The sequence below is a fragment of the Vibrio sp. Makdt genome (assembly GCF_027587015.1).
In the GTDB taxonomy this organism is placed as follows: domain Bacteria; phylum Pseudomonadota; class Gammaproteobacteria; order Enterobacterales; family Vibrionaceae; genus Vibrio; species Vibrio chagasii_B.
In genome coordinates, this window is record NZ_JAPPTH010000009.1 from 1 (window position 1) to 230686 (window position 230686).

172 protein-coding genes, 4 tRNA genes and 1 other annotated feature (1 of these 177 cut by a window edge) are annotated in these 230686 nt (G+C 44.4%); of the genes, 79 read left to right on the forward strand and 97 right to left on the reverse strand.

All coding sequences use genetic code 11. From position 1 onward, the window contains the following. Positions 1–764: 764 nt before the first annotated feature. The 6 genes from folM to OH460_RS12765 all read right to left on the reverse strand — a co-directional run bounded on the left by folM (position 765) and on the right by OH460_RS12765 (position 4636). Entirely contained in the window at positions 765–1481 is a 717-nt protein-coding gene (gene folM / locus OH460_RS12740; protein WP_269997579.1) for a dihydromonapterin reductase, read from the reverse strand. Next, the gene (gene folE / locus OH460_RS12745; RefSeq protein WP_008223742.1) at positions 1478–2116 is read right to left on the reverse strand and encodes a GTP cyclohydrolase I FolE; all 639 of its coding nucleotides are present in this window, start codon (positions 2114–2116) and stop codon (positions 1478–1480) included. The genes folM and folE overlap by 4 nt, the downstream gene beginning before the upstream one ends. A gap of 18 nt (positions 2117–2134) precedes the next feature. Then, the gene (gene folX / locus OH460_RS12750) at positions 2135–2506 is read right to left on the reverse strand and encodes a dihydroneopterin triphosphate 2'-epimerase (protein WP_008223740.1); all 372 of its coding nucleotides are present in this window, start codon (positions 2504–2506) and stop codon (positions 2135–2137) included. An 82-nt stretch (positions 2507–2588) separates the two neighbouring features. Beyond that, positions 2589–3113 (reverse strand): 2-amino-4-hydroxy-6-hydroxymethyldihydropteridine diphosphokinase, encoded by a 525-nt coding sequence (folK, locus tag OH460_RS12755; RefSeq protein WP_269997581.1) that lies wholly within the window; start codon positions 3111–3113, stop codon positions 2589–2591. 213 nt (positions 3114–3326) lie between these two features. After that, positions 3327–3572 (reverse strand): hypothetical protein, encoded by a 246-nt coding sequence (locus OH460_RS12760; RefSeq protein WP_269997583.1) that lies wholly within the window; start codon positions 3570–3572, stop codon positions 3327–3329. 158 nt (positions 3573–3730) lie between these two features. Continuing rightward, positions 3731–4636: a LysR family transcriptional regulator gene (locus tag OH460_RS12765; RefSeq protein ID WP_269997585.1), complete on the reverse strand. Its 906-nt coding sequence runs from the start codon at positions 4634–4636 to the stop codon at positions 3731–3733. A 311-nt stretch (positions 4637–4947) separates the two neighbouring features. On the opposite strand from OH460_RS12765, the gene OH460_RS12770 reads away from it, so the two are divergent. Beyond that, complete coding sequence (locus OH460_RS12770) at positions 4948–5490, forward strand: DUF3332 family protein (RefSeq protein WP_269997587.1); 543 nt, start codon at positions 4948–4950, stop codon at positions 5488–5490. A 110-nt stretch (positions 5491–5600) separates the two neighbouring features. Here the strand turns inward: OH460_RS12770 and OH460_RS12775 are convergent, their stop codons facing one another. After that, entirely contained in the window at positions 5601–7070 is a 1470-nt protein-coding gene (locus OH460_RS12775) for a transglycosylase SLT domain-containing protein (protein WP_269997589.1), read from the reverse strand. Between the two features lie 611 nt (positions 7071–7681). Here OH460_RS12775 and OH460_RS12780 point away from each other — a divergent pair. Continuing rightward, a complete protein-coding gene (locus tag OH460_RS12780) occupies positions 7682–8908 on the forward strand; it encodes a DUF3103 domain-containing protein (protein WP_198778121.1) in 1227 nt (408 codons plus the stop codon). A gap of 80 nt (positions 8909–8988) precedes the next feature. Here the strand turns inward: OH460_RS12780 and OH460_RS12785 are convergent, their stop codons facing one another. Then, entirely contained in the window at positions 8989–9285 is a 297-nt protein-coding gene (locus tag OH460_RS12785) for a Dabb family protein (protein WP_102423243.1), read from the reverse strand. 202 nt (positions 9286–9487) lie between these two features. Next, positions 9488–9727 (reverse strand): hypothetical protein, encoded by a 240-nt coding sequence (locus OH460_RS12790; protein WP_061032684.1) that lies wholly within the window; start codon positions 9725–9727, stop codon positions 9488–9490. A 256-nt stretch (positions 9728–9983) separates the two neighbouring features. Here OH460_RS12790 and OH460_RS12795 point away from each other — a divergent pair, with 256 nt between their 5' ends. Then, complete coding sequence (locus tag OH460_RS12795) at positions 9984–10868, forward strand: LysR family transcriptional regulator (protein ID WP_269997595.1); 885 nt, start codon at positions 9984–9986, stop codon at positions 10866–10868. A gap of 123 nt (positions 10869–10991) precedes the next feature. Here the strand turns inward: OH460_RS12795 and tnaA are convergent, their stop codons facing one another. The 3 genes from tnaA to OH460_RS12810 all read right to left on the reverse strand — a co-directional run bounded on the left by tnaA (position 10992) and on the right by OH460_RS12810 (position 15925). Continuing rightward, positions 10992–12464: a tryptophanase gene (gene tnaA / locus OH460_RS12800; protein ID WP_269997597.1), complete on the reverse strand. Its 1473-nt coding sequence runs from the start codon at positions 12462–12464 to the stop codon at positions 10992–10994. Between the two features lie 709 nt (positions 12465–13173). Continuing rightward, positions 13174–14826, reverse strand: coding sequence for a GTPase family protein (locus OH460_RS12805; protein ID WP_269997599.1), 1653 nt, complete (start codon positions 14824–14826; stop codon positions 13174–13176). Continuing rightward, on the reverse strand, positions 14813–15925 hold the full coding sequence (locus OH460_RS12810) for a YcjF family protein (protein WP_269997601.1): 1113 nt from the start codon (positions 15923–15925) through the stop codon (positions 14813–14815). The genes OH460_RS12805 and OH460_RS12810 overlap by 14 nt, the downstream gene beginning before the upstream one ends. Positions 15926–16164: 239 nt before the next feature. On the opposite strand from OH460_RS12810, the gene OH460_RS12815 reads away from it, so the two are divergent. Further along, the gene (locus OH460_RS12815; protein WP_269997603.1) at positions 16165–16677 is read left to right on the forward strand and encodes a peptide-methionine (S)-S-oxide reductase; all 513 of its coding nucleotides are present in this window, start codon (positions 16165–16167) and stop codon (positions 16675–16677) included. Between the two features lie 182 nt (positions 16678–16859). On the opposite strand, the gene OH460_RS12820 is transcribed toward OH460_RS12815, so the two are convergent. Together OH460_RS12820 and OH460_RS12825 are read right to left on the reverse strand one after the other, a co-directional pair. Next, positions 16860–18476 (reverse strand): polysaccharide lyase 6 family protein, encoded by a 1617-nt coding sequence (locus OH460_RS12820; RefSeq protein ID WP_269997605.1) that lies wholly within the window; start codon positions 18474–18476, stop codon positions 16860–16862. Between the two features lie 145 nt (positions 18477–18621). Beyond that, complete coding sequence (locus OH460_RS12825) at positions 18622–20394, reverse strand: sodium:solute symporter family transporter (protein ID WP_061032691.1); 1773 nt, start codon at positions 20392–20394, stop codon at positions 18622–18624. A 521-nt stretch (positions 20395–20915) separates the two neighbouring features. Here OH460_RS12825 and OH460_RS12830 point away from each other — a divergent pair. The 3 genes from OH460_RS12830 to OH460_RS12840 all read left to right on the forward strand — a co-directional run bounded on the left by OH460_RS12830 (position 20916) and on the right by OH460_RS12840 (position 25090). Continuing rightward, positions 20916–21527, forward strand: coding sequence for a toxin-antitoxin system YwqK family antitoxin (locus OH460_RS12830; protein WP_193841297.1), 612 nt, complete (start codon positions 20916–20918; stop codon positions 21525–21527). Between the two features lie 429 nt (positions 21528–21956). Then, a complete protein-coding gene (locus OH460_RS12835; RefSeq protein WP_269997611.1) occupies positions 21957–23510 on the forward strand; it encodes a methyl-accepting chemotaxis protein in 1554 nt (517 codons plus the stop codon). Between the two features lie 854 nt (positions 23511–24364). After that, positions 24365–25090, forward strand: a complete 726-nt coding sequence (locus tag OH460_RS12840; RefSeq protein ID WP_052878547.1) for an oligogalacturonate-specific porin KdgM family protein — start codon at positions 24365–24367, stop codon at positions 25088–25090. 139 nt (positions 25091–25229) lie between these two features. Here the strand turns inward: OH460_RS12840 and OH460_RS12845 are convergent, their stop codons facing one another. The 3 genes from OH460_RS12845 to OH460_RS12855 all read right to left on the reverse strand — a co-directional run bounded on the left by OH460_RS12845 (position 25230) and on the right by OH460_RS12855 (position 28811). Continuing rightward, entirely contained in the window at positions 25230–25946 is a 717-nt protein-coding gene (locus OH460_RS12845) for a 3'-5' exonuclease (protein ID WP_269997615.1), read from the reverse strand. Then, positions 25946–27808, reverse strand: a complete 1863-nt coding sequence (locus OH460_RS12850) for a DUF294 nucleotidyltransferase-like domain-containing protein (protein ID WP_050621193.1) — start codon at positions 27806–27808, stop codon at positions 25946–25948. The genes OH460_RS12845 and OH460_RS12850 overlap by 1 nt, the downstream gene beginning before the upstream one ends. Before the next feature lie 283 nt (positions 27809–28091). After that, positions 28092–28811 carry a FadR/GntR family transcriptional regulator gene (locus OH460_RS12855; protein WP_269997618.1) on the reverse strand — a complete coding sequence of 240 codons (720 nt, stop codon included), beginning with the start codon at positions 28809–28811 and terminating at the stop codon, positions 28092–28094. Positions 28812–29153: 342 nt separating this feature from the next. Here OH460_RS12855 and OH460_RS12860 point away from each other — a divergent pair, with 342 nt between their 5' ends. The 3 genes from OH460_RS12860 to OH460_RS12870 all read left to right on the forward strand — a co-directional run bounded on the left by OH460_RS12860 (position 29154) and on the right by OH460_RS12870 (position 32386). Next, positions 29154–29930, forward strand: coding sequence for an SDR family NAD(P)-dependent oxidoreductase (locus OH460_RS12860; RefSeq protein ID WP_105057246.1), 777 nt, complete (start codon positions 29154–29156; stop codon positions 29928–29930). Between the two features lie 217 nt (positions 29931–30147). Next, positions 30148–30870: a FadR/GntR family transcriptional regulator gene (locus OH460_RS12865; protein ID WP_269997621.1), complete on the forward strand. Its 723-nt coding sequence runs from the start codon at positions 30148–30150 to the stop codon at positions 30868–30870. A 148-nt stretch (positions 30871–31018) separates the two neighbouring features. Next, positions 31019–32386 (forward strand): MATE family efflux transporter, encoded by a 1368-nt coding sequence (locus OH460_RS12870; RefSeq protein WP_269997623.1) that lies wholly within the window; start codon positions 31019–31021, stop codon positions 32384–32386. Between the two features lie 276 nt (positions 32387–32662). Here the strand turns inward: OH460_RS12870 and OH460_RS12875 are convergent, their stop codons facing one another. Continuing rightward, the gene (locus tag OH460_RS12875; protein ID WP_269997625.1) at positions 32663–33700 is read right to left on the reverse strand and encodes a polysaccharide lyase family 7 protein; all 1038 of its coding nucleotides are present in this window, start codon (positions 33698–33700) and stop codon (positions 32663–32665) included. A 65-nt stretch (positions 33701–33765) separates the two neighbouring features. Then, positions 33766–34656: a polysaccharide lyase family 7 protein gene (locus tag OH460_RS12880; protein ID WP_269997626.1), complete on the reverse strand. Its 891-nt coding sequence runs from the start codon at positions 34654–34656 to the stop codon at positions 33766–33768. 469 nt (positions 34657–35125) lie between these two features. On the opposite strand from OH460_RS12880, the gene OH460_RS12885 reads away from it, so the two are divergent. Together OH460_RS12885 and OH460_RS12890 are read left to right on the forward strand one after the other, a co-directional pair. Beyond that, on the forward strand, positions 35126–35986 hold the full coding sequence (locus OH460_RS12885; protein ID WP_061032703.1) for an oligogalacturonate-specific porin KdgM family protein: 861 nt from the start codon (positions 35126–35128) through the stop codon (positions 35984–35986). 185 nt (positions 35987–36171) lie between these two features. After that, positions 36172–38103, forward strand: coding sequence for a LamG domain-containing protein (locus OH460_RS12890; protein ID WP_269997628.1), 1932 nt, complete (start codon positions 36172–36174; stop codon positions 38101–38103). Between the two features lie 588 nt (positions 38104–38691). Here OH460_RS12890 and OH460_RS12895 read toward each other — a convergent pair. The 6 genes from OH460_RS12895 to OH460_RS12920 all read right to left on the reverse strand — a co-directional run bounded on the left by OH460_RS12895 (position 38692) and on the right by OH460_RS12920 (position 51215). Next, positions 38692–40260 carry a polysaccharide lyase family 7 protein gene (locus OH460_RS12895; RefSeq protein ID WP_269997630.1) on the reverse strand — a complete coding sequence of 523 codons (1569 nt, stop codon included), beginning with the start codon at positions 40258–40260 and terminating at the stop codon, positions 38692–38694. Between the two features lie 424 nt (positions 40261–40684). Continuing rightward, the gene (locus tag OH460_RS12900; protein WP_269997632.1) at positions 40685–42436 is read right to left on the reverse strand and encodes a polysaccharide lyase family 7 protein; all 1752 of its coding nucleotides are present in this window, start codon (positions 42434–42436) and stop codon (positions 40685–40687) included. A 238-nt stretch (positions 42437–42674) separates the two neighbouring features. Then, positions 42675–44546, reverse strand: a complete 1872-nt coding sequence (locus OH460_RS12905; RefSeq protein WP_269997842.1) for a methyl-accepting chemotaxis protein — start codon at positions 44544–44546, stop codon at positions 42675–42677. 1135 nt (positions 44547–45681) lie between these two features. Next, positions 45682–46563 (reverse strand): NAD(P)-dependent oxidoreductase, encoded by an 882-nt coding sequence (locus OH460_RS12910; RefSeq protein WP_269997634.1) that lies wholly within the window; start codon positions 46561–46563, stop codon positions 45682–45684. Between the two features lie 538 nt (positions 46564–47101). Beyond that, complete coding sequence (locus OH460_RS12915; RefSeq protein ID WP_269997636.1) at positions 47102–49180, reverse strand: DUF4962 domain-containing protein; 2079 nt, start codon at positions 49178–49180, stop codon at positions 47102–47104. 256 nt (positions 49181–49436) lie between these two features. Beyond that, the gene (locus tag OH460_RS12920; protein WP_269997638.1) at positions 49437–51215 is read right to left on the reverse strand and encodes a sodium:solute symporter family transporter; all 1779 of its coding nucleotides are present in this window, start codon (positions 51213–51215) and stop codon (positions 49437–49439) included. Positions 51216–52287: 1072 nt separating this feature from the next. Here OH460_RS12920 and OH460_RS12925 point away from each other — a divergent pair. The 4 genes from OH460_RS12925 (at position 52288) to OH460_RS12940 (ending at position 55762) form a co-directional block, all read left to right on the forward strand. After that, entirely contained in the window at positions 52288–52758 is a 471-nt protein-coding gene (locus tag OH460_RS12925) for a hypothetical protein (RefSeq protein WP_061032711.1), read from the forward strand. A 25-nt stretch (positions 52759–52783) separates the two neighbouring features. Beyond that, entirely contained in the window at positions 52784–53710 is a 927-nt protein-coding gene (locus tag OH460_RS12930) for a tripartite tricarboxylate transporter substrate binding protein (protein WP_269997639.1), read from the forward strand. Positions 53711–53798: 88 nt separating this feature from the next. Next, a complete protein-coding gene (locus tag OH460_RS12935) occupies positions 53799–54254 on the forward strand; it encodes a tripartite tricarboxylate transporter TctB family protein (RefSeq protein ID WP_269997640.1) in 456 nt (151 codons plus the stop codon). Positions 54255–54262: 8 nt separating this feature from the next. Continuing rightward, positions 54263–55762, forward strand: a complete 1500-nt coding sequence (locus OH460_RS12940) for a tripartite tricarboxylate transporter permease (RefSeq protein ID WP_269997641.1) — start codon at positions 54263–54265, stop codon at positions 55760–55762. 148 nt (positions 55763–55910) lie between these two features. On the opposite strand, the gene OH460_RS12945 is transcribed toward OH460_RS12940, so the two are convergent. Further along, entirely contained in the window at positions 55911–56630 is a 720-nt protein-coding gene (locus OH460_RS12945) for a FadR/GntR family transcriptional regulator (RefSeq protein WP_269997643.1), read from the reverse strand. Positions 56631–56896: 266 nt separating this feature from the next. On the opposite strand from OH460_RS12945, the gene phnD reads away from it, so the two are divergent. The 4 genes from phnD to phnE (OH460_RS12965) all read left to right on the forward strand — a co-directional run bounded on the left by phnD (position 56897) and on the right by phnE (OH460_RS12965) (position 60511). Continuing rightward, complete coding sequence (phnD, locus tag OH460_RS12950; protein ID WP_171730818.1) at positions 56897–57853, forward strand: phosphate/phosphite/phosphonate ABC transporter substrate-binding protein; 957 nt, start codon at positions 56897–56899, stop codon at positions 57851–57853. A gap of 159 nt (positions 57854–58012) precedes the next feature. Next, entirely contained in the window at positions 58013–58831 is an 819-nt protein-coding gene (gene phnC / locus OH460_RS12955; RefSeq protein WP_269997646.1) for a phosphonate ABC transporter ATP-binding protein, read from the forward strand. Beyond that, positions 58828–59670, forward strand: a complete 843-nt coding sequence (gene phnE, locus OH460_RS12960; RefSeq protein ID WP_269997648.1) for a phosphonate ABC transporter, permease protein PhnE — start codon at positions 58828–58830, stop codon at positions 59668–59670. The genes phnC and phnE (OH460_RS12960) overlap by 4 nt, the downstream gene beginning before the upstream one ends. Before the next feature lie 10 nt (positions 59671–59680). Continuing rightward, a complete protein-coding gene (gene phnE, locus OH460_RS12965; RefSeq protein ID WP_269997650.1) occupies positions 59681–60511 on the forward strand; it encodes a phosphonate ABC transporter, permease protein PhnE in 831 nt (276 codons plus the stop codon). Positions 60512–60606: 95 nt separating this feature from the next. Here phnE (OH460_RS12965) and OH460_RS12970 read toward each other — a convergent pair whose 3' ends face one another. The 3 genes from OH460_RS12970 to OH460_RS12980 all read right to left on the reverse strand — a co-directional run bounded on the left by OH460_RS12970 (position 60607) and on the right by OH460_RS12980 (position 66142). Then, positions 60607–61431, reverse strand: coding sequence for a fumarylacetoacetate hydrolase family protein (locus tag OH460_RS12970; RefSeq protein WP_443088682.1), 825 nt, complete (start codon positions 61429–61431; stop codon positions 60607–60609). A gap of 332 nt (positions 61432–61763) precedes the next feature. Then, positions 61764–63932: a heparinase II/III domain-containing protein gene (locus tag OH460_RS12975; protein ID WP_269997652.1), complete on the reverse strand. Its 2169-nt coding sequence runs from the start codon at positions 63930–63932 to the stop codon at positions 61764–61766. 2 nt (positions 63933–63934) lie between these two features. Then, a complete protein-coding gene (locus OH460_RS12980) occupies positions 63935–66142 on the reverse strand; it encodes a heparinase II/III domain-containing protein (RefSeq protein WP_029405321.1) in 2208 nt (735 codons plus the stop codon). Between the two features lie 332 nt (positions 66143–66474). On the opposite strand from OH460_RS12980, the gene OH460_RS12985 reads away from it, so the two are divergent. The 5 genes from OH460_RS12985 (at position 66475) to OH460_RS13005 (ending at position 72046) form a co-directional block, all read left to right on the forward strand. Beyond that, positions 66475–66810, forward strand: a complete 336-nt coding sequence (locus OH460_RS12985; protein ID WP_009846518.1) for a cupin domain-containing protein — start codon at positions 66475–66477, stop codon at positions 66808–66810. 34 nt (positions 66811–66844) lie between these two features. Beyond that, positions 66845–67777, forward strand: coding sequence for a sugar kinase (locus tag OH460_RS12990; RefSeq protein WP_269997657.1), 933 nt, complete (start codon positions 66845–66847; stop codon positions 67775–67777). A 70-nt stretch (positions 67778–67847) separates the two neighbouring features. Next, positions 67848–68474, forward strand: coding sequence for a bifunctional 4-hydroxy-2-oxoglutarate aldolase/2-dehydro-3-deoxy-phosphogluconate aldolase (locus tag OH460_RS12995; RefSeq protein ID WP_269997659.1), 627 nt, complete (start codon positions 67848–67850; stop codon positions 68472–68474). Positions 68475–69255: 781 nt separating this feature from the next. Continuing rightward, the gene (locus tag OH460_RS13000) at positions 69256–71022 is read left to right on the forward strand and encodes a sodium:solute symporter family transporter (RefSeq protein ID WP_061032724.1); all 1767 of its coding nucleotides are present in this window, start codon (positions 69256–69258) and stop codon (positions 71020–71022) included. Positions 71023–71281: 259 nt separating this feature from the next. Further along, complete coding sequence (locus OH460_RS13005) at positions 71282–72046, forward strand: transporter substrate-binding domain-containing protein (protein WP_116871926.1); 765 nt, start codon at positions 71282–71284, stop codon at positions 72044–72046. Between the two features lie 95 nt (positions 72047–72141). Here the strand turns inward: OH460_RS13005 and OH460_RS13010 are convergent, their stop codons facing one another. The 3 genes from OH460_RS13010 to speA form a co-directional block, all read right to left on the reverse strand. Then, positions 72142–90045, reverse strand: coding sequence for a retention module-containing protein (locus tag OH460_RS13010; protein ID WP_269997662.1), 17904 nt, complete (start codon positions 90043–90045; stop codon positions 72142–72144). A gap of 658 nt (positions 90046–90703) precedes the next feature. Further along, positions 90704–91633 carry an agmatinase gene (speB, locus tag OH460_RS13015; RefSeq protein WP_269997664.1) on the reverse strand — a complete coding sequence of 310 codons (930 nt, stop codon included), beginning with the start codon at positions 91631–91633 and terminating at the stop codon, positions 90704–90706. Beyond that, complete coding sequence (speA, locus tag OH460_RS13020; protein WP_269997666.1) at positions 91633–93540, reverse strand: arginine decarboxylase; 1908 nt, start codon at positions 93538–93540, stop codon at positions 91633–91635. Before speA ends, speB begins: the two co-directional genes overlap by 1 nt. Before the next feature lie 424 nt (positions 93541–93964). Between speA and OH460_RS13025 the strand changes: the two genes are divergently transcribed. The 5 genes from OH460_RS13025 (at position 93965) to OH460_RS13045 (ending at position 100301) form a co-directional block, all read left to right on the forward strand. Then, on the forward strand, positions 93965–94669 hold the full coding sequence (locus tag OH460_RS13025; protein ID WP_269997668.1) for a class I SAM-dependent methyltransferase: 705 nt from the start codon (positions 93965–93967) through the stop codon (positions 94667–94669). Positions 94670–94858: 189 nt separating this feature from the next. Beyond that, positions 94859–96295: a coniferyl aldehyde dehydrogenase gene (locus OH460_RS13030; protein WP_269997670.1), complete on the forward strand. Its 1437-nt coding sequence runs from the start codon at positions 94859–94861 to the stop codon at positions 96293–96295. Continuing rightward, the gene (locus OH460_RS13035) at positions 96292–96879 is read left to right on the forward strand and encodes a TetR/AcrR family transcriptional regulator (RefSeq protein WP_269997672.1); all 588 of its coding nucleotides are present in this window, start codon (positions 96292–96294) and stop codon (positions 96877–96879) included. The genes OH460_RS13030 and OH460_RS13035 overlap by 4 nt, the downstream gene beginning before the upstream one ends. 493 nt (positions 96880–97372) lie before the next feature. Then, positions 97373–98947, forward strand: a complete 1575-nt coding sequence (locus OH460_RS13040) for an ABC-F family ATP-binding cassette domain-containing protein (RefSeq protein ID WP_269997674.1) — start codon at positions 97373–97375, stop codon at positions 98945–98947. A 115-nt stretch (positions 98948–99062) separates the two neighbouring features. After that, entirely contained in the window at positions 99063–100301 is a 1239-nt protein-coding gene (locus tag OH460_RS13045) for a leucine-rich repeat-containing protein kinase family protein (RefSeq protein ID WP_269997676.1), read from the forward strand. Positions 100302–100432: 131 nt separating this feature from the next. Here the strand turns inward: OH460_RS13045 and OH460_RS13050 are convergent, their stop codons facing one another. The 6 genes from OH460_RS13050 to thrS all read right to left on the reverse strand — a co-directional run bounded on the left by OH460_RS13050 (position 100433) and on the right by thrS (position 104633). Further along, entirely contained in the window at positions 100433–100882 is a 450-nt protein-coding gene (locus OH460_RS13050) for a hypothetical protein (protein ID WP_269997679.1), read from the reverse strand. Positions 100883–100931: 49 nt separating this feature from the next. Continuing rightward, positions 100932–101246, reverse strand: coding sequence for a N(4)-acetylcytidine aminohydrolase (yqfB, locus tag OH460_RS13055; protein ID WP_008224694.1), 315 nt, complete (start codon positions 101244–101246; stop codon positions 100932–100934). A gap of 209 nt (positions 101247–101455) precedes the next feature. Further along, on the reverse strand, positions 101456–101809 hold the full coding sequence (gene rplT, locus OH460_RS13060; protein ID WP_004733517.1) for a 50S ribosomal protein L20: 354 nt from the start codon (positions 101807–101809) through the stop codon (positions 101456–101458). 42 nt (positions 101810–101851) lie between these two features. Further along, on the reverse strand, positions 101852–102046 hold the full coding sequence (rpmI, locus tag OH460_RS13065; protein WP_004738430.1) for a 50S ribosomal protein L35: 195 nt from the start codon (positions 102044–102046) through the stop codon (positions 101852–101854). Between the two features lie 104 nt (positions 102047–102150). Then, entirely contained in the window at positions 102151–102708 is a 558-nt protein-coding gene (infC, locus tag OH460_RS13070; protein ID WP_425330486.1) for a translation initiation factor IF-3, read from the reverse strand. Next, positions 102705–104633 carry a threonine--tRNA ligase gene (gene thrS / locus OH460_RS13075; RefSeq protein ID WP_032549211.1) on the reverse strand — a complete coding sequence of 643 codons (1929 nt, stop codon included), beginning with the start codon at positions 104631–104633 and terminating at the stop codon, positions 102705–102707. The genes infC and thrS overlap by 4 nt, the downstream gene beginning before the upstream one ends. A gap of 369 nt (positions 104634–105002) precedes the next feature. On the opposite strand from thrS, the gene OH460_RS13080 reads away from it, so the two are divergent. Beyond that, positions 105003–105986 (forward strand): DUF3187 family protein, encoded by a 984-nt coding sequence (locus OH460_RS13080; protein WP_269997686.1) that lies wholly within the window; start codon positions 105003–105005, stop codon positions 105984–105986. A 109-nt stretch (positions 105987–106095) separates the two neighbouring features. Here OH460_RS13080 and OH460_RS13085 read toward each other — a convergent pair whose 3' ends face one another. Continuing rightward, positions 106096–106839 carry a sporulation protein gene (locus OH460_RS13085; protein ID WP_269997688.1) on the reverse strand — a complete coding sequence of 248 codons (744 nt, stop codon included), beginning with the start codon at positions 106837–106839 and terminating at the stop codon, positions 106096–106098. 181 nt (positions 106840–107020) lie between these two features. On the opposite strand from OH460_RS13085, the gene hutC reads away from it, so the two are divergent. The 6 genes from hutC (at position 107021) to OH460_RS13115 (ending at position 114340) form a co-directional block, all read left to right on the forward strand. After that, positions 107021–107734 (forward strand): histidine utilization repressor, encoded by a 714-nt coding sequence (gene hutC, locus OH460_RS13090; RefSeq protein WP_269997689.1) that lies wholly within the window; start codon positions 107021–107023, stop codon positions 107732–107734. A 113-nt stretch (positions 107735–107847) separates the two neighbouring features. Further along, positions 107848–109092: an imidazolonepropionase gene (gene hutI / locus OH460_RS13095; RefSeq protein ID WP_269997691.1), complete on the forward strand. Its 1245-nt coding sequence runs from the start codon at positions 107848–107850 to the stop codon at positions 109090–109092. Next, positions 109079–110104 carry a formimidoylglutamase gene (gene hutG, locus OH460_RS13100; RefSeq protein ID WP_269997693.1) on the forward strand — a complete coding sequence of 342 codons (1026 nt, stop codon included), beginning with the start codon at positions 109079–109081 and terminating at the stop codon, positions 110102–110104. Before hutI ends, hutG begins: the two co-directional genes overlap by 14 nt. 60 nt (positions 110105–110164) lie before the next feature. Continuing rightward, on the forward strand, positions 110165–111859 hold the full coding sequence (gene hutU, locus OH460_RS13105; protein WP_105024766.1) for a urocanate hydratase: 1695 nt from the start codon (positions 110165–110167) through the stop codon (positions 111857–111859). A 14-nt stretch (positions 111860–111873) separates the two neighbouring features. After that, complete coding sequence (gene hutH, locus OH460_RS13110) at positions 111874–113406, forward strand: histidine ammonia-lyase (RefSeq protein WP_171762578.1); 1533 nt, start codon at positions 111874–111876, stop codon at positions 113404–113406. Positions 113407–113614: 208 nt separating this feature from the next. Further along, positions 113615–114340 (forward strand): DUF3581 domain-containing protein, encoded by a 726-nt coding sequence (locus OH460_RS13115; RefSeq protein WP_269997698.1) that lies wholly within the window; start codon positions 113615–113617, stop codon positions 114338–114340. Between the two features lie 95 nt (positions 114341–114435). Here OH460_RS13115 and OH460_RS13120 read toward each other — a convergent pair whose 3' ends face one another. The 4 genes from OH460_RS13120 to ydiJ form a co-directional block, all read right to left on the reverse strand. Further along, on the reverse strand, positions 114436–115410 hold the full coding sequence (locus OH460_RS13120; protein ID WP_269997700.1) for a trypsin-like serine protease: 975 nt from the start codon (positions 115408–115410) through the stop codon (positions 114436–114438). Beyond that, positions 115400–117031, reverse strand: a complete 1632-nt coding sequence (locus tag OH460_RS13125) for a trypsin-like serine protease (protein WP_269997846.1) — start codon at positions 117029–117031, stop codon at positions 115400–115402. The genes OH460_RS13120 and OH460_RS13125 overlap by 11 nt, the downstream gene beginning before the upstream one ends. Before the next feature lie 149 nt (positions 117032–117180). Beyond that, positions 117181–117642, reverse strand: a complete 462-nt coding sequence (locus tag OH460_RS13130) for a methyltransferase family protein (RefSeq protein ID WP_269997703.1) — start codon at positions 117640–117642, stop codon at positions 117181–117183. 67 nt (positions 117643–117709) lie between these two features. After that, positions 117710–120745 carry a D-2-hydroxyglutarate dehydrogenase YdiJ gene (gene ydiJ, locus OH460_RS13135; protein WP_269997705.1) on the reverse strand — a complete coding sequence of 1012 codons (3036 nt, stop codon included), beginning with the start codon at positions 120743–120745 and terminating at the stop codon, positions 117710–117712. A gap of 222 nt (positions 120746–120967) precedes the next feature. On the opposite strand from ydiJ, the gene OH460_RS13140 reads away from it, so the two are divergent. The 7 genes from OH460_RS13140 to OH460_RS13170 all read left to right on the forward strand — a co-directional run bounded on the left by OH460_RS13140 (position 120968) and on the right by OH460_RS13170 (position 127040). Continuing rightward, entirely contained in the window at positions 120968–121651 is a 684-nt protein-coding gene (locus tag OH460_RS13140) for a DUF3334 family protein (RefSeq protein WP_008223007.1), read from the forward strand. A gap of 209 nt (positions 121652–121860) precedes the next feature. After that, entirely contained in the window at positions 121861–122550 is a 690-nt protein-coding gene (locus OH460_RS13145) for a DUF2786 domain-containing protein (protein WP_061032746.1), read from the forward strand. 116 nt (positions 122551–122666) lie between these two features. Continuing rightward, a complete protein-coding gene (locus OH460_RS13150; protein ID WP_061032747.1) occupies positions 122667–123332 on the forward strand; it encodes an OmpA family protein in 666 nt (221 codons plus the stop codon). A gap of 154 nt (positions 123333–123486) precedes the next feature. Then, entirely contained in the window at positions 123487–124560 is a 1074-nt protein-coding gene (locus OH460_RS13155) for a J domain-containing protein (RefSeq protein WP_269997710.1), read from the forward strand. Positions 124561–124725: 165 nt separating this feature from the next. After that, the gene (locus OH460_RS13160) at positions 124726–124914 is read left to right on the forward strand and encodes a hypothetical protein (protein WP_004738475.1); all 189 of its coding nucleotides are present in this window, start codon (positions 124726–124728) and stop codon (positions 124912–124914) included. Positions 124915–125291: 377 nt separating this feature from the next. After that, positions 125292–125699 carry a SulA-like leucine-rich domain-containing protein gene (locus OH460_RS13165; RefSeq protein WP_269997713.1) on the forward strand — a complete coding sequence of 136 codons (408 nt, stop codon included), beginning with the start codon at positions 125292–125294 and terminating at the stop codon, positions 125697–125699. 237 nt (positions 125700–125936) lie between these two features. After that, the gene (locus OH460_RS13170) at positions 125937–127040 is read left to right on the forward strand and encodes a phosphoribosylaminoimidazolesuccinocarboxamide synthase (protein WP_269997715.1); all 1104 of its coding nucleotides are present in this window, start codon (positions 125937–125939) and stop codon (positions 127038–127040) included. Positions 127041–127152: 112 nt separating this feature from the next. Here OH460_RS13170 and OH460_RS13175 read toward each other — a convergent pair whose 3' ends face one another. Both OH460_RS13175 and OH460_RS13180 read right to left on the reverse strand, forming a co-directional pair. Then, entirely contained in the window at positions 127153–127530 is a 378-nt protein-coding gene (locus OH460_RS13175; RefSeq protein ID WP_004738481.1) for a hypothetical protein, read from the reverse strand. Between the two features lie 203 nt (positions 127531–127733). Further along, positions 127734–130130 (reverse strand): helicase-related protein, encoded by a 2397-nt coding sequence (locus OH460_RS13180; protein ID WP_269997718.1) that lies wholly within the window; start codon positions 130128–130130, stop codon positions 127734–127736. A gap of 184 nt (positions 130131–130314) precedes the next feature. Here OH460_RS13180 and OH460_RS13185 point away from each other — a divergent pair, with 184 nt between their 5' ends. The 3 genes from OH460_RS13185 to OH460_RS13195 all read left to right on the forward strand — a co-directional run bounded on the left by OH460_RS13185 (position 130315) and on the right by OH460_RS13195 (position 134487). Then, positions 130315–132003, forward strand: a complete 1689-nt coding sequence (locus OH460_RS13185; protein WP_061032752.1) for an NAD-dependent malic enzyme — start codon at positions 130315–130317, stop codon at positions 132001–132003. A gap of 161 nt (positions 132004–132164) precedes the next feature. Then, positions 132165–132917 (forward strand): SanA/YdcF family protein, encoded by a 753-nt coding sequence (locus OH460_RS13190; protein WP_239931404.1) that lies wholly within the window; start codon positions 132165–132167, stop codon positions 132915–132917. A gap of 199 nt (positions 132918–133116) precedes the next feature. Next, entirely contained in the window at positions 133117–134487 is a 1371-nt protein-coding gene (locus OH460_RS13195; RefSeq protein ID WP_008222995.1) for an SLC13 family permease, read from the forward strand. 241 nt (positions 134488–134728) lie between these two features. Here the strand turns inward: OH460_RS13195 and OH460_RS13200 are convergent, their stop codons facing one another. Further along, positions 134729–135079: a GlpM family protein gene (locus OH460_RS13200; protein WP_269997724.1), complete on the reverse strand. Its 351-nt coding sequence runs from the start codon at positions 135077–135079 to the stop codon at positions 134729–134731. A 123-nt stretch (positions 135080–135202) separates the two neighbouring features. Next, positions 135203–136498 carry a GGDEF domain-containing protein gene (locus tag OH460_RS13205; protein WP_269997726.1) on the reverse strand — a complete coding sequence of 432 codons (1296 nt, stop codon included), beginning with the start codon at positions 136496–136498 and terminating at the stop codon, positions 135203–135205. Positions 136499–136800: 302 nt separating this feature from the next. Between OH460_RS13205 and OH460_RS13210 the strand changes: the two genes are divergently transcribed. After that, on the forward strand, positions 136801–137625 hold the full coding sequence (locus OH460_RS13210; RefSeq protein WP_004738492.1) for a DUF2797 domain-containing protein: 825 nt from the start codon (positions 136801–136803) through the stop codon (positions 137623–137625). 107 nt (positions 137626–137732) lie between these two features. On the opposite strand, the gene OH460_RS13215 is transcribed toward OH460_RS13210, so the two are convergent. Next, on the reverse strand, positions 137733–138983 hold the full coding sequence (locus OH460_RS13215) for a sensor domain-containing diguanylate cyclase (protein ID WP_269997730.1): 1251 nt from the start codon (positions 138981–138983) through the stop codon (positions 137733–137735). 305 nt (positions 138984–139288) lie between these two features. Continuing rightward, positions 139289–140173, reverse strand: a complete 885-nt coding sequence (locus tag OH460_RS13220) for a LysR family transcriptional regulator (RefSeq protein WP_102423036.1) — start codon at positions 140171–140173, stop codon at positions 139289–139291. A gap of 207 nt (positions 140174–140380) precedes the next feature. On the opposite strand from OH460_RS13220, the gene OH460_RS13225 reads away from it, so the two are divergent. Further along, complete coding sequence (locus OH460_RS13225; protein WP_269997734.1) at positions 140381–141052, forward strand: type 1 glutamine amidotransferase domain-containing protein; 672 nt, start codon at positions 140381–140383, stop codon at positions 141050–141052. 162 nt (positions 141053–141214) lie between these two features. Here OH460_RS13225 and OH460_RS13230 read toward each other — a convergent pair whose 3' ends face one another. The 3 genes from OH460_RS13230 to OH460_RS13240 form a co-directional block, all read right to left on the reverse strand. Then, positions 141215–142450: a cysteine desulfurase-like protein gene (locus OH460_RS13230; RefSeq protein ID WP_269997736.1), complete on the reverse strand. Its 1236-nt coding sequence runs from the start codon at positions 142448–142450 to the stop codon at positions 141215–141217. Further along, positions 142434–143090 (reverse strand): 2OG-Fe dioxygenase family protein, encoded by a 657-nt coding sequence (locus OH460_RS13235; RefSeq protein WP_102320493.1) that lies wholly within the window; start codon positions 143088–143090, stop codon positions 142434–142436. Before OH460_RS13235 ends, OH460_RS13230 begins: the two co-directional genes overlap by 17 nt. Before the next feature lie 767 nt (positions 143091–143857). Next, complete coding sequence (locus tag OH460_RS13240) at positions 143858–145633, reverse strand: ATP-dependent nuclease (protein ID WP_269997740.1); 1776 nt, start codon at positions 145631–145633, stop codon at positions 143858–143860. Positions 145634–146247: 614 nt separating this feature from the next. Here OH460_RS13240 and trxB point away from each other — a divergent pair. The 5 genes from trxB (at position 146248) to OH460_RS13265 (ending at position 152243) form a co-directional block, all read left to right on the forward strand. Then, positions 146248–147207, forward strand: coding sequence for a thioredoxin-disulfide reductase (gene trxB, locus OH460_RS13245; protein WP_269997742.1), 960 nt, complete (start codon positions 146248–146250; stop codon positions 147205–147207). 161 nt (positions 147208–147368) lie between these two features. Continuing rightward, complete coding sequence (cydD, locus tag OH460_RS13250) at positions 147369–149153, forward strand: heme ABC transporter permease/ATP-binding protein CydD (protein WP_061032762.1); 1785 nt, start codon at positions 147369–147371, stop codon at positions 149151–149153. Continuing rightward, on the forward strand, positions 149146–150867 hold the full coding sequence (gene cydC, locus OH460_RS13255; RefSeq protein ID WP_269997744.1) for a heme ABC transporter ATP-binding protein/permease CydC: 1722 nt from the start codon (positions 149146–149148) through the stop codon (positions 150865–150867). The genes cydD and cydC overlap by 8 nt, the downstream gene beginning before the upstream one ends. A gap of 333 nt (positions 150868–151200) precedes the next feature. Beyond that, positions 151201–151776 carry a nucleoside 2-deoxyribosyltransferase gene (locus OH460_RS13260; RefSeq protein WP_171731617.1) on the forward strand — a complete coding sequence of 192 codons (576 nt, stop codon included), beginning with the start codon at positions 151201–151203 and terminating at the stop codon, positions 151774–151776. Positions 151777–151886: 110 nt separating this feature from the next. After that, complete coding sequence (locus OH460_RS13265; RefSeq protein ID WP_269997746.1) at positions 151887–152243, forward strand: hypothetical protein; 357 nt, start codon at positions 151887–151889, stop codon at positions 152241–152243. Between the two features lie 212 nt (positions 152244–152455). On the opposite strand, the gene OH460_RS13270 is transcribed toward OH460_RS13265, so the two are convergent. Next, a complete protein-coding gene (locus OH460_RS13270; RefSeq protein ID WP_269997747.1) occupies positions 152456–153313 on the reverse strand; it encodes an EAL domain-containing protein in 858 nt (285 codons plus the stop codon). A 9-nt stretch (positions 153314–153322) separates the two neighbouring features. Beyond that, on the reverse strand, positions 153323–153613 hold the full coding sequence (locus OH460_RS13275; protein WP_128160149.1) for a hypothetical protein: 291 nt from the start codon (positions 153611–153613) through the stop codon (positions 153323–153325). 260 nt (positions 153614–153873) lie between these two features. Between OH460_RS13275 and OH460_RS13280 the strand changes: the two genes are divergently transcribed. The 3 genes from OH460_RS13280 to OH460_RS13290 all read left to right on the forward strand — a co-directional run bounded on the left by OH460_RS13280 (position 153874) and on the right by OH460_RS13290 (position 157166). Further along, complete coding sequence (locus OH460_RS13280; protein WP_269997750.1) at positions 153874–154779, forward strand: winged helix-turn-helix domain-containing protein; 906 nt, start codon at positions 153874–153876, stop codon at positions 154777–154779. A 153-nt stretch (positions 154780–154932) separates the two neighbouring features. Then, the gene (locus tag OH460_RS13285; RefSeq protein ID WP_061032769.1) at positions 154933–155550 is read left to right on the forward strand and encodes a peroxiredoxin; all 618 of its coding nucleotides are present in this window, start codon (positions 154933–154935) and stop codon (positions 155548–155550) included. A gap of 197 nt (positions 155551–155747) precedes the next feature. Beyond that, positions 155748–157166, forward strand: a complete 1419-nt coding sequence (locus OH460_RS13290) for a hypothetical protein (protein WP_269997753.1) — start codon at positions 155748–155750, stop codon at positions 157164–157166. An 85-nt stretch (positions 157167–157251) separates the two neighbouring features. Here the strand turns inward: OH460_RS13290 and OH460_RS13295 are convergent, their stop codons facing one another. From OH460_RS13295 to OH460_RS13335, 9 genes are all read right to left on the reverse strand, one after another. Then, positions 157252–159135 (reverse strand): methyl-accepting chemotaxis protein, encoded by a 1884-nt coding sequence (locus OH460_RS13295; RefSeq protein ID WP_008224272.1) that lies wholly within the window; start codon positions 159133–159135, stop codon positions 157252–157254. Between the two features lie 345 nt (positions 159136–159480). Beyond that, positions 159481–161052 (reverse strand): BCCT family transporter, encoded by a 1572-nt coding sequence (locus tag OH460_RS13300; RefSeq protein WP_008224276.1) that lies wholly within the window; start codon positions 161050–161052, stop codon positions 159481–159483. A gap of 256 nt (positions 161053–161308) precedes the next feature. Further along, entirely contained in the window at positions 161309–162907 is a 1599-nt protein-coding gene (locus OH460_RS13305) for a BCCT family transporter (RefSeq protein WP_171731620.1), read from the reverse strand. A 170-nt stretch (positions 162908–163077) separates the two neighbouring features. Next, a complete protein-coding gene (locus OH460_RS13310; RefSeq protein ID WP_239833029.1) occupies positions 163078–163716 on the reverse strand; it encodes a response regulator transcription factor in 639 nt (212 codons plus the stop codon). Beyond that, a complete protein-coding gene (locus OH460_RS13315; RefSeq protein ID WP_269997756.1) occupies positions 163709–165064 on the reverse strand; it encodes a cache domain-containing protein in 1356 nt (451 codons plus the stop codon). Before OH460_RS13315 ends, OH460_RS13310 begins: the two co-directional genes overlap by 8 nt. A gap of 104 nt (positions 165065–165168) precedes the next feature. Then, the gene (locus OH460_RS13320) at positions 165169–166452 is read right to left on the reverse strand and encodes a TRAP transporter large permease (protein WP_008224281.1); all 1284 of its coding nucleotides are present in this window, start codon (positions 166450–166452) and stop codon (positions 165169–165171) included. Between the two features lie 9 nt (positions 166453–166461). Further along, a complete protein-coding gene (locus OH460_RS13325; protein WP_008224282.1) occupies positions 166462–166992 on the reverse strand; it encodes a TRAP transporter small permease subunit in 531 nt (176 codons plus the stop codon). 209 nt (positions 166993–167201) lie between these two features. Further along, the gene (locus OH460_RS13330) at positions 167202–168296 is read right to left on the reverse strand and encodes a TRAP transporter substrate-binding protein (protein WP_050052955.1); all 1095 of its coding nucleotides are present in this window, start codon (positions 168294–168296) and stop codon (positions 167202–167204) included. A gap of 508 nt (positions 168297–168804) precedes the next feature. Further along, on the reverse strand, positions 168805–169197 hold the full coding sequence (locus tag OH460_RS13335; protein WP_004740184.1) for a hypothetical protein: 393 nt from the start codon (positions 169195–169197) through the stop codon (positions 168805–168807). A 220-nt stretch (positions 169198–169417) separates the two neighbouring features. Here OH460_RS13335 and OH460_RS13340 point away from each other — a divergent pair, with 220 nt between their 5' ends. After that, positions 169418–170218 (forward strand): DUF2982 domain-containing protein, encoded by an 801-nt coding sequence (locus tag OH460_RS13340; protein ID WP_269997764.1) that lies wholly within the window; start codon positions 169418–169420, stop codon positions 170216–170218. 118 nt (positions 170219–170336) lie between these two features. Here the strand turns inward: OH460_RS13340 and OH460_RS13345 are convergent, their stop codons facing one another. From OH460_RS13345 to nrfB, 15 genes are all read right to left on the reverse strand, one after another. Next, positions 170337–170990, reverse strand: a complete 654-nt coding sequence (locus OH460_RS13345) for an MBL fold metallo-hydrolase (protein WP_061032775.1) — start codon at positions 170988–170990, stop codon at positions 170337–170339. Between the two features lie 100 nt (positions 170991–171090). Beyond that, on the reverse strand, positions 171091–171639 hold the full coding sequence (locus tag OH460_RS13350; RefSeq protein ID WP_269997766.1) for a YcbK family protein: 549 nt from the start codon (positions 171637–171639) through the stop codon (positions 171091–171093). A 198-nt stretch (positions 171640–171837) separates the two neighbouring features. Continuing rightward, complete coding sequence (locus OH460_RS13355) at positions 171838–173376, reverse strand: L,D-transpeptidase family protein (protein WP_269997767.1); 1539 nt, start codon at positions 173374–173376, stop codon at positions 171838–171840. Between the two features lie 81 nt (positions 173377–173457). Continuing rightward, positions 173458–174543: a DUF1513 domain-containing protein gene (locus tag OH460_RS13360; RefSeq protein WP_269997768.1), complete on the reverse strand. Its 1086-nt coding sequence runs from the start codon at positions 174541–174543 to the stop codon at positions 173458–173460. After that, positions 174533–175594 (reverse strand): imelysin family protein, encoded by a 1062-nt coding sequence (locus OH460_RS13365; protein WP_269997770.1) that lies wholly within the window; start codon positions 175592–175594, stop codon positions 174533–174535. Before OH460_RS13365 ends, OH460_RS13360 begins: the two co-directional genes overlap by 11 nt. 160 nt (positions 175595–175754) lie before the next feature. Next, positions 175755–177143 carry a di-heme oxidoreductase family protein gene (locus OH460_RS13370; protein ID WP_116871887.1) on the reverse strand — a complete coding sequence of 463 codons (1389 nt, stop codon included), beginning with the start codon at positions 177141–177143 and terminating at the stop codon, positions 175755–175757. A gap of 112 nt (positions 177144–177255) precedes the next feature. Then, complete coding sequence (locus OH460_RS13375) at positions 177256–178515, reverse strand: imelysin family protein (protein ID WP_004740198.1); 1260 nt, start codon at positions 178513–178515, stop codon at positions 177256–177258. A 175-nt stretch (positions 178516–178690) separates the two neighbouring features. Continuing rightward, complete coding sequence (locus OH460_RS13380; protein ID WP_269997777.1) at positions 178691–179287, reverse strand: GTP cyclohydrolase II; 597 nt, start codon at positions 179285–179287, stop codon at positions 178691–178693. A 248-nt stretch (positions 179288–179535) separates the two neighbouring features. After that, positions 179536–179712 (reverse strand): hypothetical protein, encoded by a 177-nt coding sequence (locus tag OH460_RS13385; RefSeq protein ID WP_008222025.1) that lies wholly within the window; start codon positions 179710–179712, stop codon positions 179536–179538. Between the two features lie 88 nt (positions 179713–179800). Further along, positions 179801–180241, reverse strand: a complete 441-nt coding sequence (locus OH460_RS13390; protein WP_061032782.1) for a cytochrome c-type biogenesis protein CcmH — start codon at positions 180239–180241, stop codon at positions 179801–179803. Then, positions 180238–180792, reverse strand: a complete 555-nt coding sequence (locus tag OH460_RS13395) for a DsbE family thiol:disulfide interchange protein (RefSeq protein WP_239936374.1) — start codon at positions 180790–180792, stop codon at positions 180238–180240. Before OH460_RS13395 ends, OH460_RS13390 begins: the two co-directional genes overlap by 4 nt. Next, positions 180773–182689, reverse strand: a complete 1917-nt coding sequence (locus OH460_RS13400; RefSeq protein WP_269997781.1) for a heme lyase CcmF/NrfE family subunit — start codon at positions 182687–182689, stop codon at positions 180773–180775. The genes OH460_RS13395 and OH460_RS13400 overlap by 20 nt, the downstream gene beginning before the upstream one ends. A 185-nt stretch (positions 182690–182874) precedes the next feature. After that, the gene (nrfD, locus tag OH460_RS13405) at positions 182875–183849 is read right to left on the reverse strand and encodes a cytochrome c nitrite reductase subunit NrfD (protein WP_239936378.1); all 975 of its coding nucleotides are present in this window, start codon (positions 183847–183849) and stop codon (positions 182875–182877) included. 2 nt (positions 183850–183851) lie between these two features. Next, complete coding sequence (gene nrfC / locus OH460_RS13410) at positions 183852–184538, reverse strand: cytochrome c nitrite reductase Fe-S protein (protein WP_269997785.1); 687 nt, start codon at positions 184536–184538, stop codon at positions 183852–183854. Between the two features lie 3 nt (positions 184539–184541). Then, a complete protein-coding gene (gene nrfB / locus OH460_RS13415; RefSeq protein ID WP_008222036.1) occupies positions 184542–185126 on the reverse strand; it encodes a cytochrome c nitrite reductase pentaheme subunit in 585 nt (194 codons plus the stop codon). Between the two features lie 482 nt (positions 185127–185608). Here nrfB and nrfA point away from each other — a divergent pair, with 482 nt between their 5' ends. Both nrfA and OH460_RS13425 read left to right on the forward strand, forming a co-directional pair. Then, positions 185609–187039, forward strand: coding sequence for an ammonia-forming nitrite reductase cytochrome c552 subunit (gene nrfA, locus OH460_RS13420; protein WP_269997789.1), 1431 nt, complete (start codon positions 185609–185611; stop codon positions 187037–187039). 126 nt (positions 187040–187165) lie between these two features. Beyond that, on the forward strand, positions 187166–187510 hold the full coding sequence (locus OH460_RS13425) for a rhodanese-like domain-containing protein (protein ID WP_269997791.1): 345 nt from the start codon (positions 187166–187168) through the stop codon (positions 187508–187510). 25 nt (positions 187511–187535) lie between these two features. Here the strand turns inward: OH460_RS13425 and OH460_RS13430 are convergent, their stop codons facing one another. After that, entirely contained in the window at positions 187536–188165 is a 630-nt protein-coding gene (locus OH460_RS13430) for a tetratricopeptide repeat protein (protein WP_269997793.1), read from the reverse strand. A 169-nt stretch (positions 188166–188334) separates the two neighbouring features. Then, positions 188335–190962 (reverse strand): DNA topoisomerase (ATP-hydrolyzing) subunit A, encoded by a 2628-nt coding sequence (gene gyrA / locus OH460_RS13435; protein ID WP_269997795.1) that lies wholly within the window; start codon positions 190960–190962, stop codon positions 188335–188337. 258 nt (positions 190963–191220) lie between these two features. Here gyrA and ubiG point away from each other — a divergent pair, with 258 nt between their 5' ends. The 4 genes from ubiG (at position 191221) to yfaE (ending at position 196270) form a co-directional block, all read left to right on the forward strand. After that, on the forward strand, positions 191221–191964 hold the full coding sequence (ubiG, locus tag OH460_RS13440) for a bifunctional 2-polyprenyl-6-hydroxyphenol methylase/3-demethylubiquinol 3-O-methyltransferase UbiG (protein WP_171731632.1): 744 nt from the start codon (positions 191221–191223) through the stop codon (positions 191962–191964). 509 nt (positions 191965–192473) lie between these two features. Further along, positions 192474–194756, forward strand: coding sequence for a class 1a ribonucleoside-diphosphate reductase subunit alpha (gene nrdA / locus OH460_RS13445; RefSeq protein ID WP_239939854.1), 2283 nt, complete (start codon positions 192474–192476; stop codon positions 194754–194756). A gap of 102 nt (positions 194757–194858) precedes the next feature. After that, positions 194859–195992, forward strand: a complete 1134-nt coding sequence (nrdB, locus tag OH460_RS13450; protein ID WP_269997798.1) for a class Ia ribonucleoside-diphosphate reductase subunit beta — start codon at positions 194859–194861, stop codon at positions 195990–195992. After that, a complete protein-coding gene (yfaE, locus tag OH460_RS13455; protein WP_017632068.1) occupies positions 195992–196270 on the forward strand; it encodes a class I ribonucleotide reductase maintenance protein YfaE in 279 nt (92 codons plus the stop codon). Before nrdB ends, yfaE begins: the two co-directional genes overlap by 1 nt. A 158-nt stretch (positions 196271–196428) precedes the next feature. Here the strand turns inward: yfaE and napF are convergent, their stop codons facing one another. Both napF and OH460_RS13465 read right to left on the reverse strand, forming a co-directional pair. Then, positions 196429–196944, reverse strand: a complete 516-nt coding sequence (gene napF, locus OH460_RS13460) for a ferredoxin-type protein NapF (protein WP_269997801.1) — start codon at positions 196942–196944, stop codon at positions 196429–196431. Next, a complete protein-coding gene (locus tag OH460_RS13465; RefSeq protein WP_269997804.1) occupies positions 196944–197510 on the reverse strand; it encodes a molecular chaperone TorD family protein in 567 nt (188 codons plus the stop codon). Before OH460_RS13465 ends, napF begins: the two co-directional genes overlap by 1 nt. 198 nt (positions 197511–197708) lie before the next feature. Here OH460_RS13465 and OH460_RS13470 point away from each other — a divergent pair, with 198 nt between their 5' ends. The 3 genes from OH460_RS13470 to OH460_RS13480 are packed head-to-tail and all read left to right on the forward strand — an operon-like array spanning position 197709 to position 201626. After that, a complete protein-coding gene (locus tag OH460_RS13470; protein ID WP_269997806.1) occupies positions 197709–200147 on the forward strand; it encodes a DmsA/YnfE/YnfF family dimethyl sulfoxide reductase in 2439 nt (812 codons plus the stop codon). An 11-nt stretch (positions 200148–200158) separates the two neighbouring features. Continuing rightward, positions 200159–200779, forward strand: a complete 621-nt coding sequence (locus OH460_RS13475; RefSeq protein WP_004733360.1) for a DMSO/selenate family reductase complex B subunit — start codon at positions 200159–200161, stop codon at positions 200777–200779. Position 200780: 1 nt separating this feature from the next. After that, positions 200781–201626 carry a dimethyl sulfoxide reductase anchor subunit family protein gene (locus OH460_RS13480; RefSeq protein ID WP_269997807.1) on the forward strand — a complete coding sequence of 282 codons (846 nt, stop codon included), beginning with the start codon at positions 200781–200783 and terminating at the stop codon, positions 201624–201626. A gap of 131 nt (positions 201627–201757) precedes the next feature. Here OH460_RS13480 and OH460_RS13485 read toward each other — a convergent pair whose 3' ends face one another. Beyond that, complete coding sequence (locus OH460_RS13485; protein ID WP_102426152.1) at positions 201758–202996, reverse strand: CinA family nicotinamide mononucleotide deamidase-related protein; 1239 nt, start codon at positions 202994–202996, stop codon at positions 201758–201760. 210 nt (positions 202997–203206) lie between these two features. Between OH460_RS13485 and OH460_RS13490 the strand changes: the two genes are divergently transcribed. Both OH460_RS13490 and OH460_RS13495 read left to right on the forward strand, forming a co-directional pair. Then, positions 203207–204115, forward strand: a complete 909-nt coding sequence (locus OH460_RS13490; RefSeq protein WP_032498632.1) for a DUF3943 domain-containing protein — start codon at positions 203207–203209, stop codon at positions 204113–204115. A gap of 234 nt (positions 204116–204349) precedes the next feature. Continuing rightward, complete coding sequence (locus OH460_RS13495) at positions 204350–204862, forward strand: glycine cleavage system protein R (protein ID WP_008222069.1); 513 nt, start codon at positions 204350–204352, stop codon at positions 204860–204862. 114 nt (positions 204863–204976) lie between these two features. On the opposite strand, the gene nspC is transcribed toward OH460_RS13495, so the two are convergent. The 10 genes from nspC to uvrY all read right to left on the reverse strand — a co-directional run bounded on the left by nspC (position 204977) and on the right by uvrY (position 216092). Continuing rightward, positions 204977–206110, reverse strand: a complete 1134-nt coding sequence (gene nspC / locus OH460_RS13500; RefSeq protein ID WP_269997811.1) for a carboxynorspermidine decarboxylase — start codon at positions 206108–206110, stop codon at positions 204977–204979. A 210-nt stretch (positions 206111–206320) separates the two neighbouring features. Then, the gene (locus OH460_RS13505; RefSeq protein ID WP_269997813.1) at positions 206321–207571 is read right to left on the reverse strand and encodes a carboxynorspermidine synthase; all 1251 of its coding nucleotides are present in this window, start codon (positions 207569–207571) and stop codon (positions 206321–206323) included. Between the two features lie 8 nt (positions 207572–207579). Further along, a complete protein-coding gene (locus OH460_RS13510) occupies positions 207580–210519 on the reverse strand; it encodes a pyridoxal phosphate-dependent class III aminotransferase (RefSeq protein WP_269997815.1) in 2940 nt (979 codons plus the stop codon). A gap of 1755 nt (positions 210520–212274) precedes the next feature. Continuing rightward, positions 212275–212350: transfer RNA gene (locus tag OH460_RS13515), tRNA-Gly, on the reverse strand. A 30-nt stretch (positions 212351–212380) separates the two neighbouring features. Next, positions 212381–212467: transfer RNA gene (locus OH460_RS13520), tRNA-Leu, on the reverse strand. Positions 212468–212545: 78 nt separating this feature from the next. Further along, positions 212546–212621 (reverse strand) — tRNA-Gly (locus tag OH460_RS13525). A gap of 34 nt (positions 212622–212655) precedes the next feature. After that, positions 212656–212729, reverse strand: a tRNA-Cys gene (locus tag OH460_RS13530). 266 nt (positions 212730–212995) lie between these two features. Continuing rightward, positions 212996–213553: a CDP-diacylglycerol--glycerol-3-phosphate 3-phosphatidyltransferase gene (gene pgsA / locus OH460_RS13535; RefSeq protein WP_004741263.1), complete on the reverse strand. Its 558-nt coding sequence runs from the start codon at positions 213551–213553 to the stop codon at positions 212996–212998. 46 nt (positions 213554–213599) lie between these two features. After that, the gene (gene uvrC / locus OH460_RS13540; RefSeq protein WP_269997819.1) at positions 213600–215432 is read right to left on the reverse strand and encodes an excinuclease ABC subunit UvrC; all 1833 of its coding nucleotides are present in this window, start codon (positions 215430–215432) and stop codon (positions 213600–213602) included. 15 nt (positions 215433–215447) lie between these two features. Then, the gene (gene uvrY / locus OH460_RS13545) at positions 215448–216092 is read right to left on the reverse strand and encodes a UvrY/SirA/GacA family response regulator transcription factor (RefSeq protein WP_004729778.1); all 645 of its coding nucleotides are present in this window, start codon (positions 216090–216092) and stop codon (positions 215448–215450) included. A 426-nt stretch (positions 216093–216518) separates the two neighbouring features. On the opposite strand from uvrY, the gene OH460_RS13550 reads away from it, so the two are divergent. Further along, a complete protein-coding gene (locus OH460_RS13550; protein WP_269997822.1) occupies positions 216519–218882 on the forward strand; it encodes a DNA polymerase II in 2364 nt (787 codons plus the stop codon). Between the two features lie 84 nt (positions 218883–218966). Here OH460_RS13550 and OH460_RS13555 read toward each other — a convergent pair whose 3' ends face one another. Further along, on the reverse strand, positions 218967–219734 hold the full coding sequence (locus tag OH460_RS13555; protein WP_019821130.1) for an elongation factor P: 768 nt from the start codon (positions 219732–219734) through the stop codon (positions 218967–218969). 137 nt (positions 219735–219871) lie between these two features. Between OH460_RS13555 and efpL the strand changes: the two genes are divergently transcribed. The 3 genes from efpL to OH460_RS13570 all read left to right on the forward strand — a co-directional run bounded on the left by efpL (position 219872) and on the right by OH460_RS13570 (position 221411). Continuing rightward, complete coding sequence (gene efpL, locus OH460_RS13560; RefSeq protein ID WP_004741259.1) at positions 219872–220441, forward strand: elongation factor P-like protein EfpL; 570 nt, start codon at positions 219872–219874, stop codon at positions 220439–220441. Between the two features lie 10 nt (positions 220442–220451). After that, positions 220452–220781 (forward strand): HI1450 family dsDNA-mimic protein, encoded by a 330-nt coding sequence (locus OH460_RS13565; RefSeq protein ID WP_004741258.1) that lies wholly within the window; start codon positions 220452–220454, stop codon positions 220779–220781. 147 nt (positions 220782–220928) lie between these two features. After that, complete coding sequence (locus OH460_RS13570) at positions 220929–221411, forward strand: RNA methyltransferase (RefSeq protein ID WP_004741257.1); 483 nt, start codon at positions 220929–220931, stop codon at positions 221409–221411. 224 nt (positions 221412–221635) lie between these two features. Here the strand turns inward: OH460_RS13570 and rluB are convergent, their stop codons facing one another. From rluB to rnm, 3 genes are all read right to left on the reverse strand, one after another. Then, positions 221636–222667 carry a 23S rRNA pseudouridine(2605) synthase RluB gene (gene rluB, locus OH460_RS13575; RefSeq protein WP_239930976.1) on the reverse strand — a complete coding sequence of 344 codons (1032 nt, stop codon included), beginning with the start codon at positions 222665–222667 and terminating at the stop codon, positions 221636–221638. Positions 222668–222827: 160 nt separating this feature from the next. Beyond that, positions 222828–223448, reverse strand: a complete 621-nt coding sequence (locus OH460_RS13580) for an L-threonylcarbamoyladenylate synthase (protein WP_004741255.1) — start codon at positions 223446–223448, stop codon at positions 222828–222830. Positions 223449–223503: 55 nt separating this feature from the next. Then, on the reverse strand, positions 223504–224373 hold the full coding sequence (gene rnm, locus OH460_RS13585) for an RNase RNM (protein WP_008224411.1): 870 nt from the start codon (positions 224371–224373) through the stop codon (positions 223504–223506). 120 nt (positions 224374–224493) lie between these two features. Here rnm and OH460_RS13590 point away from each other — a divergent pair, with 120 nt between their 5' ends. From OH460_RS13590 to trpB, 6 genes are all read left to right on the forward strand, one after another. Beyond that, a complete protein-coding gene (locus tag OH460_RS13590) occupies positions 224494–224619 on the forward strand; it encodes a Trp operon leader peptide (RefSeq protein WP_269997834.1) in 126 nt (41 codons plus the stop codon). Next, positions 224566–224680, forward strand: a sequence feature (Trp leader region). Its footprint overlaps the gene before it by 54 nt. Before the next feature lie 125 nt (positions 224681–224805). Then, a complete protein-coding gene (locus OH460_RS13595) occupies positions 224806–226395 on the forward strand; it encodes an anthranilate synthase component 1 (protein ID WP_269997836.1) in 1590 nt (529 codons plus the stop codon). 2 nt (positions 226396–226397) lie between these two features. Next, positions 226398–227006 (forward strand): aminodeoxychorismate/anthranilate synthase component II, encoded by a 609-nt coding sequence (locus tag OH460_RS13600; protein WP_019821126.1) that lies wholly within the window; start codon positions 226398–226400, stop codon positions 227004–227006. Between the two features lie 9 nt (positions 227007–227015). Continuing rightward, on the forward strand, positions 227016–228011 hold the full coding sequence (gene trpD / locus OH460_RS13605) for an anthranilate phosphoribosyltransferase (protein ID WP_137407454.1): 996 nt from the start codon (positions 227016–227018) through the stop codon (positions 228009–228011). Positions 228012–228036: 25 nt separating this feature from the next. Then, positions 228037–229476 (forward strand): bifunctional indole-3-glycerol-phosphate synthase TrpC/phosphoribosylanthranilate isomerase TrpF, encoded by a 1440-nt coding sequence (gene trpCF, locus OH460_RS13610; RefSeq protein WP_269997838.1) that lies wholly within the window; start codon positions 228037–228039, stop codon positions 229474–229476. Positions 229477–229618: 142 nt separating this feature from the next. Then, on the forward strand, positions 229619–230686 hold the 5' portion of the coding sequence (gene trpB, locus OH460_RS13615) for a tryptophan synthase subunit beta (protein ID WP_061032809.1). Its footprint extends 123 nt past the window's final position; only the first 1068 of its 1191 coding nucleotides appear in the window; the start codon lies at positions 229619–229621; its stop codon lies off the right edge, out of view.

Here is a 230686-nt window from a genome sequence, read left to right on the forward strand (position 1 = left end):
GGAAACTACCTACAATAAAAATTTACGCGGACACCTCCCAAACATGTCCTTTGTTCAATAGGCTACCGAAACTTTTTTTAGGAAAATATTTCCAATCCTTTTTTCTAAATTACACACCGAATTATTAAAGCTCTATAAGAACGCACTTACATGAGTGTCGACTATCACCGGATTAGATTATCTTTTATCTTGACCATAAAAATAAATAGTTGTTCGCCAATGAGCGTTATCAATAGAATAACAATTGTGCGGCATGGGTCGGAATAGCCCTACTGCCAAACTTACAAAACCGTAACCACCTTTACTTGACCGCTACACCAACAGCAACTCCATGTTAACTATATATTCAAACGATATGGTTTGTGATTGCACATTTCGGGAGGGTCAAAATATTCCATAAGTTCCAACAACACAGCGTTGGCTAAGTGAGTTTTTAGAACATGAGATTTACACATAAGTTAATAGAGCTATACCGAAAATTTTTAAAGTTCATGGACCAGCTTGAAGAATACGACAAGCAATCGAAGGCAATGCGAAGAGAGGATAGATTAAACAATCATTGGAATGATATTCAGTCGTTACAAAGAGACGAAAAATCAAACAATATTGGCCTATAATTCGCCACATTCAACACAACGATTATAGTAAAAGCGTCAAAAATAACGTAATTCTCGGTGTTTATTGTTTGAAACTCGAACATCGCCCTAAATTAAAATGCTTTCCGAAACAAAGTTGCCACGAGTGAAGGTTCAAAACACACGAATTTACTTCAAATGTCTGCCGCCATCTAAGTGCAAGGTTCTCCCAGTCATATAGTGGCTAGCCAACACGTACTTGATGCCATCTATTATTTCCTCGAAGCCTGCCTCTGCTGGAATCAATGCTTTCTGCAACGCTTTGGCCTTGTACGCTTCGCCGTCATGTTCATTGAACTTAATCATGGCCGGGGAGATGGTATTCACTTTCACCTTAGGGGCCAGCATCGCTGAAAATGAAAGCGTTAAGTTATTGAGTGCGGCTTTACTGGCGGCATAAGCGATATGTTTTTTACTACCTTTTTCTGCGACATAGTCACTGATGTGGATGATATCTGAAGTTTGATCTCCAGACATCAATAGGCCTTTGAGTGTTAAATTCACCAGATAAGGCACGGTGGTGTGAATAGTCATCATATCGTTCAAGATTTGTAATGCGTTTTCGCTGGGGTCTTTCTTACTCTCTGGCTTCCAATCGGAAGCGTTATGAACGATGGCTCGAAGTGCCTTATATTCTTGACCAACGTAATGAAGGAAGCTCTCCAAACTACTTTGTTGATAGAAGTCGACCTGCTGTAGGTCTGCCCCATTGTCACGTAGCAATTGCAGCTGAGGGTAGTTACTTCGGTATGTGCCAACCACTTTATACCCGTCCGATAAAAGTTGTTGCGCTAAAGCGAAGCCGAGGCGCTTCCCCACCCCGGTTATCAGTATCGTTTCACTCATCGTAAGAACTCAGCTCTAGTTTGAGGGTTAGTTTTGAAGCTGCCACCGAGCGCAGTTGTTGTCGTTTCCGAGTTTGCATCCATAACGCCTCGAGACTTCACGCAGTAGTGAGTGGCTTTTATCGTCACAGCCACATTTTCTGTCTCAACGAGAGTTTGGATCGCGACTAGGATTTGCTGAGTTAGGCGTTCTTGCACTTGAGGACGCTGAGCAAAAAATCGCACGATACGGTTTATTTTAGAAAGCCCAAGAATCTTGGATTTGGGGATATAGGCTACCTGCGCTAAACCATCGATGGTAATGAAGTGATGTTCGCACGTCGAAGTTAAATCTATATCCGAGACCTTAACCATCTCATCAACCGACATTTTATTATCTATCACGCTAATCTTAGGGAAATTATTGTAGTCGAGCCCTGAAAATATCTCGTGAACATACATCTTTGCAATACGATGAGGTGTTTCAGCGAGGCTGTCATCGGTCAAATCCAATCCAAGTGTACTGACCACTTCTGTTAAGAGTCCTTTAATGCGGTTGTACTTTTGGTCATTGTTCATTTCGCTCGATGTCATCGGGGTTTCTAGTCCCTTCCCGAGCAAAGCTTCTCTTACTTTTTCTGCTTCTGTAGTTAACATTGGCCTGCTCCTTTTTCATTAATTTTCGAGTTCAGCTTCATAGGTCAGGGTGAGCGAGACGGAATCAGCGAAACGTAGCGCATGAGGTTTGTCGATTCTCACTTGCGCGTACCGAACCCATGAGTGGTCTATACAAATACCGAGGACGTCGCTGGTTAACTTCTCTAAAAGCAGAAAACGTCCTGACTCGACGTGATGAATGATTTGTTTGCAGATGTTTTTGTAATTGAGTGCGTTGTCGACGTCGTCAGAGAGACAAAGGTTGTTAGCGGGATAATGAATCTCAGCATTAATAACGATATCTTGCTGTTTAGTCTTCTCTTCTTCATTAAAGCCGATGAAGGTTCTTAGTCTGAGATTTGTAATGGTGATAATGGCGTTGTGATTCATAACAGTGTCCAATCCTTAGGAAGTGAAGTCAGTTACGTGCTTATTTTAAGAAAAGATCAGTAGAGCTCAGGTGATGACGAGTTCATTCCTCATTTAGCCGCTGCAATGGCTGCATGAAACTGAGCTCAAAAGGGATGGGGGCGGTTTTCTGACTCGCTTGGTCGAAGTTGTTCCAGAGCCGCTGAAACGATATGTCTAGAGTGGGATGTCGCTCTTGCGCCGCAACATCGACTAATGGGCGAAGTACAAAAGCGTACTCGGTGATTTCACCTCTAGGCAGCTCTACACCGTCAATGATGCCAGTTTGATTGCCATAAAGAAGAATGTCGATGTCCATTGTACGTGAAGCATATTCTTTGGTTTCACGCTTGCGGTCGTTGTCCAGTTCGATTTGATGAAGAACCTGAGAGAGATCTGTGACAGCGAGGTCACATTCAAACCCCACCACTAGATTAAGGAAATTGTCGCCTTCAAAACCAACAGGCTCGCAATCGTAAAAATTGGATAGGTGCAGTGGTGCAAAGCGGTCATTTAACGCTTTGAGAGATTCAGTGACGTGATGTTCTCGGTTGATGTTGCTTCCGATGCTTACATAGACGGTGACCATATTGTTTCCTTGCTTTTTAAGCAGCCTATACGTCCTAATTGCTATGAAGATCAGCGATGTATTATTTTAATGTGTGGAAGACAAAATATAACTTCGGTTTAGCGGCAGGTTTTGTCATTTTTAAAGCTTGAATAAGTAACAAAGGCTCAAGTAGAAGCTAACTAACCGAGAAAATATAGGGGGCACTCTAGCCTTAGCTAGCCCCCTATTCACTTAGTTCTTGGATTGGTGGCCAGTCTTCTTCGCTAACTTTTGCATTGCCTCAGCGAACGTTGTTGTACCACCTTTAGCTTTAACTTGTACGACCTTGTGGCCCATGCTCTCTAGCGCATCGCGCTCTGCCAATACCTCTTTGTCATCTTGCTGGCTACCTTGAGCTGGCTGATGAATGTAACAGCCTTCAAGTTGGCCATCTTCAACCAGTTGGTGGTGTTTCAGTGCATTGATATCAAAATTCATAAGTCAGTCTTTGTTGTAATGGGCGTCTCTTTGGCAATAGCCACTAATATTTCTAAAGCCGCGAGTATTTCGAATATTGTCATTTGTACCATAAGGCACTTTATACATGAAGAGCGGGTCAGATGACCAAAACGCCTACTCGATTAAGCTGGCGTTTTCTATAGTTCGGAACTTAAGCTCAAGACTTCGCTAGTAAACAGGTCTCTTAACCATTGGTTGACGATATCGTCGTTACGATTACTGTGCCAAAACACGCTTAACGAAGGCTTTGTGTAGTCAAATGGCATTTCTAACAACTTGATTTTGTTCTTATCAAAATGGGTGTTGGCTACGCCTTTCGGTAAGGTCGCAATCCAGTCGCTGTTGCAAATAGTCTCAGAGAAGTCAGCAATCGAATTGAGCTTCCTTGCGACTATACGATCTTCAAAGATCGGACTATGAAACTTGGTAAGTTGATTCACTCGATAGTTATCATGAGTGAGCATTACATGCTTTTCTGAAAGGTATTGCTCTAAACTAACCTGCTCTTTGATGCGGGTGTGGTTCTGGCTACAAACAACACAAAGTTCATCACTCCAGATTTTTTGACTCAACAATGTTGAATGAGCATTGGTCAGGTCAACCACAAGATCAATCTTCTTCTCTCGGATGTCAGTCGCCATATCTTCTTTTAGATTTACAATCTCAATGACACAGTTGGGTGCTTCTTGTTGAATCTTATCAAGAACCTTTGGCAGAATGACGCTGCTTGAAACACTCATTGCGGCAATTCTAAACGTGTAGTGACACGCTTTCGGTTCAAAGTCATGAGTTTCAGGCAAGGAGTAAGAGACAAGCTTGTTTGCTTGCTTAAAGATAGGATACAAGTCATTAGCGACTGGCGTCGGCTCAAGCGTGTAAGATTTTCTTACGAACAGTAGATCACGATATTCATCTCGAAGCTGCTTTAAATGAGCGCTGAGACTAGGTTGGGATATATTGAGCCTTTCTGCTGCGTACGTTAAGTTTCCTTCTTCATATATTGCAATAAAGTAATAGATGAGGTTTAGGTTAAATCGTTTCATTCGGGCTCTTCAGGCAGTCATTTAAATGAATAAACGTAGAACGTAATTTCGTTTAGCTGACTCGCTATTATCACAACCTAAATCCATACTTCAGTTAGGGTTATGACAGAGCTTTGTTAAAACACCCTTGTGAGTATTGCTTATCTGGCTGGCAATATAACCCATCAATTTTCATATAGTCGCGATACATCTTTGGTTTCTATACAGATATAGGTTTTTCTGATACCTAGTATAGGTGCCGCTTTATATTAGAATAAACATGACTTTGACATAATTATTGGTTCCTTAATATACAAATTTAGAAATAGAGAATGATGAACCGATTTGTAAAACCAATAATTATTTCAGCAAGCCTAGTCACCTTATTTGGTTGTGTTGGTAGCAATGCGGTAACGGGTAAGCTGATGGAGTTCAACGTGAAAGCCGTAGATAACCGCTACGCTCGCGGTGGATTAAACATGCTACTAGCACCCGCTTACGGTATCACGGTTGCTGCAGACTACATTGTGTTCAACTCGCTGGAGTTTTGGACAGGTAAAAACCCTATCAACAAAAAGCCGCACATCTTTGACACTAAGGTCGATACATATATCGATATTAATGATCAACTGGATGACAGCCTCACAGACGCGCCTATCGACCCACTAGCTAAGCACGTCATTGACCACAGCGAGATGAAAGTGATCAATCAAGACGAAGTTGCTATCGAGCTCACTTACAACGATGGCACACGTGCAACGCTAACTGGCCAACGTTTTGGTGATGAAGTCCACTACTCTCTTGATAACCAAGTTATCGCAAAAACCAGTTTAGAAGAGATGCAGATGTACATGGCTTCTGCCGAGCAATCATAAGCTCATATTGAGTAAGTAAAAATAACTAGCAATTGTCAGTGCTTATAAAACAAAAAGGGGGAGCCGAGCGCTACCCCTTTTTCTTAATCATCATATTAATCAAACACTTGTTAATAAGCAAAGTAGCCAGACAGTCGCTTGATATTCAGTTGCCTTGTCATATTACCTAGCTGTTCTTCTCGCGTATCTTGAAATTCATCGAGGCGCTGATAAATCGTAAAATATCGGTTGATGTTGGCTACATATTTTACCGGCTCTTCACTAATGTTTTTCTTTGCCACTACCTCAACGTGATTAAACCATTTATTTGGGTTATACCCTTGCTGAGCGGCTAGTTTTCGCATTCTTCGTATTTTCGCTGGCCCAGCATTATAGGCAGCTAAGCTAAAATGAATCTTATCGATGTCAGATATTTCCGGCTCATCAAAATACCTGTCATGAATAAAGCGTAAATACTTACTCCCAGCGTGAATATTGCTTTCCAAGTCGTAAACATTGTCAATATCCACGTACCAATCTTTGGCTGTTTTGGGCATCACCTGCATAATGCCAACAGCACCACGGTGCGAGATCTTTGAGTTATCTAACCCAGACTCCTGAAAAGCCATCGCCAAGAGGATCATCCAATCAATCTCGTACTTCTCACCGTACAAGACGAACAAGGCTTCTAATTTGTCGCGTTGTTGGTTCTGTTTTGGATCAGATGCTCGCTTCACCCATGAAACACTCTCTAGATAGCGATTATCAATCACATTCCCGAGCAGCGTGCCCTGTTTCGACTCCTGTAAATATCGGTCAATTTGAGCTTTAAGCTGAGGACTATTCTTGCGGATGGCCCACGCAATATCAGCATTTTCTCTGAAAGTAATATCGGTGTGGATCTTAATATCCTTTCCTAAACTCTCCCACAGCTCCAACTTATGACTGTCGACAATGGTCGCCGTGATTTTCTCACTCTTAATCAGCTCGAGTAGTTCGAGGTCTTGAAGGTTCGCGTTGAGCAGGTGAATATAAATGGGTTCCATCCCTTGTTTCTCAAACTGCTTATTTAATTTTTGAACGCTATTGATGTAGCTGGAATCCTGCTTAAGCCAAACTTCTTTACCTTGTAACTGTGAGATACTGCTAATTGAAGGCTTGGATACGCTTGTGACTAACACTTCATCGATATCGCGGCGAATAGGCATGCTGAAATCCACCAACCTTTGACGCTCTTCGGTTACCGTAAGGTTAGCTACCGCAATATCCCCTCGCCCTTGGTTTAACGCTTCAAGCAATTCACTTCGCTCTACCGGAATCACCTTGACGCGCAACAGTGGATCACTAAGTTTAAGTGCCTGATCGAAGTAATAGATTTGCTCCGCTAAAATCCCTTTTGGCTTACCATTTTCAATATGATAGAAACCAATATCACCTGAGACTAAAACACGCACTACACCTTTCTCTTTCAAAGCCGAGAAATCACCAACATAGGATTCAAGTGCGTTATCTGGCACTTCTAGACCGAAAGCGGACTTAGAAAGAATAGAGATAAAAATCAATGCCTTTGATAAGCGTGAAGCGCGGTTAAAGTTCGTCATATGCAGTATTCCTATAGCGCCATTTCTAATGCGATAAAGCCAAAAACCTCAGTAATACTTGTGCAATGTAGGAAGTGTTTAACGCGAAGCAATTTAACGAGAGGAAACCGCCATAACGTTGTTCTGTGAGGAGTGGATTGGTCTCAAAAATAACGTAGTGCGCAGATCATTTCGTTGCGCTATTAATTAAGGGAGTCGAATTATACCGAAAAATTTCTCTTCCGAAATACGGCCGAAACTATAGTAGATATAGTGAAACCCTATAACTCTTATTGACGTGTAACCTCTTAATATTATTCCTACCTACCCACATCTATTCCTAATTCGGTCGTTTAGGAGCCAATTCAAAATCAGTACTGAAAACATACCTTCATTACACAAAACATATAAATAGATAATAATATTGTCATTTAACTATTGATTGGTTTATAAAAATTCAAATATCAAGTTTGCATTATATAAATTTTACAACAATCAATAGAACTGAGATCTTGTGCTAAATACCGATACAGAAATCACTAACTAAGTTTTAAACACATTCACCTTATTGATAGGTTAATCCTGTAGGGCAATTGCTCTATTAATGATAAAAATTAAAATAAGGATTATTTATGAGACCATCTTTTACAATCAGTATGGTACTTGCGACGACAGTAGTTGGCTTTCAGTCTTATGCAAACAATATCGATACACCACACTCTCTTACTGACTCTATTGCTGTTGCAAAGAATGTCGCTGCACAAAAGCAATCACTAGCATTACAAATAAGTGCTCGCTACATTGACATTGAGTCTTCTCTAAAAAAGCAAATCAGCGAAAAAAGTTTATCGACGCCATTAGACACACTGAACTCGGCTCAACCCTACTCTGCCTTTTCAAGCAAGATGCACAAAGCCGATCTTAGCTATCGTAAGATGAAAGGGATCGACGACTTCAGTGATTCTGTCTTAGAAATTAGGATGGCTGATGAAGCCATGGTTGAAGCCTGGAAAAATGGAGAAAGCCCACTGTTTGCTTACGAACCATCGGGCGATGATTCAAATTGGCAATACATCGAAGCTTACGATGTGTATGGGCAAGTTCATGAATTAGACGTGTACCAAATGCCCGATGTTCCGGTATTTGTGATCGACAGCAATGGTGCCGAAGAACTCAAGGCTGGGTTGATGACCATGCAAGCTGAAATGCAAAAACAAGGTACAGACACACAACTTAACTCAGGCAGCAACAGTGCTAGCAGCAAGCACAAAGAACCTCAAAAGCAGACGCTATTTAACAGTGATGCGCGCTCTTTAGCTGAATCGGAGCCTGAAGAGTTGAATACCACTCAGTTAACCAAGATTCGCTTAGCCATCGATAGAGAACCGTGGATCTCAGGCAAAGCGGAAATCTACGCTATCGTCACTGGAGTTGATTCAAGTCGTATAGCTCCACAAATCGACTTAATTGAGATGCCTTACTTAGACTACGACAAACAGACTTACTATCCGAGCCAAAGCATCATCTTCTGGCCTCGTTACCGCTGGGGGGCTGCAGACATGATCTTGATGGAACATGATGACGGTACCAACTATAAAGACCTAGCGAAGCTGCTGGTGCAAGCCGCTGAAGAGATTTTGAAAATGATTCCAGATCCAGAAGTACAGGGTTATACGATCATTCCTCAGATCACCAGTAAAATCATTGAGCTGATCCCAAACAATGTGTTGGTTAATGACGATGATTTTGTGGACGTCTACTACACCTTAATGCAAAACACTCCTTATGTTGACCGCCCTGGTGCAGGTGGTAATGCCGTAGCTTCTTTCACTCCTGTCACCATCTTGCCGACAGAGTAACATGTAATTTTTCGCTCTGACCAAAGCGTATGGGCCTATGCCTATACGCTTTACATCTTGTAACTGAGAAATTATTAGGGCTAAAGAGAATAATCAAACACGATAATGTCATCCAACAACGGACGAAATACCTCTTTCAGGGCATCGTGTTCTGGATGTGGTAGATAGTTTTGTCGCCCAGCTTCATCTTCAAACGTCATTAAGACCGAATGACTATAACCTTGGTTCTTGTTTTCTGGACTATCATTTAGCCCCCACTCTACGGAAGTTACGCCTTCAATCTTGCTTGGCATTGCTTCAAACAGCACCTTTAGCTTTTCAATCTCTGAAAGCTCCGCATGTTCTTTGAATTTTATCAGTAAAATATGACGTATCATCTGCTCTTCCTTTCCAAGCTTATCTAATGCAGCAAAACCTTTAATTGTGACCAAAATGCCACACGTCACACACCATGCCAAGGCTTGTTAATCACTAAGCTACCAATAGAGTGAGTCCCATAACGAAAAATGCTGCACCCTAAGGCACAGCATTTCTCATGACAATGGCAGAACGTTTAAAGTGGTAAGCACACTTTAAGCGTTAATCACGACGACCTGTAAGTTGGATCGGTTGGTTTTGCTCAACATGCTTTTGAAATTTGATTCCACCCAAAGCTGCCTCATTTCTTCCTTCGAGTGTTAAGTCTGATTCTACACGCTCAGCCTTAACTTGGCTGACTTCACTTCTTGTCATATCGATAGTACCGGTATGTGCGTCGCTAGCAGCAAAAGCGGTGTTCATTGAAAGTGCCATCAAGCCAAGCGCAAGTAACTTATTCATACATCACCTCGTTGTATTTCTAATTATCTGTTCGTCTAATATCTGTGTTGCTTTGTTGAGGTAACTTTAACGACAGAGAGATAACGACACGAGGAAAAGCGAGATTTACCAAATGGAAAATCAAGGGATTAGCGATCTTCTGACGTTGTCCTGTCTTAGAAGTTGTGCATTGCCACTATGATATTAGAGTCACATGATTTCTGGCGGCTTAGCGCACAGAGATTGCTGCCTGTAAAAGGAATGATTTGGAGAGCCTGTGGACATCAACCTCGATATTCAAAATATCCTCGTCATCAAGCGGATGTATGAGCTTCGTAATGTAGGACTGGTAGCAGAGTCGCTAGGAAAAACTTCTGGAGCGATCAGTAAGAACCTTTCAAAGTTAAAAAACCAACTTAACGACCCACTGTTTATTCAAACTAAACACGGCTTCGAGCCCACGACCTTTGTTGAAAATAACATCAGCAACTTTGAACAGATATTGAGTAGTATTGAGGCCATCAAACATCAAGACTTCTCTCCAGAATCTTATCGAGGCACGATCAAAATCTACGCGAACACGCTGTTTTGGGAACGTTTTGGATCCAAACTCTACTTCGCTCTCAGCAAAGAAGCCCCGAATGCTCACTACTCATTCCTACGATGGGGAAGCAATGCTAGAAACCAACTCATAGACGGCGAAGAGGCGATAGCGGTGCACTACTTTGATGAAACCTTACCGCAGTCGATTTCTCAAATGGACTTCGGAAAAGGAAAAGTGGTGTTCTTTGTAAGAGAAGACCACCCAGCGAAAGACTTTGAGTCGCTCGCCAACTATCCGACGGTTCTATTTAAAACACCCGGATGGAATGACAATAAGTACCCAATTCTGGAACGTCTCAGAAACATTGGCTTTGGAATAAACCCTAGAGCAGATATCGATCACCCTGCGATGATTCACGATATCATGCTCAATTCAGACTATTTTGGAATTACGCTCAGTGGCAGCGTCCCAGAAGGCTGCCGTAGTATGGAACTACCTGAAAAACTCACTTTCGATGTGAGCTATGTGATGAGCTGTCGTCGTTCACAAAAAGAGGCACCATTAAATCAGTGGCTATTCCAAAAACTAAAAGCGACCCTAAAAAACAAACAAGCCTAGCCTCTACCTATTTCGTCTCAAACTTAACCAAAGGTACCATTTGCCTACTTCTCCCCAAAAAACAAAAGGCTCCAAAGGAGCCTTTAATTATGGTTCTGATGACTATTCGCTTATTTTATTATTCTAAAATGCTTCTTCGAGCGTTGGTTCACTCTTTTTTTCAGCTTGATTCTCATCGGTTTCCACCTCTTTCAAACGTGCAGTAAAATGCCTTAGTACAGGTGGTTCATAAACAAAATCGAGCCCTTTCACTTTGCTCGCATTCTCTTTTACTTTTTCGAACGCTTCAATAATGAAGTTCATATGCGTTTGAGTGTAAGTCGCGCGTGGAATGGTTAGACGCAATAGCTCAGCAGGACATGGATGCTGCTCACCTGTTGCTGGGTCTCGCCCTTGCAGCAATGAACCAATCTCAACGGCTCGGATTCCCGCTACTTTGTATAGCTCACACGCTAAAGCATGGGCTGGGAACTGACCCGCCGGAATGTGTGGAAGCAGTTTACCCGCATCAACAAACGCAGCATGACCACCCGCTTGTTGGCACACAATGCCAATCGCTTCTAAACCATCAACCAAATATTGCACCTGACCGATGCGGTACTCCAACCAATCTTGGCGCATTCCGTCGTATAGCCCAACCGCAAGACGCTCCATGGCCCCGCCCTCTAAGCCACCATAGGTTGGGAAACCCTCTTGCACGACGCACAGGGTTCGACATTCTGTGTACACATCCATGAAAGAGTCGTCTTTAAAGCACAACAAGCCGCCCATTTGTACCATCGCGTCTTTCTTGGCCGACATCGCCAAACCATCTGCATATTTATAGGACTCGCGAGTGATTTGCTCGATCGTCCAATCTTGATAACCGGCTTCACGCTGCTGAATAAAATAAGCATTTTCAGCGTAGCGTGCAGAGTCCATGATCACTGGAATATCGTACTTCTGCGCGATTTCATACACGGCTTTGAGGTTGGCGATAGAGACAGGTTGTCCGCCAGCCGAGTTACAGGTAATGGTACTCACGATGTAAGGAACATTGGCAGCACCCGCTTCTAAAATCGCCTCTTCTAATTTCACGACATCGAAGTTGCCTTTGAAATCTGCATTCACTGAAGTATCAAACGCTTCTTTGGTATAGACGTTTTTCGCCATGCAGCAATTCACTTGAGTGTGGCCTTGCGTGGTATCGAAGAAGTAGTTCGACAAAGCGACCATTTTTCTGCGATCGAGCCCCTTTTCAATTTCACGCTTCTTAATCAGAACAGGAATGTAAATCTGCTCAGCGCCGCGACCTTGGTGAGTAGGAATAGTCAGCTCATAACCGAAGATATCTTTCACCGCGTTCGACAGTGCGTAGTAACTGCGACTGCCACTGTAGGCTTCATCACCCATCAACATCGCTGCTTGCATACGTTGTGTGATTGAGCCGGTACCGCTGTCTGTCAGCAAATCGATGAACACATCATCACTGTCGAGTAGAAATGGGTTCATTCCCGCTTCGACAATGGCTTGCTCACGGTAAGCATAGGTGGTTCTTTTTACTGGCTCTACAACGCGAATACGAAACGGTTCTGGTAGATGTTTGAAATTTTCCATAATAATACCTTTCAACAAATTCAGCTTACGGAGAAGAAGCCAAATTAATTATTTTTAGATGTCACGAGTCATCACTATTAATTTTATTTTCACGAACTATCACACTCGTGATAATTACGATAAAATTTAATAGCTAGAAATAAATTATTAAATCAATAATGTATTGATTAGGATCCAATTAATAATGACCAAGAGATAAATAACGACTGCATGAAACTAACAGCTAATGTATTAGTGACCGCATTGCTTAGCGCATTAGTCAAAGACAAAACTAATCGGATTGGCAAAGCTCAAAGGCTCCGCTGGCGCGTGACGCCCAGAGGGTACTACTCTGAAGAAAGGTGGAAAGAGAGCTGATGATCTAAAGTATACCAAGCTAACAGGGTTAGCCATGTTGTTGATTGCCATTTCAGATACATGTTCACAATATATCCCTACGTTGAAATCAAGGTGATCCGAAATTTAAATATAGTGCAATTATTTTATAAATAAAGACGAATAAATCATAAATGTGATCAATATTTAGAATCATAATTTTATGTTTTATTGTCTGATATCACACTATCATGAATTCGACTTAATGCACTATTATACTAGTTCATTATTTTTAAAGTAATAATAAGTTCAAGGGCCAAAAGTTCATAAATATAAAAGAAATAGTTTTCCAAAGCGATATTGAGGCTTACGAATATCGCTTTGGTATTGTTGCTTATTTTTTCTTGGTGACTTGTTTTATCGCCATCTCAGCCAGCTTAGGCGTTGCAGCTTTCAATGCGCTTGGAGCAACCTTCTTACCCGCTTTCATGGCTTTATTAAGCTGGCCTTTTACCGAAGTTCCTCTGTTGATAGCTTCGAGGCGCTGACGATTTCTCTGCACGTTATTGGCATCTGCAATATGCTCTATTAGCGTCTGTTTCAAAGCCTCTAAACCAAACTGTACCTTTTCAGGTGCAATCGCTAGTGGTAAAGCAATATCAGGCTTCAGAAGTGTTTGATTGTATTCAAGGGCCTGAGCAATGATCTTAGCTTTTGCCGAGGTTGGATTCTCCAAATCGTAAGGTGGCTGCCACTCTTCCGCAGGCTTTAACCGATCGACTTGGTTAACCACGGTGATCACAATTGGCTGCTTACGCGAAATATTCTTAGGATCATCATAAAACTCATCAAACTTATCTTTAAGCTGCTTGTCCAGTTCACGAGCAGACTGGTTCGCTTTAAGTACCCATAACACCACATCAGCTTGAGTCATCTCTTTAAGCATCACAGCTTCAGTTTTGGCATTGCCATCAAGCCCTTGAAGGTCAACCACTCTCACATCATTGTCATCAACAAATGCGTTGTAAACCGTAGAGCTATCCGTTGATGGTAGAACATCCACCTCTGCAACCATTTCCTCTTTGAGAGCATTGATAATCGATGATTTACCCGAACTTGTTTGCCCCACCAGCACAATTCTCACTGGCTCTAACTCAGGAGCAAAACGTTTCTCGTCAGCTTCTGAAACATCTGAGGCTCTCAGCGATTGATCCTCAATGCTGAAACGCCCACTGTATAAATCGATCGCAACGGCTGCCACTTCATCGAGCAAGGCTTGTTTCGCAGCATATTGCATGTCATCCACAACGCCCTTTGTCATTGAGGCTGTCGCTTGCTCACGACCTAAGTCAGAAATGACCTTCCATGGATTCAAATACAGGTTTTTAAGGTGATTACCCCAAATCGCCGCTTTGAAGATCTTCTGCCCCAACTCACCATATTTGTCATAGGCTTCGTAGCCTGCCTTGATGTAAGAAACCTTTAAGTATTCGATGCCCGGTATGTGCTCTTTTACCACCACTTTGTAACGACGGCTTACCTCTTCAAACAGCTTAAGTCCTTCTGGAATTGAAAAATCGAGCGACTTCTTACCAAATTTTTTGGCAACGAATTCCAGCACTTGCAAACCGGTTTGGTCTAGATTGCCCCACTCAATATCATCAACTAATTGTTGACGAACGTAATGTTTCGAGTCGTTCCAGATCGACAGTTCAGCTTGAGACCATTCATTTGACGCCTTGACCAACGCATCGTCGATGTTGTGATTCGATGACTCAGTTCTGGCTTCATCTGTTGTTTTTTCTTCCGTATCACTATTGGTCGAATTGCGTGACGAACGACTAGAAATATATAACGGAATGGTAAACAGCAAAGTACTCACAGCAATGGCTATCGACATTTCCAGTAGGTAGCCATATTTAATCGCCAAGAACAGACCAAAGCACATCATGATAAGGCTTGGAAAAATCGCCGAAATAAGAGTGATGCCCCAACGCCCACTCGACAACACGGCGAGCAATCGAAATAAGTTCTTAATTTTCTTCATAGCCCGACGCTGCCTTACCTTTTTTCAGGGATTCTTTATAGATTTTTTGCATCTCTTGTTCGGAAACTTTTTCGCCTCTGTTCTTGTGATAGAAGTAATAGCATGCCGCTCGGCCAAGACCATAAGTGGTACCAAAACTCATTGCCGCAGCGGCAACGGCACCAACCGTTTGCCCATAAACAGGTATCAACTTAACCAACTGTCGAGTACCCAGCTTCATTCCGTATTGCAAAGCAAAGCTGCTTCCGAGAGTGCCTATCAACTCACTGAAGACTCGCTTGTTCCATTCGACCCCATATTGGTTCGCCAAGCTATGAAGCATTTTGGCTTGAATCGCAGGTACCGATACCAAACCAACACCCGGAATCAAATCGCTCGCTGCCGCACTTCCTGCATACCAAAGCACTTCGTTTTCTACTTGATCAAAGTTGGCTTCTTCTTGGGTGGAATGCTCTTTGTCTTGCACCATCATTCCGATCACCGGAAGAATACTGGTCAGCTTTTCTAACAAGATGTCATAGTTGTAGATTGAACCACTGTTATTGCTCGAGTCATCCGTTTCGAAATCCACCGCGACGGATTCAAAGCTATTGCCCCAAACCTTCTCTACTTGATTAGAATTGAACTGAATTTGCCTTGATCGGTCGGTTTCACTGGAAGACAACACCTCCGTATGAACCAGCAGCAAGTGTTTAATCTTCTTCTGTTTCTTAATCTGTTTTAGAGCCGTAAGCACAGCGGATTGTTCAGGTTCGTCGGCTTTCATCACAACGACTAACGCATTACCTGCTTGACCAATCTCTTCCAGATCCTCTTTCGCATCGTAATTCGCTTCACTTAAACCTCTGGTATCGAGAAACCGCATCACGGGTTTGTCTTGCGGAAACTCATACGACATCGCCGTCATGGTACAGGGAGCAAAACCATTGCCCACTTCTACAGAAGAGTCGCCAGTCACCGCCTGAATAAACGATGACTTGCCCGCCCCCGTTTTGCCGAGCAGCCACAAGGTTGGCAAATGTTTTCGTTGATATTCGTGTGCCTGAGTCAGGTCTGGGTTCTTGCTCGGATTAATGAAGTCTTTTATTTGATCAAACATGTTTAGAGTAACGCTCACTTGATGTTGAGATTCGAGTTGATGAAAAAGCAATACTGACTTATATAATCACAAATCATATTAAACTTATGTTTGTTCAGTCGCACAGGTTTACAATGCCTAAACGCTTGGTTTTATTTGCGCGCTCATTTTTATAGACGCTTTTTTATACGAGCGGGTATCATCGTATTAATTCAGGTACCTAACGAACATCAACAAACACAGAGAGCTCAAAGAGAAGTATGGAACAAATTTATTTAGCTGGCGGTTGCTTGTGGGGTGTACAAGAATTTATTAAGTACGTTCCTGGTGTTATCAGCACAGAAGCAGGCCGTGCCAATGGAAGCGCCCAGCCAACAGAGAACAAGACGGCTCAGAGCGATAGCACACAAAACGATTACGATGGCTACGCAGAGTGCGTACAAATAGAGTTTGATCCAAGCATCACGTCAGTCACAATTTTGATGGAACACTTGTTTGAGATTATCGACCCTTACAGCGTGAATAAACAAGGTGTCGATGTGGGAGAGAAATACCGCACTGGCGTATACAGCACCGATGCAGAACACTTAATCGAAGCTAAGCATTATATCGCTTCACGAGATGATGCCGACCGAATCGCTGTTGAGGTGTTGCCATTAACTAATTATGTTGCCAGCGACGGCATCCACCAGCATCACTTAAGCCACTTCCCTGAAGATCACCACTTATGTCATATCCCTTGGGATCTGCTGCATAAGTACAAATCACAATAGTCGCGACGTAAGATTAAAATAGTCACGACGTAAGATTGAGATGGTCACGACCTAAGATCGATAAAGCCTCAACAGACATTATCTGTTGAGGCTTTTTAAGTGTTATGGTCAGGACAGCTATCGTGAATTGATTTGATAGCTCAAGCCATTAAACCATTAACCTTTAGCCATTAACTAATAACTTACTTCGTCGTATTCTCAAGTACGTAGTCCGGACCCGCTGTTTCAGCGGTCACAACTGAGAGTTTAGACACATCTGCGCCCTCACCTTGGTAAGCATTCAGGCCATTCTCAACCGTTATTTTTGGTAGCTCAACCGAGTAGCTTTCAATCAGTTCAGAGTCTGTGACTTGACCAACGTAAGTTTCATCTGTGTAAGTTGCGCCGACTAATGGGAAGTCATGAGTCGCTCGAACACTCACAAATTCAGGTGTTTGTGAGTTATCAACCACGTTGTGTTTGAACGCAATATCAACACCGGCATAAATGCCTTCTACTTCTGCGTTATTAAACAGGCTTACGCGATGGCTTTGATTACCGTAAACAATGCCCCACTCCGTATCGACTAGAGAGTTGTTTTCGATGGTGATGTTTTTCGGTGTCCATTGCTTGTTAAGCTCTTTACCTTTCACCGATTGATCTAACTGCTCGCCATTCGCGACATCAATGATGCCCGTGTTAATCACGATACCCCCACGTAAGTCAGCGTTACCTTCAATCACACCATCACGGCCACGAGTGTTAGCAATGTAGTTGTTGCGGATCACATGGCCTTCATCATAGATACGAATACCACCCGTTAGGCGTTTCTCGTTACCCAAGATCATGTTGTTCTCAACCGTGTTGCCTTTGCCGTGACGCAGTGAAATCAGTGCCGCACTTTGGAAGATCGTGTTGCCTGAAATCGTATTGTCGCCCGACTTAATAGAGATAAGCTCACGCTCACCGTCCATATCGATCATCAGGTTGTTCACGAACTTGGAGCTTGAATCCCACTGCGAAGACTTAGAGTCACCGATACGGATCGCTTCCCAGCTGTTGCCGTTGTAGCGAATCGCTTCTTTGATATCGAATTCATTAAACTGGTTTGGCTTTTGATCCATAAAGATGTTGTTAGCAATCAGGTGGTTGTCTGACGTGTCATCCTTTTGAACACCGATCAAGGTGCCGCGCTTTTGCTTACCTTCGAAACGATTGTTAATCACCTTACCATCTTTACCCCACAGAGAAACCCAAAGGTACTTTGGATACTCAGAGCGACGCTCATCTGGCTCGTACGTGTAATCATGGTTGAAGTAGTAGAATGTTGAGTTTTGCAACGTGTTGCCATTACCCATCATACGTACTGCGCCAAAACGTTCGTTTGGACCACCCTCTGTAAATACGAGACCATCAAGCGTGATGTCATCACCTTTCAGTTCAAACTGAACTAGACCTGTCAGCCACGCTGCCCCTGCTTGTTCAGCTCGGATTGTGACGTCATTTGCAGTGATCGTCACCTGGCCTAAATTTGCGTATTTACCATTAGGGATAACCACTTCGTCGCCATCTTTTAGGTTCTCAAATTGCGCCTTAAGTGCAGCCACTTGTTCTTCTGAAGCAACGTCTAGTGTATTGCCATCAACCTCAGTTAAGCGGTCACTGCTTAATAAGTAACTACGGTCGATTTCGCTGATCGAAGGCCCTGCTTGCTCAGCCACGCTGATCACGGGTGCTGTTTTTTCTTGGGTGGTACAGCCTGTCGCGAAAGCCAACGTAAACGCGCTAATAATGCTTACCGAAATTAATTTTTTCTTCATCTTACATCTCACGTTAAATACTGGATTACCAAAATAACGGCCACCCAAACTGGTGACCGTTTTATTAAAGTTTTCTTTGTTTGAACTTATAATTTCTTAAGACTTATCGTCTTGTTGAAAGCCGTATTTCTTGAAGAATAAGGACTTAGCTTTCAGCTGGTGTTACTTCGTCTTGCTTCTCTACCTTGTCATCTACCGCTTTAACAAGCAGCAAACCAACAGAGAATACAATCAAGCCACAAAGAACGAACACCATGCGTCCCCACATTGGGTTAGGCAGTACGAACATTGTCATTACGCCCACACCCGCAACTGCGATAAGTGAACCCAACATACGACGTTGCTTGTTATCCAGTTTCTTCTGCTCGTTACTTTCAGCAACCAATGGTGTCGCTAGATTGTTGAAGAACTTGTTTACGTCTTTCTCACGATGCTCGGCAAGAGGCTTGTAGAACAGTGTTGATAGAACGAAGAAGCCAGCAGTAAATACGATGTGACCGATAAGGCCGATAGCTACTTTCAGGTCAGCCCACTCACGGCCAGTTAGCTCGTTTAGACCGAACCAGTTTTGGATCATGTCAGCAGTGATAACGAAACCAACGAAGTAAGAAACCACACCACCTACAACTAGCGTGCCCCAACCTGCCCAATCCGGTGTTTTACGGATGAAGAAGCCACAGAATGCTGGAATCGTCATTGGGAAGCCGATCAATGCGCCCACGTACATCATGGTGTCGAAAAGGCTCAGACCTTTAAGAGAGTTGATGAACAGAGCAACCAAGATGATCGCGATGCCGAAGAAAGTAGACGTTAGTTTAGAAACAACCATTAGCTCTTTTTCGTTCGCTTTAGGGCGAAGAATCGGCTCGTAGAAGTTCTTAACGAAGATACCTGAGTTACGGTTTAGACCAGAGTCCATTGAAGACATAGTTGCTGCGAACATAGCGGCAATCAGAAGACCCACCATACCTGCCGGCATGTATTCTTGAACGAAGTAAAGGTAAGCGAAGTCAGCGGCTTTGCTGCCAGCTTCAGGGTAAGCGGCTGCTAAATCAACACCTTGGCCAGCCATGAACCAAGAAGGCATGAACCAGATGATTGGACCAAGCGTCATTAGTACACAAGCAAGCAGAGCAGCTTTACGTGCGTTGTTTGAATCTTTCGCAGCAAGGTAACGGTAAGAGTTAAGCATGTTGTTGGTAATGCTGAACTGCTTTAAGAAGATGAACACCGCCCAGATGCTGAAGATGCTCATGTAGTTAAGGTTGTCACCCGTGATGAACGAATCCGTTGGGAAGTCGCTAACGATTTGCGTAACACCGCCACCGTGGTAAATAGCAACGACTGCACATGTCACCGTTACTGCCATGATGATAACCATCTGCATAAAGTCAGATGCGATTACCGCCCAAGAGCCGCCCGTCACTGACATGATCAGTACAACCAGACCCGTTAGGATAATCGTTGTTGTCATATCAAAACCGAAGATACCCGATGCGATGATCGCGAGACCATTCAACCAGATACCTGCAGAGATAACGCTGTTTGGCATACCAGACCAAGTGAAGACTTGCTCATTCACTTTACCAAAACGCATACGAATCGCTTCAATTACCGTCACAACGCGCAGTTGGCGGAACTTCGGAGCGAAGTAAAGGTAGTTCATTAGGTAACCGAACGCGTTAGCAATAAAAATAATCGCTACCGCAAAACCATCGGTAAAAGCTTTACCTGCGGCGCCGGTAAATGTCCACGCACTGAACTGGGTCATAAATGCCGTTGCACCTACCATCCACCACAGCATGTTACCTCCCCCACGGAAGTAATCACTTGTCGTACTTGTAAACGTTCTAAACATCCACCCTATCGCAATTAAGAATAGGAAATAGATGCCAACTATCAGGGTATTGAGTTCCATCTTTAAGACCTTTTTGTTTATGTTTTTTGTTAAGGTCACTATAGATAGATGGTAAGTACATTTGTACTACAATAATTTAAATGCGTGACAGTGATCTTACGGTCCGTCTCTCAATTAATCATACAAGTGATCGAGTTCAAATTTGCACCGTCTAGGAGCGCCTTTCATCAACTTAGTGCAGCCCACAGCGCCGAAAACCCATCTAAACCCCGAAAAACAAGAACAAAGTCACTAAAAAATTAATAACAATCGTTAAAGACGGTTAATCGTTAAGGCAAATTTTCATATTCGAACAACGGAAATAGTGCTAGATATAGTTTATAAAAATGAATAAGCACGACTCATTTGTATTACAAATATCGCATATTTATAGTCAAATCTCGCTTTGAAAAGTTCCCTTCATTAGACCGCTAATAATGAAAACTTGAAAACCACTAATAGATACTGACAGTAATTCATAGAAGTGAAATGCTGTTAACACACCGGTTACACTTTCCCTCGTCCAATAAAAAGGTGTCATTATGAAGAAATACGTTCCAATCTTAATTGCTCTTAGTACGGTATCTTCTATGAGCTATGCAGCAACACCACGTGAAGATGCTGTTGACTACTTACAGATGCGTAAAGGCGTGGCTTACCAAGTAAACCATTCAAAACCCTTCACTGGTCAATTTGAAGAGAAGTTCGATAACGGCCAAGTCGCGACCCAAGCTCAGTTTGCCGATGGCTTAGAACTTGGGCTAGAAACTAACTGGTATCCGAATGGCCAAGTCGCTTCTAAAGTGAATTACGTAAAAGGTGAACTGCAAGGCAAAGCCGAAACCTGGTATCCAAACGGACAGAAAAAAGCAGAACTCAATTATAAAGACAATGAACTATCGGGCACCGCCTCTCGCTGGTATCCCAATGGGGAACAAAGCCTGACAGCTGAATACAACGACGGACAAAAAGATGGATTGGTAACGGACTACTACCCGAACGGTAATAAGGCCAGCCAAGCGAAGTTTGATGAAGGTGAAGTCGCGAACGGAAAACTTACTCGCTGGAATACTAACGGTGACAAAGTTGAAGAACTGACCTTTAAAGATCACAAAGTCACCTCTAAACAGGTGTGGATGCCTACAGAAAGCTAAGCCTCAAGAACGGCTCTCACGGAGCTCTTCGATATAGCTAAATGCCTGCTGTTAAAGTTTGCAGCTACACGTCTGCAACTAATAGACAAGAGAAGAGAAACGAACATTCATGTGATTAAACGTGAATGTTCGTGGCTTTTTCACTTGCTCTTTTCACGACCTCTTCCCTGGTCACTTCCTTCCAACTTTGCCTATCTCCCTTCACTGTTATTTACAGCACTCTATCTAGTGATAAAACAATCACCAATAGTCATTGAAAATAATAAATATTTAACTTGCGCATAACCTTTCCATAAAATACTGTAAGCAAACGTTTCCGTTGCGAGTCAGATCTCAATTACCGACCTCGTAAGCTATCTACACGCAAATAAGAGAAACACGATTCCAAATACGTTGTTGAGTCATATTGTTTTGCTTTGGTGCCCGCCTATGAAAATTAAAACCTCCCTTTTTAGCCTTGCTTGTTTATCCATTGTCTCTTTATTGGTTGTCGTTTCATTTACTGAAATCGCCAATCTAAAGCTGATCAAACTAGAGAAAACCCTGATCAAGGTGAAGTCGCTTGAAGTTTCTATGCTTCAACTGAATCGAACAGAACTAGAGTTTCTGATCAGTCACGACAAAACCCTCAAGCCTGAATTCGCCAAAGAGTATTCACACTTCCAACTATTGATGAATAGCTTCTCTGTTTTACTTGAAGAGTCAGACATAGCGGTGCCTGAGCTAGATAAGCTCAATCGAGAAGTGAAGCAATACAACAAAGATTTTTCCTTGATGGTAGACGCGATAGACCGCAACCCAGAAAAGGTCAGTGAACTGAAATCAGAAATGAAAATGCTGTTTGAAGATATCATCTCTATATTCACCGGCGTTGAAGTCCGTTTAGAGCAACAAGTCGAATCGATTCAACAAACCATTACCACGTTTATTGTGAGCTCAGTAATTGCCGTCACGGTATTACTGATGGCCTTATCTTTTGGGATCTCATCGCGTGTCGCAAAGAAGATAGCCTCATTAAACGCAACTATGTTGCTCGTCTCCCAACAACGTGACTTTACCGTCACAGCGGAAGACAACGGCTCAGATGAAATTGCTGAGATTGCCAAGTCGTTTAACACCGTACTAGAAGACATTCGCCAACTTGTTGGCCAAGTACAGGGGTCGATTCAGGAGCTGGGCAACATTTCTAACCAGTTGCAACATGACGGTATCGAAGTGGAAGGCGCGTTGAATAAGCAGCAACAACAAACAGAGAATATTGCGACCGCGATAAACCAGATGGGCAGCAATATCCAAAATGTGGCTACCAATAGTGAAAACGCGTCATCAAATGCACAAACCAGTTTCGCCACCGCGAATGATGGCCTGAACGACGTCGCCTTCACCAGAGACACAATCAATACCCTTTCAACCGATCTCGTGAGCGCGAGTGAAGAAGTGAATCGTCTTTCTGTTCATTCCGAGAAGATCAATACCGTGCTAGAGGTGATTAAAGACATTGCTGAACAAACCAACCTACTCGCTTTGAATGCCGCCATTGAAGCAGCGCGCGCGGGAGAACAAGGTCGTGGTTTTGCGGTTGTTGCGGATGAGGTGAGAACCTTGGCAGGCAGAACACAACTTTCAACCGAAGAGATATCAACCATTATTCAAGGGGTGCAAGACCAGACCCAAATGGTGGTTAACACGATTCAAAATTGCTGTGACAAAGGGAATACCAGTGTCGACTCTTGTGAGAAGGCACATTCAAGAATCACATCGGTTATCGCAGATATGGAAACCATTCTAAATAACAGTTTAGAGGTATCCAATGCCATGAAGGAGCAAAGTGAGGTCACATCAGAGATCATCGAAAACGTAGATGCCATCAAACAGCTGACAATGACCAATGTGAAAAGTGCTTCAAAAAACGCAGCTTCTGCAACTTCAGTCGTAGAGCAAACAGACTCACTTGAACGTGCTGTCATCAACCTAAAAGCCTAACTATTAAGCCGTGGTTTACACGCTTATTGAGCCTCAAACGACTCTCTACTCAAATTTCAGATAAAAAAACGCTCATGTTGCCTGTATCAACATGAGCGCAAGGGCAGATCTTCGACTACCATCTCCTACCTTTCTAAACGAAAGCAGAAGTTATAATTAGAATAGTTGGGAGCAATAATCAAAATGCTTTCGCAAGCACTTCAACGATTTCTTCTTTGTCGCCGATGAGAACAACGGGTAACTATTCGAACCCTGTTCATTCCTATCAAGTTCATACTTATATAGCAGGCTATGTCATTGCCTTGCCTACTACATTTCAAACCTTCTCTGATTGAGCTTTAAATCACCTCAAGTAAATGTCTCATGTTCTTAAAGCGATTGGATTTAATCCATTTAGCTTCAAGAACATTCTTACTTGTTCGGCTTCACACCGTCTGTTCATGCAATCAACACAGCAAAGTTATGTGTTGCTACAGAAAGTTAGTAAAATAATAATGTATTACAAATAAAAATGATATCTAAAGGTTCAATTTTTTGCTGTAGCGCACATTTATTGACGAACAAAACTCTTAAAAATCATTATCAACAGCCAAATAAATCACTAAAAATCATAAACTTAACGAAACAACTCAACTTTGTAACCCTTTGTAAATAGTGGTTTTGTCCTAACAACACGATCAAATTCACAGATCATCACGCTTCGGATCGCTATCATATTTGTATTATTTAAATGCAAAACAAATTTGAAATAACCAAGAAGTAATTTCAATAACAAAATGCATTGAAGACAAGAACTACTCTATTTGGCTTGTAATTATGGCCAATACTCAACCTATAAATATGGAATTAATACCATGAATAAAACTAAAATCGTGATTGCTGTGGCATCTGTACTCGCTGCTGGCTCTGTATCTGCTGCGTCTTTCGATATGAGACACGAATACAAGAGTCATACAGATCAACACGCTACTCGTGTAAAACTTGGCGATAGCATTGGCAACTTCCTTGTAGATATCGAAGCGAAATTCAAGGGAGAAGACGGTAAATTCATGGAAGATTTGAAGAACAATGGTTGGGAGCTTGGTCTAAATTACCGTCATGTACTAAACGATAACTGGACAATGACTTACGGTATGCCAATTGAAGGTCGTGAATCTGGCGTTACATACAAGCCTCAAGTTCGTGCAACATACAAAGTGGATAGCGTTGATGGCCTAAGCCTAAGTGCTCGTTACCGTTACGATATGAGACAGAACACTAGCACAACTGAGTACGAGATCGACGGTGATGGTGAAATTGTCGGTGTTGAGAAAAACATTGAAAACCAACGTCGTCACCGTCTAACGGCAAACGTTAACTACTCAATGGACAACTGGCGCTTTGGTTTTGAAGGTAACTACTACAAAGCGGATGGATATGACATCTACGACAACGACGATACCAACTACGAGTTAAATGCAAGCATTCGCCATATTATGGGTCAATGGGCACCATATGTAGAGTTTGGTGATGTGAGCACTTCATCAACTAAAGCGACTCGTGAACTACGTAGCCGTGTTGGTCTAACTTACAGCTTCTAATCGATAGCTATATGAATGATCTAAGATAATTACTGTCCTAATTTTCTAAGACCTAAACAAAAGCCAGCTTAATCGCTGGTTTTTTTTCCTTTCAAATCGGTTAAATCAAATTAGATCCGCATACTTGTAGCCCCTTTTCCTAGCGACTGATCCGATAGAGAAAGGCAACGGTCACATCATCGTTAGGGACAACTCGCTTCTGCTGAGCCAAAAACAATTCCGCTGTCGAAACGGCGTCGGCTAATGCATTGTGGCTGTTGTACTCAGGAAGCCCGTACCTTTCGCGAGTCCCTGCCAAGGTTAAATCGACTTCTTCATGATTGCTGATCGCTTTCTCCATGCTTTTCTCAATACACAAAGTATCAAGCCAAAGCAGAGGAATCGCTCTTAAACCGTAGCAGCGAAGAAGGTATTGGCTAATGAACTTCTCTTCGACCACACAAGCGTGTGCGACAATGATCTTGCCTTTTGCTGCTTCGAAAAACGTCAGCATCGCATCATGAATAGAGGCGCCCTCTTCCAACATTTGCGGCGTAATATGGTTGATAACAGCGGTTTCAGCGTTGATCTGCGAATCGTTATTCAGATAAATATGTTTGGCTGACGCTAAATCGATTCTTCCTTTAACCACATCGACCCACCCCATAGATAAGATAAGGTCTTGTTCGCTGTCTAAGCCTGTGGTTTCGAGATCTAAAATAATGTATTCGCTGTCTTTAGCCAAGTCCGTCATTTCAGGGCATGGCTGTTCTACGAGATCATGTAACGCTTCTGGCAACTTAACCGTTCCTAGATATTGCTTACGTTTACGTGTAATTCGCTCAAGCGGGTGAAAATAGTTTAACAAGGCTTTCATTAACGTGCTCCGAAACGAATTTTCGCCGCTTCTTGAAGGTCAGCAATGATCCTAAAGGCATCTTTCAAGTGTTTACGCTCAAAGCTACCAAAGCTATCTGGGTTGATGTTGTTGTCAGGCACATCCCCGTTCTTCAGCGCTTCAAGTTGATGACCAAAACGGAAAGAGAGAATGAACTGGTAAGCACCCAGAATGTTCTTGAATGCATCGTCGCTCAGCATGCCTTTTTCATTAGCAGCAGCGAAACGTTCGTCAGTCGCCGACAAATCGCACTCCACAGCAAGGCCATAAATACGGGCTAAGTCGATAATCAAGTTGATCGCGTACTTCTTCACGTTCAGCGTTTTCTTATTCTCACCTGACTTCTCTAACACTAAGCTATTGAAAATACCAAGTGGTGGATTGGTATTGACCGCGTCTTTCACTAACGTGCTTAAAAACTCACGGTTACCGCGAATATTGCTATGCAGCTCATCGCGAAGAATGCCCTCGAACTCACTGTTGCCATAGATAGTACGAATTTCTAGAAACACACTGATGTTAAGCAAGCGTTCGTACTCTGGGTTAGCCACCCACTTCTTGTAGTAGTGCTTCCAAACACTGAGTGGCTGACACCATTTTGGCGTCGCGGCCATGAATTTACCTGGACATAATGGGTAGTGGCAGCTTGCTAGCCCATTGGTCACCATCATCGCTAAGTGTTTGAAGTAAATACGGTCACTGTCGGTTGCATCGTCAGCTAGAACAATCGCGCTGTCTTGGTCGGATAGCATGTGCACTTCATTACGCGCGTGCGATCCGGCTACGATCCAAGAGAAATCACACGGTGGTGGGCCTAATTTATCAATCGCTATCTGAATCAATCGACGGGTGTAGGCATCCATAATCATGGTCATTACCTTACCGACTGTTTCCGGCGCCACTTTACCTTCCACCAGCGCTTCAAAAATAGCTTGTCGCTCTGAGGTGAACGAAGACATGGTTTTTACGCTGCCCGCGTATTTGATTTTCTCGATCAAGAATATCGCTTGCACACGGTGGTTTTGAACCAAATGAGACGTAGTGAGAAGACCAACGACCTTATTCTCTTTCACAACGGGCAAGTTACGGATATTGAATTGCATCATGATAGAAGCAGCATGCAGCACCAGATCATCCGGTTTTACCGTAAGTGGAGAGTGCGTCATTACCTCTGAGATCAGGCTATCAGTACTCACGCCGTGGGCAATCACTCGCTTAGTCATGTCTCGGTCGGTGATCAAACCAACAATGGTTTCACCTTCATAGATCACGGCACACGGTGAGCGTTGATGAAGCATTTCCACCGCAACCGACTGGATGGTTTGCTCAGACTTAACAATCGCCACCTGCCCGCTTGCCACTTCTTCGACTTTACGAATGAATAGGCCTTTCTCTTTATTTGACCAAACCACATCCAGTGCCGACTTCAAGCGAACCTGCGCCTGTGAAGCAAAGTGTTCTGCGCAACTTGGAAAGGCTTTGAAAAGCGTTTGAAGTGCCGAGTGTGGAATCACATAAAGCAAGGTGTTCTCGATTGCCACAGCTCTATAGCCTTTTTCGTCGTTGACTTCAGAATCTAAGAACGTGAAGCCGAACAAATCTTCACTGCCTAGACGAGCACGAAGCACACCATCCGATTTTCGTTGCTCCATAGAGCCCGTTCTAATGATATAGAGCGATTTTTCCTTCCCCGACTCACACAAATCAACCACATCTCCCTTGCCGAGATAAGTAATTTGAACGTTAGAGGCAAGTTCGCGAAGTGCTTCTTTAGGGATCTTATCGAATGGGTCGATTTGACCTATGAATTGAAGAATATTTGGCAGTAGAGACTGGGGCATAATCACACTCACAATAATTTAATTAGTATTATTATATAACTTAAAATACTGGTTACTAGTGCTTTTAACGAAACAGCAAATAATAGATTAAATATTGGACACCAGTCAGGTTTTCATCAAATTTGGATGCAAAAAAAGCACGTATGAAACGTGCTTTTTAGAGGTCACTGCTGAAGTTAGCTTTTGAACAACCGTAATTTTAACTTTGACTACCCTAGTTTTACGAGAATGACCTATCGTCAATCGTGCAAAATTATCAAAGCTAAAATAACAGTAAAAACAATTAGCTAGCGACAGGTAATCTGTGGTTTGTTTCCAATAAGTGACTTGCTGACGCGTGACGAGCTTTGTCACTATTACCCGCCATGATTGCTTCATAAATTTGGCGGTGTTCGTTAATACACGTACTTCCCTCTTCAGAAGAGTGAGAAATAAAGTTAACAAACATCGTCGTCAAGATATTACCAAACGGCAGGTAGAAGTCGTTGCCCGTTGCGTTGAAAATCAAGCTGTGGAACTTCATGTCGATATCTAACCAACTCTCTTGGTCGAATTCTTCTGCACTCGAGATTTCTACCATCTGTTGGAAAATACCCGATAGTTCAATACGTTGCTCAGCGCTCGCAAATTGAGCAGCTAGCGCACACGCTTCTGGTTCAATCGCACGGCGTAAACCCAAGAACTGGTGACAAAATTGGTCTGTGTCTGCTAGGCCATCCATCCACTCGATCAACTGAGGATCGAGGAAGTTCCAGAATGCGCGGTCAACCACACGAGTACCTATCTTAGGACGAGATTCTAGTAGACCTTTTGAAGTCAGAAGTTTCACCGCTTCTCTTAATGCTGTTCTACTGATACCAAATTGCTCACACAGAGCCATTTCACCAGGGATAATAGAACCTTGAGGCAAATTGCCCGACAAAATACCACGAGCGATTTCACGTGCAACTTGCACATGCAGGCTTCGCTTAGAGCCTGAAATCGAATTGAAAGAGCCAGCCATGTGTCTACTTACTTATTAGATATGTATTATTTAACCCGGACTATAGCACTGATTTATATCTGCACCAACTCAGTATAAGAATAACGTGAGGTCACTCCTGATATAGTCTAGAGCAATATTTCACTCACCTTATACCTATTCAACACATTAGACCTCTTCAACTCATTTATTCATACAAATAGTTCTTATTTACACTTTGTGAGTATGCGCAAACTCACAAAACCACTCTTACTCTCACTATTTATGTCGTTAATGATCGGTTTTGAGATGAACACCCTTGAATATGGCAAGTGTTATTGTATGATTTATTAACGCAAATAATCTACAATATAGGCGACTCTGATGTTTAACGATTTAAAAGGCAAACGCATTCTAATTACCGGCTCTACCGCTGGTATGGGCTTAGCTACCGCACGTATTTTTGCAAAGTATGGTGCAAAGATTGGCATCAATAGTCGTGCTTTCAGCCCAAAAGTGGATGACGTTCTAACAGAACTCACTGCACTGGGTGGCGATGTTGCGTTTTTCCCAGCAAATCTGATGGACACATCAGAGTGCGAAAGATTAGTTAAAGAGTTCACTGAGCATTTTGGTGGCATGGATGTCTTGATCAATAACGCAGGTGGCTTAGGCGGTCGTGCAAATCTAGAAAGTATCGATGACGAGTTTTATGAACGAGTTATGGATCTCAACGTTCGCTCTGCATTAATGACAACCAAGTTCTCTATCCCCCACTTACGTGCTTCTGCAGCTGAGTCGGGGCAAACATCGTGTGTAATCAGCACGGGTTCGATTGCTGCTCGTGAAGGTGGCGGTGTGGGTGCTGGCATCTATGCGGCTTCAAAAGCGTGGTTACACGACATTCACCGTAACTGGGTGAAAGAGTTTGCGAAAGACAATATCCGTTTCAACATTGTTTCTCCGGGCACTATCGATACTGCATTTCACGACGGTAAAAGCGACGAGCTAAAATCGAATATTGCTAGCAACATCCCAATGGGACGCTTCGGCAATATCGAAGAAGTTGCACCGACTTTTGCTTTCTTTGCATCCCATGCTTGCAGCGGTTACATCACAGGACAAATCTTGGATGTCAACGGCGGACAGATAGCGCCCTAGCTTAGGCAAATATCGCTTTAGGTTAACAAATAGCTCCTTAGCTTAAAGGCTGAAGCTCAGCTTTAAGGTAGCGCTTTAAGTTACACATTACATTAGGTCACAAGACCTTAATAGATGAGGCAAAACCTCACGCTATATTAGACGTATACACTGACATCAAAACGCCAGATTCGTCTGGCTTTTTTTGTTTTTAAAGTTTCAATTTCAGGTGGTTTAAATGTCAATATTTACATTGGTGGAAGATTCAAGCCGCCGAATTCATGTTCAAGTGGCGCGACAAATTGCTCGTAAGATCTTATCTGGCGAGTTACAAGAAAATCAAAAGTTACCTAGCGAAATGGAGCTGTGCGATATCTTTGGAGTAAGCAGAACTGCCCTTCGAGAATCAACCAAGCTACTTTCTGCAAAGGGGTTGATTGAGTCAAAACCGAAAGTGGGTACTCGTATCAAACCAAGAACGCAATGGCACTTCTTAGACCCGCAATTACTGTATTGGATTCAAGACTTAGAAGACACCAAGCCCTTCTTGTCTCAGTTCTTAGGCTTAAGAAAAGCGATTGACCCAGAAGCGTGTGCGCTAGCAGCAACCAACGCAACGGTAGAGCAACGCAAAGAGCTTTCGATTCTGTTCCAGAAGATGACTATTGCGGCAAACAGCTTTGATTATGAAGAGTGGACAACCAACGATCACCTGTTTCACCAAACGATTTTCTTATCGACAGGTAATCAGTTCTACATCCCATTCGCGAACATTCTGTCGACAATCTTCAAGCAGTTTATCGACCATTCAGCCGAAGGCGGTCGCTTCTGTTTAGAAGAGCATAAAGCGATATACGATGCGATTATGTCGGGTAACGCTGAGCAGGCTCGAATAGCCTCACAAGTGTTACTAGACGATGAAAACCAAAAGCTGTCTCGGGTTGAACTCGCCATCGCATAACCAAGATTTACCTAACTGACTCGTGTATCTCAATACACGAGTCAGTCACATTTTAGCGTCCAATTTTTTACCATCCATACCGTAGTGTTTCATCTTTAAACCTTGAAGTCGGGTCGTCTCAGAGAAAGCTTACGGTTATACACATAAGGTGTTGTTTGTGTCTTCGCAATCGTACGTAAGGAAAAACTTCTCTCTCGCCTGGCCCCTCGCCTTAAACGCATTACTGATGCAGTCGATGTTGATGATCGACACACTATTGGTTTCTCCGCTTGGTGAAATACCTCTTGCTGCAATGGGCATTGCCACGACCATCATCGCGTTTGTGTTGGGCATTCAAATGGCCTTGGCTAATGGTACGCAGCTGGTTCTCAGCCGCGCAGTCGGTTCTGGTGTCAGCTCTTCACTATCCAAAGCATTTTGGGCGGGTCTATTCATCAATGTTGGCGTCGCATCGATGTTTTGGCTTCTGCTTACCTTTTTTGAACAACCTCTAATCCAAGCATTAACCGACGATAAGACACTTCACCTTGAGATCAGTCATTATCTAGACATCTCAAAATATCTGGTGATCTTCACAGCCTTAACACAGGTGATCATTGCCTTGTTTAATGGACTGGGCAGAACTAAGGTTCCGTTTAAAGGTTACTTAATCGAACTGCCTGTCAATGCCGTGCTCTCTTATGTACTTATTCATGGCTTCTCAAACTTTGAAGGCATTGGCGTACAAGGCGCAGCGTTAGGTAGTGTTATCGCCATTACGATTCGTCTTGTGTATTTGATTCTATGTGTGCATTACGATTCATCTGTGTCTCTGAAACTGGATACTGAAAAGTCAGAGTTCATCACTAACATCCGTCGTCACTTCATTGAGATATTCCCGGTCGCAGCGAACGTGACTATGCTTTCGATTGGCGCGACGATCTATCAGCTGTTGTACTCACAACTCAATATTAATGCCTACGTAGCGATTACCTTGGTGATGCCGTGGATACGTGCCGGCACTCAATTCATTACGGCTTGGGCTCATTCTTCCGCGATTACGATCAGCCAGGCTATCGGTTCGAAGAAAATGGATGACCTAACCAAAAACGTTGATACCAGTATTGATGTGGCGGTTGGTATCTCTGTGGTTTGTGCGGTGATGTTTGCAGGTTTAAGTTTGGTGATTGGCGATATTTACCCAGATCTTGACGCCTCGACTTATCAAGCTCTGGCTGTTATTGCCCCACTCTACATCTTCTTGCCAATCGTTCGTGGTTACAACACCGTTCACGGGCACGTATTAAGAGCATTAGGCAAAACCACTGACGTATTCAAAATCAACTTTACGGGCCAATGGGTCGTTTCAATCCCACTGTGTGCGTTGATCATCTTTGGTTTAGACGGTTCTATCTTTTGGGCATTTGCCATCCAACCATTCGAAGAGATAGTCAAAGCGTTCCCATTCCGTCATTTGGCGCGCAAGTCTCTTAAAGAGTTTGATGCAAACAAGGCCAATGAATTGATGTATGACTAGTGATGGTATGTCGTTCATCTGCAACTGACTCTAAGGGTCAGAGTTATCTCTAAAGATATCAAAGATCTGTCTAAGCTTTCTGAATACAACCTTGTCCTTTGGCAAGGTTGTATTGTTTTGTCTGTACCTTTCATTGATAAACTTCAATACACCTCGCTGATTTAAAACTCCTATAAAACAAAAAGACCACTCAACATTCGTTTAAGTGGTCTTAAGAAAACACCTATCAAGGCTAGCTCCTGGTTAACCCTGCTAGCCTATTGGTGATGACATGTACTACTTGCCGTTCAGCTTAAGGGCTGAGAAAGTCACACTATTGTAATCGCCGTTCTTTTTATCGACAGCGAAATCGCCAGTACCCGCACAACCCGGGCCCCACACTGGGTGAGAGTCGCTTACACTGCATTGACCGTACGCACCCGCTTTATAGTAAAAGTCATCTTCCGCATAGCCTGTTGGCGAATCAAGTTCATCGATACCCTTGCTCAAGTCGATTTCATACTTAACGGTATCGTGGCGAGCCGTTTCAAATGTTAGATACATCATTGTACCCTTCACTTCCACTTTGTAGCTGAACTCTTCACCTAGAGCAATTCCCGCTTCACCAGGCTCTACTGGGTTTTCCCAAGTATTGCCCCAAACTGGGTAAGCAATATCAGCACGGTTAGGATCTTTCTTCTCTAAGTTGCGTTCATAGTTCCAAAAGACTGAACCCATCTCTTGATCAGGAAACTTCTTATAGAAGATCTTTAGTGGTTCGTTACCGTGGCCGTAACCTGTTTTTGCTTTGATCAAAGCATCGTGTTTCTTCGCATGAATCTGACCAACAACCACCGAGTGAGCTGGGTACCTTTCTGGGTGCTTAGCGTTAATCGCAACGTGATTCACTTTTAGCGTCGCTTCTAATGTTCCACCAACCGCACTGTATTCACTCGCTGCTGGGTGGCTCGATAATGCCCACTGGTTTCCTTTGTCCGCCGTATCGATTGAGAAATCAGCACCGCGTGGCATTTGGCGTAACTCAGAGCGTGCGTTTTTCGAGTTCTTCGTGGTAATCGCTTGGTTTTGTACTTCAAAGACGAGATTACCGTCTTTATCAAGATGGAAGAAATCGCTGTGTGAGTAGCTCATCATTGCCACCCCTTCGATTTCGTCAACACGTCCATCTTCATTAATATCTGAAGGGATCGTTATTTTCCAATTAAGCATATCAAACTTATCAGCGGGAACTGGATAAGACACACCGTTATTTGCAAACGACACAATAGGAACTGCTGATAGCAAAGCTATAGCAAGCATATTTTTTTTGAACATCCAAATTATCCTTAATAACAAACGAGTATTTGTAATCCCATTAATATTAACTAGGTGTAAGAAACCTAGTTGGTAATAACAGGTGAATCTTTAATTGAATAAACTAAATTATAGAAGTGGGCTTCGCTTTCACCATTCTTGAATTGGTTATAAACGCCCGCTTTATAATAGCTAACCATATCTTTCCAATAACTAATGTCATGATTAACAACTGTGCTGTCGTTATGGTTAATAATTAACCTTTGGTTGCCGACATAAATATCGAACTTATCTGTACCTTTTTCAGCTATTGGGCCCAGTGGCAATTTTATATAAGCCTTTTTGCATTCCGTTGTTCCTTTATTCCCACTCTTTGAGCTGCAATTAACGGCATTATTTTTAATGATTGCCCAATACCAATCTGTCTTACCACTTCGGTCTGCGTCATAAACCACACGAACTAAAGGATGGGGAATATACCCTTCACCATGAGAACCTGGCTTTCCGTCGTAGTACGTCCCTTTGTTATGCACTTGCAGGTACGTCATTCCATCACGTTTTTTTTCGCTGTTTTTTACCGAATCGCGAGGGTTAATGGGCATGAACTCAGCACTCAAATGATGGTACTTATTAGGCTCATCGACCTTAAAGTTGTCATTAACGCGAATCTCACTGCGATTCTTGTAACCCGCCATTTTAAAGACAAGAGCTTGAGTGGGTTCATCAACATAGAAGTGTTCAAACACAACACCATCAAAATTGCCTTTGCTCGCATAATCTTTATTGTTGCCAGGTTTACCATCAGGATCTGACATCTGAAGTTTTGACATATTCAAAATATCTTGAAACTGACTGTAGTTGGCTGGAGCTTTCATGTCAGAAGCATAGGCTCCCAAAGAAATTGAAGCAGTGACTGCCAAACATATTACGTTTTTCATTTTTTCCGCGACCATCCGTTGGACAAACATTCTAAGCATGACACTCCCAAAACCACGGCCCATTAAAAGATAAAAGTCATTTATCTGATAGCCGAGCGCTTCCTATTGTCACACCACACATAAAAGATTTGTATTATTTTATCACATGATTTTTGCTTTTCTCGTCAACATTGGAAAACTGAGAGGGGCGTCATTATTGAGATTAAACACAGCATTAAAAATGGGATATTCATAACGCTTTGCTATAGATAGCGACTTAAATGTTAAATTAACGACCCAAAAACCGCTAATTTTAACAAAAAAGACCATTTATTGTATGTAGCATTCCAAAAATGAGTGACTCACCCCTCAATTAACAAACTAGTCAATATTTGATTTATTCGCATTGCAGCCTAGCTCACACTTTTTCATAAACTTAACATATAAGATTATTGTATGAGTTAATAAACAACTCAAAAGATACACCCTACCTTTACTTTGTTGAAAATCTAAAAATATGAGAGTAATGATGAAAAAGATGAATATGGTTGCTATTGCAGTGGCAACAACTTTATTTGCAGGCATGGCATCAGCAACAACACTTGATTACCGTTATGAGTATCGTGCAGCGACTGACTATACAAAGACGAATGGAGACGAGGCTCATGTTGATGCTCGCCACCAGCACCGCGTGAAACTAGGCCACAGCTTTAAGCTATCTGATAAGTGGAAGCACTCAACAGGTCTTGAAGTTAAATTCCATACCGACGACTCATACTACGATGCTGATTCAGGTGAAGTTAAGTCAGCAAACAGTAGAAGCTTCTATGACGGCAATTGGTATATTTACGGTATGGAAGTAGAAAATACAGCAACTTACAAAGTCGATAACAACTGGTATCTACAAGTTGGTATGCCGATCGCTTGGGACTGGGATGAGCCGAACTACAACGGCGGTGACTGGAAGATGAAAAAAGTCACTTACAAACCTCAATTCCGTGTTGGTTATAAGGCGGATATGGGATTAACGACTGCCATTCGTTACCGTCACGAGTATGCTGATTTCCGCAACCACACTCAATTTGGTGACAAAGATTCAGAGACTGGTGAGCGTTTAGAGTCAGCACAGAAATCAAAAGTCACACTAACGGGTTCTTACAAAATTCAATCTCTACCTAAACTTGGCCTTTCTTACGAAGCTAACTATGTAAAATCGCTAGATAACGTACTTCTATATAATAGTGATGATTGGGAGTGGGACGCAGGTTTAAAAGTAAACTACAAGTTTGGTTCATGGAAACCTTTTGCAGAAATCTGGTCATCTGATATCAGCTCGTCTTCTAAAGATCGTGAAGCTAAATACCGCGTTGGTGTCGCTTACTCATTCTAAATAGTCAAATTAATTAAATTAGCCCTCTCCTCTCGTAAAAATTTGGGGCTATTTAAATTACTTTATTTTAAAGAATAGGATGTTCTAATAAATATTAGCTTTATCCTAAAAATATTTAACGACTACTTATTATCTATTTCTTATGTGATTTACATATGGATTTAATATCATAAAGAGAATATTTTATGCAGATTTCTAAAGTCGCTACTGCTGTCGCCCTTTCGACAGGTTTATTATTTGGTTGTAACAGTGATGGTTTACCTATTCCGACGGATGGTTCTACCGATCCTGCAACACCTACCTCAGCATTATTAAATGGTTATTGGGAATTTTCTGATACTTCAGCATTCTCAGCAGCCTATTCATCATCGAGTAGTACTGATTTACCCAACGTATATCGCTTCTCAGCAGATGGTGAGACACTTTATTACTACACTGACAATTCAGCTGACACCACACTCGGTGAATACGAACGATTTGAAACCACTTATGAAGAGACAATTGAAGATGATACTTCAGGTCAAGTTGCGTTCACGCTATTCAATAATGATGGTTCAGTAAGCACAATATCCGTAGATGGTGATTACTCAGCAGCTGACGGTGGGCTTAGTATTGGCGGCAACATTCCTATTTCAGGTACCGACCACAGCGAAAATACTGAAGTTACGAGTTCTGCAGACACAGCAGATGAAGCTTCAGGCGTTAATAATGCCGCTCAAATTTTAGATACGTTAACCGATGATACTGGTGAGTTGAGACTGAAGATCTTAAATACGAGCTCTACGGTCGGCAAAACGATTTCTTCAGGTAAGTTAACTGTTGATCTAACCTACAAACTTAATCCAGATAGCACTCAAGTTGATGAAGGTCAGAACAACTCTTATATTTCGCTTTATTCAACCAATGATGAGAACGATAAAGTAAGCAACGCTTATCATCACGGTGACATAGCGATTGGTGACGGTATTATTCAATTCCGCGACGCTTCTGGTTCACTAACTGCGACTGGCGGTACCTTTGATGCAAACAGCACGTTTGATGCAACTGTCGAGGTGGTTTGGACGCCAACGTCACATACCTTTACCATCAATGGTGAAACCTATACTGGAGCGGTCTCATCAAATAGTTCAGGTGAAGTTCAAGTTATTGCCCTTCGTCTAGGTACAAACAGTGGCGTAACGCCATATGAACTGATTGCCGACAACCTAAAAGTATACTCTCTTAATGAGTCTACTGGAGAATATGTTGAAGAGTTCAAAGACACTTTCAATGACTACTCCGTTGGATATGACTTAAACAACAACCCGTATAACAGTAGCACTTCTGAAGCTACGGTTATTAGTTTGACTGGAGAGGCTCCTGTCGATCCAGAAAACCCAGAGCCGCCAGTTGGAGACTTTCCGGTTGCGTTAAATGAGTACACTTTTGATAGCTCCGATTATGCAGTAGATAGCGGCAGTGCTAAAAATGATCTAACGAGTAAGTCAGGATCTCCTTTAATCACAACGACAGCAGGCGCAGCTGGTACAGGTGCAATGCATATTGACCAAGATTCAGCTACAGGTGGTGGCTATGGTTACGTGTACTACAATGCAACTTCTGAAACTACTACTGGTGCTCAAGCAATTGAAGGGTCATTTTCTGTAGAGACAGTAATCAAAGCAGATCGTTTTGGGTACTCTTCAGACGTTTCACTTGTTGATTTCGCGGAAACAAGTGATTACTTAGGGTTTAAGCTCTACCTAGAGTCATCAGACAACTCAATCAAGTTTAAGGTGTATGGAGGCCTTGATGCAGAGGATAATGGCTTAAGTACCGAAGCGAAATCTAGTGAAGGAGACGTATACCTTGTTGAAGATAATTGGTACCACATCTTGGCGACATACAGTCACTCAGACTCGACTGCTAACTTGTATATCGATGGTACTCTTGTTCACTCGAAAAGTGTCGATTTCGATGTTGTTGAAAATACAACAGATGACAAGTTTATTCTTTTAGGTGGTTCTTCTAGTAGTGATAAGAACTTTGATGGTTCAGTTGACAATATCGCAGTTTGGAATGAAGTACTTACTGATGAACAAATCCAAGAGCGTGTAGCTCAGTTTACAGCTGAGTAGTGCCTATTTAGTTCTGCCAAAAGCCTCTAGTTTTGCTAGAGGCTTTTTTGTACCGGTCCAATATACACGCCTAGAACCTAAACACCGATTATCTAAAATCACCTTCACTTCTAATAAGTCACCTCGCGAATTTCTATTGAGGCTTCTAGAATGTTATCGAACGTCAAAATCAGTTTCTCTTGGTAACTAAAACCACATCTGTTAATTCAATAACTTCCGCTGTTAACAAGCCGTATTCTCAACTAGTAAACTGCCCTTAGAATCCAGACATTAGATATCAGTATTAATGCGGTGGTTGGTTTAATCATACCCAAGACAACCTAAGCCTATCGTTCCCAGTAACAATAGCTCCAACCACGGCTTACCAATACAGGCACGTGAGGTGAATAGGAAGCTCTGTTGAAGATTGAACAAGAGGTGAGAGGCAAAATTTTGAACTTAAAAGTATGGCTAACCACCAGCCCCTCTACTTGATCTATTTAACGGCCTAATATTTCCTCTACCCAAACAGCAGGCACAAAAAAGCCTCCAAATCCTGAGGCTGGAGGCTATTGCGATAACTTAAATATTAAGTGTTATTCGGTTAGACTACTTTTTGTATTGATCGTGCGATACGTCTAGCTGGTAGAAAGTAGCTTGTGAGTAATCGTCCAGGTCGCCGCTGATATTTTGGTTGTAAACACCCGCTTTGAAATACATGTACTTGCCGCCAACGTCGTAGCCGCTGTTGCTCATATCAACAACTTGTACAACATCGTCTTTGCCTTCACGCATTAGCGTTACCGTCATCGTGTTGCCTTTAACGTCAATACGGTAGCTGAACACTTCACCAAGTGCGATACCATCTTCACCTACTTCAGCCGTCATGTCTCCCACTAGAGGATAGAAGTCCTCTTTGGTCGCGTCTTGGCTTTCGTGTGCAAAGTAAACTGCGCCCGTTGGTTGGTTTGGCAGTTTACGGTAGTACAAACGAATCGGCTCATCGTTTTGATCGTGAATCTGACCAATGATAAAGCGACCTACTTCATTCGCATTACCCGTTGTTGTCGCATGATCGATTTTCAATGTTGCTTCTAGAACGCCATCGATACCAGCCGCAGCTTCTAAATCAGCTTCAGGTGCGCTTGAGAATACCCAGTTGTTCTTATTAACACCTTTCGTACTGATAGACTGGTCACCACGACGCATCATCTCACGAAGCTCGGTACGCGCGTACTTAGTGTTTTTAGATGTACGTACACCTTTCACGTAAGACTTGAACACTAGACCACCGTCGTCCGCGGTATAGAAGATTTCTGGGTGTTGATACCCGTTTGCAAGGTTCCACTCGGATACATCATCTGGCTTACCGTTTTTGTCATGGTCGAATGGTTGAGACAGGTACCAGTGAGTCATGTCGAAGTTTTCGCTCGGTGCATTACCGGCAACGGGTGTCGCTGGTAGGCCTGTCGGAACAGGTAGCGCGCTGCGAGTGTCACATTTAACTGAAGTCTCACAAGGGTAAACTGCTGCTACGCCGAAGTTACCTGAACGTAGATCTTTGCGTGCTTCTTTACGCGCTTTTTCCGCTGCTTTCATTTCAGCAATAAGCACCGCTTCTGCAGCCACCACGTCTGAAGTGATGATGTGACTCGCTGGACAAGCGTTGATGCTACAGTTAACCGCTGCTAACCCAGTCACACTGTTCCAACCGTTTTTGGTGTTGCCGTGACCAACATATCTTACGTAACGTGCTTTCACCGCAGGCTCAAATTGGAAACGCTCAAGGCCGATAGCTTTACCAGAACTGAGTTGGTTCTCAAGTACCGTCGTCCAGGTTTCACCATCGACACTCACTTGAATATCAAATTTAGATTGGCGCTCATTACCTTTACTGAAGGATGCTTGAACAGCGTCAAACTCTTGTACTGAACCATAATCTAGCATTGCCCACTCACCGTCACCCGCTGACGACCAACGTGTTGTTAGGTCTTGGTCAATGAGGCGATCTGGGCCATTTCCATCGTGGCTGCTAGCGGTAGCAGCAACCGGAGTAAGAAGTGCTTCACCCGTTTCTTTGTTGTTAGGGAAGTCTGCGGTCGTTGTGCTTGTAGTCGCGCAACCAACGGCAAGCAGAATAGAAGAAGCGAGTAAGGTTTTTAGAGTGATTTGTTTCATATTTAATCCATTATTATAATACAAAGACAGCGTTCGTAAGTGAAAGCATCAATCAGCAAACACGAGCTATAAGGCGATTCCCCTCTCAGTATTTGCGATAACATGAAAATATTACGTATTCTTATAATACAAATAAAACATTTCATTGAATAAATGAGACTGAGGACACTTTCCGATCTTTCATACTTTAACTGGATCACACTTCCTATTGATAAAAGACAATATATAGAAATTTAGAATACAAAATAGGCTCGTCATCTACGGCTCTCCTCCACAGAATGTGCGCGCTATAAACTCAATAAGACGAGTTCCCAGCAATCAGAAAACGCCGATTTACCTCTCCCTAAAAACCGAAAAGACCACATTACCAATAGCTAATGTGGTCTTTTAATTTAATGTAGGAACGGCTTAAATCTCGGCTCAATCAATAGTGTGCCGCTCTAAGAGAACTAAAGCTGACATCGAACACCTCACCGGCATAGCCGCTATCAGGTTTAAATTGAGGGTAAATGCCCGCTTTGAAATAGAAAGCAATATCTGTCGACGTCCAATCTGAGGTTAACAACACAGTGTCGCCATCTTTGTCGGTATAATCTTGTCCCCAAAGAATTGAATGGGAAACAGTGTTGGTTCCATCTAAGTCATGAGTTGCTAAGTACACTCCGTCTTGGTTGACACGTATCGTATATCGCCACTCTTCACTTGCCGAATAAGTACCTAACTCGACACTGAACGGGTCACAATGATTACAGTCTTGGTTGTTGCGCTCAAAATCAGAGTTCAGTATCACTCTTACCGGCTTACTCTCTCCTTCCCATAATAGTTTCACCAATGCTTGATTGATCTTCCAACCATGGATTTGTCCAAGTACCACTTTTGGATCTTGGTTGCTGATGTTCGGGTAATCTTCAACTCGCAAGGTGGCGGTGAGCTGATGGTTAGTTTCATTGGTTCGTGTGTCGTTCAAATACCAACTTGTGTCTTCATCGCTGGTGCTGCAGTCCGGTTGAGTACTGCTTTGATACAACTCCCTTAACTCAGAGCGAATATAGCTAGAGTTTTGGGTAGAGGTGCCGTATCCCATATCCGCTCTAAAGTGCATTCTTCCTTCATCAGTATTGAAGTAAGAAAGATCAATATCACTGTCGTACACATCGCTGTCATTTGAAAAAAGATCTTTACTCGATTCACAACGTTCTGGTTCTAACTCAGCAGCACTGTCACCACCGCTTCCATACCAATCATTCTTACTCGGTGGAATAGTCAGCTTCCAATCATTAATGTCCCAATCGTTTGATCCATTGATTTGAGTCGTGGTGTATCTCAACGCCTGATAGTAAGCAGTCGCTTCACCATTCTCAAATTGGTTATAGATACCCGCTTTGAAGAAGCTCAATAAATGCTGCCAGTAAGCGATGTCTTGATTCACTTTTACTTCATCATTCACTTTGAGCGACAGTGTGTTCTCATAAACAGAAAGCTCAAACTTGGTAAAACTATCCAATTCCGCCTCACCTAAATCGTAGCGATTGTATGACGTAGCATAACAATCCGAAGAGTCAGCCGCACTGCTACAATCAATCGCATTGTTCTTCATGACCGCCCAATAATGACCGGTAAGGCCGTCCCTCTCCTGCTCCCATACCACACGCAATAATGGATGAGGAATGTAACCGGTACCACTCTCATCAGTCCCCTTATTGTGTATCTGCAGCAACGTCACTTCATCATGGTCGGCAGGTGAACTCGCCATTGCATACTCGATATCAGGTAAGCTTATTTCCGCATACAAGCTTCGTCTTACACCCGTTTCATTGATATCGAAGTTTTCTCCCTCACGAACCTCAGAACGCATCTTATAGTTCGTCATTCTAAAAATAAGGTTTTCTGTCCCTTCATCTGCGTAAAAGTAATCACTGATATAGCCATCGAAATTACCATCTTTCACTTCAGACGTTTTGTTACCCTCCGCACCGTTAGGATCCGATACTTGAAGGTCAGAACCTGACAGAATGTTTTGATACTTAGCGATGCCATAAGGTGCTACAACACCATAAGAAGTCCCCGGGCTGCTGTTATCAGAGGAGTCATTGCTATCAGTCGAGCTATTTGAACTACTTCCACCACAACCATAGGTGAGCGAAGCAAGCGCGACGATGAGGATTGGCTTATTCACATTTATCTCACTTATCCATAAGAGTAGAGTGATAAGATATATTTGTACTATTTTATGTCAATTATCTATTTATCATAATGTGAGATGCGACAAATGAGGTGATATGAGGTGGCGTTATCGAGGATTTAGAGACAAAAACAACGCAGAAAGGCCACTCTAAACTCGACAGGTTTGGAGTGGCTCTCAGGCTAAAATCCATAATTAAGACATTGATTTTTAGTGTTTATTAATAGAAACGTTAGACTTTAAAGCTACTCATTAGCTCGCTAACGCTGCCATTCAATGTTTTGATTTCAGCCGACTCTGTCAGTTGATCTTGACTTAGCTTATTGAGTTCCTCAACGAAGCTTTCAATCTTATGCATGTTCTTAGCGATACTATGAATCAAGGCATTTTGCTCGACAGAAGAAGCAGAGATATCGTTGTTGAAACGACTCACGGTTTTCATCTGTTCCGTCAGCTTCGCTAGCATGTTTACCGCTTGCACAACTTGAGCACGAGTCATCTCACAATTGCTCTTCGTTAACTCGATCGATTTAACCAAGCCATCCGATTTAGATTGCAACCCGGATAACGCCTCTTCAATTTCAGAGGTGCTGATTTGAGTTCGGTTTGCTAGCGCACGGACTTCGTCAGCCACGACAGCAAAACCTCGACCATGCTCGCCTGCTCTCGCCGCCTCAATGGATGCATTCAGCGCAAGCAAGTTGGTTTGCTCAGCAATACCACCAATCACAGACACTATCGACTGAATGCTCTGTGTTTCATTGGCCATAGAACGAATATCATCCGACGTCGTACAAACTTGCTTCTCAAGATCACTGATGTACGTTTCGGTCACAGTGTTAATTTGCTTAGTCTCATCACTGGACACGGCCGCATCTTGCGCTGCTTCTGCCGCAAACTGTGAGTTCTTCTCGACTTCACTTGAAGCCTCGGACAATCCATTAATCGCAGAGACCACCTGAACCGTTTCATCGGTATGAACTTTCAGTACATCGCTGGTTTCCTTGCAGCCTTCTCGAATACTTAATACCTTGGTATCAAGATCTGAGTTCTTGAATTTCACGTCTTTAACCATCTCTTGCAAGCCAATGATGAACAAGTTGATGTCTTTGGCGATGTGTCCTAGGTCGTCATTACCTTTCTCTGCGAGCCTTTGGGTCAGGTCGCCATTACCTTGAGAAAGGTCGTGAACAATCTTACGCAATGACACGATTGGGCGGTAGAAACGATTCAGGAGTAAAATCATCAATATGACCGACCCCAACACACAGGCAATAATCAGCATTCGAGCATCCGACATCACACCATTCAGCTGATCGAGCGCAAGTTCAGGATCAATACTTGAAATCATGTACCACTCTTTCTGGCTGCCAATATCGACCTTCTTAGCCATCAAGATTCGCTGATTACCATCAATCACACCTTCAATGAATTGATCCGGTCGTTCGATAGCTTCATTGAGTTTCATTAAGGCGTCAGCAGAAGATATATTGCTCTGTGGAAGCACGTTTTCTATTGTGGATGCAATTACCATCCCTCTCTCATCCACAATGATACCTTTGGCTTCGTAGATGCTATCTAGCTGTTTGAGCTGAGTTTCCAAATCATCAAATCGAATGTCTGCCATGATGACGCGATCTTGATAGGTGTAAGTCACACCAATCATCGGCACTTGAGTACTCTTAGTGAAAAACAGCTCACTAAAAGATAAACCTGATTTCAATTTCGCTTGTTGATACCAAGGACGAGTCGTTGGGTTGTATTTTTCTTTGATTCCAACACCGTTGGGGAAAGACTCTGAAGGACGAGAAGTGTAAGACCGACCATCATCAAAACCCACTACAATCTTGTCAATACCACCGAGTTTAGCGGCAAAATGCATCAGCGCTTCGTTTGGTACTTGGTATGGGGATTTCATGAACTCTTGTGCAACGGAATTGACCGTATCGATGGTGCGCTGGACGGTGCTTTCAATCTGATTAATTTCTATCGTTAACGAGTGATCAATCTCGTTATAAATCGTTTGGTTTACTTGATCAGTGGCCAGGCTAAGCGTGAACCAGTTCGTAAATGCCAAGGCACTGGAACTGACGATAGCGACCATCAAAATCAATTTTCCTTTAAACCCAAAAGACAGCTTAGAATCCTTAAAACTTATCATCCCTATCAACCTATACCTGTTATTCCCACCCAAACGAGACGGTCATTCCTTCTATTTTCAATGGTACGGTCAGCGAAACTCACCCATACCGCCCATAGTCACAACCACCAATTTAATTAATATTGTATGCTTAATTAACTAGCATTTTCTGTGAGCGATCTTGATATATTAAAAGTAGTTAAAAACACCTTGTGACATAGTTATCATTTATGAATCTGGAATACACTCCGAGTATAGCCAAGCAAGGTGACACGAAAAAATGATCAAATTACAGATAGTTACCTTCCAAACTCGCCAATATAGCGCTTCACTGAAATAACCTTGTCGACATGAACTCGTCGAATCAAAAACGAGCATCACCTCACATTTTCACTCTTTAACTATTCACTAAAGGCATTCAACCTCAACATTTATTTGTAATACAATAAGCCTTGATGTATGGTGTATTTGAATCATAACTTAAGTTCTTTCTGGATGCTTTTGTACAATTCGAAGTGGTAATTGAAGCGACTCGCTTTAAGGTCATTGAACACGTTTAATGCAGAAACTGTCGGGGGATCTCGTTAATCGTTATTCACTGGTATTGTTCATTTGTTTTTCCAGACGGCTAGTCCGAACGCGCCCACATAGTCACCAGCTATGTGGGCTTTTTTTTATTTGTTGCTGATTGCTCGGGTTTTAGTTATCGATCTAGGGTGCGAAGTGTCACCCATTATTGTCAGTTTTAGGTACTTGTTTGTGGGAAAATAGAGTGTCAGCTGCTGTCTAACAAAGCGCATCTACAACGATAGGTTTATGGTGGCGTAGAGCGTTGATATACAAAATTAAAAGTCGAAACCGGTAAAGTTTGGATTGGATAGAACAACAAGAAGTAAAAAAGTAGAACGAGAAAATTAATACTGATGACAGCTGGCTTTACGAGGGAAAGTGAAACCGTGGGAGCAAACTGGTATTAAGGATAAAACAGGGAGCGAGGATAAAACAGGATTATAGATAAGACTTGTTCAGATAAAAACGAACCTCGCTGAGGTATCGCCGCCTAAATGACAGGCAATACCCGAGCGAGGTCGTACGTCGATTACTTCTCTAGTTTAGCGAAGTAGTCGAAGATTACTGGTACGTCGTTGTTACCCATTCCTGCGTCAACAGCAGCTTGTAGGCTAGTTGCAGTACCTTGAGCAATTAGAGACTCAGTACCTAGCTCTTCACAAAGAGCAAGGAAGTAACCAAGATCTTTGTTAGCGTTAGCAACAGAGAAACCTAGCTTCTCTTCGCCGTCTACTGCGTAGAACTTACAGAATTGCATGAATGGTGAGTTAGATGGACCTGCAGACATGATGTCAAACAGTTGTTGGCCATCAACACCAGCGCGTTGAGCAACAGCGAAAGCTTGAGACATAGTCGCAACAGTCGTCATACCCATGAAGTTGTTTACAAGCTTAGTAACGTGACCAGAACCTAGAGCACCTAGGTGGAATACGTTTTCGCCTTGCTCTTCAAGAACAGGTTTAACTTTGTTGAAAGTTTCCATGTCGCCAGCAGCCATGATGTTCAGAAGACCATCTTTAGCGTGTGCAGGAGTACGGCCTAGAGGTGCGTCGATCATGCCCGCGCCTTTTTCAGCTAGAGCTGCGCCGATTTTCTTAGTAGAAGCAGGGATAGAAGTACCGAAGTCTACTAATACTGCGCCTTCTTTGATGCCAGCTAGAACGCCGTCGTCACCGTAAACGATTTTTTCAACAACAGCTGAAGTTGTAAGACAAAACTGAACGATGTCACTTGCAGCAGCTAGTTCTTTAGCAGAAGTGAATGCAGTTGCATTGCCGCGTTCTGTAACGCGAGCAACAGCTTCAGCGCTTAGATCCATTACGTTTACGTGGTAGCCGCGCTTTTGTAGGTTTTCAACCATGTTGCCGCCCATAAGACCTAGGCCAATGAAACCGATTACAGGTTTAGTCATGTTCAAACTCCAAATATAGTATTGTATGATTATATGGTCATTATAATAACGACGTCTTTTCCGTTACGCAATAGTTTTAGGGTAATCCTTCAATGCTTAGACGCAAGTTGTGACGGGGATTCACTTTACGAGAAAATATGGTCACGCTTTGTACTTACAAGAGCGATATACCAATCAAAAAATAGCCTATTGATGAAATAACGTACTCTAAATGTCATACGATTAATGAGAATAAGCCACTCCAATAACGATTATTAATCTACCGTCCCTTTTTTCAGACAAGGTTAAGGCTGCCCACTGTCAATAATTGACAAATTATTGGAAGACAGTCACTGCCCTAGCCTTAGTAAGGTTTACTGAACACGAGGTTTAAACCAAAGTTTTGTCGCCACTTACTAAGCCTGGTACTCTTGCTACTTAGCCTCTAACTAACCAACGCAACCTCTTCCAGCCTTGTACGCTACTGTCTGTTCTGTGCAAACAAAAAACTCCGAGCTTTAGCCCGGAGTTTTTGGTATCTAGCTGCTAATTCAACGAATTACAGTTCAATTGAAACCGTTTCACCATCAACATTAAGCAGTAGCGTGTTGCCTTCAAGCTTGTGAGACACTTCAACTTGCTCACCTTCGTTCTTATTTGGAACAAGAAGCGTCAAGATGTTGTGCTCTTTCGATGGTTTGAATTCCACTTCAACGTGACGGTGGATCTCAAGATCTTTGAACTCATATGGGTCTACTTCACCGAAACCTTCAACGTTCTTAACTGAAGTGATGTTATCAGCAGACTCATTGATGAAGTTCACGTCTAGGTGCGCAACTTCGCCACAGATAGTGAAAGACTTATCAGCCACTTCGTTTGCGAAAGTTGTGTGCATTAGCCAAGTCATGTCTTTCTCTTCAGAAAGCGTTGCCTTGTCTTGCATTACGAATACTTTACCTTGAACAAACCAGATCTTACGCTTGTAAGATTCGATTTCAGGAACGAAGTACTTGTAAGATGCCGTTGCGTCACCTTCAACCATCTTCACATCAGATTCTGTGTCGAAGTCAGAGATTGTACCGCCCGCTTCAATACAGAAACGATCTTGGTGGTTTTCGTAACCTGTGTTCTTGTTCTCGCCGTACTGACCTTTACCGCCAAATAGTGGCAGGTTTTTAGAGAACGTTTGACGACGCCATTTGGTGTGCATATCAACACCGAAACCACCGTAGTAGCCAGTGATTGACGCCAGCGTTTCACCGAATGCATGCAACGTGAATGCGTTTTGGTCACCGTGAGAGTGGCTGATTGAGCCAAACGGAGAACATTTGAATACCATGTGAATATGGTTATCACGTTCAGTCATCTTGTTGTGGAATGCAGCCCAACCAGTGATTGGGAATACTTTCAACAGAGGGTCGTTTGATGGTGCTTTCTCTTCTGGAGCATCCCATAGGAAGTTGAAGCGAAGATCGTCGTAACCGAAGTCCCACCAGCCGAAGTTGTAGAACTTCGTATGAGCTTCAGTATCTCGGCCTTTAAGCTGGTTGTAGTACCAAACGTACTCAGGTTTCTGGTTAACGCCTGCGTAGTGCTTGATGTTATAAGCCAGTTTTAGACCTGGGAAGTCACCAATTGAAGACTGGTCACAGAAGCTCGCACGTTTAGAGTGAACAGGCATGCAGTAAAGCGGGAAGTCACCTGTATTTTCGTAGAATGTTTTATTGAACATGTCTACGCCACAGTATGCTTTCAATAGGTCGAATGCTTCACCTAGGAATGCAGTTTGCGTGTTCCAGTAGTCAGGACCTTCAGCCCAACCGCCGTCTTCACCGCCCCATGGTGGGTAGTGCACTGCGTAGTATTCTAATGCGTAGGCAATGTACTCGCCTGCTTTCGGGTGATCGTGATAAAGCGCGATACACGTTGGGATGATAGCAGAAGAGATAGAGCGAACACCGTGGCTGTTTAGCGGGTTGTTCAGTAGATCAACCGTCACTTTCAGGTGGTGCATGATTTCGTCTAGACGCTCAATCAAAGCATCTTGAACTTGCTGACGCTCTTCATCTGTGAAGTAAGCGTGTAGCCAGTCGTAACCCCAAGCCATTGCTGCGATAACACGGAACGCCGCTTCATCGTTGTAGCCACGAGAAGTCACACCTTCTGGATCGTACGTAGACAGTTTTAGAGTCCAAGCTTTCGCTTTTGCGATTAGCTCTTCGTCCTCTTTCACGATACCTGCAATTGCAAGGTTACGTGTCGCGTTCAGTGCCATTTGGCAATCAACGTACATTTGACGCCAGTAAGGACGCCACAAAGAAGCTTTGCCTACTGTTTCCGCAGGGTACGCTTGAGGCTCTTCAAAAGGTGCTGTCTCAAGGAACTTAACCGTAGAATTGTTGTAGAAATCATCAAACATGCAGTGAGCTTCATCAGCTTTCACTTTTGCTTTGAATTCTTCTAGTTGATCAGCTTGAACAAGAAGACGTGGACGTGCTTCGCTCAAGTTGTCTAGGAATGATAGGTCGAAGTCACGTTTTTGTACTTCGATAGGGAGTAGGTCTACAAGATTACCTGCTGAAGTGTCATTCTCCAGCTTCATCTTCCTGATTGCATCAAGAGATTTTTGGTCGCTCATTCTAACTCACTTATATTCAAGTTGACTGAAAGGAATTAGCAACAATATACGTCTTATTGTAGGACAATTAAATCTGTTTCGATTCGATTGAACACTTTTTTACAGTTTTCGTGATTTAGGTCTGATGTTGTTCTCCAGAGCAAGCGCTCGCTGTTATCCTACTCGCCCCCAAAACCATGCAGATGCTCCGTCTTTGCAAAGCAAAAAAATGCGATGCCCTCTCGAGCATCGCATTCTATTAAACATTTTCTACGTATTAGCTTTCAGTGACCGCTTTCGCTTGCTTGCCACCATCATCGACAGCTTTAACTAGCAGCATACCAACACCGCCAACTATCACACCACATAGGATGAAGACCAGTCGTCCCCACATTGGGTTTGGAAGCATTGCCATCAGCATAATACCAACACCCGCTACTGCGATAAGTTTACCAAGCATCTCACGCTGTTTGTTGTCTAGTTTCTTCTGTTCCGCTGACTCAGCAACAAGTGGCGTTGCTAGGTTGCCGAAGAACTTATCAACGTCAGCCTGACGCTTCTCAGTTAATGGCTTGTAGAACAGAGTTGATAGGATGAAGAAACCACCTGTCAGAGTAATGTGCGCAACCAGACCGATAGCAACCTTAACATCAGACCATTCACGGCTTGTTAGTTCTTCCAGACCGAAGACTGACGACACCATTTCAGCATTAACAACGAAACCTACGTAATAAGAAACGAAACCACCGACAACTAGCGTACCCCAACCAGCCCAGTCCGGTGTCTTCTTAATAAAGAAGCCAAGGAACGCAGGAATTGTCATTGGGAAGCCGATAAGTGCGCCCACATACATCATTGTATCGAACAAGCTCAAACCTTTAAGCGAGTTAATGAACTGTGCGATAAGGATAATAGCGATACCAAACACGGCAGAAGTAATCTTAGAAACCGTTACAAGCTCTTTCTCTGTAGCGTTGCCTTTACGAACGATTGGTTCGTAGAAGTTCTTAACGAAAATACCTGAGTTACGGTTTAGACCAGAATCCATTGAAGACATTGTCGCGGCAAACATAGCAGCAACGAGAAGGCCAACCATACCTGCTGGCATGTACTCTTGTACGAAGTATAGGTATGCAAAGTCACCCGCTTTCTTACCTGCATCTGGGTAAGCTGCTGCTAGGTCGACACCTTGACCTGCAATGTACCAAGAAGGCATGAACCAGATGAATACACCACAAAGCATTAGCACACACGCCAGTAGCGCTGCTTTCTTCGCGTTCTTTGAGTCTTTAGCCGCAAGGTAACGGTAAGAGTTAAGCATGTTGTTAGTAATAGAGAACTGCTTAACAAAGATGAAGAATGCCCAAATACTGAAGATGCTTAGGTAGTTAATGTTGTTACCAGAAAGGAAAGAACCGCCTTCCGCTACTGGGAAGTTATTTACGATTTCACCAACACCGCCACCTTGAACAACAGCAACAACAGCACATGTCACGGTTACTGCCATGATGATAACCATCTGCATGAAGTCAGATGCGATTACCGCCCATGAACCACCTGTTACTGACATCGCCAATACAACCAAACCAGTAATCCAGATTGTGGCTGTCATGTCGAAGCCGAAGATACCAGAAGCGATGATTGCCAGTGCGTTTAGCCATACACCCGCAGAAACAACACTGTTCGGCATTGAAGACCAAGTGAATACTTGCTCGTTCGTCGTACCAAAACGCATACGAATAGCTTCGATTACAGTTACTACGCGTAGTTGACGGAATTTTGGAGCGAAGTATGCAAAGTTCATGAAGTAGCCAAATGCATTCGCTACGAAGATAACCGCGACGGCAAAACCATCGTTATACGCTTTACCAGCCGCACCGGTGAATGTCCATGCACTAAACTGGGTCATAAAGGCGGTTGCACCAACCATCCACCACAACATGTTACCGCCCCCGCGGAAGTAGTCACTGGTGGTGCTGGTAAATGTTCTAAACATCCAACCTATCGCGATCAAGAATAGGAAATAAATGCCGACAATAATCGTGTTGAGTTCCATCGTGTATCCTTTGTCCGTTGTATTTTGTTACACGGACTATAGGAAAACCTTATGAATATTTGTAGTACAATAACCCAAATGAGTGACAGCGATCTATATATCGCCAGAATCAATCATCATACAAGTGATCGCTATCAAATATATATACATCAAGATATCTTGCATACCGCCCATAATTGGGATAACTAGAACGCCAATTACAACGAAATCGTGCTGATAAACCTCGCTCACCTCACTCAAATATGCCCCAAAATAACGTGTTGTTTCATAAAAAGGTGACGCTTCTATCAAAACCTTGTCTATATCACCGCAGCGCAAGCAAAAGAAATTATTATATCTATAACAATTTGATTGCATATAAATTTAATAAGGATGAGTAATCCTTCCAATATTGCCCCCGATTATTAATATCACGACAAAATTAACCACTAGTAGAATGAAACGATTCATAGATTGACGTATATTTTTTACATATCTTGGACATCCAGCAAAAGTCAAACCAGACAGCACTATGATTTAAAAACACTAAAACCCAAAGACAACCAAGATCAAAGCCATTATTTATCAAATAACTCAAAGACATAAGCCAAACTAACATCAAATTCAGTCGCTACAATATCTCTAAAGTTACATTCCGGATTCCAATCTCCCATCATTAATAATGTCAGATCGAGAACCACCAATTATTAATATATTCGAGTCATATTTTATAGACGTGGTTAAAACTAATTACCATGACCTGATTTCCTCTTTATTTCATCAACCCTATTTGGAGAAATTCACCCTGTTCCCAAAACATGGGTGCAATATAAATCACTCCTAAACCTTCATAAGTGGCTTGATTCATAAATAGAAAGTCAATTACCGACAAATAAGAATTAGGCCCATTGATGTACAGCCAAAAAAAAGACCAAAATCACACTATTTTCTTAACATCATGGTTAAAACAAGAGCGAAGTCTATTTAGGAGACTTCCACTTGTGATCGCAAGCGACTTCCAGAACTTCGTCAATTGAAGAATTATTGTCATACAATATTCTATATAAAACATTCAAATATAAGGACATACGGAATGCGCTCAATCCTAGAGATTACTCAAGACGCTATCGACATTGTAAAGCCCTCTATCGACAAGCTTTTTGAACGAACAAACAGAAAAGAACTGCACATTGTCGTTATGAATCCTCATGTGAAACCTTGGGAAGGGTCTTTTGAAGAGGCCATTCTGTATGAAGAATCCCTCGGTACTCCCGAAACTTGGAACATCGAATTTGACCGCCTTGCTCGTCAAAAGGCAAAACAAGCTTGGCGTGAATCAACAAGCAATATTTCTTTGCAATCACAACACCCTACTTCATTGCGTGATGAAGACGTTTTGTTTTACGGATCTTTTGTTTACGGCAATGTTGTTGTGGCCTGCAGCGGAGTACAACAATGGTATGACATGCTTATTAGCGGTTGGATAGCAGTAGCTATCGAACAACTCACCATGCACGAGTACCAAATGCAAAAAATCGACAACCCTACACAAACCTATCGTTAATAATCAGAATCAAAAGGCATTTATTATGAGTAAGCTATTGAAATCAATAATGTTGGCAGCAGGTATCCTCGTTTCAGCCACCTCAGTCGCAGCCGATTACCCAAGTAAAAACATTCGCCTAGTTGTTCCCTTTGGTGCAGGTGGTGGTACAGATGCCGTTGGTCGTACGTTAGCTAATAGCGCTAAAGACGTATTGGGCCAAAACATTTCTATCATGAACCGCACAGGCGGAGCTGGAGCTGTGGGCATGAGCTTCGGTGCTCAACAGCGTGCTGATGGATACACATTAACGGTAGTAACACGTGAAATCGCTTCGCTTCCTCAAATGGGGTTGATGCGCCATACAGCAGACGACTTTAGGCTCATTCGCTTAGTGAACCTCGACCCAGCGGTCGTATTGGTTGCAAAAGACAGCCCATACAACACAATTAATGATTTAATTAAAGAAGCACGTGACAACCCTGGAAGCGTGAAATTTGCTTCAACAGCTGCGCCGAACTTTTACTTAATGTCGTTAGAGAAAGACCAAAACATTAAACTTAATGCCATTCCTTACAATGGTGCATCTGAAGCAATTCCTGCGGTACTTGGTAACCACACCGACGTCACAATGGTTACCCCTGGCGAAGCAATTGCACAGCTTCGTTCGGGCCAATTAAAAGCACTTGGTGTGATGTCTGAAGAGCGTATTCAATACATCCCAGACGTACCGACATTAAAAGAGCAAGGTATCGATGTTGTGACAGGAACATGGCGCGGCATAGGTGCTCCAAAAAATACACCTGACGAAGTCGTTGAAAAACTGGGTAAAGCATTCGACGAAGCAATGGCGAGTGAAGAGTTCAAGTCTTTCATGGCAAAAGGTGCAATGACCATTCACAACTTAGATGATAAAGCTTTCACTGAGTTCGTTGCAGAAGATACGAAATCACTAACTGCATTAATTAAATAAGATTCATCCAATGGCACAACTTCTTTAAGTTGTGCCTTTTTTATCGATTTGTGCCTTTCCCTTGTTTTACTTTTTAGGGGTAAATTCTATGTCTAATTCAAACTTAAATCGGAACATCATCTTCCCTTCCATAATGATTGTCCTTAGCGGTATAGCGCTCGCTCTCATTACTCAGTTTGACCGACCTATGTATCAGGACGCTAGCGTCGATGCGAAATTCTTTCCGATGATGATTGTGATTGCTCAAATCGCAATATGTATCGTCTTGATAGTCCAACACAAGCTTAAAGGTGCCACAGAAAAGCAAGAAGCAATGGTCACTAAAATGTCGATATTTGGTATCGGATTTCTGATCGGCTATGCCCTACTTATCAATGTTGCTGGATACCTTTATGCGAGTTTGATCGCGTTCATCTTCTACCTTGTTTACTTCAAAGTAAAAAAGCCGATTTATTACCTTATCGCAGTCACATTCGTTATTGCTGTTTATTATCTGTTTGGTGAAGTGTTCTACATTGCCCTTCCCGAAGCTAGTTGGTCATAGGAGAGCGTATGTTTGAATATCTAGGCGATGGTCTTGCGACTGCTGTGAGCTTTGCCGTTTTACCCGTACTCGTTTTTGGCGTTCTCGGTGGCGTCATCCTTGGCGCACTACCCGGTTTAACCGCCACAATGGGGGTTGCAATACTTTTACCTTTTACTTTTGGTATGGAACCGACATCAGCACTGGTCATGCTCATTGGGGTCTATATCGGTGGTATATATGGCGGCTCAATTGCAGCTATATTATTGAAAACCCCTGGGACACCGGCTTCAGCAGCAAGTGTCCTTGATGGACACACGATGGCGGCTAAAGGGCAAGCAGCCAGAGCACTTAGCATATCTGCAGTAGCTTCATTCATTGGCGGCTTGTTAAGTACGATTGTGCTTATCGCCATTGCTCCTAAACTCGCGACTTTTGCGCTTCGTTTTAACGCTCCCGAATATTTTGCTCTCGCACTTTTCGGGTTAACGATTATCGCGAGCGTGTCATCAAACAACATTTTTAAAGGGCTTTTAGCGGGAACGATCGGTCTTTTGGTTTCAACAGTAGGGCTTGACCCAATCAGCAGTGTTCCTAGGTTCACTTTTGACATCATGGATCTATACAGTGGTATCAATGTCATTCCTGTATTGATTGGCCTATTCGCCTTATCTGAAGCGTTAAATCAATTGGAAAAGCTCTTTTCTGAAAAGAAAGTCGCACCACCAAAATTCGATCACAAACTACTCAGTAAAGGTGATTTAAAAGAGATGTTACCCACAGCCGTTAAAAGTGGCTTGATGGGCACAACTATTGGCTCGGTACCAGGAGCGGGCGCGGATATATCAGCGTTTGTTTGTTATAACGAAGCTAAGCGGTCATCTAAGAACCCTGAAGAATTCGGAAAAGGCTCAGTCAGAGGGTTGGCTTCAGCTGAAGCCGGAAACAACGGTGTAACGGGCGGCTCACTCGTTCCATTACTTACATTAGGCGTACCCGGAGATGCGGTAGCGGCGGTATTACTTGGTGCATTGATCGTTCAAGGTTTAACACCTGGACCACTGCTCTTCGCTCAAAACCCAGAAGTCGTTTACGGGGTATTCAGCTCAATGTTAGTCGCTAACCTTGTAATGCTAGTTATTGGTTTGCTCGGGATTCGCTTCTTTTGCCGAATCATCGAAGTACCCAAAATAATCATGATCCCAATTATTGTATTCTTGTCAATTGTAGGTGCCTACGCCATCAACAATTCAATGTTCGATGTTGGTATTGCGATTGGTTTTGGGTTGTTAGGGTTTGTTCTAACCAAACTCGATATTCCGTCTTCACCAATACTGCTTGCGATCATTCTTGGCCCCATGGCGGAAACAAACCTAAGAAAATCTCTACTGATGTACGACGGCAGTTGGTCTTTCCTCTATGAACGCCCTATCGCCCTTGCGTTCATTGTTTTGGCTATATTCTCAGTTTATTCAACATTAAAAATGAAGAAAAAACAGAAACAAAAGCAGGCCGCTGAATGTTCTTAGGGTGCTTTGCACACATCAAGCACAAATAACAAAAAAGGTATGCTCTTGGCATACCTTTTTAACTTTCTCTAGACTTATAAAACGTTGTCTAGCTTATCAAGGGTTAATTTGAATCTACTCATGTTTCAAATCGAACCAAACACCGTCTTTAGCTTGCAGTCGCCAAGCGGTGGTTAGCATCTTGAAGGTGCGCCGCTGACATTGAACGCGCTTTTTCACTGTCGCCAGCCATGATCGCTTCATAAATTCTACGGTGTTCATTGATACATGTGCTGCCCTCTTCAGAAGAGTGCACGATGAAGTTCATGAACATGGTCGTCAGGATGTTACCGAATGGCAGGTAAAAATCGTTACCAGTCGCATTGAAGATCAAGCTGTGGAAACGAATGTCGATGTTTGTCCAACTTTCTTGGTCAAATACTTCAGCAGCATCCACTTCTACCATCTTTTGGAAGATTTCTGAAAGCTCGATACGTTGCTCAGCAGTTGCAAATCTTGCTGCCAATGCACATGCCTCTGGTTCAATCGCACGACGAAGGCCTAAGAACTGAGAACAGAATTGGTCTATGTCGGTTAGGCCGTCCATCCATTCAATCAGTTGAGGATCAAGAAAGTTCCAGTACGCACGGTCGACTACGCGAGTACCAATTTTTGGGCGAGACTCTAACAAGCCTTTAGAAGTCAAAAGCTTAACAGCTTCACGAAGCGCCGTTCGGCTGATACCAAACTGTTCACACAACGCTATTTCACCAGGAATAATAGAACCTTGAGGCAGATCGCCAGACAAGATCCCACGAGCTATCTCACGCGCTACTTGAACGTGCAGGCTGCGCTTCGAGCCCGAAATTGAATTAAAACTGCTAACCATAAGTTCACTTATTTTATATGTTATGTTTATGTATTATTTAAGGATCACTATAACAGTATTTCAACCTATCGCCAATTAAGTAAAATCTCAAACCATAATAGCCTACTATTTTACTCAACCAATCAAACACTTAGAAAGTGTCCAAATTCAGTCACTCCGAAATAATATGTTACACCATTCATGAATCCGTCATCAAAACGCATCGGTTCTGTCATCCTCGATTTCTATACTCCCTCCCCAACAAATCACTCAATTGGACTGAAATAATGAAACCGACAAAAACGAATCTTACGCTTAAAAGCGCTATTACTGCTGCGCTGATTTTTTCTGGTTCTGCATTAGCAATGGATACACGATACGAAGATCGTACTGGCAACTTGGTCGCGGATATTCCTCAAGACGAATCGCAATGGGTTGATCCAAACACGCTAATTTTTGCTTATACACCAGTTGAAGATCCAGCAGTATACGCTGATGTGTGGAGCGAGTTTTTGAGCCACCTTGAAAAAACAACGGAAAAGACGGTTCGTTTCTTTCCTGTTCAAAATAACGCAGCTCAAATCGAAGCTATGCGTTCAGGTCGTCTGCATATCGCAGGTTTCAACACAGGTTCTACACCACTAGCGGTTAACTGCGCAGGCTTTGCCCCATTCACCATGATGGCCGCGGAAGATGGCTCTTTCGGTTACGAAATGGAAATCATCACTCATCCGGGTTCTGGTATTGAAAACGTGGAAGATCTAAAAGGTAAAAATTTAGCGTTCACATCACAAACATCGAACTCTGGCTTTAAAGCACCTTCTGCAATTTTGGACGCGGAATACCAACTTCAACCTGACCGTGATTTCAAACCTGCATTCTCTGGTGCGCACGACAACTCTATATTAGGTGTGGCGCACAAAGACTACGATGCAGCAGCGGTAGCGAACTCAGTATTGAACCGCATGCTTTCACGCGAAGTGGTGAAAGAAGATCAAATCAAGAGCATCTACAAGTCTCAAACCTTCCCAACAACGGCTTACGGCACAGCGCATAACCTAACGCCAGAGCTGCAAGAGAAGATTCAAAAAGCCTTCTTCACTTTCGACTGGGAAGGCACAAAGCTTCAAGAAGAATTTGAGCGTAACGGCGAAGCGAAGTTTGTTCCAATCACTTACCAAGAGCATTGGGAAGTCATTCGCACTATCGATACAGCAAACAAAGTGTCTTACACCTGTAGCTAAACGACTCAAACGCTAAACCAGTACCACACAGATAAACCCGTAACACACACTAAAACTAGCTGCAGGTACATGTGCCTGCAGTTACTCACCACTTTCAGCGGTTTACTTCCCATTTCAGCCTCAGGCGAACGCTTAGTACACCGGTCTTATAGGAATACTATGTCTACTCTTACCCTAAAAGGGCTTACCAAGCACTACTCCAGTTCTGATAAAGCCTTGACCAACGTTAGCTTGTCGGTGAATGCCGGCGAAGTGGTTGGATTGATTGGCCCATCTGGTGCCGGAAAATCAACGCTTATTCGTTGTATTAACCGGCTCACCGAACCCACCAGCGGCGAAGTAATCTTTTCCAATACCAATCTAGAAACGCTTTCCAAGCGCCAACTAAGACAATCACGCCGCGAGATTGGGATGATCTTCCAAGAGTACGCGCTGATTGAACGTTTAACGGTAATGGAAAACGTGCTTTCAGGCCGTTTAGGGTATGTGAATTTCTGGCAAAGCTTCACTCGCCGCTTTCCAGAGTCGGATATCCAAGCAGCCTATGCCCTACTCGATCGTGTGGGGTTATTGGAACACGCAAATAAGAGAGCTGACGCTCTGTCGGGTGGTCAGCGTCAACGTGTTGGTATTGCCCGAGCACTCGCTCAGAAACCCAAGTTACTCTTGATTGACGAACCAACAGCGGCACTTGATCCACGTACGGCACGCCAAATCATGCGCTTGATTAGCGAAATTTGTTCTGAGCAACAACTTCCAGCCATCATCAATATTCACGATGTGCAGTTAGCCAAACAGTTTGTGGATCGCGTTGTTGGTTTGAACGCAGGTTGCGTTGTCTTTGACGACAAACCAAACCTGCTGACTGAAGACGTATTAACACAGATCTACGGTGAAGAAGATTGGAGCCAACAAACAGAACAAGACGACGATGATCTAATCATCACCGGGCCTAGCTTGGCTGAGGCAACAGTATGATTCAGCCATATTCTAAGCATGGTTCAGCGCAATCAGAACAAGCACTTCAATACCCAAAACAGTGGACAAAGCCATCTTTGATTTCAAGCCCATGGTTACGTTGGAGCTTGATCATCGTAGTCGCGGTTTACTTGTACCTAGCGACACAATCAGTTGATGTCAATTGGGCTCGTATCTACGAAGGTAGCGAGCGTGGTTTACAGTTCATTATGGCCTTCATGAACCCAGATTTCAGCGGACGCTGGGACAACATATATCAAGGCTTGATTGAAAGTTTGACCATGACACTTACCTCAACGGTCGCTGGTGTGATTCTTTCTATTCCATTTGGGCTTGGTGCAGCAAAGAACTTAGCACCAACGCCAATCTACCTATTTTGTCGTGGATTCATTTCTATAGCCCGAAGCTTACAAGAGATCATCGTCGCTATTTTATGTGTTGCGCTATTTGGCTTTGGCACCTTTGCTGGTTTTGTCACGCTAACCTTCGCGACCATCGGCTTTCTTGCAAAACTGTTTGCTGATGAAATCGAAGCCATTGACCCAGCCCCTCTCACTGCAATGCGTGCGACTGGCGCAAGCTGGCTACAACAAGTGAACTATGCCATTCAAGCGCAGGTGATGCCCCGCTTTATAGGCCTTTCGATGTACCGACTCGACATCAACTTCCGTGAGTCTGCCGTGATTGGCATTGTTGGCGCAGGTGGTATTGGCGCAACGTTGAATACAGCAATGGACCGCTACGAGTACAGCGCCGCAGCCGCTATTCTATTGATTATTATCGTGATCGTGATGTTGTGTGAATATCTATCGACCATCATCCGTAAGCATGTGCAGTAAGGAACGACCAATGAGCACGCTAAATGACACACCTTCAATCGCCATGAATCGTACCCAATGGCAGCGTTACGACAGTAAACAGAGTCTGATGCTTTGGATTGGCTGGCTTTGCTTTGTTGCTTTGACCGTTTTTGCATGGCAAGTCATGAACAAGGATACGATTTGGTACTTTGTGACTGACTCACCGAATCAACTTGCTGACATATCTTCACGTATGTGGCCACCGAGATGGAGCTACTTAGATTCACTTTGGAGCCCGTTGTGGGACACCATTAACATCGCGACACTTGGCACATTGTTGGGGATCCTACTGGCGTTTCCGGTTGCGTTCTTAGCGGCACGTAACACGACACCAAGCATGACGTTTATCAGACCTATTGCGCTCTTTATCATCGCGGCAAGCCGTTCAATTAACTCGTTAATTTGGGCTCTTCTGTTAGTGGCGATCATCGGCCCAGGCTTGTTGGCGGGTATTATCGCGATTGCCCTACGCTCGATTGGTTTCGTGGCTAAGTTGATGTACGAAGCAATTGAAGAAGTGAACGCAACACAAATGTCAGCGATTCAATCGACGGGTGCATCTCCGCTGCAAGTGTTGAACTACGGCATTCTTCCTCAAGTGATGCCAAGCTTTATCGGCACGAGCTTGTTCCGTTGGGACATCAACATTCGGGAATCTACAGTATTAGGATTAGTAGGCGCAGGCGGCATCGGTTTGAAACTGCAAGAGTCAATGGCGATGCTGGCATGGCCTCAAGTGACTGTGATTTTCTGTGCGATTCTCGTGACGGTTGTCTTCTCAGAATGGTTGGCTGCCAAAGCTCGAAAAGCCCTCATCTAAATAATAAAACAACGTCAAATTGACGGTTAGCTAAGATCAAAGCCTACTCACAGAGTAGGCTTTTGTTTGTTGAGGTGTTGCGGACAAACTCACGCTTAGAAGCGCACTTCATTAACGACCGTCCCTACCCCTTCAATGGTAACACTCACTTTGTCTCTATCGGATAGCGCAAACGTTCTGCCCGGTGTGCCCATAAAAATAAGATCGCCCGGCTTAAGGGTAAAATAGTGACTCAAGTAGCTAACCACTTTTCGAGGCTTGTGGATCATGAACGAGGTACTTTCTTGTTGCACAACCTCTCCGTTAACACGAGTGGTCAGTTGCACCTTGTTATAATCGATGCCACGAACAATCTTATTACCAATCGGCCCAAAGCCGTCGGATGCTTTCGCTCGTAACCATTGTAAATCCGTGCCTTGCCAGCTTCTTTCTGTAATATCGTTACCCACAGTGACACCAAAGATCGCTTGTTCGGCTTCTTCTTCATTGGCTCGGCTAAGCTCCTTACCAATCACGACCACCAGCTCTCCTTCAAAGTGGACGTTCTTCGCTTTAGGTGGCATTTGAATCACTTCGCCTGTCAGGATTAAAGAAGAAGGAAGTTTAAGAAACATAGGGGGCGGCGCATCGGCAGGTGATGCTAGGTGACTGGCGAAGTTCATCCCTACCGCAAACACCTTTTCAGGCTTGATAGGCAATAATACTTCGACAGACTCAAGAGGAATCGAGGTTTTTGCGACTGCATACTCACCGAAGATGTCACCGCTGATAGGTAACACATCGCCTTTATCTAACTTCCCATAACTGATTTTGTCTTGATATTGATAGCGTACGAATTCCTTGGTGCTGTTCTTAACTACGGTTTCCGCATTGACATAAGCAGCGCTTGAAATCACCAATACCGCCATTAATCCTTTCATACTTGATTCCCTTGTCGATTAATCTCCAATCTAAACTCTAGTCCACTCTGGTTATCTTCGGCCTACTCTTGTTATCTTCGAGCCACTCTAATTACCCACGGTCAATTCCAGTACGCGTGAAAGAGTGACTCTCAAATCACAGACATAAAAAAACCGAGCAACTCGCAACGAGTTACTCGGTTTGACTTATTTCCGATATTCTTTGTCATCGACATTAGTTTCGTTCAGTTATTTAGATGCGAGCACCCTTCCAACCGAACATGACGTGGCACTTCGTTCCCGCAAAGCACCACATCAGCACATACCGTCATTAAACGATATATGTTGATCATTTACAGTTGAGCAAATGATCCTTCCCACGAGTATGTCTCACCAGCAAACTCAACAGTGTGAGTTGCTTGCTGCGCGTCTTCAGCTTGGTTTGAAATACCGTAGTGGTAAGTGTTGCCAGATGTCGTTTGAATGCGCACAACAGTCCCGACACTGTTATGACCAACAACAGACACCGATTTAACCAGACCACGAGCGCCTACAGAGGCTTCGATAGACTCGTTAAAGTAACCGTGTGTTTCCAATACAGAAGCAAACACATGGTTTTGACCAGACTGACGTAAGATGAACGCAGGCTCACTCTTAAGGTTGAAGTCTGGATCGTTAGCACCAGTGCGAGCAAAGATAACTTCGCTGCCCGCATTAGCGCTGGCTACTAGGCTGTAGTAGCTGCTGTCATGTAGCCAGCTTACTAGAGAACCTTCTTCGTTCACTTTGCCTGAAGCCACGTTCCATAGGTGTTGGTAACCGTTGTCTTCACCTAATGGCTTAAGCGTTTTTTCCATGTCGTAATCGAAGTCAGTACGGATGATTTGACCTGAGTGGTGAACAGGTAAGTCGTACTGATGCTCTGCGTCAGCTTCGATGCGGTAAACATCAATCACTAGCGGCTTCTCGAACTCAGGAAGCTCAGCAAGAATCACGCTGCGTTGCATGTCTACGCCAGTGTAGTATTCAGAAATCGTGCCGCTCATACCTTGTAGAGACTGGTCGCCTGCTACGAAGAAATGCTTCTGACCAAACTTAGACTCAGCCAATGCTGTGTTGAAGTTGTTTTGTGTTTTCTGATCAACCGTTACTGTGTTGTGGGCAACTGTCTGCTTACAGTAAGACTTGTTCTCTGGAATGTAACGACCGCCAAACTTAGGCTCAACGTTTACCCAGCGACCAAAGCCGTAATCGTGCAGCACTTCGTGGCCACGGTTGAATACGCTTAGATGCAGGCCGTCGTAGTGACCGTGGTCTAACGCAGAGTGGTACTGGTGATCAGAACCGTGTTGACCAAACCAGATCAACGCCATGGTATCTGCGGTCTTAGGGTCGCCATCTTTCTCGTCACGGTGACGAAGAATGCTTACGCCGCCTTTTTCACCTTCAGGGCCATCCGTTACAAACAGGCTACCCCAATTGAATGCTTTGATGTCGTCTGCTGCATCAACCGCATCAGACAGTGTTTTACCAGAAGCATGAACCCAAACGTCTTGTTGGTGAGCAGCCATACCAAGCAGAGTTTCAGTCTGCTCGTAACGGTGGTAACACACAGACGTCGCCATGATCACGCCTTCATCGTTGATAGAGATCGTCTTCGATGAATCATTCAGAGCTGGCAATGTGCCGTCTGGGAAGGCTGTTTTGAATACAGAGTAAGAGGTTGTCTTGATCACTGAATCGTTAAATTGGTAAATACCGACCTCTGGTTGACGACGTTCAATCGCTTCTGCGAATAGGTAGATTGGACGCAGAGAGAAACGGTGGTAGTACGGACCTTCCATGTAGTAGCCGTCTGGCGAGAACAGTTGATCAAGTTGCGCTAAGAAACCGCCGCTTACTTTGTCCAGTTTTAAGCCGTACAGTGCTTTGTCTACTGACTCTTGGTCGTTGATCGCGTAACCACAGATACCTACCGCAGCCACAGCCCATAGACCGTGGTTGTGTACGATGTCGAAGTCATGACCGTAAGTCACGACGAATAGGTCGATCATCTGCTTAAACAAGTCGTTTTCGATCAGTGTTTTTTGATCTTCAGAAATCGTGTGGTAAACACAGCTATACGCACACGAAGCGTACAACATCCACATGTTTTCATTCAATGTTTGGTGGAAGATCTTACCCGGCGGGTTAGTGTCACGGCTTGTGTTGCTCTCTAACGTTGGGTAAACCTTCGCGTACGCAGTTAGCATATCTACGATGTAATCACGGTACTTCGATTCCTCAGTGATAAGGAACAAACGACCCGCTAGATCCATGTGGATGTAGTTTTGCTTATGACGGTTGTGCTCGTAACCGCCGCCTTCACCGTGACCTGGTACTTCAATGCCAACTTCAGCCATGTAAGCGTCAGTTTGTTTAATATCACGAGTCAGTGCGTTACCTAAAAGGCTATCCTTGCCAAGTTCTTTACGAAGCTCTGCTGCTTCATCAAAGTTAAGTAAAAGTGGTTGATAGCTCATTATTATTTCCCCTGCTCTGCAGTGCTAAGTTCTTCTGAATTTGTTTCTTGTAGAGTTGTCTCTACTGAGTAGAAGCCTGTCCAGCTGTATACTTTGCCGTTCAGTTCTACCTTGTGTTCTGTGCTGTCAGTCGCGCCAAGTTGGTTGCTGATCATCACTGTCACGTTTGATTTCTCTGTGCTGATTTCGATGACTGAACCCACATTTGTATGCGCGACAACCTTGATGTTTTTCACAACGCCGCGAGCATTGACTGATTGCTCGAACTCTTCGTTGAAGTAACCGTGCGTTTCTAGAACAGAAGTGAACAGTGTTGTTTCACCCTTGCTACGTAGAATGAAAGCAGGCTCTGAGCGTAGGTTGAAGCTTGGGTCATTCGCGCCAGTGCGAGTAAAGATAACTTCAGCATTGTCGTTAGACGTTGCACCTAACCATGTGTAGTAGGTGTTGTTTTGTAGCCAGCTCACAAGTGCCGTGCCATCCACATCACCGCTTGCTACGTTCCATAGGTGTTGGTAACCGAAGTCACTACCCAGCGTGTTCAACTCTTTGTTCGCTTGGTATTCAAAGTTAGTACGAACAATCTGACCGGCATATTGGTGCGAGTAATCGTATTGGTGTTCGCCTTCGCCACCTTTCTCAGAATCTAAACGGTAAAGATCCAATAGTAGCGGAGATTCCAACTCTTCAAGATTTAGCATGAACACGCTGCGTTGCATGTCAAAACCTTGGTAGTGATCGTTAGCAAACGCACTCATCCCGTTGATTTGCTCGTCTTCTACTTTGAAGAAGTGTGGTAAGCCGTGTACGGCGTCTGCACGTTCAACATCAAAGTTGTTCTGGCATTTTTCATCAATCGTTACTGCGTTGTGAGCAATCGTTTGACGAGCGTAAGATTTGTTTTCATCTAGGTAGCGGCCGCCAAATTTTGGCTCCACGTTAACCCAACGACAGAAACCGTATTCACGTAGCACTTCTTGACCGCGGTTGAAGAAAGAAATACCCAGCGTATCGAAGTTGCCGTGACCCATGCCGTGTTGACCGTAGTTCATCACTAACTGAGAAACGTCGCCTTTCTTATCCTGCATACGGATAAAGCCTTGTGCGCCGTTGTGGCCTTCAGGACCTTCGTTCAATTCAACACTTGGCCAGAAAGGCATGCCAATTTCTTGCTCAGCAGACGCCGCTTCATAAGCTTTAGATAGCTCAAGACCACATGGGTGCATCCAAACTGCGTCTTGAATCTTCGCCATACCAAGAATATTTTGGTCAACGCCGTTTTCAGATGAGTAATGTTTGCTGTAAACGCTCACTGCCACCTGAACACCCATGTCTGTAATGCCCATTGTGCGAGATGCATCGTTCAGAGCTGGGAATTCACCGTTCGGGTACGCTGTCGCCAGCATCGCTTGTACCGTGTTACCAATCACACCACCTTTGTAGTTGTAGATATCCACTTCAGGCATATGACGGTGAATCACTTCCGCGAATACACAAGTTGGGCGAATCGCGTAACGGTGGTAGTAAGGACCTTCCATGTAGTAGCCAGAAGGTGCAAACAGTTGAGAGATTTGCGCTAAGAAACCGCCAGTGTCGTTACGGTCAATGCCGTAGACTGACATTTCAAGGTACTCACGCTTACCAAGAGCAAGACCGCAGATACCTACAGCGGCTACAGCCCAAATACCATGGTTGTGGATTCGGTCAAAGTCATGTGCGTATTTCACTGTGAACATTTCTAGCATTGGTTCGAAGATACGAGACTCAATGTTGTCACGTTGCTCTTGTGTCAATGTTGAAGCAATACAAGAGTAAGCCAAGCTTGAGAACATTAACCAGCAGTGTTCGTTCAAGATTTGGTGGAACAAACGACCGGTAGGGTTAGTGTTTTTCTGTACGTGGAAATCAAACGTTAGGTATTTGTCTGCGTACTCTTCTAGTAATTCTGTAACAAAGTCAGCGTACTTTTGCTCTTTAGTGATCAAGAACATGCGACCAGCTAAATTCATGTACGTGTAGTTTTGCTTATGGCGGTTGTGTTCATAACCACCCGCTTCTCCATGACCAGGAACATCAATAGGTAAGCGCATGAACGCTTCTAGGTCTTTCGCGTTCGCTGCAATGGTTTTACCCATTAAGCTAGAACGGCCTACTTCAAGGTGAAGTTGCTCTATTTCAGCTTCAGTCAACAATACTGGTTTAGTCGTCATATTCTTTGTCACCCTCAATAAAGAGTTTATCTGCTTAAACTTTGATTAAATTTTCAAACTCCATATAAAGTAATACAATATGAGCTTTAATTATAGCTATTCAGTGCGAAATGATGAGTAGAATCACATAAATCACTGTAAGTCATTGATGTAGATAGTGAATGGTGAATAATAGGCGTTTGTTAAGTTGTTGATTTATTTAGGCTATATAAAGTATCACTTGATCAGTATCACACAATTTTAGATATATTGTATTACAATTGAAGTCATTCCCTTATGATGAACACAGTTAAGTAACACTTAAAAGATTTAAACAGATTAGGAGATACACAATGAACTCTTTCTTTATTCTAGATGAAAACCCATGGGAAGAACTTGGCGGCGGCATTAAGCGTAAAATCGTTGCTTATACTGACGATCTTATGGCTGTTCATCTATGTTTTGATAAAGGCGCGATTGGCCACCCTCATACTCATGAGATTCACGACCAAATCGGTTACGTAGTTCGTGGTAGTTTCGAAGCTGAAATCGAAGGCGAAAAGAAAGTGCTTAAAGAAGGCGATGCTTACTTTGCTCGTAAACACATGATGCACGGTGCGGTTGCTCTAGAGCAAGACAGCATCCTTCTTGATATCTTCAACCCTGCGCGTGAAGATTTCCTAAAATAATGAATAGCGCAACCTCAGTTGCTAAGGTAAGCATATGAAATCATTAAACATCGCGGTCATTGGCGAGTGCATGGTTGAGCTACAAAAGAAACAAGACGGGCTTAAGCAAAGTTTTGGTGGCGATACACTAAATACAGCACTTTACCTGTCACGCTTAACTAAAGAGCAAGATATCAACACCAGCTATGTTACGGCATTAGGTACTGACCCATTCAGTACTGACATGTTAGAAAAGTGGCAATCAGAAGGTATTGATATTAGTTTAATTGCTCGACTTGATCACAAACAGCCAGGGCTTTATTACATCGAAACCGATGAAACTGGTGAACGTAGCTTCCATTACTGGCGTAGTGATGCTGCTGCAAAATTCATGTTTGACCAAGAAGACACTCCAGCTCTGCTTGATAAGCTATTCTCTTTTGATGCGGTTTACCTAAGTGGTATTACGCTAGCTATCCTGACAGAGCATGGACGTACACAGCTATTCACCTTCTTAGACAAATTTAAAGCGCAAGGCGGCCAAGTATTCTTCGACAATAACTACCGTCCAAAGCTTTGGGAAAGCCAACAAGAAGCGATTTCTTGGTACTTAAAAATGCTTAAGTACACAGATACAGCACTGCTTACGTTCGATGATGAGCAAGAGTTGTACGGCGACGAAAGCATTGAACAGTGCATTGCACGTACGTCTGAGTCTGGTGTGAAAGAGATCATCATTAAGCGCGGTGCAAAAGACTGTTTAGTTGTTGAAAGCCAGGGCGCTCAATACGTTGCACCAAACCCAGTAGACAACATCGTTGACACGACAGCGGCTGGAGACTCGTTCAGCGCAGGTTTCCTTGCTAAACGCTTGAGCGGTGGCAATGCTCGTGATGCAGCGTTTGCTGGTCATATTGTGGCAGGAACCGTAATTCAGCATCCAGGTGCGATTATTCCGCTAGAAGCGACGCCTGATCTGTCTCTATAATTAGATACTTTGTATATTAATCAAGGGCTTGCTTTTTAAGCAAGCCCACAATTAACGTGAGAAAGAATTCATGACTACATTAAATGAACAACTAGCAAACCTGAAAGTAATCCCTGTAATCGCGATCAACCGTGCTGAAGATGCTATCCCCCTAGGCAAAGCACTCGTTGAAAACGGCATGCCATGTGCAGAAATCACACTACGTACAGAATGTGCAATCGAAGCGATTCGCATCATGCGTAAAGAATTCCCAGACATGCTAATCGGTTCAGGTACTGTACTGACTAACGAGCAAGTTGACGCATCTATCGAAGCTGGTGTTGATTTCATCGTTAGCCCAGGTTTCAACCCTCGTACAGTTCAATACTGCATCGACAAAGGTGTTGCGATCGTACCAGGTGTTAACAACCCAAGCCTAGTTGAGCAAGCAATGGCAATGGGTCTTCGTACGTTGAAGTTCTTCCCGGCTGAGCCTTCAGGCGGTACTGGCATGCTTAAAGCACTAACTGCGGTTTACCCTGTTAAATTCATGCCCACTGGTGGCGTGAGCTTGAAGAATGTAGACGAATACCTATCTATCCCTTCTGTACTTGCGTGTGGCGGTACTTGGATGGTTCCAACTAACCTTATCGACGAAGGTAAATGGGACGAGCTAGGCAAACTAGTACGTGATGCAGTTGAACACGTTAACGCTTAATCTGTTTTAGATTTGCTGATAAAGCCTCACTTCGGTGGGGCTTTTTGTTGTCTACGCTTTAGCTTACCGCTCCCACTAGGCGTTGGTATGGTCATTTACACTCAAGCGCTAATATATGCTAAAGCCCCTAGCTTTTGTCGTACAAACCTATCTACATCTAATTCACCACGCTACATCTAATTCACCACGAACCACTTTAACTTTCTCCTAAGCGCTCCACCACTTCCCCCTACTTATTGACCACTTTAATTCACTATTGGTAGGCCCCAACTCTCAAATGAGTAGCCAGCTTGCATTTTAAGAGTACTATTCGAATAAAATACTACTTACCTTCACTGATATTGAAATCAAAAGAAACTATGGGCGGTGCTCCAGCTCATAAGAATCAAATAAGCACTTAAAAACAACAAGCTACCTCTGCGTTAACCACGTGATGGTTGATAATTATTTCGTAATTTTAATTATGAGAGCTGTCGCAAAATTGGGCTCATTTGTAGCACATTTGTTACGGTTATAACTAAAATCTTATGGGTGACCTTTGTTATTGGTTTTTGGTTTATATTGTAATACATATGTACATTTATCGGGTCGTTAAACATCAAACAAAACCAAAATTAGATGTTAATTAAAACCATTAAAAACAACAACTTAATTAAACCGTTAATCTTAAAGAAAAAATCAATGCGACCTAGATCATACTAAAGACATATTGTAGTACAAATAAACCTTTGTACGCGTTAATCTAAGCCCAGTTAATTATGATATTTAAAAGGCTGAAAAGATGACTATTGATACTTTTGTTGTTCTCGCCTACTTCTTCTTTTTAATCGCGATTGGTTGGATGTTCCGTAAGTTCACCACCTCAACAAGTGATTACTTTAGAGGGGGCGGCAAAATGTTGTGGTGGATGGTTGGTGCAACTGCCTTCATGACACAGTTTTCAGCATGGACGTTTACAGGTGCCGCAGGACGCGCGTTCAATGACGGTTTCGTTATTGTAATCCTATTCTTAGCCAATGCTTTTGGCTACTTCATGAACTATATGTACTTCGCTCCAAAGTTCCGCCAACTTCGTGTGGTAACGGCGATCGAAGCTATTCGTCAGCGCTTTGGTAAAACGTCTGAACAGTTCTTCACATGGGCAGGTATGCCGGACAGCCTTATCTCTGCAGGTATCTGGCTAAACGGTCTAGCTATCTTTGTAGCAGCGGTATTCAATATCCCAATGGAAGCTACCATTGTGGTAACGGGTATGGTTCTAGTATTGATGGCGGTAACGGGCGGCTCTTGGGCGGTTGTTGCTTCTGACTTCATGCAAATGCTTGTAATCATGGCCGTGACAATCACTTGTGCGGTAGCAGCTTACTTCCACGGTGGCGGCTTAACTAACATCGTTGCTAACTTCGACGGCGACTTCATGTTAGGTAACAACCTAAACTACATGAGCATCTTCATCCTTTGGGTTGTATTCATCTTCGTGAAGCAGTTCGGTGTAATGAACAACAGCATCAATGCTTACCGTTACCTATGTGCAAAAGACAGTGAAAACGCACGTAAAGCGGCAGGCCTAGCATGTATCCTTATGGTTGTTGGCCCTCTAATTTGGTTCCTACCACCTTGGTACGTAAGTGCATTCATGCCTGAGTTTGCGGATCAATACGCATCAATGGGCGATAAAGCGGGTGATGCTGCTTACCTAGCATTCGTACAAAACGTAATGCCTGCAGGTATGGTTGGTCTTCTAATGTCTGCAATGTTCGCTGCAACGATGTCTTCTATGGATTCAGGTTTGAACCGTAACGCTGGTATCTTCGTGATGAACTTCTACAGCCCTATTGTTCGTAAAAACGCGACACAAAAAGAGCTGGTTATTGTAAGTAAGCTAACAACCATCATGATGGGTATCATCATTATCTCGATTGGTTTGTTCATCAACTCTCTGCGTCACTTGAGCCTATTCGACATCGTAATGAATGTTGGTGCATTGATTGGCTTCCCAATGCTTATCCCTGTACTACTTGGTATGTGGATTCGTAAGACGCCAGACTGGGCTGGTTGGTCTACTCTAGTGGTTGGTGGTTTCGTTTCTTACATCTTCGGTATTTCGCTTCAAGCAGAAGACATCGAGAACCTATTTGGTCTAGAAACAGCACTGACTGGCCGTGAATGGAGCGACTTGAAAGTTGGTCTAAGCCTAGCGGCTCACGTAGTGTTCACGGGTGGTTACTTCATCCTAACGTCTCGCTTCTACAAAGGCCTAACGCCAGAGCGTGAGAAAGAAGTTGACCAACTATTCACTAACTGGAACACGCCGTTAGTAGCGGAAGGTGAAGAGCAGCAGAACCTAGATACTAAACAGCGTTCAATGCTTGGTAAGCTTATCAGCACGGCAGGTTTCGGTATCCTCGCAATGGCTCTGATTCCAAACGAACCAACAGGACGCTTATTGTTCCTACTATGTGGTTCGATGGTACTAACCGTTGGTATCCTTCTGGTTAACGCATCTAAAGCTCCGGCTAAGATGAACAACGAGTCAGTTGCTAAATAGCTAAACAGCTAAACAGCTAAACAGCTAACAAGTTAAACCAAAATGAAGCCCATGTTATTCAATAACATGGGCTTGTTATTTACCTTCGCTTTATCAAATTAGAATATGAAACGCATCTCGATTAATGCTCACAAACCATAGGAATGCCTATCTCCTCCCCTCGTTTTATCTTATTTTCCAACCTTTCCAATGGTTTGATCTCTTTCTCGGATTGTTTCTGTTACTTTGATTAACAACACAAACACAACAGATAATTACAATGAAAAAAACATCACTATTACTTGCTTCCATTGCTCTGGCACTTTCTGGTGTCGCACAAGCTGACCAGTTAGAAGACATTCAAAAATCCGGTACCCTTCGTGTGGGCACCACTGGCGACTACAAGCCATTTTCTTACTTTGATGGTAAAAGCTACTCTGGCTACGATATCGATGTTGCACAGCACATCGCGGAGCAATTAGGCGTTGAATTGAAGATTGTTCGTACCACATGGAAAGATCTGCTGACCGACCTAGACGACGATAAATACGACATCGCGATGGGAGGCATTACACGTAAAATGCAGCGTCAGCTAAACGCAGAACAAACTCAAGGCTACATGACCTTTGGTAAGTGTTTCTTAGTCGCTAAAGGTAAAGCAGAACAGTACAACAGCATCGAGAAAGTGAATCTATCTTCGGTCCGTGTTGGCGTAAATATCGGTGGCACTAACGAGATGTTTGCAGATGCTCATTTACAGAATGCAAGCTTCACTCGCTACGAAAACAACTTAGATGTACCGCAAGCCGTTGCGGAAGGCAAAGTTGATGTAATGGTGACTGAAACTCCGGAAGGCCTATTCTACCAAGTGACGGACGAACGCCTTGAAGCAGCTCGCTGTGAAACACCATTTACCAACAGCCAATTCGGTTACCTCATTCCTAAAGGTGAGCAACGTTTGCTGAACACTGTGAACTTCATTATGGATGAGATGAAACTGAAAGGTGTTGAAGAAGAGTTCCTGATTCACAACTCTCTTAAATAGTTTTCTATAGTTTTAGATAAAAAATAGGCCAGCATTGCTGGCCTATTTCATTTATTTTAATCCGCTCTGGCTATCGAGCTTATCAGAGCGGAAAACTACCCATGAGTAATAACATTCTGCTGTACGAGTGCGTCCAGAATATCTGAAGGCATAGTACCGCTTAACGTCAACTGAGGCGCGAGGTCCTCAACCACAATCACTTGCTCTGTTGTACCTAAGCCATCAGGGTTGATGGTTAACTCAACATCATTCCCTTCTAGCTTGGCATCAACATGCTGAAGCAATGTCGCCATATTCACATTCGCGTCTTTCAGTTCAGGTAATACCTCACGTAGGTCAATCTGGTCACCTTCGGCTAAATTGAAGTCAGTGATCGTATCTTCGACACCATCCTCAATGTTCAGCCAAACAAACGAGTCCATACCATCACCACCGGTCAAGATATCCGAACCGCCGCCACCAATGAGCGTATCGTTGCCATCACCGCCGATAAGGGTGTCATCACCAGCTCCGCCTTCAAGTCGGTCATTACCTGAGCCCGCCGTTAGATCTGTTGCATTAGCCCCAGCCAGTAACTGCACATCATCGGTCTCACTAGCCAAATTAATATCTACTGCGTTTGACACAATGTTCACGTTTAGATCGATTGCCGCCGATGTGGCTGTATCGTTGTTATCTAGCTCTTCAGAAACTGCCTCAACTTTAAGCGTGTAGCTACCTGGTGTTTGAGAAAGCCCAACCACCTGCAAACTTTCAATTGCATCAGCGGTCGCCATCCATACCCCACCACCAAGATCCGTTACGGAGCCAACGTCACTGGTGATTTGAGCCCCCGCAGGCACATCACTGATATGTAGCGTTAGCTCTTCTGTAACGTCTGTTAGAGCTGCGATAATGCCAACCAAAGGAACACCACTATTACTCACCGACTGGCTCGCAGTGATGTTTCTTACGTAGTTAGACGCAGGGTCAATCGTTAGGCTTGGCGCGTTCGCTACAGGCGTCACCGCAATGTTATAAACAACTGGTGCCGTTTCAATAGCGATACCAGAAGGATTACCGCTGTCTTTGGCGGTGACCTCTAAGCCGATGTTGTTGGTTGGAGCCAAGCTTGCATCAAGGTAAACCCCATTCGGACTGGTCGGTGTGTCAATCAAGGCATTCAGATCGCTCAGCGTCCCCACCAACGTCACCGAACCACTATTGTCACCATTAACGGTCAAACTAGTACCAGCAGGTAATGATACGGAAAGTGTTCCGTAATCAACGGTCAGCGTTACTGTCATCAAGTCATTAGCAAAACTATCGACATAATCAGGGTCACTGACATTAATACCACTAAGCAGTTGTCCTGCGTCTTCATTAATCAACATAGTGACACTGTCACCACTCACGACAGGAGTATCGTTCAAACCTTGTACCACGGCAGTGATTTCAGCGGTATCGGTTAGGAAGTCATTAACGCCATTCGTTGTCCCGTCATCCTCTACGGTATAAGTAAACTTAACATCACCGTTGTATTCATCTGCTGCGGTAAATACCCAGTAAGGACCAGTAATCGTAGCATCATCTGCCCCACCGACGTTTTCAAAGCGTTGCAGTGTGCCTTGGCCTTGATCGAGCACCAGATTAGTCACGGTAATCGTATCATTTTCCGGATCTGTCGTCGCTGCAAGCAAATCCTCTTCCTTGATGATCAATTGACCTTCTTCGAGGATGGTGCCTAAATCGATATCCGTTGCATCCGGTTTATCATTCACTTCCGTTACCACAACACTGATTTCAGCACTGTCAGTTAGGAAATCATCGACACCGTTTGTCGTGCCGTCATCCTCAACGCTATAAGTGAATTTAACGTCGCCGTTGTATTCATCGGCTGCGGTAAACACCCAATATGGGCCCGTAATCGTCGCATCATCCGCACCACCCACGTTTTCGAAGCGTTGCAGTGTGCCCTGACCTTGATCGAGCACCAAACTGGTCACAGTAATTGCGTCATTGTCTGGGTCTGTGGTCGCGGCTATCAAATCCTCTTCTTTGATGATCAATTGACCTTCTTCAAGCATGGTGCCTAGGTCGATATCCGCCGCAACAGGCTGATCATTCACTTCGGTGACTTCAAGGCTAATTTCAGCACTGTCAGTTTGGAAGTCATCCACGCCATTAGTTGTGCCATCATCGATAATGGAGTAATTGAATTTAACATCGCCGTTAAAATCGTTGTCGGCGACAAATAGCCAGAATGGACCGGTAATCGCTGCGTTGTCAGCGCCACCAGCATTTTCAAAGCGCGTTAACTGACCTTGTCCCTGAGTCAGGGTGACACCTGTTACCGTGAGGTTGTGGTTTTCAGGGTCAGAACTTGCTGCAATCAAATCACCTTCAACAATGACTATCTGACCATCTTCAGCAATCGAGCCTAAATCAACGTCTGTCGCGATAGGCGCGTCGTTTACTTCCGTCACCTTAATCGTGAAAGTCGTCTGGTTAGTCTGTGCAGTGTTCGGATCCGCTGGGTCAATAAGACCATTGTTACCGCCGTCATCGAGTGTTGCGTTGATTGTCACCAACCCACTCTGGTTGAGGTAGTTCTGGTCTGGATCCGGCTTAAAGGTCACCGCACCATTGGTCAATGCCGTATTGATGTCAGCTTCTTTACCGGTGATGACCAGTGAACCGTCAGGTTGCAGTACAAACGTCACATCTGGAGAGCTTGTAAACTCAAAGACGCCCTGTGCTCCTGGCAATGTTTGGTCAATTTCCAACGTCAGCGTATACGGCGCATCTGGGTTATCAAAACTTGCGTCTACGTCGTAGATGCTGAAGTTGTTAATCGCGACACCAGTTGAGTCTTCTTGCGTTTCAATATTGGTAACGTTGACGAACGTTGGTTGATCGTTGATAGGGTCAATCACTAAATCAACATCGAAGCTGGTTGGTGTACCCAGGTATTCAGTGTTGTCAGCATCAGTGTCCACAGAGCGAACCGTGATTTGTAATGGGCCAGTAATACCCAACGCATTACCTGTATCGCTGTTGTGTTGACCAGAATTAAATACGATCTTATCAAGCGACTGAGCAGGTACATCCAGCGTCCAAATCTGTGTCACCGGATCGTAGCTCGCCAACGTCGTACCGTCTGGATAGTAGATAGAGGCATCTTGAGGTACACCAGCCACCTCTACACGAAGTGTCTCTGGCGCATTTTCGGTATACGTGCCGCTGCCTGTTGCAGATAGCTCTTTATCCAAAATAGTCGCATTGATTTCGATATCAATGTTTTGGCCTTCATTGCCAGTAACAGAGTCCGTTGGGTTGGTATCAACATCATCACCCACTGGCACCACATGCAGCTTAAAGCTTGGTAGGTTCGAGGCTGCAGTTGGCACGCCTAACAAGGATTCTTGAGTAAAGACAGCAACGCCAAATTCCGCCGTACCACTGAAGTTTTTAGGCGGTAGGATCGAAATCTCACTCAAATCAAATGACAACCCTGATGCTTGAGGCAGTTGAACACTCCACTCACCACCACCATTGTTCTTCACTGTATAAGCTGAGCCCGGATCTGCATTCATTAAGAATCCATCAGGTACACCGGTGAACTTAATCGAAACGAACTGCTCTGAGCCGTCTAGGTCAGTGAGCGCAATAGAAACAGGCCCCGTTCCCGATAGAGAAATAGCTTGATCTTCATTGCCCGTGATCTCAATGACATCAGGATCACTACCCGGCCCTGTTACAAGCACATCATCAACCACAGGGACAACTTCAAAGCTAACACTGGTGTTGAACGTATCAGTATCGGTTGCCGTTCCAACTGGAGACGAGGCGTCATTGTAAGTAGCGGTATCGGTTATTGTTCCGCTGACATTCACCTGTACTTGGTTAATATCATTCCCCGTTGGGTAGTTGAGAGCAGGACGGAACAATACATTGTCCAGAGCGCCGGCATTAATGTCCGCTTCATTGAAGGTCACGGACGTACCAAGCGATACACCCGCGCTTGTGTAAAACGCACCTACACTTGTGTCATCCAAAGTCAGCGTAATAGATGTGAATTTTTCGTCGCCACCCTCAACCCCACTGACTTGGTCAGTAATGGTTGTGCTGAAATCAAGCTGAATGTAAGTATCTTCGTAACCCACTGGATCTTGTCCTGGTTGACCATCAGTATCAACAGGATTAAACGAGTCATCGAGCGAGCCAACAACCGTAACATCTATGTCTGGATTACCTTCAACGTCAGGAGCGACTTTAATAACGACATCGGTCACCAAGGTTTTCTCATCACCAGACAGTGTATCTTTAGTTACTATTGTGATTGGTAACCTAAAGTCGCCAGAATAGTCAGCTGGCAAGTTAAGAAGCAAACCAGAGAAATCTGTCGAAACGCCCTGATCAACGGTAGTTTCAAATACATACTTCCCGTTAACGAAGTCAACATCACTGCCTCCCCCTAAACTGATTGGGAAAGTCACTCCTGGGGGAATGGTCACAGAGTCATCAATAATGATAGTCACTTGGTCTGTTGAAGCGTCTTCACCGGAGAATGTGATCAGACTATTTAGTGCCGCTCCCAAGTCTAGCTGTGTATCCTCTACAGCATCGACAACGCTATCTGGCGTCATCGTAATATCTGCAGCTACCTCGTTCCCGCCAACAAGTACTTCTGGGAATGACAAGTTCACTTCACCTTCCCTCTGAACTGCAGCTGATGACTCAGTTTCAGCGCCATCACCTCGATCAATCACGGTACTGTAGATGGTCATCTTGATGTCATTGAAAACGCCTGGAAGGCCAGAAACTGGCGGAAACGCAAGACCGTTTGGTGCACTAATACTAAACAGATCTTCATTTGTTACCACCCAACGACCATTGCCTTCATAAGCGGCACCAATAACAAGCAGCTGGTTGAGGACAGCATCTGATAACGCCGAGTCGTCCACATTGGTCAGTTGAATCACTAGCTGGTCAACTTCTTCAATAGCAGACGAAGCATCAGTTTCTTGGTATCGAATAACAAACTCATCCGTAACCGAAGTATTGTCACTGTTGGTTGTAAATTTGAGAACACCAGTTAGGGCATCCGCGACCACTGTACTCAAGTCTGTAAGACCCGCGACCTCATCGACCACAAGTTTGTTGCTCGCATCTTCTGGCTCAACCACAGGTCGCACACGCACATCAATCGAGCCCGTGATTGTCGCTGTTGCAATACCCTGACCAGGATCAGTAGCGTCAACGTATTCATGATCGCGTTCTTCAATCGTGACAACCGTATTTAGCGTAAAGTCGGTGCTCGAATCTTGTTCCGGTGTTATCTGAATAAAATTATTGTTCAATGCTATCTGAGTGAACGCTTCTGGAGTCTGCCCGCTCTTAGGTGTGATGGTTAGCGTTCCAGCCGCAGCATCGTAGTTCCAAATCACATCACCGTTTACAACCACATTTTCAACACCATTTGGAATGCCACTGATAACGATTGAAGTGAAGTGCTCATCATCGTCAATGTAATCAGTGCCCTCTGGGTGCCAATCAATGTTGATCGCCGTATCTTCGTCCCCACGAGTCACCGTATTGTAGGTTGCAGAGGTATCAATCCTAGGCTCAACCAGCACTCGAACTTCTTGGTCAAAGGTAAGCGTATGACCATCATTCTCGGTCACGATCACTTTACCTTGGATGTGGATATTCTCTGTCGATGAATCAACAGGTCTAATTCGGATACCTGAAGTTTTCCCCGCCTCAGTGATGTTCGCTTCATAAATAGGTTTAGACAGATCAGGGCTACCACCCGGTCCCGTTTCATAACCAACAAAGTTCAAGTCAATCACGGTACCATCGCCATCTTCCAAGATAACGCCGTCAGGAATGCCTGAAAGAATCACCGTTATCGACTCTGAGCCATCGTCAGGTAGTGGTGTTGTACCGCTATCAGGTCTTCTCTCGCCCGACAATACAGTGAAATCGAGTTCAGCAAAGCTATCGCCATTTTGACTCTCTTGAATTGTGGTTTGAACGCCAGATGTTGTGCCATCGGTGATTGCTGTCCAAGCTGTGCCGTTGGTACCACCGTAAGGAATATCAGCGACACCTTTCACTTCTACGTTAACCGTTTTAGTCCCTAGGATTTCTTCATCAACTTGTGCACCAGTAGAGAGGTTCGCGGTATCTTTTACAACACCCGTAACCTCAAACGTGAAATCAACATTGCTGTGTTTAGTCGGAACAATTTCTACATTGGCTAAATCGGAATACGCCACTTCCTGATAATCGACACCGTTGATGGTGATTGTAGGAACCGGAGTAGTGGTTCCGAGGAAATAAAGCACCGCACCTTCGGTTATATTGCTGATTCGAACAAACAACTCTTCGGAGCCATCAGTGTCCACCGAGCCATTCATGGTGATCACTTCATCCAACGTGAAGGCATCTTTGTTTGCCAGAGGACCGAGGTAGTCTGGATCATCAATATTGTCTTCATTAATACGAATCCGGTTAACGCTGAACGAGCCTGGATCCGCATCGGCAGTCACATCAATGATAATGTTTTGCTCTACAGAGCGAGCCGTTGTCTTATCATTTGCCCCTCCGTTGGCTGCGTCATCGTATGGATTACGCGTCTCTTCCGTAATTGCGGTTGCTTTGAACTCAATTTGCCCAGAGAAATTATCAATAGGGTTAACCACGGTGCTATTGATATCTGCGGCAGCAATCGTGTAGACACCATTGACCGGCGTTAACACATTGCCATTTTGATCCAACAGCTCAAACTTCCCATCACCCTGAATCGCTTCAAGCTCATAGGTAATGGTCTCGGTACGGCTGTTATCTTGTGACTCTGCGTTCAGCTGCAGCGTCACATTGTCTTCATCTTCATTCACTTGATATTGATACGTGCTATTCGCATCATCCCAAGTGGCGATGTCGGCTACCGCTTCAATTTCAATTCTAAAGTTTGAGGTTACGGTGTGGTCTAGCGAACCATTATTATCAATCTCAAGTTCGTAGTTGATTCGCACACCATTGTCATTCGAACCGTAGTTTTGGTCTGGAACAAAGAACAAGTTATCGATTGTCGCGATGATGTCTAATGGCTGGTTCGTGCTTGGAGCAAAGCTCTGCTGCATTTGAGGCGGACCAAACAAGATATCACCGTTTGGTTCAGCGACTAACTTGTGATATTCCACGCCATCAAAGTAATAGAACGTCCCTCTGTGATTACCACTTTGAATCGTCAGTTGGCCGATAGACTCGCCATTATCTTGGTCCTTCAGGTTAACCTGCAGCGCAATTTGTGCAGGGGCATCAGGCAAACCGCTTTGATTATCTTGAATATTCTCTAGGCTTGGAGCATCGCCCGTTGCGTAAGGGATTGTCGAGTCTCTACCCGCATCCTCAAACGTAGTCACCTTGAGCGATACTGCTGAAGACTCTTCATCCGTGATCGTGATGTTCAAAGGCGTTGATGACGTATCCAAATCACCGTCTGTCGCAATAACATTGATCGAGAAGTCGATGGTGTCTCCATCATGATCGAGATAATTAGTGGCTCTAAACTCCACCTCACCATTGGAATTTATGCGCAGTCTACCAAGCTCGCGAGTATCGATACCGCCACTACCATCATCGGTTTGTTCATACACTCGTACCTGCTGGACACCACTGTTTAAATCAAAGCTGCTGCTGTATGGCCCATTGTTTCCTGTGCGGAACACGATGTCGGCGCCATTGCTGGTAATGCCCTCTATGCGAGTCAGCGCTGCATCATCCGCACCCACATCCGTCGCATTAGCAAACATGTTAACTTTGGAGTTGCCATAACCTTGGCCTTCAATTCGCGTGATCGATTGAGTAGTCACCAACGGAACATCATCAGTTACCGTAATAGTCAGGTCGATGGCGTTCGATTTATCTTGGTCAAAATCTTCAGCCACGACAGAGAAATCAAGCTCGATGGTGTTTTCATTCGCGCCATCAGGGTGCTTAAGTGGTTTAAACAGCTCAAATTGATAACTGTTGTTTGAGGTATCGAAAATGATTTCAAACACAGGTTGATTGCTGGTTACCGTCTGAGCAACATAAGTGAAGGTTGTACCGCTTTGTGAAACAGGCAACCACTCTAGGCTTTCTCCATCAGAAGTTAAGCCTGCAATCACTAAGTTTTCATCGACCAATTCGTACTTAACAACACCATCAGCACCTTCATCAACGGTGAATAGCCCGTTAATAATGGTGTCTTCGGATTGATCCGAACCAATCCCAGCAAGATCATCTTCATCAACCACCGTCTCACCCGTTGGCGCACTCATCACTGGAACATCATCGAGCACTTCGATCGGCAGTACATACTGGTTAGAGTCATCACCGTCACCATCAACCGCAACGACATCAAATGGAATCGTTAAGGTATTGGAATTCGGGCTTGTTGGATGGTTTAGAGGACCTAGCAACGTAAACGTATAAGAGCCGTCATTCGCTAGCGCGAGCGTGAAGATAGGAGTTCCGCTTGTTGTCGTACCTTGATAGGTCGTTGTGTTCGCAGCTCCAGTGACTTCTGTAATAGAAATAGCTTCAGTTCCAGAGGTCAATGTCGCTTCAAGAGCAGAGATATTACGCAGTTCGTAAACCTCTACTTGGTCAGCACCTTCTGTGGTAACAAATGCACCTGTTGCTTGAGAGACCACAGACCCAAGATCATCTTCATCAACCACAAATGTGCTGGTCACTGTCGTGTCGGTAATGACAGGCACATCATCGGTGATAGTAACGGTCAAAGGTTTCATCACAGAATCGGTATTGTCTAGGTCGACCGCGATCACTGGCAGAGTGAATACTTGATCGTTGTTGCCTTGTACAGGCAGATGATCGAGCTCTTCCAACAAAGTGAAGGTGTATTCGCCTAGCACCACACTACTAAAAGTGATGGTAAAGATATCAGTTTGAACACCACCACTTTCAACGAAACCAATATAGGTTCCGCTGTTGGCTGGATCTTCTTTAAGCTGAACTACTAGGCCATCCGATTTCAAATCACCAGACGTGTTGAACTGAGTGGTATCAATACGGAAATGACTCATATCATCACTGCCCGCTGTGAAAGTGATGGTTTCAGTTTGGCTCACAGGTAAGCTCGGAGATGAGCCATCCACTAGATTCGCTTCTTCCAATGCAACCGTTGGTACCGTATCAATTACCGGTGGAGCACCATCTGAAATCGTCAGTGTCACTGTCGAAGTAACAATATCACCGTCTTTATCTTCTGATGTGACGGTAATCGTCTTAACGATGTCACCACCAGAATGATTCAGATTTCGATTAGGCTCAAAGCGCACATCGCCTTCAAGCGTGATAAACAACGAACCTTCTGTAAATACGAACTCTTGCTCACCAGTATTGGTTTGCACTAGAGATTCTTCAGGCTGACTACCATAAGTAAATTTGGTTATGGTGGCGCCATCAGCACTTTGCGCAGGCATCACATCAAATGTCGTTGTAGTTGGCGTACCCGTACTTGGCTCTGTGATGCTCAGAGCACCAGATTGCATCAATTGAACATCATCACTGATGGTCACAGAAAGCGGTTTAGACGCTGAAATATCACCATCAGTGTCTTGTGCGTAAACGGAAAGATCAAAACTAAGATCGTTGTTTCCTAATCCGTCGACATGATCCAAACGCTCTAACAAAGTAAACGTGTACTCACTCGGGTTAGTGTTATCAAATTCTAGAGTGAAGATAATTTTCTCAACACCCGAGCCATCCGTTGTGAATGCTATGTAGTCACCTGAACCAGCAGGCTCTTCACGCAAGCTCAATTCAAGGCCATCAGACTTCAATACACCGCTGGTATTAAACAACCCTACTTCGACGACAATCTTCTCGATGTCATCACTGCTTGCGAGTGAAGTAATGGTTTGAGTTACGCTGACTGGGTTGCCACTCGGTGTTGAACCATCAGCCAGTAAGCTTTCAGACAAGCTAACACTCGGTACGACATTCAACGTTGGCCCATCACCATCAACGATAGTGAGTGTTACCGTTGAAGAGGAAATATCCTTATCAAAATCAGATGAAGTAAATTCAATCAGCTTAACAATGTCGCCCGCTGAGTGGTCAAGATTACGATTTGGTTCAAACCTTACATCGCCATCCAAAGTGACAAACAGCGAGCCTTCAGTGAAAACAAATTCCTGCTCACCGCTGATGTTTTGATTTAAGGTAATCGCAGACCCACCGTCATAAGTGAACTGTGTAATGGTCGCCCCATCAGCACTTTGCGTAGGTAAAACATCAACCGTCGAGGTAGTTGGTGTGCCAGTATTTGGCTCTGTGATGGTTAACGTGCCATCTTGCATTTGTTGGAGGTCATCTTGAATAGTGACAACAACATCACGCTTAACTGAGTCATCACCATCAGTATCAACCGCATAAACAGGTAAATTGAAGTTAAGGTCGTTATTGAGTGCGCCATCAAGGTGATCGAGAGCCTCAATCAGCGTGAAGGTGAACTGACCTTTATTGACACTATCAAAATCAATGGTGAATACATCAGTTACGTTACCGGCCCCATCATCAGTAAACCCGATGTAGTCGCCAGGTGAAGCAGGATCTTCTTTTAGCTGAACAACAAGACCATTTGATTTCAGCACATCACCAGGGTTGAATTCGTTGGTCGCGATTCTAAAGTGGCTTAAGTCATCACTACCCACGGTGTAGGTAATGGTTTGTGTTGAACTCACCGCAGAACCACTTGGCGTTGAGCCATCTGCTAGGTTCACTTCCGATAAGTTGACGCTAGGAACAACATCGATAACCGGATCAATCCCATCTTGGATCGTCAATGTGACATCCGCGGTATCAGTATCGTTATCAAAGTCGCTGGTCGTTACAACAATCGTTCTAACAATATCACCCGCTGAATGATCCAGATTTCGATTTGGCTCAAAACGAACTTCGCCTTCAATCGTGATGTATAGTAAACCATCGGTTACAGTAAACACCTGTTCTGTCGATACATTCGGATCCAAGGTGACAGCAGTACCACCATCGTAAATAAATTGGGTGACCTTTGCGCCATCAGCACTTTGAGTCGGCATAACATCAATAGTTGGCGTAGTTGGTGTGCCTGCCACGAGATCAGCCAGTGACGGCTCAACAATATTCAATGACCCGTCTTGTACACCTTGTACATCATCGGTAATGGTCACTGTCATTGGTGACATCGCAGACTCATCACCATCGGTATCCACTGCTAAAACCGGCACATCGAAGTTTAGAGTATTATTCTGCAATCCATCCGCGTGGTCTAACGCTTCAAGCAGCGTAAACGTGTATTGCCCTAAATTTGTGGTTGAGAAACTGATTGTAAACACGTTGGTTTCTACGTTAGCACCGTCTTTTACAAAGCCAATGTAGTTACCAGAGTTCGCTGGCTGCTCTTTAATCTCAACCTCTAATCCATTCGACTTCAAAGCCCCCGAAGTATTGAACTGGGCAGGGTCAATTCTGAAATGACTAACATCATCACTACCCTCGGTATAGGTAATCACTTGAGTCATCGATACTGGATTACCCGTTGGCGCAGAGCCATCAGCAAGTTCGACCTCAGAAAGACTCACACCAGGAATGACATTGATGATTGGTAGGTCACCATCGGTAATAGTTAGCGTTACTGTTGAAGTCACCACATCGCTATCAGAGTCACTTGAACTGACGACTATCGACTTAACGATATCCCCGCTCGAGTGATTAAGATCGCGGTTCGGTTCAAAGCGAACATCGCCTTGCAGAGTGATATAGAGCGAGCCTTCAGCAACCACAAACTTCTGCTCACCCGTATTACTCTGGTCAAGCGTAAACACCGTGCCATTGTCGTAATTGATTTGGGTGATAGTCGTGCCATCGGCCCCTTCTTGATCAAGAACGTTGACGGTCGTGGTTGTCGGCGTGCCAGCGGCTAAGTCAGCCACTGTCGGCTCTTCAATGCTGAGAGCACCATCCACCATGACTTGAATATCATCGGTAATCGTTACAGCCAGAGGCGACATCAGAGAGTCATCGCCATCGCTATCGACCGCGTACACTGGCAAGTTAAACGTTAGATCGTTATTACCTTGAATTGGTGTATGGTCAATCGCTTCTAAAAGCGTGAAGGTGTACTCACCTAGAGTCGTGCTGCTAAATGCAAGAGTGAAGACTGTAGTTTCTACATTTGAAATGTCTGTGGTGAAGCCAATGTAGTTACCTGAACCCGCAGGTTCTTCTCGGATCTCAATCACTAAGCCATCAGATTTCAGCGTACCGCCAGTATTAAACTCACTCGGCTCTAAGCGGAATTTTACAACATCATCACTTTGGTTGGTAAAAGTGATGGTTTCTGTTTGGCTAACCGCACTGCCACTTGGTGACGAACCATCAGCCAGATCCGCTTCTTCAAGTGCCACACTCGGCACCGCATCGATAGTCGGGTTATCGCCATCGGTTATGGTCAACGTAACAGTCGCGGTCACCGGATCGTTATCAAAGTCATTCGATGTCACGACTATCGACTTAACAATGTCCTCGCTCGCGGAATGGTCTAAGTTACGGTTGGGTTCAAAACGCATCTCACCTTGAAGGGTGATGTACAACTCACCTTCTATGAAACTGAATTTCTGCTCGCCTACGATACTCTGATCCAACGTTTTAACGATGCCACCAAAAGAAAACTCAGTGATGCTTGCACCATCAGCACTTTGGTTTGGCATTACATCAATGGTGCTAGTTGTCACCGTACCGTCAGCCAGATTTGGCTCAACGATATCTAGCGTGCCATCTTGCATGATTTGAACATCATCACCGATAGTCACATTTAGCTGAGACACCAAAGAATCATCGCCATCGCTGTCTACCGCATAGACCGGAAGATCAAAGGTCAGATCATTGTTCGCTAGACCATCTGCATGATCTAACGCTTCCAATAAAGTAAAGGTATATTCACCAAGAGTCGTGGTCGAGAAGCTAATCGTGAATACTGGAATTTCAGTGTTTGAGCCATCAGTAATAAAGCCGATATAAGTGCCCGGATTCACTGAATCTTCTTTTATCTCGACCGCAAAACCATTCGATTTCAGTGCACCACCAACATTGAACTCGGTAGGTTCAATACGGAAACGGGTCACATCATCACTTTGATTAGTAAAAGTGATCGTCTCAGTTTGACTTACAGCACCGCCACTTGGTGCTGAGCCATCAGCAAGGTTGGTTTCAGAAAGAGTAACGCTTGGCACCGTATTAATGGTCGGGATATCACCATCGGTAATCGTCAGGGTGACTGTCGAGGTCACGGTGTCCTTATCGAAATCGCTTGAGGTGACCTCGATCTGTTTCACGATATCTCCACTAGTATGGTCGAGATTACGGTTCGGCTCGAAGCGAACATCACCTTGGATAGTGATATACAGTGAACCTTCAGCAACTACGAACTTCTGCTCGCCAGTATTATTCTGGTCAAGCGTTAATACAGCCCCGCCATCATAAGTAAATTGCGTGATGGTCGCGCCGTCTGCCCCTTCTTGATCAAATACATTAACGGTTGTTGTCGTGGGCGTGCCCGCAGCCAAATCGGCAACTGTTGGCTCGACAATATTTAGAGATCCATCTTGCATGATTTGAACATCATCACCGATGGTCACATTCAACTGTGACACCAATGAATCATCGCCGTCGGTGTCTACCGCATAAACAGGAAGGTTAAAGCTAAGATCGTTGTTCGCTAAACCATCCACATGGTCTAACGCTTCCAATAACGTAAAAGTGTATTGGCCGAGGGTAGTACTAGAGAAACTGATCGTGAACACGTTGGTTTCGACGTTCGAACCATCAGTCACAAAACCGATGTAACCACCTGGTGTGCTTGGGTCTGCTTTTAGTTCAACCACCAGCCCATTTGATTTGAGCGCTCCACCTACATTGAATTCTGTCGGTTCAATACGGAAACTCGCGACATCATCACTTTGATTAGTAAAGGTAATCGTCTCTGTTTGACTTACTGCAGAACCGCTTGGCGTAGAACCATCACTCAAATTAGTTTCAGATAAAGTAATACTCGGTACATTGTCGATCGTTGGAATATCACCATCAGTAATAGTCAACGTGACTGTAGAAGTAACAACATCACTATCTGAGTCGCTTGAAGTCACGACTATCGACTTAACGATGTCTCCACTTGTATGGTCGAGGTTACGATTCGGTTCAAAGCGCACATCACCTTGCAGCGTGACATAAAGCGAACCTTCAGCAACCACAAACTTCTGCTCTCCCGTATTGCTCTGGTCAAGCGTAAATACTGTGCCGTTGTCATAATTGATTTGGGTGATGGTCGTGCCGTCAGCCCCTTCTTGATCAAGAACATTCACAGTCGTAGTTGTCGGTGTACCCGAGGCTAAATCAGCCACAGTCGGCTCTTCAATCGTAAACGCGCCATCTACCATGACTTGGATATCATCGGTAATCGTCACAGCAAGTGGCGACATGAGAGAATCATCGCCATCGCTATCGACCGCGTACACTGGCAAGTTAAACGTTAAGTCGTTATTGCCTTGAATTGGGGTATGGTCAATCGCTTCTAGAAGCGTAAAGGTGTATTCACCTAAAGTCGTGCTGCTAAATGCAAGCGTGAAGACTGTGGTCTCGACATTTGAAGTGTCAGTGGTGAAGCCAATGTAGTTACCCGAACCCGCAGGCTCTTCTCGAATCTCAATCACTAAGCCATCAGATTTCAGAGTACCGCCAGTATTAAACTCACTCGGCTCCAAGCGGAATTTTTCAACATCATCACTTTGATTGGTGAAAGTGATGGTTTCTGTTTGGCTAACCGCACTGCCGCTTGGTGACGAGCCATCAGCGAGATCCGCTTCTTCAAGAGCAACACTCGGTACCGCATCGATAGTCGGGTTATCACCATCAGTAATAGTCAAAGTAACGGTTGATGTCACCGGGTCGTTATCAAAGTCGTTCGACGTCACGACTATGGACTTAACAATGTCTTCGCTAGCGGAGTGGTCTAGATTACGGTTTGGTTCAAAGCGCATCTCACCTTGAAGTGTGATGTACAACTCACCCTCTGTGAAAGTGAATTTCTGCTCGCCAGTATTACTCTGATCCAGAGTTTGAACAATGCCGCCGAAAGAAAACTCTGTGATGGTCGCACCATCGGCACTTTGGTTTGGCATCACATCAATGGTGTTGGTGGTCACCGTACCGTCAGCAAGGTTAGGCTCGACGATATCTAAGGTGCCATCTTGCATGATTTGAACATCATCACCGATAGTCACATTCAGTTGAGACACAACAGAATCATCACCATCGCTGTCTACCGCATATACTGGAAGATCAAAGCTCAGATCATTGTTCGCTAGGCCATCCACATGGTCTAGCGCTTCAAGTAAAGTAAAGGTGTATTCACCTAACGTAGAAGCAGAGAAGCTAATGGTGAACACTGGGATTTCAGAGCCAGAACCGTTAGTAATAAAACCGATATAAGTACCCGGATTAGAAGAATCTTCTTTTATCTCGACTGCAAGCCCTTGGGACGTCAGTGCCCCACCGACATTGAACTCGGTTGGCTCAATGCGGAAATTCGCCACATCATCACTACCAGCAGTAAAGGTAATCGTTTCAGTTGCGCTTACTGCACTTCCGCTTGGTGCAGAACCATCGGCAAGATCTGTTTCAGATAAAGTAACAGGTGGAATCAGATCTATAGTTGGGTTCTGACCATCGGTAATACTCAGCTCAAGTGTTGAGGTATCAGTATCACCATCACCATCTTCAGCTAAAAATGAGAACTGTTTTACTATCGTTTCACTGCTTGAGTGGTCGATATCACGAGCGACTTCAAAACTGAAATCACCGTTAAGCGAGATAGTGACCACGCCCTCAGTGAAACTGAAGGTTTGAGGAGCATCAGGCAGTAAGCTCTGATCTAATGAATAATCAACACCGTCGTAGTTGAACGATTGAATTGTCGAACCATCCGCACCTTCGAAATTAAACAGGTTATACGAGACGCCAGTATCACCGGCTAAAGTCGGCTCAGTGACAGATTCAACCTTATCAACCAGTTCAACGACATCATCTTTAACGTTGATAAGAATCTGCGCGGCTTCTGGAGTACTTGAACCACTGGATAACGCCGATCTATCGCCATCTGCATCTACCGCATAGATAGGCAGTGCAAAGGTTAAAAGTGCGTCTTCAGCACCTTGATGCGACAATTCTTCATAGAGGTTAAATTCGTAGCTACCCAAGGATGGGCTATCAATTTTAACATCAAAAACCGTAATTCTTGCGCCATTAACCTCAACATAGCCTTCGTACGTTCGCACACCATTGGTTTCATCAACCAATTCAAGTAATACAACCTCGCCGTTAGATATCAGTGTACCACCGGTATTAAACTCTGCAGGTTCAAGTTCATGATGATCGATAATGTCACTATCAAAAATTTCTGAGGTGACACTACCACTTCCTGATACCGTTGCCGTCCCCTCTTGAGACCCGCCAACAATGCCAGCTTCATCAACATCAATACTGTCGACATTGGTAATAACTGGTTTATCACCATCAGAAATAGCGAGGTTGATGGTATTGGTTACGACATCTTGGTCAAAATCGGTAACCGTGATTGGCAAAGAGAAAGAGAGCGAATCAGTGCCGACTTGCTCTATTGGTCTCAATTGCTCAAATCGATAGGTACCGTCAGTATCTAAGCTAACGGTTAAAATAACATCGCTGCTACCTTGGATTGACAGTGTGATGGTACTTCCATCAGCAGACAAAGATGCAACGGTCGTCTGATTGTCACTGAGCACACCATCAAATTGAGCAAGTGCGCTTGAGTCAAAAACAGCTGACTGTAGATTATCACTACCAATATTTGAAAAGGTGCCTTCAATTGCAGCACTGCTTGTTTCAACGTTATCGATAGACACGCTTTCAGCAGACGGATCACCCCCATCAAGGACGGTTACTTGCGCATTAATTGGTGTGACGAGCTGATTACCTGCGGTGTCTTGGCCCTGTATGTCAAAGGCGATGTTGATTTGGTCACCCGTAAAGGAAACCTGTCCGCCACCAATCGACGGAACATGATCTATCGGTTGAGAAACGGTTGTGGTCAGCGATAATTCAATGTCATTTCCAACGCTCACGGCATCAATATCGATGCGCAGCACCTCATCTGTGCCTTGAACACCAATAATCGAATTAGAGGCTGAATCATACGTAAAGGTAACCGGTTGGCCACTAGAGGTAATGTCGCTATTGAGTTCACTAAGGAGCGAGGCGAGAGAAAGTGTTTCTGGAGCAAGCGAATCTGGGTCAAGCGCTAAACTACCCGCAACAACGGTATCAGTAACCGTAACCGATTGAGGGTAGGTATTGCCGGAAATGGAACCTTCGGTCAGTGTTTCGGCGATGGATTGACCACCCGATGAGAGCGTGATCGATCTAAACTCTTCCCTATCTTCATCAACAGATTGATCTTCTAGGCCTGAAGTTTCAAAGAAGGTCGAAGGACGAGTTTCTGTATAGTTGTAATCAATGGTGACAAAGCCTGCGTTTGCAGAGCCCTGGCCGCCACCAGCTGCGGTAGCTTCCAGGATTTGAGTTGGATCGGCACCACCTAAAATGGCTTCTTGAATCGCCGCGAGATCTTCATCAGTAAATGAATCATCAGCAGCTTGCGCCAAATCGATATTCACCTCTCCGGCAATAGGCGCATCCGCCCAAGCCAAGTCTTGATCGACACAACCAACACAATTACCTTCAACCTCAACAGGGCCGCTAGGCAAGCCTATTAGGAGTTCAGCATCATGGGCGGTAATAACAATCTCATTTTCACGGATGATATCGCCAACCGAAACTTTTCTGGCACTGCCGTCAGGCTTAACTACAACCACATCTCCACTGGTAGCTTCAACTACCACAGTCTGACGCGAAACTTCGATATCCATATATCCCCCGATGTCACAAATCGCTGCTTAAGAGCGGTGAAAATTGTTTGTAAAAGCAATCTCAGGTTTTCATTAACTTATATCTCGCTCTTCAGAACACATTCAAACGGTTCATCGAAGAGGTACAAAAAGAGAATAAATTTCACCTGTTTTTTTATAGTTTACTTACCTTTAAGCCTAGTCTTCCCCATAAAAAATGCCATATCTGCGTGAGTTGACCGCTTATTGCAAATTTGTCTATTTTCCAATGGTTTCCAGAACACTAGTTAAAAGTTAGTAGGGTGCTGATTTATATGCAAATAAACTCACAAAAATATACACCTCTCAATTTCATAAATTTATACCGCAATAAAGTTAACAAATCATTAGCGAAAATAAGGCATTAATTGAAGTGAGCTATGCATCAACAACTAAACAGCAACAATTCCCACCTTTGAGACAGTAAGCAGGCTATTGATTTATAGAAACCACAAAAAACCAATAAAATAAGTTGCATAAGAGATATTTGGCAGCAGATTAACCAACTTTTCCCATAAGCGTTATGGGGCTTTGTGATGACTCAGTCAGTTGGATGGTTAGAAAACAAAAAAGCCCACTAAGTTGAACCTTAGTGGGCTTTAGAACCAGTATATAGCGTTATTCTGTTACCGATGAAATATTATGATTTAGCAAGGCGATTCGCCGTCCAAACATAAAGCAACTCAAGCGCAATCGTAGCACCCGCTAACGCTGTGATGTCACTTTGGTCATACGCTGGAGACACTTCTACAACGTCCATACCAACCATGTTGATACCCTGCAAACCACGGATGATTTTCAGAACTTTATCTGAGTTCAAACCACCACATACTGGCGTGCCAGTACCCGGTGCAAAAGCAGGATCAAGACAGTCGATATCAAACGTTAGGTACACTGGCTTATCACCCACAATACCTTTCACTTGAGCGATGATCTCGTCCACGCTCATGTCGTTCGCTTGCATCGCATTTATTACGTTAAAGCCGTGACCTTCCTGCTTGTACTCTGTACGAATACCAATTTGCACTGAATGTTCCGGCGAGATAAGACCTTCGTTCGGTGCATGGTAGAACATGGTGCCGTGGTCGTAACGGCTGCCTTGGTTGTAGGTGTCAGTATGTGCGTCGAAGTGAATCAACGCCATCTCACCGTACTTCTTACCGTATGCTCTAAGCAAAGGCAGTGTAATGAAGTGATCACCACCTAAACCTAACAGAGTTTTACCACTATTTAGAATCGCATCAGCAGCCGCTTCTAAACGTTGAGTTAAGTCTTCTGCATCACCGCAATCAAACACAAGGTCGCCAGCATCAATCACTGAGGTGTGTTCAAATACATTGAAGTCCCACGGGAATTTCTTACCTTCCCACGCCAAGTTTACCGATGCACGACGAATCGCATCAGGGCCCATACGAGCACCTGGTCGACCAGATGTCGCCATATCTAACGGCGCGCCCAACACAACCACATCAGCATCGTTATCGATTGGGTTTTGCACCAATGGACGACGCATAAACGTCATCGCATTGGAGTACAGCGAGTAATCTGGTTTCGTAAATAGATCGTTCATTAAAAATCCTCAAGATAGGTGTAACCCATCAAGCCTTGCTCTAACTCTTCAAGTACGCTTTGCTGCTCTTGCGCTGGTACTTTCGCCGTTACCAATTCTTTGTAGTTCTGACGAATTAGGTCCATATCAATGTGAACGTAACGCATCATGTCTTCTACTGTGTCGCCTTCGTTGATGTAGTCAATGTTCGCTTCTCCGCTCTCATCAACATTCACCACAACACTGTGCGTATCACCAAATAGGTTATGCATATCACCCAAGATCTCTTGGTACGCCCCTACTAGGAAGAAGCCCATCAGGTATGGTTCATCTGGGTTCCACGCTGGTACTGGCAATGTTGTTTCAATGCCTTGACCATCAACATACTGGTCAATCGTACCGTCAGAGTCACAAGTGATGTCCAACACCACAGCACGACGCTCATCCGCATTGTCTAAACCGCTCAGTGGCAATACAGGGAACACCTGATCAATACCCCAAGCGTCTGGCAATGACTGGAATAGTGAGAAGTTCACGAAGAACTTGTCTGCCAAACGCTCACTCAACTCATCCAAAATTGGACGGTGGTAACGGTTCTTAGTACTCATACGAGTGCTAAGCTCGTAGTTGATACGCAAAGACATCTGCTCAGCCCAAGCACGGTGCTGAAGGTTCAGCATACCGGTCGCAAATTGGTTGTGCGCTTCTGCAATATCACTCTGCGTATCGTTGTAGATCTCAATCAACGCACGGTCGTCGTTACCAGCATCGAGTTCTAAGAAGTTCTTCCACATGTTGTTAAGCAACAGCGGTGCGTCTGCCTCTGGCGCTGCCATGTCTTCCGGCGAGTAGCTTTCAGTACCAATCACGTTGGTGATCAACACAGCATGGTGCGCTGTCAGTGAGCGACCAGACTCCGAAATGATCACAGGTTGTGGCTGATTGTAGAGCTTACAAATGTCCCCTACCGTCATCACGATGTTACGAGCGTACTCAAGTAGGCCGTAGTTCATTGAGTTTGAAGATTGGCTGCGAGTGCCGTCGTAATCAACTGCTAAACCACCACCAACATCTAAGAACTTCAGTTGAGCGCCAATATCACGCAGTTCACAGTAGAAGCGAGCTGCTTCACTCACACCATTGCGTACATCACGAATGTTCGCCATTTGCGAACCAAGGTGGAAGTGCACTAACTCTAGAACATCCAGCTGGTCTTCTGCTTTCAAGCGCTCGATAACGGTAAGCACTTGTGATGCAGACAAGCCAAACTTCGACTTCTCACCACCACTTGCTTGCCATTTACCCGCGCCTTGAGAAGCAAGACGGATACGTAAACCCAAACGAGGTTTCACACCCAGAGCTTTCGCTTCAGAAAGAACAAGATCAAGCTCAGACAGTTTCTCTAGAACGATAAATACTTTGTGCCCTAGCTTTTCGCCAATCAGAGCAAGACGGATGTATTCTCTGTCTTTGTAACCGTTACACACGATCACAGAACTCGCTTTTTGAGCCAGCGCCAATACCGCTAATAGTTCAGGTTTGCTGCCCGCCTCTAGACCTAGTTGCTTTTGCTCTAATTGAGCTTGGCTCGCTAAGATCTCATCAACCACTTCTTTTTGCTGGTTAACTTTAATCGGATAAACCAGTAGGTAGCGGTTGTCGTACTGATATTCTTCAATCGCTTGGTTAAATGCGTTACAGATATTGTGCACACGCTGATGCACTATTTGAGGAAAACGCACAAGAGCAGGTAAACCAATATTACTTTGCTCTAACTGTTTTACGATCTTACTTAGAGGAACTTGATGATCGGTTTCGCTTGGTGAAACATACACTTCACCGTTGTCATCAATTCCATAAAAACCTTGGCTCCAGTGCTTTACATTATACTCAGCACGGATGCGTTCCAAATTAACCGAATTTTCCAATTCTAGAGACCTCACACTATAGGGCCATCGACAGAAGATACCTCTTTGGAATAGCGAGGTATAACCCAACAAAAAACGCTCAAAAACGATTTGTTGGCTGCATTAACCGATATTATGAAGAGCGAGTCCAACCATTGATATTTGTGGTTACGATTACGTTTTTTTATCGACAGATCGACTTAAAGTGACAGGTAAGGAATTACAAGGTTTTAGGGCAAAAAGCAGGCTGAAGCGCATTAAATATAAAGCACTTTCTCATAAAAAATTAGGTGAATAAAATAGCATTCACACCTAAAATTCTTGGCTATTTTGGTGATGTTAAGTCAGGTTTGTGACAAATATCGGCACTTCAATATCACAACTCTCGCTATCACTAAGATAGTCAGTATCCTGTTCTTCCATACCTATTGATGAGTGTTAAATCATGTCCGAAATGTACACCACCTACGCAAAGCAATACGACTCTGCTGCTCGCGATAATATTTATAATGCCCTATTAGAACGCCCATCAACCATAGCCTTACTAGACGATGTTAAAGGGCTCGATATTGTCGACCTTGGTTGCGGCTCAGGTATATACGCACAGTGGTTTTTCGACCAAGGTGCCAACAAAGTCACGTGTACCGACCTGTCTCAAGATATGGTTGACCTAGTGAACGGAAAACAAATCCCCAATGTGACCGCATACGCGCAAGATGCTGCTCTTGGTTTACCCAAAGAAGCCGATAACAGCGCTGATGTCATTGTGTGTCCATTGGTGCTGCATTACATTGAAGATCTAAAGCCTGTCTTTGATGACGTGTATCGCGTTTTGAAACCAGGTGGCTACATCGTGTTTTCCACTCACCACCCTTTTGCGGATTTTGAGTGCACCCTTTCAGGTAACTACTTTGAGCGCGAATTCATTCAAGAAGAGTGGAACACAGTTGGAACACCCGTTCAGGTAAGCTTCTACCGCCGTTCATTAACCGAGCTTTGCCAAGCTGTCAGCCAATCTGGCTTGCTGATTTCACAAATCACTGAAGGCACAATCGACGAGAAAGCCAAAGCCATCTCTGAAGAAACGTACGAGCGCTTATCAAAAAACGTTAACTTCATCTTTATGCGTTGCGAGAAAGTCTCAGCCTAACCTGTAAGCACATCGCGTGTGCCTTTGATTGCCCCAAAGGCACCTTTTATCTCCCTAACCAGCTCAACTCAGCACCTGCTCAACTGAACAAAAAACAAACTTTTCTTGTCCATATCTTGTATTCGATCCTAACTTCTTGTAATTTTAACTGACCAACCAATCGGTCAGCCTTCGAATTTAGGGGATACTATGAGCCATAATCTAGACCTTGAACCAAACACGTCGAGCACCAACGACATGGATCAAATATTCAACCGACAACAAGATCACTACCGTAACAACGTTAATCCAACACTCGAGCAGAGAAGAAATGATCTCTCAGTCTTGAAAAAACTATTAATGCGCTACCAAGAGCAGTTAATTGAAGCGGTATCAGAAGATTATGGCCATCGAGCAAAGCACGACAGCTTAATTGCTGACATCACCCCCTCCCTACATCAGATCAATTACAGTGATAAAAATCTTAAGAAGTGGTTGAAGCCTTCACGTCGTAAAGCCGGGTTGATGCTAACACCAGCTAAGATTACTGTGCATTATCAGCCAGTAGGTGTAGTCGGCATCATCGTGCCTTGGAACTTCCCAGTGATGCTCTCTTTGGGCCCTCTCATCACAGCATTGGCAGCAGGTAACACTGCAATGCTCAAGATGTCTGAGTTTACTCCTGCAACAAACCGTGCTTTGAAAGCGATGTTGGCCGAAGGTTTCAGTGAAGAACAAGTGGCGATCATCGAAGGTGAAGCCGATGTTTCTGCTAAGTTTAGCCAGCTGCCCTTTGACCATATCCTGTTTACAGGCTCAACCTCTGTTGGTAAGCACGTAATGAAAGCTGCAGCCGCGAACTTAACGCCAGTGACACTTGAACTTGGCGGGAAATCTCCAACCATCATCGCACCAGATTTCGATGTCGCAGACGCGGTTGAACGTATCCTGTTTGCCAAGAGCCTAAACGCAGGTCAAATCTGTGTCGCACCAGATTACATCTTGCTGCCACGAGAGAAAGTCGATGCATTTATCACCGCTTACAAGCGTTACTTCAAGAAGCTCTATAAAGCAGGAATTGAGAGCAAAGACTTAACCTCAGTGGTTAACATGCGCCAGTACAATCGATTAAAAGGCGTAGTTGAAGATGCGAAGTCAAAAGGTGCAGTGATACATACCGTTACCGAGCAAGCACAAGACGACGTGAACCACAAAATGACACCGCATCTTCTCACCGAAGTGAATGATGACATGGTGGCAATGCAAGAAGAGTTGTTTGGCCCTGTTCTCCCAATCGTGCCTTATGATTCGATTGACGAGGCAATAAGCTACATCACCACCAGAGAACGTCCACTTGCGCTGTACCTAATGAGTCACGACAAGAAAACCCAAGACCGATTCCTATCGGACACTCATTCAGGCGGCGTTTGTATCAATGACTCTTTGGTGCATGTGGCAGCGGAAGACGCGCCATTTGGTGGTATTGGCCCTTCAGGCATGGGACACTACCACGGTATTGAAGGCTTCAAGACCTTTAGCCATGCAAAAACCGTGTTGACTCGAGGCAAGATCAACTTCACTAAGTTGATGCACCCTCCATACAACAACCCAATCAAGAAAATGATGTTCAAAGTACTGAATCGATGATTACTAAAAGGCAAAAAATCCTAGATGCTGCGCTCCTACTCTTTTCCCAACAAGGGTTAGAGGGCACATCTACTGGGCAAATAGCGAAGACCGCCGGTGTAGCGAAAGCGACGCTGTTTCATCACTTTGAGAACAAATCTCTACTGATTGATGAACTGTTTCGTGAATTGAAAGTAGAGCTATTTTCTACTCTGGCTCAGCACACCGAAATCGCTGAACAAAATCGCTATCAAGCCTTTAAATTCATGTGGATGACCGGAATTGAGTGGGCGTTAGAAAACCCAGTCGCCATGAAATTCTTCACCAATGTGCATTTTGACCCAACGACTCAAACTCGTGAAGTCATTGTTTCGCAGATGTTTGCGTCACTCGATGACATCATTTTGAAAGGACAGCAAGCCGAAGAATTGATGGTGCTAGACATTAATCTCGTTAGACACTTCATCCATAGCCACTTTTTGATCTGTGCGAACTGGCTTGTTGATCAGCAAGAGCCGCAGGCAGAGCAGTCAGAAAAGTATATCAACGACAGTTTTGATATGTGCTGGCGTGCTATTGGTGGTCAAGCGCAGCCGTCCAGTTAGCTAGACTATCAGAGGGCTATAAGCTAAATACCCTGCCATTAAGTAGCGTCAAGTTTCATCAAATCAATAAAAGCGTCTCATCGGCGCTTTTATTATTTGGGTACATTTTAATCACTTCACCCTGTTGACTTTCTAAGCCCGTATTCAGTACCATTCCACCATCATTTCAAAAGAGAATAACGCCATAATGAAGTACTAACATCCTGACATCCGATTTATTTTTTAAAAATCATTTGGACACTCGGGGTTAGTGGGCGTTACTTCGTCATCTATTTTCGCGACAAATTAAGCTCTTAAAGATCCGCCTGTTTACGGCCTATATCTTCCAGAGCACACCTAAAAGACAGAAACTATCTCAATACCGCTTTCTCTCTTTCATTGGTCATCTACCTAAGTAACGCCTATGGCGATCTGTTGTTAGCATCCAGTTGGATCTTGCTCAGAAAAGCGCCTCGCCCCTTTTACTCGTTTATACGTAAAGGGAGGTATTTTTATGCCTACTATTTTAGCCAACAATCTCTCAATCCAACTCGATACTGGTGAATGGCTATTTCAAGACGTCACCTTCAATTTGAACTCAAGACTGACTGGCTTGGTTGGAAGAAACGGAGCCGGAAAATCGTTGCTACTTTCATTACTCACTGGGCAAGTGCAGCCGACATCTGGGAGTGTATCTAGACAAGGCTCGATTGGTTTCTACTCACAATTGCCTTCAGAACTTTTGGATAGCACGATCAGCATTGCTGACTTCTTAGGTATCACGAATAAACTCAATGCCTTGCGAGCTATCGAACAAGGCAGCTGCGAGCATCAACATTTTGACATCGTTGGTGACGATTGGGATTTGCAAGACAACATTCAGAGGCTATTGGCCAATCTGAAAATAACCAGCGAGTTGACCACGCCATGCAACACATTAAGCGGTGGACAGCTTGCCCTTTTACAGCTTCATAAACTGTTTACTTCAGAACACACCATACTGATTCTCGATGAGCCGTCGAATCATTTAGACAGTGACGGGCGCAGCTGGTTAATAGAACAGTGCCAACAATTTGAAGGCAAAATACTGATGGTTAGCCATGACCGAAGCCTGTTGAGGCACATGGCAGGGATCTACCACCTCAACAGTTTGGGGTTACGTTTCTATACAGGAAACTACGATGACTACTTCAAGCAAATGTCGAATCAGGCCGATGCACTAGATAAACAGATTGCTCATCATCAATCAGAAAAGAGACGACTTGAACGCCAAGCTCAAGCCAACAAAGAAAAAGCGCAACAACGAGAGGCGCAAGGAAACCGACTGCGAAAATCAGGCAGTCAGCCCAAGATCTTACTGGATGCAATGAAAGACAAAGCCGGACGAACACAAGCAGCATCAGCCACTAGCCAAAATAACTTAAAGGAGCAAAATCAAGATAAGCTTCAATCTCTTAAAGAACAAAAAGAGCAACTGAAACCGCAGGCCTTGTATCTACAACAGAGTAATAGCAAGAAAAAGAACGCGCTATTAACTGTTGAAGATTGCCGACTTGAATATGGATCTGGTACTGCTATCAATTTTTCTCTGTCACAAGGTGAACGCTGTTATCTAAGCGGTGCCAACGGCTGTGGTAAGTCGACACTGTTGAAAGCGATTCACAACGAGCACTCGCACTACACTGGTACCATCAAACGCTTAGGATCTACGGTATACCTTGATCAACACTTTGGTTTATTGGATACCCATAACACCATGTTCGATAGCCTCATGACACATAGTGACGGGCTCACAGAGAGTGATGCTCGGACATTGTTAGCAGGCATCGGCTTTAGGCGTGATACCGTGTACCGTAAAATCGCTCACCTAAGTGGTGGAGAGAAAATGAAGCTAGCGATGTTGATTGTCAGTCATAAGCAAGACTCCCCATTACTGCTGCTTGATGAGCCAGACAATCATTTAGATATCGACTCAAAGCAGATATTGGCGTCAGCTTTACGTGAATACCAAGGAGCTTTTATCTTAGTCAGTCATGACTTGGATTTTGTTGAGGAGGTCGGCGTTAGCCAAAATCGTATTCAGCTTTAACCTTGATATCAAGGACCACTGAGCTTAGATAGGCGAGTATTGTTGCGGATACTCGCCTTTCTCGGTTGAGACAAGTAAACTACGCGCCTCGAACATCTATTCATAAGGCTAAGGTTTGCATACTCTAGAACAATTAAAATCAGGGCAACTTAAAGGTATTAAGCGCTTAAAATTATCAGAAGGTCTCACTGAGTTTCCATTAGAAATCTTGGACCTCGCCGATTCACTAGAGATTCTCGATCTTTCGGGGAATCAGCTATCCGACTTACCTGAAGAGATATCCCAGCTTACTCACCTGCGTATTATCTTTGCGTCGAATAACCTGTTCACGCACCTTCCTGATGTTCTTGGGTCACTTCCTAAGCTTGAAATGATCGGTTTCAAGACCAACCAAATCAAAACCGTAAGTGAAGTATCTCTACCACCCCAATTACGCTGGTTGATCCTGACCGACAACGCCATCGAAGTTCTACCGAACTCACTAGGTGAAAGACCAAGACTGCAAAAACTGGCACTGGCAGGTAACCAGCTTCGCGCTTTACCTGAGAGTATGGAAAAGCTATCCAACCTCGAACTGGTTCGCTTGTCTGCAAACCAACTGACTGAATTCCCAGAGTTCCTTATCAAGCTACCAAAACTGGCTTGGCTAGCGTTTGCGGGTAACCCGTTTTGCAAACACCCTAGCAGCTTAGATAGCGTGCCTGCGGTTAGCTCTCAAAGCTATTCACTGAATCAAGTACTTGGCCAAGGCGCATCTGGCGTGATTTCTCATGCAAGCTGGCTAAACAGCGACTTCGATTTCCCACAGGAAGTTGCGGTTAAAGTGTTTAAAGGCGAAGTCACCAGTGACGGATACCCACATGATGAACTGGAAGCGTGCCTTCAAGCTGGCCACCATAGCAACTTGGTAAAATCTATTGCTCAAGTTGAAGAACAGGACTACCTAGCTTTGGTGATGGAACTCATTCCAAGCAGCTACTACAACCTAGGACTACCACCAACACTCGAGACTTGCACGCGTGATACTTTCCCTGAAGGTTTCCAACTTCCGATCTCGCAAATCGACAACATTGTGACTCAGATGATCGCTGTATTTAATCACCTGCATGACAACAAGGTTTGTCACGGTGATTTGTATGCGCACAACACCCTAGTCAATGAACAAGGCCAAATGATCTTTGGTGATTTTGGAGCGGCGACCATCTACGGTTACCTGACTGAAGAGCAGCAACAAGGCATTCGACGTATCGAAGCTCGCGGTCTCAAGTACTTTATTGATGACCTACTAACGGTTTGTGTCAAGCAAGATGTTGAAAGTGAACTGCACTCACGCCTAACAAACTTTGAAGCATAAACGCAGCAGATAAACCAAGTTGATAGAATGCTAACGCTCGGTTAGCTTCCCAAGAAACAACAAAGCCAACAGTGATGTTGGCTTTTTGCTTTTTAGAAGGTCACCCGTTTAATCAAGCTTGACTAAAAGAGTTAACGCTCAACTTGCACCAGCTTCAGGTACGAATGCAGCTCGCCGTTCTTATATTCCACCGCTGAGTGAATATTAAGGTCTGCTCGAGCTACAACCGCGAATTCATATCGGTTGTCGCCTTTAATAATCTCAACGTGCAATAAGCCGTCTTTTAACTGCCACTGCCCTACAGTTTTAAAGCGGTCAAACAAACGGTACTCCATTAGAGTGCCATCGGCTTTAAAATGCACTTCAGTAATGTAGCCAGCCGGGCAGCTTTTCACCCAAACACGATTTTCAATATCACGGACAACAAAATCGCGCTTGGTTTCTCGCCAAGCTAAAAACGTTTCGCTGTCGTAAATATCGGTGTCGAGATCAGCTCGAGGAATTAACGGCTGTTCCGTTTGCTCGCGACAATAAAGCTGAAGCAAAATTTGCTGCGTCGTGTCACTCGATAACTCAGTCATTAATCCTTCCTATCCATCCAGAACTGCACTAAAGGTGCGTTGTTAGCGATTAAACCAGCTCGTAAGAGACAACGTAAAGCTGAGAAATACCTGGGTAGATATCTTGAATCACATCTTTCAGCACTTGCAGCGTCATGTTCTCTTGTTGTGCATGGAACTCACCCAGCTCATCGAACAGAATTGGTTCTACGCTGATGATTTTTAGATTACAGAATACGCGCCCCTCTTCTAACGTTGATACTTCAACAACGCTGCCCGGTTGGTAATCACGCTCTGATTCATCGCGAATGGTGATGGTCTTTTTGCCAGAAAGGATGTCAGCTTCAAAACGTTCGAAGAACGTCATAGTGGTTGGTGCGGTCATTTATCTCGGTCGCTTAACATTAAAGGTTAGGTAGGTGTTTATATACCAGAATGCCTGTTCAAGCGAATAAAAATTAGATGCGGAAGTTTATCTCGACATTCCCAAGACTGACGGAGGAAGGAGTTGGGAATCTCTAGAGGATAAATTACAGGCAATAAAAAAGGAGAACCGAAGTTCTCCTTTTCTTAAACCTTAAAGCTAACTCTAAATTATAGAGATGCTTTCGCTTTTTCAACTAGAACAGCGAATGCTGCTTTGTCGAATACTGCGATGTCAGCAAGAATCTTACGATCGATCTCGATAGATGCTTTCTTAAGACCGTTGATGAAACGGCTGTAAGATAGACCATTTTGACGAGATGCCGCGTTGATACGTGCAATCCAAAGTTGACGGAATTGACGTTTCTTGTTACGACGGTCACGGTAAGCGTATTGACCAGCTTTGGTAACTGCTTGGAAAGCTACGCGGTAAACACGTGAACGTGCTCCGTAGTAACCTTTAGCTTGTTTTAGAACTTTCTTATGACGTGCACGAGCTTGTACACCACGTTTTACGCGAGGCATTATGCTTCTCCTAAACTAAACGAATTTATAAACTAAAAAGAATTAAGCGTATGGCATCATACGTAGAACTTGAGCAACTTCACACTTAGGAAGGATCGAGTTCGGACGTAGCTGACGCTTGTTCTTAGTAGTACGCTTAGTCAGGATGTGACGTTTACCAGCGTGCTTAAACTTAATACCACCAGCAGTTTTCTGGAAACGCTTAGCAGCACCTTTGTTGGTTTTCATCTTAGGCATGATGAATAACTCCGCATTGTTGAGTTGTTAATAACATAGTAATTAGGGCGAATAAAACCCCGCAACCTGAGGCTGCAGGGTTCAATTACTTGCAAAGCCGTTAATTACTTCTTTTTAGGGGCCAATACCATGATCATCTGGCGACCTTCAATTCTCGTTGGGAAAGACTCGACTACTGCAAATTCTTCAGTATCCGCTTTCAAACGATTAAGAACGTCAACACCGATGTCTTGGTGAGCCATTTCGCGGCCACGGAAGCGAATTGTTACCTTCACTTTGTTGCCGTCTTCAAGGAAACCAGTCAGGTTGCGTAGTTTTACCTGATAGTCTCCAATATCAGTTCCAGGACGGAATTTAACTTCCTTAATCTGAACCTGCTTTTGCTTTTTCTTCTGCTCTTTCGCAGCTTTGCTCTTCTCGAAGAGGAACTTACCGTAGTCCATCACACGACAAACTGGCGGCTCGGCGTTAGGGCTGATCTCTACTAGATCCATACCAGCTTCATTTGCAGCTTCCATCGCTTCTGCGATTGATACTACACCAACAGCTTCGCCGTCTGCGCCAGTTAGACGCACTTCACGAACGCCACGAATGTCACCGTTTAAACGGTGCTGGTTTTGTTTGGCCGGTTGTTGGCCACGTCTTCCGCCTTTAATAGCTATTCCTCCAGATTGAGCTTACGGCTTGAAACCTCAGCTTGGATGTATGAAATAAAGTCATCCACTTTAAACTTGCCAAGGTCTTTACCTTTACGTGTACGTACTGCAATTTCGCCGGCTTCCATTTCTTGGTCACCACACACAAGCATGAACGGTACACGTTTCAAAGTATGTTCGCGAATTTTAAAGCCAATCTTCTCATTTCTCAAGTCTGCTTTGACTCTAAATCCACTTTTTTGCAGTTTTTTCGTAATTTCTTGTACATATTCAGACTGTTTGTCTGTAATGCCCATTACAACTGCTTGTTCTGGCGCCAACCACGTTGGGAAGAAGCCAGCGTATTCTTCAATAAGAATACCGATGAAACGCTCTAGTGAACCTAAAATCGCGCGGTGGATCATAACTGGCGTGTGACGCTCGTTATCTTCACCTACGTAAGTTGCACCTAAACGCTCTGGTAATGCAAAATCGAGCTGCACTGTACCACATTGCCATGCACGGTCCAAACAATCATGCAAAGTAAATTCAATCTTAGGTCCGTAGAACGCACCCTCGCCTTCTTGAATCTCGTATGCAATCTCCATTGACTCTAGTGCAAGCTTAAGGTCAGCCTCAGCACGGTCCCACATTTCGTCAGAACCTACACGTTGCTCTGGACGAGTAGACAGCTTAACAACGATGTTTTCGAAACCGAAAGTTGTGTAAGTGTCGTAAACCATTTCAATACAAGCTTTTACTTCTTGTTGAACTTGGTCTTCAGTACAGAATACGTGAGCATCATCTTGAGTAAAGCCACGAACACGCATGATGCCGTGAAGTGCGCCAGACGGCTCGTTACGGTGACATGAGCCGAACTCAGCCATACGTAGCGGTAGATCACGGTAAGATTTAAGACCTTGGTTGAAGATCTGTACGTGACCCGGGCAGTTCATTGGCTTGATAGCGTATTCACGGTTCTCTGAAGACGTTGTGAACATCGCTTCTGCGTATTTGTCCCAGTGACCAGAACGTTCCCAAAGTACACGGTCCATCATTAGTGGGCCTTTTACTTCTTGGTAATCGTACTCAGTCAGTTTTTGACGTACGAACACTTCTAGTTCACGGAAAATAGTCCAACCGTTGTGGTGCCAGAACACCATGCCTGGTGCTTCTTGCTGCATGTGGAATAGATCCAATGCTTTACCAATCTTACGGTGGTCACGCTTAGCCGCTTCTTCTAGACGAACTAGGTGAGCTTTAAGCGCTTTTTTATCATGGAATGCAGTACCGTAGATACGTTGAAGCATCTTGTTGTCACTGTTACCACGCCAGTAAGCACCCGCTACGTTTAGTAGTGTGAAGTGCTGACAGAAACCCATATGTGGTACGTGTGGACCACGACACATATCGATGTATTCTTCATGGTGGTATAGGCCTGGACGGTCGTCTTTAGAAACGTTCTCGTCTAGGATTTCCATCTTGTATGTTTCGCCGCGAGCTTCGAAAGCATCACGCGCTTCCTGCCAGCTAACTTTCTTCTTAACAACCTGGTACTTGGTCTTCGCTAGCTCTTTCATGCGCTTTTCGATCTTTTCTAGATCTTCTTGCGTTAGAGAGTGCTCAAGGTCGATATCGTAGTAGAAACCGTTATCGATGGTAGGACCGATCGCCATTTTCGCTTCTGGGAAAAGCTGCTTAACCGCGTGGCCTAATAGGTGAGCACAAGAGTGACGAACGATCTCAAGGCCATCAACTTCATCTTTAGCAGTGATGATTTCTAGGCTTGCATCGTTTTCGATAAGATCACAAGCATCAACACGCTCGCCGTCTACACGACCAGCAATGGTTGCTTTCGCAAGACCAGGACCGATTGATAGGGCAACATCTAGAGTTGATACAGGGTTGTCAAATTGACGCTGACTACCGTCAGGAAGAGTAATAATTGGCATTATTTGTCCTTTACAGTGGTGTTGCACACCAAGCAACACATGAAAATGTTTAATATATGTCTTTCAATCAACTAGTACGCTGATTGGGGATATATGCATAATAAATATACCCACGGAGAAGCAAATACAGATGCCTCGCTCGTGGGTATCAGAGCATTGTAACGAAATAATATGAAATAACAATGACGGAAGGGATCTCCCTACACTTCTGTCGCCCTTTGCTACCCAGCTTATGCAGACTCGAATCGCTTCTATTATGCTTCCACAATTTGAAGCGCCTTTCACAATGAGCCAAATCAATTTAGCTATTTCGGTTTATTCATTTCGAACTAAGCTATATAGGTGTGCCGAAATAAGGATGAGGTATGTATGGGAAAACGAGGGACTTTTCTATCGCTCACATCACCCCTGCCCTTCATACTGCTCACAGTGGCTTACGCACCGAGCGCTTGGGCCAATAAGGATTACGGGCCCTTAATCAGTTATACCCAAGCGCCACTGCAATCCGTTCGACTCACTCCAATGCTTCGCTCTGGTTTCCCACTCGAAGAGGACAAGCTTGAACTGTTTACCTCTTTAACAGCAGCCAGTATCTGGGCTAACTCCCACGACTATCATTTGGATTATTATCAAAACCAACTTCAAACAGGGCTACGATGGCAATTAACACCTGAATGGCAAGTAGAACTGAATTACCGTTGGCTTTTCGCCGCCAACAATCACCTCGACAAAGTCACCATCAACTTCCATGAACTGTTTAGCATCGACCAAGCCGGACGAGATCGAAAAGCCAGGCATCAATTCGACATCTATGCTCCAGAGCACGATATCAGCATCCGAGACTTTTCTGGCGACACACTGACCAGCGCTTTCACGCTCTACACCCAATATCAAATAATAAACAAAGAGAACCATGGACTATCTGTTGGTGTCTCGCTTTACCACAACAACGTCAGTCACGGAGCGTTTAAAGGAAGCAGCACAGAACAAAGCGCTCAACTCAACTATGCATACCAACTCGATATCAATACCTTCTATTCGAGCTTGGGGTTTGCGAACCAGTCTAATCGAGAGTCAGAGAACAACTTTACACATAAAAAGGTTACATGGTCTTGGTTGGGAGGCTATCAGCTGACACTCATTGAAAACCACGAATTGCATATAGAGTATCGATGGTATGAAGGCGCTGACTATGGTGACACTGAACTTTCGCAAGCAGCCAATGAAATGATGTTTGGTTATCGATATGTGATGCAACGCTCGGCAGTCGAGGTATCCATCATCGAAAACGTCTTCAACATGGACAACTCCACCGATGTCGCCTTTCAACTGGCTTACCGGCATCAGTGGTGAATCTAATTCAATTGAAGCTGATGGAATCAAAAAAGCCGAACAGTTAAGTTCGGCTTTGAAATCGTATTGTCTCTATTAATAGACAGAGCGACGACTAACAGAGAGACAATTACGCACTCATTATTCTTGAAACTGCATTGCGGATGTCTGAGTCGGCCGCGTTTGCTGGTAGGCTGAATGAGATGTATTGGTCACCACGGAAGCTCAGTGAACGGTCAATTTCGGCTAAGCAGTGAACCATAGAACCATCTACGATGAATGACAGCTCGATTTCTTTGTTATTCATGAAGCCGCCGCTACGAAATTCTATCTCTTGGTAGCACCCCGAACGTGAAGCGAAGGAGTTCCCTTTCAAGTAGCCCTTCTCTACGTCTGCTTTGACCAATGCCATGCCTGAAGCTTCAACACCTTGAATAATTTTCGCGACTGTTGGTAATGGGTGAACAGAGATGAAATCACGGTCTTTAGGGTCAATCGCGAAGCCGATATCTAGATTTGTTTCTACCCACACGTGGCACTGATTCATTTTTGCGTTCAACGCAGTCACTGGCGTTTCATCATTAAGCTTAAGACGGAATGGCACCAACTTAGTTTCACCGGGTTGAATCACAAACGGCTCTACAGCTTGAATACGACCAAGTGAAAAGGTTTCGTAGCTGGTGCTATCTTCTGTTTCTACTTTCACTTCTGTGTTGAGAACCAAGTTAATCATGTCGATTTGTTGCTCAACATCGCCACCAATGATGTGAACGTTGCCAGACAACTCACCACCTTGGAAAACGTCAATATTATCTAAGACGGTATCGACCTTAGCTGCACCTATGCCTAGCGAGGCCTTTAATTTCTTAAACATATTCTTTCCCTTTCTAATCATCTGATTTACGAATAGTTGTTGCGTGACAATTTGCGACACTTGCCCCACAGAATCAAGACATTTGCGCTATCTATGTTGAACAAGCTCACATCCTCTGAGGAAATGTTGAAATCGTGAAAAAATCCGTTACTCTATTTGTATAGTCAAATAAGGTTTCATTATGTCGAAAGCGCCGCTCTACCTGCAAATAAAACAGTTCATAGACGATAAGATCAGCAATGGTCATTGGCCGGTTGGCTATCAAATCACCACGGAGCTTGAACTCACAGAGCAGTTCAACGTGAGTAGAATGACGGTGAATAAAGCCATTCGAGATCTTGTGTCTGAAGGCAAGCTAATTCGGAAACCAAGACTGGGCACTTTTGTGTGTGAGCCAGAGGAAAAAGCGCAATCTCCCCTACTTGATATCAACAACATCGCCCAAGAGATCAAAGACCGTGGCCAAACTTACACAAGCCAAGTGATCAAACACGATAGTATCAAGGCTGATGAAAGCACCGCTACACGGTTAGGTGTGATGATCAATGCGGAAGTCTTCTATAGTGAAATCATCCACTTCGCCGACAACACACCGATACAGCTAGAAGCTCGCTGGGTAAACTCACAAGCGGCTCCCCAATACTTAAAACAAGATTTTTCAACCTCAACACCGAATGAATACCTTTCCAAAAGTTGCCCGTTGAGTGCGATTGAACACACGGTCGAAGCCATCATTCCAGAATCCAACATCCGCCAAGCACTAAAGCTAACGGAATCAGAACCTTGCTTGCTTCTTAATAGAAGAACATGGAGCAAGGAACGCCTTATCAGCTTTGCATTACTCTACCACCCTGGCTCTAAGTACAAATTAAGCTCTAAGATCGTTTTAGATTAAAGAATATCATCCTGATCGCCGATCACATTTTTGCAACATCAACTTGATTCGGGTCAGTATTTAGCCTATTTATTTGTATATACATTTATTGTTTAGCAAAGATCTAGGTGATTATGAATTTGATCCTCAAAAATGCACGAGTGGTCTCGATGAGCTCGGGAGCAGACGGTTATCAACCTTCTTTCCCGCAAGATATCGTTATCGAGAACGGTAAGATCGTATCCCTGTCACACTCAAGCGATGAGTCACTTCATTGTGAAACGGCGAGTGCTAGCCGCTCTGTTAATCACATCATCTACGACTGCAAAAACAAGCTCATCACACCTGGGCTGATTGATTGCCACACTCATCTGGTGTTTGCAGGTAATCGTGCCAATGAATTTGAACAACGGTTAAATGGTGTCTCCTACACCGACATCGCAAAACAAGGCGGTGGTATTTTAGCGACGGTAACGGCGACACGAGCCGCACAAGAAGCCGAACTGGTTGAGAAGGCGCTGCCTAGATTAGACGGCCTGCTAAGAAGTGGGGTCACCAGCGTTGAAGTAAAGTCTGGCTATGGTTTAACGCTTGATGATGAACTCAAGATGTTACGTGCTGCTAAAGCCTTAGAAAACCACCGTCGTATTAAAATCACCACCACACTCCTTGCAGCACATGCTGTACCACCAGAATATAAAGAACAGCCCGATCGTTACGTTGATCTGGTATGCCAAGAGATCATCCCTAAAGCCGCAGAGCAAGGGCTAGCCGACGCAGTCGACGTATTCTGTGAATCGATCGGCTTCAACCTAGAACAAACTGAGCGTGTGTTTGCGGCCGCTAAAGAACATGGGCTAGCGATAAAAGGCCACACAGAACAGCTTTCTAACATGGGCGGCAGTGTGCTTGCCGCGAAATACGGTGCTCTCTCTGTGGATCATGTTGAGTACTTAGATAAAGCAGGAGTGAAAGCACTGGCAGAATCAAGCACAGTCGCCACCTTATTACCGGGCGCTTTCTACTTTTTGAAAGAGACACAGCAGCCACCTATTGCCCTACTTCGGGAGCACAACATTCCAATGGCAATCGCGACCGACTTAAACCCCGGCACTTCCCCCTTTGCTGATTTAACACTGATGATGAACATGAGCTGCACCCTATTTGGCACAACCCCAGAAGAAGCATTACGTGGGGTAACTTGCCATGCAGCCGCTGCCATTGGCGAATCGCAAAACAGAGGCAAAATTGAAGTAGGTTACTCTGCTGATTTAGCTATCTGGAATATCGAGCACCCAGCCGACTTAAGCTATCAAGTTGGTGTTCCGCACCTGCATAAACGCATTGTTAATGGCGAGGTGTGTCATGACTCAATCTAAATCCAACAGCATTAACACAGTATCCACTACTCACAACTTTGTATGGACGGGACGCAATGATCTTGAAGATGGTGAGCTCGGTACTCGCGTTCATCACATTACCAAGCAAGTGCAAAGTACTGATTTAAATGACGGACTTAATGACAACGCTGTTGCCTTGGTTGGCTTTGCCAGCGATGCCGGTGTTGCAAGAAATAAAGGACGTGTTGGCGCAAAACAAGCACCTAATTTGATTCGCCAAGCGTTAGCTAATATGGCTTGGCACTGTGATACACGCATTGCTGATCTTGGCGATATCGAATGTAACGATGATCAATTAGAAGTGAGCCAGAAGCAGTGCGCTACTGTGATTGCCAATGCGCTATCAACCAACAAAGTGATTACCCTTGGCGGCGGTCACGAAGTCGCTTGGGCTTCTTTCCAAGGCCTAGCTGAGCATCTTCACAGAACTCAATCAGATCACAAACCTAAGATAGGCATCGTTAACTTTGATGCTCACTTTGACCTTCGTGAATTTGAAAGCGACATCGCTGACGTCAAACCAAGCTCAGGCACACCCTTTAATCAGATTAGCGAATACTGCCACACACATCAGTGGCCATTTCATTACGCGTGTCTCGGTGTAAGTGCCGCCAGCAATACCAAAGCGCTTTTCAACAAAGCCGACCAACTTGGTGTGTGGTACGAACATGATCGCGATATCACCCAAGTAAACCAAGTTGCCCAACTGGTTAAGTTGCAGAAATTCATCGCTGAGTGTGATTACCTCTATCTCACTATTGATCTCGATGTCTTCCCAGCGGCAACTGCACCGGGTGTCAGCGCCCCTGCGGCAAGAGGCGTTAGCTATGAAGCGCTCACGCCTTTCCTAGAACAGATTTTTAAACACAGTGAGAAACTCATTATCGCGGACATTGCGGAATATAACCCAGACTACGACGTCGACGGCCAAACGGCTCGATTGGCGGCACGTTTGTGTTGGGATATTGCCCGTGCAATGGCCAGTGAATAAGCCAGCTATATAGATAAATACAACTACAACGATATAACGTGAAACAGAAGGAATTTCAAAATGACGGAACACCACAACAGTGACCCTCGTCTCGACACGACTCGCGAAATTCGCGCACCTCATGGCACCACTTTGCGCGCAAAATCTTGGTTAACAGAAGCACCCCTTCGTATGCTAATGAACAACCTAGATCCTGATGTAGCAGAACACCCACATGCACTGGTTGTGTATGGCGGTATTGGTCGTGCAGCACGTGATTGGAAATGTTACGACAAGATTGTTGAAGTATTAGAGCGTTTAGAAGACGACCAAACATTACTTGTTCAGTCTGGTAAACCTGTAGGCGTGTTCCCGACTCATAAAAACGCACCTCGCGTGTTAATCGCTAACTCGAACCTTGTTCCACACTGGGCAAACTGGGAACATTTTAACGAGCTCGATAAAGAAGGCTTGATGATGTACGGCCAAATGACCGCAGGTAGCTGGATCTACATCGGTTCACAAGGCATCGTTCAAGGTACTTACGAAACCTTTGTCGCTATCGCGAAGAAACACTTCCAAGGCGAAGCAAAAGGTAAATGGGTACTCACCGGTGGCCTTGGCGGCATGGGTGGCGCTCAACCTCTTGCAGCTACCATGGCTGGCTTCTCAATGATTGCAGTTGAATGCGATGAATCACGAATTGATTACCGCCTGCGTACTGGTTATGTAGACAAGAAAGCCACCAGCCTAGATGAAGCGATGGCTATTATTAAAGAGTCTGACACACCTATTTCTGTTGGCCTGCTAGGTAACGCTGCGGATGTTTTCCCTGAGTTAGTAGAGCGCAACATCACACCAGATGTCGTTACTGACCAAACCTCTGCCCATGACCCTCTGAACGGCTATTTGCCACAAGGTTGGACGATGGAGAAAGCCGCACAAGAGCGCACTATTGATGAAGCGAAGGTCGTTAAGGCAGCTAAGCAGTCTATGGCGATTCAAGTTCAAGCTATGCTAGACCTGCAATATCGCGGCGCTGCAACCGTGGATTACGGCAATAACATTCGCCAAATGGCTCTAGAAGAAGGCGTAGAAAACGCGTTTGATTTCCCGGGTTTCGTTCCTGCTTATATTCGTCCACTGTTCTGCGAAGGCATCGGTCCATTCCGTTGGGCAGCCCTTTCTGGCGACCCAGAAGACATCTACAAAACAGACCAAAAAGTAAAAGAACTGATTCCAGACAACCCTCACCTGCATAACTGGCTAGACATGGCGCGTGAACGCATTCAGTTCCAAGGCTTACCAGCTCGTATTTGTTGGGTCGGCTTGAAAGATCGTGAACGTTTAGGCCAAGCATTCAATGAAATGGTGAAAAATGGCGAGCTTAAAGCACCAGTAGTTATCGGTCGTGACCACCTAGATTCAGGTTCTGTTGCCAGTCCGAACCGTGAAACAGAAGGAATGATGGATGGTTCAGATGCCGTATCAGATTGGCCTCTATTGAATGCACTGCTAAACACCGCAGGCGGCGCAACTTGGGTTTCTTTACACCATGGTGGCGGCGTTGGTATGGGCTTCTCGCAACACTCAGGTATGGTGATTTGTTGTGACGGTTCTGAAGATGCATCGCAACGTATTGCTCGCGTACTTCACAATGATCCAGCGACAGGCGTTATGCGTCATGCGGATGCGGGTTACGACATTGCTAAGCAGTGTGCGAAAGAACAGAAACTTGATTTACCTATGCTAAACGAAGAACTTCGTCGCCTTTAATGTCTGGAGAAAACATGTTGAATTTATTACTGAAACCAGGACTTCTAGGTCTATCTGAACTGCGTAAAATCAGCCGCAGCCCAGTGAATTTGTCGCTTGACCCTGCTGCTATTCCAGATATTGAAGCGAGCATGCAGGTTGTCGAACAAGTGATTGCTGAAGACCGCACTGTTTATGGCATCAACACGGGCTTTGGCTTACTGGCGAACACCAAGATCGCCCCAGAAGATCTCGAAGTTCTGCAGAAAAGTATCGTGCTGTCTCACGCAGCAGGCATCGGCAAATTCATGTCTGACGAAACCGTGCGCTTGATGATGGTGCTCAAGATTAACAGCTTGTCTCGTGGCTACTCAGGAATTCGACTCAAGGTGATCAATGCCCTGATCGATCTAGTGAACGCGCAGGTTTACCCTTGTGTGCCACAAAAAGGCTCAGTAGGTGCATCTGGCGACCTCGCTCCCCTAGCCCACATGAGTACGGTTCTACTTGGTGAAGGCCAAGCTCGTCACAACGGTAAAATCATTACTGGTTTGGAAGCAATGAAGATCGCGGGGCTAGAGCCAATCACACTCGCTCCTAAAGAAGGTTTAGCGCTACTCAACGGTACGCAAGCATCCACCGCATTCGCCTTAGAAGGCCTATTCGCAGCAGAAGACTTGTTCGCGTCTGCGACAGTATGTGGCGCTATGTCAGTTGAAGCTGCGCTAGGTAGCCGCCGCCCATTTGATCCTCGTATTCACCGCGTTCGTGGTCACCGTGGACAAATGGACGCTGCGCTTGCTTACCGTCATCTGCTTGACCAGAAGAGTGAGATTGGTGAATCACACACTTGTTGTGAAAAGGTTCAAGACCCTTACTCACTGCGTTGCCAGCCTCAAGTGATGGGCGCGTGTCTACAGCAGATCCGCAACTCAGCAGAAACACTGATGGTTGAAGCGAATTCCGTATCGGACAACCCACTGGTCTTTGCGGACGATGGTGACATCATTTCGGGTGGTAACTTCCACGCAGAACCCGTTGCTATGGCAGCAGATAACCTAGCCTTAGCCATTGCTGAAATCGGTAGTTTGTCAGAACGTCGAATGGCACTGCTGATTGATAGCGCGCTAAGTAAACTTCCACCGTTCTTAGTCGACAATGGCGGCGTTAACTCTGGCTTTATGATTGCTCAGGTTACCTCAGCAGCATTAGCAAGCGAGAACAAAACACTGGCTCATCCAGCTTCTGTAGACAGTTTGCCAACGTCCGCTAACCAAGAAGATCATGTCTCTATGGCAACCTTTGCTGGTCGTCGTCTTCGTGACATGGCAGAGAACACTCGTGGAATCTTGGCAGTTGAGTATTTAGCGGCAGCGCAAGGCTTGGATTTTAGAGCGCCGAATCTATCTTCACCTCGAGTAGAAGAAGCGAAACAGATCCTGCGTGAAAAAGTCAGCTTCTACGACAAAGACCGCTACTTCGCACCGGACATCGAGCAAGCTAACTTATTGCTCAAATTGTCTGTGCACAACCACTTAATGCCTGAAGGTATTTTGTGTAGCTTTTAAGTCGTGAAATAGCACGTCATATAAACAAGGGCTATCGATTAGCCCTTGTTGCATTGAGCCAGTCACCATATCCCCTGTAAAACTGCCACATACCATCCAACGTATCTATCTAATTGACTGATATATAAACAAAGTTAACTGGATAGACCATTAGATCGAAGTTAGTTAGCTATAATCCACCCCAGATTTGATGACTAATAGCGATACTATGTTTCTGACACCTTACTTTTCTACTGAAGACAATCAATTTCAATTCACTCGTGAACAAGCAAGCCACTTTGCTAAAAAAGTAGCTGGCGATTTCAACCCAATTCACGATGAAGACAACAAGCGCTTCTGTGTTCCTGGCGATCTTTTATTTGCGGTTCTTCTGCAAAAAGAAGGCATCAGCCAAAAAATGCGTTTTGATTTTTCAGGTATGGTTGGTAACGGTATTGTGTTAAGCGTTGATAACAAGTGTGAAAAAGAGAGCTCACTTATCGATGCAAATGGTAAAGAGTACCTACACATGTCTTGTGAAGGTGAGAAGAGCCACGATCAAGCATTCATCGAGCACGTAGTAACGAACTACGTTAAGTTCTCTGGTATGAACTTCCCTCACATCATGGTTCCTCTTATGGAAGAGCAACAAATGATGATCAACTGCCAACGTCCTCTTGTTATTTACGAGAGCATGGAAGTTGAGTTTACTCGCCTAGACCTTTCTCACCCTGAAGTTGAATTCTCTGGTGCGACTTTTGACGTTGAAGGCAAGCGCGGCATCGTGACCCTGAACTTCGATTTCAAAGAAGATGGCGAAGTAGTCGGTAAAGGCGTGAAGCGCATGGTAGCAAGTGGCCTTAAGCCATACGACCAAGCTTCTGTAGACGACCTAGTAAACCGCTTCAACGAGCGCAAAGAGATGTTTCTAGCTCAGTTCGCGGCTGTCGCTTAAGTAAGCCAACACAGAATGAAAAAAGCCCAGCTTGATATCCTCAAGCTGGGCTTTTTTCATTCTAAACAATAGATATTAGTTTAAGTCACAGTTATTTACTGAGTACCTTTCCTCTTCGATAACGAAAGTGACTTACGCATCATCGTGCCACCCAACAGCATCGCTAGCCAATACCAACCCATTGAACCACCTGTCTTTTTGGTAGTTGGATCTTCCACCAAGCTTAGCTCTTTAATCTCATTACTATAAGCAAAGTTCTTAATGGTCACTCTGTCATGCCCTGCAGAGCCCACCTCATCTTTGCTGTACGCAATCATGAAGCTATTGTCTTTAACTCTCGCCATTGGCAGTTCAACAGTGCCAGATAATAGGCCTGCAAACGCGCCAACTTCAAAGCCGTTAATGTAGATCTCCATGTAGTCACGATCTTCTTCAGAAAAGACGGTGAGATCCAAAGATACGGTACCAGCTGGGATCCCGTCGACAATGAATGCGGTGGACTGGCTATTACCAATATCCGGTGACGCTATCGTATCCCCTTCAACATCCCAAGCTTCTGTGCTGTAGACTACATTCTTAGGTATCGTGACGAGTGAATTCACCGTATTAGAAACCTCATTCGCGCCAATAACATATGCCTTTGACGTCACCACACCTGCTAGTGAGTCGGTTGACACCTTGATACCAAAATCATGGTTACCCACAGAGTCTATGTTGTAGCTTACAACCACGTCACACCCTTCATTCGGCGATAACGTCCCGCAACTGTTACTCTTTATGATCGCAGTACCATTGTAAGTTATGGGATCGTTTGTACCGACAGCCAAAGATACGTCGGTTACGTTAATCTCTTGTTCGGATTTGTTCGTAAATTCAAACTGGTGTTCAATTGGGCCCAAAGGTCGAGCGCCTATCATCACTTTAGTTTGGTAGCTAAAGCCTGCCGTCTTCTTACCTATCCAGTCAGCAAAGTGGCTTATGTTGGTGTAGACACCGTATGCCTCTGGCTGTGCGCAACCTTCTCCCCAACTCACAAGACCTAGCTGTTCGTAGTATAGTTTACTGATCACCTTTCATCTTTAGTGGTGAAAATGACTTACGTACAATCGCACCGCCTAAAAGCACAAATAACCAATGCCAAGCCAGAGAACCGCCACTGCTACCAGAGCTTTTCGCATTCTGCGTACCCTCTGATTTAGATATCTTTATTTCATCGGTATAAGCAAAGTTTTTAATCGTAACTCTGTCATCCCCGTAAGAAATAGAGCCATCTTTCACATATTTAATCATAAGGCTGTTGTTGGAATCCCTAACCATCGGCAAGTTCACTGAACCAGAAAGCTGACCTGATTCTTTGTCGAACTCTTGACCGTTAATATAGAGCTCAAGGTAATCATGATCCAATTCAGACGATACCGTCACATCGAAAGAGACTGTACCGGTAGGTATCCCCTCTACAACCAACATGGTCGATTCGCTGCTACCTATTGATGGAGAGACGATTGTTGATCCTTCGGTACCCCACGCTTGTGTACTGTAAACACCACTGTTTGGAACACTCACATGAGAGTCCACAGTATTCGTTACAGATCTCGCTCCAATCACAGAAGCCTTTGATGTGACCGTGCCCAATAGTGAATCAGTGTCAACATTAATGCCAAACTCATGTTCGCCAATTGAGTTCAGGTTATAACTCACCACTACTTCACAGCTTTGTCCTGCTGTTAAAGTGCTACACCCGTTGTCCGTTATAACGGTATCATTACTAGAAATTGGATAAACATGGTTTACTTCGATGTTTTGATCGGACTTATTTATGAATTCAAAGGTATGTGAGATAGGCGCCAATAATCTTGCACCCAGCATTTCTATTTGACGATAACTAAACCCTGCTTTCTGCTCATTAATCCAATCATCAAAATAACTAATATTGGTATAGACTCCGTAGGCGTTGGCCTGTGCACAGCCTTTACCCCAGCTTACAATGCCCAGTTGCTCATATGTTCCATTTGTCGAAACAACGATTGGGCCACCACTGTCACCCTGACAAGAGTCATAACCACCATCACTGTACCCCGCACAGAATGCATCACTGCCAATAAAGGCATAGCCACTGTGAGGAACACTATTACATTGGTACTGGTTAACTAAAGGAACGTTGACTTGGTACAGTTCACTCTTAGATGCATATCCATCTGATGCGTCCTGATCTCCCCATCCCATCACCGTTAGCATCTGACCATCATTCAGGTTACCTCGAACATAACCATCAACGAGATTAACCACAGACTCCGATGGCTTATCGACGAGCTCGATAATCGCTATATCATTGCCTGTAACTACAGAGTTATAGTATTGATGTACATAAATATTCTCAACCGCGTATCTATGCTGTGCAGCTTGAGAGGCAGAGAGGTTGGATACACCAATCACCACATCGAGATCTTCACGACCATTACCGTCTACACAGTGAGCAGCCGTAAGGACATATCTCTCGCCAATGAAGCTCGCACCACAAAACTGACCGTCATAAGCGTTCACGTTTCTTGAGACTAGTGCAGCCATAAATGGCCAATTCCCTTGTGTTGCTTCTTTACCGTTTATAATTCGAGCTGAAACATCTGCCAACGCCGATGTTGAGGACAGACCCACTACACAGAAGCCTAACGACAACCATTTAGCCTGAACAATTTTCATTACCTAGCCTTTTATCTATATTAATAATACGGGCAGGCTATTTTATAAAAAGTAAATATAAAACCAAAATCATAATGAAGTGTGATAGGTATCGATTAAATGATAACAATTCTTATCCTGTAGGTTTGTTTTAACGAAATTTGTTAAACCCAACGTCTAACCTTTTGTTTGTAATCAACATATTCAGCACCGAATAATTGCTCTAGTGCTCGCTCTTCTGGTTTGATTTGGAACTGATTCATATAGATAACAAAAGCAAAGCTTAACAAGACGCTGAAAATATTCTGGAAGAAATAGCCAAAGCAGAACAGTAAGATGAAAAGGCCTAGATACATTGGGTTTCGCGTATATCCAAAAATCCCGCTATCAACAACGGTAGAAGCAGTTTCGACTTTAATTGGATTAACGGTAGTTTTCTGTTTTCGAAACTCCCAAATGCCAGATAATCCAACAACGCCGCTCAAAACGATTCCGACACCAAGAATGATGAACTTAAACGGCATCCCTATCGCACCTGTACTCAACTGTTGCGCACTGAAATAAGAGGCGACTAAAACCAATATAAACAGAGCAACTGGTGGGACTTTCAACTCAAGAAATTTCATAGCTTTCCTTATTAACAATTCCATTGTTAGTTTAGAAAAAAGCCCAGCAATTGCTGGGCTAAATAGTTTAAAGAATTTGTGCGAGTGCCTGTAATGGGTGGGCGAGCTTCTCACCTTCAAAACGTTTAACTTGGCTACGGCAAGAGTACCCGGTTGCTAAACAGCGCTCTTTTGGTAAGTCTTGAATCCTTGGCTTCCAACTTAAACCGTAGATGTCTTTCGACATTTGTAACTTATCGACTTCATGCCCAAACGTCCCCGCCATGCCACAACAGCCAACAGGTACGCTAGTAAGTGCTGCTCCAAAGTGTTGGAAGATAGCGCCCCACTCTTTTTCAGCATTTGGCATCTTGGTTTTCTCGGTACAGTGAGAAAATAAATACCACATCTCTTCACTTGCAGAGCGCGCTTCATAGTCACCGAGCGATGGTAATAACCATTCATGAACAGTGAGCACATCAAAGTCACCACGCTTATCCGCTAAGATCTCGACATATTCGTCGCGATAGCAAAGTACCAAAGCTGGATCCACACCCACGAGTGGAATACCAATATCTGCGACCATCGACAAGAAATCAGAAGTGGATTTCGCCTCGCGCGCAAAACGACTTAAGAAGCCCTTGATGTGCAACGCCTTACCATTTGGTTTAAACGGCAGTAGCACTGGTGTCTTGCCAAGCTTTTGAGCCAGAGTGACGAAGTCTTCAACCACCTCTGCATCATAGAAGCTGGTAAACGGGTCTTGGACAATCAATACATGCTGTTTCTTCTCTTCCGAAGAGAGCCCTTCTAGATATTGAATATCAAAAAGTTGCAGCTCTTTGCTTGCCAGACGATTTTTGAGCGTAGGCACCGACATCAGTGGTGCATCGACATAACCGACTGTTTTCGCTGTTGCAGATTGAACCCACTTTTGACCCAATGCAGCATTAACGACCTTTGGCGCTTTCGCCATTAGTGGCAGCATGGTTTCAATGTTTGCGACCAAGTAATCTTTGGCAGGGCGTTGATAGCGTGAGTAATAGATGTTTAAGAATCGTGAACGGAAACTTGGTACATCAACTTTGATTGGACATTGGCTCGCACACGCTTTACATGCAAGACAACCATTCATCGCTTCATGTACTTCGTGCGAGAAATCGTACTCGTGGCGTTTGTTCATGGTGTTACGAACGCGCTCAACCATAGTTTTGACAGGAGTATCGTCTTTTAGCGCTTCTTGCTCTAAATCGAGAATATCCACGCCTTGCTCAGTTAGCTGACGCAACCACTCTCTGACTAAACCAGCACGACCTTTTGGTGAATGGCGACGGTCAGCAGTGACTTTCATAGAAGGGCACATTGGCGAGCTCGTGTCGTAGTTAAAGCATAAGCCGTTGCCGTTACACTCCATCGCTTGCTTAAAGCTGTCGCGCACTTGAACATCTATCTGGCGATCATAAAAGCCACGTTTAGTGTCGGTCACTTTCACCAACTCAGCGTCACTTTCTAAAGGCGTACAGATCTTGCCTGGATTCATCTTGTTATGCGGGTCGAATGCTGCTTTTACACGCCTTAATTCGGTAAACAGTTCTTCACCGAAGAAATCAGGACCGTACTCAGAACGGAAGCCTTTACCATGCTCGCCCCACATTAAGCCGCCGTATTTCGCCACCAGCTTAACCACTTCATCAGAGACTTCGTGCATCAAGGCTTCTTGCATTGGATCACATAAGTCCAGTGCTGGACGAACGTGTAGAACACCCGCATCAACGTGACCGAACATGCCGTAATTCAGCTCTTTCGAATCAAGTAGCAGTCTAAATTCAGCGATGAAATCAGCCAAGTTTTCAGGTGGTACACAAGTGTCTTCAGCGAAAGCGACCGGCTTAGCACGACCTTTCGCCGCACCTAATAAGCCTACTGCTTTTTTACGCATGTTGTAGATTCGACCAATACTCGCCAAATCACTGCACACTTGGAAGCCAATCACACCCGCTTCTTCGCTTTCAACCATGGTTTCAAGTTTTGCGGTCAGCGCTTGAACTTGCTGTTCCACTTCCGCTTCATCTTGGCCTGCAAACTCAACCATATTGATGCCAAGCATCTCTTTGTTAGGAACATCCGTCAGTAGGTCACTCACGGTGTGCCAAACAATGTCTTGCTTCGCTAAGTTCAATACTCTTGAATCCACCGTCTCTACAGAAAGAGCCTTGGCTTCAACCATGAACGGTGCGTTACGCAGCGCAGAGTCAAACGTGTTGTATTTCACGTTAACCAAAGTGCGCGCTTTCGGAATTGGAGTTAGATTTAGCTTTGCTTCTGTAATGAATGCTAAAGAGCCTTCTGCGCCACATAACACGCGAGTAAGGTCAAAGCTGTCATCGTCATCATTGATAGCATTCTTGAGATCGTAGCCCGTCAAGAAGCGGTTCAATGGTGGGAATTTATTGAGGATTTGAGCGCGTTTTTCACGACATACCGCTTCGGTTACCGCAAGCGCATGATGCGCAAACTCGCCCTCTTCCGGTAAGCCATGTGATAAATCAGACTCTAGACACGAACCATCGGCGAATACCGCTTGCAAAGACAACACGTGATCAGACGTTTTACCGTACTTCAATGACCCTTGGCCTGATGCATCAGTATTGATCATGCCACCCAGTGTTGCTCGGTTACTTGTTGAAAGATCTGGAGAGAAAAAGTAACCGTAAGGGCGAACCGCATCGTTCAATTGGTCTTTAACGATGCCCGACTGAACTCGTACCCAACCTTCCTTCTCATTAATTTCCAGAACCTGATTCATGTAGCGTGATAAATCAACCACAACCCCTTTAGTTAAGGATTGTCCATTGGTTCCGGTACCGCCACCACGAGGAGAAAAAGTTACGCGTTCATAAGCAGATTTAGAACCCACTTTACCGATAAGCACAACGTCGTGTGTTGTTTTGGGAAGAATGACAGCTTGGGGCAACTGCTGATAGACACTGTTATCAGTCGCGACCGCCAAACGGCTAGAATATTGAGATTCAATGTCGCCAGTAAAGCCCGCTGTTTTTAGTTCATCTAAAAAGCGTACAACAACTGGATCGACATCAGCATTGAGTTGAAGTCTTGGTAACATTTGCTTCCTGCCCCTACTTCGCTGATCCTATCAGCATTGGGTTATCTGAGATTTTTAATAATTTTCTTTGAATTTCGTCACTTTACTACTATTAAGATCATATAAAAAGGTGATCAAATCAGAATCTCAGTGCAAGAATGGAGAAATAGTCACTTTCGTCTTAATTCAGTAACAAAATATTGAATAACATTTTGTTTAAGACATCTCCACGAGCACATCAAAATGAAAAAAAATAAAACAGTCACCACTGAAGATATTCTTCTTAAGCTATGCCAATCAGTCTCAAGCGTACTTACATCAGCAACGGCTTCTCAGGTGTCCTATTCCGCTATGGTGCAGAAGATCAACAAGACAAGCCTAAAGCCAGATTTCGGCTGTTTTGTTCTTTTTGACGGCGGCTTTTCTGGCCTTGTTGTCATTAATTTTACGTCGAAAGCCGCATTAGAGATCTACACCAATTACATGCGTAACATGGGCATGCCTGAAAATGAATTAGCAGTGCTGCATACGTCTGATGAGGTAGGCGATGTTCTAGGTGAGCTAATGAACCAGCTAGTTGGTGATTTCACTAATAAGATCCGCAAAGAGCTGCAAACTAACATCACGCAAAACCAACCGAAAATGCTGGCACTAAACAAGCAAGTAAACCTGTCTGTTGATACTAATCTTGATCGCCCACAAGCGCGTCGTGTGACCTTCTCTACTGAAAACAACAACATCTTCTACCTGGAGCTGGCTATGGACAAAACAGAATTCATCCAACTAGAAGAATTTGAGATTGCAGAAGACGAGTGTCCAGACAGCATTCTTGAAGCAACTCAGAAAAAGATGCAGGAAGGTAATAAGCCAACACAAAGCTCAGGCAATGATTCAGCAGCCGATCTGCTTGATGAACTGGGTATCTAGTTTGCGAATGCTCTAGTCATTACCAAAAACCCTGTCACTAACGCCATCTATCTTCTTGATGGCGTTTTTGTTTATGCTCCAAAGTCCGTTTTGCTTAATTAATTGTTACGAACCCAACTCGCCCACTGAGTGAGTTTTGCTTTCTGTTACCCGCCAAAACATGTAAAATGTCGGACTTTTCAAAATTTGCGGTAATGATTAAGTAATCGATGGATAAGAAAAAAGCCCTAAAGAAAATAGCTAAGTGTCTTGAGCTTGGTAATTCTGCTAACGTCAATGAAGCTGCCAATGCAATCAAAATGGCGCATAACTTGATGCTGAAATATGGTCTCGAAAAAGACGATATTGAATTTATCAAGATGGGCAAGACTCAATCCACGCACCTATTACCTGCAAATATCAGCTCAACACTGCTGCGTGTTATTCGTGGTATCAACACTAAATTTGGCGTAGAAGCTGTACTGCTGAACCATAAAGGTCTCAAGCGTGTAGAGTTCATCGGTGAAGCCGATCGTGCCATCTTTGCAGCCTTTGCTTTCGATATCATCTATCGTGAACTGAATGAACATACTGGCCAATTCCGCAACAGCTTTGCGGGGTCTGGTACGGGTACATTAGAAGTAACCCGTCGCGTGAATTCCTTTGTATCAGGTTGGGTTGAAGGTGCGCTTGAAAAACTGCCGACGATCACACCAGACGACGAGTCGAACAACAAAATCAATAACTACATCGATAAAGAGTTCAAAAATATCGACCGCGAAACCTTCAAACAACAACTTAAAGAGGCGATGAAAAATCTCACCGCTGATTACGAAGTTGGCTTGAAGAAAGGCCGTAAATTGTCTGTTAATCGACCAGTTGCTGGGGCACAGGCACCTAAAAAGATATCTAAATCATAGAGCCGCTTTACATTGCTTCAGCGTATTGATAAAAACCATCAATAGGACCTACAGGACTATATGTTTGTCATTCGTAATCCATACGTTTGACAGAAGTACATGATGGAGAAAATACGTTGAAAAAAATCACACTAGCCCTAGCGCTTACTGTCGCACTTACGGGTTGTCAGGCAACTCAACGCCAAAACGCTACTACTGGCGAATCTGAGACTAACTCTGCAACTCAAGGCGCTCTAATTGGTGCAATCGCTGGTGCCGTTGCTGGTGCTGCTACCGGTGACTCTAAAGACCGTGGTAAACGTGCTCTTATTGGTGCTGCCGGCGGTGCTGCTGTTGGCGGTGGAATTGGTTACTACTTTGACCGACAAGAAGCGGCACTTCGTGAAGAACTGATGAACTCAGGTGTTCAGGTAGAGCGTGTTGGCGAAAACCAACTTCTACTTCGCCTTGAAAACGGCATTGGTTTCGATTCTGGTTCTTACGCGCTTGAATCAAGCATTCACAATACACTTCGTGGTGTTGCGCGTATCCTAGTTGAATACCCAGACACGAGCCTAGTGATCGAAGGTCACACTGACAGCACTGGCAGTGAGTCGACGAACCAAATCCTTTCTGAGCGCCGTGCTGAATCTGTTCGTGCATTCTTGATCTCTCAAGACGTAGCGGCAGGCCGTGCCATTGCTCGTGGTAACGGCGAACGTTACCCACTCTGCGACAACAACACGTCTCAAGGCCGTGCTTGTAACCGCCGTGTAGAGATTCAAATCTTGCCACTTAAGTAGCACGATTAAAGTCCAGTCTCCTTTATCTATTGAAATAACCGCTATATAGTTGCTTGTCTGTGGTATGGCTGATTCAAAGCTGTACGACTTTACTATTCACTACATAGCGTCTTGATACTGATATCGGCACTGGGCTTTTTACGAGATTTTTCTTTTGCTTATCCTATCCAACTTTCTAACATCATCGCCCCTGAGAACACTGCTTCTAGCCCTTGTTTTATTGCTTTCCTCCCTCGCCCATGCGGCAAATAACAGTGAAGAACGTAACGCAGCAGATCCATCACCTAAAGACTCGGCATCACAATATCAATTAGCACAAGCGTATGAATTAGGGATCGGCGTCTCTAAAAACATCGATGACGCATTCTATTGGTATTCACAATCCGCGGAAAACGGCAATGCAGATGCACAGTTCAGATTGGCTGAGCTTTACTTGGCCGGAACGGGTGGTGAGCCCGATAACAAATTAGCCTTGGAATGGTTTATCAAAACCGCATTGCAAGGGAACAAGCGAGCGACACTAGAAATCGCCAAAATCTACGAATCTTCCCCAGAACACGAGCTACTCAGCCCACTAGACGCCGCACAACTTTGGTATGAAGCAGCGTTGCCAAACAACCCAGACGCGGAAGATGGCTACAACCGTGTTCTTGAAGCACAGTTCAACCAACAACGTGCAAAACAGATCTCTTCAATCGAACAGCTCAACGAGGGTATCGGCTCTGAAATAGACAACAGTCAGGGAGCATCTCAGCAAATACAATCTAACCAAGTGCAATCTAACCTCTCCAGTTCTAACCTAACTGGCTCTGACTATATGATTGGTGCTGCTTTAGCGTTACTGATTGTTATCGTGAGTATCAGCGCGACTTTGGTGATCTCGCGAAAAAGAGAGATTCTGAAATCGAGTGACTTGGGAACGCAGAAGCAGGCACTCGAAGCGCAACTGAGCGAGAAGAACCGCGCCATTAAGCAGCAAAAACGTCAATTGCAGACCATGTTCAACGAATTGAAGAAACAAAAAGGCCAAAAAAGTTCGAACAATTTACAGTTAGCCTGTGCACTATTTGGCTACACGCCAAGCTCTATTCCTAATCAGAAAAGTATTAAGGTGAGATATAAACAACTATCAAAGATTTACCACCCTGATGGTCAGGGATGTGACGAAGAAATGAAACGTTTGAACAGTGCGCTAAAAACGATCTTACAAAGTGTTACAAAATCGTAAACAACTACACACCTTTATCTTTCCATCTCACAGAGATATCGATTTTATTAGTGTTGCAATCGATCACCTTCTCAAAAACGAGTAACAAACTATTAACTAATAGGTCTCTGTTGTGTCATAATTTGCGCCGAAAATACACCTGACTTAAACAGGTGAGGAGAGAATATGTTCACAATAGAAGGCGTTTGTGATTGGTGCAAAAAGCCAAGCCTAGTAAAAAAGCACGACTACCTAGATGGTAAGTGCCATCATGCATGTAAAGATTGCAATGATATCGCGACCATGGATGTTCGCCAGTTCAATATTGGTGAGATGGAAATGAGAGCAAAACTCTCCCAAGCAACACTGAGATAAGCTACACCATTGAAATATAAGAAAGCGCCTTAGGCGCTTTTTTTGTGCCCAGCATTTATCTTCTTATCTTCTTATCTTCTTATCTTCTTATCTTCTTATCTTCTTATCTTCTTATCTTCTTATCTTCTATACAGGTGTATACAGTGGTTTTTACAGAAAACTACTGTATACACCTGTATAAAGCTCACACTTTTTTCCATTTCTGAGAAAAACAGCAAAATCATTCAAATTTAATTTATCATTTAATTTCATAAACTTATAAGCACAAACTTCATTTCACCATAAGAAATCGTCCAATAATCCCGCAAAAAGCGCTTGATCTTATAAGCAACAAAAACTACTGTATACACATACAGCATGTATATAAGGACAGCAAAATGATTCAAGCACACGTTAAAGCACAACACTCTAGCCCGCTAATTCACGGCGCATTTGCATCAGTTTCTCGCTCAGCTCATCATTCAACTGATGAAACGTTATTTGCAAAAATGGCGTTGCTGTCCAATCAACATCAATGGCTACTATTTACGGCTCAAACGCCAAGACCATCCGCTAAGCAGCTGCAGAAGCATAACGTATGCTGCGACCGCGTTATTCACATGAAAGCTTCTCACCAAATGACCGAAGCTGAAACAGTAGAGAAAGCGATCCGCTCTAAGAATGCGAGTGCGATCGTTGCTAGCGCATCGATTGATCAATTTAGCCAACAGTACTTAAGAACATTAGGTATGCGCTTCCAGTGTGAGGTTTTCTTCATGGATGCCAACTCAGAGCGCATTCACTAAGCAACATAGCGCTACTAGATAGCTCAGTAATATAGTCCAAATATACTGCCTTCCCCTGCCCTACATTTCGCCTTAAATTTGGTGGATAGTTAGGCAGGGGTTTTTATTTGATTAGTAGATTTAGCAAACGTTTGCTTTTTCTCTGGAAGCAAACGTTAGATTGGGTATAATGCCCGTCTAATCATGTGCACATTGCACTTCTCTGTATGACGTTTGATAAAAGATAGGAATGTCTAAATGAGCCTCGCTGATCAAGTTCTTGCCGTAAATGATGACCTCCCAATCCGCACTGATAAACCTGTCCACAGTGGCAAGGTTCGTTCGGTTTACTGGTTAACTGAAGAAGATAGCCAACGACTAATTAAAGAGAAAGGCTACGACGTAGCACCTGATGCTCCGTTAGCTATCATGGTGATCAGTGACCGTATCTCTGCATTTGATTGTATCTGGCGTGGTGAAGGCAACCTGAAAGGTGTTCCTGGTAAAGGCGCTGCGCTTAATGCTATCTCTAACCATTGGTTCAAGCTTTTTAAAGACAACTGTCTTGCTGACAGCCATATTCTTGATATCCCTCACCCATTCGTATGGATTGTACAAAAAGCTCGCCCAGTAATGATTGAAGCGATTTGTCGTCAATACATCACAGGTTCAATGTGGCGTGCGTACGCAAGTGGTGAGCGTGAATTCTGTGGTATCGAAATGCCAGAAGGTCTAGAAAAAGACAAGAAACTACCAGAGCTTCTAATCACTCCTTCGACTAAAGGTATTTTGAAAGGCATTCCTGGTGTACCAGAAGCGGACGATGTAAACATCACACGTCAGAACATCCAAGATAACTTTGCAGCGTTTAACTTCTCTCAAGAGAGCGATATCGCGCACTACGAGAAGCTTTTAAAAGAAGGCTTTAACGTCATCAGTGACGCGTTAGAGAAAGTAGACCAAACCTTCGTTGATACCAAGTTTGAGTTTGGTTACGTGAACGATGCACAAGGCAAAGAGAAGCTTATCTACATGGACGAAGTGGGCACACCTGACTCATCTCGTATCTGGGATACAGAGCAATACAACAATGGCAACATCGTTGAAAACTCAAAAGAAGGTTTCCGTCAGTTCCTACTTAACTACTTCCCTGACGCTGATATTCTACTGAATAAAGAGCGTATGCCAGAGCGTGAAGCGCTAGCGCGTGACAATGAATTGCCATTGGATGCACTGATGTCTCTTTCTCGCACTTACCTTGATATCGCAGCAAAGATTACTGGCGCTGAGATTGTACTGAGTGACAATCCTAAACAAGAGATCATCGACGTATTGCGTGCTGACTACGGACTGGTCGATTAATCAAGATCAGATGTGTAGCAACACCCAAAAACAAAAAGGGCCTCAACATTGAGGCCCTTTTTACATGTATATTTTCAGTCTTGTTTGAGCATCGCTGGCACTGCTCCAACGTTTACAGTCGGATAGTAAACTCTTCTCCAGTATTACCTGCAATCACTAAATGACTACGCGATTCGATGTACTCAATCTGCTCTTCTTCAAGAGAATATGGCATCACCACTTTGAGTTCATTGATGCCTTCTAATTTGGCAAGCTTAAGCAAAGTCACGATATTTGATTCATCGCTTTTACGTGTAGACATCGATTTCAATGCCATTTGCCATAAGCGATCTTCTGGGCTTGCTAGCTCTTTGATGCTGTCTCGCCAAACGGTGCTGAACACTGGAGCAATGGTGGTGAGTGCCTCCAGAAAAGTCCATTTTTTACTGCATGAGGCGCCAAGAAAAGTTGTGTAATCAAACTCTACACGCGTCTCTTTCTGATTATCCATGATGTCCCCCGACACTTTGGCAACACAATATACTCAATATCTATCAACTTTTTCGTTATAGCAATAGGATATAGAACAATAGTCTTTTATGACCTTTTGATTGGTTAAAAAGGCATATAAAAATCAAACTTGTAACATAATGCGCACCGAAAAATAATATATGCGCCTATTTGATTAATATTTTGGAGATAAAACTTATCTATCTATTTTATATCAATAATTCGACTCGCCTTTTTGTACTGAATACGCCAGCCAGACCAAGTTGGTAGCTCCCATCGTTTCGGCGGTGCTTTTCTACTACCCGACTGATAATGAACGTAAATCAACTTTCTTCCCACAAGGTACTCAACCGCCAAGTTCAAGTCAGCAAGAGTGAGTGAGAACGGGTACTTTTCAGCGAACTCTGCATATAACCAACTAGGGATACCGTCAAAAGGAATGTCCGATGCGTCAAACATTTCGAGTTCACTGACATCGGTAACCCCTAGCACTTCAAGCTGCTCAATAAACCACGATTCAAAACTCAGTTGCTCGATATCGGAGGTAAACTTGGTTTGCTCATCCAACCCAAGTTTCACGTACAACTGCCAGTGCTTTATCTCTTGAGTGCGAACCTTGGCAAAATCAGGAAGCTGAGCACCACTTACCACCAGATCCACGATAGGTTTTAAAGACAACTGACCTTCTGCTGCAACCAGTTTTGTCGTGATTGTGCAACCTGCGTACACCAAATCCATCTCGGTAAATACGCCCTCATCATTGACCACGGTTTCGCCCTGCTGCCATTCGCCGAGCTCTGCCTCAACCATCAGTTCAAGTGCAATTGGCGCAGTGGTCGTTGCGAGTGTCAGTGTCTGCTTAACCCCTCGCCCAGGAAGGCTGTGGGTATCCAACACCAGCATAGCCTGCGCGTTATCAGGGAAACGATTCTGACGACCAAGTACTACCTCTAGTGACCCGTTAGCAAACGCCTCTCTTCTTTTTAAACGGCGCACAAACACCAATTCAGGATGCAGCTTAATGATGGTTTCAAGTAGTGCTGTTCGTTGATAACGAGAGGCAACTTCCAACTGAGGGAGCTCAAACACTTCACGCATTTGCTCGGCAAGCCCTTGTGCTTCCGCCAAAGCTTGTTGGTCGATTTCAAGGTGCGGATAATCGCGACCACGCACAATCTGAATCAACAAGGTTAAATCACAGCCCTCTTTTTCTTGCTGGGCGAGCGCTTCTAAGTGTTCAGCATTATTGGGTAACTGATATAAACGAGCAGGTACAGACAATGCGGCGGTGAGATCGACCATCGCCTCTTTCAATGCTTTGGTTTTAATACGGGTAACAATATCGGCATACAAGGCATCAATCGGCAGTGGGTATAGCTTTTTGCCGTGCTCGGTAATTTGATAGTCGTGGTCAATCGCTTCCATCGTCAGCAAAGTTTGTGTTGCGCTGTGTAGTGATTTTTCTGGAATGGCATCGAGGAAAGACAAACTCTCCAAAGTGAAGCCACTGCATGCCGCTGCCAACATCGGCTCAGTCAACTCTTCACGCTGCAATTCAGGTGGTGTGACTAATTCTAATGCCGCATGCTCACCATACAAACGAACACAAACACCGTCCATTACCCTACCCGCACGCCCGGCACGTTGCTTTGCACTCGCGCGTGATATGGATTTCAGCATCAAAGTGGTTCTGCCATTACGTTGAACCGTTCTTCTTTCCAATCCAGAATCGATCACCACACCAATATCGGGAATGGTTAGCGAGGTTTCAGCTACGTTAGTCGCGAGAATGACCTTTCGCAAGCCTCTGTCATCGTTTCTATTGCCACCTTCGTTACCCGTATTGCGACCAGATAGCGCGAGGTCTCGCTCCTTGTCACTCACCGAGGCATGCAATTTAACAACTTGCAGATCCGGATGTTTTGCCAACGCTTGCTCACACTGCACAATCTCTTTCTTGCCCGGAAGGAAAACCAAGATATCGCCGTGCGATGCAATAAGTTGATGATTCACCTCTTCAGCGATGCGTTGCTCTAGATGCCGACTATCTGGCAAAGCCCTAGACTCATTTGCTCTGTGCTCGATATCAACCTGATAAGTTCGTCCCTCACAACTGATCCTGTTCGCTTGTAGATAACCAGCGAGGCGCTCCCCTTCGATGGTTGCCGATGTGATGACCAAACGGTGACTCGCCTTCTGCTTGAGGATCGCCACCAGCAAGTCGATGTCCCAACGCCTTTCGTGAAATTCATCCACGACAATTACATCAAAACTCGCTAACCCGTCTTCCGCTAACCAACGTAAGGCAATACCGGGCGTAACAAACACTACATCAGTCTGCTCATTGTATTGTGCTTCAAGCTTGATGGCGTAACCCACTTTGCTGCCCAGCTTCTCACCCGATTCTTTCGCTAGAAACTTAGCTAACGATGTACAAGCGATTCTTCTTGGTTCTACCACTAGCACACGCCCATGTTGAGATGCCCAAATTGGCAGGCGCGTTGATTTACCCGAACCGGTTTCAGCTTCTACAACAAGGTGAGAATCGGCGATCTGTTGATGGAAAGTACTTTGATAGCTATCGATGGGAAGTTGAGACATAAAAAGAGAGAGCCGCGAAAAAATGTGAGCAAAGTATAACGAATTATGACGTTAGAATTCGATAACTGTGGGATAGGAGAAAGAATATCATTTTGTTTGCCAAGATCGGGGAGAAACTATTTACAATTGAATAACTAAACCGTTATCATTTTTCAGTTACCCTTTCTCCCATATTAGGCATCCAATGAACAACGATAAACGCCCTCTATATATCCCTTATGCTGGTCCTGCTCTACTAAGTACACCCCTTCTAAACAAAGGCAGCGCATTCACTGCTGAAGAGCGTAGCTCTTTTAACCTTGAAGGTTTGTTACCGGAAACAACGGAAACAATCCAAGAGCAAGTTGGACGTGCATATAAACAATATTGTAACTTCGAAAGTGATATGGATAAGCATATCTACCTTCGTAACATCCAAGACACTAATGAAACGCTTTTTTATCGTTTAGTTCAAAACCACATCTCTGAAATGATGCCTATCATTTACACGCCAACGGTTGGCGCAGCATGTGAGAACTTCTCAAATATCTACCGTCGTGGTCGTGGTCTGTTTATCTCTTACCCGAACCGCGATCGTATCGATGATCTACTGAATAATGCGACAAACCACAATGTTAAAGTTATCGTGGTTACGGACGGTGAGCGCATTCTTGGTTTGGGAGACCAAGGTATCGGTGGCATGGGTATTCCAATCGGTAAACTAGCACTGTACACAGCGTGTGGCGGCATCAGCCCAGCTTACATGCTACCAATCGTGCTAGATGTTGGTACAAATAACCCTCAACGTCTTGCTGACCCAATGTACATGGGCTGGCGTCACCCTCGTATCACAGGTGCTGATTACGATGCGTTCGTTGAAGAGTTCATCCAAGCCGTTCAACGTCGTTGGCCTGATGCGCTAGTTCAGTTCGAAGATTTCGCACAGAAGAACGCAATGCCTCTACTTGAGCGCTATAAAGATCGCATCTGTTGTTTCAACGATGATATCCAAGGTACAGCAGCGGTAACTGTGGGCTCTCTACTTGCAGCATGTAAAGCAGCAAACAGCAAACTTTCAGACCAACGTATCACCTTCTTGGGTGCAGGCTCTGCAGGTTGTGGTATCGCAGAAGCAATCATCGCTCAAATGGTGTCTGAAGGTATCAGCGACGAGCAAGCGCGCTCTCAAGTATACATGGTTGACCGTTGGGGCTTACTACAGGAAGGCATGCAGAACCTGCTTGATTTCCAACAGCGCCTAGTTCAAACCAACGCGAACACTAAAGACTGGGAAAGCGATGGTACTGGTTTCTCTCTACTAGACGTTGTTCGTCACGCAAAACCAACAGTATTGGTTGGTGTATCTGGTGCACCGGGTCTATTCAGCAAAGAAGTCATCAAAGAGATGAACCTTCACTGCGAACGCCCTATCGTGTTCCCACTATCGAACCCAACAAGCCGTGTTGAAGCAACACCAAACGACATCATTCGTTGGACAGATGGTAAAGCACTAGTCGCAACAGGTAGCCCATTTGAGCCAGTGGTTCACAACGGCACAACTTACCCAATAGCTCAGTGTAACAACAGCTACATCTTCCCAGGTATTGGCCTTGGTGTGTTGGCTGTGAACGCTTCACGTATCACTGACGAAATGCTAATGGAATCGAGCCGTGCACTTGCGACGTGTTCTCCACTAGCAATCAATGGTTCTGGTGCTCTACTTCCACCACTGGAAGAGATCCACACTGTATCTAAGAAGATTGCTTTTGCCGTTGGTAAGAAAGCAATTGAACAAGGTGTTGCACTAGAAATCACTGAAGAAGCACTACAACAAGCGATTGACCAGCACTTCTGGCAGCCGGTTTACCGTCGCTACAAGCGTACTGCATTCTAATAGAGCGTACTTGTTCTCAAATACCACTCTTACAAGAGCCTCTGCCATTGCAGGGGCTTTTTTCTTTACATTGTCTTGTCTTTTTAACTGATTTTTCTCATTTTTATTTGGTATTATCGAGCACTCAAAAAATAATGCTCAGTCAAGGGACTATGCCGAGAGTGAAATTCGATTCTCACATTTGCCGTAACTACTTAGTAAAAGCATACAAAAAACTGCAAGGTTTTCTGTATGGCGCTTTCATTGTGTTCTTGATAGGCAGCGCTACAGTTATTGCGATCGATTATTGGGTTTCGTGGCAAGCCGAAGACCGCATCATCTATGACATCGATGAGGTGCCAGAAGTAGAGGTTGCCGTCGTGCTGGGTACCAGCAAATACTTGGGTAGAACGCTCAACGACTATTACAAACATCGTATTGAAGCGGCAATAGAACTGTTCGACCGTGAAAAAGTAGACCAATTTTTATTAAGTGGCGACAACGCTCACCGCTCTTACAATGAGCCATGGACAATGAAGCGCGACTTGTTAAAAGCGGGGGTTCCTGATGAACGTATCAACCTCGACTACGCGGGCTTTAGAACCTTAGACTCGATTGTTCGTGCGAAAAAGATCTTCGATACCGACAACTTCCTAATCATCACTCAAAAATTCCACTGTGAACGAGCGCTATTCATCGCCAACTCATATGACATTCACGCGCAATGTTTGGCGGTTTCCGGGCCGACTCACCACTCTGGAACATCAATACGTTTACGTGAAGTGTTTGCTCGTACCAAAGCCTTCCTCGACCTATATATTATGGGTACAACCCCGAAATTCCTTGGCCCGAAAGAGCCGATTCAACCTAGCCCAAAACAAGAAATATCACCAATTCCAAGCCCTATTTCTGCCCCTTCAGAGACCGATGTGTAGAAATCTACACATTTTGAATTTGTTGCCTCACATTTCCCTACTGTTACACAAAAACACACCAACGCCCCTTTATTAACTTAAGTAACATTCCCTCAACAAAGCCCAACCCTACATGAAGTCAATATTCCTCGAAAAACAATAAGCACAGCTCTATGAAGCAAGTGCATCCATAAACGAGGATAAACAAAAGGAGCGCCTTATGACGGCACTTGTTACTACACTGAAACACTGGTTGTTTACCCGCAACAGCATGATATTAATTGGTAATTTCACGCTATTCGCACTCTTGCTCAACACCCTTCCTTTCGAATCACAAGTCAATACTGGTTTGAGTATTCTCGTGTTCGTTGCGGTTCTATGGTTAACCGAAGCTATTCATGTCAGCATCACCGCTCTGCTTGTTCCACTCTTGGCTGTCCTGTTTGGTGTCTTCAACACACCCGCGGCATTGGCGAACTTCTCTAACCCAATCATCTTCTTATTTATGGGTGGTTTTGCTCTTGCTGCCGCGCTAAACAAGCAAGAACTTGATAAAGCGATTGCTGACAAAGTTCTGTTGATCGCAAAAGGCAGAATGTCGGTCGCGGTATTCATGCTATTCGGTGTGAGTGCTGGTTTGTCGATGTGGATTTCTAACACAGCAACAACCGCAATGATGCTTCCTCTGGTTCTTGGTATCATGAACAAAGTAGACCAAAGCGAAGACCGCAATACTTACGTGTTCGTGCTACTAGGTATCGCTTACTGTGCGTCTATCGGTGGTATCGCAACCCTAGTAGGTAGCCCACCGAACGCTATCGCTGCAGCAGAAGTTGGCCTTAGCTTCACAGAGTGGATGGCACTTGGCCTACCAATCTCGATGATTCTATTGCCAATCGCAATGTTGATTCTTTACGTGATGACCAAGCCAAAACTTAACCATAAGTTCGAGCTAGACCACGCGCCAGTAGAATGGACAAACAGCAAGAAAATCACACTGTCTATCTTCCTACTCACCGTGACTCTGTGGATTTTCGGTAAACCAATCAACGCAATGATCGGCGGCTTCTCTAAGTTCGATAGCTTAGTTGCAATTGGTGCAATCGTACTGCTTGGAGCTTCTAGAGCAGTGGAATGGAAAGATGTTGAGAAGACAACCGACTGGGGTGTATTGATTCTATTCGGTGGTGGTATCTGTCTAAGTAACATCCTTAAAGCGACTGGCACCAGTGTATTCCTAGCGCATTCATTAAGTGGTTTCCTAGAGACAGCAGGCGTTCTGCTAACAATTCTAGCGGTAGTCGCGTTCGTGGTATTCCTAACAGAATTTGCGAGTAACACAGCAAGTGCAGCATTGTTAGTACCTGTATTCGCCACCATTGCTGAAGCATTAGGTATGTCGCCAGTTATCCTGTCTGCATTAATCGCTGTCGCTGCATCTTGTGCCTTCATGTTACCTGTTGCAACACCACCAAACGCGATTGTATTTGGCTCAGGTCATATCAAGCAGAAAGAGATGATGCGAATTGGTATGGTTCTAAACCTAGTTTGTATCCTAGTGTTAACACTGTTCGCTTGGATCTTCTGGTAATAAACACTGATAAGAGATCTGCATAAGCAAATGCTCTGACGACACTGGCTGCAGTTCCCCCGCTCAGCCAGTATAAAAATGCCCACTCAATGTGAAGCCATCATTTACTTGAGGTTATCACTAAGCGGGCATTTAAAAAGAAGAATAAAACGATTTCCCTTTTTGGTGGCTCCTCGCCACCTTTTTTGTTTGGGTGTTTGCATACCTATAAAGAAACCATTCCCGCTCTAAAAGCCATCTCTCACGCCACACTCGGCACAACACGCGTCCAGCCGATAAGCAACATAGAGGCGCACAGCACCCACACCACTGTTGCCAGCGACAGAGTCGACACTAAGCTGTAGCGATAGCTAAACACATACACCGCCCCTAAATAAGCCGCGTATGGCACCAGAGAAAACAGGCCAAACAGTGCGGTAGTACGCAGCTCTACCATGGTTTGCTCTGTGCCGACAATGTAATGAGCAATCAAGGCAAAAGTAGGAAACAAAGGTACAAGCCCTGATATGTAAAAACTCTTACTTTTCGACAACAGTGCAATCAACAAAACCGCTGCAGAACCAAGCAAACACTTAAAGAACAATGAGATCATTTCAATACGTTATCCAAACAAACCAACAAAAACTCTAGAGAGTAAACTCATACAGCGCCCACAAAAACGCCACACGTCACATATGCACGTGTGGCTTATAAAATAATCAAAACAATTTGCAGATTAGTGGCTCAAGATCACCTGATTGCGTCCTGAGTGTTTAGCTTGATAGAGCGCCTCGTCAGCGCGAGCAATCGTCTCTGTCACCCTCTCTTGCTTCATTTCAGCAACACCAATGCTGCAGGTCAGTGGGTCACCATGAACCCAAAGATGTTGGCTAACTAAGAGGAGAATTTTCTCAGCTTTTCTTTGCGCTTCGCCAAGATCAGTCTCAGGGCAAAAAACAATGAACTCTTCACCACCCCATCTCACCAATTTATCTGTCGGGCTGATTGCACTACCGACCACCATACTAAATTCTCTTAGAATATGGTCACCCATTTGATGGCCGTATTTGTCGTTCACACTCTTGAAGTAATCAATATCAAGATAGAGCATGCTTAACTTACCGTGCCCTTGTTTGACATGTTGTGACTGCATCTTCAGCCAGTCTCGAATCGCATGCCTGTTAAGGATTCCGGTCAATTCATCACGATGCGCCATTTCCGAGAACTCAAAGTTTTGCTCTCTTAATGCTCGGTTAACGTTCTTAAGATGGTGATGTCTTTTCTCGGCAATCACCATACGTTTGCGCGAGTTATGTAACTCTGAAATTAAGAATATGGTGCCAGTACCAACCCAAACAAACAGCAAGATTAAGAACAAGCTCTCGCCGGTGATGTAAGAGCCCTCAAATTCGATACTACGAATAACAATGCGATGATGCCCAAGTTTTGCGCCTGATGCCGTCGCGAACTCCACCATATTTACGTTGGAATACTCGGGAGCAGAGTGCTCTAGCGCGATGTCATTATCTGCAAGCCACCATGTCATCACTTGAAGATTTTTAATCGGTATTTCAATCACGCCGCCATCGACACCTGGCGAAAACTCCATGCCATTGTACTTATGCGTGTACTCATTATCCGGAACCGAATAAGCAGGGTTGTAATTGCGTAGGTAGGTTCGCAAACGGCCGCTAGAATCCGCTTCCGCGTGGTAATCGATGTTGACTCTAAAAGTGTGATACTGGGAAAGGTCGAGGCCAACCGTGATATCTGGGTCAATACGAATCGACAAGCCACAATAAGGCCAAGGGTACTCAGACTCTTTCAGTTCACAATCAAGAATGTACTGCCCATTAGCGAAGGATAATTGAGACGTACTCACGCCTCTATCGACCTGATCACTGGTTGCAATAAACTCATATTTGTCTGGTGTAATTGCCGTTATCACGCGATTTCCGCTAACACGGTAGTACTGCACTATGGCAAGCGTCGCGATAACTAAAAAGATGACTATCTTATGGATCCACTTCACATCTAAGCTTCCGGCATATATCCCTATCTTTGGGATTTCACGATATAAAATAAGTGAAGTAAATTAGTGATCTTAATACCAAAAATTTACTAAAAAACGTTATATCACGCCTGAACAAAATGTCATACTATATTTTTATGCTTATATTTCATGCTAATTATTTACGCCGAGAATCAAGTATTATTGCGTATAAAATTAGGCGCCATTTGTTATACTCATCGCATAATCATCGCTAACCGTACTGCCTGCTCACAGCGCAAACGAGTCGGCGAAATAATAATCAAAATACAACGAGTAATGTCATGTCTTTATTAGCGAAAGGAACACTCAAGAAGATGAGTGCTTCCCTTGATGGCGCGGTAACCTACCGTTTGCCTGTAGGCGAAGAGTTTGTAGAACTAAACCCTCTGATTGGTAAAACCATCAACCTCACCCACACTGGCAATATTTTTTGCTGCTCTTGTGGCAAGAAAACCAAGAAGAGTTACTCTCAAGGCCACTGCTTTGTGTGTATGAAAAAGCTAGCAAGTTGCGACATGTGCATCATGAAGCCAGAGACTTGCCACTACGATGAAGGCACCTGTCGTGAGCCTGAATGGGGTGAAGCAAACTGCATGGTTGATCACTTCGTTTACCTATCGAACACATCAAGCCTAAAAGTAGGTATCACTCGTCACACGCAGATCCCTACTCGCTGGATTGACCAAGGCGCCACACAAGGCCTACCGATCCTTAAAGTAAAAACTCGCCAAATCTCTGGCCTGATTGAAGTTGAGTTAGCAAAACACATTGCCGATAAAACCAACTGGCGCACACTGCTGAAAGGCGATGGCGACGACATGGAACTGGTAGAGAAAGCAAAAGAGCTGCTTCCATTGGTTGAAGATAAGATCCAAGAGATCAAAGCAAAATTCGGTGATGATGCTATCGAAGTGTTGAGTGAGAACATCACCTCACTGAGCTACCCAGTAGAGCAGCACCCAGTGAAGATTGTTTCTCATAACTTTGATAAGAACCCTGAGGTATCTGGTGTGCTGCAAGGCATAAAAGGCCAATACCTAATCCTAGATACGGGCGTGATTAACATCCGTAAATTTGGTTCTTACGAAGTTGAGGTATCTGCTTAACCAGCAGAGCACCATCACAAGTGAGAAACAAAAACGCCCTGAGGCTTCTGCTTCAGGGCATTTTTTTCAGATAGGACGATCCGCTTTAAAAGAGTAAAGAGAAAAGACTAGAGCGCGACCATATCTCCATCCACACAGTTTTTACCATTGGCTTTAGCTCGATAGAGTGATTGATCGGTGAGATTAACCAAGGCATCGATCGTCATGCGCTCTTCACACGCAAGGCTATCACTCATACCAATACTAACGCTCGAATTGAATCGAGTCTGTTCGTCGATTTTAAACTCTGCTTGATTAAACTGTTGACGAATTTGTTCAGAGATTTCATGTGACATTTCTGACGTTGCATTTGGAAGGAAGACGATGAACTCTTCACCACCCCAGCGACCCGCAACACCGCCCACACTTTCAACACTGCGCTTAGTAATATTAGCCAACGCACAGATCACCTCGTCACCGACCATGTGACCGTATATATCATTAATCGATTTAAAATCATCAATATCGAGCAGCATACACAAAAGGTGATTGTCAGAGGTCATGTGTTCTCTAAACCACTCATAAATAGCTCGACGATTGAGTAAGTCCGTCATCTCATCGTAATTCGCTTGATGCACGAGCTGCTTTTCTAACATCACTTTCTGGGTGACATCTTCAAGCACAACCTGCATGGCTGGCTTACCTTCCCAGATAACTGCGTTGTCATAGATATTGAAAAATCGATGGACACCATCCAAGCCGATATTCTCAACCACATTACTGGTACCCGACGGCTCACCCGACATGACAGTCTGGTAACGTTGATAAATACTTTCTACGTTTTGTTTTGGCACCAAATCAAGAATAGAGTCGAGCTGCAATACCTGCTCTATCGACTTGCCACCTTGTAAGTTCACCCAAGATTGGTTAACCATCAAAGGTTTAAAATCTCGGTGTACCAATATTCCCTGCCCCGATTGCATGATCATATCGCGATACATTTGGTCTTGTTTGCGGACAATATTCTGCAGCTGAATAGCTGGGCTAAGGTCAATAACGGTCACTTGTAGCGCCGGTCTTCCCTGCCACTCTGTGACATGATCAATAGAAAAAACCGTAAACTCTCTGCCGTTGCGGTCCACATTGGTAAAGGTGTGAACTTGTGGGTCTCGTTGACCACTAACCGTTTCAAGATAGTTTTGATAGGCGAGAACATGGAACTCTTCAGGAATTAGATCCAGAAAGCTGTCAATATTGGCCAATAATTCTTCGGGAGATTGGTAACCATAAATACGAGCATAGTTAGCATCGACACTAACCACATTCATATCTTGAATGATTATCACACCGTAAGTGGATTCGAAATTTATAGAAAACATTGCCAACTCCGCAATCTAGCTACACTTCATAAAATGGAGCATAACAACACGCCCTGCCAACGCTTCCATATAATCTCTTACGCGCTTAGGGACATTAATACAAACCGTAGTATATCGTACTGCTGACCGCTTCTCTACAATTCAATCGCTAGCACGACTTAGTAAAAGTAGACAAGTCTCTCAATCTGATTACGCGCGCCAAAAAACAGAAATAGATAACCTATGACTATGTAATGATTCAATTTTTTATTTTTCACATCAGTTGAAGCACACAAGCTGCTCACCACGAACTTCAATCGCACTTTTTACTCATCCCAGCCAGAGAAATAATCGACTAAGAAATCTATCGCTAGCCGTGCTCGTTGAGGCAGAAAGCGCCGGTTCTGATAAACAATCCAACTGCTTGTACCCGAACCCCAATACTCTTCTAGCACAGGAACCAGCTTGCCATTGGTTAGCCCACCATTAAAACTGCTTCTAGGAAGATACACAACGCCAAGCCCCTCTTCACACGCTTTCAGAACCGCGCTTGAATTGTTACTTCTCCAACGACCATGCACTCTTACCGCATTCAATGGCTTTCCATTTTGCTCAAACAGCCATTGGTCACTATTAGCAATAATACAGCTGTGTTGTTTTAACTGTTCCGGATGAGCGGGCGCACCATATTGATCGATATACGCTTTGCTCGCCGCCGCTGCCATTGGGCGATCAACCAACTTTCTTGCCACCAGCCCTGAGTCATCTAACCGACCGTAACGAATCGCGAAGTCGATACCGTCTTCAATAAAGTTCACCATCTTGGTGTTGAAGTTCATTTCAATGGTTAGATCTGGATGAGACTTTGCAAAATCCATCAGCGCTGCCGCAACATGGTTCTCGGCAAATGCGCCCGCGGCACTAACACGCAATGTACCGCTCAGCTGAGTCTGTTGAGACGTAACTTGCTCATTGGCTTGTTGCAGCCCAATCACTAAATCTTTGCACTGTTGGTAGTAAGTATGTCCCGACTCAGTCAGGCTCACCATGCGCGTTGAACGAGCAAGCAAAGCCACCCCAACTCGCTCTTCTAACCTTGAAACTTGTCGACTCACATGGCTGGTACTGCAACCTAACTGCTTAGCGGCCGCGGAAAAACCGTGGCATTCGGCAACCGCAACGAATTCGTTAATCCCTTCAAAGCTATCCATACTAAATCTACTCGCGTTTTATCTTTGCTATATAGCAACAATGTTTTGCCTTTTAAGCATATTATCACCTAAATGATTTGGAACTAGTATTAGATGTAACAAGACGGCGATAGCTAAGTCACATTGCACTGGCTATCTCTAAGCACTAGTACTTAGAGAAAAGCGCCAACATCTAAATAGAAAAACAGCAGCTCAAAGGGACGAATCATGAAAAAAATACTAATTCCAGTCACGAACCACGCGACACTTGGCGATACAGACCAAGCTAACGGTACTTACGCTCCAGAACTTACCCACGCTCTGAAAGAGATCCTCGCTGCTGGGTTCGAATACGACATCGCTTCTATCAATGGTGGCAAAGCACCGCTGTACGGAACTGACATTGAAGGAGATATGGTTAATGCTGAAATCTTGGCGAATGATGACTTCCAAAACCGCATTAACAACACGATTCCAGTAAGCCAAATCAATGCAGACAGCTATGATGCGATCTTCTACCCAGGTGGTTTTGGCCTACTTTCAGACTTAGCTTCTAATGAGCAATTCGCTAGCATCGCTACCAAGCATTATCAAGACGGTGGCGTTATCGCGGCAGTATGTCACGGCCCTGCAGCCCTACTACCTATCGTGCTGAGCAATGGCGAAACACTTCTGAGCTCTAAATCAGTGACTGGCTTTACACGTGAAGAAGAGATCGACTTTGGTACCATCAACGACATTCCATTCCTACTGGAAGAGTCGCTGGCTCGTGGTGCAGCACGTTTCAACAAGGTTCAACCTTGGCAAGAGCTTGTGATTGTTGATGAGCGAGTGATTACAGGCCAGAACCCGACTAGTGCTCACGCTGTAGGCGCAGCTCTGGTTAAGCAGCTGTCTTAGTAGACTTTACTAAACAGATATAAGTTCATTAAACAAAAAGAGCATACTTCCACCTCAATATTCATGAGAGAAGTATGCTCTTTTCTAATTCTGTCGCTATTAAGTGCTAGTGGCTTCTTGCTAATTACTTCTCGCTAGTGGCTTCTTGCTAATTACTTCTCGCTAGTGACTTCGCAAGATCCCTTCAAGCACATTGAACAGCAAGTCGATCTCTTCAATCGAGTTGTAATGCATGCAACCAATACGTACTACGCCCTGCTCTTCAATACCTAACTGCTTCACTAAACCTAATGCGTAGAAGTGTCCGTTCCACACACAGATATTATGCTCGCCCAGCTTCTTAGCGATAAATTCTGGAGAGTGGTTATCAAAGGTGATGGCGAATGTTGGCGTTCTTAAGTTCGAATCAAATTCCGTCTTACCGTAGAGTTTAACCCCTTCTAGATCGCCCAAGCGTTTTAGGAAGTACTCGCTCAGCTGGCTTTCATGCTTGTTATAAAGCGCGTAGCTTTGCTCTAGACGAGAACGTAATGAGTCGGTTGGCTCACCAAACTGTGCCAAATAATCCACCGCAGCAATCACGCCCGCGAGGCCTTCAAAACTCTGCGTTCCAGTTTCAAAACGTCCAGGCCCGATGTTAGTGGCAGGCTCAACCTTATATGGCTTTAACGTATGTAGCCATTGAGGCGCCACGTAAGCAATACCAACGTGAGGGCCAAAAAATTTGTAAGCCGAACACGCTAAGAAGTCACAGTTCAACTGCTGAACATCAATCAAATGGTGTGGCGCATAATGAACCGCATCAACATAAACCTGAGCACCGTGCTGATGTGCAAGTTCAATAACTTTCGCCATATCAACAATCGAGCCAGTGGTATTTGAAGCAAACGTCACGGCAACCAGCTTGGTTTTTTCGTTCAGTAACGACTCAAAGTGCGCCATGTCTAGGCTGCAATCCGACTCGTCAACACGAGCTTGACGAACAATCGCACCTTTATCGTCTGCTGCTTGTTGCCAGCTCGATACATTCGAGTAGTGGTCTAGCGCAGTAACAATCACTTCGTCGCCAGCTTGCCAATCACGGCTGATCGCTCGGCTAAGCTGAAATGTCAGCGAGGTCATGTTGGCACCAAAAACAACATTGCCAGAAGATTCAGCATTCAATAACGCTTGCACCGACTCTCGCGCTTGCTGCATCAAGCCTGTCGTCTTCTGGCTCGAAAAGTAGTGACCGCCCAAGTTGGAATTAAAGTGACCAAGGTATTCTGTCATTGACGCTAGAACATTCTCAGGAACCTGAGAGCCACCCGGGCCATCAAAGAAAGTAACGGGCTTACCGTCGTGGTATTGGCCTAACGCACTGAACTGCTGGCGTACATCATTAAGAGTGAAGGACATTGCGCGCATCCTTAGCCGTTAGAACAAACACATCCATGTAACCCATCTCATCGTGGTCTATGGTGCGAATTGGCTGTGCGTTGTGCCATAGCTTACTGTCTGCAAGCATTGCAACTTCGCCGTCTTCAAGCACTTTTCTAAAGAACGGTGCTTCATGTGAATCTTGGTACAGCATGATCTCGCCACCAACAATGTTGTGTCGGTTCACGCCAATTAACGCGATGTGGTCGAAGCCATCTTGGTGCACACCTTCTGGCGCAACCTGTGTCTCTTCAAAAATGGCAGCGATACGAATTTGGTGGATTTCAATTTCTTGTCCGTCTTCAAGCCCGTTGGTTTCAATAAACAGTTCACACATCTCTTGCATGCCTTCGCTGCTTAGAATGGGTGCTTCAATTGGCTCGAATTGACGAACAACATCACCTTGAAAGTGATTGATGTCTTCAGACTGAACGAAGTTATGTTTGTCTAGCTCAACGACTTGTCCATTACTGAATTCAACCACAGAGTACCTTCTCAATCGGTACTGTCCGTCTGCGTGCTCTGTGCTAGGTAGCTTAGAGAAAGAAGGTGACAGCTCCTTAACCGCGTGGTTACTGAGATGGGTAATATGTAGGGTGTTTTCGTGAGCGTGTAACATCATCGACTCCTTAATGATTGTTAATTTACTTTCGACATTTAACGTTTTGTTTACATAAAAGGATACTTGAAGATCTTGCCAAATCAACAATAAACAATCATTTATCCCGCCAGAATTAATAATTCAGATTGTAAAACCAAGTTTAAAATCAAAAGCAGTGTATAACACCAGAATAAAAGATGACCAACTCTTAAAACTAGCACACTTCACTAGCTAGTTATAAACACCTATAAAATCAAATTTAACGATATTATTAACTAGCGCGCTGTGTTTATTATTTTGTCAGCAATTACCCACTAATACGTCAGCCGCAGCATCTAGGCTCATCCCCCTACTTCGGCATACTTTATTTGTATGTTTTTGCACATCGAAATACGACCAACCTATCAGTTGCCAAGCTATTGATTATTTACACAACAAACTGGAATTGGTTAATTTATGAGTACGCCAGAATCCACACGCCTTTGCTTGCGCGTCTGGAACAGGTCGAGTTCGGGGGGAACTCGGCCGCCCCAAATGGTTCATTTATTTTAAAGGAACGAGTTGATTGTTCTTTTGGTGTCGAAGATGTTTGAAGTTACATGTTACGAAGGGAATTTACTAAGTGGTTTCGGACAAGCGAGAGCATGAAGCTACGTTCGCTATAGAAGTGGATGTAACTTCGAGATAAACGACATGTGTTCACAAATGTCAGGCTTTCTTCCTTGCATATTTATACCCCAGAGTTGTTTTAAAGCTAACTTTAGGATTGGCAATTGAGCTTTATGTTATCTTTCAATACCATTTGATTTATCAATAAATTCAACTAGTTGAGTTACTCTTCTATTCAAATCATAAACTGACAAATCAGCTACGTGGGTCTTTACATAGTGATTGGCAACTTTAACTTTGCTTGCAGTCGGTGTGGGTTTCTTACCATTGCGTGATTTAGTTATGTGTTTGAACTCAAGTAGATTTGCCCACTTACCTTTAGCTAGTAAAGATAATGCAGTTTGTGGATGTACAGCTTTTACGCTATCTTCAACCTGATCATCATCGAGGTAGTTTTCAACTTCCCTACCTTCTGTTATCCATGCGAACCCTGGCCCTTTGTCAAATTCATCACGTAGTCGCTTCTTTGTTTCATTAAGGTGCTTTCTCGATGCCGATTTATCACTGTCAATCATAATGATGCTATTCCGGTTGAGCTTTCTCAGTGAAATAAGTTCTTCCTCGTGCTCTGCAAGTTCTTCGGGATCATTGCCTGTAAGATGACTAGCAAGGCGGCCACCATAAAACATAATGGAATAGTGGATTCCTTCAGTAAGATCTGGAGCCTTTGCTGCTATCCAATAATTCAAGTACGTTCTATCAGAAGGCCCTTCAACCCAAATGACACAGTTGGCCTGCAAAATGTCAGACCCCTTGTACCCTAATTCAGCGCACAGTTCAGAACGCTCACGAGTGTTAGATACAGTATTTACTTTTGATATCCCATCCTCGAGATAAACATGGAAAATTTGCGCTTCGGTTGCATCAAGCAGGTGTGCTGAGTGCGTAGTAATGAAATACTGGTTGTTTGTAGCGGTATTTAGGTAGTTGATTAATTTGCGCTGGAGGATTGGGTGTAAATGAAGTTCTGGTTCTTCAATACACACTACGGTGTTTTCAAGCATTGTGGCAGCCGCGGCTAATATTACAACTTCATGAATACCTGTACCCAATGACTCTAATGGTAGTGTTTTTCCATCCATGTGCACGATTATCATTGAACGATCATGTGGAATTTCAAGAGTGGCGCTATCATTTTCAAGAACCGAGCGCAAGAATACATTAATCTTTTCGAATTTCTTCTTGTCTTCTTGGTTTGTTCCAATGGACGGGCGCTCTAGTTTTTGTAATCGCTCTATAATCCCAGCCCCACTAAAATCAGAGTGATCCGATAACTGAGTATTAGCTGCACCTATCTGCCGTATAGCAGGTATGATTACTGAGTTAAACCTAATATTTGGCTTTGCCGATGATAGCCTTCCGAGTACATTAGGTATGTTGGAAAATTCATTTGAATAGTGTGACCCATTAATACTTACACTTAAATCTGTCCAACTAAAACCTCTAGGCTTTGTTAAATCGCGAGCTAATTTTTCATCCAAAGAAGTATGTATATTTGGGCCAAGATTATCAATATTAAACCAAGTTAGGGTTTCCTCTCCTTCTAGATGCTCAAATAAATCAGTGCTAAATAGCCACTCTAGGTATTGAATTCTACTATGGTAAGACTTGTCCCTGATCATTCCACTAGCTAGTTCAGAAACTTGTTGCTTGGATACTGCGATTGAAAACTGAAACTTGCCCGTACCAATTTGAGGGGTATCTAATACATCAAAATTAGTTTGGTGTTTATCAAAGAGTGAACTATGTTCACTGACAATTCTCATTACATTAGATTTGCCAGCGTTGTTTGCTCCAATTAGGAAATTGATCTTTTGAAGTGGAGCAATAACCGCTTTTTCCTCTCCTCCAAAGCTGCGATAACCAGAAAACGAAAAACCAGATAAAATCACGATAACACCCTAAACTAAAAAGACTTTTCGATAATATACAAGTAATGAAATAAATCTAGTCTGAAGAAATAATTAAGTGTTTAGTGCAGTCAGCAGCGAATCACCGATTCGATAACTAAGGTAAAATGTGCTTCGCGGCATATGCTTAAACCTTACCTTGTTCGTGATCGCCCCTTACTATCAATCTTCACTATTCCGAGTAGGGCGCTATCGCGAAGCAAATAAAATATTTTTCAGAATAAGGATATTAAGCTAGGCAAAAATCACTAAAACGTTTCTGTCGAACTATGAGTTTAAAACTCGCAACAATACTCACGTACACAAAACATACAAACTCATGCTAAGTCGACTTCAAATAATAAAAAGCTGAGGTTGATTAAGGGAATAAGACCTCATCTAGCCGACCGAACACACCCATAATCTCACACTCAAAAACCCCAAAGCCTTTAAGTGCTTTCACGGATCTTCCAGCCACGAAAACGTTTGTCTCGATTAAGTTCTAAACTATAACGATTAATTACACTTCAGCCCTTGTTTAACCTTTTATTGCCTCCATATTTTCCATACAATCCTAAGCGATTATAAATTAAAACAAATTCAATTTCGGAGTCCTCATGAGCGACGTAAAGCACTGTAATTTATTGATTCTTGGTTCTGGCCCTGCTGGCTATACAGCTGCAGTTTACGCTGCTCGTGCAAACCTAAACCCAGTTCTGGTTACTGGTATGCAGCAAGGTGGTCAGCTTACAACCACAACAGAAGTGGAAAACTGGCCGGGTGATGCTGAAGGTTTAACAGGCCCAGCATTGATGGATCGCATGAAAGAGCACGCAGAGCGCTTTGAAACAGAGATCCTGTTCGACCACATTAACGAAGTCGACCTATCAAACCGCCCTTTCCGTCTTAAAGGCGATTCTGGCGAGTACACGTGTGATGCGTTGATCATCTCAACGGGTGCATCAGCTAAGTACCTAGGTTTAGAGTCTGAAGAAGCATTCAAAGGCCGCGGCGTTTCTGCTTGTGCTACGTGTGATGGTTTCTTCTACCGCAACCAGAAAGTAGCGGTTGTTGGTGGTGGTAACACTGCAGTTGAAGAAGCACTTTACCTATCTAACATCGCGTCTGAAGTTCACCTAATTCACCGTCGTGACACGTTCCGCGCTGAAAAGATTCTTGTTAAGCGTTTAATGGACAAAGTAGAGAACGGCAACATTGTTCTTCACACTGACCGCACGCTAGACGAAGTTCTTGGCGACGATATGGGCGTAACTGGCGTTCGTATTAAAGATACTCAGTCTGACAAGACAGAAGATATCGACGTAATGGGCGCGTTCATCGCTATCGGTCACCAACCGAACACTGAAATCTTCAAAGGCCAAGTAGATATGAAAGATGACTACATCATCGTTCAGTCTGGTCTTGAAGGTAACGCGACACAAACAAGCATCCCAGGCGTATTCGCTGCGGGTGATGTAATGGACCACAACTACCGCCAAGCAATCACTTCTGCTGGTACAGGTTGTATGGCTGCTCTTGATGCTGAACGCTTCCTAGATGGCATTAACGATAAGTAAATCTGAGATTGCAGATTTGATTATCGGTGCTCTCGCCTCAGTAGATGCAGGGCGTCATCACATTTTGTTGTAAATCCCTAAAGCCCAGTGGTATATCCACTGGGCTTTCTTTTGTATACTAGCCGCCCTCAACGAATAATAATTATCATTAAGCCTTCATAATGGATAAGAAAAAACAACGCAGCTTGAATAAGTGGCTTAAGCAACAAAGTAAGTTAGCAAAACGCTGGCTTATGATTGCGATTAGCCTTGGCGTACTTTCAAGTGTGTTTTTAATTGCTCAAGCAGCGCTTCTCGCCTCTATTCTTCACCAGTTGATCATCGAGAATGTCGATAAATCTGAACTGGTTGGTCATTTTGCTGGCTTGGCATTATCGGTCGTTGGCCGTGCGGGCTGTACATGGGGTCGTGAAATCGCAGGTTATCGCTGTGGTGAACAGATCCGTGTCTACATTAGGCAGCTCATTTTAGACAAGCTACGCGAACTCGGCCCTGCTTACATCAAAGGTAAGCCTGCCGGTACGTGGGCAACGCTGTTGCTAGAGCAAGTTGAAGACATGCAAGACTTCTTCTCACGTTACTTGCCACAGATGTCTTTGTCGGTACTGATTCCATTCATTATTTTGGTTGTGGTATTCCCAGTAAACTGGGCAGCCGGCCTTATCTTCTTGCTGACTGCGCCACTGGTACCGATGTTCATGGCATTGGTGGGTATGAAAGCCGCAGACGCAAACCGTAAAAACTTCAAAGCGCTTCAGCGTCTTTCAGGTCACTTTTACGACCGTTTGCAGTCCATGACAACCATTCGTCTTTTCGACCGCACTAGCTCTGAAACAGAAGTATTGAAAGGTGCATCTGAGGTGTTCAGAACTCGCACCATGGATGTATTGAAGATCGCTTTCTTATCGTCTGCTGTGCTTGAGTTCTTCACGTCTATCTCGATTGCGATGACGGCGGTTTACTTTGGTTTCACTTACATCGGCGAGCTTAACTTCGGCCACTACGGCGTTGGTATTACGCTATTCGCGGGTCTGTTTATCCTTATCTTGGCGCCAGAGTTTTACCAACCTCTGCGTGACTTAGGTACTTTCTACCACGCGAAGCAACAAGCGGTTGGCGCAGCCGAGAGTATTGTTGAGTTCCTAGAAACCGACATCACTAAGGTTAAATCAGGTGACACTCAGCTAGACCCAGCTCAAGGCATCAATATTGAAGCTCAAGATCTAAAAGTGTTGAGCCCTGAAGGTGTTCAACTGGTTGGCCCTATCTCGTTCGCACTGAATACTCGCCAATCAACGGCATTAGTTGGCCCAAGTGGTGCGGGTAAGACAAGTTTGATCAATGCCATTCTTGGTTTCATGCCTTATGAAGGAAGCTTGAAAATCAATGGTATTGAACTGCGTGATTTAGACTTGGCATCTTGGCGTAAGACGATCAGCTGGGTTGGTCAAAACCCACTGTTGCTTCACGGCAGTATTCGTGACAACGTCACTCTAGGTAAGCAAGATATTACAGACCAAACGGTTCAAAACGCACTAGACCAATCTTTCGCTAGTGAGTTTGTTAATGAGCACGGCTTGGACTACATGATTTCTGATCGTTCTGGCGGCCTGTCTGTTGGTCAATCTCAGCGTTTGGCATTGGCTCGTGCAATGATCCAAGACGGTCAATTCTGGTTGCTTGATGAACCTACTGCCAGCCTAGATACTCGTAGTGAGCAGCTAGTAATGAAAGGCATCAACAGCAACATCGAAAGTCGCACTGCCCTGCTTGTGACGCACCAACTGGCTCCTCTTCAATCGGTCGATAACATTATGGTTATGCGCGATGGTGGTCTTGTGGAACAAGGTCATTACTCTCAGCTTTCAACTGCGGGTGGTTTATTTGAAGAGATGCTAAACGCGAACTTAGCTCAACAAGACAATAAGGGTAATTTAGATGCGTGATTTACTGCCTTACCTGAAACTCTATAAAAAGCATTGGTTTGGCCTATCGCTAGGCATGCTATTGGCTTTTGCTACTCTGTCGGCTTCTATTGGCTTGTTAACGCTATCGGGTTGGTTCATTTCAGCTTCTGCGGTTGCAGGCCTGACGATTGCGCGTGAAACCTTTAACTACATGCTGCCAGGCGGTGGTGTTCGTGGTTTGGCAATGAGCCGTACTGCGGGTCGTTGGGGTGAACGTGTTGTGAGCCACAATGCGACATTTAAACTACTGACAGACCTGCGTATCTTCTTCTTCAAGAAGCTGGCTCCGCTGATCCCAGGTCGTATCTCAAACCTTCGTGACGCTGACCTACTGAACCGCTTGGTTGCGGATGTCGACGCTATGGACCACGTTTACTTGCGCTTAGTAAGCCCTGTGACGGTTGGTGTGTTTGGTATCTTCTTCCTGACTCTGTTCTTGATGTGGTTTGATACTTCACTAGGTCTGATCTTAGGTTCTATTCTGCTTATCATGCTGTTGATTTGGCCTGTCTTGTTCTACAAGCTGGGTAAACGTAACGGTGGTGAGCTAACACAAAACAAAGCAGACCTTCGTGTTACCACTCTGGATTGGATTGAAGGCTACAGCGAACTGACTCTGTTTGGTGCAGAAGAGCGTTACCGCAATGCGATTCTAGAAACCCAACAGAAGCTGATGGCGAACCAGTTTGTGAACGCTAACCTTACCGGTATGGCTTCAGCAGCGCTTATGTTGTTCAATGGTTTGACGCTGGTTCTTATGCTTTGGCTAGCGGCTGACGGCGTGGGTGGTAATGCTCCAGACCCGTTCATCGCGCTAATGGCGTTCGCAACCATGGCAAGTTTTGAACTATTGATGCCAATCGCAGGCGCGTTCCAGCATTTAGGTCAAACCCTGTCTTCTGCACGTCGCTTGAATGAAGTGATTCTGTCAGAGCCTGAAGTTCAGTTCGCGGAAGAGAAGCTAGACATTAACAAGCCGCTTGATATTACGTTCTCAAACGTGACGTTCAACTACCCTGACTCTGAGCGCAGTGTTCTGAACGCTGTCGACCTAACGATCCCGGCAACGAACAAAGTCGCAATTGTGGGTCAAACCGGTTCTGGTAAATCGACACTGATTCAGCTTCTTACTCGTTATTGGGATCCTAAAAAAGGTTATATCTCTATCGCGGGTATTGAACTGACACAATGGAACGAGTCACAACTGCGTGAATCGATCAGTGTGGTAAGCCAGCGTGTCGACATCTTGAATGGCAGCCTACGCGACAACTTGTTGATTGCGAAACCAAATGCCAACGATGAACACCTAGCTAACATCCTTAAAGACGTTGGCCTAGAAAAGCTGCTGGAGAACGATGGTCTTGATAGCTGGTTAGGTGACGGTGGTCGTCAACTATCTGGTGGTGAGAAGCGCCGTGTTGGTATTGCACGTGCCATTCTTCATGATGCGCCTATCCTGCTTCTCGATGAGCCTACAGAAGGCCTAGATAAGCAAACTGAGCAGAGTATCATGGCACTGTTTGAGAGGCATTTTGAAGGCAAGACGGTTATCTTCATTACGCACCGTTTGATTGGTCTGGAAGCAATGGATTCTATCGTTCTGATTGAACAAGGCGAGATTGTAGAGCATGGCTCTCACGAGACACTGTTGAACGAACAAGGACGCTATTTCCAACTTCGTCAGGCAATCTAATCGCTTCATCGATGACAAAAATATCCAAAGCCCGAGTTCATACTCGGGCTTTTTTATTGCCTATCGATTTTTCTGCATCTCAAGCAGGTCACCTTCCCTTTAGACTCTCAGTCATATTCTCGCCTTAAACGAACACAAAGCAGCCTCAAAGTGATATTTAAATCATGAGCTTAAGCAAAACAGCACTAATGATTCACTTTTTAAACTATAAAGCTAAAAACACACCAAATCCACACGTTAGCAAACCGTGTAGTTTTGGTTATTACTTAAACAATCCAATAGATAAAAATATCAGCACAAACACAAGCACTGTTGCTAATCAGGAGTTAACCGTTGAAACGTATTTATCTAGCAGGACCAGAAGTATTTCTAAGTGACGCTGTCTCTATCGGTGATCAAAAGAAGAAGATTTGTGAAGCTTATGGCTTTGAGGGTATTTTCCCACTCGACAATATTCTAGAGTTGAATGAACCTAGCCCTCAGCAAAATGGCTTGAAGATTGGCCGTGCTAATGAAGAGCTGATTGAGAGCTGTGATATCGTCATCGCCAACATGACGCCTTTCAGAGGCGCGAGCTGCGATGTGGGTACAGCCTATGAAATGGGCTTTGGTAAAGCGCTAGGTAAAACGGTACTTGCCTACAGCAATAACTCGGATCTTTTCTTAAAACGAAACCTAGACCAACTGCCAAATGCAAAGCAAGTAGACGATCAAACCTATGTGGATGGCATCGGCATGACGCTAGAAAACTTTGGCTTGATTGATAACCTAATGCTAGATAACGCGGTGTCAGGCCCGATAGAGTTAGAAAACGTTGCCGTGTTTTATGACCAAACTGATGTATATCGAAACCTACGTGCTTTCATACGCTGTCTAGAACAGCTAAAGAGCGACGCTAAGGCTGCGTAAATCGCTATCTAAACTGAATGACATTGATTCTCCCAGCATCCTCACAATGCTGGGAGACTTTCTATTGACGATAAGGTATTAACGATAAGGCATAAATAGAGAGGAAAACTATGAGCGAGATTTGCATGATGTCTCTTACCAGAGACGAAGTAGCGGAACGTAAAGACTATGATGCAATCAAAGCATCATTTGATGATTTATGGTCTTCGATTAACTCAAACGAAAACGCCAACGTTAGTATTTGTACCAGTGAAGGGACTTGTCTTTTTGTGGATAGAGAGCAGCAGCTTTACAACATTAAGCTTGGTGTTGATCAGAAAGAAGGGTATGTATCGTGCAGAGTGAATCAAGTTAAAATTGAAGCGGTTGAGAGATTTCTCCATGCTTATTGCACTTACAGCAAAAGCCAATTGATTCAGTTAATCCAAGAAAACAATTCAAAAAGTAATTCAGAAAGCGAGCTGTAGTCATCGATTAGAATACTGATAGCCCTCCCCCAGCGTCTAAGCCGTTCAATCCAAATTAACTCAAATACAACTCACTCACATCGATACCACTAGGCAAAAAGCTAACCTCCCACACGAGAGGTTAGTGAACTAAAATAATAGGCAGTTCAGTTAAGGGAAATCGATAAATCGCTTATTGTTAAACGCTGTCTTATCGTTATGCGAGGGGCGAGTTAAGCGCTTTTACTTGTTACTCTTGTTTTCTTACTCAGGTAAGCATTTAGCCGAAACTGCTCAGTGGGCTTTGTATCACCTTGTTTCTGTACTTTTACTGGGTACGACTTGGGAAGGTCTAGATAGTAACCCTGATAATAATCGGCCCCATACTGAGCCGCAGCACGTAAGTTGTCTACGTTCTCAATCCCCTCAAAAATCACCTTGATACCTTGTATCGTCGTAATGGTGTTCAGTTCTTCCAAAAGGTTGTCGTCTTGAGAGCCACTCATAGCAAACTCAATCAACATATCACGACTCACTTTGAGGTAGTCAGGCTTCACGACTGCCATGCGGCTATAACCCGCCCAGCCGGAGCCAAAGTCATCCAGTGCGAACGAAATACCTATGTTTCTAAGGTATTCAGTACCTCGATGTAAGCTCTCTATGTCAGCTAGAGGGCAATAGTCCTCGACAATTTCCACGACGATTTGACTCAAGTCTACCTGCTCCTCCTTAATTAGCGGGAGGTATAAGCTGTTTAAGTCGTTCCCGTATGAAAAGTACTTAAAAAAGCATGGGGTAACATTGAGAAACAGCTTCAGATCACGACCATAGATGCTCGAGTTCCGAAAATTTCTCAAGTGCATAATATTCAAGAAAAACTTAAATCTAAACTCAGACTTCTCACCGAAGTCCTCAAGAATTTTATAGAAGCGTTTAACGTTTACCTTTGCACCTTGCATCTCTACTCGGCATATCGCCTCATAGCCAAACACATTTTGGTCAGCGTCATTAATCGATTGAAAGACACTGTGCACTTTAAATCCAAGAACCGACATCTCGTATCGACGGTGTTCAGAGTTCCACTCAAGCATCAGTTAGCCTCACTTGGATTGTGCTGGATTGCATAGCGGGCTAACAGAATCCATTAATATCGCTTCAGCTTCTTCCAGTTCCATTTTTTGGGCAAAGACTAGCTCTTCTGATATCAAATCCTTGATGTGGTCTACTAAGACTTGGCGATCGTCTTCTGAGATTTTCTTGCTCTGAAGGTGACATAAGCGAACCAATAAGCTGATGACATCTAAGCCTTTGGATTCAACACAAGCTACCTGTTTATATTCTTCAATGCTGCCTAAAACGCGTGTAACACTTTCTTTTGATACAACTTTCATCTTCACTCCCAAAAACAAACAACCTTATTAATAATCCCTATATCTGTTGATGTTCTATCCGTGAATTATGCGTCTATCGTACTTGCGCCCAACCTAAACCACATCATTCAAAACTAACTAAAAACACACCAAATATACATTCCACACATTTTTCAAACGAACTTGATTTTTGATAGCCAAAGCGATGAAAAAAAATAGAATCGACGACAAGTTGGTCTGGGCGTAATAACAATAAAAATAATTAATTTGAGAGAAGTAGAATGATTAATGATAATTCACTTGTAATTAATGATGAGTTACATATAAACCTGAGCGATCGTTCGATAATGAATATCGAAAATAAAACCTTAATCAAATTAAGGCCAAAACCATTCCGTGTTTTACTCTATCTACATAACCATAATGGGCGATGTGTGAGTAAAGATGAGCTTTTTAACGAATGTTGGAATGGTGCCATTGTCTCTGATCAATCTCTAACCAATACGATCAGTACGTTAAGAAAGTCGCTCAAAACGATTGGTATTAAAAATACAAAGCTCACCACGGTGAGTAAAGCTGGCTATTTGCTTGAAAAAATAGCCCATGAAGAGCCATCAGAACCCCATCAACCTACTGAAAGCAATTCACCTACTGAAACCAGTCGAGCTTCCGAAACCCAGAAGGATGACACAGTAGTCGCTGCCACAATGGATGGAGTAACGAGCGAAATCTCAGTACCTACCGAAGTAATCGATAACCAAGAGCTGCCGAACAAACCCCACGAAACTCTGGTTTATCTTAAAAAGCTATTCATGTTAATGCTGGCCATTACTTCCTTGTCACTAATTAGAGGTTGCTATAACACAAATAATATCAACAAAAATATGAGTCAGCGTTTAGTGTCCACAGAAAACATCTCATATAACCTTGTTGATCATACGGGGATGTTAGACCTTGAAAATATGGAGGGAATAATCCGAGTAAGCTCATATAAGGATTGTAGAGCTAGGCATATTGATATAACAGTAACTAAAAATAGCGAAGGTGTTTTTGAGACCGACTTTTCGATAGTTTATAAGAATAAAGCCCATAACTACTTGCATTCATACAAAATAAAAAATGACAAATCTGAGGTGAGAATATTACAAATATCCAAGATACTCAGCTTATGTAAACTCTCATTTTAAATAGGGTCTTATTCTCTTAGTCTTTGATATTTTATAATAAAACCGAACGGTGTGATTTTCATTATCTGTTGGTTTGAACAAACCGCATCTTATTTCGCTAGAGTTCGCTGCGCTTGAAACTGAGCTTAACTAATATAATTCAAGAGACTCAACATGAAAAAAACGTTAATCACGCTAGCGGCACTGATTTTAACCACAACGGCAGGTGCTGCGGACTACTTAACAACCAGTGAAACGGCTCCAACAGGAAAAGATAATACGCTGACTTTATACTACGAGACAACGTTCAACCTTGTCGGTAATAGCTTGGCTGTTGGTGATTACCTGCCTTCAGTGACATTGATGACAAACAAAAACCAGCCGTACGACACCACAGCAAAAACAGACAAAGTGCGTATCTTTAGTGTACTGGCTTCGATTGACACACCAGTATGTAACCAACAAGCTCAGGATCTTTCTAACTTTGTAAAAGCAAACCCTGAACTGACAGATAACATTGAATTCATCGGCCTAAGTGCAGACACGACTTTCGCACTGGATCGATTCAAGAATGAGAAAGGTATTACAGACAACCTAACTTTGCTTTCAGATGCCAAAGACCACGTTTTTGGTTTTGAATCAGGCACACAAATCAACGAACTTGGTTTACTGGCTCGTAGCACATTCGTTGTCGATAAAGACAACAAAATCGTTCATATTCAGCGAGTTCCAGAGCTGACGATGATTCCAGATTTGGACAAAGCTGTTGAAGTAGCGAAAAAATACTTCTAAGCAAAGTAAACCAGTGGGCAAGTTAGGCTTGCCCACTTTGATTACCCTTCTTACTTCCCGCAAATCAATAGCTCAAATACATAACTTAAAGGTCATTTGTAAGCCCTATCAATACATAACTTACAAAAGCTTACCAAGAGAAAATACCATTTCTTGTAACATGCGAGCTTTATTGCTTGCAGATAATTTGGTTCTCTATGATAAATAAACTCATTATTCCTACTCTTGTTGTTACAACAATGCTTACTGCATGTGGCGGCGGAAGCGGTGGCGGTAACAATAACAATAACAGCGCTGCAAAAAACGTCATTGACGCATCTAGTGCCAGCTCCGTTGTTAGCTTGGGCAACAATTTCTCGCTGCAATTCAGCGTAAAGTCGATTAAAAATGGCGCAGACAAAAACGTGAACGTTGATATTACCCAGTACGGTAATAATCTAAAATCAAGCGGCAGTTTTGCTCAAGTTCATGGTATCCCAGAGCGCAACTATAAGACTCAAAATGACGCAGACATTACGTTCACAGTAACGGCAACAAGCTCGTCTGGTAAAACGTATAATGTTGAAAACTTTAATATTTACTACGAGAACTTCAACTCAACCACAACACCAGAAAAACTTGCTGTTGCGAAAGTCGAAAACAACATCAAAAACATCATTCTTTGGAAAAAAGCCGACACCGTAACCATCAACAAGCAATTCATCATCGATAGCACTGGCGACAAGTTTAATATCGACCAGATGAGACCGATGAACCTTTACGTTCGCGTGGGTAACACCCTAAGTAACGCTATCCAATTTGTTCCAAGCTTTGCTCAAAGTGCTTCAGAGACGTTCGCTCGTGTACCAACGAGTGATTGTTCTGTTATTTCAAACACAACAGGCGACTTGCTTAACAATGGCATCAAGCAACGCAGTTGCGTAGAAGCTCATGGTTACAAGATCCCGTTACTGATCGAAGACAAAACACAGAATGACGGCACGGCCAAAGTTGCGCACGTTAAGAAGATCATGCAGTACTACCTTGATAACTTCCCAGCTGAAGTGACCAAGGCGATCTACGACAGCAAAGCTGCGATGGCGTTCTTTTACGATGATGATTGGGCTAACAGAGGTGCGGGCGATTACTTAGATGAAAACTACCGCTTCCAAGATCTATTCGCGACTGAAACGACAGATACTACAGCAGGCGAAAACAAGCCGGGCTTAGCAAATCAACGAGACGCTGCGTTTGAAGAGATCATTCACTTTGTACACGACTACGGTGTGATGAACTTAGCGGTGCAATCACCTTCATCAAAGTGGGGTGTGATGCAAAAAGAACTCGATGAGCTGAATGAAAAAGCGATTCTTGCGGGCTCTTACTTTCCAAATGGAAAAGACTCGTCGATTGTTGAAGCTGACCTAGACGCTGAGTCTTACGATCAAGAATACCTAGCGTACTCTCTGTACGCTTACTACGACGTAAACTACAAAGGCTACAGCGCTCAAGAGCTAAGTTCCGCGACATTCACAGAGCTTCAAAAGAACGACCCTGCGATAGTAAAGTTTATGGAGAAATACTTCCCTACTCGCGCTAATCTAAAAGCGAAGTTCCCAGGTTACCCGAACAACTAGTTCTCGGTGCCTAAGCCTCCAACTAAGAGGCACAAAAAAGCCGAATGTGATAATCACATTCGGCTTTAAATTTACGCTTTAGTGCTTACAGCTTGAAGCGACTGATTTCGCTCTCTAACTCGTGAGACAGTTCAGACAGCTGAGCTGCTTGCTCTGCCGCTTGGTGTGCTTCGTCTGCTAGCTCGTTAGACACGTCACGGATTCCCTCAGTGTTACGAGTAATCTCAGACGTTACAGAAGCTTGCTCTTCTGCCGCAGAAGCAATCTGTGTCGCCATGTCGCTGATACGTTCAACAGCAGCATGAATTTGCGTTAGGCTTGCAGCCGCTGAGTTTGCGTCATCAACACTGGTTTCAGCCAAAGTACGGCTGTCATTCATGATGCTAACCGCTTTGCCTGTTGTACCTTGTAGCAATTCGATAGTCTGTTGAATCTCTTGTGTTGAACCGTGTGTACGTTGGCTCAGAACACGAACTTCATCAGCAACAACCGCAAAGCCACGACCTTGCTCACCTGCACGTGCCGCTTCAATCGCTGCGTTAAGTGCAAGTAGGTTTGTCTGTTCAGCGATGCCTTGAATGTTAGACAAGATAGCATTGATGCTATTACCGTGCTCTTCAAGTTCTAGGATTACGTTCGTCGCAATCTGAACTTCTTGAGCAAGATTTTGGATTGAGCTTTGAGTCTGTGTTACTTGACCAGTACCGTGCTCACACGCACCAACCGCTTCAGATGAATTCTGTGCCGTGTGGTCTGCGTTACCCGCGATCTCTTGTGTTGCCGCTGCCATTTCGTTAACAGCCGTTGCAACCATGTTAATTTCGTCTTGTTGCATCTGGATGCGAGCGCTACGCTCTTCCGCTTGTGATGCAGTTTGGCGCGCTTGGTTACCCAATGCAGCAGACACTTCACTTAGCTTGATCACCATTGTGTGCATGTTGCCCACAAAACGGTTGAAGTTTTGTGCCAGCTGGCCGATTTCGTCGTCGCTCTTAGGCTCAAGACGCTGAGTAAGGTCACCTTCACCTGAAGCAATCTCTTCTAGTGCTGCAGATACACGGTTTAGGTCGCGGAATAGGAAGCTCACCAACCAAGAAACCAGTACGATCACGATAAGCGTGATCACTACAGCCGTCATAATAAGCTGAGTAAGTAGTGTTGAGTGGTTTGCTTCTTCAGTCGCTCGGTCCATCTGAACCGCGAAGATCCAGTTAGTGTTTGGTACTTTCGTGAAGTAAAGCAGCTTCTCAGCGCCACGTTCTTTAATGATCTCGATGCTACCAGTACGCACTGCGTTCTCGATGATAGGCATAGAGATGTCATTAGAAAGCTGGCTTACTGGCTTCAGGCTTAGTGCTGAATCTGGGTGCGCTAGGAATGTGCCGTCAGACGCATCGATTAGCATTGCGTGAGCGTTGTCACCCACATCTAGGCTGATAACGTCATTAACCAATTGGTCGATAAGTACGTCAGCACCTACCACACCAACAAGTTGACCATTGTGGCGAACTGGCTCTGCAATCGTTACTAGAAGTGCTTTGGTGATTGCATCTTGGTAAGCAGTAGTAATGATTTGCTTACCTGCAGCGTTTGCTTCTTGGTACCAAGGACGTTGACGAGGATCGTAACCGGCACGGTTACGTTCAGGGTGTGAGCGGTACATGCCACCTTCTGGAGTACCTAAAAAGATATCGTCAAAGCCACCCGCTACACGAGCTTGCTTAAGGAAAGGAACAACATCATCCTCTCGTGAAAAGTCGTTGAATGCTGAAGCGATATCCGTACGAATATCAATCCAGTTTTTAATACCTTCAGATGCTGCTTCTGATACGCTTTCAGCTCGTAGGTATACGCCATTACGAGTCTGTTCAAATAACTGGTTTGCTGATAACCAAGTCAGTGCTGTAGCCATAACGACAACAGCAGATAGGCTCGCACCTATTAACTTCTGTTTTAGTGTTAGTTTCATGTCAAAGTTTCACGAGTGGTGGGAAATCCCGCGCATACTACCCAATATCAGTATTAAATTCGAGCGATTTCACAATTTAATATTGGAATATATTTTTATGTAAACCATAGCCTTAGCTTATGCCAATTAGTTGGCATATCGCCAAATTCAAGGCGCTATTAACGATATGGTTATTACAAAATATTTCAGCTCCGATACGATGAAGTATGTATAGAAACTGTCATGAAAATAGATAGAAATAGGCATGAAAATAGATAGAAAAAAGGCAGGTGAGTCTCCTCACCTGCCTTCGTATTATTTATCGTTCGACTGTATTTATAACACGGTCGATTCACGCTTTATGAGCTAGCGTTTTTCTGTACGCATACCCATTAGCAAGCTCACACACATCAATAACAGAATGATGGTGAAAGGCAGCGCCGTCGAGATAGCACCAGCTTGAAGAGCTTGTACTGCTTCAGTACCACCAACCCACAATAGTGCCACTGCAATCGCACCTTCAAGGAACGCCCAGAAAACACGTTGAGGTACCGGCGTGTCTACTTTACCACCAGCGGTAATGCTGTCGATAACCAGAGAGCCTGAGTCAGACGATGTAATAAAGAATACTAGAACCAATACTACTGCAATGATTGATAGCAACGTACCAAACGGTAACGCATCGAACATTTGGAACATCGCTAGTGATACGTCGGTTAAACCTTCACTACCAAGTGTGCCGATGTTATTCACGATTTGATCAATCGCCATACCGCCAAATACTGACATCCAAATGATAGTTACAGTAGTTGGAACAATCAGAACCGCTGTGATGAACTCACGAACCGTACGACCTTTAGATACACGTGCGATGAACATACCTACGAATGGTGACCATGAAATCCACCAAGCCCAGTAGAATACCGTCCAACCGTGCAACCATGCTTGGTCTTCACGACCGTGAGGGTTACTCAATGGAATGATGTTCTCGATGTACGCCATTAGGGTTGTTGGGATAGAACCTAGTGTCACTGCATAACCGATTAGTGCCACTAAGATAAGCAGTAAGAACGCTACCAGCATGTTTATGTTACTGATAACTTTTACACCGCCGTCTATACCACGAAGTACTGAGACTACGGCCAGCAAAGTTACAGCCGTAATAACGATAACTTGTAAGCCCAAACCAGCTTCAAGGCCAAATACGTGTTGGATACCACTTGCTGCTTGCTGGGCACCTAGACCTAGCGAGGTCGCCAGACCAAATAGAGTCGCAAGTACCGCTAGAATATCAACAACGTGACCAGCCCAGCCCCATGCTCTATCACCTAAAATTGGGTAGAAGATAGAACGAATCGAAAGCGGAAGTCCCTTGTTGTAAGAGAAGAATGCTAACGAAAGAGCAACCACGCCATAAATAGCCCAAGGGTGCAGACCCCAGTGATACATGGTTGCACCCAGCGCCAGTTTTGCCGCCTCTGGTGTGTTCGGCTCTACGCCAAGTGGCGTCTCAAACCAACCAGTGTAGTAAGCCGCTGGCTCTGCCACACTCCAGAACATCAATCCGATACCCATACCTGCTGCGAACAACATGGATAACCAAGACATGAACGAGTAATCTGCCGTTGCATCAACACCACCAAGGCGGATTTTACCAAACGGAGAAACGATCAAGCCTAAGCAGAAGATTACAAAAATATTGCCTGACCAGATGAACAGCCAATCGAATGAATTGATGATTTGCCCTTTAACGCCATCCAGTGCGGCCTTCGCTGATGCAGTATCAGTAACCAGAACACCAATCAAAAACAGAGCAATCAAACCTGCACTAATGCCAAATACTGGGTTATGTACGTCGAAACCCCATTTTTGGACGTTATCCTGACCAACAGTGTAATCGGTACTGTCGATACTGTATTTATCTATACCTTTAGTCATTATCCCTCTCTACGGAATACTACTAATATCCCTTACTTACCTGTGACCTAATCACAAACTCGAACTTACAATCCAAGTAGCACAAGCTGTTGTCACATTAATTCAAATACTTGGATGTCTGAAGTTTAGCAGGTTAACTTATTGTTTTCAGTAAACCTGAAGCGGTTCGTTTGGTTTTCATCCAATATTCACGTAAATACTCAAATTAATGTCGAAAAAAAAGCCGAACATGTCGGCCTTTAATTTAATATTACTTTCAACTCAAAGCATTTCGGTGTTTAACCAATTGATTTTCTGTCCGTAAACCGAGTAATAAGCTTAGGCACATAAGCAATAATATGAACGCAAATGGAAGTGCCATAGAAACGGTACCGGCTTGCAATGCTTGGATAGATTCTGTGCCACCAACCCACAATAGAACCGCAGCAATCGCACCACCAATTACCGCCCAAAAAACACGTTGAGGAACAGGTGAATCCACTTTACCACCAGAGGTAATACTATCAATCACTAGTGAACCCGAGTCTGAAGAGGTGATAAAGAACACCATAATCAAGCCAATCGACACCACAGATAAAACAGAGCTCATTGGCAGCGCATCGTAAGTGTGGAACAGCGAAAGCGTAATATCTTGTAGACCATTCATGCCTATCTCACCGACTTTGTTCGCAACTTGGTCTATCGCGATGCCGCCAAAAATCGCCATCCAGATAATGATCACTGTCGTTGGGATGAACAGTACCGCGACGATGAATTCACGAATCGTACGACCTTTAGAAATACGAGCGATGAACATGCCTACGAATGGTGACCAAGACATCCACCACGCCCAGTAGAATACCGTCCAACCTTGCATCCAAGTTTCATCACCACGACCATGGGGATTACTTAGAGGAATAAAGTTTTCGACGTAACCCATCAGCGCCGTTGGGATAGCTTTAATACCAGCAATGCCACCAGCAATCGTCACGAAAATCAGCAAGCCTAAAGCGACCAACATATTCACATTACTTAGCACCTTTACGCCGCCGTTGATGCCACGCACAACCGACATCGTAGCCAGAAAAGTGACCACAGCAATTACAACCAACTGCATGCCAATACCGCCATCAGTACCAAACACATGGTTGATACCACTTGTCGCTTGCTGCGCGCCTAAGCCTAATGAGGTTGCTAAACCAAACAGCGTTGCTAGTACCGCCACAATATCAACAATGTGACCAAACCAACCCCAAGTTCTATCCCCAAGAATCGGGTAGAAAATCGAGCGGATTGAAAGAGGTAAACCTTTATTGAAAGTAAAGAAAGCGAGTGCAAGAGCAACAACAGCGTAGATAGCCCAGCCGTGTAAGCCCCAGTTATAGATGGTTGCACCCAGTGCAAGCTTGGCCGCTTCAGGTGAGTATGCTTCTACACCAAGTGGCGTTTCATACCATCCAGTGAAGTAAGCGACTGGCTCTGCAACACCCCAGAACATCAAACCAATACCCATTCCTGCAGCGAATAACATCGACATCCAAGAAAGGTTAGAGTGCTCTGCTTTGGCATCATTGCCACCAATACGTATCTTGCCATACGGGGAGACAATGAGGGCAAAACAGAAAATAACAAAGATGTTGGCTGCCCACATAAAGAACCCATCGAAGTTACCGATGACTTTCCATTTTATACCATCAAGTGCAGATTTCGCGGTCTCTGGCTCTGCCACCAAAAGTGCCAACAGGAAGATGATGATCGACCCTGCACTAATACCAAATACAGGGTTATGTACATCAAAACCCCATTTCTGAACGTTATCTTGTCCTACGGTATAATCAGTATTATCAATACTATACCTATCCTTAACAGACTCCATGTTTCCTCTCTAACTTTGCAGTGCTCGGTTTGCAACATTGCATTCGGCACTTAAATTTCGAAAGGAAGAATATCAACCTGTCGCAAAAATACTAAAAAAACCTCCATAACGGAGGCCTTAATTACACATTTAGTAATTAAATTACACATTTGGTGTAATTTAGCGTAAGATCAATCCACAAGCCCACAATTGACAGCGTACTTGGCAAGCTCTGCAGTAGAGTGAATGTCGAGCTTATGCTTAATGTTTTGTCGATGGGTTTCGACAGTTCGATAGCTAATATTTAGCGCCTTCGCCACCTCTTTACTGCTCTCCCCTTTCGCCACTAATTTCAGTACAGCTTCCTCACGTCGACTCAGTGGATTCTTCACCGATGGCGTCGGAGTAATTGGCTGGGTGAACAAGTTTTGAGTCACTTTTTCGCAGAAATACGTCGAACCTTGATTGACCGTTTTGATTGCTTGAACCATTTTTTCAGCGGAAATCTCCTTCAACATATAGCCGACTGCACCCGACTGCATCACCTTCATAATATATTCACGGTTGTTATGCATGGTCAGCATCAGTACCTTAGCTTCCGGGTCTTCTTCTTTGATCAGGTGTGTGGCATCAATCCCATTCATAATGGGCATACTGATATCCATCAACACCACATCCGGGCGTAGGTCTTTGACAATCTCCACTGCCTCTAAGCCATTGCTTGCGGTACCTATCACGCTAATATCAGGCTCGAGTTCCAATCTCGCCATAAAGCCATCCAGTACCACTTGGTGATCGTCAGCAATCACAACTCGAATAACTTCACTCATTCATTAATCCCTCTAGTGTCAGTAACACTGTAATTTCCGTTCCGAAGCCAATCTCGCTCATCAGTTCAAAATCGCCACCGATAAACTCCACCCGCTCTCGCATATTTCGCAGACCAATCCCTCGTTTTTCCATCGCTTTGTAAGTATTAAAACCGACACCGTTATCCTGAATAAGCAGTTGCAACACATTCCCAATTTGCTGCGCGATAACCGTTACTTTGGTCGCTTGTGCATGTTTCTCTATGTTGGTTAACGACTCCTGAACCACTCGATACAAGGTTGTCGCCGCCTCTGACTTTAACTTCCCCGGTTGAGTGGCGAACAGGGTTTCAACCTCAATGCCCGAGTGCGCTTTAAAGTCTAAAAGCAGTGATGACAAAGCGGCTTCTAGACCAATATCATCTAATGAACTTGGACGCAGCTGGTGCGAGATATGCCTCACTTCCTCAATGGCGCGCATCAGTGAGTGCTGCGATTTATTGAGGTGAGCCTTAAGCTCTTCACTCTGTAACTTATTACCAAGCAGCTCCAAATGGCAACGACTCGACACTAATAATTGGTTAATACCATCATGCAGCTCGCGCGCGAGGTGCTTCTTCTCATCCTCTTGAAACATCACTGTCTTGTGAGCCAGCTCTTTCAAGTTGTTATCCGCAATGCGATGTTCGTGCATATTGATGGCTAAAGTCAGCACGATGATCACTGCTACCGTCACGCTCAAAATCACCACGATAGAGAAAAAAGTGGTTTCAATATTCTTGTTGATCGCAGCCTGCATTGAAGCGACTTCTTGATGTACATCTTCAATGTACAAACCCGTGCCAATCATCCAGTCCCAGCGTTCCAACCAAGCGGCATAACTCAGCTTGGATACCACTTCCCCTGTCGAAGGCTTTTGCCACAAGTACTGATGAAAGCCTCCTCCGGTTTGTGCTTCTCGTAACAAGGCTTCAATCAGGAAATCACCATCTTCATCTTGAAGTTGCAGTAAATTCTGGCCGATCAATTCCGGCTGTATTGGATGCACGAGATTGGTTCCGTGGCGATCATAAGCGAAAAAATAGCCATCTGAGCCATATCTAAGTTTAGACAATATGGCTCGAACTTCCGTTTTAGCTTGGGCTTCTTGAATATCGGGATCGTTGTAGATGTGTTCAATGGCGTCGAAAGCGAGATCGACAGTGTCCTTGAGTGCATTTTCACGGGACTTGATCAGGCTGTCTCTGAAGATCTCAACCTCTTTATCACCCAAAGTTTTAGTCTGGTGTAACGAGATCCAACTAATGCTCGCTGTAACCAGCAGCAACGGGAGTAACGTCAGCAGAATCAGCTTGGCTTTTAGAGGCATCCCTTTTCCTCACTAAAAACGGCTTATTGAACATCAATAAGCCGTTTTATTTTAGCAATTTATAGATAGCTGTTGTTACATATCATTCACATTCTTGGCGTCACTCACATTCCATAAAACGCAGGGAACGCGAGAAGTGATCCAAGTACGAGTATCTGAATCACAATGAAAGGCATCACTCCTCGGTAGATGTCTTTGGTCGTTACGCCTTTTGGTGCCACACCTTTTAGGTAGAACAAGCTAAAACCAAATGGTGGCGTCAAGAAGGAGGTTTGTAGGTTCATTGCAATCAAGATAGCGAACCACGTCATGTTGATGCCCATTAACTCAGCAACAGGCGCTAAGATTGGCACGATGATGAAACAGATCTCTACGAAATCGATGAAGAACCCCAAAATCAAAATCACCAGCATGGTAATGATCAGGAAGCCCCACTTCTCACCAGGGAGTTGCAACATCCACTCTTCAACCAGATAGTCACCGCCAGTATAAGTAAACGCCATCGAGAAAGCGGTCGCACCCAGCAAGATGGCAAACACCATCGCCGTTACCTTTACGGTTTCTTTAGAGGCGTCATACACCATTGACCAACTAAACTGGCCGTATAGCAGTGCAAGTATCATCGCACCTGCGCCACCTAATGCGGCAGACTCTGTTGGTGTCGCCACACCTGCAAAGATGGAACCCAGTACCACTATGATTAGCGCTAGTGGCGGAAGAATCGCTTTAAGCGCATCAATCACTTCTTGTTTACGGCTGATTGAATCATCACGCTCAATAGGCTGAGCGGCTTCAGGGTGAAGTTTTGCGTATATCAAAATATAAACAATGTACGCGCCCACCAGCATTACACCCGGCCAAATCGCCGCCTGAAACAAGTCACCAACCGGTACACCAAGTACATCACCGAGTAGAATCAATACGATCGATGGTGGGATGATTTGACCTAAGGTACCAGAAGCACAAATGGTGCCGCAGGCTAAGCCTTTGTCGTAATTGTACTTCAGCATGACAGGCAAAGAGATAAGGCCCATCGCAACAACAGAAGCACCAACCACGCCAGTTGAAGCTGCAAGTAACGAACCTACTAGTACAGTAGAAATCGCGATACCACCACGCACACCACCAAACAAGCGGCCCATAGACTCAAGTAGCTGTTCAGCCAGCTTGGTCTTTTGCAGAACAAGCCCCATGAAAACGAACAACGGAACAGCCATCAGTACCGTATTTTCCATGATCGATTGAATTCGATATGGCATGAAAGCAAACATCTCTATGCCTTCAGCCCAAACACCAAAAATTAAGGCGATACCACCAAAGGTAAACGCAACTGGGAAGCCAAGTAATAGTGCAAACAAGGCTACAAAAAACATTACTATTCCAATCATGTTTAGCCTCTACTTATGATTTGCATGGATAAGGTGCGGATTAAAAATCTTGTTGAGTGAGTGCAGGATCAAACCTACGCCACTCAGTGCCATCAAGAAGAATGACAGCGGGATCATGGCTTTGATGATCCATCGATATGGCAAGCCACCGGGATCGCCTGAGGTCTCACCTAGTTCATAGCTCTCTTTGGCAACATCAATACCAAACCAAGCCACCAGCAGGCAAAACGGAAGTAGAAAGATCAGCGTGCCTAGCAGGTCAATGATGGCTTGCGCTTTAAAGCTCAATTGCTCGTAGAACACATCGACTCGAACATGGCCACCTGCTTTAATGGCATATGGCACACCTAGTAGGAATACGGCAGAGAACAGGTGCCATTCCATCTCTTGAAAGGCGATTGAGACATCGTTGAACGCATATCTCATGACAACGTCATAGACGACGTTGGCGATAAGTAAAATAAACAACATACTGGAAAGCCATCCCAGTGCGTCACCAATACGATTAAATAGGCGTTCAATATAAATTAGACTTCGCATTCCCGACTCCATGGAATTTGAAAAGACATCGTGCAGTACAACTAACCCAACTAAAAACGATTCAGTTTATAGCTAGCAATAGGCACGACGTAGAAAGGGTTCTTGGGCATTTAATTATTATGTTTAAAATGAACCCTCAGCTTATTCACTCTTAAATACTCAATAAGAAAAGCTTTGGGTTCATTTAACTTCAGTTCAACAACCGTCGATTATTTCGCTTGGCTATTTAGATAAGCTCTATGTGAAATATCCGTCCATGAACGTACTTGCTCTAGGTAAGCTGCTTGTGAAGCTTGAATCTCTTTTGCCAATGCATCTTTCTCAGCGTGCTCAGCAAGTAGGCGATCGTTCGCTTCTTTCAGTGCAGACATAACCTCTGGCGGGAAATCTTTTACTTGTACATCTGGGTACTCAGTCTTCATTGAAACCCAGTTCTTACCACTTTCATGCGTTGCTTGTGTGTACATGTCGTAAGCCGCTGTACGCATTGCAACACGCAGGATTTCTTGTAGATCTTCAGGAAGCTTGTTCCATGTACGCTTGTTCACTAGGAACTGAAGCTCTGAACCCGGCTCGTGCCAACCTGTGTAGTAGTAAGGTGCAATTTTGTGGAAACCCATTCGCAGATCCAGTGAAGGACCTACCCACTCTAGCGCATCAATCGTGCGACGCTCTAGAGACGTGTAAAGCTCACCAGGGGCAATGTTGGTCGGTTTAGCACCTAGCTCAGCAAGAATCTCGCCTGCAAAGCCTGGGATTCGCATTTTCAGACCTTGTAGATCTTCAACGCTGTTGATCTCTTTCTGAAACCAACCACCCATCTGGATATCGGTGTTACCACCTGGGAATGACATCAAGTTGTGTGGAGAATAAACCTGCTCCATCAACTCCATACCACCACCGTGATAGAACCATGCGTATTGTTCTGCAGGCGTCATACCGAAAGGCATAGAAGTGAAGTAAAGAGTGTTTGGAACTTTACCTTTCCAGTAGTAAGAGCCTGAGTGACCCATGTCGTATTGACCAGACTTAACCATGTCAAAAACGCCTAGAGGGGCTTTGTGTTTGTTCGCTGAATCGATTCTGATTTGCAGTCGACCATTCGACATCTTCTCAGCCATCGCTGCCATGTTTTTCGTTGCATCACCAAAAACAGGGAAATTAGGTCCCCATGTTTCAGCAAGTTTCAAACGATAAACCTTATCCGCAGCTGTTGCACCGGTTGCGACCAAAGCTAAACAAGCCGCAGCAGTTACCGCTACGTTTTTAAAAACTCGTGTAAGGGAGTTAGAAATGAGACTCATGTTCACGTCCTTTGTTGGGTTAACACTCTTTCTTTGAGCATTTTTTATGATTCAACCTAAGAGTGCACCGCGATGAAGCAACAAGATATCAGGGAGAGCACGCACCCTGAGCTTGTGTAAAGGTACGTATTAGACCAAAGGATTAAGTAGAACTACGTAGGAGATAAAAGAATGGTAACGATTTTAAAGGACTTGAAGAATTCACCCCGAAAATGCGTATTGATAAATACCTAAGTAGTTACAATGAACCCGTATTAACAATTGATTCCCATTTCGTGATGAAGCTCTAGTCGTTGCTGCATTTTAGGGAGAGTCATCCGCATTTATCGGTTGATCCGCCCTACTTTAGTGCTCGCTGATAAAAAACAAAATTGGAAGTTATCGTGAATAAGTTAAGAGGATATTTAGAATGGGAAAAGTAAAGGAGTTATTCAGCACCTTTCAGAGACAAAAAAGCCTCGATAATCGAGGCTTAAAAACTTAACGAAGCGAATATCATCCCGTGGGATTAGATAGCTTTGTAGATAACCTTGTTACCTGCTAGCTGCTCTTTCGCTACTAGGTTTTCTTCAAGAAGTTTTTTCAATGCGCCTGTTGCCCATGAAGCTGCTTTCGCGTCTTCTTGACCAGCTGCTAGGCCGATACCTTTAGGGTTAATGCCTTCAGCATTGCTAACAACGATGTCTAGAACTTGTTGTTGCTTAGGAGTCAGTGCTACTGCAACTTCTTTAGTTGCTGCTACTGTTTTCTCTACCGCTGGTTTTGCTGCTACAGTTTTTTCTGCTACAACTTTCTCTGCGACAGGCTTCGCTTTTTTCGGCGTTGCCACTGCTTTAACTACAGCCGCTTTAGTGCGTTTCTGCAGTTTAGCCTGCACCTTACGCTTATGAGCAAGTCTCATTGAATATTTCTCCAGTTCACTGCTCTTTTCGCAGTGGTGAAAATTTGAAGCGCGATTTATACCAAAAAACAGGAGCTATTTGTAGAGTGAAGCGTCGAAAGTCGACGAAAAATACCGATATTGTCTACTAGCGTCTATTATTTAAACATCGACTTATCAATTCAGGGTCATATACACTGGTTATCCATCCAGACAAAAATATGAAAACTTGGTGTTGCCTATGGACACTCGTCATTTAACAAATTTCTCTTTGCCTTCGTTCACTCGCTCATACCGTATTATAGCTGTTATTTTAGGCTTTATTTGCTTCATCATTGCACTCTATAGCAACAACCCAAAGTTACTGATCGTAGGCGCATTTTGCATTATTACTTTACTCGCCACTGGGTATTATTTAATGCTGCGTAGCAGAGTGATGTTCACACTCACACCAACACATTTTCAGCAGCATTTTTATAAGGGCGGGTGGGTTTTAAAATGGAGTAATATCCAAAAAATCGGCTTGTGTACTTATGAACAAGATGGCTGGCATCAACCTCTTCCTTGGATCGGTATTAAGGTCAAAGATTACTCACCCTACTTGGATTCCATCTGCCCTAAAATCACCTGCGAACTACTGCTCAGCCAGCGTGCACTTTTGTATTTAGGTGCCAAACAAGCAGGGAAAGAATCGAAGTTTGAAGACATGGTTCTCGACTCTTCGCATTACCACGCCCGCTGTACTGAAGCTGGCTGTGTAGAGCTAAGTAAATTTAAAGAATCAGAAAACACTGAAGAGAGCTATTTTGGTAACAGCCAAACACAAGCTGTATCTGAACCCTCTAAAACGTCAAATGACGAGAAAGCCGTCATCAAAAATTACTCTGGACTACAGGCGATGCTCGCTAACAGAATGAAATATCAAAGAGGTTTTCACGGCTACGATATTTTTATATCAACCAATGACCTAAATATTAGTGGGGAAGAGTTTGTGGGCCTTGCTAGGCGCTACCTAGCCGCTGCCGAACGTATTTCTAATTAACATTCAAAGCTATAGAAGTGAATGTTCACGCTAACCCGCGATGAACAATAAAAAAAGCTTAGCTTTCAGAAGAAAAGCTAAGCTTCATTTTCAATCGTTTTGGTATTCAATAACTGACTTAGTACAGAGGCATCTCATCTGCTACGAACGGGTTTGAAGCGCGCTCACGACCGAATGTCGATTCAGGTCCGTGACCCGGAACGAAAGTTACATCGCTGCCTAGTGGCCAAAGCTTGGTCTTGATTGATGTGATAAGCGTGTTGAAATCGCCTTGCGGAAAGTCAGTACGACCAATTGCACCGTTAAACAACACATCACCAACAAACGCTAAACGAGCTTGCTCGCTAAACAGTACCACGTGGCCTGGTGTGTGGCCCGGAGTATGAATCACATCGATAACTTGGTTACCAAACGTCACTTTATCACCCTCTTCTAACCAAGTATTTGGTTCAAACGCTTTACACAGAGGGAAACCAAACATTTGGCTTTGATTCTCAAGGCCTTGTAGCCAGAAGTTGTCTGCCTTATGTGGGCCAACAATTTCCACGTTCAACATCTCTGAAAGTGGCACCGTACCACCAACATGATCTAAGTGGCCATGAGTCAGCACCAAGTTCACTACCTTCACACCTAGCTCTTCGATGATTGCAGCTAGCTGTTGGATGTCGCCACCTGGATCAACAACGATGCCTTCCATGGTTTCATCACACCACACAATCGAGCAGTTTTGAGCGAAAGAGGTAACAGGTACAACTTGATACTTAAGAGACATATACAAACCTTAAAGGGCAAACTAAAATTTGGGCAAACTATGACATTGGATGTCTACTTTGACAAGTGCATACCGCTTCAGTTCACCACAGAGCTTAGAGCTACCAGCTTCGTACTGGACCAGTATCAATGTGGATGAAGTTACTACGAGCGTAATAACCAACACCACCTGCTTGCAGACTTTTAGCTACGTCTTTCAGCTCCTTTAAATCAACACCATCGATACGAAAATCAATCGCTTTTCCAAGCATGTGGTAGCTCTTTTTCGCAACCCCACTCGACTTAGAACGTAATGCTTCGTTTGTCGCTGGTGAACGGTAACCAGAGATGATCTGAACTTCTTTTTGAATACCCAAGATATTTTGGATCTGAGTGATCTGATCAAAGAGGTTCTTATCCATTGGGTGGATTTCATTGCGGCGGAAGTCTCGACATAACTTACTAAGGCGAGCCATTTCATCACCAATATAGTTAGTCCCATCGAAATAACAGGTCTCTAATCTTTCACCAGTATGAAGGTTGTTCATGCTAATCGTTCTTGGTTGATCAGGGTATGAAGCAAAAGCAATAGAAGGAGTAAGTGAGGCGACAACAGCAGTACCACCAGCGTAAGTCAGAAACTGACGGCGTGAAAATAAACTTTGAGACATACAGCAAGAAAACCAATTAGATCGAACAAAAAACGCACGATACATAATGGAATTTGCTGCGTCAACGTACAAAAACCGCGCAAAACGTTAGTATTTGTAACCTTTGCACGGTTAGTTATTGATACTCATTATAATTTTATCAATAGAGGGCGAGTTGTCATTTTTTGGTCAAGATCACCATTCTATGCATATCTGCCATTAACCACCCTGTTTATCGTATTGATAGATGTCGCCACGATATTGAATCCCCTCTTCCTCAAATAACACGGTTTGATAAATGATATGTACAGGGATTCTTTTCTTGAGTCGAACTTTAGTATTGGGTGCTAGGTCATCACTCTGATTCGGCACTTTCTTTACCTTAGTCGCAAATAACAACTCCGCGAGTTCCTCGGCATGCTCAACACGAATACAACCAGAGCTATAGGCGCGGAAGTCATCGTTAAACAAGCTTTTACTTGGGGTGTCATGGAGATAGATGGCTCGCTTGTTGGGCGTATTGAACTTATACAAACCCAATGCGTTACTAGAGCCTGCTTGCTGGCGCATTCGATAAGGAAAAGAGTTGAAGTTGATTGTCTGCCAATCTATCTCAGTAGTATCGACAGTTTCCATCGAACGCCATCCATCAATCACTTGAAAATTGTGTGTTTCAAGATAACTTTCGTCGGCTTTTACTTTAGGCAAGATATCTTTAACCATGATTTTCCATGGCACGTTCCAAGTCGGGTTTAAGATCACCGAATCAAGTTTTATCTCTAAGAGTGGTGTTTTTCTCGATTTTCTCCCGACCACGACTTTAGATTCAAAAACCTCTTCTCCGCCTTCCCAATACTTCATATCAAAACTAGGTACATTCACCACTATCAGTGAGTCTCTATTTCTTGGCCATAAACGGGCACGCTCAGCGTTCAATGCTAAAGAAGTGAGTCGATCATCAAAGCTCATGTTGATCCACTTGATCGTGTCTGGTCCGATAATCCCATCCGCGGTAATCCCATGCATACTTTGAAAAGCTTTGGTTGCGATTTGTAAGTCTCGATCAAATCGAGGGGAATCGATAGCGATCATTGAAGTGTCTACGCCAACCAATGCAATGCGCTCAACCAGCGTCGCTTTGTCTGAAAGCTTATCTCCCAAGCGTTTCAAACCTTTTTGTCGGTAACGTTCAACATCAAGCTCTGATGCCGTGTTTAAAACAGAATAGGTTGCTTTGAATTGGTCAAAATCGCCAACCGGTGGCGCGTAAGACAGCACCATCTCCAATAAGTAATCATTGGCGACGCTGCTTTTAAGTCTCATAACAATATGAGGTGAAGGCGCGGGTAATTTAGAATGCAGTTGACCGGAGAAATACCACTCCTTACCTATAATTGGCGCGTTCTCAACGTAGCTCAGATAATAGATGAAGGTGTCAGTCAGCAGTATGTCCAACTCTTGCCACTGCTGACGAGATTGGTATTGGCGAATCTGTTTAAGCTGTCGCTCAAAAAGCGGGGCCATCTTCGCTTGTTCAATCAGCGATAACTGGAATTCAAACGCCTTGACCAGCTCGGGAGAGTCCCACAAGAATGGAAATGAGGTATCTTGGTAAATGCTCTGGGTAAGTTCAGGGTATATCAGCATGAAAGAGAGCTCTGAATCTGCCGGAATAAACCGACGCTCTTCAGAACTCGTATAGCTCCATGTACTCACGGAAACTAGTACTAATAAACCACAGAAGTATCTCGTTAACATGCCTTACTCCATCACCACTAATCCCATAAGTATGGCAAAGAAATTGGAGTAAGCATGTTAATTTTTAAGACAGTATATGCATCAAATTGACGACCAGTGATTATCCCACTGGACGGATGATTGCTGGCTTGATTTCTCATAAGGCTTGCGTTGGCTAACCACACTGCCCGCCCCAGAACTCAACCTAAATTCACCATCAAGTAGCACAGCACCAGAAGCATCAGATAATGCCGATAATTCCACTAACTCTTTGGTTTGTTTAGACCAAATGCCGTAGCAATTGCCTCGTGGTGAGGTGGCGATAATCCAATCATCGGATGCGGCAATACTTGCAATGTAGTGATTAAATCGTGCCCATTGCTCTGGCTCTGCATTCAAGGATTCGAACTCACCGCCTTTCGTATGCATCGCTAAAAGTGAAGGATATTCATCCGGTTCGCCGCGATATTGCTGGCCACAAAGTACTGTCTCTGCCCCATCATGCGCTAAGTGTCGAATACTTAACTTCTTATCCAGCAATTCAACCTGTTCAAGCAGCTCACCTTGCGATGAAACATAGCTCAAACTAGGCTGCATGGAATCCAAGTTTTTCGGTGTTCGACCATCAGTGTGTACACCACCAACGCCGATAGCAAGATTACCATCAGGCATGATAATCACTTCGTGAGGGCCAATACCAAAACCGGTGAATTCTTCGACCTTACGGTATCCTTGCGCAACATCATAGACGCCAATCACGCCCTGGCTTGTGTCCGTTTTCCCTTCAGTCGCATACAGTAGAGTACCGTCTAACGAGTAAACGCCGTGACCATAGAAGTGACGGTTGTTCCCCTTCACTACCATTTTTATCTGCTCACCACTTTTGTAGTCAAACACCATAAAGTAGTCACCCGGGCGACGGGCAAACACCACCGCATGGGATGACGTTGGACAAATGGCGACACCATGACCGCGCTCAGGGATCGGTAGCTGAGTCAGTGGCATGCCATATTCATCAGCCACAACCGCGGAATACTGACCTCGACCATTAAGTGCGCAGCCAATCAACTGAGGCTTGCTCGATGCGTTTTCACCTGAACGGCTTGCACACCCGAACGGCAGCACTGGCACAGCGGCACAACCCAGTGCTGCTTTCAGTAAGGTTCTTCGTGTAGTATCAGTCACCATCGGTAGCATTAAATCCTATTACCACGCCAAGTTCTATCGCCACTTCTTCATGAATCAGGTACTTCAAACGCTCAAGTTTGTTGTACTGAGTCAGCACCTCGCGGTAACCCTCTTTACTCTGCAATAACTCAAACAAGCTTGAATCAGTGGGCCAAGTATCTAGCGTCAATGTGAATTGGTCAGCAACACGATCTGCAAGTGCGTTTAAGCCCTTCTCTCTCAATAATCCGTCTAGGCCATTGCCATCAGCAAGGTACAAATTCTGAAGTGCCGCTACATTGGCTTTGAGTTGAGTCATCGAGGTTTGTGCACGCCATGATTCTGAGAAATAAGGGCGCGGGTGACCAATTTTTGCCATCGGACGACTCAGCTTTTTCATGCTGTAATCAAGTTGGTTGGTCAGTAGTGCGATGTATTCCGACTCCCAGCGAATCTCATCCAAAGCAAGCCATGGGTTTACTTGCCATGCTTCAGCAATTGAAGCTGATTTCATTGCCAAGTTTTGTGCAATTGCTTGTGAAGACAAACAGCCCGATGCTTTGTCTTTAATCAGTGGCGATTGCTCGTCATAAAGTGACCACTCCAACGCGCCTAAACCTTGAACTGTCACGCTTTGTTGCGCGATTTCGTCTTGTGTCCAGGCTTTGGTCTGTTGAGTCAATTGACGCATCTTAAGACCCGTCGTGTTCTTTTTGTCTGGCCAGAACTGAACATTCCAGCTCTCTTCTAATGCCGCCGTTGGACCACGTTCTTGCCCTTGCAGCGCCATCCAACTGTTCATGGTTAGCTGCCACTGATTTTTAACTGCATCTAACTCAACGTTATTTGTTTCACAGTAACCTTGCATCAAGGCTTCTAATTCGCTCGATTGCTTAGCGAATAGTACTGCTGAATCAAACTCCTGTTGATACACACTACGACTAATATGACTTGTCGTGTCGGCTTGATAAGACACACCGTTAACCTCAGACGAAGCAACTTGCTCCCCTGATGATTGACAGCCTGCCATAGCTAAAACCGACAAAGGCATTAACAATAATTTTTGAGCCATGCTGTTACCTTACTTCCTAATTTTTCTTTTAATTATACGAGTTCATCAAATATGAAAACGACCGCTGAGCTCGTATTTCTACAAGTTCAGCGGCAGTCAGTCATTTATTCGCTACTTGCTTCGCTCATCAAGCCTCTGGCCCAAATGAGTTCAAGTTAGCTTATAGTGAATCTAAGAACGCCAGCAGTGCTTCACGTTCGCTACGACTTAGTGACAACACTTTCTGTTTCGCCATCTCAGCTTCACCACCGTGCCATAGCACTGCTTCCATCACGTTTCTTGCTCGACCATCATGCAGCAAGAAGGTGTGGCCATTCACTTCTTTTGTATAACCTAAACCCCACAATGGTGTGGTTCGCCACTCACGTCCATTCGCTAGATACTCTGGACGATTATCCGCTAGACCTTCACCCATATCATGCAGCAGCATATCGGTATAAGGGCTGATTAACTGGTTAGAGAGTGCAGGTAAACCGTCGCGCTTAGCGGTACGAATCTCAGCTTGGTGACAGCTTTGGCACCCAATCTCTTTGAACAGTTTCTTGCCTTGAACAACAGCAGGGTCATCAACATTTCGACGAATTGGAACCGCTAAGTGCTGAGAGTAGAACTCAACAAAGTCGAGAATATTATCGCTGACTTCTGGCTCACCACCATTAGGGAAATCATCACATGTTGACTGTGCTGATGTGCAGTTTTCGTTCGGGAACAAGCTACTTGTTAAACCTAAATCACCATTAAATGCCGCAGCGTTTTGCTGCATTAGGTTTGGTTGCCCTGCTTTCCAACCAAATCGACCCAACGCCATCTCGTTAGTTTGAACGTCAAGAACGTAATTGGCTTTGCCTGTTACACCTTGGTTGTCCGCAGCTTGCTGCTTCGCGAAGCCAAGAATCGTTTCTTGTGGAATGCTCTCGAGCAAACCTAGGCCGATCATTGGTGGCGCAACACGAGCTGAGAATTCAGTTTTAGGATTCATCTCACCGAACGCAAGCTCAGTAATTTTTAAAATTGGTTTACGCAGAGTAACGACCGTGCCGTCTTTGAAGGTAACAGGTACATCCGTGTAGCTAATGTTTACTTTACCCTCTGGTTTTACCCCTTGAAGCGCAAAGTCTTGTAGCTGACCACCGTAAGTTGGCTCTGGTATGCCGCCATCTCGGATAAAGGCTTGTCTTTGCTCTGGTGTTTCGGCCGGAATGCTTAAGCGAACTAGCATAGATACTGCGTTCTCATCGCCTTTTTCTGGCGCGTGGCCTCGCCCATCTTTGATGTGACAGTTTTGACAACCGTTCGTGTTAAACAACGGACCTAAACCATCACGAGCGTCAGTTGATGATGGCGCGGGTACCCATGGGTTTCTAAAGAAGCTATTACCAACGCTGAAATCTAAGCGCTTGCTCATTGGTAAATTAGCAGCAGGAAGGGAAAATGCATTCGCTCCCTCTTTCTTTACGGTCGTTTTACCACCGGAGTAGGTTTCATGGGCGTGTAATGGAGATAAGAAAAACAGTGCAGTTAAGAGTGAGGCTGATAGATACGACTTCATACAGTGCCTTGCTGAATTTTTGATTTTAGTTTTTATAAGGAAGTGGCTTTTTTTCTTAGCAAACAATTAAGGGCTCAATCAGAGCCCTTACATTGGTGTTTGACTCAGGTTCTTAGAACTCGTGGTCAGCCGTGTCTGGGTTTAGGCTATCAATGCCAATCACACCAGCAGCACGCTCAATTGCAGCTGTTTGAGATACTAGAGCAACAATTGTTTTGTTTACTAATGCATTACCTGCAGCGTTGTCAGCAGCGATTAGCTGGTCAAAGTGCTGGTTGTTTTTCTCAGCAGACGTTACCAGTTGGCCTACTTGTGCACGTGCTAGGTCAAACTGCTTTTGAATCTCTTTCGCAGCTTGCTCATCTTTTTGCTCAACTAGGTCAAATAGGCTTGGACCTGAAAGTAGAGTACCGTCTTCACGCTTGTATAGACCCGTGTAAACGTTGTAGATACCTTGCTCGTTGTAGTAGTGAGAGTTGTGCGTGTTATCAGAGAAGCAATCGTGCTCATCTTCAGTAGAGTTAGCTTCTAGAGCTACCTTCATACGCTCACCAGCAAGTTCACCTAGAGAAAGTGAACCCATGCCGAATAGCATTTTACGTAGACCATTTTCGCTTGACTCAGAAAGAAGCTCTTGACGGTAGTTGCCTTTCTCGCCTTTAGCCCACTGCTTTTCCATCCACTCTAGATCTTGAACTAGTAGCTCAGCAGATGCTTTTAGGTATGCGCCACGACGGTCACAGTTACCGTTTGTACACTCAGCACCAACAACGAAGTCAGTGTAAGCACGCTGACCAGCACCTGCGTTTGTGCCGTTTAGGTCTTGACCCCAAAGTAGGAATTCAATCGCGTGGTAACCAGATGCAACGTTCGCTTCAGAACCACCGATCTCGTTAAGCTCTGCAATCAGTTCAGGCGTAATGTTCGTCGCGTCTACTGTCGTTTGACCGATTTGGAACGTCTTGTTTGCAACGATGTTAGCGCTTGCGCCCTCATTACCTAGTTCGTATTGGTAATCAGAAGAAACGTAATCGATCAGACCCTCATCTAGTGGCCATGCGTTTAGTTGACCTTCCCAATCATCAACAACCACGTTACCGAAGCGGAATACTTCAGACTGCTGGTATGGTACGCGAGATTCAAGCCAAGCTAGTTTTACTTTTTCGAAGTTGCCAGCAGAAGGAGAAGCTAAGAAGGTATCGATAGAAGAGTTCAACGCTTTTGCTGTGATTACTGAATCAGCAAATACCGCGTGTGCAATATCTGCGTAATGTTCTACTACTTGATCTTGAGTTACTGCAGCGAAAGAAGAAGCAGAGGCAAAAATGAGTGACGAAGTTACGGCTTTTGTCACTAAAGATTTGATAGTCATGAAGCATCCTTGTTGAGCTTTAAATTATTATTCGTAGTAATAGTGCAAACTATTATCATTTACACTACGGATTGGAATAATACAAACTTACAATTTTATTGCAAGATAAATACAAAAAAACCTCACATATGTGAGGTCTTTAAACGTTTTTGTGTTAAGCGCAACAAGCTGCGGATTAGATATCCAAGTTATGCTTGCCGTGTGAAACTTTCGCTTTTAGGTAGCTTTCATTACCAGATTTGATATGAGCAGATGTATTCACCACTTCTTCAATCTCGATACCATAAGACTTCAGCTCATTAATCTTCTTAGGGTTGTTTGTTACCAAGCGAATCTTAGGGATGCCCAAAGCACGCAGCATCTCAGCGGCTTCAGTGAAGTCACGCAAGTCATCACCAAAACCTAGGTGGTTATTCGCTTCGTAGGTGTTCATCCCTTCGCTTTGAAGGCGGTACGCATCGATCTTGTTATATAAGCCAATACCACGACCTTCTTGACGTAAATAAAGAATCACGCCGCCAGTTTCACCCATAATTTTGATGGTTTCATCTAGCTGCTCACCGCAATCACAACGAGAAGAGTGGAAAACATCACCAGTAAGGCACTCAGAGTGCATACGAACAAGAGGTACGTCTTGCGTCTTATCTGCTGATTTGAATATCACAGCGACATGCTCTTTATCTGTTTTCAATCCATGAAAAGAGAGCAATTCAGCATCAATACTGCTTGTTACTCCTACTTTGAAATCTATTCTGGCACGCACTTCCGCCATAGCTATACTCACTTGAAAATTCGATGTATTTAACAACACTACATTATATGTCTAGGCAATATTTTGTAGCTAACTATCTAATGATAGACACTATGAGGCTCTTAACAATTTTTTTCAAGGTCGATAGAGCACAAATTGTTATAATATAACAATTAATCTTCAGGTAACAAAAAACCCCACATTGGTTTGACCAACATGGGGTTATAAATGAATCAGTTGCAGCGGAACCTGCTATTTTTACCGAACACTCAACTTACTTGGGTCTGTTTCCAAATCACAAGTTGTACCCAAGCATTCTCCAATTCAGCTAGCTCTTCTTGCGTCAGCGTAGAGATGCTCGACTTCGCACTGTATCTTTCTGCCCATTTGTCGGAACGAACATGGGTATGGAACTCTTTTTTTAAATTTGAGATAACGTTATCCACAGACACATCCTTATATACAGTGCTTAGCCTTTATAATCCGTTAATGTTACAAAATACAGGTCAATTGGTAAACAGTAATACACAATTTTTATGAGCGCTTTCTAACACTTTTTACTGATAAATATATAAATAACAGAAATAATAGGCTCGGTATCAACCAAAGTAATAAGTTTGCCGTGCTCAATGACGGTTTATAAAGCACAAATTCTCCAAACCTCTCCGTCATATATTGAGTAATTTCATGATTACTCTTCCCTGCTTTCACCATATTAAATACAACTAGACGTAAGTCCTTTGCAATTGGAGAGTTTGATTCAATCAGGTTTTGGTTTTGACATTGAGGGCAGCGCAGTGTCTTTGCTAAAGCAATGGCACGCTGTTGTTGGTCAGGACTTTCAAATTCAAAAAGTTCTACTTGAATGCTGGTGCTCTTATCGCTGGGTGTAAACAAGTCTTCCGCCACCGCAGGCAAACTCGTCACGATAATCATAGAGGCAAATAATATTATTTGGGCTAAAGATCTCATCATCCATCCACACCATCAAAATATAAGGCGAGCTCATCTTGCCATGCAGATTCATTAATAACGCCCATTAACTTCTTCACAATATTTCCTTTGGCATCAACCAAATATGTCTCCGGGGTCCCTATTACACCTAATTCTAAAGCCAACTTACCATGAGGATCGCTAATCACTTTTGTATAGGGGTTGCCATCGCTTGATAACACATTCATTGCAGCCGCGGGGTTATCTCTATAGTTAAGCCCAACAATAGGAATCCCTTTATCGCGAAGTGCTAACAAATAGGTATGTTCCGATTTGCAGATACCACACCATGAAGCCCATACATTCACTAACTGGTAAGGGTGCTCAGTAATGTCTTTTAACGTCAGTTTTTGTTTACTGCTGATGCCTTCTCTATCCGTTAAAGCCATAGAAGTAAATTCAGGAAACGCTCTTTGTTGTATCGATACGGTGGTGGTTTGCTGTTTGTTATCAAGAGCAAACAAAAATACCAACACCAACACCAGTGCCAATACAATAAGCGTAATAAGTTTGTTACGAACGCTGGTATGCATACTGTGACGCCTTAACGGTTTTCTTTTTACGATGAGTTAACGAAAGCAGTGCCCCCAGTATGGATATCAAACCACCGAACCAAATCCAGCGCACATACGCTTTGTACTGAACACGAAATGCATAGGCTGTCGAGTCAACTTTCTCTCCCATAGTGATGTAGACATCACCATGCCAGAACCACTTCATTGCTGGCTCACTCATGTTCATTACTCTGACTTGGTAATGTCTTCTCTCTGGTGCGATAGAAAATGCTTGTTCGTCGGCATGGAGGTTGAGCAAGGCTCTTTCTGCGGTAAAATTCGAAGCGACATAGAGCTCTGTATCGCGATGAGAGAGCGTCCAGTCCATAAACTCAACCTCTTCACCTGGACTCAATTTGTAACTTCGCTCAAATGAATGGTAACTGTTCATCGCGGCACCTATCGCTAATACTGCGACACCCACATGCGCCAACGTCATCACCCATACTTTGCGTTGAAACTTAGAGTTGCGCGTTACCGCTAAGCCGTAAACATGAGTCAGGGCTACCCAAAAGGCGAGTGACCATGTCAGCAGCACCATCACTTGGACCGTGCTTACTTGCAAAATGTAAGTCAGCAAGCCAAGACCGGAGGACAACAAAGCAATACACACAACCACACCTTTCGACGCTTGAGGTTTGATACTGAGCAATGGCGCTAACCCTATCACTCCCATCGCAAGCAGAGCCAACGGCGCAATAAGAAGATTAAAGTAAGGTGCGCCCACAGAGATATTTCCAAGGCCAAGTAATTCAAAAACCATTGGGTAGAAGGTACCAAACACCACCACCGCCGTAGCCAGTACAAATATAAGTACCGCCACTAAACTCAAAAAACTTTTACTCGCAAAGCTAGTGATTGGGTTCGACTCGAAAGATTCACCACGAACAATAAGAAGAGAAAACGAACTCACTAACACCAAAACCAGTATCAGCAACAGCGCGATACCTTTGGTTGGGTCAACAGCAAAAGCATGAACGGAAGTGAGGACGCCAGATCGAACAATAAAAGTACCGAGGATACTTAAACAAAACGTAATGAAAGCAAGGCTAAGTGACCACTTCAGCAACTGTTGCTTGCCTTTAGCAACACCCAAACTGTGCAATAGAGCGGTTGATGTTAGCCAAGGTAATAGGCTGGCATTTTCTACCGGGTCCCAGAACCACCAACCACCCCACCCTAACTCGTAGTATGCCCACCAAGAACCAAGAATGATCCCCGCGGTTAAAAAGATCCAAGCGACCAAACAACAACTGCGACAATGAGCGACCCAATCGAACTCAATCGGATCCACCAGCAAAGCGGCCACAGCAAATGCCAAGACCACAGAGAAACCAACATAACCCAAATACAACAGAGGCGGATGGAATATCAAACCAATGTCTTGCAGCATTGGGTTAAGGTCACGCCCTTCAAGTGGCAAGGTGGAGTTCAATTCAAACGGATTCGAAGCAAACAAGGTAAACCAGGCGAATATCGCGAGTAACACATTCATCACCCACAATACGCGGCTCTGATACTCAGAAGAATATTGCTTTTGTAGGGCAATCACACCCGACCAACAGCTGATGGTTAACACCCAAAATAGCAATGAGCCTTCATGTCCAGCCCACACAGCGGCCATTTTGAAGAAGGTGGGTAATTGAGTATTGGAGTGTTCTGCAACATAGAGGATGGAAAAGTCGTCACCGACAAAGGCATAGCCAAGTAAAACGATAGCGCCAATGGAAAACAAAGCGCTAGAGAGGGAGAAACTGCGAATTAAAGCCACATTTTGTGCTTGTTTAGTTAGCATTTGATACATCGAATGCACAGCAATAATGCTGCTGAGAACAGCGACTAAAATTAAACTAAACAGCCCCAAAGAACCGACCATATCACCTCAATCAGGCTCTACCTAAGCAGAACCAAGTTAAACCATTATTGGCATTGATTGCTCAACTAGCTGATGTAACTCAACTAGCTATTATTACTCAACTAGGTACTGTTACTCAGCGAAAAGAAATTTAGTGAGCAGATGTTTAGTATCCAACATCCACTCACTTATAATCTTGAGCGAAATTAAGCTAACGTTAATTGCCCTGCATAAAGGACAAACGTTCTTAGCATTAATACGCCCATCAGGCTCAATGAAGTAACAGAGAAAATATACACAGTACTATGGCGAACCGATGCTGGTGTCACGGCGTTAAGCAACAAGGGTAAAACCATACCCACACCAATTACGCCATACCAGAACCAACTTGCCCAGAAACCACCGCCAATCGCGTTCCATACTGCCTGCTCACTTTGACCACCAGCAAATATCAATCCAGTGAAGAAAGTAACAAGGACAAACAGTTCAAACATAACAACAGGACGTTCGAAGCCGTGGATCCAAGAAATACTCGCACTATGCGGAGACTCCTTAAAGACCAACACGCCAAATAAAATACATGCTGCCGCTCCCGAGGATAAACTCGAGAATAAGAACAAAATCGGCAACACTGGGTTATTCAGCATTGGGAAGGTATTTAGCGCAGAGAGTAAGAAGCCAGTGTAAGCCGCAAGTAATAGCGCAAGCACAGCCAAGAATATTTCAAAAACATTCTCAAAAGATTCTAATTTGCCAATCCAGTTACTGACAAAATCGAGTCGCCCTTTTAACCATGCTTGGTCACTCAAGAATACGGCAATCTGATTTCGGAATATAATGCCGATCCAAACAAATAGGATCACCATATACACTTGGAATAAGATCACACCCATCGACATCACTGACGTCGGATTATAAAAGATCATGATCTTCCAAAATGATAGTGGTTTCGTCAGGTGGAAAACCAAGATCAATAAACCTGAGATGATCCCGAATGGTGCTAGAAAAGCCGTTGCCTTTAATACACCATTATTCGCTGGATCCCCATCAATAACCTTTCTCTTGAGATAGATCGAGATCATCACTGCACCCGCTGACATACCCGCCAAAAACAGATAGATAGCAATGATCCAGTCCCAAACCACGGTACCTGATTGAAACGCTGTATCCCATGCACTCATAATCAAATCTCCCCTTTTTGGTGTGGCACTTTATAGAGTTTTGGCTGAGTACCTAGATAAGCCTTATCTCTGTAAACCACTTCAGATTCAAGTACCTGGTTTATCTCGCTCTTAGGGTCATTCAAGTCGCCAAATATCAGCGCATTGGTAGGGCAAGATTCAACACAAGCAGGTAATTTACCTTGTGCAAGATTGGTATCGCGGCAGAAGTTACATTTGTCGGCCGACTTATTCTCAGGATGGAAGAAGCGCACTTGATATGGACAAGCTAGCAGGCAATAACCACAGCCGACACACTTCTCTTTATGTACATCGACAATTCCTGTCTTCTCATCTTTATAGGCGGCGCCTGTTGGGCAAACCATCACACAAGGTGCATTATCACAATGTTGACAAGAGTTACGAGTGAAACGGTAATCAACATTTGGATATTCACCTTGAGGTTCACTCTTTACGATTTCTAAGCGCGATACGCCTTCAGGCACTTTGTTTACTTCACGACACGCCTCAGTACAAGCAGTACAGCCAATACAAGCAGTTTCGTCATGAACCATTCCGTAACGCTTGGTGCCATCTTCCTGAACGTTAGCCAGCGTTTTGCGGCTTGTAACCGCTGCAGTACCTGCAACACCAGTTGTGAAAATAACGGCACCCGCGCCAGCTAAAAAGTTTCTTCTTGAGCAGCTCATAGATTACTCCCCTTCTTTCTTCTGGTTGAAGTCTGAATGGCAATCCACACACAGCTTGATGGTTTGCTTTTTATCTAAGCCAAGCACCTTCGCTTCACTCGCATGCACATCGTGACAGTTTGAACACGTTAAGTTTTGTGCGTGTACGTCATGAGTCCAACTCGCTTCGCGCAGATCATCAGGCTTATGACAATCTATACATTGGCTGTTGGCGTCTAGGATTAAGCTAGGATCGAGGAAAACCTTTTCGGTTCCGGGTTGTGATTGAGCCGCGCGATACTTCACCACCTCAGGTGCACCATCACGGTGATCGGGGCCAATAGAACTATGACAATCTGTGCAATTCACTTCACGGCCAAGCAAAGCGTGCGCACTCTCACCATGTGAACCAAATACCGTTTCTTTAGAATCTTTATGGCATTGGACACACTTGTAATCTTTGTCACGTATTAATTCGACTTCATGTCTTGTTGACTCTCCTACTGGCGTAACAGCAGGCTCTGCAACAGCATGAATGGAATAACCATAGAGGCAGAATGCTAGAAGGGATTTAAGCATTATGACTATGGCCAATTTAATATTGCCCATTTTATCCTTTCCTTATACCGGCATTATTTAACTCTCAACTAAATAATATTCCGGTTAAACAAAAGTACCCTTAAACGATATTATTACCGCTTAAATGATATCAATTCTTATTTTGGATAAGCCACAACGCTTTCTATATTTAGAATATACCCCTAATTAGGTAAAGCGAAATATACAAAGGGTAATATGTGAACACAATCACCCTATTTATAGCGAGGGAATGTCGGGTAATTATTTGTTATATATGATAATAATTCTCAATAAGGCCAGTCTAACTTGATGTCCACATACCCCTTTAGGGTTATATAAACTTCAACGTGATTGAAGTCACTGTCATTAATTGATCTAAAACAAGCAAACATCCGACACGTAACAAAATGTGTTTATTTATGAATTAATATAAACAGCAATTCTCCAGTTCTTAATTTGAATAGCAAACTCACAACGCTTGGTATAAAAATCAGTATATTGGAGATATCACTGTGAAAAAGCATTGGATACGTAATTCCGTCACAGCATTATTAATGGTTAGCGCATCACTAGTAAGCGCGACCAGCTTTGCTGCGTCTGAACAAAAAGAAATTGGTGATCCTCGTAACGACCAGTTCGAGCAAAACCACCCAGATCAATACCATTCATGGAGACAAACGTCAGAGAGCGAAGCCATTGAAGACGCACTAAAAGAAGATCCAAACATGGTTATTCTATGGGCGGGCTACGGTTTCGCGAAAGACTACAACAAAGCCCGCGGCCACTTTTATGCGGTTGATGATGTAAGACAAACCCTTCGTACTGGCGGACCAACCGACGAAAACTCTGGCCCAATGCCAATGGCGTGTTGGAGCTGTAAAAGCCCAGACGTGGCTCGTGTAATTGAAGAGCGTGGTGAAGACGGCTACTTCGAAGGTAAATGGGCTCGTCTTGGCAGTGAAATTGTCAATCCTATTGGTTGTGCTGACTGTCATGATACTCAGAGCGAAGGCTTTAAGAATGGCGAACCAGCACTAAAAGTTACTCGTCCTTACGTTGAGCGTGCATTCGATGCGATCGGTAAGAACTTCGAAGAACAGGGTCGCTTTGATCAACAAGCCTCTGTTTGTGCACAGTGCCACGTGGAATACTATTTCACTGGTCCAACGAAAGGCGTTAAGTTCCCTTGGGATAAAGGCACTCGTGTTGAGCAAATGGAAGAGTACTACGATGACATTGGCTTTAAAGATTGGACTCACAAAGTCTCTAAAGCACCTATGTTAAAGGCTCAGCACCCAGGTTACGAAACTTGGCGTGAAGGTATTCACGGTAAGAACAACGTTGCTTGTGTTGACTGCCACATGCCTAAAGTGACGAAAGAAGACGGTACCGTTTACACCGACCATAAAGTAGGTAACCCGTTTGACCGCTTCGAAGACACTTGTGCTAACTGCCATACTCAATCTAAAGAGACCATGCGTAACATCGTTTCAAGCCGCAAAGCTCAAGTACTAAACATGAAGCTGACAGCTGAGAAACAAATCGTAGCCGCTCACTTTGAAGCAGGCGCAGCATGGGAAGCAGGCGCAACAGAACAAGAGATGGAGCCCATCCTACAAGATATCCGTCACGCTCAATGGCGCTGGGACTACGCTATCGCATCTCATGGTGTTCACATGCACGCACCTGAAGTAGCCCTAGAGGTTCTTGGAACGGCGGTTGACCGCGCAGCAGACGCGCGAACTAAGATTGTTCGTCTACTTGCGAAGAAAGGCATTACCGATCCAATCGAGATTCCAGATATCTCAACCAAAGAAGCCGCTCAGAAAGCGTTAGGAATGGACATGGATAAGATGAATGCTGAAAAGCAACACTTCTTAGACACCGTGGTACCTAAGTGGGAAGAGCAAGCTGAAAAGCGTGAAGCTAACTACGAATACTAGTTCCTTCAAATAGACCAATAAGAGAAAACCAGTCACACTGTAAAGTGTGTGGCTGGTTTTTTAGATTTGGGCGCACTCAACCGTCCCAATTTCACATTACCCTTTAGCTAATTCAAGGAGCCAAGAATGAAGCACTTACTTTCGCTTTCGGCATTATGCATCGCACTATTAAGCACTGGACTTCACGCCTCTGAACGAGCAGAAACAGGGTGGGAAATGATTGAGGAAGGTGCGCTTGTGGTTGATGTCAGGACACCAGGAGAGTTCAAGCAAGATCATCTGGACAATGCGATTAACTACCCTCTTTCTGAAGTCGCTACGCACTTTGCCAGCATAGACAAAACTCAACCTATCGTTTTGTATTGCCGCAGTGGTAACCGCTCAGGACAAGCTTACCAGTATTTGAAAGCTCAAGAGTTTACACAGATCCACAACGCTGGCGGTTTAATTGAGATGCAAGAAAGCAAATAATCTAGAAATTAAAGATAGTGCCCGTTTAACGGATCATTTGCTTAGCTTGGTTGATCGAATGGATGATAGAGACACGATCAATGCCTTTCTGGTTAGAATCGAGAATTTGAGTCCAAGCATCGATCGCTTGTTGATAGCGCATACTGATGAAGTGATCGGTCGCTATCAACATCAATGCCGTACGATCGTTGGGATCAAGCTCCATGGATTGATTTAAGAGCACTTTCACATCATCACTCATCGCCTGTGAGCTTAGGTAATACAAGGCGCTCGCTTTAGCTGCATAAAGCCCTGAAGGCGCCTGTGGGTCTAAACGAATCGCATAGTCGTAACAGGTAAATGCAGCATCAAACTCCCCTTTCTGCATATAAACACCACCAAGCTTAAACCAAAGGTCTGATTGATTAGGGTCTCGCTCCAGGCTCTGCTGAAGTTCATTTTGGAAATCTGTTGCTGTATAGCTGCTGTCGTCACTTGAAGTAAGTTGAGGGGCTTCTTGTTTCATCTGAGACCAAACCAGAATGCTGGCTAATATCGCCACACATGAAATAAGGAGGTTGCCTTTAAGATGACTGGTTTTTCTGTTTGATGCGATCACGATTGCCACTAGAAATAGGCTCATTAGCAGCAAAGCAATCAGTAACCAGATATCCATTCCACTCTCCTTTCATTGACGCTTTACTGTACCTTTTTCTCACTAAAACAATATTGATCGAGGTTTAGCTATTGGCTTTTAAACAAGTCACAGCCAAATTCTAGGTAATAAAAAACCGAGCACAATGGCTCGGCTTTTTGTCTCAACTTCTATTTATAGAAGTGAAAGATTACTCAGTGTCTTGCTCGCTATCAGAAGCGTCTGATGCTTGCTCTTCACTTGATTCAGAAACGACTGCTACTTCAGCTTCGCCTTCAACAACCTCAGCTTCTTCTACTTCGTCGATACGCTGTAGACCTACAACGTTCTCGTCGTCAGAAGTACGAATCAGTGTTACACCTTGAGTGTTACGACCAACTTGGCTCACTTCCGCAACGCGAGTACGTACTAGCGTACCTGCGTCGGTGATCATCATCATTTCGTCGCCTTCTTCAACTTGAACAGCGCCAACAACTGGGCCATTACGTTCAGAGACTTTGATAGATACCACACCTTGCGTTGCACGGCCTTTCGTTGGGTATTCAGCTAGTTCAGTACGCTTACCGTAACCATTTTGAGTCACAGTTAGGATATCGCCTTCGTTAGAAGGAACAATCAACGATACTACTTGATCGTCTTCTGGAAGCTTCATACCACGAACACCAGAGGCAGTACGGCCCATTGCACGTACTTTGTCCTCGTTAAAGCGAACAACTTTGCCCGATTTAGAGAACAGCATGATGTCGCTATCACCGTTAGTGATGTCAACGCCAATCAGTGAATCATCATCACGTAGGTTAACGGCAATTAGGCCGTTAGCACGTACGTTTGCAAACTGATCCAGTGATGTCTTCTTAACAGTACCGTCACCCGTTGCCATGAAGATGAATTTCTCATTAGAGAACTCAGAAACAGGCAGGATAGCCGTGATACGCTCACCTTCTTCTAGAGGAAGAATGTTAACGATAGGCTTACCACGAGCAGTACGACTTGCTAATGGCAGTTGGTAAACTTTCAGACGGTATGTCTTACCACGAGTAGAGAAACATAGGATGTTATCGTGAGTATTAGCAACAAGCAGACGCTCAATGTAATCCTCATCTTTCATCTTAGTTGCACTCTTACCTTTACCACCACGACGCTGAGCTTCGTAGTCGCTTAGGATTTGGTACTTAACGTAACCTGCGTTAGAAAGCGTTACTACAACGTCTTCTTGAGCAATCAGCTCTTCCATGTCGATGTCATGAACTGCCGCTGTGATTTCTGTACGACGCTCGTCGCCATAGATTTCACGTACCGCTTCAAGTTCTTCACGGATAACTTCCATCAAACGCTCAGTGCTTGCAAGAATGTGCATTAGCTCAGCGATTTCTTCTAGAAGTGCTTTGTACTCGTCTAGAATCTTCTCGTGCTCAAGGCCAGTTAGGCGGTGAAGACGAAGTTCTAGAATTGCTTGTGCTTGTGTTTCCGTTAGGAAGTATTGACCATCGCGGATGCCGTATTGGTCTTCCAACCAATCAGGACGAGCTGCGTCAGTACCTGCACGCTCAAGCATTGAAGCTACGTTACCAAGGTCCCAGCCGCGAGCAACTAAGCCAGCTTTTGCGTCAGCTGGTGTTGGAGCGTTACGGATAAGTTCAATGATTTCGTCAATGTTAGCCAATGCTAGAGACAGAGCTTCAAGAATGTGTGCACGGTCGCGCGCTTTCTTCAGTTCGAAGATAGTACGACGTGTCACCACTTCGCGACGGTGGTCAACGAAGCACTTAAGCATGTCTTTTAGGTTAAACAACTGTGGTTGGCCATTGTTTAGAGCAACCATGTTGATACCGAAAGTCGTTTGAAGCTGAGTTTGTGCGTATAGGTTGTTCAGAACAACTTCACCCACAGCGTCACGCTTACATTCAATAACAATACGCATACCATCTTTATCAGATTCGTCACGTAGAGCACTGATGCCTTCTACTTTCTTATCTTTAACCAGTTCAGCAATTTTCTCGATCAAACGAGCTTTGTTTACTTGATAAGGGATCTCAGTAACGATAATGGTTTCTTTACCATTTTTGTCAGCTTCGATATCCGCTTTTGAACGCATGTAAACCTTACCGCGGCCAGTCTTGTATGCATCTACGATGCCTTTACGACCACTGATAAGTGCTGCTGTCGGGAAGTCAGGACCAGGAATGTAGTCCATTAGCTCATCAATAGTGATCTCTTCATTATTGATAAGTGCTAAACAGCCATCAACAACTTCACCTAGGTTATGAGGTGGGATGTTGGTAGCCATACCTACTGCGATACCAGAAGCACCGTTCACCAATAGGTTAGGAATTTTTGTCGGAAGAACTGCTGGGATTTGTTCAGTACCATCGTAGTTCGGTACGTAATCCACAGTTTCCTTATCAAGGTCAGCCAAAAGCTCGTGAGCAATTTTCGCCATACGAACTTCGGTATAACGCATTGCAGCCGCGGAGTCGCCATCGATAGAACCAAAGTTACCTTGGCCATCAACTAGCATGTAACGCAGTGAGAACGGTTGAGCCATACGAACAATTGTGTCGTATACAGCACTATCACCATGCGGGTGGTATTTACCGATTACATCACCTACTACACGAGCAGACTTTTTATATGGTTTGTTCCAATCATTACCTAGTACATTCATCGCGAACAAAACGCGGCGGTGTACTGGTTTTAGGCCATCACGCACATCTGGAAGGGCACGACCAACGATGACGGACATCGCATAGTCTAGGTATGAACCTCTAAGCTCATCTTCAATATTTACGGGCGTGATCTCTTTCGCTAGATCGCTCATAGAGCCATTTTCCCTCTATAGTCAGATCGTATATTTGAATACGTATAAGACCGAAAAATATAACACAAATTTACCTACGGAGGCATCACTTTCCCTATCCTTTTACCATCTTGTGACCCTTGTAGCCAATCAATTGATGAGAAATTGCACCTCAGCATCATATCTCGCTGAAACATGGTCACTTTACATCCAATAAATTCGCAAAATTGTAGATCTTCTGGTCAGCACGAAAAGGCAAGTTATAATGCCTGCAATTTCATGGATGCATTATTTAACTTGGAAATGCCGATTATGACTAAATCACAAAACGTAGACCCAGCAGAAATTAAAAAATTCGAAGACATGGCGTCACGCTGGTGGGATCTCGAAGGCGAGTTTAAACCGCTACACCAAATCAACCCACTTCGCCTAAATTACGTGCTAGAAAAAACCGAAGGCTTGTTTGGTAAGAAAGTACTCGACGTTGGCTGCGGCGGCGGTATTTTAGCGGAGAGCATGGCTGTTGAAGGTGCGGTAGTCACTGGCTTAGACATGGGCAAAGAGCCGCTCGAAGTGGCACGTCTTCATGCACTAGAAACCGGCACCAAGCTAGATTACATCCAAAGCACGATTGAAGATCATGCAGAGCAAAACCCGCAAACTTACGATGTGGTGACTTGTATGGAAATGCTTGAGCATGTACCAGACCCACAATCCGTGATTACCGCGTGTTCAAAATTGGTGAAACCAGGCGGACATGTGTTCTTCTCTACGTTGAACCGTAATTTCAAATCTTACCTGTTCGCTATTGTTGGCGCAGAAAAACTGCTTAGAATTGTTCCTGAAGGCACACATGAGCATGACAAGTTCATTCGCCCAGCTGAGCTAATCAAGATGATCGATAACACCCCACTTCAAGAATTAGGCATCACGGGCCTGCACTATAATCCGTTAACAGACAGTTACCGTTTAGGGCAAAATGTAGATGTTAACTACATAGTTCATACGCAAAATTTCGCCTAACCAATATCAAAAAGCCAACCGTAAAATCTTTTATAAAAAAAGACTAATGAAAAGAGTTGCAATTAACATAAGTTTGCGACTTTTTTCAGTCTAAATTTCGTGCGCCAGCTTCCATTTTAACCACCTCGATTTAAATTTAATCGCCGAAAATCCATCGCTCATTTTGCCCAAAGATCAAGGTATTTTTTTTTATCAGCGTGCAAAAATAAAGCATCCTTAAAAGGCGAGTTTTATACAATCAAGTGACATCTAACCTCATCAGTTAGTGGTCACTTACAGTTTTTTTTCAATCCACCACTTATCCACAAGCAACCCCATTTCTTTACCTTGAAAAATGTCAGTTGTAGCACTATCTTGTAACCCAACAAACAAATGACCCCTATATGTTGTGTTTGAACTACAATATATGGGTAGACCAAGATCACAAAGCCGAAACGTAATTTACAAAAATTACACAGAAATAGACAAAAACACGGCCTTGTTCAGTTTTGTTAGGGAAATTAAGCAGAATGAACCAACAACTTACTGTTACTAAGCGTAACGGGCGCAAAGAAACGATCGATTTAGAAAAAATCCATCGCGTGATTACATGGGCAGCGGAAGGCTTGCACAATGTTTCAGTATCACAAGTAGAATTGAAAGCTCACATTCAGTTTTACGATGGCATTACCACTACTGATATCCATGAGACAATCATCAAGTCAGCAGCGGATCTAATCTCTGAAGAGACTCCAGATTACCAATATCTTGCAGCACGTCTGTCAGTATTCCACCTACGTAAGAAAGCGTACGGCGAATACGAGCCACCTGCACTTTACGACCACGTTGCAAAACTGGTTGATATGGGTAAGTACGATAGCCACCTAATGGAAGACTACACGAAGGCTGAGTTCGACGAACTTGACTCGTACATCGACCATAAGCGTGACTTAGATTTTTCTTACGCAGCGGTTAAACAGCTTGAAGGTAAATACTTCGTACAAAACCGTGTAACGAAAGAAATCTACGAGAGTGCTCAGTTCCTTTACATTCTAGTTGCTGCATGTCTATTCGCTAAATACCCGAAATCGACTCGTCTTGACTACATCAAACGTTTCTACGACGCATCGTCTACGTTTAAGATTTCTCTACCTACACCGATCATGTCTGGTGTACGTACTCCTACTCGTCAATTCAGTTCTTGTGTACTGATCGAGTGTGGTGACAGCCTTGATTCTATCAACGCAACAGCAAGCTCAATTGTTCGTTACGTATCTCAACGTGCTGGTATTGGTATCAACGCAGGTCGTATCCGTGCGCTTGGTTCTGAAATCCGTAATGGTGAAGCGTTCCACACTGGTTGTATCCCTTTCTACAAATACTTCCAAACAGCAGTAAAATGTTGTTCTCAAGGTGGTGTTCGTGGTGGTGCGGCAACGGTATTCTACCCACTATGGCACGGTGAAGTTCAGTCTCTGCTAGTACTGAAGAACAACCGTGGTGTTGAAGAGAACCGTGTTCGTCACATGGATTACGGCGTACAGCTGAACAAGCTTATGTACTCTCGCCTAGTTCAAGGTGGCAACATCAGCCTGTTCTCACCTTCTGACGTACCAGGCCTATACGACGCGTTCTTCGAAAATCAAGATCGCTTTGAAGAGCTGTACGTTAAGTACGAAAACGATCCGTCAATTAAGCGTGAAACAGTAAAAGCAGTAGAGCTATTCTCTCTACTAATGCAAGAGCGTGCTTCTACTGGTCGTATCTACATTCAGAACGTTGACCACTGTAATACACACAGCCCGTTCGACTCTGAAGTTGCTCCTGTTCGTCAATCGAACCTGTGTCTAGAAATTGCGCTGCCAACTAAGCCGCTTTCTAACGTAGAAGATGACGAAGGCGAAATTGCACTATGTACGCTTTCAGCATTTAACCTTGGCGCAATCAACGAACTGGATGACCTAGCAGAGCTTTCTGAACTGGTCGTTCGTGCTCTAGACGCACTTCTTGATTACCAAGACTACCCGCTTCCAGCAGCATACAAGTCGACAATGAACCGTCGTACTCTAGGTGTAGGTGTTATCAACTACGCATACTACCTAGCGAAGAATGGTGTGAAGTACTCTGACGGCAGCGCAAATGGCCTGACTCACCGTACTTTTGAAGCGATTCAATACCACCTACTAAAAGCGTCTGTTGAACTAGCGAAAGAGCAAGGTCGTTGCCCATCTTTCCACGAGACTAACTACGCGAAAGGCCTACTGCCAATCGATACTTACAAGAAAGATATCGACTTAGTATGTGATGAGCCTCTGCACTACGATTGGGATGCGCTACGTGAAGAGATCATGGAGCACGGTCTGCGTAACTCTACGCTAACTGCGCTTATGCCTTCTGAGACTTCGTCTCAAATCTCGAACGCGACTAACGGTATCGAGCCACCACGTGGTTACGTATCAGTGAAAGCATCGAAAGACGGCATCCTGAAGCAAGTGGTTCCAGATTTCCTAAATCTTAAAGAAAACTACGAGCTACTTTGGAACATTGGTTCTAACGACGGTTACCTACACCTAGTGGGTATCATGCAAAAATTCGTTGACCAAGCTATCTCTGCAAACACTAACTATGATCCAAGTGTTTACGACAGCGGTAAAGTACCAATGAAGAAGCTGCTTCAAGACCTACTAACTGCATACAAGTTTGGTGTTAAGACGCTTTACTACCATAACACTCGTGATGGTGCAAAAGACGACCAAGGCGACGCAGTAACAGTGCCGGAAGAAGATTGTGAAGGCGGCGGTTGTAAGATCTAAACCGCAGTAAAACATTAAGACCCCAGAGAAGTTATCTTCTCTGGGTTTAAAGCATTAACAGGGTTCGTTTTATAACGAGTCTTTAAAGGATTTGAGGCATTTATGGCTTACAGTACTTTTTCTCAGAAAAAAAATGACCAGCTAAAAGAACCAATGTTCCTAGGTCAGTCGGTTAACGTTGCACGTTACGACCAACAAAAATTCGAAATCTTCGAAAAGCTTATCGAGAAGCAACTTTCTTTCTTCTGGCGTCCAGAAGAAGTAGACGTGTCTAGCGACCGTATCGACTACAACAAGCTTCCTGAGCATGAAAAGCACATCTTCATCTCTAACCTGAAGTACCAAACCCTGCTGGATTCTATCCAAGGCCGTAGCCCGAACGTTGCCCTACTTCCGCTAGTATCACTACCAGAAGTTGAAACTTGGATTGAGACTTGGTCTTTCTCTGAAACGATTCACTCTCGTTCTTACACGCACATCATTCGTAACATCGTGAACGATCCAGGTCTAGTATTTGACGACATCGTTGAAAACGAAGAGATCCTAAAGCGTGCTAAAGACATCGCGTTCTACTACGACGACCTAATTAAGCTAACCGCTGATTACCATCGTTACGGCGAAGGCAACCACAACATCAACGGCGAAGACGTTAAGGTTTCTCTTCACGACCTGAAGAAGAAACTTTACCTATGTCTAATGTCGGTGAACGCACTAGAAGCAATCCGTTTCTACGTGAGTTTCGCATGTTCATTTGCATTCGCTGAGCGTGAGCTAATGGAAGGTAACGCTAAAATCATCAAGCTAATCGCTCGTGATGAAGCGCTTCACCTGACTGGCACTCAGCACATGATCAACTTGCTACGTAACGGTCAAGACGACTTCGCATTCATGCAAATCGCTGAAGAGTGCAAGCAAGAGTGTTTCGACCTATTTAAAGAAGCAGCAGAGCAAGAAAAAGAGTGGGCAGAATACCTATTCAAAGACGGCTCTATGATTGGTCTGAACAAAGACATTCTTTGTCAATACGTTGAGTACATTACCAACATCCGTATGCAAGCGGTTGGTCTAGGTACCGCTTACCCAGAAGCAACATCGAACCCAATTCCATGGATCAACGCTTGGTTGTCCTCTGATAACGTACAAGTTGCTCCACAAGAAGCTGAAATCAGTTCTTACCTAGTTGGCCAAATCGACAACGAAGTAAAAGCTGACGACTTTGAAGGATTTGAGCTGTAATGCCAACAATCAAAATCAACAAGCTAACTTCAATTGAATCTAACCCTTCTAATACGCTATTGGAAACAATGGAACAAGCTGGGTTAGAACCAGAATACAACTGCCGAGACGGTCACTGTGGCGCATGCCGCTGTACGTTGGATTCTGGTGAGGTTGAGTACGTTGGTTTTGCTATGGCTTACACACAAGGCGATGAAATCTTGCCATGCATCTGCAAAGCAAAGACCGATCTATCGCTGAGTAACGTGATTCACAGAAGCAAACAGAAGCGCGCCTAATCTATTCGATTTAAGTTCGCTTGCTTTCGCTTTAGATAGAATCACGTAAGTTCAAACGCTTCATCAGAGATGATAAGTATTAAAAAGGGTCCGCCTCCTCTTGGAATACGGACCCTTTTCTATTCGCGTCTTTAGTTCTCAACCACCAACCCAGATGTTTACTGTTGAGTCAGGTTCAATGTCACCGAACCGATGTAACAAGCGCTTCGACACTCTCCACAACCATTGCACTTATCTTGAGCAACCGTAGGTAACTCCCCGGCTTCAATCTGTATTGCGCCAACTGAACACGCAGATTGGCAGGCATGACAATCCATTTGCATATAGTTATTGCAGCTATCAGCAAAGTTAGGTTTTAAATCAATGTAAGGCGTGACCGTTGGGTGAAGCGCACCAGTCGGACACACTTCACTGCACTTGTTGCACATAGAGCAGCTGTTGTAATCCAAATTGAGCAGCGCACTGCCCTCTTGTATCTCAATGACACTATTTGGGCATGCTTGCTCACACAAGCCACAACCGTCGCAGAGGCGCTCAAACAGCATCTCATCGACAGCTCGTGGCGGCCTAGCGTGCAAGCGCTGTGATTTCTCTTCATAACTTGCCGCAGCTTTAACCGGCTTAGAGAGTCGAGTTAAGAAACCACGTCTATTTGAATTTATTTGCTCAGTCATTAATCAATATATAACTTTTTATTCGCAATGTTTAATTTATATTCAGATGTTAGGTAATTAAGCCAATCTATTACATTGATTGATAGCTCTTTGTAAAAGGATAACTCTGAATTTTTATTTAGCATATCTAAATAAGAAGAAGACCATGTTAATAAATGGCACTCTAATAATTCACGAGCTGAATTTATATTATTATTTTCTAACAAATACGCATGAGCGAATAACATTAAACCAAATTGATCTTCCGGCTCTCTTAACCCAGTGTCTAATTCAATCTGATTCATTTCTAAAAACTGGCGATACTCTACAGTAGAAGCGCCGAACACAACGCGGTCTTTATCTAGGTACACAGAACCCCAAGGCGGAGCTGGCATGTCTCCAACCCCTTCAAACAGGCGGCTGAACTCAGCTGAGAGTGCATCTTCGTCTTCACATCTCAATGCCTGCAAGCATTCTTCAGAGAGTACTTCGCTCTCAACCAAAGCTTCGACAATGGTGATTAACTGTTCTTTACTTGTCGCCTGATAAAATAGCGAACCCAATAATTTATGCGTATCGATAATCATTATTATTTATACCGTTATAGGTTTAAAGATAATTATATTAATTAACTCATTTCATTCTTTGATCTATTTTATACATTCGATTCATAACATTTAAATTTCGCACTTATTTGATGCCAATCAATCAACAACTGGAAATAAAACAATAGAAGCAAAACTACCTATAAAGTGCTACCCATCAATAACAATAGGCATCTTAGAATGACGAATAAGAAAGAATCTGGGGTAATGAATCTTACTCGAAGAGGCTTCATGAAAGCTTCTTCCGCGGTAGGTAGTGCAGCCGCGCTTGCGGGCGGTATCGCTTTACCTTTTAAATCCAAACCAGTAGCGGCTGCCGTTGCTGAGAATGTGGATGAGAAAATCGTATGGAGTGCATGTACAGTAAACTGTGGCTCTCGTTGCCCACTGCGTATGCATGTGCAAAACGGTGAAATCAAATACGTAGAAACAGACAACACAGGTACTGACGAATACGGTCATCACCAAGTACGTGCTTGTCTACGTGGTCGCTCGATGCGCCGCCGTGTTTACAACCCAGATCGCCTGAAATACCCAATGAAACGTGTGGGTAAACGTGGTGAAGGTAAGTTTAAGCGTATTAGTTGGGAAGAGGCTTATGATGAAGTCGCTGGCACCATGCAACGCCTTATCAAAGACTACGGTAACGACACTATCTACCTAAACTACGGTACCGGTACGCTTGGCGGTACGGTTACTAAATCTTGGCCACCAGCTCAAACGCTGATTGCTCGTCTAATGAACCTAAGTGGTGGTTACCTCAACCATTACGGTGACTACTCAACCGCGCAAATCGCGAAAGGCTTGAGCTACACCTACGGTGGTTGGGCAAACAACAACTCTTTCTCTGACTTAGAGAACACTAAGCTTAACATCCAATTTGGTAACAACCCTGCTGAGACTCGTATGTCTGGCGGCGGTCTGATCCACCACTACGTAGAAAGCAAAAACAAATCGAACGCAAGAACGATCATCATCGATCCACGTTACACCGATACTGCTGGTGGCCGTGAAGATCAGTGGATCCCAATTCGTCCGTCTACGGATGCTGCATTGGTAGCGGGTCTTGCGCACGTGATGATCACTGAAGACCTTGTCGACCAACCGTTCCTAGACAAATACTGTGTCGGTTACGATGAGAAGACCCTTCCTGCCTCAGCGCCTAAAAACAGTGACTACAAATCTTACATTCTAGGTTTAGGCGAAGATGGCGTAGAGAAGACACCAGAGTGGGCTTCTAAGATCACAGGCATTCCAATTGATACAATCGTTAAGCTTGGCCGTGAAATGGGCACAGCGAAACCGTGTGCTATCCACCAAGGTTGGGGGCTACAACGTACTGCGAACGGTGAGCTAGCTTGTCGTGCAATCGCAATGCTGTCGCTACTCACAGGTTCTGTCGGTGTGTCTGGCGGTTCAACAGGTGCACGTGAAAGTGACATCAACATTCCGTTTGTTCGCTTCCCGACGGTGCCAAACCCAGTTGGAACATCAATTTCAATGTTCATGTGGACAGACGCGATTCACCGTCACCACGAGATGACCGACATCACTGATGGTGTTCGTGGTGCTGAGCGCCTTAAGAACCCTATCAAGATGATCTGGAACTATGCGGGTAACTGCATCATCAACCAACACTCAGACATCAACAAGACGCACGCGATTCTTCAAGATGAAAGTGCTTGTGAAATGATTGTTGTGGTTGATAACCACATGACGTCTTCAGCAAAATACGCCGACATCATCCTGCCTGACTTAACCACATCAGAGCAAGACGACTGGTGTATGGATGGTAAAGCATCGAACATGCCTTACTTCATCTACGCACAGAAAGCGATTGAACCTCAGTTCGAAGCGAAATCGATCTACGAGATGTGTACTCAGCTTGCTAAACGCATGGGCGTAGAAAAAGAGTTCACCGAAGGCCGTACTCAAGAGCAATGGATTGAGCACCTTTACGCAGAAACTCGTAAGAACGATCCAACACTGCCAACCTTCGAAGAGATGAAAGAGCTGGGTATCTACAAACGTAGCTACGACCACCACTACATCGCTTACGAAGACTTCCGCAAAGATCCTGAAGCGAACCCACTAACTACACCAAGTGGCAAGATTGAGATCTACTCAGAGCAACTGGCTGATATCGCGAAGACTTGGAAGCTGAAAGAAGACGAAGTGATTCACCCACTTCCGGTTTACGCGGACTCTTTTGAAGGTCATAACGATCCACTAGCAGAGAAGTACCCACTTCAGCTAACCGGTTTCCACTACAAGGCTCGTACTCACTCAACTTACGGCAACGTTGCAGAAATCAAAGCTGCAGCACCGCAAGAGTTGTGGATCAACCCAATCGATGCAAAAGAGCGCGGTATTGAGAACGGCGATATGGTTAGCATTTTCAACGACCGTGGCGAAGTTCATATTCCAGCGAAAGTGACACCAAGGATTCTTCCTCGAGTTGTCGCACTAGGCGAAGGTGCATGGTACGCACCCGATGGTCAGAAGATCGACCATGCAGGCTCTATCAACGTGCTGACCACTCAGCGCCCGAGCCCACTTGCTAAGGGTAACCCTCAGCACACAAACCTAGTTCAAATCAAAGCGCTAAAAAAAGCATAAGGTAGGTTGGAATGAAACAATACGGCTTTTACATTGATTCAAGTAAATGCACGGGTTGTAAAACCTGTCAGCTTGCTTGTAAAGATTATAACGATCTAGACATCAAAACGAACTACCGTCGCGTGTACGAATACGCGGGGGGTGGCTTCACTCAAGATGGCGATACCTGGGTTCAGAAAGATGTTTTTTCTTACTACCTCTCTATCGCTTGTAACCACTGTACTAACCCTGCGTGTGTGAAAGTGTGTCCTTCGGGCGCAATGCACAAACGTGATGAAGACGGCTTGGTTGTGGTTGATGAAAGTGTGTGTATCGGTTGTCAGCACTGTAGCAATGCGTGCCCTTACGGCGCACCACAATACAATGCGAAGAAAGGTCACATGACCAAATGCGATGGTTGTTACCAACGTGTTTCTGAAGGCAAACAGCCAATCTGTGTTGAGTCTTGTCCACTTCGTGCATTGGAGTTTGGCGAAATCAATACGCTTCGTGAGAAGTACGGCTCTGGTGCAGATGTGGCGCCACTGCCATCTTCAACCGAAACACTGCCAAACATCGTGATCAAGCTGAACAAAAACGCGAAGCCAACTGGCGATACCAGTGGTCACCTAGCAAACCCGAAGGAGGTGTAAGATGATTTTTCATGAGTGGTCTTTGATCTTCTTTACGGTACTGGCTCAAACCGCTGTCGGTGGTTACCTACTTGTCGGTGCGCGTGCACTGGTACTTGGTCACGACGAAGAGAAACTAAACAGCTACAAAGTTCCAATGTTCATTCTGTGGGCATTAATGGGGCTTGGTTTTATGTTCTCGACAACGCACCTCGGCTCTCCACTGCGCGCGTTTAACGCTTTTAACCAACTAGGCTCGGCTTGGCTGTCTAACGAAGTGTTCTTCGGTGCGGCATTCTTCGCAGTTGGCGGTCTACAGTGGCTACTGTCTGTGGTTAAGAAAGGTGGCATGGCTATCCAGAAAGCACTGATGGTTGGCGCTATGGTGCTGGGTGTCATCTTCATGTACGCGATGATCAACGTATACATGATCAACACAGTACCAACATGGGACAACATCTACACACCACTGAGCTTCGTCATGACTATGGTTGTAGGTGGCTTGCTGCTGTCTCAGTTCGTGATTGTATTTGTTAACGACAGTCGCTTTACGGTTGACCGTAACATCACCATGCTGGCTGTGATTGCCGTTGCGATCAGTTTGCTTGTGACAGTCGGTAAACTGAATCTAATCGGTGACATCCAAACTTCAGTAGCAAAAGCTTCAGAGTTGGTTGATGGTTTAGGCAGCTATGTGATCCTTCAAGTTGCATTGCTAATGGCAAGCTTACTGATTTGGATTCTACCTATGCTTAATAAAGCAAAAGTGAACCCAGTCAATCTAGGCCTAGCATTAGTACTATTCCTAGCGTCAGAACTAATCGGCCGTGGCTTGTTCTACAGCCTACATATGACAAGCGGTTTGTAATCACAGGCTCCTTATTTGGTTATCTAGAAGGCTAGATAAACTCAAGGCCCAACACCTATTTAGATGTTGGGCCTTTTTATTGGTTCTGTCTAATCTTGATTTAAGAGATCTTGGTTTACGACAAGAGCGTCTTATTTGATGATCGCTGAAGGGATAAACATATCCTTCACGCGTTTTACTGAAGAGTAGTCACCAAACATAGGTTTATTGTCTAGATGCCTTCTTAGCATGTCTGCAGCGACCGTTTTGATGATAGTACGTGCATCTTCGCGCTTGTATTGACGATAAAACTCCAGCACTTGCCCCCACTCACCCGCTTCGCTCGATAAAGCAACACTAAAGGTATTGCCCTCTAACTTGCCCGTGACTAGGGCTAACTCGGTGCCGCACTTTTCTCTTGTCGCGCCAGCCAGAGCAAACGTTGCTGCTAGTGGGTCGTTCTTTTCAAGCTCACTCTCTTTTGGCTCCGCCATCACCCAAGAGTGACCGAAGCAATCTTCAACTTGTTCATTCGATTGTAGCCAAGCCGAAAGCGCACCTTTGGTTGATACTTCCGATACCGACAAGGTCTTCTTTCTTTCCGCCATAATATGACCGATATGGTCGATCATCGGCTCATCAACACTGACAACATTGCTCTCTAGCAGTTTGTACACCATTTGCAGTAGCTTAACGCGAGTTTCTAAATCCGACTTAGGCCCAAACAGTTTCACTTCAATGAACGGCAGATAAGAGCGGTAACCCAGCTCATAACCTTCCGGTAGTTTCAGTTGGTCTAACACATCAGAAATACCGGATTCAGACAAACCAAAGGTAAATAACCTGCTGCATTCAGAAGCGACTACTTGAGGATAAGTGCGAGCAAGATCAGGGATAATTTCAAAGCTCACCATGCGCTTAAACTCACTCGGTACGCCCGGAGTGAAATAGAAAGTCGCATCGTTAATCTTAAGTTTGAAGCCACATGCTGTTCCGACAGGGTTATCGACGATTTCTGAACTTGCTGGCAATAAGGCTTGTTTTAGGTTGCTGTCTGGCATCGGCATGCCGCGTCCAGAAAACATCTCTTCCATACGCGCTAGCCACTCAGGGAACATGACTAATTTCTGTTCTGACGCAGTCGCAGCTGCCGCAGCACTCATATCATCGGTTGTCGGGCCTAAGCCACCATTAACGATAACCACATCATAGTTAAAGCTTAGCATCAGCAACTCTTCAACCAAGGCATTCATTTGGTCACCGACTGTGGAGCGTTTAGCCAAAGCAAAACCGTGCTGGTAAAACTCAGCAGACATCCAAGCCGCGTTCGTGTCTACAATGTCTCCGTGAAGAACTTCTTCACCTGTACTTAACATTGCGATTTTCGTCATGTTTCTATCCCTTGTAGTCATAAAAAGACGCTGCATTATCTACAAACTGGTCTATGTTTGAGTTTGAGCTATTTGGCTTTTTAACAAATATTAATAATGTTAAATCTAAGGTTTTCTTAGGAAAAGCGATAAATTATTAGTTCCCTAAATCAGGCATTTAATGGATAATTGTGACCCTGATCAATTCTAAACTTTCTCATGGAGACCCTTGTGGCCAAATCACCGTTACTAGCAAAGGTTACTGCTGCATTTACAATGCTAATGTCAGTTAACTCGGTTGCAAGCCAATACGACTTCGACCAGCCAATCAACCTTTCTTATTCGGATGAATGTGCTCAAGATTACTGTGTTAATGATAGCTTGTACACCTACAAGCCTAGTACCAATTACGCACTGAGCGAATCAAGCGAAGAGTACGATTTCTCAATCCAACAACCAAAGCACCTTTTGGTTAGCGAAGAGAAAGATTGGGATTACCTAATGGGTCAAACTTACACGATTCTTGGCTTAAGTGTTGCAACCGTTGGTTTAATGACCTTCTTACCAGAAAGTATCACTAAATGGGACGACGACCAACGCGACTTAAGTAAGTTAGGTCAAAAGTGGAAAGATAACGTTTCTGAAGGCCCAGTGTGGGACCGTGACGAACACTTCCTAAACTATGTGATGCACCCGTATTTTGGTGGTGTTTACTACACAGCTGCACGTCACGCGGGTTACAACGAGTTTGAATCGTTTATGTACTCTTGGACGATGTCCACCTTCTTCTGGGAATACGGCGTAGAAGCATTTGCTGAAGTACCTTCATGGCAAGACCTTTTCATCACACCTTTCTTCGGTGCGGTTGTGGGTGAAATAATGCTAGAAACCGAGCAAGACATCATTGCTTCAGGCGGTGAAGTGATGGGTTCTCAAACCATGGGTGACGTGTCTCTATTTTTCCTAAACCCTGTCGGTCATATCCACTATTGGGTAAGTGATGCTTGGGGTGGTGACGCAGAAGTTAACCTGAATACTAACCCTTGGTGGGATAATCAAGACGCAGCTCGATTCGCTTACGATGCTGGCGCGCCATACGATTCTCAGTTTGTTGGTATGAACTTTAAAGTAACCTTCTAATACAGCGACCTGATTACTTTCGGTAATAACCAAAACTTTTCTAAAAAGCGGCTCTTAAGCCGCTTTTTTTGTGCCCTACTCTTCATTCTCTTTTTTTGCATCACAGCTTAGTTTCAAAAATTGACACAGGTCAAACATTGTTCGATATAAACTTCTACACTGAAATTAACGAACTTTATCGCTTAATATCAAACATTTAATTAGCAATGATTAATTGAAACTTTGGGGGCTGATATGAACAGTACATTTATCGTAAACTTTATCGGAAAAGCGTCGCCTGCGACCATTAAACAACTCGCTGCGGTGACTCATGAGAACGACGGCAAATGGCTCATCAGTAAAGTGAACTTTATTGAAGACCAAGTTGCAGGCGTACTTAAGGTTCAACTTCCAGCCATCAATGAATCGATTGTTAAAGAGGCATTCAGCGCTAACCCGGACCTGATTGTCCAGTTCGTTGATTCAGACCATGCACATAATGTTCAAGACACAATACACCACCTAAGACTCGATTCTAATGACCGTGCCGGTATCGTTAATGAAGTCACTCATGTCCTTGATAGACAAGGTATTAATATTCTCGATATGGATTGCCAACGCGTATTTATCGCAGGTGGCGGCGGTGTCAGTTCAAGCTTATTCACTTCTAAAATCGCAGTTAAGTTACCAATCGAAGTGCAAATCGATGACGTGGTCAATGAGCTAGAAACTCTTAGTGAAGACACTCGAGTAATGATCGAGAACTAGTTGTTAGTGCTTAACCATACAAACTAAGCCCTATCTACAAACAAAACTTTATCTACAAACAAAAAAGAGCAGCTAGTGAGCTGCTCTTTTTATTACTCTCGACTTGTCAGTCAGTTACTTAATTGACCATTGAGACAATGAACGCTTAAAGTCTTGATAGCCGAATTCATTTAGCTTTTGCACTTCACCATTGCTGCGCTCGCAGTAGATTGATGGCATTTTAAGGCCATTGAACCAGTTCAGTTTCACCATGGTGTAACCCGCGCTGTCTAACAGATGCAGCTTTTGACCAATCTTAAGTGGCTCATCAAAGCTCGCTTCACAGAACTGATCGCCCGCTAGACATGAACATGAACCAATCACATAGTCGTGACTGCCTATTTCTGAGGCTTCTAATACCGATGCTGGTTCATTGTAGATAAGCGTATCAAGACGGTGCGCCTCAGTTGCTGAATCCACAATCGCCGTTTTCTTTACGTTCTCAACAATATCGACCACTGTCACAACTAGGTCGGTTGTTTTAGTGATGATCGCTTCACCCGGCTCAAGGTACATCTGCACACTGTGCTTTTCAGAGAAGGCTTTCAGCGCAAGGCCGAGCTTTTCGATGTCATAGCCAGGCCATGTGAAGAACACACCTCCGCCCATGCTCACCCAGTCCAACTTATCTAAGTGCTCACCAAACTGTTCTGAGATTGAATCAAGTAGGCCAATAAAGGCATCGACATCTTTGTTCTCACAGTTCATGTGGAACATCACACCATTAATCTCATCAAAGATTTCTGGTTTGATGTAGTCAGCTTGAACACCTAAACGAGAGAATTGACGCGCAGGGTTTGCTAAGTCTTGTCCTGCGTAGCTTACGCCCGGATTTAGACGTAAACCCAGCGACGCTTTTCCTTCAACAATATGACGGTACGCTTCGAATTGGCTTTGCGAGTTGAATATCATCTTGTCGCAGATGTCAGCCACTTCTCTCACGTCATCTTCGCTGTAACCGACACTGTAAGCGTGCGTCTCACCACCAAAGGTTTCGTGGCCAAGTTTCACTTCGTATGGACCAGAGCTTGTCGTGCCATCGAGATAAGGTTTGATGATGTCAAACACACCCCATGTCGAGAAACACTTCAGTGCCAATACCAGCTTCACACCTGAAATCTCTTTCAGCTGCTTAGCTTTCTCTAGATTCGCGATCAACTTGTCTTCGTTGATCATGAAGTAAGGCGTTTTTAGTTCGTTGTTTTGCATGTTAATACCTTGCGGCCCTCGAGTTCACGAAGGCACATGATAATCGAACAAAGCCGACGCAACAGCATCGGCTTGTAATTATACGTTCTCGTCAATCATATGACTTTGAATGGAATTCGCAGAGCTTTGACCTTGTCGCTAGGACAACGCGCGGAGTTTACGAACGTAAATGAGCACGATGGACAACGCGACAAGGGCAAAGAGCAAGAATTACTTCAAAGTATGGATTAGAGGTAGACCGGCTGTAGGCTCTAGCTCTTGAACGTGCCAATCTAGACCGATTTCCGGCATCGTTGCTAGGAACGGGTCTGGGTTTAGCTGTTCCATGTTGAACACACCTTTATCAGCCCATTCGCCACGGAAGAACTGAAGTGCAGCGGTAATTGCTGGAACACCCGTAGTGTAAGAGATCGCTTGGTGCTCTACGTCTTCGTAAGCCACTTCGTGGTCTGCGTTATTGTAGATGAATACGCTGCGCTCTTTACCGTCTTTCTTACCTTGAACCCAAGTACCGATACACGTTAAACCTGTGTAACCCGGAGCTAGAGATGTTGGATCTGGTAGTAGCGCTTTAAGAACATGCAGAGGCTGAACCACAGTACCATCGTGCAATGTTAGCGGTTCTGGGCTAAGAAGACCGATATCACGCATGCAGTTGAAGTAGTTCAAGTATGCATCACCAAAGCCCATCCAAAATTCGATGCGCTTAGCTGGGATGAACTCTTTCATTGAACGAACTTCATCGTGCGCCATTGAGTAAACTTTGTGAGAACCACAATTCGGGAATTCAAACTCAAGCATACGAGAGTGACAAGGTACTTGTTTCCACTCTTCATTTTCCCAGTAGAAAGAATCGCCTTGGATCTCAAGCATGTTGGTTTCTGGATCAAAGTTTGTCGCAAACTTCTTACCGTGATCACCTGCGTTTACATCCATTACGTCGATCGTGTCGATCTCATCGAATAGGTGCTTAACCGCGTGCGCAGCAAATACTGAAACCACACCTGGATCGAAGCCCGCACCAAGAATACCTGTGATGCCCGCTTCTGCGAACTTCTCACGGTAGCCCCACTGCCAATCGTAAGCTTGTGGTACTTGTTGGCCTTCAGAACATAGGTCAACCGCTACCGATGTATCTAAGTAAGAAACTTTAGATTGGTAACATGCTTCCATGATTGCCATATTTACCCAAGGAGGACCAGCGTTGATCACTAGATCCGGCTGAACTTCTTTAATCAAAGCAACAAGCGCATCAACATCATCAGCGTCTACTGAACGTGCTTCTAGTTTCTTAGTTGAATCTTTAAGGTTGTTTTTACCTTTAATCGATTCGATGATTTTTTCACACTTCGCGATTGTGCGAGAAGCGATTGTGATATCACCCAGTACTTCGTTATTTTGTGCTGCTTTGTGTGCAACAACCCAACCAACGCCGCCTGCACCAATTTGTAGAATAGCCATAGTATTAATTACCCTTGTTGTTCTGCTAGCTCAGTGGCTAGAGTTTGAATTTTGTTAATTAGAGATTTGAAATCTGATGTCTTTAGGCACGGATTCAAGATAGTGAATTTAAGCGCACTCTTACCATCCACTACCGTTTCACCGAGTACTGCAACACCACGAGTCAGCGCTTCCAGTCTTAGCGTTTGATTCAATTTGTCTAAATCTAGCTCGCCGTTTGCTGACGGCTTAGATCGGAACAGCACTGTTGATAGTGACGGCTCCGCCAGTAGCTCCAAGTCAGCTTGGTTTTGAATCAGGTCTGCCACTTCTAGCGTTTGCTCAAGAAGATGGTCGTACATATCGCCTAATTGCTTTGGCCCTACGCTCTGCATGGTCATGAATACTTTCAATGCATCAAAACGCTTGGTGGTCGCGATAGACTTGTCGACTAAGTTCGGCAACTCATCGTGTTCACGGTTTAGGTAATCTGCATGATGCAGAAGGTACTTAAAGTTCGTTTTGTCTTTCAACAACACCGCGCCGCAGCTGATTGTTTGGTAGAAAAGCTTGTGGAAATCGACACTCACAGAGTCTGCTTTTTCGATACCTTGTAAGCGAGCTTTGTGGCTACTCAAGATAAGCGCACCGCCGTAAGCACTGTCGACATGGAACCAAAGGCCTTGTTGACTTGCGATGTCTGCAATCGCATCAAGGTCGTCGATAGCTCCATGATCGGTTGTACCCGCCGTACCAACTACAGCAAAAGGAATCAGCCCTTGAGCTTTAAGCGCTTTTACTTCTGCATCCAACAAATCAGGTTTGATGGTGCCGTTTGCGTTTGTCTCAACACAGCACACCGCATTCTCGCCTAAACCAAGCAATGAAGCGGACTTTTGAACCGTGAAATGGGATTTGTTTGAACACAAGATACGAAGCTTGCTCGCGTAATCTGGTAAACCTAACTTTTGGATTGAGTGACCATTGTGCTTATCCGCAACCCAGTCTCTCGCCAGCAATAAGCCCATTAGGTTACTTTGCGTGCCGCCGCTGGTGAAAACACCGTCCGCTTGTTCACCAAGTTGGTACTTGTCACACATCCAATCAACTACGCGCTGCTCAACATATGTAGCAGCCGATGCTTGGTCCCATGAGTCCATTGATTGATTCAGAGCTGCGATGATTGATTCCGCTGCTACTGATGCCATAAGAGGAGGCGTATGAAGGTGTGCGATACAGTCGGGGTGTTGCACGAAGATGGAGTTTGCAGCGACAAGGTCTGCAGTGCTATCTACAACGTCAACCAAAGCGTGTTGGTTGTTGTCTAGATCGACAGCCTTGATAGCAGCCTCCAGTACTTTAGGTTCTAGACCTGAGTATGGCGTTTCAACCTGCTCAAAAACCGCTTTCATCGCTTGAGTGGTTTGGTTCATCACGTTAGTGAATTCATCGCTACCACCTAGGCCTGTGTGAATGAAGTGCTTGTTCCACTCTTGCCTTGCTTGTTCAGTTGAAGCTTGATCTTCTTGAACACCTCCGCCAGCAGCAATAATGGCTTCTTCCATCACGCGCAGTGCAAAATCAATCTGTTCAAAGGAGATAATCATTGGTGGCAAGAATCGAACCACTGAGCCATCGCGCCCGCCCTTCTCGACCATCAAACCACGTTCTAATGCCGCGCGTTGAATCGCTAGGGTGAGCTCACCGTCTGATTTCGGCTCACCAAATTTATTGAGTTCACCGTTTGGTTGCTTGATCTCAGCGCCAAGCATTAAACCTTTACCACGAACTTCGGCAATACAGTTAACGCGAGATTGAATCTTCTCTAATCCGTGACGTAGGTATTGGCCTGCAATGTTCGCATGCTCAACCAAGCCATCTCGCTCGATGATTTCTAACGCTTTCGCGCCAGACACCATTGCCAGTTGGTTACCACGGAAAGTACCCGTGTGCTCGCCCGCTTTCCATGTATCTATACTCTTATCGAATACAAGCAGCGACATTGGTAGTCCACCACCAATCGCTTTAGATAGGCACAAGATATCAGGATTAACGCCCGACTCTTCAAACGCAAATCGATGACCTGTTTTACCGACACCACACTGGATTTCATCAAAAATCAGTAGGATACCGTGCTCATCACAGATGCGACGTAAGCCTTGCAACCAAGACGCAGGAGCAGGAATCACACCGCCCTCACCTTGTACAGGCTCAACAATCATCGCAGCCGGTTTCATGATGCCAGATTCGTCATCGTTCAACATACGTTCGATGTAACGAATGCTTGCGTTAGCACCTGCTTCACCACCAATACCAAACGGGCAACGAAGGTTGTATGGGAAAGGCATAAAGTGCACGTCAGACATCAAGCCGCTACGACGCTCTTTCGTACCTAAGTTGCCCATCATGCCCATGGTGCCATTAGTCATACCATGATAAGCACCACGGAAAGCAAACATGGTATTGCGACCTGTGGTTTGCTTCGCTAGTTTGATTGCCGCTTCCACCGCATCCGCGCCTGAAGGGCCACAGAATTGAAGAACCGAGTTATCTGAAAAGTCTTGAGGAAGAAAAGCTTTAACTCGCTTGATAAACGTCTCTTTTGCTTGAGTCGTGATATCAAGAGTTTGGTACGGCAAACCTGAATCGAGCTGGTCTTTCAGTGCTTGGTTAATCTCAGGGTGGTTGTAGCCCAAAGAGAGTGTGCCAGCGCCGGCTAAGCAATCTAAAAATAGTTGTCCACGTGTATCTTCAACTAAGGCGCCACATGCTCGTTTAATAGCAATCGGTAGGCGTCTTGGGTAAGAGCGAACATCCGACTCATGCTGCTCTTGCTCAAGCAAAATAGCATCAGGTGTTAGGTCATAAGTTCCCTCTACGATAGGAACCATAGTTGAAAATGAATTTGCGATAGTGTTGATATCGACTTCAAAGGCGGTAGTCATAAAAATTCCCTTGAATATGTTCATACTCACCTCCAGCAAACGCAAATACACACCAGCCCTCTTGATTAACAAGAGTTCAGAGTAAAATACGCATATTGTCTAGAAATGAGATATAGCTGTACGCCCGCATAAGTCAAACGACGAATACGAAATTAGGCCATCTTAAGACAGCGAGAAATTGTTAGCGTGAGCTCAAGGTTCAGTAATACTACTGTTTTGAAGAATTGGACATTTTTGCAGGATCGGGCAGCTATGAGGAGCTGGTCCCTTTGGAAATGCAGAGCTGATTAGCAATGTTGTAGTTAGTATGTTCAATGTTGGGTTTCCCATTAGCATGGCGAACTGCGCCATAAGTATCCCGTCTATCAGCTAAAGGACTAGCCGATACCTACCCTACGTAATGTCCCAATCAGCAAGAATGGTCATTACGCGTATCCCCCAGAAAGCAATCGCGGCTCTTTTTGAACATCGGCCGTTCCGAGATTGCGCGGGAAAGTAACATAAATTGAAACGAACGATCAATAGTTTTTGATAAGCGCTTAATTAATACGCGCAGTGAGTGACAAATTGCTTTAAATATCGCCAATACAAGTTTAAAAGCGAGATCCCCGGTTCGTTCGTCCCTCACGCCCGAGGATGACGGTGTGGGTATAAAAATGTTACTAGTGAGAGTTTAAAGCTAAATGCTTGTGTCATTCCTTAGAACCGGGGCAACTCATAACGAACCTTACACTGCAACTAGCAAAGTTCCGTACACGATAAGGGACTGAAAAGTGCATTACCTGCCCGCATCACGTCATTCCCTAGTACGAGGAACGAGTTCTTAGGGAGTCTCTTTGAGCCGGTTTTTATATAGTTAGACTCAAGCAACGACTTGATTATAAGCCGCAACCTCCTTCGTCATTCCCTAGCGCGAGGGACGAGCTCATAGGGAATCCCCTACAACATGTCATTGTATTGCTTTATTCAAGAAACTATCTGATGCAATAGACTAAGCTGAAACTAATCAACAGAAGGTAAGTAGATCCCCGGCTCGCTCGTTCCTCGCTCCCGAGGGTGACGGTGAGGGGTAATAAACGTTGCTAGAGAAGCTTTGAGCCATTGTACCTTTCCGTCATTCCCTAGAGCGAGGAACGAGTTCATAGGGAATCTCGCTTTTAAAAGCTGAGTGATATATACGTATTTGATAACGGAGGTTTTGATATAGAGATGAAGCTTGGCTGCGGGGTCAACTCGTGACCTAGTATCTGATTGGAACAAACCGTGACGTAAAAATAGAAAAAGCCCGAACATTTCTGTTCGGGCCTTTCAATTTGGAACGACGCGGCCGGCTAGGACACGGGGTCAACTCGTGACCTGACGTCTCAAATAGCTTTAACATATTCCAAAAGCAAAAAAGGCTCACCATTTCTGATGAGCCTTTTTCAAATTGGAGCGACGCGGCCGGCTAGGTACACGGGGTCAACTCGTGACCTAGTATCTGATTGGAACAAACCGTAACGTAAAAATAGAAAAAGCCCGAACATTTCTGTTCGGGCCTTTCAATTTGGAACGACGCGGCCGGCTAGGACACGGGGTCAACTCGTGACCTGATGTCTCAAATAGCTTTAGCATATTCCAAAAGCAAAAAAGGCTCACCATTTCTGATGAGCCTTTTCCAAATTGGAGCGACGCGGCCGGCTAGGTACACGGGGTCAACTCGTGACCTGATATCTCAAATAGCTTTAGTGTGTTTCAGATGCGAAAAAGGCTCATCATTTCTGATGAGCCTTTTCAAATTGGAGCGACACACGAGGTTCGAACTCGTGACCTCAACCTTGGCAAGGTTGCGCTCTACCAGCTGAGCTAGTGTCGCATTTGCTTTATCGAGATAAAGACTTGTAGATGGTGCCCCGGGCCGGACTTGAACCGGCACAACGCGAACGTCGAGGGATTTTAAATCCCTTGTGTCTACCAATTCCACCACCAGGGCACGCAATTCTTTATTGCGATGCCGATTACTGAAAAGTAAAACACCATCTTATGTTGATGCCAATCAACATACAAAATTTGGAGCGACACACGAGGTTCGAACTCGTGACCTCAACCTTGGCAAGGTTGCGCTCTACCAGCTGAGCTAGTGTCGCATTTCATTATTCTTCTCTTAAACAAGAGAGATAATGGAGGCGCCTCCCGGAGTCGAACCGAGGTCCACGGATTTGCAATCCGCTGCATAGCCACTCTGCCAAGGCGCCTTAGTAACTCCAATCGAATCGCTCATTGCCATCCTCTTGGGTACGGGATGCATTCTACGGATTCGAGCGGATGAGTCAATAATATTTTTGTATTTTTAATTCGTTTGAATAGATTTCATACTAAACAGGCTAAATAGCTGACTTTATGTGCAAAACACACCGTATATCGGCTACTCAAAAGAGATCTATATCACATTAGATATCCAGTATTGATTATTTGACCTTAGGTTAAAGATCAAAAAAGCGAGCCTCAGCTCGCTTCTTCATCAATGGTGTTTTTCGTCTAACAAATCGTCTTTGGCGGCCATTAAGTATTGTGCCATCGACCAGTAGGTTAGAATCGTTGCAACGTAGAGCGCGATATAGCCAACCCAAATCATCCAATCGTCATAGCGCCAGATAAGCACCCACAACGCGAACATCTGAGAAACCGTCTTAACCTTACCGACCCAAGAAACCGCAACGCTTGCACGTTTACCGATTTCAGCCATCCATTCGCGAAGCGCAGAGATGATGATCTCGCGAGCTATCATGGTCACAGCTGGGATAGTGACCCAAATTGAGTGGTAATGCTCAGTAATCAAAATAAGAGCCGTCGCAACCAGTACTTTGTCTGCGACTGGGTCAATAAAGGCACCAAAACGAGACGTTTGCCCTAACTTACGAGCAAGCATGCCATCTAACCAGTCAGTAAAACCCGCTACCCAAAAAACCATCGCAGCAGCAAAAGGAGCCCATTGGTAAGGTAGGTAAAAAACAACAACGAATACTGGGATCAAAAATAGTCTCAGTAAGGACAAAATGTTAGGTATATTCAAACGCATATTATTGGGCTCTTATTAATTGCGCTTTAATGGTGCGGGATTTTTACTATTGTTTCAATGCTTGATAAATGTTTTCTGCCAAAGAATGACTAATGCCCGGCACTTTGGCTATTTCTTCAACAGTTGCACGCTTAAGTTCTTGTAAGCCCCCCATGTATTTCAGCAAAGCTTGGCGACGCTTTGGCCCTATCCCTTCAATTCCTTCCAAGGCACTGGTTCGGCGCGTTTTACCACGCTTCGCTCTATGCCCTGCAATCGCATGATTATGGCTTTCGTCACGAATATGCTGAATAAGGTGCAAAGCGGGAGCATCACTTGGCAAATTAAACTCTTCCCCTTCAAGGGTAATGAGAGTCTCTAAACCAGGTTTACGCGTCACGCCTTTGGCAATACCCATCATTCTCGGTCTGAAAGGCCAATCTCCCCAATATTGAGAGATAATCTCATGAGCGCGGTTAAGTTGCCCTTTACCCCCATCGATAAAGATAATGTCTGGGATCTTATCAACATCAAGTTGCTTCGAATAACGTCTCTCAAGCGCCTGAGCCATTGCTGCGTAATCATCACCGCCGGTTATGCCTGTGATGTTGTAACGACGATACTCGGGCTTAACAGGGCCTTCTTGATTGAACACCACACAAGACGCGATGGTACTTTCACCCATGGTATGACTGATATCGAAACATTCCATGCGCTTAATCGCATCCATCGACAGCACTTCTTGAAGCTCTGTGAAACGCTGATTAATCGTCATTTTGTGATTAATCTTAGTGGTAATCGCCGTTAACGCATTAGTGTTCGACAATTTAAGATAACGACCACGAGTACCGGAAGGGTTTGTGTTGAAGTGGATCTTGCGACCCGCTACTTCACACAAGGCTTCCTGAATAGGAGTGACGTCTTCCATCAAATCAGCATTCAGAATCAAACGAGTTGGAATGGTTCTCGCTTCATTATGTGCTAGGTAATACTGGCTTAAGAAGCTAGAGAAAACCTCTTCACGTACCGTATTGTTCGGAATTTTAGGGAAATGGCTTCTACTGCCCAAGACTTTACCTTGGCGAATCATCAAGATGTGAATACACGCCACGCCATTCTCTTGAGCAAAGCCCAACACATCCATATCTTCCATGGAGTCGTCAGAGACGTATTGCTGTTCTTGCACGCGTCGAATCGCTTGGATCTGGTCACGGAAAGTCGCAGCTTGCTCAAAACGAAGCTCACGGCTTGCTGTATCCATCTTCTCGATGAGCGTTTCAAGTACTAACTTATCTTTTCCTTGCAGGAATAAACGAACATAGTCGACCAGTTCGCTGTACTCTTCGTCAGAAATGATTGAGCTAACACATGGCGCAGCACAACGACCAATCTGATACATCAAGCAAGGACGTGTTCTGTTGGCGTAAACCGTATCTTCACATTGGCGAGCAGGGAAGATTTTTTGGATTAGGTGTAGCGTCTCACGCACAGCGCCGGAGTCAGGGTAAGGACCAAAGTATTCTCCCTTTTTCTTTTTAGCACCACGGTGCATCGACAAACGAGGATGCTTGTGACCGCTAATGAAGATATAAGGGTACGACTTATCATCACGCAGGAGCACGTTATATTTTGGCAGGTACTGCTTGATGTAGTTGTGCTCAAGAATAAGAGCTTCGGTTTCCGTGTGCGTTACAGTGACATCAATCTTGTCGATGTTGCTGACTAGAGCGCGTGTTTTTTCACTGTCGACTTTTTTACGGAAATAACTAGAAAGGCGTTTTTTGAGGTTCTTAGCTTTACCGACGTAAATAACGACAGCCTCAGCGTTATACATTCGATAAACGCCGGGCTGCTCGGTTACTGTCTTGAGGAATGAGACTGAGTCAAACAAGTTGGTCACTATACGATCTCAGTGTTAAAGGGTCTCAGTGTCTAACATTCCATGTCTAATCGCTAAGTGTGTCAGCTCTACATCACCACTGATATCCAGCTTGCTGAACAAACGGTAGCGGTAACTATTGACTGTCTTAGGACTTAGATTGAGTTGTTCTGAAATATCCGTCACTTTCTGACCTTTGGTAATCATCATCATGATTTGAAGTTCACGTTCAGATAAGTCTGCGAATGGATTTTCAGACGCAGGCGAGAACTGGCTCAAAGCCATCTGCTGCGCAATTTCTGGTGAAATGTATCGTTGGCCACTGTTGACCACTCGAATTGCATTGACCATTTCATCCGGACCTGCCCCTTTAGTAAGGTAACCAGCAGCTCCAGCTTGCATCACTTTAGTTGGAAACGGATTTTCCGTATGAACAGTTAAAACGATGATTTTAACATCAGGGTTGAAACGCAAGATCTTCTTGGTTGCTTCTAAGCCACCAATACCAGGCATATTCATATCCATCAAAATAACGTCAGTATTGTTAGTACGACACCATTTTGCAGCATCTTCACCGCTTTCAGCTTCCCCTGCTACGTTCATTCCACGGACGTCTTCAATAATACGTCGTATCCCTGTGCGAACCAGCTCGTGATCATCTACAAGGAAAACATTTATCAAACTTGTATCTCCACACTATTAATTGGCTCTGCAACCACTGTGTCGTTTCATCTGTTTGAAACAATCGGACAAAGGAACAGTGGATCGCAGCATTGAGTACATCTTAACTTAATTACTAAAAAAAAGCTCTGTTGAATATGTGCTGAAACACTAACTTTAGCAAGTACTTATTTATAAACAAGTAAACTAAAATCATAAGCTTTCACTAAAAATCAACTAGTTAAAACAACACCCAATAAAATTACATAAGATAAAGATATTTTCAATACCATTAAATAGCCATTCTCGACTATTTCACTTTTTTGCTTACAGAGTCCCGTTATCTACTGCTGTTAACAAGTATTTAATGACTATCTTCGCAACCTATTGTGCGTAATCTGGCGCTAGATGGTAGTATTCACTCCCCCATATCAATAGGTTATTATATTGGATATTCAGCAAGGCTTTGTACTTACAAGACAGGCGAGAGATTTTTCTGGGCGTACACAAATCGACTTGTGGTTAAGCACGCCTCAAGGCCCTACTCTTCTGACTATTCAAAACGAAAAGCCGGTATTTTTTGTTGCTCAATCTGATGTGGCCGCTTGTGAGGTTATTGCGACTAAAGAGTCGATAGACTGCCAATTTAAACCGCTTGAGATCGCGACCTTCGAACAAACCCCTCTCGCGGCTTGTTATACCTCACTATCAAGAAGCAGTTTTGGTTTGGCACAAGCCTTTAACAACGAAGAAATCCAGACTTTTGAGAGCGACATTCGCCTTGCGGATCGCTTCCTAATGGAACGTTTTATCAAAGGAAGTATTGAGTTTACTGGAACAGCGGTACAAAAAAATCAACATCGTCGAGTCTCCAATGCTAAGTGCAGAGCGGGTAACTACTTACCCACGCTTTCGATGGTTTCTCTGGATATCGAATGTTCAGAAAAAGGCGTGCTCTACTCTATTGGTTTAGACAGCCCGATGGACAGCCGAGTGATCATGATTGGCGAGCCACAACAAGCCGAAACCAAGATCCAGTGGGTAGCTAATGAGAAAGCACTGCTTGAAGCGATGATCGCATGGTTCTCTGAATTTGACCCGGACATCATCATTGGTTGGAATGTCATTGACTTCGATTTCAGGCTCTTACACAAGCGGGCGGAATGGAATGAGGTAAAGCTCAATATTGGTCGAGATAATCAACCTAGCTTCTTCCGTAGCTCAGCACAAAGCCAACAAGGCTTCATCACTATTCCAGGGCGTGTTGTCTTAGATGGTATCGATATGCTGAAAACAGCAACCTACCACTTCAGATCTTGGTCGCTTGAATCAGTCTCACGCGAACTACTCGGTGAAGGTAAGGATATTCATAACGTTCATGACCGTATGGATGAGATTAATCGAATGTTCAAATTCGATAAGCCCTCACTGGCTAAATACAACCTGCAAGACTGTGTGTTGGTAAATCGAATCTTCGAACACACCCACCTACTCGATTTCGTTATAGAGCGCTCTCGCTTGACCGGAGTTGAGCTAGACCGTGTTGGCGGATCTGTTGCAGCCTTTACCAATTTATATTTACCTCAGATACACAGAGCAGGTTATGTTGCCCCGAATCTAGAGCCAGAGAACTGGATCGCTAGCCCTGGTGGCTATGTGATGGACTCCATCCCTAACCTGTATGACTCCGTTCTGGTGCTCGACTTCAAAAGCCTATACCCGTCCATCATTCGTTCATTTTTGATTGACCCTATGGGGTTAATCGAAGGGTTGAAATTGGAAATCGGCCCAGCTGAAAACCAAGCCGTTGATGGCTTTCGCGGTGGGCAATTTCACCGCACCAAACACTTCTTACCAGAGATGATCGAAAACCTTTGGGCTGCTCGTGACGTCGCAAAGAAGAACAACGAAAAAGCTTTCTCTCAAGCCATTAAGATCATCATGAACTCTTTCTATGGCGTGTTAGGTTCCTCTGGCTGCCGCTTCTTTGATACTCGCTTGGCGTCATCAATCACCATGCGTGGTCATGAAATCATGAAACAAACCAAGGTTCTGATCGAAGACAAGGGCTACCAAGTAATTTATGGGGATACCGACTCGACCTTCGTCTCCCTCAACGGCAGTTATGACCAAGAGCAAGCCGACGAGATTGGCCATCAACTGGTCGCTTATATTAACAACTGGTGGACCGAGCACCTAAAAGAGACCTATAACCTGACCTCAATTCTTGAATTAGAATACGAGACTCACTATCGAAAATTCCTGATGCCAACCATTCGTGGTTCGGAAACAGGCTCGAAGAAGCGCTATGCCGGTTTAATCAACCAAGGCGACCAAGAGAAGATCATTTTCAAAGGGCTTGAGAGCGCGCGAACAGACTGGACACCACTCGCGCAACAGTTCCAACAAACCTTATATGAAATGGTCTTCCACGACCAAGACCCAACCGACTACGTCAGACAGTTTGTTGATGAGACTTCAGCAGGTAAGCATGACGACTTGCTGGTTTACCAAAAGCGCCTGCGTCGCAAGTTACATGAGTACCAAAAGAACATTCCGCCACAAGTTCGGGCTGCCAGAATGGCTGATGAGGTCAATGCAAAACTAGGGCGCCCACTTCAGTACCAAAACAAAGGGCGTATTGAATACTTAATTACCTTAAATGGCCCAGAGCCCAAAGAGTATTTGAAGAGTGGTATCGATTATCAGCACTACATCGATAAGCAGATTAAACCGGTGGCAGAAGCAATCTTACCTTTCATTGGTTTAGATTTTGAGAGAGTCAGTGGGCAGCAATTAGGCTTATTCTAAGATTCGTATCGAGGTTCAATCAAAACAAAAAAGCAGAGGAATGTTCAATTCGCTCTGCTTTTTATATCTGTAGGTTACGAAGTTCTATCCGATTCGAAACTCTGTTTTCTGATATTGCTTAACCAGCCATTCCCCAAACCCATCCAGAATGCCGATCACTGAACGTTTCGGAATCGGTCGGCCTGAAAGCAATATACCCAGTCGTTGGATTTCGACCTCTCTGTCTGGGTGATACTTCAAGAACTGCTGACCACAAGCAACCGGGTTATCAAACCAATACTTATCACGGTACATCACCAAAGAGTAGCTCGCTCGTAGCAGCTTCTTGGCGATGATCACTTGCGCTGCGACTTGCTGTTCAGGCGTTGTTGCTCGCGCAATTTTGTTTCGATATACCGCTAACCAGTTTTCAACGTCCATATTCCAATGCTTGGCTATTTCCCAACTGGTTTCGAAATCACCATAACAATCTGATAAGTCTTCACCGTATACACACACCGACAGGTGCTTGAGCATAAACCCCCACGTGAAGATATTGTCGAAGTCGACCACTTCACTCACCAATGTGGTTTTTATTGCCACTTGAGTGACTTGAGGAAAGCTCTTTTGGAAGCGCCATTTAATGGTGTTTAACAGCGTTGTTCGCTGCTCAGGAAACGGACGGTGTGTCACCACAACCACGTCAAGATTTGAGCGACCGGCTACAGCTTGCTTGCGAGCAACACTGCCATAAATATAGACACTGTGAAGATTAGAACCCAGCCCACCTTTTAAGAAGGTAATCAGATCGTTAACCACTGGTTGAAATTCGGGTTGAAAAGGCTGTGTAGGGTCAATAACAGGTAACTGCATAGGTCGTTTCGGCAAATAAAATCATGATTTAACTGTGACTCTATGATCGCTTAGGTGACTTTATGATTCAAGCTATTCCTATTTATAGCATCTCCGAGATATAATCAGCGGATAGACCCACTAAGGACAAACACAAAATGCCTAGAGCAAGTGAAATTAAAAAAGGTTTTGCTATCACAGTAGAAAGCAAAACAGTCATTGTTAAAGATATCGAAGTAACAACACCAGGTGGCCGTGGCGGTCAAAAGATTTACCGTTTCCGTGGTAACGACGTAGCAACTGGCGTTAAAACTGAAGTTCGCCACAAGGCTGACGAAATCGTTGAAACGATCGATGTAACTAAGCGTGCAGTAATGTTCTCTTACGTTGATGGCAACGAGTACATCTTCATGGACAACGAAGATTACACACAATTCATCTTCAACGGTGAAACTATCGAAGACGAGCTACTGTTCATCAACGAAGACACTCAAGGCATGTACGCTATCCTTATCGACGGCAACGCAGCAACACTTGAGCTACCAACGTCTGTTGAGCTAGTTATCGAAGAGACTGACCCTTCAATCAAAGGTGCATCAGCGTCTGCTCGTACTAAGCCTGCTCGTCTTTCTACAGGTCTTACTATCCAAGTACCTGAGTACATCGCGACTGGCGACAAAGTAGTAGTAAACACTGCTGAACGTAAATACATGAACCGCGCAAGCTAAGATACTTATTATGACCGAAGCTAACGACCTAATGTCTTATGACGACGCAATTGATACTGCATACGACATCTTCCTAGAGATGGCACCCGATAACCTTGAACCTGCAGATGTGATTCTATTCACGGCTCAGTTTGAAGACCGTGGCGCTGCAGAGCTTGTTGAAACAGGTGATGATTGGGTTGAACATGTTGGCTTTGAAGTCGACAAAGAAATCTACGCAGAAGTGCGCATTGGTCTTGTGAATGAAGCTGATGACGTTCTAGACGACGTATTTGCTCGCATGCTAATCAGCCGTGACCCAGAGCATAAGTTCTGTCACATGCTGTGGAAGCGCGACTAATACGACTGCTGACGCTCAACTTCATGAGTAAACAAGCACTCATGTAAACGAGTTAAAAATCTAGCCGAGCCACTTGCTCGGCTATTTTTATCACGCTACTTCCCTGCATGAGAACTCTCTTTCTTTATCAACTTTATATTCACTGATATGACCAAAGCAAAAACAGACACACAATCCAAAGGCTATGCCTGCATTGGCCTAGTTAACCCAAAGACGCCTGAAAACGTAGGCTCTGTAATGCGAGCGGCTGGCTGCTACGGCGCTAACTCTGTGTTCTACACAGGCACACGCTACGATCATGCGCGAAAATTCCATACCGACACCAAAGAGAAGCACTTAGAGCTGCCACTGATTGGCGTTGAAGAGCTGAAAGACATTATTCCAGTAGGCTGCGTGCCTGTGGCCGTTGATCTGATTGAAGGTGCGAAGCCTCTACCGGATTACAAACACCCACCACGCGCGTTTTATATTTTTGGCCCAGAAGATGGCACGCTAAAGAAAGAAATCACTGATTTCTGCCGCGACACGATTTACGTTCCAACCAATGGTTGCATGAACCTCGCTGCATCTGTGAACGTGGTACTTTACGACCGCTTGGCCAAGGGTGATAACTTTTCGAATCATAAGTAGAAGATACGAGATACGAGATACGAGATACGAGCAGATTATAGATGCGCGTCAACGAGATAAGAGATGCGAAGAGCACGCTTACTGCGTTTATGGCAGCATGCTTTCGATACTCGATTACTCGCATCTTCTATTGGCTTAGATGTAAAAAAACCTGCTCAATGAGCAGGTTTTTTAGTATTCAGTGCTTTAAGACAATGAAGCTTTAAGCTTGAGAACTTACATCATTACTGACGAGTTCTTGGCTTAGCTGGTTTAGCCGGACGACCGTTGTTTGTCTTTGGCTTGCTTTTGTTCGCTTGAGGCTTGCCTTTCGCTGCTGGAGCACTACGACCTGAATCAGGTGTTGTAGTACCACGAGTAGCTGGCTTCTTGCGTTTAGCTTGGTTGCTACGGCCTTTTGGCGCATTTGCGCGCTCTTCGTGACGCTTGACAGCGCGACGAATTTTCTGGCTACGAGAACGCTCACGCTTGCGAGAAGTGTTTGAAGGATCAAGGTCCAACAGTGTCTCTTTCTCTGGCTTAAGTTCTACAAGCTCACGCAGGTAGTTTACTTCTTGAAGATCTAGCTCTTTCCAACCGCCACGAGGCAGTTTCTTGTCAAGGTAGATATCACCGTAACGTACACGCTTCAAGCGGCTTACTGTTGTTTCTTGTGATTCCCAAAGACGACGAACCTCACGGTTACGACCTTCGTTAATCGCTACGTAGAAAGTATGGTTCATACCTTCACCACCAGCGTAAACCACATCTTCGAAACGAGCCATGCCGTCTTCTAGTTCAACACCGCGCACAAGGTTCTTAACCTTCTGCTCAGTAACTTCACCAAATACACGTACTAGGTACTCACGCTCAACCTGACGGCTTGGGTGCATTAGACGGTTTGCAAGTTCACCATCGGTAGTGAAAAGCAAAAGACCAGACGTGTTCGCATCAAGACGACCAACCGAAATCCAACGAGAACCACGGATCTTAGGTAGACGATCGAAAACTGTGCGGCGACCTTCAGGATCATGACGAGTACATAGCTCACCTTCAGGTTTGTAGTAAGCAAGTACACGACAAACCACTTCTTCAGACGCTTTACCTGAAACAGTATGGCCATCGATACGGATCACTGAGTTCTCGTCTTCAAGACGCTCGCCCAGTTTCGCAACTTGCCCGTTAACACTTACACGGCCAGATTTGATTAAACCTTCTAGTTCACGACGAGAACCGTGACCAGCTCGCGCTAAAACCTTCTGTAATTTTTCGCTCATTTACTCTTTTCTACCTAATTGTCGTCTTCACAGACGTCGAATGAATTTTTCGCGACCAAATCGCGGTCGCGTATTATCGCAAATTACCTGCCAAAAAGCACTTGTTATTTACTTATGGCAGGCGCTCTGTATCGTTACAGACTGTTAACCAGTAATGCGATTATTCAAACGGCGCTGGATCACCGGCACCACGGCGCAGAATGACAGCATCATCGTCGCTGAAGTCAATCACTGTGGTCGGTTGTTCACCTAAGTAGCCACCATTCAAAATAACATCAACAGCGTGTTCTAGGCTGTCGCGAATTTCTTCTGGATCCGACTCTGTTGTCTCATTACCCGGTAAGATAAGAGATGTAGACATCAATGGCTCACCCATCGCTTCTAACAGGTCTAGAGCGATCTTGTTGTCTGGTACACGAATACCAATGGTTTTACGTTTCGCGTTCATCAAACGCTTTGGCACTTCTTTGGTCGCTTTAAAAATAAACGTATAAGCACCTGGCGTATGAGCCTTAAGCAGACGAAAAGCAACGTTATCTACGCGTGCATACAGTGACAGCTCAGACAAGTCACGGCATAACAGAGTGAAGTTATGCTTATCGTCGATACGACGAATCTTACAAATACGTTCTAGTGCTTGTTTGTTCTCAAGCTGACAACCCAGCGCATAGCCTGAGTCTGTTGGATAAACCACAACACCGCCATTACGAACAATCGCAACCGCTTGATTGATTAAACGTGCTTGTGGGTTATCTGGGTGTACATAAAAAAACTGGCTCATTATTGATCCTCGTTATCGAATCTCTCGACTCTATCATCAGAAGGAGCTGCTTCACTTAGATACTGACATCGCTATCAGATGGTGAAACCGTTTGAAACTCCCAATCTTTCCATACTTCTTCGACCCCAGAAGGTAGCCAGAGATTGCGTCCAAGTTCCATCCAAGGAGATGGATAATGGAAGTCGCTGCCTTGGGAGGCTAATAGTTTGTATTGTATAGCATAATCCGCAAGAGTGCGTCTTTCTTGTTGTGCTTGTTGAGGTTGTGCCACTTCCATCGCGTCGCCTTTTGCCTCAACAAATGCAGTCAGTAGACGCTTAACCCACTTAGCAGTAAAACCATATCGGCCTGGGTGCGCTAATACCGCTTGTCCACCAGCGGCGTGAATGGCCGTGACAGCATCACTCATTGAGCACCAAGTTGGTGGCACGTAACCTGGGTTATTGCGAGTAAGAAACTTTTTGAACACTTGCTGCATGGTTTTCGCATAACCGTTATCGACTAACCACTTAGCAAAATGGGCGCGAGTGATCGGTGCATCGCCAGCAATCAACTTAACCTCTTCTAATACCCCTTCGCGTGTTGCTTTCTCAAGGCGCTGAGCAATCAGTTCTGCACGGCCAATTCGGTGCTGCTTCTGTTGTTCAATAAGAGCTTTCAGTTCTGGTGACTCAGGGTCGACGTTTAAACCAACAATATGAATATCTTTGTTTTGCCATACTGTGGAGATTTCGATGCCATTTATCAGCTGAATAGGAAGATTGTTATCCGCAATATAGTTGCGCGCTTCAGCAAGCCCATCCGTCGTATCATGATCTGTAATCGCTAACGCTTCGATGTTAAAGCTTAGCGCTCGGTCAATTAGCTCAGGTGGAGTAAGTCGGCCATCTGAGGCTGTTGTATGACTATGTAGATCAATTCTCATATATTCTTTTTCATTGTTTTCAATTTTTATCGTTATATTTGTGTCAACACACTTGACCCGCAAGCAGAAAACTAGTTAACTAGTACACAAATACGAAGTATCACATTTGATAGGTTCACCATGTTACAAGAATTTAACCAAGACCATAAAGATAAAGTTTTAGAACTTTCTTCAGAAGAAGCAAGTTCAGAGCTTAATTGGTGGCGCACTTGGACAAGTTCTTGGTGGGCTAACGTATACTTCTAATTAAACAGTTTGTTTATAAAAAAGTTATCACTAAGCCCGCTTCCATAGCGGGCTTTTTAATTTGTCGAACATCTCACATTCAACTGACTAACAAATCATCGAATTGACCATATTCTAGATTGGGTGAAAGGTATCTTTATGCGACTATGTACGGCAGGAAATTTAAAGAATCATAAAGGAGGTCTTGTGAACAAGGCCATTGAAATCAAAAAGCTGGGAACCATTGAGGTCATCAATTCTTCAGTTCCTTACTCGCAAGATCCAACCAGTGTTTTCCATACCTTGTGTGAAAACAAAACAGACAGTTTGCTGTTGGAATCTGCTGAGATTGAATCTAAACAGAACCTGACAAGCCTACTCCTTATCGACTCTGCTGTTCGCATTGTATGCCGCGAACATGAAGTAACCTTTCAAGCCCTGACTAAAAACGGTCAAGCGCTTATCGAACACCTAACTCAAAACGTGAAAGCAGAGATTAAATCTGATTTGACGGATAACTTACTGACGCTGACTTTTGTTGAGCCGAGCAACGAATTAGACGAAGACTCACGCTTAAGAGAAGCTTCTTCTTTCGATGCACTACGTTTGGTTCAGCACAGCTTTGAGCAAGACGCTGATAATAAGCACGCGTTATTCATGGCTGGCCTATTCGCTTACGACATCGTGGCGAACTTTGAACCGCTAGGCGATGCTGAAGCAACCAACAACTGCCCTGACTTTGTATTCTACGTGGCTGAAACCCTGCTTCGTTTCGACCACCAAGAGAACCAAGGTCTGCTTCACGCAAGCTTGTTCGCTCAAGACGAAAGCATCAAAGCACAACTAACTGAGCGTTTAGCCGACATTCAAACACAATGTCAGTCACTCAAAGCCATCACGGAAGTGACGCCACTAGACAACGTGGAAGCGGTACCAAGCGTTTCTGATGAAGATTTCTGTCAAACGGTTCGTGACCTAAAAGAGTACGTAGTAAAAGGCGATGTGTTCCAAGTCGTACCATCACGCCGCTTCACGCTTCCTTGTCCCGCTCCACTAGCCGCTTACAAAGAATTAAAACAAAGTAACCCAAGCCCTTACATGTTCTACATGCAAGATGAGCTATTTACGCTGTTTGGTGCCTCTCCAGAAAGCGCGCTGAAATACGAAACTGAAACCAACCAAATTGAGATCTACCCAATTGCGGGTACTCGTCGTCGCGGTAAGCGTCCTGACGGTCAAATCGATTTCGACCTAGACAGCCGTATCGAGCTTGAACTGCGCACCGACAAGAAAGAAAACGCAGAACACATGATGCTTGTCGACCTAGCTCGTAATGACGTTGCGCGCATTGCCGAAGCTGGCACTCGCCACGTGGCAGACCTGCTAAAAGTAGACCGCTACAGCCATGTGATGCACTTGGTTTCTCGTGTTGTTGGTCAGCTACGTGAAGATTTAGATGCCCTACACGCTTACCAAGCTTGTATGAATATGGGCACCCTAACAGGCGCGCCAAAAATCCGTGCAATGCAGCTTATCCGTGATGTAGAAAAAACGCGTCGTGGTAGCTATGGCGGTGCGGTAGGTTACCTAACAGGTGAAGGCACGTTAGATACCTGTATCGTGATTCGCTCTGCTTACGTTGAAGATGGAGTTGCACAAGTACAAGCTGGTGCTGGTGTAGTGTTCGACTCAGATCCACAAGCAGAAGCCGATGAAACTCGCGGCAAAGCTCAAGCGGTTATTTCAGCGATTCAAGCTGCTCACACTAAAAACATCTCTAACAAGAAGGAGTCGTAATCATGGCTGATATTGTATTCATCGATAACTTCGACTCGTTCACTTACAACCTTGTAGACCAGTTCCGCTCATTGGGTCACAACGTAAAAATATACCGTAACAACATCTCTGCAAAGGTAGTGGAAGCGGCAATCAACGAACTAGACAACCCTGTTGCTCTACTTTCACCAGGTCCTGGCGCTCCAGCAGACGCGGGCTGCATGCCTGAGTTAATTCAGCTGCTAAAAGGCAAGGTGCCAATGATTGGTATCTGCTTAGGTCACCAAGCGATCGTTGAAGCTTATGGAGGCACCGTTGCAGGCGCAGGCGAAATCATTCATGGTAAGGTGTCGATGATGGAGCACCAAAATCATGCGACTTACCAAGGCTTACCTTCTCCACTGGCTATTGCTCGCTACCACTCTCTGGTTGCTACCCATGTATCAGATAGCCTAACGGTAACCGCTGAAGTCGATGGTTTGGTCATGTCTGTGGTTCAAGAACAAGACAAAGTATGTGGATTCCAATTCCACCCAGAATCAATTATGACCACCTACGGTGCAACGCTTCTAGCGAACGCTATCGAATGGGCTCTTGAGAAGAACGACACCCTTGATAAAAAGGCTAACTAGGAAACGATCATGGAACAGATTAATAAACTTTACGAACAGCAGTCTCTTACTCAAGAAGAAAGCCAACAGTTATTCGACGTTATCATCAAGGGTGAACTAGACCCAATCCTGATGGCTTCTGCACTGACTGCACTGAAAATCAAAGGCGAGACGCCAGAAGAAATCGCCGGTGCGGCGAAAGCACTGCTTGCTAATGCAAACCCGTTCCCACGCCCAGATTACGATTTTGCAGATATCGTAGGTACAGGCGGCGACGGTCACAACACCATTAATATTTCGACAACTTCAGCATTTGTTGCCGCGGCATGTGGTTTAAAAGTTGCGAAACACGGTAACCGCAGTGTATCGAGCAAATCAGGCTCTTCTGACCTACTGGATTCGTTTGGCATCAACCTAGCGATGACGGCGGAAGACACGCGTACGGCTGTCGATGAGCTTGGCGTAGCATTCCTATTTGCTCCGCAATACCACGGTGGCGTGCGTCACGCGATGCCAGTTCGTCAAACGATGAAAACACGTACTATCTTCAATATCCTTGGCCCACTGATTAACCCTGCTCGCCCTAACATCGAGCTAATGGGTGTTTACAGCAAAGAGCTTGTACGCCCTATCGCAGAAACCATGCTGCAAATGGGTATGAAGCGCGCGGCGGTTGTTCACGGTAGCGGACTTGATGAAGTCGCCATTCACGGCGAAACGATCGTTGCAGAGATCAAAGATGGCGCAATTCACGAGTACACAGTGACGCCGGCAGACTTTGGTTTGAACACTCACCCGCTTGAAGCAATCAAGGGCGGCGAGCCAGAAGAAAACAAAGCTATCACAACAGATATCCTGACGGGTAAAGGCACTGAAGCCCAAGTTGGCGCAGTAGCCGTAAACGTTGCTCTATTGATGCGCCTATTTGGTCACGAAGACCTAAAAGCCAACGCACAACAGGCCATTGACGCGATGAACTCTGGCAAAGCCTACGAGCTTGTACAAAAGCTTGCTGCTCACGCCTAACGAACGACGAATTGAGACAAAGAACATGACACAGACTACCGATAAACTGTCGACCCACGTTTCAGTTAAAGAAGCTGAAATGGCGGAAGTATTAGCAAAAATCGTTCGTGATAAATACCAATGGGTTGAAGCGCGTAAACAAGCTCAGCCACTGGAAGGGTTTAAAGCAGCGTTAACCGAAGCAGACCGCAGTTTTTATGATGCACTGAGCGGCGAACAGACGGTTTTCATTACTGAATGTAAAAAGGCATCACCGTCAAAAGGTTTGATCCGTGACGAGTTCGACCTGGACTACATTGCATCGGTTTACAACAATCATGCAAACGCAATTTCAGTGTTGACCGACGAAAAGTACTTCCAAGGTGACTTTGAGTTTTTACCTAAGGTTCGCAGCATCGCTAAGCAGCCAATCCTGTGCAAAGACTTCATGGTGGATACCTACCAAGTTTACTTAGCTCGTCACTACTCGGCAGATGCTATCTTGTTGATGCTATCGGTATTGGATGACGAAGAGTACCAAGCTCTTGCTGAGGTTGCTCACTCACTCAACATGGGTGTCCTTACTGAAGTCAGCAACGAAGAAGAGTTGCATCGCGCAGTCGCTCTGAACGCTAAGGTGATCGGCATTAACAACCGTAACCTGCGTGACCTGTCGACGGATTTGAATCGTACAAAAGAACTAGCCCCACTACTACGTGAACTAGCACCTAATGCAGTCGTAATTTCAGAGTCTGGTATCTACACACACCAACAAGTGCGTGACCTTTCAACATTTGCAGATGGCTTCCTAATTGGTAGCTCTCTTATGGCTGAAAAGAACCTTGAACTGGCCGTTCGTAAAGTAACGCTGGGCGAAAACAAGGTGTGTGGTTTAACTCATCCTAACGATGCTGCCAAGGCGTATCAAGCTGGCGCGGTATTCGGTGGTCTGATTTTCGTGGAAGCGTCTAAGCGTCATGTGGATATCGAAGCGGCTCGTTTAACGATGAGCGGTGCGCCATTGAACTACGTGGGTGTGTTCCAAAACCACAGCGTGGCAGATGTGGCTAACACGGTTTCTGAGCTCGGTTTGTTCGCTGTACAACTGCACGGCGATGAGTCTCAAGCCTATGTTGATGAGCTAAAACAATCACTGCCTGAAAATGTTGAGATCTGGAAAGCTTACGGTGTGGCTTGCGACGCTGAGAGCGCGTTACCAGAATTACTGGAAAGCAACGTGACTCGTCACCTGCTAGATAGCAAAGTGGGTTCTCAAACTGGCGGTACCGGTCAAGCGTTCGATTGGAGCCTGATCAACAACCAAAGCGCAATCATGTTGGCCGGTGGTCTAAACCCAGAAAATGCTAACCAAGCGGCTAAGTTGGGCTGTTTAGGGTTAGACCTAAATTCTGGTGTTGAATCTGCTCCAGGTAAAAAAGACGCAGACAAACTGCAACGCGCTTTTGCAGAGATTCGTAATTACTAGTCAGGCTTTTAAAAGCAATAATCAGCACTAGAGCTAGAAAGCGGAAATTAAAACACATTTGTGAGCTTTGCCTTAGCGAGGCTCAAACAAGACTAAAAGACTTGGTGTGAAGACACGCCAATAGAATTGAAGGAATAAGATAATGGCTAAACTCGATGCCTACTTCGGTGAATACGGTGGTCAATACGTACCGCAGATCCTAGTGCCAGCACTAGACCAACTTGAACAAGCATTTATCGATGCACAAGCCGATCCTGAGTTCCGCAGTGAATTCATGACGCTTCTTCAAGAGTACGCGGGTCGTCCAACGGCACTAACGCTAACTCGCAACCTAACTAAAGGTACAAAGACCAAACTTTACCTAAAACGTGAAGACCTACTTCACGGTGGTGCACACAAAACCAACCAAGTACTTGGTCAGGCTCTACTTGCTAAGCGTATGGGCAAAAATGAAATCATCGCTGAAACAGGTGCGGGTCAACACGGTGTTGCGACGGCTCTCGCTTGTGCTCTATTGGGTCTTAAGTGTCGCGTTTACATGGGTGCTAAAGACGTTGAACGTCAAAGCCCGAACGTGTTCCGTATGAAGCTAATGGGCGCAGAGGTTATCCCTGTTCATTCTGGTTCTTCTACGCTAAAAGATGCATGTAACGAAGCACTTCGTGACTGGTCTGCAACTTATGAAGATGCACACTACCTACTAGGTACGGCTGCAGGTCCTCACCCATTCCCAACCATCGTTCGTGACTTCCAACGCATGATTGGTGAAGAAACCAAGAACCAAATTCTAGCTCGAGAAGGTCGCCTTCCAGATGCCGTTATCGCTTGTGTTGGCGGCGGTTCAAACGCTATCGGCATGTTTGCTGATTTCATCGAAGAAGAAACGGTTCGCCTAATCGGTGTTGAGCCAGCGGGTAAAGGTATTGATACCGACCAACACGGCGCGCCGCTTAAGCACGGTAAAACAGGTATCTTCTTTGGTATGAAAGCACCATTGATGCAAGATGAGAACGGCCAAGTAGAAGAGTCTTACTCTGTATCTGCGGGTCTAGACTTCCCATCAGTTGGCCCTCAACACGCTCACCTGAACGCAATTGGCCGTGCTGAATACGAAAACGTAACCGATGATGAAGCGCTAGAAGCGTTCCAATCTATCGCACGTAATGAAGGTATCCTCGCAGCGCTAGAGTCATCTCATGCTTTAGCTCAT

What these genes read in the sequence shown, in the direction of transcription:
- OH460_RS13010 (WP_269997662.1), bottom strand. Translation starts at nt 90,045, where the DNA reads ATGGATATCGAAGTTTCGCGTCAGACTGTGGTAGTTGAAGCTACCAGT.
- phnD (WP_171730818.1), top strand. Translation starts at nt 56,897, where the DNA reads ATGAAACCGACAAAAACGAATCTTACGCTTAAAAGCGCTATTACTGCT.
- OH460_RS13280 (WP_269997750.1), top strand. Translation starts at nt 153,874, where the DNA reads ATGATTAATGATAATTCACTTGTAATTAATGATGAGTTACATATAAAC.
- OH460_RS13365 (WP_269997770.1), bottom strand. Translation starts at nt 175,594, where the DNA reads ATGGCTCAAAAATTATTGTTAATGCCTTTGTCGGTTTTAGCTATGGCA.
- OH460_RS12805 (WP_269997599.1), bottom strand. Translation starts at nt 14,826, where the DNA reads ATGAAGAAAATTAAGAACTTATTTCGATTGCTCGCCGTGTTGTCGAGT.
- OH460_RS13325 (WP_008224282.1), bottom strand. Translation starts at nt 166,992, where the DNA reads ATGCGAAGTCTAATTTATATTGAACGCCTATTTAATCGTATTGGTGAC.
- OH460_RS12780 (WP_198778121.1), top strand. Translation starts at nt 7,682, where the DNA reads ATGAGACCATCTTTTACAATCAGTATGGTACTTGCGACGACAGTAGTT.
- OH460_RS13570 (WP_004741257.1), top strand. Translation starts at nt 220,929, where the DNA reads ATGACCAAAGCAAAAACAGACACACAATCCAAAGGCTATGCCTGCATT.
- OH460_RS13335 (WP_004740184.1), bottom strand. Translation starts at nt 169,197, where the DNA reads ATGAGACTTGCTCATAAGCGTAAGGTGCAGGCTAAACTGCAGAAACGC.
- OH460_RS13025 (WP_269997668.1), top strand. Translation starts at nt 93,965, where the DNA reads ATGTCCGAAATGTACACCACCTACGCAAAGCAATACGACTCTGCTGCT.
- OH460_RS12850 (WP_050621193.1), bottom strand. Translation starts at nt 27,808, where the DNA reads ATGCCCCAGTCTCTACTGCCAAATATTCTTCAATTCATAGGTCAAATC.
- hutH (WP_171762578.1), top strand. Translation starts at nt 111,874, where the DNA reads ATGTTGAATTTATTACTGAAACCAGGACTTCTAGGTCTATCTGAACTG.
- phnE (WP_269997650.1), top strand. Translation starts at nt 59,681, where the DNA reads ATGAGCACGCTAAATGACACACCTTCAATCGCCATGAATCGTACCCAA.
- OH460_RS13195 (WP_008222995.1), top strand. Translation starts at nt 133,117, where the DNA reads ATGACGGCACTTGTTACTACACTGAAACACTGGTTGTTTACCCGCAAC.
- trpCF (WP_269997838.1), top strand. Translation starts at nt 228,037, where the DNA reads ATGACACAGACTACCGATAAACTGTCGACCCACGTTTCAGTTAAAGAA.
- OH460_RS13315 (WP_269997756.1), bottom strand. Translation starts at nt 165,064, where the DNA reads ATGCCTCTAAAAGCCAAGCTGATTCTGCTGACGTTACTCCCGTTGCTG.
- OH460_RS12905 (WP_269997842.1), bottom strand. Translation starts at nt 44,546, where the DNA reads ATGGTCGCTATCGTCAGTTCCAGTGCCTTGGCATTTACGAACTGGTTC.
- OH460_RS13005 (WP_116871926.1), top strand. Translation starts at nt 71,282, where the DNA reads ATGAAAAAAACATCACTATTACTTGCTTCCATTGCTCTGGCACTTTCT.
- OH460_RS13275 (WP_128160149.1), bottom strand. Translation starts at nt 153,613, where the DNA reads ATGAAAGTTGTATCAAAAGAAAGTGTTACACGCGTTTTAGGCAGCATT.
- OH460_RS13085 (WP_269997688.1), bottom strand. Translation starts at nt 106,839, where the DNA reads ATGTTTAAGAAATTAAAGGCCTCGCTAGGCATAGGTGCAGCTAAGGTC.
- trpD (WP_137407454.1), top strand. Translation starts at nt 227,016, where the DNA reads ATGGAACAGATTAATAAACTTTACGAACAGCAGTCTCTTACTCAAGAA.
- OH460_RS12995 (WP_269997659.1), top strand. Translation starts at nt 67,848, where the DNA reads ATGACTACATTAAATGAACAACTAGCAAACCTGAAAGTAATCCCTGTA.
- OH460_RS13035 (WP_269997672.1), top strand. Translation starts at nt 96,292, where the DNA reads ATGATTACTAAAAGGCAAAAAATCCTAGATGCTGCGCTCCTACTCTTT.
- OH460_RS13475 (WP_004733360.1), top strand. Translation starts at nt 200,159, where the DNA reads ATGAAACAATACGGCTTTTACATTGATTCAAGTAAATGCACGGGTTGT.
- OH460_RS12875 (WP_269997625.1), bottom strand. Translation starts at nt 33,700, where the DNA reads ATGTTCAAAAAAAATATGCTTGCTATAGCTTTGCTATCAGCAGTTCCT.
- OH460_RS13400 (WP_269997781.1), bottom strand. Translation starts at nt 182,689, where the DNA reads ATGGTCGGTTCTTTGGGGCTGTTTAGTTTAATTTTAGTCGCTGTTCTC.
- OH460_RS12785 (WP_102423243.1), bottom strand. Translation starts at nt 9,285, where the DNA reads ATGATACGTCATATTTTACTGATAAAATTCAAAGAACATGCGGAGCTT.
- OH460_RS13350 (WP_269997766.1), bottom strand. Translation starts at nt 171,639, where the DNA reads ATGTCTCAAAGTTTATTTTCACGCCGTCAGTTTCTGACTTACGCTGGT.
- OH460_RS13425 (WP_269997791.1), top strand. Translation starts at nt 187,166, where the DNA reads ATGAAGCACTTACTTTCGCTTTCGGCATTATGCATCGCACTATTAAGC.
- OH460_RS13185 (WP_061032752.1), top strand. Translation starts at nt 130,315, where the DNA reads ATGAACAACGATAAACGCCCTCTATATATCCCTTATGCTGGTCCTGCT.
- ubiG (WP_171731632.1), top strand. Translation starts at nt 191,221, where the DNA reads ATGGATGCATTATTTAACTTGGAAATGCCGATTATGACTAAATCACAA.
- OH460_RS12990 (WP_269997657.1), top strand. Translation starts at nt 66,845, where the DNA reads ATGAAATCATTAAACATCGCGGTCATTGGCGAGTGCATGGTTGAGCTA.
- OH460_RS13000 (WP_061032724.1), top strand. Translation starts at nt 69,256, where the DNA reads ATGACTATTGATACTTTTGTTGTTCTCGCCTACTTCTTCTTTTTAATC.
- OH460_RS13320 (WP_008224281.1), bottom strand. Translation starts at nt 166,452, where the DNA reads ATGATTGGAATAGTAATGTTTTTTGTAGCCTTGTTTGCACTATTACTT.
- OH460_RS13510 (WP_269997815.1), bottom strand. Translation starts at nt 210,519, where the DNA reads ATGAACATATTCAAGGGAATTTTTATGACTACCGCCTTTGAAGTCGAT.
- OH460_RS13235 (WP_102320493.1), bottom strand. Translation starts at nt 143,090, where the DNA reads ATGTTACACGCTCACGAAAACACCCTACATATTACCCATCTCAGTAAC.
- OH460_RS13050 (WP_269997679.1), bottom strand. Translation starts at nt 100,882, where the DNA reads ATGACTGAGTTATCGAGTGACACGACGCAGCAAATTTTGCTTCAGCTT.
- OH460_RS12840 (WP_052878547.1), top strand. Translation starts at nt 24,365, where the DNA reads ATGAATAAAACTAAAATCGTGATTGCTGTGGCATCTGTACTCGCTGCT.
- nspC (WP_269997811.1), bottom strand. Translation starts at nt 206,110, where the DNA reads ATGCAAAACAACGAACTAAAAACGCCTTACTTCATGATCAACGAAGAC.
- OH460_RS13270 (WP_269997747.1), bottom strand. Translation starts at nt 153,313, where the DNA reads ATGCTTGAGTGGAACTCTGAACACCGTCGATACGAGATGTCGGTTCTT.
- nrfB (WP_008222036.1), bottom strand. Translation starts at nt 185,126, where the DNA reads ATGGGCAATATTAAATTGGCCATAGTCATAATGCTTAAATCCCTTCTA.
- OH460_RS13180 (WP_269997718.1), bottom strand. Translation starts at nt 130,130, where the DNA reads ATGTCTCAACTTCCCATCGATAGCTATCAAAGTACTTTCCATCAACAG.
- hutU (WP_105024766.1), top strand. Translation starts at nt 110,165, where the DNA reads ATGACGGAACACCACAACAGTGACCCTCGTCTCGACACGACTCGCGAA.
- OH460_RS13220 (WP_102423036.1), bottom strand. Translation starts at nt 140,173, where the DNA reads ATGGATAGCTTTGAAGGGATTAACGAATTCGTTGCGGTTGCCGAATGC.
- OH460_RS12930 (WP_269997639.1), top strand. Translation starts at nt 52,784, where the DNA reads ATGAGTAAGCTATTGAAATCAATAATGTTGGCAGCAGGTATCCTCGTT.
- nrfC (WP_269997785.1), bottom strand. Translation starts at nt 184,538, where the DNA reads ATGAGCTGCTCAAGAAGAAACTTTTTAGCTGGCGCGGGTGCCGTTATT.
- OH460_RS12845 (WP_269997615.1), bottom strand. Translation starts at nt 25,946, where the DNA reads ATGAAAGCCTTGTTAAACTATTTTCACCCGCTTGAGCGAATTACACGT.
- rnm (WP_008224411.1), bottom strand. Translation starts at nt 224,373, where the DNA reads ATGAGAATTGATCTACATAGTCATACAACAGCCTCAGATGGCCGACTT.
- OH460_RS12935 (WP_269997640.1), top strand. Translation starts at nt 53,799, where the DNA reads ATGTCTAATTCAAACTTAAATCGGAACATCATCTTCCCTTCCATAATG.
- OH460_RS13230 (WP_269997736.1), bottom strand. Translation starts at nt 142,450, where the DNA reads ATGTCCTTCACTCTTAATGATGTACGCCAGCAGTTCAGTGCGTTAGGC.
- OH460_RS13160 (WP_004738475.1), top strand. Translation starts at nt 124,726, where the DNA reads ATGTTCACAATAGAAGGCGTTTGTGATTGGTGCAAAAAGCCAAGCCTA.
- OH460_RS13130 (WP_269997703.1), bottom strand. Translation starts at nt 117,642, where the DNA reads ATGAAATTTCTTGAGTTGAAAGTCCCACCAGTTGCTCTGTTTATATTG.
- ydiJ (WP_269997705.1), bottom strand. Translation starts at nt 120,745, where the DNA reads ATGTTACCAAGACTTCAACTCAATGCTGATGTCGATCCAGTTGTTGTA.
- OH460_RS13140 (WP_008223007.1), top strand. Translation starts at nt 120,968, where the DNA reads ATGAAAAAAAATAAAACAGTCACCACTGAAGATATTCTTCTTAAGCTA.
- OH460_RS13505 (WP_269997813.1), bottom strand. Translation starts at nt 207,571, where the DNA reads ATGGCTATTCTACAAATTGGTGCAGGCGGCGTTGGTTGGGTTGTTGCA.
- OH460_RS13590 (WP_269997834.1), top strand. Translation starts at nt 224,494, where the DNA reads ATGTTACAAGAATTTAACCAAGACCATAAAGATAAAGTTTTAGAACTT.
- OH460_RS12880 (WP_269997626.1), bottom strand. Translation starts at nt 34,656, where the DNA reads ATGCTTAGAATGTTTGTCCAACGGATGGTCGCGGAAAAAATGAAAAAC.
- OH460_RS12810 (WP_269997601.1), bottom strand. Translation starts at nt 15,925, where the DNA reads ATGTTTGATCAAATAAAAGACTTCATTAATCCGAGCAAGAACCCAGAC.
- OH460_RS12815 (WP_269997603.1), top strand. Translation starts at nt 16,165, where the DNA reads ATGGAACAAATTTATTTAGCTGGCGGTTGCTTGTGGGGTGTACAAGAA.
- phnC (WP_269997646.1), top strand. Translation starts at nt 58,013, where the DNA reads ATGTCTACTCTTACCCTAAAAGGGCTTACCAAGCACTACTCCAGTTCT.
- OH460_RS12970 (WP_443088682.1), bottom strand. Translation starts at nt 61,431, where the DNA reads ATGAAAGGATTAATGGCGGTATTGGTGATTTCAAGCGCTGCTTATGTC.
- OH460_RS13265 (WP_269997746.1), top strand. Translation starts at nt 151,887, where the DNA reads ATGAGCGAGATTTGCATGATGTCTCTTACCAGAGACGAAGTAGCGGAA.
- trxB (WP_269997742.1), top strand. Translation starts at nt 146,248, where the DNA reads ATGAGCGACGTAAAGCACTGTAATTTATTGATTCTTGGTTCTGGCCCT.
- cydD (WP_061032762.1), top strand. Translation starts at nt 147,369, where the DNA reads ATGGATAAGAAAAAACAACGCAGCTTGAATAAGTGGCTTAAGCAACAA.
- OH460_RS13485 (WP_102426152.1), bottom strand. Translation starts at nt 202,996, where the DNA reads ATGACGAAAATCGCAATGTTAAGTACAGGTGAAGAAGTTCTTCACGGA.
- hutG (WP_269997693.1), top strand. Translation starts at nt 109,079, where the DNA reads ATGACTCAATCTAAATCCAACAGCATTAACACAGTATCCACTACTCAC.
- OH460_RS12760 (WP_269997583.1), bottom strand. Translation starts at nt 3,572, where the DNA reads ATGAATTTTGATATCAATGCACTGAAACACCACCAACTGGTTGAAGAT.
- OH460_RS12770 (WP_269997587.1), top strand. Translation starts at nt 4,948, where the DNA reads ATGATGAACCGATTTGTAAAACCAATAATTATTTCAGCAAGCCTAGTC.
- OH460_RS13215 (WP_269997730.1), bottom strand. Translation starts at nt 138,983, where the DNA reads ATGTTTTCTATAAATTTCGAATCCACTTACGGTGTGATAATCATTCAA.
- OH460_RS12790 (WP_061032684.1), bottom strand. Translation starts at nt 9,727, where the DNA reads ATGAATAAGTTACTTGCGCTTGGCTTGATGGCACTTTCAATGAACACC.
- tnaA (WP_269997597.1), bottom strand. Translation starts at nt 12,464, where the DNA reads ATGGAAAATTTCAAACATCTACCAGAACCGTTTCGTATTCGCGTTGTA.
- gyrA (WP_269997795.1), bottom strand. Translation starts at nt 190,962, where the DNA reads ATGAGCGATCTAGCGAAAGAGATCACGCCCGTAAATATTGAAGATGAG.
- efpL (WP_004741259.1), top strand. Translation starts at nt 219,872, where the DNA reads ATGCCTAGAGCAAGTGAAATTAAAAAAGGTTTTGCTATCACAGTAGAA.
- OH460_RS12820 (WP_269997605.1), bottom strand. Translation starts at nt 18,476, where the DNA reads ATGAAGAAAAAATTAATTTCGGTAAGCATTATTAGCGCGTTTACGTTG.
- OH460_RS12925 (WP_061032711.1), top strand. Translation starts at nt 52,288, where the DNA reads ATGCGCTCAATCCTAGAGATTACTCAAGACGCTATCGACATTGTAAAG.
- OH460_RS13345 (WP_061032775.1), bottom strand. Translation starts at nt 170,990, where the DNA reads ATGTCTCTTAAGTATCAAGTTGTACCTGTTACCTCTTTCGCTCAAAAC.
- rplT (WP_004733517.1), bottom strand. Translation starts at nt 101,809, where the DNA reads ATGCCTCGCGTAAAACGTGGTGTACAAGCTCGTGCACGTCATAAGAAA.
- OH460_RS12940 (WP_269997641.1), top strand. Translation starts at nt 54,263, where the DNA reads ATGTTTGAATATCTAGGCGATGGTCTTGCGACTGCTGTGAGCTTTGCC.
- OH460_RS12915 (WP_269997636.1), bottom strand. Translation starts at nt 49,180, where the DNA reads ATGAGCGACCAAAAATCTCTTGATGCAATCAGGAAGATGAAGCTGGAG.
- OH460_RS13395 (WP_239936374.1), bottom strand. Translation starts at nt 180,792, where the DNA reads ATGCATACCAGCGTTCGTAACAAACTTATTACGCTTATTGTATTGGCA.
- OH460_RS12865 (WP_269997621.1), top strand. Translation starts at nt 30,148, where the DNA reads ATGTCAATATTTACATTGGTGGAAGATTCAAGCCGCCGAATTCATGTT.
- OH460_RS13300 (WP_008224276.1), bottom strand. Translation starts at nt 161,052, where the DNA reads ATGACTAAAGGTATAGATAAATACAGTATCGACAGTACCGATTACACT.
- OH460_RS13040 (WP_269997674.1), top strand. Translation starts at nt 97,373, where the DNA reads ATGCCTACTATTTTAGCCAACAATCTCTCAATCCAACTCGATACTGGT.
- folM (WP_269997579.1), bottom strand. Translation starts at nt 1,481, where the DNA reads ATGAGTGAAACGATACTGATAACCGGGGTGGGGAAGCGCCTCGGCTTC.
- OH460_RS13390 (WP_061032782.1), bottom strand. Translation starts at nt 180,241, where the DNA reads ATGATGAGATCTTTAGCCCAAATAATATTATTTGCCTCTATGATTATC.
- rpmI (WP_004738430.1), bottom strand. Translation starts at nt 102,046, where the DNA reads ATGCCTAAGATGAAAACCAACAAAGGTGCTGCTAAGCGTTTCCAGAAA.
- folE (WP_008223742.1), bottom strand. Translation starts at nt 2,116, where the DNA reads ATGTTAACTACAGAAGCAGAAAAAGTAAGAGAAGCTTTGCTCGGGAAG.
- OH460_RS13465 (WP_269997804.1), bottom strand. Translation starts at nt 197,510, where the DNA reads ATGATTATCGATACGCATAAATTATTGGGTTCGCTATTTTATCAGGCG.
- OH460_RS12980 (WP_029405321.1), bottom strand. Translation starts at nt 66,142, where the DNA reads ATGACGACTAAACCAGTATTGTTGACTGAAGCTGAAATAGAGCAACTT.
- OH460_RS13030 (WP_269997670.1), top strand. Translation starts at nt 94,859, where the DNA reads ATGAGCCATAATCTAGACCTTGAACCAAACACGTCGAGCACCAACGAC.
- OH460_RS13565 (WP_004741258.1), top strand. Translation starts at nt 220,452, where the DNA reads ATGACCGAAGCTAACGACCTAATGTCTTATGACGACGCAATTGATACT.
- nrdB (WP_269997798.1), top strand. Translation starts at nt 194,859, where the DNA reads ATGGCTTACAGTACTTTTTCTCAGAAAAAAAATGACCAGCTAAAAGAA.
- OH460_RS13380 (WP_269997777.1), bottom strand. Translation starts at nt 179,287, where the DNA reads ATGGCGGAAGTGCGTGCCAGAATAGATTTCAAAGTAGGAGTAACAAGC.
- OH460_RS13375 (WP_004740198.1), bottom strand. Translation starts at nt 178,515, where the DNA reads ATGACTATCAAATCTTTAGTGACAAAAGCCGTAACTTCGTCACTCATT.
- speB (WP_269997664.1), bottom strand. Translation starts at nt 91,633, where the DNA reads ATGAACGATCTATTTACGAAACCAGATTACTCGCTGTACTCCAATGCG.
- OH460_RS13470 (WP_269997806.1), top strand. Translation starts at nt 197,709, where the DNA reads ATGACGAATAAGAAAGAATCTGGGGTAATGAATCTTACTCGAAGAGGC.
- OH460_RS13225 (WP_269997734.1), top strand. Translation starts at nt 140,381, where the DNA reads ATGAAAAAAATACTAATTCCAGTCACGAACCACGCGACACTTGGCGAT.
- OH460_RS12920 (WP_269997638.1), bottom strand. Translation starts at nt 51,215, where the DNA reads ATGGAACTCAACACGATTATTGTCGGCATTTATTTCCTATTCTTGATC.
- OH460_RS12945 (WP_269997643.1), bottom strand. Translation starts at nt 56,630, where the DNA reads ATGGTTAGCAGTTTTAATTCAATTTCGGGCTCGAAGCGCAGCCTGCAC.
- cydC (WP_269997744.1), top strand. Translation starts at nt 149,146, where the DNA reads ATGCGTGATTTACTGCCTTACCTGAAACTCTATAAAAAGCATTGGTTT.
- folX (WP_008223740.1), bottom strand. Translation starts at nt 2,506, where the DNA reads ATGAATCACAACGCCATTATCACCATTACAAATCTCAGACTAAGAACC.
- OH460_RS12910 (WP_269997634.1), bottom strand. Translation starts at nt 46,563, where the DNA reads ATGACTAAACCTGTAATCGGTTTCATTGGCCTAGGTCTTATGGGCGGC.
- OH460_RS13555 (WP_019821130.1), bottom strand. Translation starts at nt 219,734, where the DNA reads ATGCAGTTACCTGTTATTGACCCTACACAGCCTTTTCAACCCGAATTT.
- OH460_RS13290 (WP_269997753.1), top strand. Translation starts at nt 155,748, where the DNA reads ATGATAAATAAACTCATTATTCCTACTCTTGTTGTTACAACAATGCTT.
- OH460_RS13295 (WP_008224272.1), bottom strand. Translation starts at nt 159,135, where the DNA reads ATGAAACTAACACTAAAACAGAAGTTAATAGGTGCGAGCCTATCTGCT.
- napF (WP_269997801.1), bottom strand. Translation starts at nt 196,944, where the DNA reads ATGACTGAGCAAATAAATTCAAATAGACGTGGTTTCTTAACTCGACTC.
- rluB (WP_239930976.1), bottom strand. Translation starts at nt 222,667, where the DNA reads ATGAGCGAAAAATTACAGAAGGTTTTAGCGCGAGCTGGTCACGGTTCT.
- OH460_RS12835 (WP_269997611.1), top strand. Translation starts at nt 21,957, where the DNA reads ATGAAAATTAAAACCTCCCTTTTTAGCCTTGCTTGTTTATCCATTGTC.
- folK (WP_269997581.1), bottom strand. Translation starts at nt 3,113, where the DNA reads ATGGTCACCGTCTATGTAAGCATCGGAAGCAACATCAACCGAGAACAT.
- OH460_RS13210 (WP_004738492.1), top strand. Translation starts at nt 136,801, where the DNA reads ATGTCTTTATTAGCGAAAGGAACACTCAAGAAGATGAGTGCTTCCCTT.
- OH460_RS13305 (WP_171731620.1), bottom strand. Translation starts at nt 162,907, where the DNA reads ATGGAGTCTGTTAAGGATAGGTATAGTATTGATAATACTGATTATACC.
- OH460_RS12985 (WP_009846518.1), top strand. Translation starts at nt 66,475, where the DNA reads ATGAACTCTTTCTTTATTCTAGATGAAAACCCATGGGAAGAACTTGGC.
- OH460_RS13340 (WP_269997764.1), top strand. Translation starts at nt 169,418, where the DNA reads ATGGACACTCGTCATTTAACAAATTTCTCTTTGCCTTCGTTCACTCGC.
- OH460_RS13600 (WP_019821126.1), top strand. Translation starts at nt 226,398, where the DNA reads ATGGCTGATATTGTATTCATCGATAACTTCGACTCGTTCACTTACAAC.
- OH460_RS13495 (WP_008222069.1), top strand. Translation starts at nt 204,350, where the DNA reads ATGAACAGTACATTTATCGTAAACTTTATCGGAAAAGCGTCGCCTGCG.
- OH460_RS13430 (WP_269997793.1), bottom strand. Translation starts at nt 188,165, where the DNA reads ATGGATATCTGGTTACTGATTGCTTTGCTGCTAATGAGCCTATTTCTA.
- OH460_RS13165 (WP_269997713.1), top strand. Translation starts at nt 125,292, where the DNA reads ATGATTCAAGCACACGTTAAAGCACAACACTCTAGCCCGCTAATTCAC.
- OH460_RS13355 (WP_269997767.1), bottom strand. Translation starts at nt 173,376, where the DNA reads ATGTTAACGAGATACTTCTGTGGTTTATTAGTACTAGTTTCCGTGAGT.
- OH460_RS13360 (WP_269997768.1), bottom strand. Translation starts at nt 174,543, where the DNA reads ATGGTGACTGATACTACACGAAGAACCTTACTGAAAGCAGCACTGGGT.
- thrS (WP_032549211.1), bottom strand. Translation starts at nt 104,633, where the DNA reads ATGCCAATTATTACTCTTCCTGACGGTAGTCAGCGTCAATTTGACAAC.
- OH460_RS13080 (WP_269997686.1), top strand. Translation starts at nt 105,003, where the DNA reads ATGGGAAAACGAGGGACTTTTCTATCGCTCACATCACCCCTGCCCTTC.
- hutC (WP_269997689.1), top strand. Translation starts at nt 107,021, where the DNA reads ATGTCGAAAGCGCCGCTCTACCTGCAAATAAAACAGTTCATAGACGAT.
- nrdA (WP_239939854.1), top strand. Translation starts at nt 192,474, where the DNA reads ATGAACCAACAACTTACTGTTACTAAGCGTAACGGGCGCAAAGAAACG.
- yfaE (WP_017632068.1), top strand. Translation starts at nt 195,992, where the DNA reads ATGCCAACAATCAAAATCAACAAGCTAACTTCAATTGAATCTAACCCT.
- OH460_RS12775 (WP_269997589.1), bottom strand. Translation starts at nt 7,070, where the DNA reads ATGACGAACTTTAACCGCGCTTCACGCTTATCAAAGGCATTGATTTTT.
- OH460_RS12825 (WP_061032691.1), bottom strand. Translation starts at nt 20,394, where the DNA reads ATGGAACTCAATACCCTGATAGTTGGCATCTATTTCCTATTCTTAATT.
- nrfD (WP_239936378.1), bottom strand. Translation starts at nt 183,849, where the DNA reads ATGAGTGCATGGGATACAGCGTTTCAATCAGGTACCGTGGTTTGGGAC.
- OH460_RS13145 (WP_061032746.1), top strand. Translation starts at nt 121,861, where the DNA reads ATGGATAAGAAAAAAGCCCTAAAGAAAATAGCTAAGTGTCTTGAGCTT.
- OH460_RS12885 (WP_061032703.1), top strand. Translation starts at nt 35,126, where the DNA reads ATGAAAAAGATGAATATGGTTGCTATTGCAGTGGCAACAACTTTATTT.
- OH460_RS12765 (WP_269997585.1), bottom strand. Translation starts at nt 4,636, where the DNA reads ATGAAACGATTTAACCTAAACCTCATCTATTACTTTATTGCAATATAT.
- phnE (WP_269997648.1), top strand. Translation starts at nt 58,828, where the DNA reads ATGATTCAGCCATATTCTAAGCATGGTTCAGCGCAATCAGAACAAGCA.
- OH460_RS13170 (WP_269997715.1), top strand. Translation starts at nt 125,937, where the DNA reads ATGAGCCTCGCTGATCAAGTTCTTGCCGTAAATGATGACCTCCCAATC.
- OH460_RS13200 (WP_269997724.1), bottom strand. Translation starts at nt 135,079, where the DNA reads ATGATCTCATTGTTCTTTAAGTGTTTGCTTGGTTCTGCAGCGGTTTTG.
- OH460_RS13580 (WP_004741255.1), bottom strand. Translation starts at nt 223,448, where the DNA reads ATGAGCCAGTTTTTTTATGTACACCCAGATAACCCACAAGCACGTTTA.
- OH460_RS13310 (WP_239833029.1), bottom strand. Translation starts at nt 163,716, where the DNA reads ATGAGTGAAGTTATTCGAGTTGTGATTGCTGACGATCACCAAGTGGTA.
- OH460_RS13370 (WP_116871887.1), bottom strand. Translation starts at nt 177,143, where the DNA reads ATGAAGTCGTATCTATCAGCCTCACTCTTAACTGCACTGTTTTTCTTA.
- OH460_RS12860 (WP_105057246.1), top strand. Translation starts at nt 29,154, where the DNA reads ATGTTTAACGATTTAAAAGGCAAACGCATTCTAATTACCGGCTCTACC.
- pgsA (WP_004741263.1), bottom strand. Translation starts at nt 213,553, where the DNA reads ATGCGTTTGAATATACCTAACATTTTGTCCTTACTGAGACTATTTTTG.
- OH460_RS12895 (WP_269997630.1), bottom strand. Translation starts at nt 40,260, where the DNA reads ATGAAACAAATCACTCTAAAAACCTTACTCGCTTCTTCTATTCTGCTT.
- OH460_RS13175 (WP_004738481.1), bottom strand. Translation starts at nt 127,530, where the DNA reads ATGGATAATCAGAAAGAGACGCGTGTAGAGTTTGATTACACAACTTTT.
- OH460_RS12975 (WP_269997652.1), bottom strand. Translation starts at nt 63,932, where the DNA reads ATGAGCTATCAACCACTTTTACTTAACTTTGATGAAGCAGCAGAGCTT.
- OH460_RS13330 (WP_050052955.1), bottom strand. Translation starts at nt 168,296, where the DNA reads ATGAGTCTCATTTCTAACTCCCTTACACGAGTTTTTAAAAACGTAGCG.
- OH460_RS13115 (WP_269997698.1), top strand. Translation starts at nt 113,615, where the DNA reads ATGTTTCTGACACCTTACTTTTCTACTGAAGACAATCAATTTCAATTC.
- OH460_RS12855 (WP_269997618.1), bottom strand. Translation starts at nt 28,811, where the DNA reads ATGGCTGGCTCTTTCAATTCGATTTCAGGCTCTAAGCGAAGCCTGCAT.
- OH460_RS12890 (WP_269997628.1), top strand. Translation starts at nt 36,172, where the DNA reads ATGCAGATTTCTAAAGTCGCTACTGCTGTCGCCCTTTCGACAGGTTTA.
- OH460_RS12830 (WP_193841297.1), top strand. Translation starts at nt 20,916, where the DNA reads ATGAAGAAATACGTTCCAATCTTAATTGCTCTTAGTACGGTATCTTCT.
- yqfB (WP_008224694.1), bottom strand. Translation starts at nt 101,246, where the DNA reads ATGACCGCACCAACCACTATGACGTTCTTCGAACGTTTTGAAGCTGAC.
- OH460_RS13285 (WP_061032769.1), top strand. Translation starts at nt 154,933, where the DNA reads ATGAAAAAAACGTTAATCACGCTAGCGGCACTGATTTTAACCACAACG.
- hutI (WP_269997691.1), top strand. Translation starts at nt 107,848, where the DNA reads ATGAATTTGATCCTCAAAAATGCACGAGTGGTCTCGATGAGCTCGGGA.
- OH460_RS13480 (WP_269997807.1), top strand. Translation starts at nt 200,781, where the DNA reads ATGATTTTTCATGAGTGGTCTTTGATCTTCTTTACGGTACTGGCTCAA.